General features: G+C 36.0%; 165 protein-coding genes, 4 tRNA genes, 2 pseudogenes and 1 riboswitch (1 of these 172 only partly in view). Of the genes and pseudogenes, 123 read left to right on the top strand and 48 right to left on the bottom strand.

The annotated features are described in order from the left end of the window. The first annotated feature begins 563 nt into the window (after positions 1 to 563). The 10 genes from rpmH (at position 564) to spo0J (ending at position 9,620) form a co-directional block, all read left to right on the top strand. Positions 564 to 698 (top strand): 50S ribosomal protein L34, encoded by a 135-nt coding sequence (gene rpmH, locus MKY90_RS27915; RefSeq protein WP_000831901.1) that lies wholly within the window; start codon positions 564 to 566, stop codon positions 696 to 698. Positions 699 to 774: 76 nt separating this feature from the next. Continuing rightward, positions 775 to 1,122 carry a ribonuclease P protein component gene (rnpA, locus tag MKY90_RS27910; protein WP_002089963.1) on the top strand — a complete coding sequence of 116 codons (348 nt, stop codon included), beginning with the start codon at positions 775 to 777 and terminating at the stop codon, positions 1,120 to 1,122. A 52-nt stretch (positions 1,123 to 1,174) separates the two neighbouring features. Continuing rightward, the gene (spoIIIJ, locus tag MKY90_RS27905) at positions 1,175 to 1,942 is read left to right on the top strand and encodes a YidC family membrane integrase SpoIIIJ (protein WP_002016477.1); all 768 of its coding nucleotides are present in this window, start codon (positions 1,175 to 1,177) and stop codon (positions 1,940 to 1,942) included. Further along, a complete protein-coding gene (jag, locus tag MKY90_RS27900; RefSeq protein ID WP_002166368.1) occupies positions 1,939 to 2,556 on the top strand; it encodes an RNA-binding cell elongation regulator Jag/EloR in 618 nt (205 codons plus the stop codon). The genes spoIIIJ and jag overlap by 4 nt, the downstream gene beginning before the upstream one ends. 227 nt (positions 2,557 to 2,783) lie before the next feature. Next, positions 2,784 to 4,160, top strand: a complete 1,377-nt coding sequence (gene mnmE, locus MKY90_RS27895) for a tRNA uridine-5-carboxymethylaminomethyl(34) synthesis GTPase MnmE (RefSeq protein WP_002034990.1) — start codon at positions 2,784 to 2,786, stop codon at positions 4,158 to 4,160. Positions 4,161 to 4,218: 58 nt separating this feature from the next. Further along, on the top strand, positions 4,219 to 6,108 hold the full coding sequence (mnmG, locus tag MKY90_RS27890) for a tRNA uridine-5-carboxymethylaminomethyl(34) synthesis enzyme MnmG (RefSeq protein WP_002016474.1): 1,890 nt from the start codon (positions 4,219 to 4,221) through the stop codon (positions 6,106 to 6,108). A gap of 22 nt (positions 6,109 to 6,130) precedes the next feature. Beyond that, on the top strand, positions 6,131 to 6,850 hold the full coding sequence (gene rsmG / locus MKY90_RS27885) for a 16S rRNA (guanine(527)-N(7))-methyltransferase RsmG (protein ID WP_063219293.1): 720 nt from the start codon (positions 6,131 to 6,133) through the stop codon (positions 6,848 to 6,850). Positions 6,851 to 6,955: 105 nt separating this feature from the next. Beyond that, positions 6,956 to 7,828, top strand: a complete 873-nt coding sequence (gene noc / locus MKY90_RS27880) for a nucleoid occlusion protein (protein ID WP_098167816.1) — start codon at positions 6,956 to 6,958, stop codon at positions 7,826 to 7,828. 186 nt (positions 7,829 to 8,014) lie between these two features. Further along, positions 8,015 to 8,776: a sporulation initiation inhibitor protein Soj gene (gene soj / locus MKY90_RS27875; protein WP_002016469.1), complete on the top strand. Its 762-nt coding sequence runs from the start codon at positions 8,015 to 8,017 to the stop codon at positions 8,774 to 8,776. Beyond that, positions 8,769 to 9,620 (top strand): stage 0 sporulation protein Spo0J, encoded by an 852-nt coding sequence (gene spo0J, locus MKY90_RS27870; protein WP_341093197.1) that lies wholly within the window; start codon positions 8,769 to 8,771, stop codon positions 9,618 to 9,620. The genes soj and spo0J overlap by 8 nt, the downstream gene beginning before the upstream one ends. A gap of 20 nt (positions 9,621 to 9,640) precedes the next feature. Here the strand turns inward: spo0J and yyaC are convergent, their stop codons facing one another. After that, on the bottom strand, positions 9,641 to 10,237 hold the full coding sequence (yyaC, locus tag MKY90_RS27865; RefSeq protein ID WP_201034579.1) for a spore protease YyaC: 597 nt from the start codon (positions 10,235 to 10,237) through the stop codon (positions 9,641 to 9,643). A gap of 260 nt (positions 10,238 to 10,497) precedes the next feature. Here yyaC and MKY90_RS27860 point away from each other — a divergent pair, with 260 nt between their 5' ends. The 24 genes from MKY90_RS27860 to MKY90_RS27745 all read left to right on the top strand — a co-directional run bounded on the left by MKY90_RS27860 (position 10,498) and on the right by MKY90_RS27745 (position 29,880). Further along, positions 10,498 to 11,355 (top strand): mechanosensitive ion channel family protein, encoded by an 858-nt coding sequence (locus MKY90_RS27860; protein ID WP_002016466.1) that lies wholly within the window; start codon positions 10,498 to 10,500, stop codon positions 11,353 to 11,355. A gap of 20 nt (positions 11,356 to 11,375) precedes the next feature. Next, positions 11,376 to 11,573, top strand: a complete 198-nt coding sequence (locus MKY90_RS27855; protein ID WP_000436054.1) for a DUF951 domain-containing protein — start codon at positions 11,376 to 11,378, stop codon at positions 11,571 to 11,573. Positions 11,574 to 11,688: 115 nt separating this feature from the next. Next, positions 11,689 to 12,789 (top strand): redox-regulated ATPase YchF, encoded by a 1,101-nt coding sequence (gene ychF, locus MKY90_RS27850; RefSeq protein WP_002089951.1) that lies wholly within the window; start codon positions 11,689 to 11,691, stop codon positions 12,787 to 12,789. 191 nt (positions 12,790 to 12,980) lie between these two features. Next, on the top strand, positions 12,981 to 13,271 hold the full coding sequence (rpsF, locus tag MKY90_RS27845) for a 30S ribosomal protein S6 (protein ID WP_001233782.1): 291 nt from the start codon (positions 12,981 to 12,983) through the stop codon (positions 13,269 to 13,271). 26 nt (positions 13,272 to 13,297) lie between these two features. Further along, complete coding sequence (ssb, locus tag MKY90_RS27840; RefSeq protein WP_000981963.1) at positions 13,298 to 13,819, top strand: single-stranded DNA-binding protein; 522 nt, start codon at positions 13,298 to 13,300, stop codon at positions 13,817 to 13,819. A 44-nt stretch (positions 13,820 to 13,863) separates the two neighbouring features. Continuing rightward, positions 13,864 to 14,097 (top strand): 30S ribosomal protein S18, encoded by a 234-nt coding sequence (gene rpsR / locus MKY90_RS27835; RefSeq protein WP_000918874.1) that lies wholly within the window; start codon positions 13,864 to 13,866, stop codon positions 14,095 to 14,097. Positions 14,098 to 14,176: 79 nt separating this feature from the next. Further along, a complete protein-coding gene (locus MKY90_RS27830; protein ID WP_002191369.1) occupies positions 14,177 to 15,112 on the top strand; it encodes a YybS family protein in 936 nt (311 codons plus the stop codon). Positions 15,113 to 15,190: 78 nt separating this feature from the next. Then, on the top strand, positions 15,191 to 17,164 hold the full coding sequence (locus MKY90_RS27825) for a DHH family phosphoesterase (protein WP_002068737.1): 1,974 nt from the start codon (positions 15,191 to 15,193) through the stop codon (positions 17,162 to 17,164). Then, entirely contained in the window at positions 17,161 to 17,607 is a 447-nt protein-coding gene (rplI, locus tag MKY90_RS27820) for a 50S ribosomal protein L9 (protein ID WP_016096416.1), read from the top strand. The genes MKY90_RS27825 and rplI overlap by 4 nt, the downstream gene beginning before the upstream one ends. Before the next feature lie 27 nt (positions 17,608 to 17,634). Beyond that, the gene (gene dnaB, locus MKY90_RS27815) at positions 17,635 to 18,996 is read left to right on the top strand and encodes a replicative DNA helicase (protein ID WP_002089943.1); all 1,362 of its coding nucleotides are present in this window, start codon (positions 17,635 to 17,637) and stop codon (positions 18,994 to 18,996) included. A 216-nt stretch (positions 18,997 to 19,212) separates the two neighbouring features. Next, positions 19,213 to 20,502 (top strand): adenylosuccinate synthase, encoded by a 1,290-nt coding sequence (locus MKY90_RS27810; RefSeq protein ID WP_002138921.1) that lies wholly within the window; start codon positions 19,213 to 19,215, stop codon positions 20,500 to 20,502. 154 nt (positions 20,503 to 20,656) lie between these two features. Next, positions 20,657 to 20,732, top strand: a tRNA-Lys gene (locus MKY90_RS27805). 13 nt (positions 20,733 to 20,745) lie between these two features. Further along, positions 20,746 to 20,817: transfer RNA gene (locus MKY90_RS27800), tRNA-Glu, on the top strand. A gap of 21 nt (positions 20,818 to 20,838) precedes the next feature. Further along, positions 20,839 to 20,914: transfer RNA gene (locus tag MKY90_RS27795), tRNA-Asp, on the top strand. Positions 20,915 to 20,955: 41 nt separating this feature from the next. Next, positions 20,956 to 21,028: transfer RNA gene (locus MKY90_RS27790), tRNA-Phe, on the top strand. Positions 21,029 to 21,310: 282 nt separating this feature from the next. Next, entirely contained in the window at positions 21,311 to 22,018 is a 708-nt protein-coding gene (gene walR / locus MKY90_RS27785) for a cell wall metabolism DNA-binding response regulator WalR (RefSeq protein WP_000971867.1), read from the top strand. 3 nt (positions 22,019 to 22,021) lie between these two features. Continuing rightward, positions 22,022 to 23,857 carry a cell wall metabolism sensor histidine kinase WalK gene (gene walK / locus MKY90_RS27780; protein WP_341093190.1) on the top strand — a complete coding sequence of 612 codons (1,836 nt, stop codon included), beginning with the start codon at positions 22,022 to 22,024 and terminating at the stop codon, positions 23,855 to 23,857. After that, entirely contained in the window at positions 23,854 to 25,197 is a 1,344-nt protein-coding gene (locus tag MKY90_RS27775; RefSeq protein ID WP_002191367.1) for a YycH family regulatory protein, read from the top strand. The genes walK and MKY90_RS27775 overlap by 4 nt, the downstream gene beginning before the upstream one ends. Continuing rightward, positions 25,178 to 26,014 (top strand): two-component system regulatory protein YycI, encoded by an 837-nt coding sequence (locus MKY90_RS27770; RefSeq protein ID WP_000383744.1) that lies wholly within the window; start codon positions 25,178 to 25,180, stop codon positions 26,012 to 26,014. The genes MKY90_RS27775 and MKY90_RS27770 overlap by 20 nt, the downstream gene beginning before the upstream one ends. After that, the gene (locus tag MKY90_RS27765; protein ID WP_341093187.1) at positions 25,998 to 26,792 is read left to right on the top strand and encodes an MBL fold metallo-hydrolase; all 795 of its coding nucleotides are present in this window, start codon (positions 25,998 to 26,000) and stop codon (positions 26,790 to 26,792) included. Before MKY90_RS27770 ends, MKY90_RS27765 begins: the two co-directional genes overlap by 17 nt. 63 nt (positions 26,793 to 26,855) lie before the next feature. Beyond that, entirely contained in the window at positions 26,856 to 28,043 is a 1,188-nt protein-coding gene (locus tag MKY90_RS27760; RefSeq protein ID WP_341093185.1) for a S1C family serine protease, read from the top strand. A 53-nt stretch (positions 28,044 to 28,096) separates the two neighbouring features. Next, positions 28,097 to 28,282: a CxxH/CxxC protein gene (locus tag MKY90_RS27755; protein WP_002035001.1), complete on the top strand. Its 186-nt coding sequence runs from the start codon at positions 28,097 to 28,099 to the stop codon at positions 28,280 to 28,282. Positions 28,283 to 28,341: 59 nt separating this feature from the next. Continuing rightward, on the top strand, positions 28,342 to 28,821 hold the full coding sequence (rlmH, locus tag MKY90_RS27750; RefSeq protein WP_002130178.1) for a 23S rRNA (pseudouridine(1915)-N(3))-methyltransferase RlmH: 480 nt from the start codon (positions 28,342 to 28,344) through the stop codon (positions 28,819 to 28,821). Between the two features lie 180 nt (positions 28,822 to 29,001). Continuing rightward, positions 29,002 to 29,880 carry a radical SAM/SPASM domain-containing protein gene (locus MKY90_RS27745; protein ID WP_002016446.1) on the top strand — a complete coding sequence of 293 codons (879 nt, stop codon included), beginning with the start codon at positions 29,002 to 29,004 and terminating at the stop codon, positions 29,878 to 29,880. Between the two features lie 36 nt (positions 29,881 to 29,916). Here MKY90_RS27745 and pepF read toward each other — a convergent pair whose 3' ends face one another. Both pepF and guaC read right to left on the bottom strand, forming a co-directional pair. Next, complete coding sequence (gene pepF / locus MKY90_RS27740) at positions 29,917 to 31,734, bottom strand: oligoendopeptidase F (protein WP_341093182.1); 1,818 nt, start codon at positions 31,732 to 31,734, stop codon at positions 29,917 to 29,919. 138 nt (positions 31,735 to 31,872) lie between these two features. After that, complete coding sequence (gene guaC, locus MKY90_RS27735) at positions 31,873 to 32,856, bottom strand: GMP reductase (RefSeq protein WP_002068771.1); 984 nt, start codon at positions 32,854 to 32,856, stop codon at positions 31,873 to 31,875. Positions 32,857 to 33,127: 271 nt separating this feature from the next. On the opposite strand from guaC, the gene MKY90_RS27730 reads away from it, so the two are divergent. The 3 genes from MKY90_RS27730 (at position 33,128) to MKY90_RS27720 (ending at position 35,372) form a co-directional block, all read left to right on the top strand. Then, entirely contained in the window at positions 33,128 to 33,454 is a 327-nt protein-coding gene (locus tag MKY90_RS27730; RefSeq protein WP_215599119.1) for a hypothetical protein, read from the top strand. Between the two features lie 35 nt (positions 33,455 to 33,489). Beyond that, positions 33,490 to 33,747, top strand: a complete 258-nt coding sequence (locus MKY90_RS27725) for a hypothetical protein (protein WP_033728263.1) — start codon at positions 33,490 to 33,492, stop codon at positions 33,745 to 33,747. A 179-nt stretch (positions 33,748 to 33,926) separates the two neighbouring features. After that, complete coding sequence (locus tag MKY90_RS27720; RefSeq protein ID WP_215599120.1) at positions 33,927 to 35,372, top strand: DEAD/DEAH box helicase; 1,446 nt, start codon at positions 33,927 to 33,929, stop codon at positions 35,370 to 35,372. Between the two features lie 43 nt (positions 35,373 to 35,415). Here the strand turns inward: MKY90_RS27720 and MKY90_RS27715 are convergent, their stop codons facing one another. Next, entirely contained in the window at positions 35,416 to 35,976 is a 561-nt protein-coding gene (locus MKY90_RS27715; protein ID WP_002130171.1) for a DUF1836 domain-containing protein, read from the bottom strand. 164 nt (positions 35,977 to 36,140) lie between these two features. Between MKY90_RS27715 and trhA the strand changes: the two genes are divergently transcribed. Together trhA and galE are read left to right on the top strand one after the other, a co-directional pair. Beyond that, the gene (gene trhA, locus MKY90_RS27710) at positions 36,141 to 36,788 is read left to right on the top strand and encodes a PAQR family membrane homeostasis protein TrhA (protein WP_002016441.1); all 648 of its coding nucleotides are present in this window, start codon (positions 36,141 to 36,143) and stop codon (positions 36,786 to 36,788) included. A 183-nt stretch (positions 36,789 to 36,971) separates the two neighbouring features. Next, complete coding sequence (gene galE, locus MKY90_RS27705; protein WP_002130169.1) at positions 36,972 to 37,988, top strand: UDP-glucose 4-epimerase GalE; 1,017 nt, start codon at positions 36,972 to 36,974, stop codon at positions 37,986 to 37,988. A gap of 49 nt (positions 37,989 to 38,037) precedes the next feature. Here the strand turns inward: galE and pelG are convergent, their stop codons facing one another. The 5 genes from pelG to MKY90_RS27680 are packed head-to-tail and all read right to left on the bottom strand — an operon-like array spanning position 38,038 to position 44,867. Continuing rightward, complete coding sequence (gene pelG / locus MKY90_RS27700; RefSeq protein ID WP_002167287.1) at positions 38,038 to 39,495, bottom strand: exopolysaccharide Pel transporter PelG; 1,458 nt, start codon at positions 39,493 to 39,495, stop codon at positions 38,038 to 38,040. After that, a complete protein-coding gene (pelF, locus tag MKY90_RS27695; protein WP_002130165.1) occupies positions 39,483 to 40,904 on the bottom strand; it encodes a GT4 family glycosyltransferase PelF in 1,422 nt (473 codons plus the stop codon). The genes pelG and pelF overlap by 13 nt, the downstream gene beginning before the upstream one ends. Before the next feature lie 3 nt (positions 40,905 to 40,907). Further along, positions 40,908 to 42,740, bottom strand: coding sequence for a DUF2194 domain-containing protein (locus tag MKY90_RS27690; RefSeq protein ID WP_002130164.1), 1,833 nt, complete (start codon positions 42,738 to 42,740; stop codon positions 40,908 to 40,910). Continuing rightward, a complete protein-coding gene (locus MKY90_RS27685) occupies positions 42,724 to 43,644 on the bottom strand; it encodes a tetratricopeptide repeat protein (RefSeq protein ID WP_002035014.1) in 921 nt (306 codons plus the stop codon). Before MKY90_RS27685 ends, MKY90_RS27690 begins: the two co-directional genes overlap by 17 nt. Continuing rightward, complete coding sequence (locus MKY90_RS27680) at positions 43,644 to 44,867, bottom strand: GAF domain-containing protein (RefSeq protein WP_050000792.1); 1,224 nt, start codon at positions 44,865 to 44,867, stop codon at positions 43,644 to 43,646. Before MKY90_RS27680 ends, MKY90_RS27685 begins: the two co-directional genes overlap by 1 nt. Before the next feature lie 296 nt (positions 44,868 to 45,163). Between MKY90_RS27680 and MKY90_RS27675 the strand changes: the two genes are divergently transcribed. After that, positions 45,164 to 45,982 (top strand): endo alpha-1,4 polygalactosaminidase, encoded by an 819-nt coding sequence (locus MKY90_RS27675; RefSeq protein WP_016096433.1) that lies wholly within the window; start codon positions 45,164 to 45,166, stop codon positions 45,980 to 45,982. A 117-nt stretch (positions 45,983 to 46,099) separates the two neighbouring features. Here MKY90_RS27675 and MKY90_RS27670 read toward each other — a convergent pair whose 3' ends face one another. Continuing rightward, entirely contained in the window at positions 46,100 to 46,501 is a 402-nt protein-coding gene (locus tag MKY90_RS27670; RefSeq protein WP_201057113.1) for a hypothetical protein, read from the bottom strand. A 523-nt stretch (positions 46,502 to 47,024) separates the two neighbouring features. On the opposite strand from MKY90_RS27670, the gene MKY90_RS27665 reads away from it, so the two are divergent. Both MKY90_RS27665 and MKY90_RS27660 read left to right on the top strand, forming a co-directional pair. Next, positions 47,025 to 47,615, top strand: a complete 591-nt coding sequence (locus MKY90_RS27665) for an AmiS/UreI family transporter (protein ID WP_002068662.1) — start codon at positions 47,025 to 47,027, stop codon at positions 47,613 to 47,615. A gap of 43 nt (positions 47,616 to 47,658) precedes the next feature. Then, complete coding sequence (locus MKY90_RS27660) at positions 47,659 to 48,603, top strand: NAD-dependent epimerase/dehydratase family protein (RefSeq protein ID WP_198946084.1); 945 nt, start codon at positions 47,659 to 47,661, stop codon at positions 48,601 to 48,603. An 88-nt stretch (positions 48,604 to 48,691) separates the two neighbouring features. Here MKY90_RS27660 and sodA read toward each other — a convergent pair whose 3' ends face one another. Next, a complete protein-coding gene (gene sodA / locus MKY90_RS27655; RefSeq protein ID WP_078178104.1) occupies positions 48,692 to 49,318 on the bottom strand; it encodes a superoxide dismutase [Mn] in 627 nt (208 codons plus the stop codon). Positions 49,319 to 49,537: 219 nt separating this feature from the next. Between sodA and MKY90_RS27650 the strand changes: the two genes are divergently transcribed. Beyond that, complete coding sequence (locus tag MKY90_RS27650; RefSeq protein ID WP_002089906.1) at positions 49,538 to 50,608, top strand: nitric oxide synthase oxygenase; 1,071 nt, start codon at positions 49,538 to 49,540, stop codon at positions 50,606 to 50,608. 363 nt (positions 50,609 to 50,971) lie between these two features. Continuing rightward, positions 50,972 to 52,540 carry a BCCT family transporter gene (locus tag MKY90_RS27645; protein WP_341093175.1) on the top strand — a complete coding sequence of 523 codons (1,569 nt, stop codon included), beginning with the start codon at positions 50,972 to 50,974 and terminating at the stop codon, positions 52,538 to 52,540. Positions 52,541 to 52,659: 119 nt separating this feature from the next. Here MKY90_RS27645 and MKY90_RS27640 read toward each other — a convergent pair whose 3' ends face one another. Continuing rightward, complete coding sequence (locus MKY90_RS27640) at positions 52,660 to 53,958, bottom strand: MFS transporter (RefSeq protein ID WP_002167291.1); 1,299 nt, start codon at positions 53,956 to 53,958, stop codon at positions 52,660 to 52,662. Positions 53,959 to 54,286: 328 nt separating this feature from the next. On the opposite strand from MKY90_RS27640, the gene lytS reads away from it, so the two are divergent. The 6 genes from lytS to msrB all read left to right on the top strand — a co-directional run bounded on the left by lytS (position 54,287) and on the right by msrB (position 60,502). After that, on the top strand, positions 54,287 to 56,056 hold the full coding sequence (gene lytS, locus MKY90_RS27635; RefSeq protein ID WP_002130152.1) for a two-component system sensor histidine kinase LytS: 1,770 nt from the start codon (positions 54,287 to 54,289) through the stop codon (positions 56,054 to 56,056). Continuing rightward, positions 56,034 to 56,774, top strand: coding sequence for a LytR/AlgR family response regulator transcription factor (locus MKY90_RS27630; RefSeq protein ID WP_002130151.1), 741 nt, complete (start codon positions 56,034 to 56,036; stop codon positions 56,772 to 56,774). The genes lytS and MKY90_RS27630 overlap by 23 nt, the downstream gene beginning before the upstream one ends. 133 nt (positions 56,775 to 56,907) lie before the next feature. Continuing rightward, the gene (gene lrgA / locus MKY90_RS27625) at positions 56,908 to 57,339 is read left to right on the top strand and encodes an antiholin-like murein hydrolase modulator LrgA (protein ID WP_002138935.1); all 432 of its coding nucleotides are present in this window, start codon (positions 56,908 to 56,910) and stop codon (positions 57,337 to 57,339) included. Positions 57,340 to 57,373: 34 nt separating this feature from the next. Next, positions 57,374 to 58,066 carry an antiholin-like protein LrgB gene (gene lrgB / locus MKY90_RS27620; protein WP_000168872.1) on the top strand — a complete coding sequence of 231 codons (693 nt, stop codon included), beginning with the start codon at positions 57,374 to 57,376 and terminating at the stop codon, positions 58,064 to 58,066. Positions 58,067 to 58,400: 334 nt separating this feature from the next. Continuing rightward, complete coding sequence (locus tag MKY90_RS27615) at positions 58,401 to 59,435, top strand: AI-2E family transporter (protein ID WP_002016425.1); 1,035 nt, start codon at positions 58,401 to 58,403, stop codon at positions 59,433 to 59,435. Between the two features lie 101 nt (positions 59,436 to 59,536). Further along, positions 59,537 to 60,502 carry a peptide-methionine (R)-S-oxide reductase MsrB gene (msrB, locus tag MKY90_RS27610; protein WP_341093173.1) on the top strand — a complete coding sequence of 322 codons (966 nt, stop codon included), beginning with the start codon at positions 59,537 to 59,539 and terminating at the stop codon, positions 60,500 to 60,502. A gap of 25 nt (positions 60,503 to 60,527) precedes the next feature. On the opposite strand, the gene MKY90_RS27605 is transcribed toward msrB, so the two are convergent. After that, complete coding sequence (locus MKY90_RS27605) at positions 60,528 to 63,644, bottom strand: efflux RND transporter permease subunit (protein ID WP_201057111.1); 3,117 nt, start codon at positions 63,642 to 63,644, stop codon at positions 60,528 to 60,530. A 299-nt stretch (positions 63,645 to 63,943) separates the two neighbouring features. Here MKY90_RS27605 and MKY90_RS27600 point away from each other — a divergent pair, with 299 nt between their 5' ends. Next, positions 63,944 to 64,825, top strand: coding sequence for a TetR/AcrR family transcriptional regulator (locus MKY90_RS27600; RefSeq protein WP_050000796.1), 882 nt, complete (start codon positions 63,944 to 63,946; stop codon positions 64,823 to 64,825). A 23-nt stretch (positions 64,826 to 64,848) separates the two neighbouring features. Here the strand turns inward: MKY90_RS27600 and MKY90_RS27595 are convergent, their stop codons facing one another. The 3 genes from MKY90_RS27595 to MKY90_RS27585 all read right to left on the bottom strand — a co-directional run bounded on the left by MKY90_RS27595 (position 64,849) and on the right by MKY90_RS27585 (position 69,180). Continuing rightward, positions 64,849 to 66,402: an ABC-F family ATP-binding cassette domain-containing protein gene (locus MKY90_RS27595; protein ID WP_002130147.1), complete on the bottom strand. Its 1,554-nt coding sequence runs from the start codon at positions 66,400 to 66,402 to the stop codon at positions 64,849 to 64,851. A 282-nt stretch (positions 66,403 to 66,684) separates the two neighbouring features. Next, a complete protein-coding gene (locus tag MKY90_RS27590; protein WP_098635868.1) occupies positions 66,685 to 68,106 on the bottom strand; it encodes an oligosaccharide flippase family protein in 1,422 nt (473 codons plus the stop codon). A gap of 93 nt (positions 68,107 to 68,199) precedes the next feature. Next, the gene (locus tag MKY90_RS27585; protein WP_341093169.1) at positions 68,200 to 69,180 is read right to left on the bottom strand and encodes a glycosyltransferase family 2 protein; all 981 of its coding nucleotides are present in this window, start codon (positions 69,178 to 69,180) and stop codon (positions 68,200 to 68,202) included. A gap of 233 nt (positions 69,181 to 69,413) precedes the next feature. Here MKY90_RS27585 and MKY90_RS27580 point away from each other — a divergent pair, with 233 nt between their 5' ends. Further along, positions 69,414 to 70,685 (top strand): glycosyltransferase family 39 protein, encoded by a 1,272-nt coding sequence (locus MKY90_RS27580; RefSeq protein ID WP_002138946.1) that lies wholly within the window; start codon positions 69,414 to 69,416, stop codon positions 70,683 to 70,685. A 171-nt stretch (positions 70,686 to 70,856) separates the two neighbouring features. Here MKY90_RS27580 and MKY90_RS27575 read toward each other — a convergent pair whose 3' ends face one another. The 3 genes from MKY90_RS27575 to MKY90_RS27565 all read right to left on the bottom strand — a co-directional run bounded on the left by MKY90_RS27575 (position 70,857) and on the right by MKY90_RS27565 (position 72,659). Beyond that, complete coding sequence (locus tag MKY90_RS27575; RefSeq protein WP_341093166.1) at positions 70,857 to 71,219, bottom strand: DUF2304 domain-containing protein; 363 nt, start codon at positions 71,217 to 71,219, stop codon at positions 70,857 to 70,859. A 6-nt stretch (positions 71,220 to 71,225) separates the two neighbouring features. Beyond that, positions 71,226 to 71,954, bottom strand: a complete 729-nt coding sequence (locus MKY90_RS27570) for a glycosyltransferase family 2 protein (protein ID WP_002068620.1) — start codon at positions 71,952 to 71,954, stop codon at positions 71,226 to 71,228. A 192-nt stretch (positions 71,955 to 72,146) separates the two neighbouring features. Beyond that, the gene (locus MKY90_RS27565; RefSeq protein WP_002068622.1) at positions 72,147 to 72,659 is read right to left on the bottom strand and encodes an acyl-CoA thioesterase; all 513 of its coding nucleotides are present in this window, start codon (positions 72,657 to 72,659) and stop codon (positions 72,147 to 72,149) included. Positions 72,660 to 73,025: 366 nt separating this feature from the next. Between MKY90_RS27565 and MKY90_RS27560 the strand changes: the two genes are divergently transcribed. Next, positions 73,026 to 74,339 carry an ArnT family glycosyltransferase gene (locus MKY90_RS27560; protein WP_063219259.1) on the top strand — a complete coding sequence of 438 codons (1,314 nt, stop codon included), beginning with the start codon at positions 73,026 to 73,028 and terminating at the stop codon, positions 74,337 to 74,339. Between the two features lie 91 nt (positions 74,340 to 74,430). Here MKY90_RS27560 and MKY90_RS30500 read toward each other — a convergent pair whose 3' ends face one another. From MKY90_RS30500 to MKY90_RS27550, 3 genes and pseudogenes are all read right to left on the bottom strand, one after another. Then, positions 74,431 to 75,237: a methyl-accepting chemotaxis protein gene (locus tag MKY90_RS30500; protein ID WP_370458378.1), complete on the bottom strand. Its 807-nt coding sequence runs from the start codon at positions 75,235 to 75,237 to the stop codon at positions 74,431 to 74,433. After that, positions 75,235 to 75,612 (bottom strand): annotated as a pseudogene (locus tag MKY90_RS30495) (protoglobin family protein); the annotation flags it as partial. The gene MKY90_RS30500 and the pseudogene MKY90_RS30495, both read right to left, overlap by 3 nt. Positions 75,613 to 75,853: 241 nt before the next feature. Further along, entirely contained in the window at positions 75,854 to 76,486 is a 633-nt protein-coding gene (locus MKY90_RS27550; protein WP_002016412.1) for a trimeric intracellular cation channel family protein, read from the bottom strand. Between the two features lie 495 nt (positions 76,487 to 76,981). Between MKY90_RS27550 and MKY90_RS27545 the strand changes: the two genes are divergently transcribed. The 8 genes from MKY90_RS27545 to MKY90_RS27510 all read left to right on the top strand — a co-directional run bounded on the left by MKY90_RS27545 (position 76,982) and on the right by MKY90_RS27510 (position 86,277). Continuing rightward, positions 76,982 to 78,433 (top strand): O-antigen ligase family protein, encoded by a 1,452-nt coding sequence (locus tag MKY90_RS27545; protein ID WP_012262070.1) that lies wholly within the window; start codon positions 76,982 to 76,984, stop codon positions 78,431 to 78,433. Positions 78,434 to 78,529: 96 nt separating this feature from the next. After that, positions 78,530 to 79,639, top strand: a complete 1,110-nt coding sequence (locus MKY90_RS27540; protein ID WP_002089874.1) for a glycosyltransferase family 4 protein — start codon at positions 78,530 to 78,532, stop codon at positions 79,637 to 79,639. A 21-nt stretch (positions 79,640 to 79,660) separates the two neighbouring features. Beyond that, on the top strand, positions 79,661 to 80,401 hold the full coding sequence (locus MKY90_RS27535; RefSeq protein ID WP_002016406.1) for a WecB/TagA/CpsF family glycosyltransferase: 741 nt from the start codon (positions 79,661 to 79,663) through the stop codon (positions 80,399 to 80,401). A 154-nt stretch (positions 80,402 to 80,555) separates the two neighbouring features. After that, positions 80,556 to 81,755, top strand: coding sequence for an MFS transporter (locus tag MKY90_RS27530; RefSeq protein ID WP_002016404.1), 1,200 nt, complete (start codon positions 80,556 to 80,558; stop codon positions 81,753 to 81,755). 208 nt (positions 81,756 to 81,963) lie between these two features. Continuing rightward, on the top strand, positions 81,964 to 82,680 hold the full coding sequence (locus MKY90_RS27525; RefSeq protein ID WP_002089871.1) for a LytR/AlgR family response regulator transcription factor: 717 nt from the start codon (positions 81,964 to 81,966) through the stop codon (positions 82,678 to 82,680). 122 nt (positions 82,681 to 82,802) lie between these two features. After that, complete coding sequence (gene cstA, locus MKY90_RS27520) at positions 82,803 to 84,878, top strand: carbon starvation protein CstA (RefSeq protein ID WP_002089870.1); 2,076 nt, start codon at positions 82,803 to 82,805, stop codon at positions 84,876 to 84,878. Next, positions 84,871 to 85,074, top strand: a complete 204-nt coding sequence (locus MKY90_RS27515) for a YbdD/YjiX family protein (RefSeq protein ID WP_002130134.1) — start codon at positions 84,871 to 84,873, stop codon at positions 85,072 to 85,074. Before cstA ends, MKY90_RS27515 begins: the two co-directional genes overlap by 8 nt. 147 nt (positions 85,075 to 85,221) lie before the next feature. Continuing rightward, on the top strand, positions 85,222 to 86,277 hold the full coding sequence (locus tag MKY90_RS27510; protein ID WP_060750544.1) for a diguanylate cyclase: 1,056 nt from the start codon (positions 85,222 to 85,224) through the stop codon (positions 86,275 to 86,277). 97 nt (positions 86,278 to 86,374) lie between these two features. On the opposite strand, the gene pdxK is transcribed toward MKY90_RS27510, so the two are convergent. Further along, positions 86,375 to 87,199, bottom strand: a complete 825-nt coding sequence (pdxK, locus tag MKY90_RS27505) for a pyridoxine/pyridoxal/pyridoxamine kinase (RefSeq protein ID WP_002016397.1) — start codon at positions 87,197 to 87,199, stop codon at positions 86,375 to 86,377. Positions 87,200 to 87,333: 134 nt separating this feature from the next. Between pdxK and MKY90_RS27500 the strand changes: the two genes are divergently transcribed. The 3 genes from MKY90_RS27500 to MKY90_RS27490 all read left to right on the top strand — a co-directional run bounded on the left by MKY90_RS27500 (position 87,334) and on the right by MKY90_RS27490 (position 90,390). Next, positions 87,334 to 88,905, top strand: coding sequence for a GAF domain-containing sensor histidine kinase (locus MKY90_RS27500; RefSeq protein WP_341093162.1), 1,572 nt, complete (start codon positions 87,334 to 87,336; stop codon positions 88,903 to 88,905). A gap of 20 nt (positions 88,906 to 88,925) precedes the next feature. Beyond that, complete coding sequence (locus MKY90_RS27495) at positions 88,926 to 89,573, top strand: response regulator (RefSeq protein WP_002016393.1); 648 nt, start codon at positions 88,926 to 88,928, stop codon at positions 89,571 to 89,573. Between the two features lie 190 nt (positions 89,574 to 89,763). Then, positions 89,764 to 90,390, top strand: a complete 627-nt coding sequence (locus MKY90_RS27490) for an FMN-dependent NADH-azoreductase (RefSeq protein WP_002184487.1) — start codon at positions 89,764 to 89,766, stop codon at positions 90,388 to 90,390. A 66-nt stretch (positions 90,391 to 90,456) separates the two neighbouring features. On the opposite strand, the gene MKY90_RS27485 is transcribed toward MKY90_RS27490, so the two are convergent. Beyond that, on the bottom strand, positions 90,457 to 91,686 hold the full coding sequence (locus tag MKY90_RS27485) for a chloride channel protein (protein WP_341093159.1): 1,230 nt from the start codon (positions 91,684 to 91,686) through the stop codon (positions 90,457 to 90,459). A gap of 319 nt (positions 91,687 to 92,005) precedes the next feature. After that, positions 92,006 to 92,110: riboswitch (SAM riboswitch) on the top strand. 234 nt (positions 92,111 to 92,344) lie between these two features. Here MKY90_RS27485 and MKY90_RS27480 point away from each other — a divergent pair. The 3 genes from MKY90_RS27480 to MKY90_RS27470 all read left to right on the top strand — a co-directional run bounded on the left by MKY90_RS27480 (position 92,345) and on the right by MKY90_RS27470 (position 95,963). Beyond that, positions 92,345 to 93,643, top strand: coding sequence for a bifunctional O-acetylhomoserine aminocarboxypropyltransferase/cysteine synthase (locus MKY90_RS27480; protein ID WP_063219251.1), 1,299 nt, complete (start codon positions 92,345 to 92,347; stop codon positions 93,641 to 93,643). Continuing rightward, positions 93,627 to 94,532, top strand: coding sequence for a homoserine O-acetyltransferase MetA (gene metA, locus MKY90_RS27475; protein ID WP_341093157.1), 906 nt, complete (start codon positions 93,627 to 93,629; stop codon positions 94,530 to 94,532). Before MKY90_RS27480 ends, metA begins: the two co-directional genes overlap by 17 nt. Positions 94,533 to 94,667: 135 nt before the next feature. Beyond that, positions 94,668 to 95,963: a homoserine dehydrogenase gene (locus MKY90_RS27470; protein ID WP_098167840.1), complete on the top strand. Its 1,296-nt coding sequence runs from the start codon at positions 94,668 to 94,670 to the stop codon at positions 95,961 to 95,963. Positions 95,964 to 95,992: 29 nt separating this feature from the next. On the opposite strand, the gene MKY90_RS27465 is transcribed toward MKY90_RS27470, so the two are convergent. Next, entirely contained in the window at positions 95,993 to 96,619 is a 627-nt protein-coding gene (locus tag MKY90_RS27465; RefSeq protein WP_341093154.1) for a YczE/YyaS/YitT family protein, read from the bottom strand. 98 nt (positions 96,620 to 96,717) lie between these two features. Here MKY90_RS27465 and MKY90_RS27460 point away from each other — a divergent pair, with 98 nt between their 5' ends. Genes MKY90_RS27460 through MKY90_RS27440 form a run of 5 tightly spaced genes read left to right on the top strand, consistent with a single transcriptional unit; the run spans position 96,718 to position 101,183 of the window. After that, positions 96,718 to 97,695 (top strand): LacI family DNA-binding transcriptional regulator, encoded by a 978-nt coding sequence (locus tag MKY90_RS27460; protein WP_215599129.1) that lies wholly within the window; start codon positions 96,718 to 96,720, stop codon positions 97,693 to 97,695. Positions 97,696 to 97,705: 10 nt separating this feature from the next. Next, positions 97,706 to 98,587, top strand: a complete 882-nt coding sequence (locus MKY90_RS27455) for an SGNH/GDSL hydrolase family protein (RefSeq protein WP_002034946.1) — start codon at positions 97,706 to 97,708, stop codon at positions 98,585 to 98,587. After that, positions 98,584 to 99,501 (top strand): ABC transporter ATP-binding protein, encoded by a 918-nt coding sequence (locus MKY90_RS27450; RefSeq protein ID WP_063219247.1) that lies wholly within the window; start codon positions 98,584 to 98,586, stop codon positions 99,499 to 99,501. Before MKY90_RS27455 ends, MKY90_RS27450 begins: the two co-directional genes overlap by 4 nt. After that, positions 99,494 to 100,486 carry an ABC transporter permease gene (locus tag MKY90_RS27445; RefSeq protein WP_002089839.1) on the top strand — a complete coding sequence of 331 codons (993 nt, stop codon included), beginning with the start codon at positions 99,494 to 99,496 and terminating at the stop codon, positions 100,484 to 100,486. The genes MKY90_RS27450 and MKY90_RS27445 overlap by 8 nt, the downstream gene beginning before the upstream one ends. A 19-nt stretch (positions 100,487 to 100,505) precedes the next feature. Continuing rightward, the gene (locus MKY90_RS27440; protein WP_063219246.1) at positions 100,506 to 101,183 is read left to right on the top strand and encodes a uracil-DNA glycosylase; all 678 of its coding nucleotides are present in this window, start codon (positions 100,506 to 100,508) and stop codon (positions 101,181 to 101,183) included. A gap of 38 nt (positions 101,184 to 101,221) precedes the next feature. Here MKY90_RS27440 and MKY90_RS27435 read toward each other — a convergent pair whose 3' ends face one another. The 3 genes from MKY90_RS27435 to MKY90_RS27425 form a co-directional block, all read right to left on the bottom strand. Continuing rightward, positions 101,222 to 101,515, bottom strand: a complete 294-nt coding sequence (locus MKY90_RS27435) for a DUF3817 domain-containing protein (RefSeq protein ID WP_000953390.1) — start codon at positions 101,513 to 101,515, stop codon at positions 101,222 to 101,224. Positions 101,516 to 101,724: 209 nt separating this feature from the next. Then, positions 101,725 to 102,546, bottom strand: a complete 822-nt coding sequence (locus MKY90_RS27430; RefSeq protein WP_098167844.1) for a Cof-type HAD-IIB family hydrolase — start codon at positions 102,544 to 102,546, stop codon at positions 101,725 to 101,727. A gap of 359 nt (positions 102,547 to 102,905) precedes the next feature. Beyond that, complete coding sequence (locus tag MKY90_RS27425) at positions 102,906 to 104,189, bottom strand: purine/pyrimidine permease (protein WP_063219244.1); 1,284 nt, start codon at positions 104,187 to 104,189, stop codon at positions 102,906 to 102,908. Positions 104,190 to 104,360: 171 nt separating this feature from the next. Here MKY90_RS27425 and MKY90_RS30490 point away from each other — a divergent pair, with 171 nt between their 5' ends. The 4 genes and pseudogenes from MKY90_RS30490 (at position 104,361) to MKY90_RS27410 (ending at position 105,450) form a co-directional block, all read left to right on the top strand. Continuing rightward, a complete protein-coding gene (locus MKY90_RS30490) occupies positions 104,361 to 104,462 on the top strand; it encodes an ion channel (RefSeq protein ID WP_002130114.1) in 102 nt (33 codons plus the stop codon). Continuing rightward, positions 104,431 to 104,724: pseudogene (locus MKY90_RS27420) on the top strand (cation:proton antiporter regulatory subunit); the annotation flags it as partial. The gene MKY90_RS30490 and the pseudogene MKY90_RS27420, both read left to right, overlap by 32 nt. 6 nt (positions 104,725 to 104,730) lie before the next feature. Then, positions 104,731 to 105,018, top strand: a complete 288-nt coding sequence (locus MKY90_RS27415; protein ID WP_001198367.1) for a YwdI family protein — start codon at positions 104,731 to 104,733, stop codon at positions 105,016 to 105,018. A 63-nt stretch (positions 105,019 to 105,081) separates the two neighbouring features. Continuing rightward, positions 105,082 to 105,450, top strand: coding sequence for a DUF423 domain-containing protein (locus tag MKY90_RS27410; RefSeq protein WP_002089827.1), 369 nt, complete (start codon positions 105,082 to 105,084; stop codon positions 105,448 to 105,450). A gap of 31 nt (positions 105,451 to 105,481) precedes the next feature. On the opposite strand, the gene gerQ is transcribed toward MKY90_RS27410, so the two are convergent. The 4 genes from gerQ to hemQ form a co-directional block, all read right to left on the bottom strand. After that, a complete protein-coding gene (gene gerQ, locus MKY90_RS27405; protein ID WP_002068595.1) occupies positions 105,482 to 105,919 on the bottom strand; it encodes a spore coat protein GerQ in 438 nt (145 codons plus the stop codon). A gap of 27 nt (positions 105,920 to 105,946) precedes the next feature. Further along, positions 105,947 to 106,369 carry a cell wall hydrolase CwlJ gene (cwlJ, locus tag MKY90_RS27400; RefSeq protein WP_002068596.1) on the bottom strand — a complete coding sequence of 141 codons (423 nt, stop codon included), beginning with the start codon at positions 106,367 to 106,369 and terminating at the stop codon, positions 105,947 to 105,949. A 174-nt stretch (positions 106,370 to 106,543) separates the two neighbouring features. Beyond that, a complete protein-coding gene (locus MKY90_RS27395; RefSeq protein ID WP_141506928.1) occupies positions 106,544 to 107,821 on the bottom strand; it encodes a serine hydrolase in 1,278 nt (425 codons plus the stop codon). A 195-nt stretch (positions 107,822 to 108,016) separates the two neighbouring features. Next, positions 108,017 to 108,760: a hydrogen peroxide-dependent heme synthase gene (hemQ, locus tag MKY90_RS27390; RefSeq protein ID WP_001287592.1), complete on the bottom strand. Its 744-nt coding sequence runs from the start codon at positions 108,758 to 108,760 to the stop codon at positions 108,017 to 108,019. 278 nt (positions 108,761 to 109,038) lie between these two features. Here hemQ and pta point away from each other — a divergent pair, with 278 nt between their 5' ends. After that, the gene (pta, locus tag MKY90_RS27385) at positions 109,039 to 110,010 is read left to right on the top strand and encodes a phosphate acetyltransferase (protein WP_000067219.1); all 972 of its coding nucleotides are present in this window, start codon (positions 109,039 to 109,041) and stop codon (positions 110,008 to 110,010) included. Between the two features lie 69 nt (positions 110,011 to 110,079). Here the strand turns inward: pta and MKY90_RS27380 are convergent, their stop codons facing one another. Next, positions 110,080 to 110,925 carry a lipoate--protein ligase family protein gene (locus MKY90_RS27380; protein WP_002130109.1) on the bottom strand — a complete coding sequence of 282 codons (846 nt, stop codon included), beginning with the start codon at positions 110,923 to 110,925 and terminating at the stop codon, positions 110,080 to 110,082. Between the two features lie 127 nt (positions 110,926 to 111,052). Continuing rightward, positions 111,053 to 111,748, bottom strand: a complete 696-nt coding sequence (locus MKY90_RS27375) for an RsfA family transcriptional regulator (protein ID WP_002016365.1) — start codon at positions 111,746 to 111,748, stop codon at positions 111,053 to 111,055. A gap of 289 nt (positions 111,749 to 112,037) precedes the next feature. Between MKY90_RS27375 and MKY90_RS27370 the strand changes: the two genes are divergently transcribed. The 6 genes from MKY90_RS27370 to MKY90_RS27345 all read left to right on the top strand — a co-directional run bounded on the left by MKY90_RS27370 (position 112,038) and on the right by MKY90_RS27345 (position 117,986). Beyond that, on the top strand, positions 112,038 to 112,262 hold the full coding sequence (locus MKY90_RS27370) for a DUF1450 domain-containing protein (RefSeq protein WP_000526075.1): 225 nt from the start codon (positions 112,038 to 112,040) through the stop codon (positions 112,260 to 112,262). A gap of 237 nt (positions 112,263 to 112,499) precedes the next feature. Continuing rightward, a complete protein-coding gene (locus MKY90_RS27365) occupies positions 112,500 to 113,555 on the top strand; it encodes a FecCD family ABC transporter permease (protein ID WP_000388282.1) in 1,056 nt (351 codons plus the stop codon). Continuing rightward, entirely contained in the window at positions 113,552 to 114,568 is a 1,017-nt protein-coding gene (locus tag MKY90_RS27360; protein WP_002130107.1) for a FecCD family ABC transporter permease, read from the top strand. Before MKY90_RS27365 ends, MKY90_RS27360 begins: the two co-directional genes overlap by 4 nt. A gap of 15 nt (positions 114,569 to 114,583) precedes the next feature. Continuing rightward, positions 114,584 to 115,396: an ABC transporter ATP-binding protein gene (locus MKY90_RS27355; protein WP_002034935.1), complete on the top strand. Its 813-nt coding sequence runs from the start codon at positions 114,584 to 114,586 to the stop codon at positions 115,394 to 115,396. Between the two features lie 201 nt (positions 115,397 to 115,597). Next, positions 115,598 to 116,536, top strand: a complete 939-nt coding sequence (locus tag MKY90_RS27350) for an ABC transporter substrate-binding protein (RefSeq protein ID WP_002138981.1) — start codon at positions 115,598 to 115,600, stop codon at positions 116,534 to 116,536. Between the two features lie 145 nt (positions 116,537 to 116,681). Continuing rightward, positions 116,682 to 117,986 (top strand): HD domain-containing protein, encoded by a 1,305-nt coding sequence (locus MKY90_RS27345; RefSeq protein ID WP_002130105.1) that lies wholly within the window; start codon positions 116,682 to 116,684, stop codon positions 117,984 to 117,986. Positions 117,987 to 118,025: 39 nt separating this feature from the next. On the opposite strand, the gene MKY90_RS27340 is transcribed toward MKY90_RS27345, so the two are convergent. Further along, positions 118,026 to 118,211, bottom strand: a complete 186-nt coding sequence (locus MKY90_RS27340) for a 2-hydroxymuconate tautomerase (protein WP_001147171.1) — start codon at positions 118,209 to 118,211, stop codon at positions 118,026 to 118,028. A 112-nt stretch (positions 118,212 to 118,323) separates the two neighbouring features. Here MKY90_RS27340 and MKY90_RS27335 point away from each other — a divergent pair, with 112 nt between their 5' ends. After that, positions 118,324 to 118,998 (top strand): site-2 protease family protein, encoded by a 675-nt coding sequence (locus MKY90_RS27335; RefSeq protein WP_098167849.1) that lies wholly within the window; start codon positions 118,324 to 118,326, stop codon positions 118,996 to 118,998. Between the two features lie 25 nt (positions 118,999 to 119,023). Further along, complete coding sequence (locus tag MKY90_RS27330; RefSeq protein ID WP_002016357.1) at positions 119,024 to 119,533, top strand: YwhD family protein; 510 nt, start codon at positions 119,024 to 119,026, stop codon at positions 119,531 to 119,533. Between the two features lie 32 nt (positions 119,534 to 119,565). Here the strand turns inward: MKY90_RS27330 and MKY90_RS27325 are convergent, their stop codons facing one another. Together MKY90_RS27325 and MKY90_RS27320 are read right to left on the bottom strand one after the other, a co-directional pair. Further along, the gene (locus tag MKY90_RS27325) at positions 119,566 to 121,617 is read right to left on the bottom strand and encodes a transglycosylase domain-containing protein (protein WP_341093134.1); all 2,052 of its coding nucleotides are present in this window, start codon (positions 121,615 to 121,617) and stop codon (positions 119,566 to 119,568) included. Between the two features lie 100 nt (positions 121,618 to 121,717). After that, positions 121,718 to 122,443: a glycerophosphodiester phosphodiesterase gene (locus MKY90_RS27320; protein WP_061673825.1), complete on the bottom strand. Its 726-nt coding sequence runs from the start codon at positions 122,441 to 122,443 to the stop codon at positions 121,718 to 121,720. 150 nt (positions 122,444 to 122,593) lie between these two features. Between MKY90_RS27320 and MKY90_RS27315 the strand changes: the two genes are divergently transcribed. The 4 genes from MKY90_RS27315 (at position 122,594) to speB (ending at position 126,275) form a co-directional block, all read left to right on the top strand. Then, positions 122,594 to 123,001 carry a MerR family transcriptional regulator gene (locus MKY90_RS27315; protein ID WP_002016353.1) on the top strand — a complete coding sequence of 136 codons (408 nt, stop codon included), beginning with the start codon at positions 122,594 to 122,596 and terminating at the stop codon, positions 122,999 to 123,001. A gap of 5 nt (positions 123,002 to 123,006) precedes the next feature. Beyond that, positions 123,007 to 124,170 (top strand): MFS transporter, encoded by a 1,164-nt coding sequence (locus MKY90_RS27310; RefSeq protein ID WP_098167851.1) that lies wholly within the window; start codon positions 123,007 to 123,009, stop codon positions 124,168 to 124,170. Positions 124,171 to 124,356: 186 nt separating this feature from the next. Then, a complete protein-coding gene (speE, locus tag MKY90_RS27305) occupies positions 124,357 to 125,184 on the top strand; it encodes a polyamine aminopropyltransferase (protein ID WP_341093131.1) in 828 nt (275 codons plus the stop codon). Positions 125,185 to 125,402: 218 nt separating this feature from the next. After that, a complete protein-coding gene (speB, locus tag MKY90_RS27300) occupies positions 125,403 to 126,275 on the top strand; it encodes an agmatinase (RefSeq protein ID WP_341093129.1) in 873 nt (290 codons plus the stop codon). A gap of 366 nt (positions 126,276 to 126,641) precedes the next feature. Here the strand turns inward: speB and MKY90_RS27295 are convergent, their stop codons facing one another. After that, complete coding sequence (locus MKY90_RS27295; RefSeq protein ID WP_002130098.1) at positions 126,642 to 127,679, bottom strand: PTS sugar transporter subunit IIC; 1,038 nt, start codon at positions 127,677 to 127,679, stop codon at positions 126,642 to 126,644. Between the two features lie 234 nt (positions 127,680 to 127,913). Here MKY90_RS27295 and MKY90_RS27290 point away from each other — a divergent pair, with 234 nt between their 5' ends. Next, a complete protein-coding gene (locus MKY90_RS27290; protein ID WP_002130097.1) occupies positions 127,914 to 128,276 on the top strand; it encodes a YxeA family protein in 363 nt (120 codons plus the stop codon). Positions 128,277 to 128,301: 25 nt separating this feature from the next. Here MKY90_RS27290 and MKY90_RS27285 read toward each other — a convergent pair whose 3' ends face one another. Then, on the bottom strand, positions 128,302 to 129,342 hold the full coding sequence (locus MKY90_RS27285) for a S66 family peptidase (RefSeq protein ID WP_341093127.1): 1,041 nt from the start codon (positions 129,340 to 129,342) through the stop codon (positions 128,302 to 128,304). A 148-nt stretch (positions 129,343 to 129,490) separates the two neighbouring features. Here MKY90_RS27285 and MKY90_RS27280 point away from each other — a divergent pair, with 148 nt between their 5' ends. The 3 genes from MKY90_RS27280 to MKY90_RS27270 all read left to right on the top strand — a co-directional run bounded on the left by MKY90_RS27280 (position 129,491) and on the right by MKY90_RS27270 (position 140,487). Next, on the top strand, positions 129,491 to 129,928 hold the full coding sequence (locus MKY90_RS27280) for a DUF1934 domain-containing protein (protein ID WP_002089794.1): 438 nt from the start codon (positions 129,491 to 129,493) through the stop codon (positions 129,926 to 129,928). Further along, positions 129,928 to 131,598 (top strand): arginine--tRNA ligase, encoded by a 1,671-nt coding sequence (gene argS / locus MKY90_RS27275; protein WP_098167853.1) that lies wholly within the window; start codon positions 129,928 to 129,930, stop codon positions 131,596 to 131,598. The genes MKY90_RS27280 and argS overlap by 1 nt, the downstream gene beginning before the upstream one ends. Positions 131,599 to 133,197: 1,599 nt before the next feature. Next, positions 133,198 to 140,487, top strand: a complete 7,290-nt coding sequence (locus MKY90_RS27270) for a Cna B-type domain-containing protein (protein WP_341093123.1) — start codon at positions 133,198 to 133,200, stop codon at positions 140,485 to 140,487. Positions 140,488 to 141,010: 523 nt separating this feature from the next. Here the strand turns inward: MKY90_RS27270 and MKY90_RS27265 are convergent. Together MKY90_RS27265 and map are read right to left on the bottom strand one after the other, a co-directional pair. Next, complete coding sequence (locus tag MKY90_RS27265; RefSeq protein WP_341093121.1) at positions 141,011 to 142,408, bottom strand: M28 family metallopeptidase; 1,398 nt, start codon at positions 142,406 to 142,408, stop codon at positions 141,011 to 141,013. A gap of 527 nt (positions 142,409 to 142,935) precedes the next feature. After that, positions 142,936 to 143,730, bottom strand: coding sequence for a type I methionyl aminopeptidase (gene map / locus MKY90_RS27260; RefSeq protein WP_063219239.1), 795 nt, complete (start codon positions 143,728 to 143,730; stop codon positions 142,936 to 142,938). Positions 143,731 to 143,887: 157 nt separating this feature from the next. Here map and MKY90_RS27255 point away from each other — a divergent pair, with 157 nt between their 5' ends. Genes MKY90_RS27255 through MKY90_RS27240 form a run of 4 tightly spaced genes read left to right on the top strand, consistent with a single transcriptional unit; the run spans position 143,888 to position 147,251 of the window. Further along, complete coding sequence (locus MKY90_RS27255; RefSeq protein ID WP_002034877.1) at positions 143,888 to 144,790, top strand: ABC transporter ATP-binding protein; 903 nt, start codon at positions 143,888 to 143,890, stop codon at positions 144,788 to 144,790. Further along, positions 144,787 to 145,521, top strand: coding sequence for an ABC transporter permease (locus tag MKY90_RS27250; protein ID WP_078203577.1), 735 nt, complete (start codon positions 144,787 to 144,789; stop codon positions 145,519 to 145,521). The genes MKY90_RS27255 and MKY90_RS27250 overlap by 4 nt, the downstream gene beginning before the upstream one ends. After that, positions 145,522 to 146,652 (top strand): sensor histidine kinase, encoded by a 1,131-nt coding sequence (locus tag MKY90_RS27245; protein ID WP_002130087.1) that lies wholly within the window; start codon positions 145,522 to 145,524, stop codon positions 146,650 to 146,652. After that, on the top strand, positions 146,649 to 147,251 hold the full coding sequence (locus MKY90_RS27240; RefSeq protein ID WP_002130086.1) for a response regulator transcription factor: 603 nt from the start codon (positions 146,649 to 146,651) through the stop codon (positions 147,249 to 147,251). Before MKY90_RS27245 ends, MKY90_RS27240 begins: the two co-directional genes overlap by 4 nt. 13 nt (positions 147,252 to 147,264) lie before the next feature. Here MKY90_RS27240 and MKY90_RS27235 read toward each other — a convergent pair whose 3' ends face one another. Continuing rightward, positions 147,265 to 147,588, bottom strand: coding sequence for a bacillolysin (locus MKY90_RS27235; protein WP_050000808.1), 324 nt, complete (start codon positions 147,586 to 147,588; stop codon positions 147,265 to 147,267). A gap of 410 nt (positions 147,589 to 147,998) precedes the next feature. On the opposite strand from MKY90_RS27235, the gene MKY90_RS27230 reads away from it, so the two are divergent. Both MKY90_RS27230 and MKY90_RS27225 read left to right on the top strand, forming a co-directional pair. Next, positions 147,999 to 148,856, top strand: a complete 858-nt coding sequence (locus tag MKY90_RS27230) for a helix-turn-helix domain-containing protein (protein WP_002016331.1) — start codon at positions 147,999 to 148,001, stop codon at positions 148,854 to 148,856. Between the two features lie 89 nt (positions 148,857 to 148,945). After that, entirely contained in the window at positions 148,946 to 149,092 is a 147-nt protein-coding gene (locus tag MKY90_RS27225) for a quorum-sensing peptide PapR (protein ID WP_002016329.1), read from the top strand. Between the two features lie 16 nt (positions 149,093 to 149,108). Here MKY90_RS27225 and MKY90_RS27220 read toward each other — a convergent pair whose 3' ends face one another. The 3 genes from MKY90_RS27220 to cls form a co-directional block, all read right to left on the bottom strand. Continuing rightward, positions 149,109 to 151,787 (bottom strand): DUF4084 domain-containing protein, encoded by a 2,679-nt coding sequence (locus tag MKY90_RS27220; RefSeq protein ID WP_016121121.1) that lies wholly within the window; start codon positions 151,785 to 151,787, stop codon positions 149,109 to 149,111. A gap of 126 nt (positions 151,788 to 151,913) precedes the next feature. Then, on the bottom strand, positions 151,914 to 152,867 hold the full coding sequence (uvsE, locus tag MKY90_RS27215; RefSeq protein WP_002130079.1) for a UV DNA damage repair endonuclease UvsE: 954 nt from the start codon (positions 152,865 to 152,867) through the stop codon (positions 151,914 to 151,916). Between the two features lie 33 nt (positions 152,868 to 152,900). Then, positions 152,901 to 154,094 (bottom strand): cardiolipin synthase, encoded by a 1,194-nt coding sequence (gene cls / locus MKY90_RS27210; RefSeq protein ID WP_098168803.1) that lies wholly within the window; start codon positions 154,092 to 154,094, stop codon positions 152,901 to 152,903. Positions 154,095 to 154,486: 392 nt separating this feature from the next. Here cls and MKY90_RS27205 point away from each other — a divergent pair, with 392 nt between their 5' ends. The 8 genes from MKY90_RS27205 (at position 154,487) to pyrG (ending at position 164,418) form a co-directional block, all read left to right on the top strand. Next, the gene (locus MKY90_RS27205) at positions 154,487 to 156,598 is read left to right on the top strand and encodes a (Fe-S)-binding protein (RefSeq protein ID WP_328068510.1); all 2,112 of its coding nucleotides are present in this window, start codon (positions 154,487 to 154,489) and stop codon (positions 156,596 to 156,598) included. Between the two features lie 9 nt (positions 156,599 to 156,607). Beyond that, positions 156,608 to 157,891 carry an acetyl-CoA C-acetyltransferase gene (locus tag MKY90_RS27200; protein ID WP_341093099.1) on the top strand — a complete coding sequence of 428 codons (1,284 nt, stop codon included), beginning with the start codon at positions 156,608 to 156,610 and terminating at the stop codon, positions 157,889 to 157,891. A gap of 49 nt (positions 157,892 to 157,940) precedes the next feature. Beyond that, a complete protein-coding gene (locus tag MKY90_RS27195) occupies positions 157,941 to 158,792 on the top strand; it encodes a 3-hydroxybutyryl-CoA dehydrogenase (protein ID WP_002016322.1) in 852 nt (283 codons plus the stop codon). A 72-nt stretch (positions 158,793 to 158,864) separates the two neighbouring features. After that, positions 158,865 to 159,995 (top strand): acyl-CoA dehydrogenase, encoded by a 1,131-nt coding sequence (locus MKY90_RS27190; protein WP_001009064.1) that lies wholly within the window; start codon positions 158,865 to 158,867, stop codon positions 159,993 to 159,995. Between the two features lie 22 nt (positions 159,996 to 160,017). After that, positions 160,018 to 161,157 carry an acyl-CoA dehydrogenase AcdA gene (gene acdA, locus MKY90_RS27185; RefSeq protein WP_002016320.1) on the top strand — a complete coding sequence of 380 codons (1,140 nt, stop codon included), beginning with the start codon at positions 160,018 to 160,020 and terminating at the stop codon, positions 161,155 to 161,157. A 64-nt stretch (positions 161,158 to 161,221) separates the two neighbouring features. Next, positions 161,222 to 161,851: a TetR/AcrR family transcriptional regulator gene (locus tag MKY90_RS27180; RefSeq protein ID WP_002034889.1), complete on the top strand. Its 630-nt coding sequence runs from the start codon at positions 161,222 to 161,224 to the stop codon at positions 161,849 to 161,851. A gap of 165 nt (positions 161,852 to 162,016) precedes the next feature. After that, a complete protein-coding gene (gene rpoE, locus MKY90_RS27175) occupies positions 162,017 to 162,553 on the top strand; it encodes a DNA-directed RNA polymerase subunit delta (protein WP_341093098.1) in 537 nt (178 codons plus the stop codon). 257 nt (positions 162,554 to 162,810) lie between these two features. Further along, entirely contained in the window at positions 162,811 to 164,418 is a 1,608-nt protein-coding gene (pyrG, locus tag MKY90_RS27170) for a CTP synthase (RefSeq protein ID WP_002016314.1), read from the top strand. 32 nt (positions 164,419 to 164,450) lie between these two features. Here pyrG and MKY90_RS27165 read toward each other — a convergent pair whose 3' ends face one another. After that, on the bottom strand, positions 164,451 to 164,975 hold the full coding sequence (locus MKY90_RS27165) for a DUF2529 domain-containing protein (protein ID WP_002143880.1): 525 nt from the start codon (positions 164,973 to 164,975) through the stop codon (positions 164,451 to 164,453). Between the two features lie 202 nt (positions 164,976 to 165,177). Here MKY90_RS27165 and spo0F point away from each other — a divergent pair, with 202 nt between their 5' ends. From spo0F to MKY90_RS27090, 15 genes are all read left to right on the top strand, one after another. Beyond that, on the top strand, positions 165,178 to 165,546 hold the full coding sequence (gene spo0F, locus MKY90_RS27160) for a sporulation initiation phosphotransferase Spo0F (protein WP_000398592.1): 369 nt from the start codon (positions 165,178 to 165,180) through the stop codon (positions 165,544 to 165,546). Positions 165,547 to 165,757: 211 nt separating this feature from the next. Further along, on the top strand, positions 165,758 to 166,615 hold the full coding sequence (locus tag MKY90_RS27155; RefSeq protein WP_002016312.1) for a class II fructose-bisphosphate aldolase: 858 nt from the start codon (positions 165,758 to 165,760) through the stop codon (positions 166,613 to 166,615). Positions 166,616 to 166,962: 347 nt separating this feature from the next. Then, complete coding sequence (murA, locus tag MKY90_RS27150; RefSeq protein ID WP_002034893.1) at positions 166,963 to 168,252, top strand: UDP-N-acetylglucosamine 1-carboxyvinyltransferase; 1,290 nt, start codon at positions 166,963 to 166,965, stop codon at positions 168,250 to 168,252. A 183-nt stretch (positions 168,253 to 168,435) separates the two neighbouring features. Beyond that, a complete protein-coding gene (gene glpX, locus MKY90_RS27145; RefSeq protein WP_002016310.1) occupies positions 168,436 to 169,401 on the top strand; it encodes a class II fructose-bisphosphatase in 966 nt (321 codons plus the stop codon). Between the two features lie 503 nt (positions 169,402 to 169,904). Further along, positions 169,905 to 171,176, top strand: coding sequence for a transcription termination factor Rho (rho, locus tag MKY90_RS27140; protein ID WP_002016308.1), 1,272 nt, complete (start codon positions 169,905 to 169,907; stop codon positions 171,174 to 171,176). A gap of 443 nt (positions 171,177 to 171,619) precedes the next feature. Beyond that, positions 171,620 to 171,865: a type B 50S ribosomal protein L31 gene (locus MKY90_RS27135; protein WP_000643447.1), complete on the top strand. Its 246-nt coding sequence runs from the start codon at positions 171,620 to 171,622 to the stop codon at positions 171,863 to 171,865. A gap of 110 nt (positions 171,866 to 171,975) precedes the next feature. Next, positions 171,976 to 172,560 carry a thymidine kinase gene (locus MKY90_RS27130; RefSeq protein WP_000281086.1) on the top strand — a complete coding sequence of 195 codons (585 nt, stop codon included), beginning with the start codon at positions 171,976 to 171,978 and terminating at the stop codon, positions 172,558 to 172,560. Positions 172,561 to 173,280: 720 nt separating this feature from the next. Beyond that, a complete protein-coding gene (gene prfA / locus MKY90_RS27125) occupies positions 173,281 to 174,348 on the top strand; it encodes a peptide chain release factor 1 (protein WP_002113060.1) in 1,068 nt (355 codons plus the stop codon). Further along, complete coding sequence (gene prmC / locus MKY90_RS27120) at positions 174,348 to 175,199, top strand: peptide chain release factor N(5)-glutamine methyltransferase (protein ID WP_002191297.1); 852 nt, start codon at positions 174,348 to 174,350, stop codon at positions 175,197 to 175,199. The genes prfA and prmC overlap by 1 nt, the downstream gene beginning before the upstream one ends. 243 nt (positions 175,200 to 175,442) lie before the next feature. Continuing rightward, complete coding sequence (gene spoIIR / locus MKY90_RS27115; RefSeq protein WP_341093097.1) at positions 175,443 to 176,303, top strand: stage II sporulation protein R; 861 nt, start codon at positions 175,443 to 175,445, stop codon at positions 176,301 to 176,303. Between the two features lie 49 nt (positions 176,304 to 176,352). Then, complete coding sequence (locus MKY90_RS27110) at positions 176,353 to 176,811, top strand: mechanosensitive ion channel protein (RefSeq protein ID WP_002016300.1); 459 nt, start codon at positions 176,353 to 176,355, stop codon at positions 176,809 to 176,811. Positions 176,812 to 176,919: 108 nt separating this feature from the next. Further along, a complete protein-coding gene (locus MKY90_RS27105; RefSeq protein WP_002016299.1) occupies positions 176,920 to 177,960 on the top strand; it encodes an L-threonylcarbamoyladenylate synthase in 1,041 nt (346 codons plus the stop codon). Positions 177,961 to 178,037: 77 nt separating this feature from the next. Next, a complete protein-coding gene (locus MKY90_RS27100; RefSeq protein WP_002016298.1) occupies positions 178,038 to 178,586 on the top strand; it encodes a manganese efflux pump MntP in 549 nt (182 codons plus the stop codon). A 19-nt stretch (positions 178,587 to 178,605) separates the two neighbouring features. Next, complete coding sequence (locus MKY90_RS27095; protein WP_341093096.1) at positions 178,606 to 178,737, top strand: hypothetical protein; 132 nt, start codon at positions 178,606 to 178,608, stop codon at positions 178,735 to 178,737. 81 nt (positions 178,738 to 178,818) lie between these two features. Continuing rightward, the gene (locus tag MKY90_RS27090) at positions 178,819 to 179,097 is read left to right on the top strand and encodes a DUF3935 domain-containing protein (RefSeq protein WP_002034899.1); all 279 of its coding nucleotides are present in this window, start codon (positions 178,819 to 178,821) and stop codon (positions 179,095 to 179,097) included. 296 nt (positions 179,098 to 179,393) lie between these two features. On the opposite strand, the gene MKY90_RS27085 is transcribed toward MKY90_RS27090, so the two are convergent. Continuing rightward, positions 179,394 to 180,005 carry a flavin reductase family protein gene (locus tag MKY90_RS27085; RefSeq protein ID WP_002034901.1) on the bottom strand — a complete coding sequence of 204 codons (612 nt, stop codon included), beginning with the start codon at positions 180,003 to 180,005 and terminating at the stop codon, positions 179,394 to 179,396. Between the two features lie 161 nt (positions 180,006 to 180,166). Further along, positions 180,167 to 180,553, bottom strand: a complete 387-nt coding sequence (locus MKY90_RS27080) for a DoxX family protein (RefSeq protein ID WP_063219226.1) — start codon at positions 180,551 to 180,553, stop codon at positions 180,167 to 180,169. Positions 180,554 to 180,939: 386 nt separating this feature from the next. Between MKY90_RS27080 and MKY90_RS27075 the strand changes: the two genes are divergently transcribed. Continuing rightward, positions 180,940 to 181,298 carry the 5' portion of a PTS sugar transporter subunit IIA gene (locus tag MKY90_RS27075; protein ID WP_002016294.1) on the top strand. The gene runs 139 nt beyond the window's last position, so 359 of the gene's 498 nt are visible here — the first part of the coding sequence; the start codon lies at positions 180,940 to 180,942; the stop codon falls past the right edge of the window.

Genomic DNA, 181,298 nt, shown 5'->3' with positions numbered 1-181,298 from the left:
AGGTGTCCCTCCTTTACAAAGATGGTAAAAGAATAAGGTTGCGCAACAATTGTACAACCTGTAAATATTTCTAATGCATATTTATACGAAACGTATTTTAAAATATAAAAACGTCGTTAGTATCCGAGATAGAGTTTTCGACAAAATAACACATGTGGACAACTATTTACTCACATGTGATTTAAACTATCCACATGTTATACACAAATTGTGGATAAAATAAAGGTGTGGAAAACTTATTCAAAGTGAAAACACAACTATAATATCAAAAAAAAGCAGCTATAGCAATGAATTTAAGAAAGTTATCCACAAAATCAATACCTTGTGGAATAAACTTGTCCACAACACGATATACTGTGTAAAAGTAAAAAAAGAGTTTGTGGATACAAAAAAGAGAAAATATATTTATCCACAAGGAAATATAGGTACTGTGAAAAAGTTTGTGAATAGGTTAAAAATGAATATTTGATGAAAATTTCGAGAACCATTGACATTTTCCTATTTGATTTACTATAATTTATTAGACTGTCTTTAACAGATATTCCTCAGGGAGGTGTCATATAATGAAAAGAACTTACCAACCAAATAAACGTAAGCGCAGCAAAGTACATGGTTTCCGCAGCCGTATGAGCACAGCAAACGGACGTAAAGTGCTAGCAGCTCGTCGTCGTAAAGGAAGAAAAGTATTATCTGCGTAGACCACTGATCGTTCAGTGGTCTTTTTTTCTAATAATAATGAGTTTCCGCTGATGAAATACAGGAGTGTCAAATGATATGAAGAAAAAAAACCGTATAAAAAAGAATGATGAATTCCAGGCTGTTTTCCAAAAAGGACAATCGAATGCCAATCGCCAGTTTGTTGTATACAAATTAGATAAAGAAAAACAGCCGCATTTTCGCATTGGTCTTTCTGTTAGTAAGAAAATAGGCAATGCAGTAGTGCGTAATCGAATTAAGCGTATGATTCGCCAATCGATTATAGAATTAAAAGATGAGATAGATTCTGGAAAAGATTTTGTTATAATAGCAAGGAAGCCTTGTGCAGAGATGACATATGAAGAGTTAAAGAAAAGCTTAATTCATGTCTTTAAACGCTCTGGTATGAAAAGAATAAAAAAGTAGCGTAAGGAAATGAATTACACTATATACATACCGAAACAAGGAGGAGCAGGCTTTGAAAAAGAAAATAGGTTTATTAGCCATGGTTATTATGCTAATGGCAATTGCTACCGGCTGTAGTGAAACAAATCAACCGATTACACCGAAAAGCACTGGGATTTGGAATGAATATTTCGTATACCCGCTTTCTCAGTTAATCACGTATTTTGCAGAATTATTTGGTAGTAATTACGGTTTAGCAATCGTTGTTACAACTCTTATCATTCGTTTTGCATTATTACCATTAATGATTAAACAAACGAAGAGTACGAAAGCAATGCAGGCGTTACAACCAGAAATGGTGAAATTAAAAGAGAAATATAGTTCTAAAGATCAAGCAACACAGCAAAAACTACAACAAGAAATGATGCAGTTATATCAAAAGAATGGTGTAAACCCATTAGCAGGATGTTTACCAATATTTGTTCAGATGCCTATTTTATTCGCGTTTTATCATGCGATTATGAGAACAACAGCAATTAGTGAACATACATTTTTATGGTTCGATTTAGGACAGGCGGATCCGTTCTATATCCTTCCAATTGTTGCAGCTATTACGACGTTTATTCAGCAAAAGCTTGCAATGGCAGGAACGGCTGGACAAAATCCGCAAATGGCAATGATGATTTGGCTTATGCCAATTATGATTTTAGTCTTTGCAATTAACTTCCCAGCAGCACTATCATTGTACTGGGTAGTTGGTAATATCTTTGGTATCGCTCAAATGTATATGATCAAGGGGCCTGACATTAAGGCTAGTAAGGCAGGAGGATCAAGCAAGTGAGTATGATTACTGCTAAAGGACAAACAGTCGAGCTGGCAGTACAAGATGCTTTAAGACAATTAAATGCTTCGAAAGATCGAGTAGATATAAATATTATCGATGAGGGTAAGAGGGGGTTCCTAGGTTTATTTGGGAATCGCCCCGCTGTTGTAGAAGTTGTATTGAAAAAAGATCCAATCCAAGAATGTGAAGAATATTTAAAAAATGTTATTCAAAATATGGGTGTGGAAGTTGAGATTAGAAAAATTGTAAAAGGACGCGAAGTTGAATTTACAATTTCTGGTGAAAATATTGGTGTTTTAATTGGTAAAAGAGGGAATACGTTGAATTCTTTACAGTATTTAACAAAACTTGTTGCGAACCGTAATACAAAGCAATATATTGGTATTACACTGGATGCTGAAAACTATCGTAGTAAAAGAAAAAATACGTTAGAATCTCTTTCCTATCGATTAGCAAAACAAGTAGTGAGTACGAAAAAAAGAGTTGTTCTAGAACCAATGCCTTCTTTCGAACGAAAAATTATTCACCAAGCATTATCTAATCATCAAAATATCATTACAACTTCTGAAGGAAAAGAACCACATCGGTATGTTGTAATATCTTCCAAGTGACCGGTTACTCAATTGAGTGCCGGTTTTTTTGAGGAGAAAATAAATGTGGATAACTAAAAAACACTAAACTTATCCACTGTGAATAAGTTTAGTGTTTTTTACATAAGGACATAATAAAATGAGTTATTATTCTTTTGTAGATAGGTTCGTTATGGTATCCTAATAATTTAGTGACGGAAAAAATTCATGTTGAAATAGAGATAAATAAGCAAGTGAGGTGAAAGGACATGGAATTTGATACAATTGCCGCAATTTCCACAGCACTTGGGGAAGGTGCAATTGCCATTGTTCGAGTAAGTGGGGATGATGCGATTGAGAAAGTCGATCGTATTTTTAAAGGGAAGGATTTAACACAGGTTTCTTCTCATACAATTCATTATGGTCATATTGTCGATTTAGATACAAATCAAGTTATTGAAGAAGTTATGGTGTCCATTATGCGTGCACCAAGGACTTTTACGCGTGAAAATATAGTAGAAATTAACTGTCATGGTGGACTTGTTTCGGTAAATAAAGTATTACAGCTTATTTTAGCGCAAGGAGTACGACTGGCAGAGCCTGGTGAATTTACAAAACGTGCTTTTTTAAATGGACGTATTGATTTGTCACAAGCAGAAGCTGTTATGGACTTAATCCGTGCGAAAACAGATCGTGCTATGAATGTAGCGATTAACCAAATGGAAGGACGATTATCTAAATTAATCGGCCATCTGCGTCAAGAAATATTAGAAACATTAGCTCATATTGAAGTGAATATAGATTACCCAGAATATGATGATGTAGAAGAGATGACGCATAATATTTTAATTGAGAAAGCTACACATGTCCGTGCTGAAATTGCAAAGATATTAGAAACATCGAAGCAAGGAAAGATTTTACGTGAAGGCATTTCTACCGCGATTATCGGTAGACCTAACGTTGGGAAATCATCGCTATTAAATAGTCTTGTTCAGGAGAAAAAGGCAATTGTAACTGATATTGCAGGAACAACTCGTGATGTTATTGAAGAGTACGTTAATGTGCGTGGTGTACCACTTAAACTTATAGATACAGCCGGAATTCGTGAAACGGAAGATATTGTTGAACGAATTGGTGTAGAGCGTTCGAAGGAAATGATGAGCCAAGCAGACTTAGTGTTAATTGTAGTGAATTATAGCGAGGCTTTAACAAATGAAGATGAGGATCTATTCCGTGCCGTACAAGGAAAAGATTTCATTGTTATTGTAAATAAGACAGATTTACCGCAAGAAATTGATATGGAACGTGTTACAGATTTAGCGGTAGGAAATCGTGTTATTACAACATCTTTAATTGAGGAGCAAGGAATAGATGAGCTTGAAAAGGCGATAGCTGATTTATTCTTTGAAGGAACAATTGATTCTGCGGATATGACATACGTGTCTAATGCGAGACATATCGGATTATTAACACAAGCAGGAAGAACAATTAACGATGCAATTGAAGCGATAGAAAATGGTGTTCCGATTGATATGGTTCAAATTGATTTAACAAGAGCGTGGGAAATACTTGGTGAAATTACTGGTGATACTGTCCATGAAAGTTTAATTGACCAATTGTTCTCTCAATTTTGTTTAGGAAAATAAAGTAAAACTTTAATCAGAGATGATTTAGTAAGATAGAGGTTATTAGGAGGAATAAACAATGGGATACAATGCCGGTTCATATGATGTCATAGTAATCGGTGCAGGTCATGCAGGATGTGAAGCTGGTCTTGCGGCAGCACGAATGGGCTCAAAAACATTAATGTTAACAATTAACTTAGATATGGTAGCGTTCATGCCATGTAACCCTTCTGTTGGTGGACCAGCAAAAGGGATTGTTGTTCGTGAAATTGATGCATTAGGCGGAGAAATGGGACGCAATATTGATAAAACACATATTCAAATGCGTATGTTAAATACGGGTAAAGGACCAGCTGTACGCGCGCTTCGTGCACAAGCTGATAAATTCTCTTACCAGCATGAATTAAAGAAAACAATTGAAGAAACACCAAACTTAACGTTGTTTCAAGGTCTGGTAGAGCGTTTAATTATTGAAGATGGTGTATGTAAAGGGGTAATTACGCAAGCTGGTGCTGAATACACAGCGAAAACAGTTGTAATTACAACGGGAACATTTTTACGTGGTGAGATTATTATGGGCGATTTAAAATATTCAAGTGGTCCAAATAATCAGCAACCATCTATTACATTATCTGAACACTTAGAGGAACTTGGTTTTGATCTTGTTAGATTTAAAACAGGTACACCTCCGCGTGTAAACAGTAATACGATTGATTATAGTAAAACAGAAATTCAACCAGGTGATGATAAGCCACGTGCTTTCTCTTTTGAAACGACAAAATTTATTATGGATCAAATTCCATGTTGGTTAACGTATACAAGTACAGAAACACATCGTTTAATAGATGAAAACTTACATCGCTCAGCTATGTATTCTGGTATGATTAAAGGAACAGGGCCTAGATATTGTCCTTCAATTGAAGACAAGGTAGTAAGATTTAATGATAAACCACGTCATCAAATTTTCTTAGAGCCAGAAGGACGTAATACACAAGAAGTATATGTACAAGGCTTATCGACGAGCTTACCAGAAGATGTACAGCGTGCAATGCTTAGAACAATTCCTGGCCTGGAAAATGTTGAAATGATGCGTACGGGTTATGCAATTGAATATGATGCGATCGTACCAACTCAACTATGGCCAACACTTGAAACGAAAAAAATTAAAAATTTATATACAGCAGGACAAATTAACGGAACTTCTGGTTACGAAGAAGCAGCAGGACAAGGGCTTATGGCTGGGATTAATGCAGCGTGTCGTTCTTTAGGTAAAAAAGAAGTTATTTTAGGTCGTGCTGATGCTTATATTGGTGTCTTAATTGATGACCTTGTAACGAAAGGTACAAATGAACCATATCGTTTATTAACGTCTCGTGCAGAATATCGCCTATTATTACGCCATGATAATGCTGACCTTCGTTTAACTGAAGTTGGTCGTGAAATTGGCTTAATTAAAGAAGATCGCTATGAGCGATTTACAAATAAAAAGTTACAAATTGAACAGGAGAAGGAACGGTTAGAGAGTATTTTTATTAAACCGCGTCCTGAAGTTCAAGAATTAATTCGTAGTATTGGCGGAAGTGAATTGAAAGATGGAATACGTGCAAGTGACTTATTACGTCGTCCAGAGGTGACATATGAGCATATTCATCTTTTAGTACCAAGTGAAGTAGCATTAAGTGATGAAATTACGGAACAAGTTGAAATTCAGACCAAGTACGAAGGATATATCGAGAAATCTTTACAGCAAGTAGAACGTATGAAGAAAATGGAAAACAAAAAAATTCCTGTGGATATTGATTATGATGCGATTTCTAGCCTTGCCTCAGAAGCAAGACAGAAATTGAAAGATGTTCGTCCGCTTTCAATGGGGCAAGCTTCACGTATTTCTGGTGTAAATCCAGCTGATGTTTCAATTTTGCTTATTTACATTGAACAAGGAAAAATTGCACGAGTATCGAACCAATAACATAGTAAGGAGATATTGCTAGATGAACATAGAACAATTTCAATCTATGCTAGAAGAGAAGGGTATTTCCCTCTCTTCTAGACAGTTAGAGCAGTTCAGAATCTATTTTGAAACATTAGTAGAGTGGAATGAAAAAATGAACTTAACGGCTATTACGGAGAAAGAAGAAGTATACTTAAAACACTTTTTTGATTCTGTTACAGCGGCTTTTTATTATGATTTTTCGAAACCATTTTCTATTTGTGATGTTGGAGCTGGAGCTGGATTCCCAAGTATCCCTTTAAAAATCTGTTTCCCGCACTTAAAAGTAACAATTGTAGATTCATTACAAAAACGTATTAATTTCTTAAATCACTTAGCGCAAAAGTTAGAATTAAGTGATGTTGCATTTTGTCATGATCGTGCTGAAACATTTGGAAAAAAAGAAGGTGTACGTGAAGCATACGATATTGTAATGGCACGTGCAGTTGCACGTCTTTCTGTATTAAGTGAGCTATGTTTACCACTTGTAAAAGTAGGGGGAACATTCATTGCAATGAAAGGTGCAGCGGCGAACGAAGAAATCGAAAATGGCAAATATGCTTTAGAGGTACTTGGCGGAGAATTGAAAGAAATGTCTACGTTCCAATTACCGTTTGAAGAAAGCGAGCGTAATATTTTATTAATCGAGAAAAAGCGCAAGACACCAAAGAAATATCCACGCAAACCGGGAACGCCCAATAAATTACCTATTGAAAAATAAATCTTATTAGACGTAAGATTAAATTATATAAATGAAAACGTAAATGTTTCATAGGAAACATTTTATGTAGAGCAGTCAATAGGCCTAAAAGGTGGTGGAATATGTATGAAAAATACGTTTTCTCGTTTATTTGGCTTTGGAGATAAAGAGAGCGAATTCGAATTACAAGACGAAAGCCATGAAGAAATAGCTAAAAAGATATATGAAGAAATACAGGAAATTCCGATAGTAAACATTACCCCTAACCGTTATCAACCACGAACAGTTTTTGACGATGCACGTATTGAGGAGCTAGCATTAACGATTCGTACACATGGGCTTATCCAGCCGATTGTTGTGAGACAGTATGAGGATGATAAGTACGAGATTATTGCCGGGGAAAGGCGTTTCCGCGCAGCAACAAAGTTAGGGTGGGAAAAAGTTCCTGCAATAATAAAGAATTTAAATGATACTGAGACAGCTTCTGTAGCGTTAATTGAAAATTTGCAACGTGAGGAATTAACAGCAATTGAGGAAGCTGTGGCATATCAAAAGCTGATTGAGTTACATAATTTAACACAAGAAGCATTGGCACAACGACTTGGAAAAGGACAATCGACAGTCGCAAATAAATTGCGATTATTAAAATTGCCTGAAGAAATCAAAAGTGCATTATTAGAAAAAAGTATTACAGAACGGCATGCTCGCGCCCTTATTCCTTTAAAGAATGAGGAATTACAACTGAAGGTTTTACAAGAGATTGTGGAGAAGCAATTGAATGTAAAGCAAACAGAAGAACGAATTGCAAAGTTATTAGAAGAAGTAAAACCAAAGCGCAAAGCGAAGCAAAAAGCAGTAAGTCGAGATGCGAGAATTGCTATGAACACGATTAGACAATCATTACAAATGGTTGCTAATAGTGGTTTGAATGTTAATTCTGCGGAAGAAGAGTTTGATGAATACTATCAAATTACGATTAAAATTCCGAAGAAAAAATAATTACGTGCTAGAGACCTTATCCTATTGGAGAGGTCTCTTTTACTATATTTTCTTGTTAAAGCAAGAAGGAGTTTAGAAATAAATTTTGAAGTTTAATAAGGACGTAAAAGAAAAACTTTTATTTCATGTTACAATAAACGTAATTGTTTCTAGAATAAGAAAGAAAGGTTGAAAGTAGGTGACATCATGGGAAAAATCATTGCTATTGCTAATCAAAAAGGCGGTGTTGGAAAAACAACAACATCCGTTAATTTAGGGGCTGGATTGGCACAAGTAGGAAAAAAAGTCCTTCTCGTAGATATTGATGCTCAAGGAAATGCAACGACTGGTGTAGGGATTGAAAAGTCTGAATTAGATCAATGTATTTATAATGTTCTTGTAGAAGATGCAGATGTTCAAGGTGCCATACGGAAAACCGCAACTGAAAACTTAGATGTTCTACCCGCTACAATTCAATTGGCTGGTGCTGAAATTGAATTGGTACCAACCATTTCCCGGGAAGTACGCTTGCAAAGAGCGTTACAGCCAATTCGTGATGAATATGAGTATATTATTATTGACTGCCCCCCATCCTTAGGGTTATTAACGATTAATGCATTAACCGCAGCAGATTCTGTTATTATTCCTGTACAGTGTGAATATTACGCGCTGGAAGGGTTAAGTCAGCTATTAAATACAGTTCGACTTGTGCAAAAGCATTTAAATAAAAATTTAGCAATTCAAGGTGTATTGTTAACGATGTTGGATGCTCGTACAAATTTAGGAATTCAAGTTATAGATGAAGTGAAAAAATACTTTAGAGATAAAGTATATCGTTCGATTATTCCTCGTAATGTTCGCTTAAGTGAGGCACCAAGTCATGGAAAACCAATTATGCAGTATGACGCTAAATCAAGAGGAGCAGAAGTATATTTAGATTTAGCAGAGGAAGTGATTGCAGGTGGCTAAGGGATTAGGAAGAGGAATCAACGTGTTTTTTCCAGATTTAGATGTGAAAGAAGAAGAAACGATTCAGGAGATTATAGTAACTGAATTAAGGCCGAATCCATATCAACCACGTAAACATTTCAATAAAGAAGCGATTCAGGAATTAGCGGCTTCTATTAAAGAGCACGGTATATTGCAACCGTTAATTGCTCGAAAGAGTATTAAAGGATATGAAATAGTTGCAGGTGAAAGAAGATATCGTGCTGCTAAAGAGGCCGGACTTGAGAAAGTGCCTGCTGTCGTAAGGCAATTAAATGAGCAGCAAATGATGGAATTTGCTTTGCTTGAAAACTTACAACGAGAAGATTTAAATCCTATGGAAGAGGCAATGGCATATCAGATGTTAATGAACGAGCTAAATGTAACACAAGAACAATTAGCAAAACGTCTTGGTAAAAGCAGGCCTTATATCGCAAATTATACTCGTTTGTTAAGCCTCCCTTCATTCGTTCAAGATATGATTGCAAACGGTCAACTTTCAATGGCTCATGGGAGAACTTTACTTACAATAAAAGATGAAGAACAGTTGAAATCTTTATTGAAGCGAATTGAAAAAGAAGGACTGAACGTTCGCCAATTGGAACAAATTGTCCAGGAAATTAATCAACGTGTTTCACGTGAAACACAAAAAGTGAAAAAAGAAAGAAATATATTTTTTGTAGAGCGCGAAACGTTTTTAAGAGAAAAGTTTGGTACGGATGTAAAAATTAAAGAAACGAAAAAAGAAAAAGGTAAAATCGAAATCGAATTTTTTAATAAAGAAGATTTAAATCGAATTTTAGAATTATTATCAAAGGGAAATTAAAAAGCAAACCATCTTATTGTTTATAGATGGTTTGCTTTTTTTAATGCAGATAATTTTTGATCGGTTTCTTTTATACTTTGTGCAATTACATCGGCCATCTTCATGACTAAACTTAGTCTTGTATTTTGAAGTACGAAAAACTCCATGAAACCATTTAAATTTACGATGCCATGAATATGCAAATCACCAATTTCAGGTAATTTCTTATTCATCGCAGCTCCAGGTTTACTGGGGCCCTTTCCGGTAGTTATAGAACCGATACTTTGAGATTTTCCTAAACATGCATCAACAGCAATAATAAATGAAGTAGGGTTTTCTTTCTGTATATTCTGAATTTTTCCCTCTAGATTTAGTGCATGTATTGGTTCGTCTAGTGTGCCGAATACTTGAAGGTTTTTGATTTCAATTTGTTCTAGTTTAGTACCAACTAATGGACCAAGTGCATCACCGGTGGAACGGTCTGTTCCGATACAAACGAGAATGAGTGGCATATTAGTCTTAATGGGAATATGGGAAAGTAAGAAATTACTGATTGTCTCAGAGGCTTCTAAGTCATGATGCATAACATTTTGAGTTTCTTTTTCAAAAAAAGGTAAGCGAAAACTTCTAATATTCATGAAGCACCCATCCTTTTAATAAATTTTCACAATATGTTATATGGTGTGTGAAATGGAAAATTATAAGTGCATACTTTCTACAAACTGTGAATGAAAATGGAAATAATAGTACTAGTATATATATATTCGTTTCATTTTATACCTGAATGGAAGTTAACAAATGGAATTAAAATCATAAATTTTTTTCAGAAATCAGAGAGAGTTCTGATACAATAATAAGGATAACTAAAAAGAAATTTTAGCTAGAGAGGTAGAGGGACATGGATTTAGCGTTGAAATGGTTTGAGTCCATTGATTGGACGAATATAGGTGTGAAGTCACTAAAAATAATCGTTATTTTAATACTTGGTGCAATCGTTGTGCGAGTTGCAAGGGCAATTGTACGAAATGCGTTTCGTATGGGAAGCCGTTCGCCGATTCAAATTTCAGAACGTCGTACAGTTACGGTAGCGAAGTTGCTTGAAAATATTGTGGCATACGTTGTTATGTTCATTATGTTAATTGCGATTTTAGGTGTGTTTGATATTAATGCATCAGGTCTATTAGCCGGTGCTGGGGTAATTGGTTTAGCAGTCGGTTTTGGTGCACAAAGTTTAGTTAAAGATGTTATTACAGGATTATTTATTTTGTTAGAGGATCAATTTTCAGTAGGTGATTATGTAAGAATAGGGCAATTTGAAGGAACTGTTTTGGAAATTGGACTACGTACAACGAAGATGAAAAGCTGGACAGGTGAAATTCATATAATACCAAATGGTAGTATTGTACAAGTAACGAACTTTTCCGTTAGTAATAGTGTAGCATTTGTTGATGTATCTATTTCTTATGAAAGTGATATAGTACGAGCGGAGCAAGTTATTGAAGATTTATTAGTAGAATTACCAGGAAAATATGAGAAAATGGTAACAACACCTCAATTGCTAGGTGTTCAAACATTGGCAGCGTCTGAAGTTGTATTACGTGTTATTGCTGAAGTTGAGCCGATGCAGCATGCAGTTATTGCGAGGGCTCTTCGCAAAGAGATTAAAAATCGTCTTGATTTACATGGGATTGAAATTCCATACCCACGTATGGTTTTATATAGTCGCGAAGAATTAGTTAGTGAAAAAGCAATTTAATAGTGGGAGGGATTTAGAGAATGGAGCAAAAGCAATATAACTTGTACGATGTTGTGGAAATGAAGAAAGCCCATCCATGTGGTGAAAATCGCTGGAAGATTATTCGTATGGGAATGGATATCCGCGTTAAGTGCGAGGGGTGTGACCATTCGGTAATGATTCCTCGAAGAGAGTTTGATCGCAAGGTGAAAAAAATACTTGTGAAGCACGAAGAATAGTGAGAAAGCAACAGCTGCAGTAGACAGCTGTTGCTTTTTTTCATTTGGTGGAAACTTGTCATTTTTTTCGTTACTATCTATAATGATGAAAGATTGAGACATAGGAGTGAAAAACATGGGATTAACGGCTGGGATTGTTGGATTACCTAACGTAGGTAAGTCCACTTTATTTAATGCAATTACACAAGCAGGAGCAGAATCTGCGAACTATCCATTCTGTACAATCGATCCAAACGTAGGGATTGTAGAAGTACCAGATGAGCGTTTAAATAAATTAACGGAATTAGTAGAACCGAAAAAAACTGTTCCGACTGTATTTGAATTTACTGATATTGCAGGTATCGTAAAAGGTGCGAGTAAAGGTGAAGGGTTAGGAAATAAATTCTTATCTCACATTCGTCAAGTAGATGCAATTTGCCAAGTTGTTCGTTGTTTTGAAGATGAAAATATTACGCACGTTTCAGGAAAAGTAGATCCAATTGATGACATTGAAACAATTAACTTAGAACTAATCTTAGCGGATTTGGAATCTGTTGATAAGCGTATCGAACGAGTTGCGAAGTTAGCAAGACAAAAAGATAAAGAAGCTGTATATGAGCATGAAATTTTAGTTCGTTTAAAAGAAGCTTTTGAAGAGGGAAAACCAGCTCGTACTGTTGAATTTACAGAAGAGCAAATGAAGATTGTTAAAGGCCTTCATTTACTTACAACGAAAGAAATGCTATACGTAGCAAACGTAAGTGAAGATGATATTATGGATCCTTCTGACAATAAATATGTACAAATGGTAAAAGAATTTGCAGCAAATGAAAATTCTCAAGTAATCGTTGTATGTGCAAAAATCGAAGAAGAAATCGCTGAGCTAGACGAGGAAGAGAAAAAAGTATTCCTTGAAGAACTAGGCATTGAAGAATCTGGTTTAGATCAATTAATTCGTGCTGCATACGATTTATTAGGACTTGCTACTTACTTCACAGCTGGTGTGCAAGAAGTACGTGCATGGACGTTTAAACAAGGTATGAAGGCACCACAATGTGCTGGCGTAATTCATACAGACTTTGAGCGTGGATTTATTCGCGCAGAAACAGTTTCTTATGATGATTTAATGACAAACGGTTCTATGACAGCTGCAAAAGAAGCTGGAAAAGTACGTTTAGAAGGAAAAGAGTATATCGTAAAAGACGGAGATGTTATGCACTTCCGCTTCAACGTTTAATTTAATATTTCCTAGGAAAAATAAAGATATGAGCTTGGCAAATATATTATGTGTTTGCCAAGTTTTTTACGTATTGGTGAGTTGATTCATATAACTTACTATGATATAATCTAAACTCGTGAGTAATTACTATAAATTAATTGCTCCTTGCCCATTATGGGCCGTTTAGACCAAAAGGAGGTGAAAGTGTAATGAGAAAGTACGAAATTATGTACATCATTCGTCCTGGCGTTGAAGAAGAAGCTCAAAAAGCTTTAGTTGAACGTTTTGCAGGTGTTTTAACAAACAATGGTGCAGAAATCATTAACACGAAAGAGTGGGGTAAGCGTCGTTTAGCTTACGAAATCAACGACTTACGTGAAGGTTTCTACATGATCTTAAACGTGAACTCTAACTCAGAGGCGATTAACGAATTCGACCGTTTAGCTAAGATCAACGAAGATATCCTTCGTCATATCGTTGTTAAAGAAGAAGAAAAATAATTGATATATAAGGGAGAGTGGTTCGATTGATGAATCGTGTTATCCTCGTTGGTCGTTTAACTAAGGACCCTGACTTACGTTACACGCCCAATGGTGTTGCAGTAGCTACTTTTACGTTAGCTGTGAATCGCGCATTTGCGAATCAACAAGGTGAGCGTGAAGCTGACTTTATTAATTGTGTAATATGGCGTAAACAAGCAGAAAACGTGGCAAATTATTTGAAAAAAGGTAGCTTAGCAGGCGTAGACGGACGTCTTCAAACTCGTAATTACGATGGACAAGATGGTAAACGTGTATATGTAACAGAAGTTCTTGCGGAGAGCGTACAATTTTTAGAGCCGCGTAATGGCGGTGGGGAGCAACGTGGTTCATTCAATCAGCAACCATCAGGAGCTGGTTTCGGTAACCAAAGCTCTAACCCATTTGGTCAATCTAGTAATTCAGGTAACCAAGGTAATCAAGGTAACTCTGGATTTACGAAGAATGACGATCCATTTTCGAATGTTGGTCAACCGATTGACATTTCGGACGACGATTTACCATTTTAATGGTGTGAATCGGCTATTTTTAACAAAGAATGGAGGGAATAGACATGGCAGGACGCAAAGGTGGACGTGCGAAGCGTCGTAAGGTGTGTTTCTTCACATCTAACGGCATCACTCGCATTGACTATAAAGATGTTGATTTATTAAAACGTTTCGTTTCTGAGCGCGGTAAAATTTTACCTCGTCGTGTAACAGGAACAAGCGCGAAATACCAACGCAAACTTACAGTTGCAATTAAACGTGCTCGTCAAATGGCACTTTTACCATATGTTGGTGAATAATAGCGTATGAAATGCACAGTAGAGTCGGACTCTACTGTGCATTTTGCTATGCTTTTCTTTTTGAAAGAGAGGTTAAAATGTGAAACAAGCAAGGTTTATTACCGAAGGCGCAGCGTTATTGGCTGTATATGCAATGTTATTGCTCATATCTATGTATGTTCCGATTTTGGGTACAGTTGTAACATTTGTATTGCCGTTACCATTTATATTGTTAACGATAAAATATGGCGTACCTAATGCCTTTGTGGTTTTTACAGCAGCATTTTTCATTGCTGTTATTGTGGGTCAACCGATAGGTCTAGTAAAGACAATTATGTTTGGGTGTACGGGTATTGTTTTAGGATACATGTATAAAAAACAAAGAAAGCCGTTGGAAATTTTGATAGCAGGGACACTTGCATACTTAATCGGTATTATGCTCATTTATGTTGTGAGTATAAAATTTTTCAACATAGATTTAATACAGAAAATGCAAAATATGTTTAGTGAAAGTGTAGTACAAAGTGAAAAGATAGCAAATGCTGCTGGTATGCAGGTTAGTAAGAAACAAAAAGATTTATTCGCACAAATGAATGATATATTACAAACGATACTCCCGAGTATACTTGTAATGGTTTCTGTGTGTCTTTCTTGGATTACGGTTATGATATCAGGTAGTGTTTTGAAAAAGTTAAAGCATGAAGTAACACTTTGGCCTAAATTTAAAGACATACAATTGCCAAAGAGTATTATTTGGTATTACGTCATATTTATTTTGTTAGCAACTTTTATAAAGGTAGAACCAACATCATATTTACATATGGTATTTTCTAACCTATATGTAATCTTTGCACTATTGCTCGTACTGCAAGGTTTGACATTTATCGCCTTTTTGGCACATAGAAAAGGATTTACTAAAGGTGTTCCTATTATTAGTTTTATTGTCTGCATGTTTATTCCGATGATGTTTCCTCTTGTAACAATCTTAGGTATAATTGATTTAGGGATTTCATTGCGTTCTAAAATAGGGGAATAAAATAATATTCCTTACACTATTTTAATTTGTTTAACTAACTGGAAAGTGAGTTAGTTTTACTTTATAGGAGTTGTATACATGCCTGAATTTTATAAGAAACAGTGGTTTTTATATCCTGTTTACGTATTGGCATTTTTTGTGTTGGTGCTAATCTCGATTCTCTGTTATTTTCACTTAATTATGGGGATAGCTGCCTTTTTTATTTTTAGCATCGTTTTCTTTTTAGTTATACGATTTGAACTTAACTTTCAAAGGAATTTTGAAAAGTATACGACAGATATGATTACTAGGGTAAAAAAAGTGAGTAACGAAGCATTCAACCAGATGCCAATCGGTATATTGTTATACAATAAGGAGTATGGGATTGATTGGGCAAATCCTTACTTGTCTTCATGTTTGGGGCAACACGCATTAGCTGGGTGGCATCTGTACGATGTATCAGAAACATTACTCCTTTTTATTAAAGGAGAGACTTCTGACGATATAGTATCTTTAAATAGTCGAAAGTTCCGTGTGTTTGTAAGGAAAGAAGAAAAACTAATTTATTTTTTTGATGTAACTGAGCAAACAGAGATTGAAAAAATGTATGAGGATCAGCGCACCGTTTTAGCTGTTATTTATTTAGATAATTATGATGAAGTTACACAAGGGTTAGATGATCAATTACGCACGAATATAACAAGTCTTGTGACGTCACGTCTAAATGAATGGGCTGTTAAGTATGGTGCATATTTGAAACGTGCATCTTCAGAAAGATTCTTCGTTGTACTAAATGAAAGTATTTTAGCACAAATGGAGAAAGGGAAATTTAGTATTTTGGATCAAGTGCGTGAAGAAACATCAAAAAGGAATATACCACTTACGCTAAGTGTTGGTGTTGGCTCGGGTGATTTACCTTTATCGGAGCTTGGAGCGATGGCTCAATCTGGTTTAGACCTTGCATTAGGACGAGGAGGAGACCAAGTAGCTATAAAACAAGCGACGGGTAAAGTTAAGTTTTACGGTGGCAAGACGAATCCGGTCGAAAAGCGTACTCGTGTACGTGCTAGAGTTATTTCACATGCATTAAAGGATTTAGTATTAGAAAGCAGTAATGTCATTATAATGGGGCATAGAGCTCCTGATATGGATGCGATTGGTGCAGCGATTGGTATTTTAAAGGTAGCTCAATTAAATGAGCGCAAAGGATATATTGTATTAGATGAAAATGATTCTGATAAAGGAATCAAACGTTTGATGGACAAAGTGAAACAAAATGAAGAGTTATGGTCACATTTTATTTCACCAGGGCAAGCGATGGAATTTGCAAACGATGATTCATTACTTGTTGTTGTTGACACGCATAAACCTTCAATGGTGATGGAGGAAAAACTGTTACACAAGATTGAAAATGTAGTAGTTATTGACCATCATCGCCGCGGGGAAGATTTCATTGAAGATCCATTACTTGTTTATATGGAGCCATACGCTTCTTCAACGGCAGAGCTTGTTACAGAATTACTTGAGTATCAACCGAAAAATTTAAAGATGACAATGTTAGAAGCAACGGCATTGTTAGCTGGTATTATTGTTGATACGAAAAGTTTTACATTCCGTACAGGCGCTCGTACATTTGATGCCGCTTCTTATTTACGCTCGCATGGCGCAGACACTGTACTTGTACAAGAACTTTTAAAAGAAGATATGGGTCAGTATTTACGAGTTGCAAAAGCCATTAAAAATGCGTACATTTATAAAAATGGAATTGCGATTGCTAAAGTTGATGGTGATGAATATTATGACCAAGTACTTATTGCACAATCAGCAGACACATTATTGACAATGACAGGTATCATTGCATCGTTTGTTATTGCAAAACGTGGAGAAAATTTCATTGGAATTAGTGGTAGATCTTTAGGTGAATTGAATGTACAGCTAATTATGGAGAATTTAGGAGGTGGCGGGCACTTAACAAATGCAGCCACACAAATGAAAAATGTTACAGTAGATGAAGCGGAGGAGAAGCTTCGATTTGTTATTGATGACTATTTACAGGGAGGCACACAATCATGAAAGTAATTTTTCTAAAAGACGTAAAAGGTAAAGGTAAAAAAGGAGAAATAAAAAACGTACCAGACGGTTATGCAAATAATTTCTTACTAAAACAGGGGTTAGCTGCCGAAGCGACAAACAGCAGTATGAAAACTTTAGATGCTCAAAAGCGCAAAGAGGAAAAAGATGCAGCAGCAGAAGTTGAGAATGCAAAAGAGCTGAAAGAAACATTAGAGAAATTAACTGTAGAAGTAAAGGCGAAATCTGGAGAAGGTGGCCGCTTATTTGGTTCTATCACGAGTAAACAAATTGTAGATGTAATGCAAAAGTCACACAAGATTAAACTTGATAAACGTAAATTTGAAATGGATGATGCAATCCGTGCATTAGGTTATACAAACGTCACTGTGAAATTGCATCCGCAAGTAACAGCAACAGTAAAAGTTCATGTTAGTGAACAATAAAAATAAATTAAGCAAGGAGGATTGCGCATGAGTGATGTAATGGCTGATCGTACCCCTCCGCATAATATAGAAGCAGAGCAGGCGGTTTTAGGGGCTATATTGATTGATCAAGATGCATTAACGTCAGCATCAGAGCTGTTGCTACCTGACTCGTTCTATCGAACGAAACATCAAAAGATTTTTGAAGTCATGCTTGGGTTGTCTGATAAGGGAGAACCAATCGACTTAGTAATAATGACATCAGCGATGGCTGATCAAGGATTACTAGAAGAAGTTGGTGGGGTTTCTTATCTAGCAGAGTTAGCAGAAGTTGTTCCAACAGCTGCTAACGTAGAATATTATGCACGCATCATCGCTGAAAAGGCACTTTTACGTCGTTTAATTCGAACGGCGACTCATATTGTATCGGATGGATACGAGCGAGAAGATGATGTGGATGGCCTTTTAAATGAGGCTGAGAAAAAAATATTAGAAGTATCTCACCAAACAAATGCAAAAGCATTCCAAAACATTAAAGATGTTCTTGTAGATGCTTATGATAAAATTGAACTTTTGCATAATCAAAAGGGTGAAGTTACCGGGATACCAACTGGATTTACTGAATTAGATAAGATGACCGCAGGTTTTCAGCGAAATGATTTAATCATCGTGGCGGCGCGTCCATCGGTAGGGAAAACTGCATTTTCATTAAATATCGCACAAAACGTAGCGACGAAAACTGATGAAAATGTAGCGATTTTTAGTTTGGAGATGGGCTCTGATCAGCTTGTTATGCGTATGCTTTGTGCGGAAGGAAATATTGATGCGCAAAGACTTCGTACCGGTTCATTAACTTCTGATGATTGGGCGAAATTAACAATGGCGATGGGTAGCCTTTCTAATGCTGGTATATATATTGATGATACACCAGGGATTAAAGTAAATGAGATTCGAGCAAAATGTCGTAGATTAAAGCAAGAACAAGGTCTTGGGATGGTTTTGATTGACTATTTACAGCTTATTCAAGGAAGTGGGAAATCAGGAGAAAACCGTCAGCAGGAAGTATCTGAGATTTCTCGTACATTAAAAGGGATTGCTCGTGAATTGCAAGTACCTGTTATCGCCTTGTCGCAGTTATCTCGTGGTGTAGAATCTCGTCAAGATAAACGTCCGATGATGTCTGACATTCGTGAATCAGGAAGTATCGAGCAGGATGCTGACATTGTAGCCTTCCTATATCGTGAAGATTACTATGATCGTGAAACAGAAAATAAAAATACAATTGAAATTATCATTGCAAAACAACGTAATGGTCCGGTAGGTTCAGTAGAGCTTGCGTTTGTTAAGGAATTTAATAAATTCGTCAACTTAGAACGCCGCTTTGAGGATGGACATGCACCGCACGCATAAAGGCAGTATAAAAAAGAAACGCATTTCTTATAATAAGATGTGTTTCTTTTTTTTTTATATGAAAGATAGGGCTTTCATAAGGTGAATATGTAATTCTTACGAACGAAAACGTTTTTCTATAAAAAAATGTTCGCTTTTTGGTTGACTTCTCTTTCTGTTTTGGTACAATTATATTGTTTGAATAGATCGTTTGAAAATTGCGGAGGTGCTTTAATAATGTCTTCAGTAGTAGTTGTAGGAACACAATGGGGCGACGAAGGAAAAGGTAAAATCACTGATTTTCTTTCTGAGCATGCGGAAGTAGTTGCAAGATATCAAGGTGGAAATAACGCGGGACATACAATTGTTTTCGGCGGAGTTAAATATAAATTACACTTAATTCCATCTGGTATTTTCTATAAAGAGAAAATTTGTGTAATCGGAAACGGCTTAGTAGTAGATCCGAAAGCATTACTTGAAGAGTTAAAATACTTACACGATCGTGGTGTAAGTACTGATAATTTACGTGTAAGTAACCGTGCGCACGTTATTTTACCTTATCACTTAAAACAAGATGAGTTAGAAGAAGCGAGTAAAGGTGATAACAAGATCGGTACAACCAAAAAAGGTATCGGTCCTGCATATATGGATAAAGCTGCTCGTATTGGTATCCGTATGGCTGATCTTTTAGACCGTGAAGCATTTAAAGAGAAGCTTGAGCGCAATTTAGTGGAAAAAAATCGTTTATTTGAAAAAATGTACGATACAGAAGGTTTCAGCGTAGAAGAAATCTTTGAAGAGTACTTCGAATACGGACAACAAATCGCACAGTATGTATGCGATACATCTGTCGTATTAAATGATGCACTAGATAACAATCATCGTGTATTATTTGAAGGTGCACAAGGTGTTATGCTTGATATCGACCACGGTACGTATCCATTCGTTACATCTTCTAACCCAATTGCTGGTGGTGTAACAGTTGGAACTGGAGTTGGTCCTGCGAAAGTTACTCGCGTTGTAGGTGTATGTAAAGCATATACAAGCCGTGTAGGTGATGGTCCATTCCCTACGGAACTTAATGATGAAATCGGTCATCAAATTCGTGAAGTTGGTCGTGAATACGGAACAACAACTGGTCGTCCACGCCGTGTAGGTTGGTTCGATAGCGTTGTTGTAAGACATGCACGTCGCGTTAGTGGTTTAACAGACTTATCATTAAACTCTATCGATGTATTAACAGGTATCCCAACTCTTAAAATTTGTGTTGCTTACAAATACAATGGCGAAGTTATCGATGAAGTTCCAGCTAACTTAAACATTTTAGCGAAATGTGAGCCTGTATATGAAGAGCTTCCAGGTTGGACAGAAGATGTTACTGCTATGAAATCATTGGATGAACTTCCTGAAAATGCAAGAAAATACGTAGAGCGTGTTTCTGAATTAACAGGAATCCAATTATCTATGTTCTCGGTTGGACCAGATCGTAATCAAACAAATATCGTTCGTAATGTATACGAAGCTTAATTGATATAAAAAATTGATTTTTTTAAGAAAAAACTCATATTTTTATGAGTTTTTTCTTATTTTTTATAAAAAAATAAAAAAAGGTATTGCAAAAATGAAAGATAGCATGTTATGATATGTCTTGTCGTCACGAAAATATGACGTTGGTGAGTATGAGCCATTAGCTCAGTTGGTAGAGCATCTGACTTTTAATCAGAGGGTCGAAGGTTCGAATCCTTCATGGCTCACCATTTTATTTTTCGTGGCCCGTTGGTCAAGTGGTTAAGACACCGCCCTTTCACGGCGGTAACACGGGTTCGAATCCCGTACGGGTCATGTTTTTTTATGTTCATTTTTGGTCCCGTGGTGTAGTGGTTAACATGCCTGCCTGTCACGCAGGAGATCGCCGGTTCGACCCCGGTCGGGACCGCCACTTTTGTTTATACCACCATTAGTGGTTTTATATATAGTTTTGGCTCGGTAGCTCAGTCGGTAGAGCAGAGGACTGAAAATCCTCGTGTCGGCGGTTCGATTCCGTCCCGAGCCACTCTCAGGATATTAAGTGGGCCCACTTAATATCCTTTTTATTTTGTCCAGTTTTACAAATGTGGGTAGTTATTTTACAATAGAATGAGGAGCCTCTAGCAGTTGAAGCTAGAGGTTTTTCTATAGATCGTATAGGATTCCGTGTAAAAGTGGATGATACATGAGTCTATGAGAATAGAGGAGAAATACTTAGACTAAGATTGTTGTCATATAGGAACATACTATAGAAACACCAATATGTTTGAGGATTATTGATCATATTTTTATAAGGAGGAAATAGACGATGATGGGAAAGAAAATTTTAGTAGTTGATGATGAAAAGCCAATTGCGGATATTTTGAAGTTCAACCTAGAAAAAGAAGGTTTTGAAATTGTAATGGCGCATGATGGTGATGAAGCGATTGAAAAAGCAAATGAAGAACAGCCAGATATGGTTTTATTAGATATTATGTTACCGGGAAAAGACGGTTTAGAGGTATGTCGTGAAATACGTAAAAGCTCAGAAATGCCAATTATTATGCTTACAGCAAAAGACTCTGAAATTGATAAAGTATTAGGGCTTGAGCTTGGGGCAGATGATTATGTAACGAAGCCATTTAGTACGAGGGAGTTACTTGCTCGTGTGAAAGCAAATTTACGTCGCCATCAGCAGGGTGGTGCTGCAGAGAAAGAAGAAAATACCGAAATGGTTATTGGACCAATCGTTATCAATTCGAACGCTTATAGTGTAACGAAGCGTGAAGAAAGCATTGAGCTTACACATCGTGAATTTGAATTACTACATTATTTAGCAAAGCATTTAGGTCAAGTTATGACTCGTGAACATTTATTACAAACAGTTTGGGGTTATGATTATTTTGGAGATGTACGTACAGTAGACGTAACAGTACGTCGTTTACGCGAAAAAATTGAAGATAATCCAAGTCATCCTACTTTAATTGTAACTAGACGTGGGGTAGGGTATTACTTGCGTGACCCAGAACAGGAATAGTATATGAAGAAAGTTGGTTTTTTTCAATCTATTCATTTAAAATTTGTGCTCATATATATGCTGTTAATATTAATAGCAATGCAAGTAATTGGTGTATATTTCGTTAGGGAATTAGAAAAAAGCCTTGTAAAAGGTTTTCAAGATTCCTTAACGCAGCAAACAAATTTACTTTCTTATAACCTGAAGCAAGAGTTTGTAAAAGAGCGTCCTAGAGCAGAATCAGTAGATAAAGCTATTAATGATTCGATTCAAAAACTTGCATCGGATCGTAAGAAAGATATTCAAGAAATAAGTGTAATTGATTCTACTAAAAAATTAATGGCAATTTCAGACGCGTCTAAGCAAAATAAAGTAGGACGAACGTCAGCAGACACAGCTGTACAACGGGTAATGGTACAAAAAAAACCAGAGTCAAAGGTTGAGAAAGACGTGAAAACAGGTCATCGGGTTCAAGTGATGATTACTCCTATTCTAAAAGAGCAAGAAGGAGAGGTACTTGGCGTCATTCGTATTGTTGCATCTATGGAAGATGTGTATAAACAAATGAAAGATATAAACCAAATTTTCGCGACGGGGACAGTAATTGCTTTACTAGTAACAGCTGTACTTGGGATTTTGTTGGCTCAAACAATTACAAGACCAATTTCAGATATGCGGAGACAAGCAATTGAAATGGCAAAAGGAAATTATTCGAGAAAAGTAAAAGTGCATAGCCATGATGAAATTGGACAACTAGCATTATCTTTCAATAATTTATCAAAAAAATTACAACAAGCCCGCTCTTCAACAGAGAGTGAAAGGCGCAAACTATCATCTGTTTTATCACATATGACAGATGGAGTAATTGCTACTGATCGAAAAGGTGACATCATTTTATTAAATGATCCTGCGGAAAAAATGTTAAATGTTTCGCGTGAAACGGCATTAGATCAATCTGTCTTAGAAGTGTTAGGGATACAAGAAGAATTTACGCTGGATCATTTATATGAAGAACCTGATTCAGTTTTATTAGATTTTAGTACGAGGAATGAACCATATATTTTACGTGCTAGTTTCTCTGTCATTCAAAAAGAAACAGGGAAGGCAAATGGTTTAATTGCTGTATTATATGATGTAACGGAGCAGGAGCGTATAGAGCGAGAGCGTCGTGAGTTTGTTGCGAACGTATCTCATGAGCTAAGAACACCGTTAACAACGATGCGCAGTTACTTAGAAGCACTTACGGATGGGGCATGGCAAGATCCGAATATCGCACCGCAATTTTTAACGGTTACACAAGAAGAAACAGAAAGAATGATTAGACTTGTAAATGCGTTGTTACAACTATCTAAACTAGATAGTACAGAACATCGCTTAATGAAGGAATGGGTCGACTTTACTGATTTCTTTAATAACGTTATCGATCGCTTTGAAATGTCTAAAGAGCAAAATGTAAGCTTCAAACGATCTTTCTCTAAAAAATCTCGATTTATTGATATGGATACAGACAAAATTACACAAGTTTTATATAACATTATTTCCAATGCATTAAAATATTCGCCAGAAGGTGGCACAGTAACATATCGCCTGCGTGACCGTGGTGAGTTATTAGAAATTAGTGTGAGTGATCAAGGAATGGGTATCCCGAAGGAAAATGTAGATAAAATATTTGAACGTTTTTACCGTGTAGATAAAGCGCGTTCGAGACAAATGGGTGGTACAGGTCTTGGATTAGCCATTGCGAAAGAAATGATTGAGGCACACGGCGGCTCAATTTGGGCGAAAAGTGAGGAAGGAAAAGGAACAACTATTTATTTCACACTGCCAATGGCAACTGATGAAGAGGACGATTGGGAATGAGTATGGAAAACTTTAAAACAATAGTTTTAATTAATTTAGTTGTTATTAGCCTATTTCTTACTTTTAACTTATGGACATATGTTCCTGATTCTACCTCGATACAAAATGCAAAATTTGTTCAAGGTAATGAAGAGATAAATCCAATAAAACTTTCGGAGGTTGTTCGCCCATCCTCTGTAATCGTTCATAAAGAGAAAAATCATTATGTGAGTGAAAACAAGAGTAATGTGGATTTAATTTATAGAATTCTTGAAAATGGAGAGTTACATGATTTAAAGGAAATAACAGGGACAGTTCCTAAAGGTGATTTTCTTTCGTATGTACATGGAGAAGAAAAAATTGAATTTGTTTTTCCTACAAACATTCCACTGGGTACGATTAAAAGTATGTTTAATTTTAAAGATAAAAACATAGAAGGTAATAGGAGTTTCAATCGTATTATAATTGACCCTTCTCGAAGTAAGGACCAAGAAATTAAAATTAGTTTTGTTTCCTATGATACTTATCCTTATCGTAAAATATATGAAGCAAAATTGAGTGGTGTTTACGTAAAGGATGTTATAAATGCTCAAAATCAACTTATAACAGTAGCGAGACCGTATTTTGAATATCAAATAAGTGATAGAAAAAAACTTTACTTACCAGATGGAATTACGGAATTAAGTGAGGTAGAGTATTTTGGAGCTAGGTTAGATGAGGATACATTTAAAAATGCATTATTTAGTGATCCACGTTATTTAAGCCCTATTTCTGAGAAATCAAAGAAAACATTTACAGATGGTATACGTTCTATGGAAATTGATCAGTCAAATGCAATGTTGAAATATAAAAACTCCGCTGTACATAGTGATGAATCTATGGATAATGCAGCACTTTTACAAAAAAGTTTTGACTTTGTAAGTGGGCATAGTGGTGCGTTAAAGCTCTATCGTTTTGATTATATTAATAAGGGGAAAACGTCCTTCCGTTTTTATGAGGATGGGTTGCCTGTATTTAATAGCGATGGAATGGCGGAATTAAAGCAAGCATGGGGTTCAGGTGAAATCATGCAGTATGAAAGATCCTTTTTTGATCCAAGTTTCAAATTACCTAGAAAACAACTAACAACTTCTCTCGCATCGGGTCGTACAGTGATGACATCATTAGAGAATAATCCGCAAATTGATAAAAATTCAATTCAGGATGTTGGAATTGGTTATAAGTTATCATTGGAAGATTCCATTAACGAAGGAAAAAACATTATTTTAAAGCCAATATGGTATGTAAAATGTGAAGAAAATGGTAAGCAAAAAATATTTGAATGGAGTGAGGGGGGACTAAATGGATTGGGATCGAATTAAAACCATATTTATTGTGACCTTTTTTGTTTTAGATCTCTTTCTTATCTTTCAGTTCATTCAAAAGCAAGATAGTAATCAATTGGAACTTGTGACAGAAACAAAAATTGATCAACAATTAAAAGAGTCTAAAATTACTATGGGAAGTTTTCCTAAAGAGCCGAAAAAAGAGTCGTTTATTATGGCGAAAAATAAAAGCTTTAAGGAAGAAGATGTGCAGTCTTTAAAAAATCAAACAGTGCATCTGCAAGAAGAATATAAGATAGAAAGTAAGTTGAAAGAACCATTTTTAAATGCAAAATCGTTATCAAAGGACAAGTATAATGATTTCTTAAAAAACTACGTGCTTGATGGGCAGAAATACGAGTTTGGGGCAATGAAAGATTCAAAAATTTATTTCTTTCAAAAGTATAAGGATAAGCCGATTTTCTACAACAATCATGCAATGATTGTTGTAGATTTGAATGAAAAAAATGAGCTTGTTTCGTATACACAAACAATGTTAACGGATTTGAAGGAAATGGGCGAAAGTGAAAAAACGAAAGAACAAGAAATTATCACTGCTCAAACAGCTTTAGAAAATATATATGTAAAAAATAAAATTGCAGAAAATACGCACGTGAAAGAGGCGCAGATTGGATATGCGACTCTAGCTGAATCTTCTTCTAATATACAAGTGCTTGCTCCAACGTGGAACTTAAAGACAGAGCAGAAAAAGGACTATTTTGTGAATGCAATTGAAGGACAAGTTATGGAATTAGGGGAAACTCAAGTGCCGGAAGAACATAATGGAGTGAGAAAGAATGAGTATGCACTTTAGTGTACTTGCAAGTGGAAGTACAGGGAATATGCTATATGTAGGAACAGATGAAAAAAAATTGCTCGTCGATGCAGGTTTAAGTGGTAAAGCTACAGAGGCCTTATTTAAGCAAGCTGAACTGAATATAAATGACATATCAGGTATTCTTGTAACGCATGAGCATAGTGACCACATTAAAGGATTAGGTGTATTGGCGCGTAAATATGATTTACCTGTTTATGCGAACGAGAAAACATGGAATGCAATGGAACATTTAATAGGTAATATCCCAACTGATCAAAAATTCATTTTCTCAGTAGGAGACGTGAAAACATTTGGAGATATTGAAGTTGAATCATTTGGTGTTTCTCACGATGCGGCAGAACCGATGTTTTATGCTTTTCATAACAATAATAGAAAGTTAGCTCTTATTACAGATACGGGCTACGTAAGTGACCGTATGAAAGGTGTTATTAAGGGAGCGAATGCTTTCGTGTTTGAAAGCAATCATGATGTGGAAATGCTTCGTATGGGACGTTATCCATGGAGCATTAAACGACGCATATTAAGTGATGTAGGTCACGTTTGTAATGAGGATGCTGCATTAGCGATGGCGGATGTTATTACAGACGATACAAAACACATTTATTTAGCGCATTTAAGCTTAGATAATAACATGAAAGAATTAGCGCGTATGTCTGTATCACAAGTATTAGAAGAAAAAGGTTTTGGGATTGGAGAATCCTTTGAAATACATGATACAGATCCAAAAATGCCTACGAAAATTCAATACGTATAATTCTTCATTTTAGTAAACAATAAAGGTGAATATAGTTGTTTTCAGGAAGATAGGTGAACAAATATGTCCTTTATTGATGAAGAAAAATATCGTATTAAACGTGCAGGGAAAAAGAAACATAAAGGTATTGTTATTTCTAGTATAGCGGGAACAATTGTAGGGGCTTCATTATTTGCATTTGGAGCGCCTTTATTTTCAAATGATGAAGGTAAGCTTCCGCAAGTTGAAGCGAGTGAAAAAAATATGGCTGAAGCTCAAAGTGGAAATGTTCCTGTTAAACAGATTAGCTTTGTAGACGCTGTTGATCGTGCTTCAGAGGCTGTTGTTGGTGTTATTAATATTCAACGAGACGATTTTTCAGAGGCTGATTCGGAAGCTGGTACAGGATCTGGTGTGATTTATAAGAAAACAGATGGACATGCGTATATTGTAACGAATAACCACGTTGTTGCTGGGGCGAATCGTATTGAAGTGAGCTTAAGTGACGGTAAGAAAATTCCAGGTAAAGTATTAGGAACCGATGTAGTCACTGATTTAGCGGTACTAGAAATAGATGCGAAGTATGTGAAGAAAGTGATTGAAATTGGCGATTCTAATACCGTTCGTAGAGGAGAACCAGTTATTGCGATTGGAAATCCACTTGGGCTACAATTTTCCGGAACTGTCACACAAGGTATTATTTCGGCTAATGAGCGTATTGTTCCTGTAGATTTAAATCAAGATGGACATTACGATTGGCAAGTAGAAGTATTGCAAACAGATGCGGCAATTAATCCAGGTAATAGTGGTGGAGCGCTTGTAAATGTAGCGGGACAATTAATAGGTATTAACTCAATGAAAATTGCAGCAAAAGAAGTAGAAGGAATTGGACTAGCTATTCCAGTTACGAGAGCTGTTCCTATTATGAATGAACTAGAAAAGTACGGTAAAGTAAAAAGACCTTACGTTGGGATTGAACTAAGGTCTTTAAACGAGATTCCGAGTTACTATTGGTCAAAAACGTTACGATTACCAGATAACGTAAAAGAAGGAGTCTGCATTTTAGATGTGAAAAGTCCTTCGCCAGGTACGGATTCGGGTCTTAGAGAACATGATGTTATTGTGGCGGTAGATGGAAAAGCGGTGCACGATATTATTGGGTTCCGCACGGCCTTATATAATAAAAAAATTAATGATAAAATGACTCTTACGTTTTATCGTGGTACAAAACGAGCGACAACAACGGTGAAATTAGGCATTCAAAAGTATTAAAAACAGGAGGGCCTACCTCCTGTTTTCTATTGTAGAAAAGTGAGGTGAAGAATATGAATTTACCTTGTTGTTTAGAACATGTTGAATTAGCATTAGATATCATTGTGGATGAGTGTGAAGTCGCACCGGTTATTAACAATGTGGATAACTCTAAAGAAGAGAAAAAAACATGTGAATTTTGTCAAAATGAGGCGACATATGTTGTATCGAACACAGATTCTCACACAATATGTGGGTAACATTTGTGGATATGTGGATAAGTCCTGTGGATAACGTGTTTGTAAGGTGGGGAATAAATGTGAATATCTCGATTATTTCAATTGGGAAATTAAAAGAAAAGTACTTAAAACAAGGTATAGCAGAATACTTAAAACGATTATCTTCTTACGCAAAAGTAGAAGTAATTGAATTGCCAGATGAAAAGGCACCAGAAAATTTAAGTGCAGCAGAAATGTTAATTGTAAAAGAAAAAGAAGGTATTCGTATACTGGATAAAATTTCTGATGATACGCATGTCATTGCGTTAGCTATAGAAGGAAAACAAAAATCATCAGAAGAATTTGCGGTAAGTATAGATCGCCTTGCTACATATGGAAAGAGCAAGATCACATTTGTAATTGGTGGATCACTGGGGCTTAGTTCAGAAGTAATGAAGCGTTCAAACGAATCTCTTTCTTTTTCGAAGATGACATTACCACATCAATTAATGCGATTAGTATTGCTTGAGCAGGTGTATAGAGCGTTTCGGATTAATCGTGGTGAACCGTATCATAAATAAATTTTTCATTTGTATATAAAGAGTAAAAAAGACCATTGGACAAAAATCACCGATGGTCTTTTAAACATTAATAGATGGTATGTAGATTTCCTAAAATAAGTATGTTTCTATTTCTAAAAAAATATGCTGTAATATGAAGAGGGAAAAAGTATAAGTAGTCATAGAAGTGAGGAATTAAAGGTGAAGAAGTTTAAGAAGTTTTACTTGGAGATTACGAGTGTATGTAATCTTGCGTGCAGCTTTTGTCCGCCGACGGAAAGGCAGAAGCAATTCATTTCTGTAGAGGATTTTGCTAAAAGATTAGACCAAATTAAACCTCACACAGACTACATTTATTTGCACGTGAAGGGTGAGCCGTTGCTCCATCCGAAAATAGATCAACTATTAGATTTAAGCCATGAAAAAGGGTTTAAAGTTAATATTACAACGAACGGAACGTTAATTAATAAGAGAAGGCATAGACTGTTAAATAAGCCTGCGTTAAGACAAATGAATTTTTCACTGCACAGTTTTGATGGACACCCAGGTTCGCAAGATAAAGAGGGCTATGTAAGGAGTATACTTTCTTTCATTAGAGAGGCAACAAGTCAATCGGACTTAATCGTTTCACTAAGATTATGGAATTTAACTCAGGATAATAAAACAAATGCTGAAATCCAAAAAAATAGGGATTTATTATCTATAATTGAAAATGAGTTTGATCTATCTTATCAAATTGAAGAGAAGCTTACACCGGGAAAAGGTATAAAAATTGCGGAACGTGTCTTTATTAATCAAGACTATGAATTCCAGTGGCCGGCATTGCATGAAGAAGAGGATGATGGAAAAGGATTCTGTCATGGTCTTCGAAATCAGGCTGGAATCTTAGCGAACGGAACTGTTATTCCTTGTTGTCTAGATGGTGAGGGAATTATTAATCTTGGAAATATTAATAATGATTCATTCTCTAATATTATTGAAGGCGAAAGAGCGAACAATATTGTAGATGGATTTTCGAAAAGGGTTGCAGTAGAAGAACTATGTAGAAAGTGCGGATACCGCAAAAGATTTGGAAAGTAAATATAGAATAAGCCCTCATAAAGCGAGGGCTTATTTTTATTCTTGATAAGAACGTTCTAATTCATCAATTAAGGAACCTACGTAAGAAACAGCTTTACGGATTGTATCTGGTTTTGACATGTCTACTCCAGCGTGTTTCATTAATTCAAGTGGTTTCATTGTACCGCCTGCACGGAGTACATCAAGCCAGCGATCAACAGCAGGTTGTCCCTCTTCTTTAATCATTTGAGCTACAGCGGTAGAAGCAGTTAGTCCCGCAGAATATGTGTAAGAATATAAGCCCATATAATAGTGAGGTTGACGCATCCATGTTAAACCGGCGCCTTCATCAATTTCTACGGAATCTCCCCAGAATGTCGAAAGGACCTTCGTTTTTATTTCAGTTAAAGTTGTAGCTGTGAGTGCTTGCCCTTCTTCTGCTAGAGCGTATACTCTTCTTTGATATTCTCCCTCAAGTAGATGGGTAACGAAGTTGTGGTAATATGTGCCGAGTAGTTGCAGAATAACCCATCTGCGCATTCTCTTATCTTCAGTAGTCGCAAGTAAATGCTGGGCTAATAGTAATTCATTCATCGTTGATGGAGCTTCAACGAAGTACATAGATGGACGCACATTCATAATACGCTGATTTTTATTTGCTAAATAAAAATGACCAGCATGTCCAAATTCATGAGCTAATGTGAAACACCCGCGCATCGTACCCTGCCATGTAATTAAAATATAAGGGTGAGAACCGTATGGGCTAGAGCAGAAGGCACCTGTTGATTTTCCTACGTTATCTGCAAGGTCTACCCATCTTTCTTTGAAGCCCTTTTCGATAATGGAACTATATTCATTTCCTAATACTTTTAAAGAATCTTGAATGAGTTTGCCAGCTTCTTCGTAAGTGATTGTTGGATTAAATTCAGGATCTAACGGTGCATGTAAGTCACTGAAAAGCATTTGATCAAGCCCTAATACATTCTTTTTTAAATCTGCAAAACGGCGCATATGAGGCGCTAATTCGTTATAAATAATATCTAGTTGGTTGTTATACATTTCAAGTGGAACTTTTTGAGGCTCTAAAAGCATATGGGTAACGGACTCGTACTTGCGCAAACGAGAAAGCGCCACTTGTTTTTTTACTTCAGTAGCATATGTTGTTGCAACTGTATTTTTATATCGTTTCAATGTGGAAACAAATGATGAATATGCTTTTTTACGTATATATGCGCTTGGAGAAAATTCATATTTGCTTTCGAATAATGCAAACGATACAGGCAAATCATTTCCCTGTTCATCTTGTATAGAAGGGAAATCCATATCGGCTAATTTAGTCATGCCGTAAATTTTGTAGGGTGAACTATGAACTTCGCCGAGTGCAGCAAGAGCTTCTTCTGTTTCAGGAGAGAGTGTGTGCTGCCTCTTTTTGAGTATCTCTAGTAATGATTTACGGAAAGGTTCAAGTTTTATTTCCTCAGTTAAATATTTTTCAATTATTCCCTCCTCAAATGAGAGAATTTCGTTATGAATAAAGGATAGTGCGGTATGTACATTCGTTCCTAGAGCGGAAATTTTGGAAGAGTTCGCTTGAATAACTGAATCTGTACGATCAGCGGATTCTTTTAAATTTGCATATGCGCCGAGTTTTGTTAACTTCATTAAAAGCTCTTCTTCTAAAAGTAGGCAATTTAATAAGGTAGCGGGGCTAGTGTGTAATTGTCCTTTAAATGCATCAAGTTTTTTTATATCGTCTGTTAATACACGTAATGCAGTTTCCCACTCTTTATCAGATTCGTATAAATCAGAAAGGTCCCATGTCAATTCAGTAGAGACTTCCGCGCGAATAAGGCGTTTCTCAATTACATTTTTCATTTGTTATATCCCCCTTATTATAAGTATCTAAAAACATGATACTAGAAAATTCAGTGAAATGAAAATATTTTACATTTTTATAAATGAAAAAGAAGGACAAGCATAAAAAATGCTTGTCCTTCTAGTTGAATTTATAAATTAATATACTTTGTCCCCGTTGAAAATAGAGTTTTTCACGACTACATAATCTACAGTACGAATTGCGTCTAATTTTGTTCCACCAGCGTAAGAGATAGAAGATTGAAGATCTTGTTCCATTTCGATTAAAGTGTCTTCTAAAGAACCTTTATGCTCAACGAACATTTTCTTGCCTTCAACGTTTTTCTTCTCACCTTTTTGGAATTCAGAAGCTGAACCGAAGTACTCTTTATAAAGTTTGCCATCTTTTTCGATTGTTTCCCCTGGAGACTCTTCATGACCTGCGAATAGAGAACCGACCATAACCATAGTTGCTCCAAATCGAATTGATTTAGCTACGTCGCCATGTGTACGAATACCACCGTCAGCGATAATTGGCTTACTTGCAGCTTTTGCACACCAGCGAAGTGCAGCTAGCTGCCAACCGCCAGTTCCAAAGCCTGTTTTAATTTTAGTAATACAAACTTTACCAGGTCCAATGCCAACTTTTGTTGCATCAGCACCAGCGTTTTCTAATTCTCTTACCGCTTCTGGAGTTCCAACGTTTCCAGCGATAACGAAGCTTTCTGGTAAATGTTTTTTAATATGTTGAATCATGTTGATCACAGCGTTAGAGTGACCATGTGCGATATCGATTGTAATGTATTCAGGTGAAAGTTGCTCAGCAGCTAATTGTTGTACGAATTCGTACTCGTCTTCTTTAACACCAACGCTGATTGAAGCAATTAATCCACGTGATTGCATATCTCTAATGAATGAAATTCGTTTCTCTGGTTGGAAACGATGCATGATATAGAAGTAATTATTTTCAGCTAAATAAGTTGCGATTCTTTCATCAATAATCGTTTGCATATTTGCAGGTACAACAGGTAATTTAAATTTATGTTTTCCTAAAGTGACAGTTGTATCACATTCAGATCGGCTATTTACAATGCATTTTGCAGGAATTAATTGAATATCTTCATAGTCAAATACGTTTTCCATCATTTACACCCCTAAAATACGAATATTTTATTTTTATTGATTAAAAATGTTCGTCCATAGGATAATTTACATCATTTTCAGTAAGAAGTCAAAGATTTTCTTAACGTTTTTTAAAAAAGAAGCCAATATATTTTAAAAATAACGTTAAAAACGAATTTAAATAGATTTCTTATGCATAATGTTCGTTTATAAAAAAGAAAGGAAAGTTGCGATAATTGCATAAGATTGTATGTATGCTTCTTATTTTGAGCGAGGGGGCTGAGGAAATACTATGAAAAAGTTAATACTAATAATAGGAATAAATTTTTTGGTTACTGCCGGATGTAGCAATAATGATGCATTTGATAAGGCAGAGAAACAAGGAGATTTAGCATTGGAAAATAAAGAATACGATAGAGCAGTCGCATCTTTTGAATTAGCATTAAAAGAAAAGAAGGATGATCGGGAAATAAGGCTGAAGGTGAATCAAACAAATAAAATGATGGAAGCATTACAGGAAAGTAATATAGACCGAGCAATTTCGTTATTGAGGGAAATTGAAAATGATTCTGCTAGTTCAGTTATATTAGCCAAACAAAAGAAAAACGAGAAGTTTTAGCTAATCAAAAAGATGAGGAAGAAAAATATAAGCAAATGCTAGTTAAAGTAGAGGAGTTGAAAAACGAGCAGAAGTTTGCGGATGTAAAAGAGCAACTTAACGTAATTATTAGGGAAACGAAAGGGAAAGAACAGTTTAAAATATATTATCAAAATGCGAATGAACAAATTATACAGAGTGTGCCGAGGGCAGTAGATGTAGATAAAACAAAAGATGAGAACCGTAAGGAAGAAAAAGTAATAGAAGAGAAGCCGAAGAAAGAAAGTGTTATTACCGGTCAGAAGGCAGAATAATATTTTTAAAAAGTTTTTAAAATAGAAGATCCTTTTGTTTAGTCAGGCGAATCACGAATGATTCGCCTTTTTATGTGAGCTTTCAAGTATAATGAATAAGGTGATAATAAGGTATATGATGATTCATTGATAGAAAAAGCGAAAAAAGAAAATAATACAGAATAAAAAGAGGTTAATATATGAGTAAAAAAAGTTTTACCGATTATGCATTAAGTAAAGAAATTGTAAGAGCACTTACTGGTTTAGGATATGAACATCCAACGGAAGTGCAAGGAGAGGTTATTCCAGTTGCCTTGCAAAAGAAAGACCTTGTCGTGAAATCACAGACTGGAAGTGGAAAAACCGCTTCATTTGGCATACCACTTTGTGAAGTGGTGGAGTGGGAAGAGAATAAGCCACAAGCTTTAGTTTTAACACCGACGAGAGAGCTTGCGGTGCAAGTAAAAGAAGACATTACGAATATAGGTCGTTTCAAAAGAATTAAGGCCGCTGCAGTTTATGGTAAATCTCCATTTGCACGTCAAAAATTAGAGTTAAAGCAAAAAACACATATTGTAGTTGGGACTCCTGGCCGTGTGTTAGATCATATTGAAAAAGGTACCCTTTCTTTAGAGTGTTTGAAGTATTTAGTTATTGATGAAGCGGATGAAATGCTGAATATGGGTTTTATCGATCAAGTAGAGGCAATTATTGACGAATTACCTAAAAAACGAATGACAATGCTATTTTCAGCAACACTTCCAAAAGATGTTGAAAAGTTATCTCGTACGTATATGGATTCGCCAACGCATATTGAAATTAAGGCTACCGGGATTACAACAGATAAAATTGAACATACACTTTTTGAGATGAGAGAAGAGGAGAAGCTTTCACTTCTTAAAGATGTAACAACGATTGAGAATCCAGATAGTTGTATTATTTTTTGCCGTACGCAAGAAAATGTAGATCACGTATTTCAGCAGTTAAAGCGGGTTAACTATCCTTGTGACAAAATACATGGTGGTATGGTACAAGAAGATCGTTTTGAAGTTATGGACGATTTTAGAAAAGGAAAGTTCCGTTATTTAGTAGCGACAGACGTAGCTGCTAGAGGAATTGATATTGATAATATTACACATGTTATTAACTATGATATTCCATTAGAAAAAGAAAGTTATGTACATCGTACGGGAAGAACGGGACGAGCTGGTAATAACGGGAAAGCTATTACATTCATGACGCCGTATGAAAATAGATTTTTAGAAGAGATTGAGGAGTACATTGGCTTTGAAATTCCAAAGGCACTTGCACCTTCAAAAGAAGAAGTTATGAAAGGGAAAGCAGTATTTGAGGAAAAGATACATGCTAAACCAATTATAAAGAAAGATAAAAATGCAGACATAAACAAAGGAATTATGAAATTGTACTTTAATGGCGGGAAGAAAAAGAAAATTAGGGCGGTAGATTTCGTCGGTACAATTGCTAAAATTAAAGGTGTTACAGCAGAAGATATAGGAATTATTACAATACAAGACAATGTTTCTTACGTTGAAATATTAAATGGAAAAGGACCACTTGTTTTAAAAAATATGAAAAACACAACGATTAAAGGGAAACAATTAAAGGTTCATGAAGCAATTAAGTAAACAAAAAAACTATCCACCTCTAACAGGTGGATAGTTTTTTTGTTTAAGTTTCTTTGAGGTCATCAACTAGTTTCTCTGCTAAACGTCTATACATATTACTCATAGTCACGAAGGATGTTAGTAATAAAAACTTTTCTAGCTTTGGATCTTCTAAGGAAGAAACCTCGTTTACTTCCTTAACACGGTTATTCACGTCTTGCTTAAAGCTTTCCACATTGGTGTCAGTAAGAGAAAGGTAATCTTTATATAGAGTGTTTAATTCGAATGTAGCATCGTTTATTAACGGTGCATTTATATTTTCTAAGGAGCTTTTTATATCATTAATGGAAAGAGCTCCTTTTAATTGATAAATTAAGCTGATTAAAATCATATGTTCTTTTGAATACTTTTTATTTTTGATAGGGATGAATAATTTCCCTTTTGCGTAATTGTTAATCATTGTTTTTGTTAATACTTTTTCATCATCAGTTCTCGTTGTATCCGCATAAGTATTCTCAAATAGTTGGACAACTTGGTCTACATATAAGTCGACATTTGGGATATCCTCAAGTTTAATACTTTTTTCTAAATGTAATGATTCAAGTAATTTATTTATATTTTCCACGTAGAACCCCTCACTTTTATAACTTAGTGGAACTTAATGTTTAGTATATCTTTAAATATGGTATTACGAAACAAATGAATTGTAAATGTTGACCCACACGGATAATATGTATATAATTACATGTAGTTATGAAAACTACATGTAATTATATGAGGGGTGTTTATATGAATGTTTATGTAAGAGAACCGGTTAATGCATTTACTCACTTAGGAGGAGCTGTATTATCATTTATTGCATTATTAGCTATGCTTGTGAAAGTTTCTGTTAAGATGCCATCTGTTGCTGCAATTACAGCTGTTATTTTATTCGGTATCGGGATGATGGTCCTTTATATGGCATCAGCTGTGTATCATAGTGTCGTAGCCAGTGAACGTGTTATTTATTTCTTTAGGAAGCTAGATCATTCTATGATTTTCATATTAATTGCAGGTACATATGCACCCTTTTGCTTAATTACATTAAATTCGGCAAATGGTTTACTATTATTTTGTTTAGTTTATGCAACGGCAATTTGTGGTATTGCTTTTAAAATGTTTTGGTTTAATTGTCCAAGATGGTTATCGACAGCAATTTATCTTCTGATGGGTTGGTTAATTGTTCTATTCTTTGCACCGCTAGCTGAGAATCTAAGTACAGGAGGTATTATTTTCTTAGTACTTGGAGGCATTTTTTATACAATTGGTGGGTTTATTTACGGTGCGAAGCCAAAATGGTTGGAGTTTAAATATATGGGACACCATGAAATTTTTCATGTTTTTGTATTGTTAGGTAGTCTTGCACATTTTCTAAGTGTATATTGTTACGTAATTTGATCAAAAAACGCCACGCGATGTCTGTTATGTGGCGTTTTTTTATTACCTGATTTGAATCGTGTATTGTACTAAAAATCATGGGATAAAATGTAAGTTTCTGTGTTCGCATAATAAACATATGATAAGAAATATGTGATATACTTTGAGAAGTTTATAATGAATGAAATATGGAGGACTATAATTATGGCAATACTTGTAACAGGTGGAGCAGGATATATTGGTAGTCATACATGCGTAGAATTACTAAAAAACGGTTACGAAATTATAGTAGTAGATAATCTTTCGAATAGCTCAGTAGAGTCTATAAATCGAGTGACAGAGATAACAGGAAAACAGTTTAAATTTTATAAAGAAGATATTTTAAATCGAGAAGCACTTGATACGATTTTTGAAGAAAATACAATTGAAGCTGTTATTCACTTTGCAGGCTTTAAGGCTGTAGGGGAATCAGTAGAAATTCCGTTAACGTATTATCATAACAACATTACAAGCACACTAGTGCTATGTGAAGTGATGCAGAAGCATAATGTGAAGAAGATGATCTTCAGTTCATCTGCAACAGTGTATGGTATTCCAGAAATATCACCAATTACGGAGGAGTTTCCATTAAGTGCAACAAATCCATATGGTCAAACGAAATTAATGATTGAGCAAATTATGCGTGATGTAGCATTTGCGGATGCAGAATGGAGTATCACATTACTTCGTTATTTCAACCCATTTGGTGCACATGAAAGTGGACGTATTGGAGAAGATCCAAACGGAATTCCAAATAACTTAATGCCATATGTAACACAAGTAGCAGTAGGGAAGTTAAAGGAATTAAGTGTATTTGGAAATGACTATCCAACAAAAGATGGCACGGGTGTCCGTGATTATATTCATGTTGTAGACTTAGCAAATGGCCATGTAAAGGCGCTTGAAAAGGTACTTGGCACTACTGGGATAGATGCATACAATCTCGGTACAGGTACTGGTTATAGTGTGTTGGAAATGGTTGAAGCATTTGAAAAGGTTTCGGGCAAAGAAGTTCCTTATAAAATTACGGAGCGTCGACCTGGTGATGTGGCAGTATGTTTTGCAGATGCATCGAAAGCGAAGCGTGAATTAGGATGGGAAGCAAAACGCGGATTAGAAGAGATGTGTGCAGACTCTTGGAGATGGCAATCAAATAACAAAAATGGCTATCTAGAAGTTTAATAAACAGATAAAAAAATGACCTTTTGCGGGAGCAAAAGGTCATTTTTATTTATTTATTTCCATTAAGTTTATTAGCAAATTTAGTAAAGAAAGTTCGCCGTTTTATAGGAGTATTTGACTGACAAAACGTATAGTAATCAATATCTTTAATGTAAGTAAAGAGTCTAGAAATAGCATATAAGAATGTAATAGAAGATCCAAGTGCAAAACTAATACCGTAACCATTGAACCCAAATGGAAGTAGAAGAAGACTTAATAACAAATTTGCAGAAAAGAACAGGGCTGATGTTCGAAATGCCCCTTTACGATCTTCAAAATATAAGAGTAGTAACGTGATAACAAGGACCATCCCGTTTGCATAAGCACCAATTATAGTCAGCTGCAAAATAGAGTATTCAAGTGTTACGTTCCCAGATTGTGAACTAAACATCCATATTATAAAAATAATAAGTAAAGAAAAAATACCTTGATTACGAAGTATTCGTTCCATTTCTTGCTTTAGGACAAAGTTCATTGATTCTTTTAATTGTAAAATTGTATTTAATGTCGCCCCATTGTTAACTGAACCGAAGAACTTCTTATACCGTTCATAAAACCTTGTTTCAATGGATACTACGAAGAAAATATAGGTTGGGATAATGCTTAAATAAGCCCAGAAAACAGATGTATCATAAATTTGATGATAAATAAACGTGTTTTCAATATTTCCTCGCCCTTCTCCGAACCAAATAACAAAGTTACATACCCAAATGCCAATATTGTAAAGTAAGCTTGACCAAAATAGTTCTGGATATTTATCTAAATAAGAAAGAAAGGTAAATTGTTCAGTAGCATCACTATTTGGAAACATTCGTACAATAACTATACTTAACCACACTAATGTAATGAAAGTCCCGATTGTAAAAGAAATTAAAAGTAATAGGGCCAATCCGTGTTCTATTCCAAGTGTTGGATGCCAGTAAGCGATAAGCGCAATTCCAGATAAGGAGAAAATGGAACCAATTAAAAATGCAAGAGCGATGGACTGATAATCTTTAGCTGCTGTTAAATAAATGGATTGAATCCAAATGATGTTTAAAGCTAAAAATAAAAATAGCATCACGATTTTATAATACAAGGCTAATGGCGTAAAAATTGCAAACAAAAGCCATAAGATAATAGCTAAAAAAAGTGTGATTTTCGTCATTCCTAAAAAGGAAGAAAATACTTTATCAGCTTTTTGCTCATATAAAAGGTCGGCCACATATCTAGTTACGATGAGCTGCAAGGCACCATATATGATTTGAGAAAAAATGAAGCAGTATGAAATTGAAATTGTAAAAAGGCGCTGTTCCTCAATTGAAATAGAATGGAACAAACTTAAAATGTATCGAATAGCTGTTACTGCTAAAATAACGACTAACCAAGGACCAGCTGTAACAAATAATGAAAATCCGTACGCTTTTATTCTGGAAGAATAGTAGTCTTCTTGGAATAATTTTTGTAAACGAAATCCTATCCCTGCCATGTTTTTTTACCTCTTTCTAAGTAAAGCTTACGATAACTATCAACGACACCTGATAATTGATAGTGCGCTTCAATACGATTGCGCCCGTTATCCCCAAATTGTTGAATGGATTCAGGGTGACGATAATACCACTCTAAATGAATGGCAACTTGTTCAGGAGATACAGGTGGTACAACAAATCCACATTGTCCGTAAGGATCTTCATCTTGTCCGTAAATTAATTCCTTACAAGAGCCGACATCTGTAACAACCCATGGTAATCCTGCTGCCATTCCTTCTAACATAGCTAATGGTTGTCCTTCAGATATACTTGTTAATACGAGAATATCTGTTTGTTTTAAGTAATCTTTAATATTTACTTTGCCGGTCATTATTACATGCTCTTCTAATCCTAATTGTTGAATTAAATCACGACATTCCTGAGCATATTCTGCTTCTTCCGTATCAGGACCTAGTAAGTAAAATATAAATGGAATATCTTTTTCTAATAATAATTTAGCTGCATAAATCATTGTTTTTACATCTTTAATTGGCACAACTCGTATAATAGCGGAAATGATGAGTTTATCCGAATTGTATTTTGGTTTACGTAACCCTTTATAGTCAGATAAAGTAACGCCATTTGGAACGATTTTTAGTTTATGGGCCGGAGCACCTAATTCTTTTTGATATGCACTATTTCGGCCGAACAACGTAATTACATCAGCGGCTTGTTCATATGCTTGATGAGACAAGTGATGAAAGAAAGAAACCCATCTTTTTTTATATTCAATTGGTATCCAAGTAGATTGTAGTATTTCTTCTTCACGCTCCCGAGAATAAATACCGTGTTCAGTTAGAATAAATGGTATATCGGACTTGGCACTAATTGCAGCACCGAGCAATCCACCATACCCTGTCGATACAGAATGAATAAGATCTAATTCAGGAAAATCAATTTGTAAAATTTGAATGATTGGTGTGAACATAGATCTCCACATCCAAAAGTAATTTAAGAAGGATCCACTACTTTCTTCATATAAATAGCTTTCTTTAACGATTGCATAAAACTCACGGCTTTCGAAGAAGGAATGGAGTGTTCCTAGCTTTTGTTTATTTCCTAATATTTGTAATGCTGTTGTATCGTTAGCTTGAAATGTAAACCATTTTTGAAGTGTCTGTACTTCTTGTTTAGTTAAATTGGTTTTTATATATTTTGCTTCATTTTCTGATTGCAAAGGAATCAGAATGATGTCTTTTACATTGCTTGGAATTTCATATTGATATTCATCTTCTGTTTTTACTTGAGGGACTATCGCGAAAATCGTAAATTCATGTTCTTTAAACTGCTGGATAATCATTTGAACCCAGCTTGCTACCCCTCCACTTACAAAGGGATAGCTGCCTTCAACGACCAAACCTATTCTCATCTGTTATGCTCCTTTAATTGGAATCGTAGCGCTGGCTTTCGTTAACGTAACGCTATAAATTTGGGAATCAAGCTTTTTAACTGTACCGTAAGAGAATGAGCCAGGTTGTATTTTCTTACCTTCTTCTACACGTATAATTGTTGAAGTATGGTTTGGTAACCCTTTATATGCAATGTGAACAGCATCATCTTCATAAGAAACATCTAGGTCACCAGTTTGATAAATTTTCATAGAAGCAGTTGCTTCACTTTGGGTCATACTTTTTATATAAGGATATCTTTCTCGTATTTCTTTAATTGTCTTTTTATAAGCTTTAAATAATTCTTCCCATGTTAAATTACCTGAGCGTTTTTCATCAAGGATATCATCTGGATGGACGAAATGTGAGATAACCCCTAAATTTGCGGTAACATCAGTTAAGATAAATTGCTCTTCATCTGTGATAGCATAGCCGCTCGTAATGCGCGGGAAGTGATAAATGTTTTTATTATGTTCATCTGGTCCAAATTCTTGAATTAAACTACCGTTACTTTTACTTCCCACATATAGAGAAGCAACTGTTTCCATAGTTGGAACCGCGTCGTTTAATGCACTTAATCCAGTTGTATTTATAATATTGGATGGTGGTACATAGGTTTTTAATTTTTCGTTTGGAAAGAAGTTATACACGAGTTTTTGCAGAGCATCTAAGGAGCTCTCCATATCCTCTTTTGAATTCCATGGAACATATTCAAGTGCTTTATCTACTGGATCTGGTGGTAATAATAAAGGTTGATGGTTATAGCCATGAATGCCTATTTCCCCGCCGTGACTTAGTAATTCTCTCCCAAATAATAAATAGGTATTTCTATTTTTACCTGTGAAATCTTCAAAGGGTGGCGTTACTTTATTTTGGTACGTCCCAATGGCAACACCCGTATATTTAATATCAAGATCTTCAGAGATATCCTTCATATTTTTCCACCAATGTTTTTTATAAAATTCTTCAACAGAAATTTTTTCTTTCGTTAAGTTTTTTAGTTCTCCACTTGGAATCGGAGATGGGAAGTCATCGATATACATAATCTCCGCTCCAAGTTGTGCTGTAGCGAAATTTGGGAAAATAGTACCCAGTGATTGAACGAACATACCTCTACCTAATTTATCGTTCAATGCTGTTGTATTCCAATATAAGACTTTTCCTTCACCGTAGTCATTGGTCCAAAGGATGGGAGTATCTTCTGCTGTAATCCAAGTATTAGTTGTATTCTCATCTAGCGTAATATTCAGTGAGCTATGAGTAAACAGTGGAGAAGAACTTGAGAGATCTGGATAACCAGGGAATAAAACTTCTTCAAAGGTTAATCCTTTCGCATCTTTGAAACCTTCTTTTTTGGTAATACCAAATAATGTGTTCCAGGAAGGATCTGAATCAAATCGGTTTGCGATAATAATTCTTCCGCCCATTTGTACAAAATTTTGAATATCAGCTTGTGGAAGTTGCTCCATTATTTCACCTGTAATAATAATCCCTGTATAGGGAGAGGGAGTAAGTCCCTTAATTTCATTAGCTGTAATATCTTTATAGTGTAGGTGTGCGTAATCCATTGCTTTCTTCGTATTAAATTCGACTTGTTGCCCTAAGGTATTATCCGTTTTTAAAACGTATAATTGCATTTTTTGTCCATTTTGAGCTACATCTTTTGCTTTGAGTGTTTTAACAGTATCTGTTTCTTTAGTTTTAGGAACAGAAAACTTTTGATAAAAATTTTCTGTTCGATATATAAGGATGGATAAAATTAAGAGAAATAAAATGATACTAATAATCCCGATATATATATTAATCCCCTTTTTCAATGTGTGCGCCTCCAAACTGCCTTACAAATAATTGATATTTACGCGGTAGTATATGAACTCTTTTTGCATCTGTTAGATTATTGATTAAGTTATAGAGCTCGTCCCATAACTGTTGCTCATAATATATTTCAAGTAAACCAACGTAACCGTAATATGATTCAGGATAGAAATGAATAAGATTTAAAAATTGTTCTTCAGACTTTGCATATTGTTTTGTGTGTAGAAACAGATTTCCAAGATGGAAAGGGTAAAGAGGTTCGTTAGGGAATAGTTCTACACCTTGTGTAATAAAATTCATAAATTCAGCGATTATTTTTTCTTTTTGCTGATTAGAAAGAAGACCACTGTTTATATATCTTAAATAGTTAGAAACCAATTCTTTTGCAATTTCATTTTGTGGATTTTGTAGAAATTGCTTATTTAAGTATTCGATTTGTTTTTCGTACCGTTCATTTAGTAAATTAATAGTAGTCGCTGCGTAATGCACAGTTTCAGGATCTTTATGGTGAATGGCTTCTTTCAATAAGCCTCCTTCATTAGCAATAGAGGAGGAGCTTAACTGTACAATGAGTTGTTTATGTAATTCAGGCTTATCTAGTTCTAATCCAGAAGAAAATGAAATTAAGTCCATATCTTGTTTTGCTGATTCCAAAATATCTTCGTAATTATCAACGTGAAAGGCAACATAATCAGAGTATTGCTGTAACCACTCGGTTTTGGAACGTCTTATATTAAGTAATAACATGATTGCTGATACAATAAGTCCGATAAGCGGGAAAAGAAGAGATAGAATCAAGCAAAATTCAATAATTCCTTTTTTATCTTTAGTAATCAAACTTTTCGTAAATCGAAATAAAAGAAAAACCAAAATAACATAAATAAAATAAAGAAGGAGTAAAATCATTAGACTATCACTCCTTTAGAAGAAAGAGCGTTTTGTATACGAGTTTGAACTTGTATACAAAACTGTTCTTCAGTGCCAGGTAATAAAATCATGATTTTCTGCTCGGTCGTACTATAACCGAATATATCGATATCTCGCAAATGGTCTTTTAAAATAGAATTTATCATTCCTAAATAATCTTGTGGAGCATTGAACTCAAAATAGGAATATGGATAAGATAGTGTTTCGTAACGTTTCTTTTCTATTTTTAGTAAATGTTCAAATTCATCTTCATAATAAATGCTTGTTTTAGGGAATGTGCGATCCTCTTGACTGGATAGCCAAAGATTAGAAGCGTTTTGTAAACGATCACCCATCCAGCGTAAATACCATGTGAAAAGTTCGAATTGCTCAGAAGTTACTTTTGAAAATTCGATTTCGTCTAATATAATGACGTATTGTACATCATCTTGGAATAGGACGGGACCAACTAAAAGTGGAGCGTCTTGAAAATCCTCATCTGTACGGAAAAAAGGTCGATTATGCGCTAGCGCATTTTTGATGACTAAGGAAGCGTTTTTAACGAAAATAGATTGAGATAATGTATTTTTACCAGTTTCAGCTCTTAATTTAATACGAAGCGATTGTTTATTGTTATCAACGTGATAGATACCAATTTTTTTTGCTCCAAAATACATTTTTAATACATTCATTCCTTCATCGAGTACAATTTCAGGATGTGTATGATTTAAAGCTTTAAACATATGATACATTTTAGATAAGTGGTTATTTGACTCAAGTACACGAGAACGTAGTGTAATACGTGTTTCATCCAATTGTTTCACGACATATTTTAATTCTTTATTTTCAGCTTTCAACTCATTATTTATCATATGTACATCTTCATAACGTTCTTTTTGTGCAGTGCTCATCAGTCCACAGCATAAACTAATAACAAGTAAGAAAATCCAACTTATCCAGTAATCTAATGAATAAAAGTACAGTAATACATCATTTTCTTTATATATACCGCTTATAAAAATATAAATCATTGCTTCCAGAAAGGCGAAAAGGGCAATAGATATGCCATACCGGCTAGAAATAATTAATGTAATAAATAAGAGTAGGAAGTATTCATACGTTGGTGTAAGAAAATCAGTTAGTATTGATAGAAAAAATAGTGCAATAAAGAGAATCGTAGGTTCAATCATCTTTTGGAATATATTAGATTGTCTATAGTGCATAAAAAACCCCTTCTTTCGTTTGCAAATTTAATTTTGAGGAATAGTACACTGAAATAAAATACATAATTTAAAAGAATTATTTTAAGATATATAATATATAAAGCCCAAATCATTTTATCAACAGAGATGTAGTAAATTCAAGTGAAATAAATTCTAATTTCTGTTAATGTATTGAATTTATTGGGATTTTTATAAAAAATCGAGTTTGAAAAAATGTAGAATGTTATGGTATTACTATATTTGTATTAACATTTAAAACAATAGAAAATTACAGTTGTATAGGGGGTAATATTATTATGGAGTGGAAACGTTCCGTATGCTTTTTAGCTATATTTTCTTTTATTTTTTCCTCAAGTACATCCGCACAAGCAAATGTTGTGGAACCAGTTTTAAAAAATGTACGAAGTTATAAAATTTATTATGGTGAAGCAAATGAGCAAGTAATTGAGAGACTTTCAAAGTATGACATGGTTATTATAGAGCCATATGCATTTACGAAAGAACAGGTTCAGCAATTAAAAAAATCAGGAACGGTAGTTCTTGGCTATGTTAGTGTTTTAGAATTAGAATCGTGGCATAAATCGCAAGTAGTTGAATCAGACTATTATTATAGAGATGGTAAGAAAATGAAGATTGAGCAGTGGGATACATATATTATGAATTTAGCTGATGAACACTACCGTGGGATTGTTGTGAATAAGGTGAAACAGCAAGTTATTGGAAAAGGAATAGATGGGGTGTTTTTAGATACAGCTGGTGATATTGATGACTATTTTTATGATCAGCCGTCTACACAAGGGAAATTTCGAGAAGCATATGTAAATTTATTAAAAGAAATTAAAAGTGTTGATTCCAACCTGCTTCTTATACAGAATTGGGGATTTGACACAATCAAAAATACATCCTTGAATTTTATACATGGTGTATTGTGGGAAGACTTCAATAAACAAGTTATTGCGAAAGATGAATGGAGTCAAAATTGGATGCGTTATTTTAAACAACAAAGCAATAAAATTGTAACGTTTACCGTGACCCCAGATAATGTATCTAAAAAATATAGTTCTACAAATGGATTTGTTCCTACAATAAATCCGAATGATATTTATGATAAATAGCAAGTGTTCAAAATGAGATACTATCAAGATTGATTATCACGCTTTAGGTCAGTAATACGATTATCTTATAAAGATAAATGTATTACTGACCAGCCCCTTTCACATAATAGGGGAGATTTAATGAATTCGAACGAGTTGTTTATGGTATACTGTATTACCTTCTTGGCTTGTATATGGCGGGATACTTCGCCCAAAACAATTTGCAACAATATTGGAGTGGCCAGGATAAGAAATACGAATTTCATACAAATCAATAGAGTCATCTAAATCAGCATAAAAAACTGCTAAGTGGTTGCCTTGTAAAATATATGGGAATGCTACTTCCGAATTTTCACCAATTAGTACAGGTAATTTTACAGGATTAGAATAGTTAGACCAATCCCAAACCTCTATAGTTACATGGTGTGTGTAATATGCATCTAAATTTACAATGTTTACTACTGCTGAAACAGTTGTAGGCTCTCTTGTTAATACACCTGTGGAGTGAAAAACAAAATGATTTGGATAATGAAGAGGCATAAATATCAAACCTTTCTAAATTAATATGAGTGTACGATATTCTATGCAAATAATTAATAGAATGAGATAGGGAAAATGTATCATTCTACTAATTTTTTATAGAAATTCAAAACGTAGTATTGAAAAGTATTCCAACACTTGTATCATTGTTAGAGTACGTTTATAATCAAGGAATCCTATTTCATGTTTTGATAGGGTTATTTATTATTGAAAGCGTTTTAAATTTGTTATTTTTTAAGGTAGGAAGTCTAACTTATTCAGGTTAAAAATTATGTATGTAGTTTTAAATAGGAAGAAAAATAATAAAGTGAAACTTTAATCAGTGGGTGGGGGTTGTTCATCCCCACTGATTATTAGCCTTCACCAATCGGGCTTTACGGGCAGTTGATCTCCCACTTAACTTCTTTGCTCTAGCTGAATTTTGAGGTGGGAGTTTTACTGCTCGTTAATGCGGGATAAAGCATCACTTTATATTGTGGGGAGGTTAAAAGTGTGAAAGGGAAAGATTTTCACACGAATATATATGGGTTACGTAGGATTATTACTTTCAGGTGCAGCTTTATTTTTAAATAGTCTTGTCATATTAGGCAAAGTAGAGATGAAAAGTGCAGGTGTCTTTAATTTATTTGTGGGGGCATTACAAATTATCATTCCGTTCTATTTGATTATGATTTCTGATCAAAGTAATTGGACGGTATATTCATATGCGGCTACTTTTTTATTTGGTTTAACTTATTTATATGTAGGCGTTACTTTTATTAAAGGAATGGATAGTAGTGGACTAGGCTGGTTCTGTATTTGGGTAGCAATTATTGCTTTATTTTATATGATTGTTTCATTTGTTCAATTCCACGATGTTGTTAATGCGTTAACATGGTTTATGTGGGCATTACTTTGGTATTTATTCTTTGTATTAAATGCACAAAAAAAGAATATCAATCAATATCTTGGCAGAATTGCCTTTGTACAATCATGGGTAACATTGACGTTGCCTTCACTCTTTTATTTTATGGGAGTATGGGGCGAGGGATTCATATATGAACTATGGGTTTATGTATCAGTAATTTCTATTTTATATTGCTGCTATTGTATTTTTAAATATCGAGTACGTTAATGTATCGTGTGTAGAAAAAACATGGAATCGTTAAACTGATTCCATGTTTTTTTATTTTAGCGTTTATAATAATAGAGGTAGTATTTTACAATTTGTAAAAACGGGGATGATGAAGGTGAAAAAAGTATTGGTGCTAGGGGGAACAAGATTTTTTGGTAAACATTTAGTAGAAGTACTGTTGCAAGCTGGACATGATGTAACGATTGCGACGAGGGGAGTTACTGAAGATTCCTTTGGAAGTGCAGTAAAAAGACTGATTGTAGATAGAGAAGATGAGAGGCTACTAGAAGAGCATTTTGAAGGTAAAAGTTATGATATCGTATACGATAATTTATGCTATAGCTCGAATGCAGCGAAGATAATATGTGAAGTGCTAAAAGGAAAAACGAAGAAATACATTATGACATCTTCAATGGCTGTCTATGAGCCTGCGTTAGGCCTATTAGAAGAAAACTTCAATCCGTACGAGTATACAATTACGTATGGAGGTAGGAATGATTTCAATTATAGTGAAGGCAAGCGATTAGCTGAAGCAGTTTTATTTCAACATGCAACATTCCCAGTCGTTGCGGTAAGATTTCCCGTCGTTATTGGAGAAAACGATTATACGAAAAGATTACAATTTTACGTTGAACATGTTGTGAAACAAGAGTCTATCGTTGTGGATCATGTAGATGGAGAGTTGTCATTTATACATGAAAAGGAAGCAGGACAGTTTTTAGCTTGGTGCGGGATGGAAAACATAGAAGGGCCAATTAATGCTTGTAGTAACGGGGTGGTTTCTACCAGAGAAGTTATTCGTTTCATAGAAGAGAATACCGGGATAAAAGCGCTCATTCAAGAAGTAGGAGATAATATTGCTCCTTATAATGGAGTGATTAATTGTACGTTACATAATGGAAAGGCTCGTGAATTAGGGTTCTCGTTCCGAGAGTTGAAATTAGAGACGGAAAAAGTTTTACGTTATTACATAAATACAATGAAATAATCATAAATCCCCCGGTGGCAATCCGGGGGATTCTGGAGGATTTCGACAATACTAATTTTACATTACCAAATTTACCTTATACGCATGACTAATGTGTTTGTGATTGAATTGCTTGTAAATACTTTTCATTTACCCGGTCCCAGTTCACCGTATGCCACCAGTTGGTAACAAATTCTGGACGCCGATTTTGATACTTTAAATAATAGGCGTGTTCCCATACATCGATGACGAGTAATGGAATTTTACCTTCTTGCAAAGGTGTATCTTGATTGGGTGTACTCATAACGGAAAGTTCCTCACCGTCCAGAACAAGCCATCCATAGCCACTTCCAAAACGACTAATAGCTGCTTTGGAAAGTTGATCTTTTAAGTTGTCAAAGGTATTGAAATAATAATCAATTACTTTTGCAACGTCTCCATTAGGCTCACCGCCACCTCGCGGGCTCATTAATTCCCAAAAAAGACTATGACAATAATGTCCACCACCGTTATTTCTGACAGCTGTAACAATTTCTTTTGGTAAAGTTTCTAAATTACATAGTAACTCTTCTAAAGATTTATTATGTAATTCCGTATAGTTTTCTAAAGCGGCATTCAAGTTATTTACGTATGTCGCATGGTGCTTTCCATGATGAATAGAAAGCGTGTTGCTATCGATATATGGCTCTAGTTCATCATAGTCATATGAAAGCTTTTGCAATTGAAATGAAGACATAACATTCCCTCCTTTCTTATTAAAAAAAGTTGGTCTGGGTAAAAATAATTTACCTGAGTCAAAAATACACCTATTTTTTATACAAGTCAATAGTAATCTCTTTAATTTTCTGAAAAATATTACAATAAAAGTAACACTTCGACTTTCATTTGTGACTCTTATTCTTTTTGCTTATACTGTAAAGTAGTAACGTTTTGTTAAAATAGAAGGAGATCGTTTATGAGTAAAACGAAACAATTAATAGAGGAAGCGAGTCATTTTATTACGGTTTGCTATAAAGAGCTTAATAAAGAACAATTCATAGAAGAGAGAATAAAAGAAATTCAAGTTGAGATAGAGAAGACGGGGACGTATGAGCATACATTTGAAGAACTTGTTCATGGATCACGAATGGCATGGCGCAATAGTAATCGATGTATCGGAAGACTATTTTGGAGTAAGATGCACATATTAGATGCACGTGAAGTAAATGATGAGGAAGGTGTATACAATGCATTAATTCATCATATTAAATATGCAACGAACGATGGGAAAGTTAAACCGACAATTACAATTTTTAAGCAATATCAAGGTGAAGAAAATAATATACGAATTTATAATCACCAATTGATTCGATATGCAGGATATAAAACAGAAATGGGAGTGATTGGTGACTCTCATTCCACTGCGTTTACAGATTTTTGTCAGGAACTTGGCTGGCAAGGAGAAGGTACGAATTTCGATGTATTGCCACTTGTGTTTTCTATAAACGGGAAGGCACCTATATATAAAGAAATTCCGAGAGAAGAAGTAAAAGAAGTGCCAATTGAACACCCAGAATACCCGATTTCGTCACTTGGAGCAAAATGGTATGGGGTTCCAATGATTTCAGATATGTGCTTAGAAATTGGCGGTATTTCTTATACGGCAGCCCCGTTCAATGGATGGTATATGGGAACGGAGATTGGGGCTCGTAACTTAGCGGATCATGATCGCTATAATTTACTTCCGGCTGTTGCGGAGATGATGAAGCTCGATACATCGAGAAACGGTACGTTATGGAAAGACAAGGCGCTAATTGAATTAAACGTGGCTGTTTTACATTCTTTTAAAAAACAAGGAGTTAGTATTGTGGATCACCATACAGCTGCACAACAATTTCAACAATTTGAGAAGCAGGAAGCGGCATGTGGACGGGTTGTAACAGGTAATTGGGTGTGGCTCATTCCACCGTTGTCGCCAGCTACCACTCATATTTATCATAAACCGTATCCAAATGAAATTTTGAAGCCGAATTTCTTTCATAAATAATAGCTAGTATAGTTTTTTTTTCTGCAAAATATAATTTTTTTTAATTACTGTTACGTAGCAAATGGAAGCCTTTACTATCGGTTATTTTTGGAAAGGACTTTTTGAACCAAGGAGTTCCTTATGTTATAATCAAATTTCTGTTTCGAAGACCTTATAGAAATATAAGGTCTTTTGTTTTGCTTTTTTATGTAATAGGAATAGAAATTTTCTTTTAAATAAGGGATTTAGCATATTTTTAGGGACAACATAAGTGTGTAGGAAATTGATGGATTATTATACTTATATAATCATTGTGTTTTGGGTGTAAACAAGAAAACATAATAAAGTTGTTTTTTTAGATTGCTGAGGAAGGAGGAAGTGTAAATGAGGATGAAGAGTCGAAAAACGGATTGGCCTGTATTTCTTATTAGTGGTGGCTCACTTTTATTATTTGTAATTGCAGTTATTTTAAATAAAAGTTACGTAGAGGGAGCCATTAATAGCAGTTTTGCAGCTTCAATTAAATATTTTGGTGCCTTTTGGCAGGTTTTATTAATTGGTACATTTGTTGTTGCAATGTGTATGGCGTTTTCAAAATATGGGAGAGTTAAACTTGGGGGGCTAGAAAAACCTGAGATTAGTACGACAAAATGGCTCGCTATTATTATGTCTACATTACTTGCTGGAGGTGGCGTTTTTTGGGCAGCCGCAGAGCCGATGTACCATTTGATGACGGTGCCACCAATACATGAAGGTATAACTGCTGGAACGAAAGAAGCGGTAATGCCGGCTTTAGCACAAAGTTATATGCACTGGGGTTTCCTGGCTTGGACGATTTTAGGTACAATTAGTGCGGTAGTTATGATGTACGGGCATTATCATAAAGATATGCCTTTAAAACCTCGAACGCTTTTATATCCTATTTTTGGAGAGAAATTGCGAAAGAGTTGGCTTGGAACAATGATCGATGTATTTGCCATTATTGCGGTAGCTGCAGGGACGATTGGTCCAATCGGATTTTTAGGCTTGCAAGCAAGTTATGGGTTACAAGCATTGTTTAACATTCCTGATGTGTTTACTACTCAATTAGCCATTATTGTTTGTGTAGTAGCTGTTTCTACTATATCTGCGGTAACAGGAATTGATAAAGGGATTCAAATTATAAGTAATTTAAATGTTAGGTTAGCAGTTCTATTAATGGTATTTGTATTACTATTTGGACCAGGTGGATTTATTATCGATTCATTTGTTTCTTCGTTTGGATTTTATATAAATAAATTTATTCCAATGAGCACATATCGTGGTGATACAGCTTGGTTAGGATCGTGGACAATCTTTTTCTGGGGATGGTTTATTGGATATGGACCGATGATGGCAATTTTAGTGAGCCGAATTTCAAGAGGAAGAACAATCCGAGAAATCATCGTTGCAATTGGAATTATTGCACCCATTATTACAACGTTTTGGTTTACTATACTAGGGGGATCAGGTGTGTTTTATGAGTTAATGAATCCTGGTTCTATCTCGACCGCATTAAGTGAATCTGGTATGCCAGCGGCTATGATTGCAATTACAGAGCAACTGCCACTATCTAATATTATTGGACCTGCATTTCTTTTATTAACAATTTTATTTGTAGTGACAACAGGAGATTCAATGGCTTATTCGATTTCAATGGCAGTGACTGGAGATGGAGATCCTAGAATTAGTTTGCGAGTTTTTTGGTCGCTTATTATGGGCGCAGTTGCGGCGATTCTTTTATATATGGGTGAGGGAAGTATTAACGCCTTACAATCCTTCATTGTAGTGACGGCTGTTCCGGTATCTATTCTGTTATTCCCAATGCTATGGCTAGCGCCTAAAGTTGCAGGGGAATTAGCGTTAAAACAAGGTATTGTAAAAGAAGAAGATAAAACTAGCTTCTTGTTCCAAAAAGCTAGTAAATCAAAATAAATAATTGTATTTATATAAGAAGAGGAAGCATTTCATTTGAGATGCTTCCTCTTTGCTATTTATCCAAATACTTTTCCTGAGGGGACAGTATTTGGATAAACATTTCGTACAGTTTCAATCTATTCTAATACTTTATCTTTCGTCTCTGGGACACATAATAGCATTGTAACTAAACCGATTGGATAGATAATGAAGATGAGAGATAATGCTCCCATTAAATTACCACCTGCAGCAAGTAAGCCGATAATAACAGGTCCAAATCCAGCTAACCCACGTCCTGTACCGAAAATAAAGTTCTCTGCTGTCGAGCGAGCTTCAGCAGGATAGTTTTCAGCTAAAACTGCTCCGAATCCCCCCATCATGCCATTGGCAAAGAATCCAAGCAGTGCACTTCCCCATAACAATGATGTTGAGTCTGTGAATAAGAAGAAGTAAATGAGACAGTATATAGTACCACCGACGTAATAGATTGTAAAAGTTTTACGGCGGCCAATTTTATCGGCTAGAATACCAAAAGTTGCAATTCCAATTAGCATGCCGATTGTAGAGATGAACATCCAACCGCTCGCTTTTGCTAACGTGTAATTATATTTATTTGCTAAAATAGTTGGCATCCAAGTGAAAATTCCATAATATCCGAAGTTCTGGATAAATGACATAATAATAAGACCAATGGTTGTTATCGTTACTTTTTTATTGGCAAATAACTTTCGAAGTGGGAACTTTTTTATTTGCTTTAGTTGTTCTGCTTCAGTGGTTGTTAAATTACCTTCAGCTTCTTTTTGTAACAATTCTTTTTTGTATCGTTGTTTTTGTTCCCATATTTTCGGTTCACTTAAACTTTTGCGGACGTAAACAGCTAATAGAGCGGGAATGAGTCCAAATAAGAAAACAGCTCTCCATCCAAAATGCGGGACGATAAATGCCGGAAGGAGTGAAGCGACTAGTACGCCAAATTGCCATCCAAGTGCAACAACGGATGTCGCCTTAGCGCGCATTTCTTTAGACCATGTTTCAGTTACGATGGCCATTCCAATTCCGAATTCACCACCAACCCCCATTCCAACTAAAAAGCGAAGAATTAATAATTGCCAATAATCTGTTGCAAAATAAATAAGTGCTGTTGCTAGTGAGAATAGTAAGATTGTGAAGGCCATCGTACGGATACGCCCAAATAAATCAGCAATAAATCCAAATAAATAAGACCCGGTTAGCATTCCTATTGTGGTAGCTAATGTTAAGTTTCCACCTTCAACAGGGCTTAAATGAAATTCTTTTAAAATGTAGACGAGTACGAAAGATAAGAGCAACATATCTAAACCTTCTGCTGCATATCCTAGCGCAGAACCAAACAATGTTTTATATCTTTTCTCCTTCGTTTCCTCTGTTGTTGATTGTACATCAGTAGTGACGTTCATCATTACTCCTCCTTATTTTCTTCTACAGTCGCTATGGAAGAATAACAAAAGGCCTTCTCACCTGATATGATGAGAAGGCCAAAAAAGCATACGTATCCCTAAAAAAGACCATACGTATAGTATATTCCGACTTCCTTCTCAACCTCACGGGGTTGGGTTAAAGGACTGTATTATATTACTTTATTTTTAGCACTCTACTGTTAGATTGTCAAATAAAGAGGGGATAGTTATGTGTAAAATATTTCAAAAGATATTGCATTCTTCTTGACGCCCACTTCATTATTTTCCCATAATAAAACTAACTAATATAAAAAGGAATGAATCACAGATGCTAAATTTAGTACTTATGATGATTGAACGTGTCGGACTTATTGTTATTTTAGGATTTTTACTTTCTCATATTAAAACGTTCAGGCGCCTTCTTCATAGACAAGATGGGTATGTAGATAAGCTTAAGCTTATTTGTATTTTTTCAGTGTTTACAATTGTCAGCAATTACACAGGAATTGAAATTGCCGGGAATACAATTATGAAAGAAAATTGGCTACAAGGTGTTTCGTCATCTAGTACAATTGCGAATACACGTATTATGGGTGTTGGAATTAGTGGATTGCTTGGTGGTCCTATCGTCGGTATTGGAGTGGGATCGATTGCGGGTATTCACCGTTATATGCTTGGCGGGACGACAGCGCTCAGTTGTGCAATCTCATCAATTTTAGCAGGTGTTATAACGGGGTATATTGGATACATTTTCAAAAAATATAATCGTGTAATTACGCCTAAATTTTCTGCGATTTTAAGTGTTTTTATCGTTACTTTAGAAATGCTTATGATTCTATTAATTATAGAAGATGGACTTAGTGTTGTAAAAACAATTGCGCTACCGATGATTCTTGTAAATAGTTTTGGCAGTTTCATTTTACTTTCGATGATACTAGCTATTTTACGACAAGAAGAAAACGCAAAAGCTTTGCAAACGCATAAAGTATTACGAATTGCTGATAAGACGTTACCATATTTCCGCCAAGGGTTAACAGAAGAGTCTTGTAAACATGTGGCACAAATTATTCACCGCTTTACGGGAACAGATGCGGTATCCTTAACAGATACAGAGGAAATCTTAGCTCACGTTGGATTAGCATCAGATCATCATATTCCTTCACACAGTTTAATAACAGGTTTATCAAAAGAAGTATTAAAAACAGGGAAAATAATGAAGGCAAAATCACGTGAGATTATTAATTGTCAACATGAAGGGTGTCCATTACAAGCGGCAGTTGTTATTCCATTAACTTCACATGGAAATACGATAGGAACATTAAAACTTTATTTTAAAAACCCTAATCAATTAAGTCGTGTTGAAGAAGAGTTAGCGGAAGGGCTAGCGAAAATATTCTCCACACAGCTTGAGTTAGGTGAAGCTGAGTTACAAAGTAAGTTATTGCAAGATGCCGAAATAAAAGCGTTGCAAGCACAAATCAATCCGCATTTTTTATTTAATGCAATTAATACAGTATCAGCTTTATGCCGAACAGATGTAGAGAAAGCGAGAAAATTATTATTGCAGCTTAGCGTTTATTTTCGTTGTAATTTGCAAGGGGCACGACAATTACTTATTCCATTAGAACAAGAGTTGAATCATGTACATGCATATTTATCGTTAGAGCAAGCGAGGTTTCCGAATAAGTATGAAGTGAAGATGTACATTGAAGAGGCACTAAAGGTGACTTTAGTTCCACCATTTGTGCTTCAGCTATTAGTTGAAAATGCATTGCGCCATGCTTTTCCGAAAAAGCAGCCAGTGTGCCAAGTCGAGGTACATGTGTTTGAAAAAGAAGGGATGGTTCACTTTGAAGTAAAGGATAATGGACAAGGGATTGAGAGTGAACGTCTAGAGCAATTAGGAAAAATGGTAGTTCCATCAAAGAAAGGGACGGGAACAGCCTTATATAATATTAATGAACGACTTATCGGGTTATTTGGGAAAGAGACAATGCTTCAAATTGAAAGTGAATTAGAGCAAGGGACAAAGATCCTCTTTGTGATTCCGAAAAAAGTAGAGGAGGAAAAACGGAGTGTTAAAAGTATTAGTAGTTGATGATGAAATGTTAGCACGGGATGAATTGAAATATTTATTAGAGAAAACAAAAGAAGTAGAGATAATTGGTGAGGCGGATTGTGTAGAGGATGCATTAGAAGAATTAATGAAAAACAAACCAGATATTGTTTTTCTAGATATTCAGTTATCTGATGATAATGGATTTGAAATCGCAAATATATTAAAGAAAATGAAAAATCCGCCTTCAATTGTGTTTGCTACTGCCTATGATCAATATGCATTGCAAGCATTTGAAGTAGATGCGTTAGACTACATTTTAAAGCCATTTGATGAAGAACGTATCGTACAGACATTAAAGAAATATAAAAAACAAAAGCAAATAAAGTTAGAAACAAAGCAAGATGTAAAGAGTGTAGATGTAACGGCCGAGATGCATAAATTAGCATTACCAATTGAGGAATCAATTGTACTTGTTAACATTGAAGATATTATTTATGTAGGGCTTGTAGATGGGAAAGTAACTGTAAAAACAATGAAAGAAACATATGTAACACATGATACGCTTGTCATTTTGGAAAAGAAATTACCACAAACAATTTTTATGCGTGTTCATCGTAGTTTCGTTGCTAATATTAATCATATTTCTGAGATACAGCCGTGGTTTAATTCGACTTATAACTTAATTATGAAAGAGGGATCCAAAGTCCCGGTTAGCCGTACATATGCAAAAGAACTTAAAAAGCTGCTTCGTATTTAAGAAGCAGCTTTTTGTATTTCGTCTGCCTATTTTTGTAACTAATTTTGTATATTTGACGTTCTGTTATGTAAACGCTTACAGTTTTATTTTTATCTTATACAATAAAGGTACCAAATCGAAAGAGGTGGCCAAAATGAGTACGAAAAAAGTATATAGTTTCTTATCACAAGCATTCATATTTTCAGCTATTATGTTAGTTTCTAATATTATTGCAACGCATTTACCAATTCCGATGCCTTCATCGGTGATCGGATTAGTTATTTTATTTAGCCTATTATGTTTAAAAGTTATTAAATTGGAACAAGTTGAATCATTCGGAACGGCTTTAACAGGTATTATCGGATTCCTTTTCGTTCCATCAGGTATTTCGGTTATTAATTCTCTCGGTGTAATGGGACAATATTTTATACAAATTTTAACTGTAATTGTTGTCGCAACAATTATTTTACTCGCTGTAACAGGATTATTTGCACAATTTATTTTAGGAAAAGACGATAAAGAAATAGAAGATACGAAAGAATTGAAAGTAGTAAATAAAGGACGCAAGCACGGAAAAGTTGCGTAACCAATTTAGTATATATTGTTAGGAGGGAATGAACATGGCAAGCACAATGACTCCATATTTCGGAATCGTCGTTTCATTAATCGCATACGGAATCGGAACATTATTATTTAAGCATTCAAAAGGATTCTTCTTATTCACACCATTATTCGTAGCGATGGTATTAGGGATTGTCTTTCTAAAAGTAGGTAACTTTACTTTTGAAGAATATAATACTGGCGGAAAAATGATTAGCTTCTTCTTAGAACCAGCAACAATCGCGTTTGCAATTCCATTATATAAACAAGTTGATAAGTTAAAAAAATATTGGTGGCAAATTTTATCGGCTATTGTGGTTGGATCTATTTGTTCAGTGGTTGTTGTGTTCATTGTCGCAAAAGCAATTGGTCTAGATACAGCTGTAATGAACTCAATGTTACCGCAGGCAGCAACAACAGCAATTGCATTACCAATCTCTGAAAGTATCGGTGGTATTCCAGCAATTACATCATTTGCAGTTATTTTTAATGCTGTTATCGTATACGCATTAGGTGCGTTATTCTTAAAAACATTTAGAGTGAAACACCCGATTGCTAAAGGTTTAGCGCTTGGAACAGCAGGACATGCGTTAGGGGTTGCAGTAGGTATCGAAATGGGTGAAGTAGAAGCAGCTATGGCCAGTATCGCTGTGACAGTGGTTGGTGTCGTAACGGTGGTGGTTATTCCAATGTTCATGCCGTTTATTGGATGATAAAACTTACTAAAAAAAATATAAAAGCAAGTTATTTGTAGGACGGATTTCTACTGATAGCTTGCTTTTTATGTTACAGTAGTGGTAAGACCTATTGAAGGATAAAAGTTTCCTTAAATCTTCATTAATACTACGTATAATGCGTTCTGAAATAGGTCATTGTATTGTAAAATAAGAAGTAACATAATATATAGCACAATTAACGGGTGGTTAGGGTTGAATATAAATTGCTCGCAATGGCTTTAATATTAAAGGATAATTATAAGTAGAGAATAGAGAGAGATCTACTTGTTAACGTTTTACTTTATAGGACAGGAGAGAGTACTCGTCGATTATGCAAATAAAAAACCTGTTTCAAAGCAAAGGATTTCAGAGGTTAATCGTATTAGTATTACTTGCTCTCATATTGTATGGGATGCAAAGTATGTTAAATTTAATTTTAATTACGTTTATGTTGACGTATTTAATGGATCGATTCCAAAAGTTTATTTCTCGTAAATTAGATCATTTCATGCCAATTAATCGAAAAATTATTATAGCGCTTTTATATGTAATGTTAGTGGCAGGAATTGCCATTACGCTATTTAAATATTTACCGGTATTAACAATACAAATTTCACAATTGATTTATCAATTTAATGTATTTTTAAGAAATCCACCTGATAGTGAATTAATTAAGTATGCAGTTAATGCTGTTAATCATATGGAGCTTTCTAAATATGTGGGGCAAGGCGTAGACATTTTGTATAAATCTATTACGAATGTTGGGAAATTTGGCCTTCAAGTTTTACTTTCTGTAATTTTAAGCTTATTTTTCTTACTTGAAAAAGCACGTATCGTTGCTTTTACTTCAAAATTTAAAGAAAGCCGACTTGCAATTTTCTATAACGAAATAGAGTATTTCGGAAAGAAATTTGCACGTTCATTTGGAAAAGTAATCGAAGCACAATTTTTAATTGCAATTGTTAACTGTGTTTTATCTGTTATTGCATTATGGATATTAGGATTCCCGCAATTACTAGGTTTAGCGTTAATGATTTTCTTGCTTGGTTTAATTCCAGTGGCGGGTGTTATTATCTCGTTATTCCCACTCTGTATGATTGCTTACAATATTGGCGGTATTATGTATGTCGTTTATATTGTAGTTATCGTAACAGTAATTCATGCACTTGAGAGTTATGTATTAAATCCGAAGTTTATGTCTCAAAAAACAAACTTACCAATCTTCTACACATTTATGATATTAATTTTCTCTGAGCATTTCTTAGGTGTGTGGGGACTTATTATCGGTATTCCAATCTTCATTTTCTTATTAGATGTCTTAGATGTGACAAGTGATGAAATGGAGAAGGACGTTGGAAAAAAATAAAGTGAAGTAAAGAAAAAGCATCGATGTTCGATGCTTTTTCTTTTATAACATGACGTTCCTTATGCCATACTGTAAGGAGAAGATAGAATAGGGGTGAAATAATGGCTGTAAATGAAAAGATAGAGTTAGCTACGTTTGCCGGAGGGTGTTTCTGGTGTATGGTTTCGCCATTTGAAGAGATGGAAGGGATTATACAGGTTGTTTCAGGCTATACAGGTGGCCATAAAGAGGATCCAACGTATAAAGAAGTGTGCTCGGAAACAACTGGGCATTATGAAGCAGTACAAATTACATTTGATGCAAATAAAATGCCGTATGAAGAGTTGTTAAATATATATTGGAGACAAATTGACCCGACTGATATAGGGGGACAATTCCACGACCGTGGACAGTCTTATGAAACGGTGATTTTTTATCATAATGAAGAACAACATAAAAAGGCAGAGGCTTCAAAAGAAGAGCTCGAGAAAAGTGGGAATTTTTCGAAGCCAATTGTGACAAAAATATTGCCAGCTGCTACGTTTTATCCAGCTGAAGAATATCACCAAGGATATTATAAGAAGAATACATTTCGCTATGAGTTATATCGTAAAGGCTCAGGTCGAGATGCTTTTATTAAACAACATTGGCCAAAGAATAATGCTCATTTAAAAGAAAGATTAAACGAGATGCAGTTTTATGTAACACAGGAAAATGGGACAGAACCGCCTTTTCAAAATGAGTATTGGAATCATAAAGAAGAAGGGCTTTATGTAGATATTGTTTCGGGGGAACCATTATTTACTTCTTTCGATAAGTTCGATAGCGGCTGTGGATGGCCGAGTTTTACGAAACCAGTTATGTCAGCTAGTGTGAAAGAAAGAATGGATGTTAGCCATAATATGACGCGTACGGAAGTGAGAAGTAAAGAAGGAGATTCACATCTTGGGCATGTATTTCCAGACGGCCCAGGACAAAACGGCCTTCGTTATTGTATTAATTCGGCAGCGCTACGCTTTATTCAAAAAGAAGATTTAGAAAAAGAAGGATATGGTGATTTCCTAATCTTGTTTGGGAATAAAAAATAACCTCGCAGTCAGCGAGGTTATTTTTTTATTTTACTTTTTTCTTTTTAAATTTGCTTAATGCTTCATAAACGATTGGAACAATAAGAAGTGTTAATAACGTTGAACTTGTTAATCCACCAATTACTGTTACGCCAAGTCCTTTAGAAATTAAGCCGCTACCTTCAAATCCTAATGCAAGCGGGATAAGAGCCCCGATTGTTGCAATTGCAGTCATTAAGATAGGACGCAGGCGTGTTGTACCAGCTTCTAATAATGCTTCACGTGTTGATAGGCCGTCATTTTCTTTATGAATAACACGGTCAATGAGCACGATTGCGTTCGTTACAACGATACCAATTAGCATAAGAGCCCCAATCATCGCAGATACGCTTAACGTTTCGCCAGAGATTAATAAGGCAACGAGTGCACCAATGATTGTGAATGGTAGCGAGAATAAAATTGCGAATGGTGCAAGGGCACCGCCAAATGTAACAACAAGAACGAAGTATACAATGGCAATCGCAGCTAACATCGCTAAGCCAAGTTGTTTGAATGATTCTTGAATATCTTGTGTAACACCACCCATAGAAACATCTATACCAGAAGGAAGATCCATTTTATCTACTTCTTTTTGAACAGCGGCAGATGCTTTTGAAACGTCATCAGATGTTAGTTTTGCACTAACTTCCGCATAAACACGGCCATCACGATGTGTTACTGTGTTAGAAGTTTCACCTTCTTTTACAGTCATAACATCTTTAACAGCAACTTCATTACCAAGTGGTGTTGTAATTTTACGATTTGTTAAGTCATCGATCGTTTCATAGTTTTGTTTTTCAGTTTCTACATATACATTTATATCTTTATCATCTTTTTTAATTGTTGTAAGAACAGGGCGGTCATGTTGATTAGAAAGTCCCATTCCAATTTGAGCAGCAGTTAGCCCCATTTTACTTAACTTTTCTTGATCAGCGACTAAAGTATATTCTGCATATGTTTTTGCAACACTAGAGTCTATGTCTTTTAAATCTTTATTTTTCTTCATGATATTTTGAATGTCTTTCACGACAGGCTTAATTTCTTCAGAGCTATCTCCATAAACGTATAGCTTAATTTCGTTACTACCGCCACCTGCTCCAAAATCTTGGTTTTTCCATTCACCTTTTCCAGACATCTTTTGTAAATCTTTAACGACTTGTTCTTTCTCTTTTTCAAAGTTTTTCGTATCGTTATCATATTGAACGAAGAACATCGCTTGATTTGTTTGACCAGGGCTCATTGGGTTTTCGCCGCCTAATGAGAATTGAATCGTTTTGACGTCTTTTTTATCTTGGAAATGCTTTTCAGCTTTCGTTGCAATTTTTTCAACGTCGTCTAACGTTTGACCTGGCTCAGGTTTGTACGTTGCGATAATCATTTTTTCTTCTTCAGATGGTAAGAAGCTGACACCGATGATTGGTACAAGTGCAAGGCTGCCTACTAATAGGAGGACTGTGATACTTGATGTAATAATTTTATGGTTTAACGCCCATTCAAGTATACGTTTATAGCCGTTTGCTAATTTGCTTGGTTTTTCCTCATGATGTACTTCTTTTTCTCTCATGCTTTCCTTCTTAAATAAGGAATGTGCTAGCATCGGCACAATTGTAACTGCCACAAGTAAGGAAGCAAGTAGGGCAAAAACAATTGTTAAAGCAAATGGTAAGAACATTTCACCAATCATACCCTTTACAAGCCCAAGAGGTAAGAATACAGCGATTGTTACAATTGTAGAAGACATAATCGGGATAAACATTTCTTTCGTAGCTTCACGAATTAAATCTTTCCCACGTAATTTCTCTTCTGATAAAGACATACGTCGGTAAATATTTTCAATAACAACAATTGAGTCATCAACAACGCGTCCAATAGCAACTGTCATTGCTCCAAGTGTCATAATGTTAAGGGTAATATCCATTTGTTTTATTACTAAAACTGCAATTAATAAAGAAAGTGGTATAGAAACGACAGAGATTAGTGTTGTTCGAATGTTTCGCAGGAACAACATAATAATAACAATCGCAAAGATAGCACCGAAAATAGCTTTGCTAAGCATTGTTTCGACTGATTTTTCAATAGGCGCACCTTGATCGAATGTTGAAATAATCTCTAAGTCTTTATATTTTTTCTCAAGGTCTTTTACTTTATCTTTAACTGCATTTACAACATCAACTGTATTCGCATCAGCAGCCTTCACAATTTGAATACCGATTGCTTCTTTTCCATTCGTTCGAGAAATGGATTCCGCTTTTCCAACTTCTTTAATATCAGCAATCTCTTCTAATGTAACCGTTGGTATGCCATTCATAGCGGCCGGATTCATCTGTGGTGCTTGTGTTCCAGCACCAGCGTTTTGGCTACCTTGACCATTCGGTGATGAAGGGATAGCTGGAATTTTTAATTCTTTTAATGCTTTAATTGTTGTAATGTTACCATCGACAACAACTGATTTTTCCGTATCTTTAAATGTATATAAGCCAAGTGGTAACGATACGTCCGAACCTTTAACCATATTTTTTACAGTATCTTCACTTAAACCTAATTCTTTCATCTTATCTTTTTTGAAGACAAGCTGTACTTCGTCTACTTGTTGACCTGCGATTTGAACAGATGCGACACCATCAAGTCCTTTTAATCCAGGAACAACATTTTTTTCTACATTTTCTGTTAAGGCAGCTAAAGATTCATTTTTACTCGCTACGCTTAATGAAATAACAGGAAAGGCATTAAAGTTTACTCGTGAGACTTTCGGGTCTTTCACACCTTCTGGCAGTTTCACGTTTGCGAGCGATTCTTTAATTTCCGTTTCGGCTTTTTCCATATTTTTATCAAAATCATATTCTACCTGAATAGAAGATGCGTTTTGATAAGATGATGAACTAACAACGTTTACACCGCTTAAATTTTGGAGTTGCTCTTCCATTGGTTTTGAAATTTTATCAGCTACTTCTTCTGGTGTAGCACCAGGATAAACCGTGGTTACTGTTACAATCGGTGTTGTAATATCAGGAATTGTCTCCAGCTTCATATTGAGTCCAGAATAAATACCCGCAATAGTAACAATAATGGTTAGTAGCCAAACTGCGAACTTATTTTTTAACGTGAAATTGATGATTTTGTTCATGTTTGCGCTCCCTTTTTATTATATTGACCAATTGGTCAGTCTAATACATAATATAACTGACCGATTGGTCAGTCGTCAATGAAAAGAGATGGTATAATAAAATCAAACTGTAAGTAGTCGGTTTCCTATTCTTTTTCTGATCATTGGCTTTTACTAACCGAATTTTATAGATGGAGAGGCTTCTATATAAACCATTTACTCCATTAAATTTTAGATGGGGAGTTTTATTTTCAGTTAATGTGGAATAAAATCAAGTTTGAATTTACATAAGATGCGAGATTAAATTTAGGAGAGAGAATATGAAAGAAAAAGAGCGCTTAATTATAGAGATGGCTATGAGGTTATTTGCAACTAAGGGTGTAAATGCAACGTCAGTACAAGAAATCGTAACCGCATGTGGTATATCAAAAGGAGCTTTTTATTTATATTTCAAATCAAAAGACGAGTTATTATTGGCCACACTTCGATATTATTATGACAAGATTCAGAAGAAAATGCTGGATATTGAAAAAGAATCTTTATTACCACGTGAAAAATTTGAAAAACAATTATATTGTCAGTTTACTGATGTGCAAAAACATAAAGAATTTATTATTATGCATGCAAGAGAAAATGCAATTCCGTTTAATAAAGAAGTAGAAGAGTTTATGATGAGGATGAAATTAGAGTCTCATGCATTTTATCGGAATAGCTTACTGTCCATTTATGGTGAAAAGGTTATTCCATACTTGTTAGATCTAGTAATTATGGTGGAAGGGATATGCCGTGGGTATTTAGAATTAATTATTTTAAATGCACCAGAAATTGATTTGTCCTATGTCTCAGCTTTTATTTTAAAAAGGATAGACAATTTAGTAGAGGGGCTTCTAGAATCTTCGGAGGAACCTGTCCTACATGAAGAGAGACTAGGAGAATTTCTTTGTAGTTCCGAGCTTATTAAGGAACAGGTGAAGGAACATTTTCTAAGTGAAATTATTGTATTTAAACGAACATTAACTGATCAATTAGAAAATGATGAGTTACTTGTAACTTTAGATGTTTTAGAAGCAGAAATGAGATTGCAAAATCCAAGAATTCCAGTCATTAGAGGTATGCTTGCTAATTTAGCGGTATATCCTAGTTTAAATGAGTTTCGATTGAGGCTTACGGCATACTATAATATAAAAAATCCTTGCATATAGAACGCAAGGATTTTCTATTATAATTAAGAATTATTTTGTGACCATTCTTCAACATTCCAAGTTTTTGTAATCCAGCCTTCATAAAATTCTGGTTCGTGACATACAAGAAGGATTGTCCCTTTATATGCCTTCAGAGCTTTTTGAAGTTCTTCCTTTGCTGTAACATCAAGATGGTTTGTTGGCTCATCAAATAGGATCCAGTTACTTTCTTCACCCATTAACTTACATAAACGAACTTTTGCTTGTTCGCCACCACTTAATTGATTTAGCGGGCGAGAGATATGCTCATTTTTTAATCCGCATTTCGCTAACATTGCACGAACTTGATGTTGGTCCATGCTAGGGAATGTGTTCCAAACGTCATCAATTGGTGTTATATTATCAGCTTTTACTTCTTGCTCGAAGTATGCAGGCTCTAAGAAGTCACCAAGACTTGTTTTACCGCTTAAAGGTTTAATTTTTCCTAAAATCGTTTTTAGTAATGTTGATTTACCAACACCATTACAACCAACGATGGCAATTTTTTCACCGCGTTCAATTGTCATTGTTAGTTTTGGTAATAACGGATGTGTATATCCGATTTCTACATCTTCACCTTCAAAGACGAAACGGCTACTTGCACGACACTCTTTAAATGAGAACTCTGGCTTAATTGCTGTTTCAGGACGATCAATACGCTCCATGCGATCAAGTTGTTTTTGACGACTTTTTGCACGACCTGTCGTTGAATAACGAGCTTTGTTCTTTGCAATAAAGTCTTCCTGCTTTTTAATAAACTCTTTCTGTTTTTCATAAGCATTTATATGTTGATTTTTATTAATTTCGGCTAACTCTAGGAATTTTTCGTATGTCGCTGTATAGCGCGTCATTTTTGTAAATTCTAGATGGAAAATAACATCAACGCATTTGTTCATAAATTCCGTATCATGAGAAATTAATAAGAATGCATGTGGATATTCTTTTAAATAATTAGTTAACCAATGAATATGTTCAACGTCTAAATAGTTAGTAGGCTCATCGAGTAATAACACTTCTGGTTGCTCAAGTAATAGCTTTGCAAGTAATACTTTTGTACGTTGTCCACCACTTAGTGCTGAAACATCACGATCTAAACCGATTGCATCAATTCCAAGACCTCTTGCTGCCTCTTCGATTTTCATATCTAGTAAATAGAAACCACCTGCTTCGAGAGCATCTTGGATTTCTGCCATCTGCTCAAGAAGGTCCTCTAATTCTTCCGGTGTTGCCGTTCCCATTTTTTCTGCAACTTCATTTAAAGCTTTTTCTTTTTCAAATAAAGGCAAAAACGCGTCAGCTAATACATCACGAATTGTGCGACCAGGTGTTAAAATTGTATGCTGGTCTAAGTAACTGTAATTTGTACCAGGTGTCCATTCTACACGGCCTTCATCATGGATAAGTTGACCAGTAATAATATTCATAAATGTTGATTTACCAACACCGTTTGCACCGACTAATCCGACATGTTCTCCTGCTAGTAAACGCATGGATACATCTTTAAATAATGTGCGATCGCCAAATGTATGGCCTAGTTTTTCTACTGTTAATAAGCTCATAGTATCCTCCGTCCAACTTGAAATAGTACCTTGAATCATGATACTAAATTCTTGAGTATAATGCTATCCTTTCAAAATGTATATTTTTGCAAGATTAACATTGCATTGTTTCTGGGAAAATATAGAGTGTAATTGAAAGATGTTTAATTACATTGAGGGATATGAAAAATGTCGTCGAGAAGAGCTGGTGTTATGAAGGAACAAAAGAAACGATTTTATATGTAGAGGGTAATAAATAAAAAGCCAAGTTCTTTTTCATAAAGATGAAAAAGAACTTGGCTTTTATGCTATTTTCTTACCTAGCTTTTTATTTACAAATCCTAAAATCAACCCGCGTATTTGTGGATCAATTGCAAGGCCAATAATACCGTACAATATACCAGTAAGTGTTAGAGCTACCAGTGGTGGTAAGTTAATTAATACTGTGCGGTATAGGGCGTAACTGATTATAAATGCTAGTGTATTAAATACAATCCCTTTGAATAGTAATGTAAATCCTTTACGAACGAATAAAGTAAATCCGATTAATAAAGTAACCTCAGTAATGATAGCAGCTCCCGCAGCTCCCATCATTCCAAATTGGCTACCTAATACGATGTAACTTACGATAGCGACAGCTAATCCAATTCCCATCGTTGTCGCACGCTTCCACTGTTGACCAATAGTTGTTAAATTATCAGCAAGTGGATAGTTGATAGATTGTAAAATAACCATAAAGGCTAAAATTGCAAGAGCATCACCGGCTGGTGCATATTTTTCACCTAATAAAGTAACAATCCAAAAACTTGGGTCGGCGATAAATGGAATCGAAATTCCCATTCCTAAGAAAGACATAAGTTTTAATTCGAACTGAGATAGTTTTCTATGTTCATCAATATTCTTTTCATTTCCAAAAGCAAATAACTTTGGATAAAAGGCCGCTGCAATTACGCCCGGTATTTGATAAAGTACAGCAGGTATTTTTGATGCAGCACCAAAGAATCCAACTTGCTCATTCGCTGAAACTTTTTCTAATATAATGGGACCTAACTGCGGCAAAAGCATAATGATAACGCCATTGATTGTGAAAATGAGTAATTGATCTAAGATGCCTTTATCCCAGCCCTTATGAATTGTTGTATAGCGGATTGTCATTATAAAGGCAATGGCTCCTGTTACAAGGCTAGATATTCCGTACATGGCAGCGACCATCATAAGTGACCATTGAAATGACATCCCTAGCAGAAGAGCGGCTGCGGCTGTCACACCTTGTAGTACAGAAATAATCGCTGTAAATTGCATACGCTCTGTTACTTGGAAATAAGCCATCCCAACCCCTTGTAAAGTGGCTCCAAACATGGTTGGTAGTACGACCCAATATACCATGGCACGTAAGTAAGCATCAGTGTAGAAGAACTGAGCGAAAATAGCGAAGAGCACAGAAATTACGATAGCTAATACTAAACGAATACGTAAATAACTACTTATTAATACGCTAATGTTAGCGTCACTTCTCGTTCCTTCACGCATAAACGTATGTGTCAAACCTGCATCTGTAAAATAACAAATGACAGCAGAAACTGCTAATGCAACTGTAAACATCCCATACTCATCTGGTGAAACATATCTTGCAAAGAAAATCGTCGCAATAGCAAGTACAAATCGAACAGTAATATTTCCTACAAATAGGTAGGAGGCGTTTTTAAGGATTTTATTTGTTTTCATGGAACAAGACCTTTCTATTTTTCAGGACGCACTTCGTCCTATTTGTAAATTTGATTTGTTTACGGAAAGTATGTTTAAAAGCGTATTCTTTATTTAAGAAAACATAAACTTTATTCGTACAAACCAAAGCATTGCGTATAGCTTTTTGCTTCGTTTTCCATTTTTCGAATAAATTTTGCGACAATATTTATTTATATCGCCCTTGATTAATTGAACTTGTGATTTATCTAACTTAGAGCTTCCTTTAATGTATATACAAGCATTGTTAATGACTGTATATGGGAATAGATAAGTTTCAAGGATTTCAATAAGTTCTGTAGAATCATTCACGATCAAGTCTTTTGATTTATTATGAACCCAATCTTTCATTCGATTAAATACTTCTAATTCTTTTGCTGTTTTTAATTCATAATCTTTATACTTTGAAGAAAGATTTCCTTCGGATAAGATTCGATAATATGTTAAATATTCATCTACATAGCATACATTTGTAACGCTCATTAATTTAAATAGAAATTCTAAATCTTCTCCCCAGCTACACCCTGGTGTGAAACGAATGTTATGATCCATCACGATAGATCTTTTGAAAATCCAAGTACTTGTTTGCGCAACAACTTGATGCGTTAAGAAAGCCTTTGTCATATCACCTTTAATAAAGTTTGTCGTGTGCTCAACTTTTTCACCAGTCTCTTCGTAAAAGTTCATATAGCCACAATAACAAGCGTTCATGTTGTTTGTATGCATGCTTTCAACTTGTTTTTCGATTTTTGTTGGATGCCATAAATCATCACTATCAAGAAAAGCAACATATTCTCCGCTAGCGTTTTCAATTCCTGTATTACGAGCAACTGAAACGCCTTGATTTTCTTGTGGGACGTATTTTATTTGTCCGGGGTACTTTTGTACAAGTTTTTTTACGATGGAAGGTGATTGATCTTTGCTTCCATCATCTACAATTACAATTTCAATAGTTTTATATGTTTGATCTAATATCGATTGGATTGTCTCTTCAATATATTTCTCTGCATTGTATAGAGGTATAACAACTGAGACGAGTTGGTTTTGTTCCATCATAGAATTTAAACTCCTCAAATTTTATTATGTAAATCTTTTTGTAAGGAAGAAGATCATAAGAACATCTGTATAAGTTTACCGCATATAAAGTTTGTAAATCAACTTTATATATATAATAATTATTATTAAAAATATAGAAGTCACATACTAAAATTAGTTATAATGAAAAGATGTATGCGTCTATTTTCTTTTGGAAAATAAATGTTTTGTAATAAAAGGGAGGAAACTTTAGAATGTTACAAAAGTATATTCGAAGACCTGAGTTAATAATATTGGGTATTATTTTAGTTATTGGCCTAATATTTCGGTTAATGACTTTAACAACATATGGAAGTGATTTAACACTTGGTAGTGATGATTTAATGTATCAAAAAAATGCTGTCAATTTTTTAGAAACTGGTATGTTAACGTATCATGATCCGACAAAACCAACTATCCATATTATGCCTGGGCAAGTATTTTTATTAGCGGGCATATTCTTCATATTTGGGCACGGAAGTTTAGGTGTTTTATGTGTCAAATTAGTTATGATAACTTTTGGTATTTTAAGTATTTATATGACCTATAAGATTGGTACATATATTTTAAATCCAGCAGTAGGATTAATTGCTGCATTGTTATTAGCGTTATATCCTCCTGAAGTCGTAGTAGAGAACTTGACGTTGACAGAAAGTCCGTTTTTATTTCTCTCATTGGGGCTGTTATATTGGAGCTTAAAATTAGCAGATACGCATTCAATGAAAGATTTTTATATTATTTTATTATTCTACTTTGTAACATTATATTTCAGGGTACAAATCGCTTTATATCCAATTCTTTTATTTGTATACCTTCTAACAAAGCGTTATCCATTCCGTCTAATGATAAAACAAGCTCTTATTAGTGTGTTGCTGCTATTTGTTGTACTGGGTCCTTGGTGGGCGCGTAATTATATTCAATTCCATAAATTTATACCACTTACATCGGGTGCAGGGAATCCGTTACTACTTGGCACATATCAAGGTGAGGGTTATCCAGGTGGAAAAAGTATGGAAGAGATTGATGCGGAAATCCTTGCTAAGTATCCAAATATAGAAGCGCATGAATTAATGGAGAAGCAACAAGAAGTAGCGATGGACCGTATTAAGGAATGGTGGCATACAGATAAATGGTCAATGCTAAAAAGTTATTTAATTTTGAAACCACAAATTTTCTGGGAGAAGGCATATTATTATCCAGGAACTACAATTAGTATTTTTGATATATCTGGAGAAGATATGAAGAAAATTTATGAACCAATTAAAACAAGCTTCATAATTTGCTCAATCCTAGCATTTGCATTCTGTTGGAGAAGATGGAGAGAGTATTCATTCCTATGGATAAACATTCTATTCCAAACGTATTTTAATAGCTTGTACTTTGCGTATGATCGTTATGCACTTCCATTGATGCCAATGCTATTTATAATGATAGGTGTAGGTGTTGTCGCAACTGTTATGAGGGTTAGCAGACCATTCCTAAAATAGATACACGAAAATAAATATTTATATATTTTGATGCACGAAATAAGGAATTATAATAAGAAAAAATTGTATGAAAGTTATATAATTCGATTGGATTTATAAAAATATTTTATCTAAGAGATATATTTAAAAAAATGACCTGCTTTCTATTTTTAGAAAGCAGGTCATTTTTAATTATGCATCGTGTAAAGGATCATTTTGTTCTTTATTATTTAATTTTTGTTTTAGCAGTGCATAATCTTGTGTCAATGTTACAAGTTGGTGATGCTGCTTAGAAACCTTGCGGGTTAAATCAAAAATTAAAATAAAGCAGAATAAAAGTCCGAATAGGAATAAAACAGATGGTGGGTATTCTACGTGTAATAGCTTCCCAATCCAATTTATGATTTTATCTGTAGAACTTAGAACCGCCATCGCGATACAAACAAAAATCCACAAGATCGAATATTTTGTGTCTAAAGCACCACGACGTATGGAGTTAATAATCAAGAAAAATAACAATAGGATAAAGATAAATGAAAAGGTAATTATAGGCATATATTATCAACCTTTCACAATTTTTTGCATTAATATAGCTAAACTTACTTTAATCATGTAATATGCAGATTTTAAAGGTGTAATAGAAGATTGTCCACCCTGTCTTTCTTGCATATTAACTGATATTTCCTTAATGCGAAGGTTTTTCTTTTTTAAGTGAATGAGAACTTCGGGCTCTGGATAATCTTTCGGATAGTTGTGCGCGAAAATTTTAATGACTTCCCGATTGATAGCACGGTATCCAGATGTTGGATCCATAAAAGTTTGTTTCGTTAGTAATTTTAATAAAGCGGTAAAGTAAAATATTCCAATTCGTCTTGAAAGACTGCCTTTATATGCAGTTTTTTCTGTAAATCGAGATCCTAGCACCATATCACATTGATTTTCAGCGATAGGTTGGATAATTTTGTATAAATCTTCAGGATTGTGTTGTCCATCAGCATCAAATTGAATAGCGATATCATAATCATTCTCATAAGCATATTTATAGCCGGTTTGTACAGCTGATCCTATACCTAAATTATAGGGTAGGTTTACAAGATGGACTGGGAATTTTGTTACAATCTTGGCAGTTTTATCGTGTGAACCATCATTAATTACACAAATATCTAACGTTGAAAAGTGTTCTTTTAGTTCTAAAAGTCTTGTTAATGTATCTGCAATCGCTTCTTCTTCGTTATAAGCGGGAATAATAATTAAAGTTTTAGGTATTACAATGGGTACCTCAACAGACATATTGCACCATCCTTTATACATTAATAGGCAGTATCATTTTTAGTAAGCCTTATATACTATAACACTAATAGTATAGCAAAATAAAGGACAATTTAGTGGCTCATTGTCAATAAGGATTATGTGTATCTTAATTCAAGGTAAATTAAAAAACACAGGCAAACATATGGGTATGTTTACCTGTGCTAAGTACAATTAAATATTCCAAGGCTTACTTAAAGTTAACACTTCAGCCATTTCTTTACTTTTTAAACGTCCTTTTTTTCTATTTTCTGCACGCTCTGAACCAGTTGTATGTAGCCAATGTTCTTCCTCTGTTTCAGGGATTACTTGTGGTACAGATGAAGGTTTTCCGTCTTTTAATGCGACAAATGTAATGAAACACGTTGCGGCCATTCTACGCTCGCCTGCTAGTAGATCCTCTGCAATTACTTTTACGAAAACTTCCATTGAAGATTTTCCTGTATAACATACGAATGCTTCATAACAAACAGAATCTGCTTGGTGAATTGGAGTTAAAAAATCAACGGAATCGATAGATGCTGTTACGCAATGTTTGCGGCTGTGTCTCGCAGCTGCAATTGAAGCTATACTATCAATTTCTGCTAATAATTTCCCACCGAAAAGTGTTTGGTGATTATTTAAATCGTTAGGAAAAACACGTGTTGTTTTAATTGCTTTTGATTCTCGCATGAATTTCTTTTCCATATATTCATCCCCTATTTTCTGTTTTCAATCAGAGTGACATGTGTAAGTGGAGTACCCATATTAGATATTTAATGAAGTAAAGTGTTCCAAAAGAGGATTATCCCACTATTTGCGGGCTAATAGTCAGTGGGGGATGAACAAAACCCCCGTGGATTAAAGTTTCACTTTATTGAAATTTCTGTATTTGTATTCATGTAACTGAAAGAAAATTTATCATATATAAAATGTAGTGTAAAAGAGGATTCGCTTACATTGCAAGTGAAAAAGTAATGACTATGTATTTGTCATAGAAATTCCCTATTAACCTTGTGCTTATTCATGATAGAATCGTTTTGTTATGAATGGAAATAGAGGTGCAATGGACATATGAATCATATAAGAACAAATTTTTCGTCTTTCTTCAGTAAAATAATGATTGGTGCGATGCTCGCATTTTTTGCCTATAGTTGTTGGTCGGCTTTTGAAACAAGTAAGCAATTTTTTGGAGGAAGTACAACAAGTATAACAATTGTATTAGTGATTTTTGTTATTCTTATTTTGTTAGTAGCATCAATTTTGCAATATCGTTTTACAGATAAACAATTTCTTGTTTTTCTTATAAGCATATCTACAGTTGTAAGACTTATCACAGTTCTATTTGTAGATGTTCCAATGATAGGTGATATGAAAGCTATGTATGAGTCTGCAAAGCAGATTGCAATTGGCAATAATATAGAAAATATAGCACAGTTACCTTTTATTATTTATGAATCGATCATCATTCGTATATTTGGTGATACGGTATTCGCTTTACAATTATTTAATATTTTATTTTGTACAGGAACTGCATTTTTCATTTATCGCATTGCGTCAATGGTCTTTGGAGAAGAGTGTGGTCGTATTGCATCAATGTTTTACGCTTTATATATTCCAAATATATTTATGAGTTCTGTATTAACGGCGGAATCACTCGCAATATTTTTATTTTATTGTGCTTGTTACATATTTTTATATAAGGGATTAGACCATCCTTATATGTGGGTAATTTCAGCCATTTTATTTGCGCTTAGCAATATGATTTTCCCAATGGGGTTATTTTTACCTATTTTTATAGTTGTATATGTGCTGTTAATTGAATTATTTCAATCAGCAACGAAACAAAAATTACTATTAAAAGTGATGGGAATACTTATTCTGTTTTATAGTACTCATTTTGGTGTGAGCTATGGTATCAAGATGATGGGAATGTCACAGTATACGATTTCTAATCAGACTTATGTTCAATCTGTTTTAATTGGAAAAAGTCAAAATGAAGAAAAAATATCCAAAAATAAAAGTGTAAAAGAGCACATTGATCAAGAGTTAACAGAAATGGAAGTAGAAAGATTTAAACTGTTAAAACCAGTTATTAACCAGCTTTCAGACGAGGGAATAAATTCTATTATTTTTAAATGTGAAAAGCTTATATATATAGTGGTGACATTATTTATGGCCATAGCTTTATTACATTTTCTAATTAAGAAACAGCAAAATGAAGGATATATGTTGTTTGTATTATTAATTACCGGATACGTGTCGTTAAGGCTCTTCCGAGTAGATATGGCATATTATAATATTATTATGCCAGCTTTGTTTATTTTACAAAGCTTTGGTGTTTATATGAGTTATTTTTACTGCCAAAAAATATTTTTCAGAAAATAAAAGAATCCATTTTGGATTCTTTTTTTGTAGATGGATGATAAGGATGAATGTAAAGCGGAGATGACGAATCTCCACTTTATATCGATTCGTCTTATCGGTTTAGTTCTAGTTGTAAATTATCCGCTGTTAAGGCCATTGTTGAGGAATCGTCTTGAATACTCTTCATTACTTGTGAGATAGTCTCTAATTCATTTTCAATTTTTTTATTTTGTTCTTTAGAGTTAGACATATCTTTTACGATTTCTTGGAAATATTGATCTGTCGCATGCATACTATCTGTCCCTTCAGATACGAGAGAGCTTATTTGTTCCACGGAAGAAGAGACGTGTATAATTTGTTCATTAGTTTTTTCAACGAGTTTTGTAACGTTGGAAATTGATTCTTTCGTTTGCTCTGATAACTTTCGGATTTCTCCCGCTACGACTGAAAAACCTTTACCAAATTCGCCAGCACGTGCAGATTCAATAGCAGCATTTAATGCTAGTAAATTTGTTTGCTCGGCGATTGATTTTACAATATCAATGATTTCGTTAATTTTGTTAGAAATATCAAGAAGTTCATGAGTATCAGTAATGATAGTTTCCATATTCGTTTGGATGCTTTCCATTCGTTTGTTTTGCAGATTTAATTGTTCTTTTCCTTTATTGGCCTTTTCTTCTGATGTCGTAGCTAATGATGTACCTGTTTTTGCAATTCCTACGATACTTTCTGATTTAGATGTTAACTGTTGAATAGAAGAGCTTGTTTTTTCAGATACTGCCGCTAGTTCTGTTGCAATATGTGTAATCGTCATAGTTGTCAGTTCTTTTTCTTTTTCATGTTCTTTTTGGATTCTTTCATATTCGGATTCATAAGCTGCAATAACAAGTTCTTGTTCTAATGTGAATAATTTATTTATTACGTTTATAGAATAAGAAAAATCTTCTATCGTTGAAATTTTCGTTTGCAAAATCTTTATGACGGAGCGGAATAATTCTTGATAAGCAGCGGTATACCATTTTCTATGTAAACCAATTTGTACGTGCCTTTTTGCAATTTTAACACGTTGTTCAATAAAATCTTCATTCATATTCCCGCTGAACAATTCTTTAATATGTGTCTTTAAAGTTTGTTTTAATTTGGGAATAGAGCTGTAGCGTTCAATAACAGCAATTAAATTAGGTTGTTTTGTGATGTTGGTGTAGAATTTTTCTGTTATCCAATCTATTTCCTCAAAAATAAATGACTGTAATATTTTAACAATTTGTAAATCTTCCTTTGAAATATGTAGCATATCCATTTGAGTTTTTAGTTCAGAATTAGCAGGCACGTTAAATATGATTTGTTGGCCTTTGCTTAATTCAATTATACTGGTGTTTGTTTTATTTTTTTTAAAAACCCCAAGCATCATTCTTCCCCCTGTTTATAAAACGTTTTCATTTTTTTGTTCTAATGTAATTATATATTTTTATATACAATTACTCTATAGTATATGGAATTGTATATAAATTAAGAGAATTCTATGTAGAATTCTCTTAATGGCCTTTATTAATTTTTGCATGTGTTTTAAAGAAAACTGGGAAATGTACATTATATATTACGGTGACTACACGAATAACGAATGTTATTAATAAACAGACATAGAAAGCTAATATGTGTGCCCCCATTGCATGTGTAATTAAGAAACTAACTGCTCCTAGAATAGAAGCAATTGCATATATCTCTTTTCGGAATACATACGGGATATCTTGAGCGCAAATGTCACGTAAAATACCGCCCCCAATACCTGTAATAACTCCCATTGAAACGACTAAAAACGAGGCGTCAACGTGATGTGACATTGCTGCATTTGCACCAATAGCTGTAAATACCCCTAAACCAACAGCATCAGAAAGCATAATAACGACTTGAAGTTTATTAATGCGCTCAAAAAACATACATGTGAATAATGCTGATAGTACACTTACGAAAAAGTAAATGGGTTTTACAAATGCGACAGGAGGCAGGTTACCAATCATAATATCACGAATAATACCGCCGCCGAGCGCAGTAGCTACAGCTAAACAAAGGACACCAAATAAATCTAGATCTTTTTTTAAACCAACTAATGTACCAGAAATGGCAGCGGCGATAATGCCAAGAAACGTAAATATATCGATTAATAACATGGCTTTAATTCCTTCCTCTTAAAGATGTTCCAGAGAAAAAATATACACTAAAGTTTTGGAAATAACAATTACTTTTCGCTACATGTAGAAAAATGGATGAAATAGCTAAAGAAAGCGTTTGAAAATGCTTGATAAGTAGCAATAAAGTAAAGCGAAAAAGTGTGGAAAGATTAATAGTATAGTTTTTTGATGTAGCTTAGTTGGAGGGATGGTACAATAAGATAAGTCCGATTTGTACATTTGTATAAAGTGATAAATGAATATTTATGTACGGTCGAAAATAAGTGCATATGTGTTAGATAGTTTTTATAGGGAGAGGGAAGGATAGCTAAAGGACAATGTTTTCGGTTACTAATAATGCTGGACTTGACTAGTTTCGGCATGAAAAATAGTTCTCAATTTAAATATGAGTTATGTTATAATTGCTAGGTGTGTTTAAACAGTAGAAAACTATGATTAAAAGATAATGTGAAGATTTTGTATGGAGGTCTTGGAATGTTAGCAAATCAAGCTAGGGTTAGATTTGAGCATTTTTTGCTCTTTTTTATTATTTTACAGCCTGTTTTAGATTTATTAACGTCTCTTAGCATTGAGTTATTAAAAGTAAATGCGACAGTTGGAATTATGGTGAGATTCCTCATTATGGCAATGGGCGGTATCTATATTTTAATTCAGGCAAAAGAAAGAGAAAATAGGAAGTTTTTGATTTATCTTGTATTACTAGGAGCTGCATTAGGAATAGGGTTTATTAATAACAAGTTAATCAAGAGTCCTATTGTACTCGCAGAAGAAGTTAAATTCATTGGAAAAGCATTGTATATATATATTATGCTTGGTTCATACATTTTAGCTTTAAAATCACTAAAGAAAACAGTAAATATTAGCGATAAAGTTAGAAATAACATTATGTATTCAACATTAATTATTAGTGCTGTTATGGTTATTTCTATTACGACAGGTACAGATTTCGGTAGTTATGAATGGATGAAAGTTGGTTCCCGAGGATGGTTCTATGCAGGTAATGAACTAGGGTCAATCTTAGCTATTATTTTCCCTATCGTGGTACTATATTCTATTCAAAAAACAAAGAGCGTGAAAAACGTTTTATATTGGATTCCATCGCTTTTAATGATTTACTCGTTAATTCAAGTTGGTACGAAAGTAGGGATGGGCTCAATTGGTGCTACGTTAGCGGCAGCAATCGGGATTATCGTACTACAATTATTATTTGATAGAAGAAATCCAAACAAAAGGTCTCTTGTACTTAATGGATTAATCGCTATTGTCCTATTAGCTGGTGTTGTCGGAACGTTTAAAATGACGCCATTAGCACAAAATATGGGTATTCATAACAACTATTTATCAGAACAAAATGTAGCGCAGCAAGGTCAAAAAGAAAAAGAAATTAAAGAGAAAATTAAAAAAGAAGAAAAACAACATAAAGTTGAGAAACCAGAAGAAAAGGCGAAGGTAGAAGCGGAAGTTAAGAAAGAGCTTGAGAAAGAGCAAAAGAAAGAAAATCAAGAAAATCTTATTTTCAGCGGACGTCAAGTATATGAAGAGAGACATAAGCAATTCTTTAAAGAAGCGCCAACGTCACAAAAATTATTAGGAATGGGTTATGCAGGTAACTTTAAGTATAATGAACAAAAGCAACCAGATCCGAAGTTAATTGAAATGGACTTCCATGATTGGTTTTATGATTTCGGAATTATTGGTTTTGCGTTAATGATGATTCCATTTATTTATTACGGCGTAAGAATCCTACTAGCATTTGTTACAAGATTTAAAGAGATATTTAATATAAAATATGGAATGATTACAGCAAGCTTAGTATTAGCATTAGGTATTGCATATATTGCAGGACATATTTTGACAGCACCAGGAGTCGGGATTTACTTTGTAGTGTTGTTAGCTTATCTAATCGTAGATCTAGAAATTGAATGATAAAAATAAAAGCTAACTTTTGTTAGCTTTTATTTTTTAGTACAGTAAAATAAAGATAGATGGAAATGTAGCGAGGATTTAAAGGAGGAAAAAAATATGAGGATATTGCATATGAATGCAGGAGCAGAAGATGGTGGAGGAAAAACACATATTATTTCACTGCTCGATCAGTTTCCGGATGGTGAAGTAGAATTAGCAGTATTTGAAGATGGAATTGTTGCGAAAGAAGCAAGAGAGCTAGGAATAAAAGTTCATGTGTTTTCACAAAAATCTCGCTATGATTTATCCATTTTAAAGAACATAAGTGAATTCATTAATAAAGAAAAATTTGATGTAGTTCATACACACGGTCCTAGGGCGAATTTCTTTGTTTCTCTAATGAAGAAGAAATTCGCAGCAAAATGGGTTACGACAATTCATAGTGATCCATTTCAAGACTTTACTAAACAAGGCTTAAAAGGCTGGATTTTTACTAAATTAAATTTGAAAGCTTTAAAAAATATAGATTTATTTTTTGTTGTAACGAATAGGTTGAAAAAAAGCTTAGCCGCATTAGGTATTTCAAATGAAAAGATGCATGTTATCTATAACGGGATTGAATATGATCAGGAAAAAGCAGATGGCTATAATAAAAAGGAAATGTTTAATATTGATGAAGATGTGTTTACGGCAATCCAAGTAGCGCGTTTGCATCCTGTTAAAGGACATGAAGTTTTATTCGATGCGTTACAACAAACAAAATTGGAGAAAATTAAAGTGTTATTAGTTGGTGACGGGCCGTTAGAAAGAGAACTAAAGGCGTTAGCTACTGAAAAAGGGATTAATGATAAAGTTGAATTTTTAGGGCATCGTCAAGATGTGAAACAATTATTTGCTTCATCACATGTCAATTTGTTAACTTCCCATAGCGAAGGATTTCCATTAGTTTTATTAGAAGCGGCAAATCAACGTGTACCATCAATTGTGACTAGAGCTGGAGAAATCGAACCGTTAATTGCAGATGAAACTTATGGGTGGATTGTACCAACTGGTGATGGAAAAGCATTGGCATCGGCATTAGAAGAGGCGTATGATAAGTGGAAAACTGGAGAGTTATCAGTAATGGGCAAGCATATTTATGAGCATGCTACTATGAACTTCTCACTTCAAAAATTATATGAAGATACGAAAGAAACATATAAGCAATTAATAGCAAAAAACCTTTAATGATAGAGAGGATAGTTAATTATGGCAGTACAAACGGTTGATATTCTAGGTGTTCCTTTCTCTACAATGACAATGGATGAAACGGTCCAATATTTAAAGGAACAACTAGAATTGGAGCAAACTCATACTTTTCAGGTAGTAACAGCAAATCCTGAAATTGTTATGTGTGCAAAAAAGGATGAAGAGTTCCATAAAACATTACTAAATACCGATTTAATTACACCTGATGGTATTGGGGTTGTAAAAGCAAGTGGTATGCTTGGTACACCTGTAAAAGAACGTGTAGCAGGTTTTGATTTAATGTGTAATTTATTTGCGAAGTTATCAGAAGAGAATAAACCAGTATCTGTTTTCTTATTAGGTGCAAAACCACATGTTGTACAAGCCGCGGCTGATCATTTAACGAAGACATATTCGGCTGCATCTATCGTGGGGATACAAGATGGATATTTTAAACAAGAAGAAGAAGAGAATATTGTTTCACGTATTCAAGAGGCAAAACCAGATCTATTACTTGTTGCACTTGGCTTTCCAAGACAAGAAAACTTTATCCAAAACAATAAGCATCGTTTAGAAACGAAAATGGCTGTTGGAGTAGGCGGTAGTTTAGATGTGTGGGCTGGAGAGGTAAAGCGTGCGCCAAAATGGATTCAATCTATTCATTTAGAGTGGTTTTACAGATTATGTAGTAATCCAACACGTTGGCGTCGTCAGTTAGTATTAGCTGAATTTTTAAAAGAAGTAATGCGTTCAAAAAAGTAGCGGAACATCGCTACTTTTTTTATTTGTTTATTTTTGATAAACATTTTACTTTTTGGGAATGATGAAGGGGAATTTTTTATAAGAAAGTATTTTACTTATGCAATACACACATGTAAAATGATGTGTAAAGACAGCTGTGTAAGGAGGACTTCTTGTGAGCAAGGTAAAAGAAATTTCGAAGCGAAAGCTACTTGGTATAGCAGGGCTTGGCTGGCTATTTGATGCAATGGATGTTGGAATGCTTTCATTTGTAATCGTAGCACTCCAAAAAGATTGGGGATTAAGTACTCAAGAAATGGGTTGGATAGGTAGCGTTAATTCAATTGGTATGGCAGTAGGAGCGCTCCTTTTTGGGATACTATCAGATAAAATAGGACGGAAATCAGTCTTTATTATTACATTATTACTATTTTCTATCGGTAGTGGTTTAACTGCTTTAACGACGACATTCGCGATGTTCCTCGTTTTACGCTTTTTAATTGGTATGGGACTTGGCGGGGAACTTCCAGTTGCATCTACTCTTGTATCAGAAAGTGTTGAAGCGCACGAACGTGGAAAAATAGTTGTACTATTAGAAAGCTTTTGGGCTGGTGGTTGGTTAATCGCAGCTCTTATCTCATATTTTGTTATTCCTAAATACGGTTGGGAAGTTGCTATGGTATTAAGTGCAGTTCCAGCGTTATATGCTTTATATTTAAGATGGAATTTACCCGATTCTCCAAGGTTCCAAAAGGTTGCAAAAAGGCCATCTGTTATTGAAAATATAAAATCGGTTTGGTCTGGAGAATATCGTAAAGCAACAATTATGTTATGGATTCTATGGTTTTGTGTGGTCTTTTCCTATTATGGAATGTTCCTTTGGTTACCTAGTGTAATGGTACTGAAAGGCTTTAGTTTAATAAAAAGTTTTCAGTACGTACTGATTATGACTTTAGCTCAACTCCCAGGATATTTCACAGCTGCATGGTTTATTGAACGTCTTGGTCGTAAATTTGTATTGGTTACGTATTTAATTGGTACAGCATGTAGTGCTTATGTGTTCGGAATTGCGGATTCATTAACAGCATTAATAGTGGCGGGTATGTTACTATCCTTCTTTAATTTAGGTGCTTGGGGTGCATTATACGCTTATACACCGGAACAGTATCCAACAACTATTCGCGGTACAGGTGCAGGAATGGCAGCTGCATTTGGGCGTATTGGTGGTATTCTTGGACCACTATTAGTAGGGTATTTAGTTGCTTCACAAGCTTCATTATCGCTAATATTTACGATTTTCTGTGGATCAATTTTAATAGGGGCACTTGCTGTAGTTATACTTGGTCAAGAAACAAAACAGAGGGAATTAGTATAAAGAGAAACCTTAATCAGTGGTGTTTTGTCCATCAACCACTGATTATTAGCCCGCACCAATCGGGATAAAAGAAAAGGGGAACCAAAGTGGTTTCCTTTTTTCTGTTTTTTTAGATAAATAATGGTATAGTAAGAAAAAGGGAATGTTTCTTACTAAAGCGAATGTATACAACAAGACATATGGACAAAGGAATTAGGTGGCTGGATAAATGAAAATCTTACTTATCATGGAAGAAACAGAAGAGCGAAGAAAATTAGTTGAGAACTTTACTGAAAACATTCGAAATGTAGAATGTTTTGAAGCGAAAACTGGAACAGAATCTTTGCTAATAATGAAAAAACATACACCTGATTTTGTTTTTTTAAATTCGCAATTAATGGATGGTACTGGTTTTGAATATTCGAGTTTGTTACGAGAAGTGAATTGTTATACGAAATTTATTTTTATTGGTGAGGATATAGAAGAGGCAATTACAGCTTTTCGTTTCCAAGCGTTTTATTATTTATTACGACCATTTCGTGAAGAAGATTTACAATTTATTTTATATAAAATGGGAAAAGAACAAGGTGAGAAAGCAAAGAGTCATCTGCGTAAACTGCCGATAGAAGGCCATGAGGGGATTAGATATATTCTCCCGGAGGATATTGTATATATTAGTAAAAATAAGGAAAACAAAACCGTTTCAATTTATACAACGAATAATCAGTATATTTCAACATACACACTTCAGGAATTAGAAAATAAACTAAATGCATATGATTTTTTACGTGTACATAAAAGCTATTTAATTAATATGTCATATGTACAAGAACTTAAACCTTATTATAATGGCACGTATAATTTGCATTTAGACAGGTACGATGAGCAACCGATTCCAGTAAGCCGTAATTATGTAAAACGGCTTCGAAATAAAATTGAGCTATGACAAGTAATGAGAGAATTTTAACATAATAGCCTAGAAATCCTTCATGATAAGGAGGATTTAAATTAAATATTCAGAAAATTTAGTACAATCTCCTCTAAGAAGTAGTAATGGGGGGATTGTACGTGAAAACATTGAAATCAATTTTACTTTGGGGAGTTATTGCAGCGGTAGGAGCATCTGCTTTTGGTGTAATAGCTTTATCACAAGGTGAGACAATTAATGCTGTATGGCTATTAGTTGCTGCTGTATCAGTGTATGCGATTGCTTATCGCTTTTATAGTAGATTTATAGCAAGGAAAGTTTTTGGCCTAGATAATAATAGGCAAACGCCTGCTCATACGTTAAATGATGGGAAGGATTATGTTCCAACAAATAAATGGGTTTTATTTGGACATCACTTCGCTGCGATTGCAGGGGCAGGTCCTTTAGTAGGACCAATTTTGGCGGCGCAGATGGGGTATTTACCTGGGACTATTTGGATTATTGTTGGGGTAGTTATTGCCGGAGCTGTACAAGATTTTGTAATTTTATTTGCTTCAATGAGACGTAATGGTAAATCATTAGGAGAAATGATTAAAGATGAAATTGGTCCTGTTACAGGATTAATTGCGATGATTGGTATTTTAGGTATTATGATCATTTTATTAGCAGTATTAGCTTTAGTAGTTGTGAAGGCACTTGTTGGAAGCCCATGGGGAATGTTTACAATCGCAGCAACAATTCCAATTGCTATTTTAATGGGAGTTTACATGCGTTACATTAGACCAGGGCGAGTAGGGGAAGGATCAGTAATCGGTATTGTTCTACTAGTCCTATCGCTTATTGGTGGACAGTATGTAGCAGAAAATCCAACACTTGCAAGTATGTTTACTTTTAGTGGTGAAACAATTGCTATTATGCTTATCGTATATGGATTCATTGCATCGGCATTACCAGTTTGGATGCTCCTTGCACCACGTGATTATTTAAGTACATTTTTAAAAATAGGAACGATACTTGGATTAGCAATTGGTATTTTAATTGTAGCTCCAGATTTGAAGATGCCGGCAGTATCTAAGTTTATTGATGGAACAGGCCCTGTCTTCTCCGGGAATTTATTTCCGTTCTTATTTATTACAATAGCTTGCGGTGCTGTCTCTGGATTCCACGCTCTCGTTTCATCAGGTACGACGCCGAAAATGATTGAGCAAGAAGGTCATGCACAGCCAATTGGTTATGGGGCAATGTTAATGGAATCATTTGTAGCAGCGATGGCTATGATTGCAGCTTGTGTATTAACACCAGGAACTTATTTTGCAATTAATAGTCCAGCAGCACTGATCGGAACAGATGTATCACAAGCGGCTCAAGTTATTTCTTCGTGGGGATTTGCTATTACACCGAATGAATTAAAAGAACTTGCTGTTAACGTCGGGGAACAGACCATTTTATCACGTACAGGTGGCGCACCAACATTAGCAATTGGTATGGCACATATATTTTCACAAGTAATAGGTGGAACGGCGATGATGGCATTTTGGTACCATTTTGCCATTCTTTTTGAAGCACTATTTATTTTAACAACGATTGATGCTGGAACACGTGTAGGACGATTTATGATTCAAGATATTTTAGGGCATGTGTACAAGCCGTTTGCGAAAACAGATTCCACAATAGCGAATGTGGTCGCTACAACGTTATGCGTATTAGGCTGGGGGTACTTCTTATATCAAGGGGTGGTTGACCCTCTTGGTGGAATTAATACGCTATGGCCACTTTTCGGTATTGCAAATCAAATGTTAGCGGGGATTGCATTATTACTTGGAACGACAATTTTATTCAAAATGGGGAAAAAGGCATACGTTTGGGTAACGCTTATTCCGACTATAGGATTACTTATTGTAACGATGACAGCTGGTTATCAAAAGTTATTTCATGAAAATCCTAAAATAGGATTTCTATCACATGCGAAAGTATTTCAGGGAGCATTAGATGATGGTAAGGTATTAGCTCCAGCTAAAAATGTTGCGCAAATGAAACAAATTATTTTTAATGACTATATTGATGCGGCACTTTGTGGAATTTTTATGATAGTTGTAATTGCTGTATTAATTTCTGCACTTCGAATTTGGATTCAAGTATTAAGAAATAAGCCAATGCCGTTAAAAGAGGCACCATATATTCCAAAAGATGAAAGTGAGTCGAGGAACTATGCTTAAAAATTTACGGAACGTATGGGGAAAGAGAAAGCAATTTATTAGTTTACTTGTCGGAGTTCCAAGTTATGAAACGTATGTAAATCACATGAAAATAAATCATCCAGAAGAGAAAATTCTATGTCAAAAGCAATTTTTTGCTGAGGCACAAGAAGCTAGATTTAATGCAAAAGGCGGAAAGATATCGCGATGTTGTTAATGGAGGAGACGAAATTTCGTCTCCTTTTTTGTTTTACTGTTCCACGTGGAACAGTAAAACAAAAAAGATTGGGAATTATAGGGATTACGTAATACAATAGCATATAGAAAGGGATAGATGAAAAAGAAAAAGTAGGGAGATTATTTTATGTTCAGAGATCTATTTGTAAATATGACAATTATTCTGTCCTTTATCTTTGTTGGTGCTCAGCTTTTAAGAGATAAGCCATTAAAAGAAGGATTCTCTTTTTGGCAGAAATGTTTGGTCGGTATTTTAACTGGAATATTGAGTATATTGTTGATGCATTTTGGTGTGCATATTGAAGATATTATGTTGGATTTACGTTATTTAGCTGTTGTTTTGGCAATTATAATTGGTGGCCCGATAGCTAGTAGTATAACTGTTATGATTATTTTAATAACGCGGGTATTTTTTACCGAGTATTCTTTAGCCTCTGAATTAGCTTGCTATACTATCGTGGCAATAGGGATTGGCATTACTCTCATTTGGCGGATGAAGATTTCTATATTTACAAAATGGATATGGTTTAATGTGTACAGTTTGTCTATTTTAATACTACCACTTTATATTTTATTTAAGGATATATATGTAGTGGTATTATATTTAATTTGTTGTATTGTAGCGGCATACATCACATTTGTAAGTGCAAGTTACATATTGCAATCCAATGAATTATTTCAAACGATGAAGCATTATGCAACGATAGATGCATTAACGAATCTAGGAAATGTAAGACAGTTTGATTTTGAGATGAATCGTCATATTGATAGTAAGCATATGAAAAATGATTCACTTTGTTTATTACTTATCGATATTGATCACTTTAAGTATGTAAATGATACGTACGGTCATCCTGCTGGAGATGAAGTGTTAAAACAACTAGGGCGTATTTTGTTAGAGAATGCGCCATTCCCAAATTTAGTCTTTCGAAAAGGTGGCGAAGAGTTTGCTCTGTTGTTACCAAAAAAGAGAGTAGCATTTGGAACTCGTATAGGGGAACAAATTCGACTAGCAGTTGAAAAGCATTCATTTCAACTGCAAAATGGGGAAAAAATTAAAATTACAGTTTCTGTTGGGCTTTCAGAATATAAAAAATCACCTGAGCAATTTATTCAATCAGCGGATGATGCGTTATATTATTCAAAAAGAAATGGTAGAAACAAGGTTAGTTCAGCATCATAGGAATTCGGGGAGTACTTTAAAACATTTTTGCAAAACATACTAAAACCGACAGAACAATGAATGCTCTGTCGGTTTTAGTATGTTTTTTAATTTATTATTAGACAAGTTCTTTCGGTGCAACGAATTTGCGGTATGCACCGTGATGTGTTGGTCCTACATATTCGTTAATCTTAAATGAATGACGAATTGCAGCTGTGATGAATTCTTTCGCAGTTTTTACCGCTTCTTTCACAGTTTTTCCTTTTGCAAGTTCTGCTGTAATTGCAGCGGAATATGTACAACCTGCACCGTGTGTATTTGTCGTATCAATCTTTTCTGATTCTAGAAGATCGAATGTTTCTCCGTCATATAATACATCAATAGCAGTTTCTGTGCCTAGTTTGCTACCACCTTTAATCAGTACGTATTTAGCACCTAAAGCATGGATTTTTTTTGCAGCTTCTTTCATGTCCTCAAGAGAATTAATTTTCACACCACTTAATTGATATGCTTCAAATAAGTTTGGCGTTACGACTAATGCCTTTGGAACAAGAACGTCACGTAAGCAGTCATTTGTTTCAGGATGTAACGCTTCATCCGCTCCTTTACATACCATAACAGGATCAACTACTACATTTTCGAAATTGTGCTTTTCAATTGTTTCCGCAACCATTTCGATAATTTCTACTGATCCAAGCATACCCGTTTTTAAAGCATCTACGCCAACGCCTTCAATTGTCGTTTCTAATTGTGGTTTTAATGTAGAAGCTGGGATTGGGAATACGTTATGTGCCCAACCATTATGTGGATCCATCGTTACGATTGTCGTAAGAGATGTCATTCCGTATACACCAAGTTCTTGGAATGTTTTTAAATCTGCTTGTATACCAGCGCCGCCACTTGTGTCAGAACCAGCGATAGTAAGTGCCTTATTCAATGTCATTATGAAAGCCCCCTCAAGTGATATAATGAAAACTATGTTTTCACCATTATATCAATGTTACGAATAAGTACAAAGTGAAAAGTAGATGATTTATGTTAAGTACTATTTAAAATCTTGTATGTAGGAGACGAATTATGTTTCAAGAGAATCGTACAAATGAATTAGTTATATTAAAAGAGATTGCAGAAACGTTGAATACCTCAAATGATACATATCACGTACTTCAAGCTGTGCTGGAAAAGCTGTTGAATGTAACTGGTTTAACGACAGGATGGATTTTCCTTGCGGATGAAAATGGTAGATATACAAAATTAATTGATTACCAATTACCAGAGGGATTGAAATTCGAAAATAAACGACCGATGTGTGAGGGGAATTGCTGGTGCTTACATCGCTTTGTGGAAGGAAAGCTAGAGCGAGCAGTTAATATTATTGAATGTAAGAGAATTAATAATGCGATTGAATACAACTGGGGAGATACAGAAGGGATTGTACATCATGCGACAGTACCGCTAAAAGCGGGAGAAGATGAATTTGGCGTGTTAAATGTAGCTAGCCCAGGTAAAACGCATTTTTCGGAAGAAGAATTAGTACTATTACAATCAATTGCCTTTCAAATTGGAACGGCATTAAAGCGTACAAAACTGTATGAAAATGAAAAGAGAAGAGCTCATTATTATGTAAAGTTAGAACGCTTTATTCAAGCTTTAAGGACAATTCATAAATTTAATGCATTACCAGAAGAGATTGTAATGCAAATAGGGAGCTTATTTCTATGGGAGCAAGTTGTATTCTTTATTAGAGAAGAAAATGAACTAGCTGTGAGAGCTTCTTATAAGAAAGGTGAACTACAAGATGATTTGAGGGCAGTAGCACAGGAAGCGTTGGAAAAAGAAGAGTCTGTCTTGTTGAAGCGTCAGGTTGGTAATATAGAGCATCCCAATAGGACAGTTATCGCTATTCCGATACATATTCAAGATCATATATTTGGAGTATTAAGTGTAAGTTCTAATAATGGAGAATTTGATATAAATACGATAGATGTAGTACAAGCGTTAGCAAATCATATTTCATTAATGATAGAGAACTTAAGATTAAATGAAAAACGCCGCGAACTTGTACGAATGGAAGAGCGTAATCGTTTAGCTAGAGATTTACATGATTCTGTTTCACAAAAGTTGTTTTCATTAACGTTTATGACGAAAGGCGCTGAAGCTGTCTTAAAGGGTCAAAATGAAAAGGTAGATCAGTCTTTGTATGAGATGCGTGAATTAGCACAAGGTGCCTTAAAAGAAATGAGGACATTAATTTGGCAGCTCCGTCCGGCTGGATTAGAGAAAGGGTTATTACCAGCTTTAAAGCAATATGGTGAAAGTTTAGGATTGAAAATTCGGGAACAAGTTACAGGTGTACGTGATTTGCCGCGTGTAGTAGAAGAAGCGCTATGGCGAATTGGACAAGAAGCTTTAAATAACGTAAGTAAGCATGCGAATGTAAGAGAAGCGACGATTTATTTCAAAGTGACGGAGAAAAATGTATCATTAGAAATAGTCGATCAAGGAAATGGGTTTGTAGAAAAGGATATAAAAGAGAAGAAATCACTCGGTATGACTACGATGCGTGAAAGAGTAGAATTAGTTGGTGGAACAATTAAAATTGTAAGTAGTAAGAAACGAACGAGTATAAAAGTAAATGTACCATTATGATGTGAAAATGAGGGAAGTTTGTGAAAATAAAAGTATTGTTAGTTGATGATCATACAGTTGTTTTAAAAGGATTAGCATTTTTTCTAAGCACACAGGAAGATTTTGAATTAGTTGGTGAAGCAAATAATGGGAAAGAGGCGCTAGTGAAAGTAGGCGAAACGAGTCCAGATGTCGTATTAATGGATTTATATATGCCTGAGATGGATGGAATTGAGGCAACAGCTTGTATTAAAAAAGAATATCCAAACGTGAAAGTAATTGTATTGACTAGTTTTTCTGATCAAGCTCATGTATTGCCGGCACTAAAAGCTGGGGCGAGCGGTTATATTTTAAAAGATATCGAACCAGATCAGCTTGTTGAAGCTATTCGAAGCGCGTATAAAGGTAATATTCAATTACATCCAGATATAGCAAATGCCCTTCTTTCTCAAACATTACCACAGGAAGAGAAAGAAGAAGAACCTTCCGTTCAAGTGGATGTATTAACAGCGAGAGAAAATGAAGTATTGCAGTTATTGGCGAAAGGGATGAGTAATAAAGAAATTGCTTCTGTTTTAGTTATTACAGAAAAAACGGTAAAAGCTCATATGAGTAGTATTTTGAGTAAGTTACATTTATCCGATCGCACGCAAGCAGCATTATATGCAGTGAAAAATGGAATCGTATAAGACAAAAGTCGTAAGACCTATTTCGCCTTTAGAAGGTGGACTTTTTTTATGGAAAAATACGTCTATGTGAGGACGTAATTGTCTTGATATAAAGATAAAATGTATTTGTAAGCAACAATAATTATAAGGGAGTACCCTTTTTCGTAAGTGATATATAACAACATAAGAGTGAGTAGTAGGAGGAAAAACAATGGCAACAGTTTTATTTGTAAAAGCAAACAACCGCCCAGCGGAACAAGCAGTTAGTGTGAAATTATACGAGGCATTTTTAGCAAACTATAAAGAAGCGCATCCAAATGATACAGTGGTAGAACTTGATTTATATAAAGAAGAATTACCATATGTAGGCGTAGATATGATTAATGGTACATTCAAAGCAGGTAGAGGATTTGATTTAACAGAAGAAGAAGCAAAAGTGGTAGCAGTTGCTGATAAGTATTTAAATCAATTTCTAGAAGCTGATAAAGTAGTTTTCGGTTTCCCATTATGGAACTTAACGATTCCAGCCGTATTACACACGTATATTGATTATTTAAACCGTGCTGGTAAAACGTTTAAATATACACCAGAAGGTCCAGTTGGGCTTATTGGAGATAAGAAGATTGCGTTATTAAATGCACGCGGCGGCGTATATTCTGAAGGACCAGCAGCTGAAATGGAAATGGCTGTTAAATACGTAGCAAGCATGATGGGCTTCTTCGGTGCAACAAACATGGAAACGGTAATTATCGAGGGACATAACCAATTCCCAGATAAAGCAGAAGAAATCATTACTGCAGGTCTTGAAGAAGCAGCTAAAGTAGCAAGCAAATTTTAATTAAAATTATAATCGCCACTCGAAAAAACAGCATTAACATTTAAATGTTAATGCTGTTTTTTTATATTAATTTGTAGTTTCGTTATGTTTAGGAAGCGGAAATGCATTCCCAATCGCTGCTGCCCCGAGCATGGGTAATAATAAATTGAGCGGGAAAAACATGAGTAATAGTAATGTTATAGCTATTGGTTTTCTTAATGCATAGCTTGAAATAGCTGTCGTGACGATGGCTACAGAAGCTATTGGATCTATAGGGATAATAGAAGCTATAGCATATCCGATACTTGATCCAGCAAATATAATTGGGAAAATATGTCCGCCGCGCCAACCCGTATTTAAACAAACGGCAGTAATACATAATTTTAAAATTCCTGAAAGAAGTAGTACCCAGAAGGATAAATGGCTCCATTCAACGACTAAATCTTTTAATTGATGTTCTCCTGAAAATAACGTGTACGGGAGAAAAGTTCCTGTAACCCCTAATAAAATACCGCCTATAATTCCAAGTGATACCTTGTATTCCCTGAAGGGGTGGATTAATTTCTCTAATGTGAATTCTAATTTGAAATAAAAGAAACCAACTATAGCACCAATGCTAGCAAGTGGTAGAAAGGCGATCCATTCATTAAGAGCAAGAGACCCTTCCCCAAAATCAACAATAAAGGATCCACGATTATCGAGTTTACTAAGCAATAAATAAACGGAAAAACCAGCAAAAGTGGTAGCTAAATATACGATTGCTTTTTTTCCTTTCAAAAATTCATTAATTTGCTTATCCTCATTTTCATTCGGAGCTAAATAACCGAATAATGGTGCATTAAAAATAACACTTAAAGTGGCACCAATTCCAACCTCTGTTAGTTCATTCATTCCCTTTAAAGCAAATTTAAAGCGATCTCCTACCCATGTACAAAGTCCACCGATAATTCCAACAAGTGCAGCTTCTGGTCCTAAACTAGCTCCAAATATTAAAACGATAATCGCAGTTAAAGTAGCTTTATGTACAAAACGGTATTCAATTCTACCTGTTTTTTTATATTCAGCCATCACTTCCGGCATAAGACGTGGATATGTACCGAAGTATTTTTGTGTTAAACCAACGAGGATACCACCGATGATTGTTACACAAATGGTGTAATAAGGGGGAGAAGAGAAAAGAGTAGGTAAGTATCCCCAAATAAAGTGAATTCCGATACTTATTGTGACTAAAAATGACCAGACCGTGACTCCTACTATAGAGCCTAAAAGAATGCCATATAGGACGAGTATATGGTGCATGTCTTTTTTATTTGTCATGTTCTACCTCCGTTATGTAAGTTTTCATGTAGAAAGGATTAAATATGCTAGTGTGAAATGAATTGAATATATATAGTATCTTTTTGAGGGGGTGGCTTATTCAATATATTGGGATCTCATGAAAATTTGAAACCAACGCGGTTAAACCACCTATTTAATTCTATATATGGATTGGAGTTTTTAAAAGGTCTTTTTCAAATGAATATGGAATATATTTCTTTTATTGTTTGTATTAAATTCCTTGCGTTTAATTTAGAACATTCAGAAAAACTATTTGACATCAGGAAATTATTGCTATAAAATCAACGGTAATTGCATAGTCTTATCAAGAAAAGGTGGAGGGACAGGCCCGATGAAACCTTGGCAACAGCCGTATAACGGAATTGTGCCAAATCCTGCAGGTAATAATCCTGAGAGATAAGAAAGAGCCTTAGAGCGTGTTTTCAAACTGCTCCTTTCTTGTTTTCAGGGAAGGGGCAGTTTTTTATTTTGGATAAAGTGAAACTTTAATCAGTGGGGGTTTTGCCCCTCCCCCGCTAATTATTAGCCTTCATCAATCGGGCAGTTATCTCCCACCTAACTTCCTCGCATTTGCCGAATTTGGAGGTGGGAGTCTTACTACCCGCAAATAGCGGGATAAAAGAAAGGAGAATGAGAGATGGGAGAATCATGGGGGAAAGGAACGATTTGTGTGCAAGGTGGCTATACGCCAAAAAATGGTGAGCCGCGTGTTTTGCCACTTTATCAAAGTACAACGTATAAATACGATACGTCAGATGATTTAGCAGCACTATTTAATTTAGAGGCAGAAGGATATATATATACGCGTATTGGAAATCCTACTCTAGCTGCATTTGAGCAGAAGTTATCAGATTTAGAAGGCGGTGTAGGGGCTGTTGCAACAGCTTCTGGGCAGGCAGCCATTATGCTTGCGGTTTTAAATATTTGCAGTAGTGGAGACCATTTACTTTGTTCTTCAACTGTTTACGGAGGAACGTTTAATTTATTTGGAGTGAGTTTGCGTAAGCTTGGCATTGATGTTACGTTCTTTAATCCTAATTTAACGGCAGATGAGATTGTGGCACTTGCTAATGATAAGACAAAACTCGTTTATGCAGAGTCGTTAGGAAATCCAGCAATGAACGTTTTGAATTTCAAGGAACTTTCAGCAGCAGCAAAAGAATTAGAAGTACCTTTTATCGTTGATAATACATTAGCGACGCCTTATTTATGCCAGGCGTTTGAACATGGGGCAAATATCATTGTCCATTCTACAACGAAATATATTGATGGCCATGCAAGTTCTTTAGGCGGCATTGTAATAGATGGAGGGAACTTCGATTGGACAAATGGAAAATATCCTGAGCTTGTCGAACCTGATCCGAGTTATCACGGCGTAAGCTATGTTCAAAATTTTGGAGCAGCAGCGTATATTGTGAAAGCACGCGTTCAGTTATTAAGAGACTACGGAAATTGTATGAGCCCATTCAATGCATATATTAGCAACATTGGCCTGGAAACATTGCATTTACGAATGGAGCGTCATAGTGAAAATGCTCTCGAAGTTGCTAAGTGGCTTGCTAATCATGATCGCATTGAATGGGTGAATTATCCAGGATTAGATAGTAATGAAAATTACTCGTTAGCACAAAAGTATTTGAAAAAAGGTGCTAGTGGAGTTTTAACATTTGGTATTAAGGGTGGATTAGAAGCAGCAAAAGAATTTATCGCGAATGTAAAGCTTGCAACTCTTGTAACGCATGTAGCTGATGCAAGAACTTGTGTAATACATCCTGCTAGTACGACGCACAGACAATTAAGCGCAGAAAATCAGCGTTTAGCTGGCGTTACATCTGATTTAATCCGTTTATCGGTCGGTATAGAAGATGTTTCTGATATTATTGCAGATTTAGAAGCGGCGCTAGTCGGAGGCAAACAACATGCCGATCATAATTGATAAAGATTTACCAGCTCGCAAAGTATTGCAGAAGGAAAATATTTTTGTAATGATGAAGGAGCGAGCAGTAACACAAGATATACGTGCTTTGAAAATTGCTATATTAAATTTAATGCCCACAAAGCAAGAAACAGAGGCGCAATTACTTCGTTTAATTGGAAATACACCGTTGCAATTAGATGTTCATTTACTTCATATGGAATCGCATCTATCTCGCAATGTAGCGCAGGACCATTTAACGAGCTTCTATAAAACATTCCGTGATATTGAGAATGAAAAATTTGATGGACTCATTATTACAGGAGCACCAGTTGAAACTCTTTCTTTTGAAGAAGTAGATTATTGGGAAGAGCTTGGACGTATTATGGAGTATTCAAAAACGAATGTAACATCTACGCTTCATATTTGCTGGGGGGCACAAGCAGGTTTGTATTACCACTATGGTGTGCCGAAGTATCCTCTTGCGGAAAAAATGTTTGGTGTATTTGAACATGAGGTTCGCGAGCAACATGTGAAATTGTTACAAGGGTTTGATGAAGTGTTTTTTGCTCCGCATTCTCGTCATACAGAAGTACGAGAGAGCGATATTGAAAAAGTGAAAGAATTAACGTTATTAGCCAATTCTGAAGAAGCAGGCGTTCATCTTGCTATTGGGCAAGAGGGAAGGCAAGTTTTCGCACTCGGGCATAGTGAATACAGTTGTGATACGTTAAAGCAAGAATACGAACGGGACTGCCAAAAAGGGTTAAATATTGATGTGCCAAAAAATTATTTTAAACATAATAATCCAAATGAGAAGCCAATTGTTAGGTGGAGGAGTCATGGGAATTTATTATTCTCTAATTGGCTGAATTATTACGTGTATCAAGAAACCCCTTATATATTGTAAATGATTGTATAACACGTGGTAGCGTTTTATTTGTAAAGATTAACCTTTATTTTTCTCAATATTCAAAATACATTTTTCGGATTTTTTGTCTATATAATGGCATCTAAACACAATTTTTGAGGGGTGGACAGTATTATGAAAGAAATTCAAGTGGGGTTATTAGGTCTTGGGACAGTTGGTAGTGGTGTAGTTCGTATTATTACAGATCATCAAGAACGACTGATACACCAAGTAGGTTGTCCAGTGAAAGTAACGAAAGTATTGGTGCAAAACATTGAGAAAGAGAGAGAAGTAGACGTGCCTTCTACTCTATTAACACAAGATGTGAATGAAATTTTAGATAATCCTAATATTGATGTTGTCATTGAAGTAATGGGCGGCATTGATGATGCAAAAGCATATATTTTACAAGCTTTAAAAAGCGGGAAGCACGTTGTGACTGCAAATAAAGATTTAATGGCGTTACACGGAGCGGAACTCTTAGCGGTAGCAAAAGATAATAAGGCTGATTTATTTTACGAAGCAAGTGTAGCGGGAGGGATTCCAATTTTACGAAGCATCGTAGAAGGTCTTTCCTCAGATCTTATTACGAAAGTAATGGGAATTGTAAATGGAACGACAAATTTTATTTTGACGAAAATGTCAGACGAAGGGAGAGCATATAACGACGTGTTAAAAGAAGCTCAGCAGCTTGGATTTGCAGAAGCAGATCCAACATCAGACGTAGAAGGTTTGGATGCAGCAAGAAAAATGACGATTTTGGCTACTCTCGGTTTCTCTACAAATGTAGAGCTTGGAGATGTGAAGGTAAAAGGGATTACTTCTATTACAGCAGAAGATATTGAATATAGTAAGAGCTTAGGCTATACGATTAAATTAATTGGTCTTGCAAAGCGAGATGGCGAGAAATTAGAGGTTACAGTTGAGCCAACTCTACTTCCAAATGCACACCCTCTTGCGGCAGTGCAAAATGAATATAATGCTGTGTATGTGTATGGTGAAGCGGTAGGAGAAACGATGTTTTATGGTCCGGGAGCAGGAAGCTTACCGACAGCGACAGCTGTTGTTTCTGATCTAGTTGCTGTAATGCAAAATATTAGGTTAGGTGTAAACGGAAATAGTGCTGTAGTTCCGCAATATCAAAAGGTACTAAAAGAGCCAGATGAAATTATTGTGAAAAAGTTTTTAAGACTTCATGTGAAAGACGAAATTGGTGTGTTTGCAAAAATTACATCATTGTTCTCTGAACGCGGTGTTAGTTTTGAAAAGATTATTCAAATGCCACTTGAAGAGAAAGGGAAAGCAGAAATAGTAATTGTAACGCATCGTGCTTCTCTTGCGGATTATGAGTACATTCTACATACATTGCAATCGTATGTAGAAATAGATTGTGTGAAAGCAAATTATCGAATTGAAGGAGATGCTAAGTAGTATCTCTTCTAATAAAACGAAAAAACCTATTAAGCGGCTTGCTTAATAGGTTTTTTTCTATTTAAAATTTGCGTACCAACTTGAATAAAAGCTTGAATAATCCAACCTGTTGTAAAGGATAAGATAATTGTTCCAAAATAGATTGGCCCATCTAATAAGAAGCTTAATGTTAAAAATAAAAAAGCTAATGAAATTTCTGTTCTTCTAAATGTCCATTTCTTTTTCTCAGCAACAGTTAAAACGAGAGCCTCTTGAGGTGCTGCGCAAAGTTTAGTAGAGACGTAAAGACCAATTCCGGCTCCGACGAATAGGTTTCCGCAAATAAGTGTTATATATTTTGGAAGAGAGCGGATAATGTCCATAATGGTCGTAATAGAACCAACCCAATCAACAAAAAGAGAAATAAGAATCATCGTTACAATTGTGCCGATTGTAATTTGTTTTTTGTCCCAAAAGAGTACGATCAGGGTAAAAACAAAGTTAATCATGAAAATCCAAAAACCAATACTTATCCCAAAATTTTGATATAGTGCAATAAAGAAGGAATCATAAGGGCTAAGTCCAAAGGAAGTAATTGTCGTCATCATATTAATACCGATGGCGAGAATGAGTAAACCGCCAATGAAAAATATATATTCTAGTTTGAATCGAAGCATAGTTGTATATCCTTTCAAAATGTATTTGCTAAGAAAGGATATACTGTGGAAAGCTTACCAGGTCAAGCGAGAATTTTTGAGGGGAAGGGGAGAATGAGATGACTAATATAAGAAAGATTGCTGAACTTGCTGGTGTATCTGTTTCAACTGTTTCACGTGTACTCAATAATCATCCGTATGTGAATGAACAGAAACGAAAAGAGATTTTAGCGATTATTGAAGAATTAAATTACACGCAAAATGTGAATGCGATTCATTTAGTGAAAGGAAAAACGAATGTAATTGGCGTTTTATTGCCGCACGTAAATGATCAATATTACAGTGCCATTATTGGGGGGATATCAAGGGAAACTGCAAAGAACAATTATAATATGATGCTTTGCCAGACAAATTATAGCGAGGAAAAAGAGCTTGAAATTTTACATATGTTAAAAATGAAAAAGCTTGATGGAGTAATTATATGTTCACGGACAAATAGTAAGGAAAAACTTGAAGAGTATACGAAGTTTGGTCCAATTGTGATGTGTGAAGAAATAGATTCGAAATTCATTTCGAGTGTACATATTGATTACTACAAAGTATTTTTGCGCGGGATGAAAAGCTTAATAGATGCTGGTCATACACGTATCGGATATTGCATTGGAAGAAGTAATAGTATTAATAGCCAGAGGCGAAAAAAGGCGTATGAGGATTCACTTCAACAGATTGTTGTAACACCGTTAGATGCCTGGAAGTTTAAGGGCTGTTTTACGGTGGAAGATGGGCGCAATGTAGTCAGGGAATGGGCTCGTATGTCTGTAAAACCGACGGCTTTTCTTGTATCTTGCAATCATATTGCTGCAGGAATGGTAACGGAGGCGAAAAAACAAGGAATTCGTATCCCAGAGGATATTACGATTATCGGATGTGATGATCAAGAGGTGGCAAATATATTAGGTATTACGACGATTTCGCATTCTAGTAAAAATGTTGGTGTAAAGGCATTTGAATTATTATATGAAAAGATTAATGATGAGGAAATAGATGTGAAACATGTAGAGTTATTACCAGATTTGGTAGATAGGGAAACGACATAATAGAGAAGGTGTGAAAATCGCTTTTCGAAAATTCGTTTGGTATAATTATGGACAATCTATAGGGGCTAAAAGGGGTTTTGATATGAGATCAAAATTAGTAAAAGTAATTCTACTCATTACAATTGCGTCTTTCTGTTTATTTGCATACGGTTTTGTTTCGGGTGTAAATGATGTATTAAATCCGAAAGCTTCAAAATTAATTACGAAGACTGACGTAGTGGCAAAAGAGAAAAAGAAAACGGGAACGTTACAAGTAGTTAGTTTAGGTGATTCGTTAACGCGCGGCGTTGGTGATAAAGAAGGAATTGGCTATATTGGACGAATGAAAGAGAATTTACAAAAAGATTATAAACAAAAAGTTGCACTAAGCAATTTGGCAGTTAGTGGTGCGAAAATGCCTGATTTATTAAAACAAATCGAAAGCAGCGGAGCTCAATATTCAATTAAGCAAGCAGATGTAATTGTTTTAACAATTGGAGGAAATGATTTGTTCCCAGGATGGGAATCGCTCGGAAAGATAGATCTAGAGACGTATCGTCCTGATACGGAAACGTTTCAAAATGAAGCGAAGAAAATTATAGAAGAAATTCGTAAATTAAACACAGATAGTCCTATTTTTTGGCTAGGTTTATACAATCCTTTTGAGGATGTAGAAGATTTAAGAGGTTCATCAAATATTGTTGTTGATTGGAATGCTTCTTTAGAGAAATTAGCATTAAATGATAAAAATGTATATATTACACCGACATTTGATTTATTCCAAAATCGTGGAAAAGATTTATTATACTCCGATCATTTTCATCCGAATGAAGTAGGCTACACATATATGGCAGAGCGATTAGTCCAAAACGTCGTAAGTAAATTAAAACTAGAGCAAGGAGGGATAAAATGACGACGATACTTTCTGTACGAGACTTGAAGAAGGTAATTGGAAAGAAGACGCTTGTAGAGGACATTTCATTTGATGTAAAACAAGGAGAAGTGTTTGGCTTTTTAGGACCGAACGGAGCCGGGAAAACGACAACAATTCGAATGTTAGTTGGACTGATTAAAGCGACAGAAGGTACTATTTCTATCGGTGGTTATTCTATTAAGGAAAATTTCAGAGAAGCGATGCGTCAAATTGGAAGTATAGTTGAAAACCCAGAGCTTTATACATATTTAACGGGATGGGAAAACTTAAAGCAATTTGCGCGCATGCTTGGTGATATATCAGATGAACGTATTATTGAAATTGCAAAAATGGTTCATTTAGATGAGCGTATTCACGATAAGGTAAAAACATATTCCCTTGGTATGAAGCAGCGCCTTGGAATTGCACAGGCGCTACTTGGAAACCCGAAATTGCTCATATTAGATGAACCGACGAATGGTTTAGATCCAGCTGGGATTAGAGAACTTAGGGAATTTATACATAAGCTTGTAAAAGAAGAAAATATGAGTGTATTTATTTCGAGTCACTTGCTAAGTGAAGTGCAACTGATATGCGACCGTGTTGCTATTATTCATAAAGGAAAAATGATAACAGTTGCACCTATTGAAGAGTTGATCAAAACAGCGAGTGATCGTGTGGAATGGGTCGTTACACCGATTTTCAAAGCGAAAGACATGTTAGACGCTGCTGAAGAGATAGAGGAAGTTAGTGTAGAAGATGAGCGTTTATTATGTCGTATGGATGTTGCGTCTATTAATGTTTGGAATAAGCATTTTGTAGAAAACGGGATAGATGTACATAGCGTCAAAGAGCTTGTATTTACGCTAGAAGATTTATTTATTGAACTCACAAGGGGTGAGCAACATGCGTGAATTTGCGAATCTAGTTTTAAATGAATCAGAAAAGATTTATCGTAAGAAACGAATTGTTGTTGTCATGCTTATTTTAGCAATCTTGATTCCACTTTTTGTGTATGCTCAGTATCGTGAAATAGAAACGACGCAAAAAAGGCTTGGTACGACCGATTGGAAAGTATCATTACAGCAACAAATTGTTGATTCACAAAACCGCTTGAACAATTCTAGATTGCCAGAAGAATGGCGGGATTGGCTAAAAGTAAGAGTGGAACAACAACAATATTATTTAGATCATAATATTAATCCGACTGCGCCAGGAGCACCGACATTTGTGAGGGCGTTTATTGAACAAGGAATAACATTATTTATTCCATTGCTCGTTATGATTGTCGCCATTGATATTGTTTCAGGAGAACGAAGCGATGGTACGATGAAAATGCTTCTGACGAGGCCAATTCGGCGCTGGAAAATACTCCTTAGTAAATATGTGACGATGTTATTTTTCATTTCGCTCATATTGCTTCTTGTCGGTTTGTTTGCTTACGCATTATCAGGGCTTGTATTTGGATACTCTGGATGGAATTTACCTGTGTTAACAGGATTCGTCATTGATAAGGAAACGTTAAATACGAACTTTGTCCACCTTATTCCGCAGTGGCAATACATTTTAATGGCGTACGGACTAGCTTGGTTTGTTGCTATCGTTGTTGGAACTATATCATTTATGGTCTCTGTTTTAATTCGTAATACACCAGCTGGTATGGGCGTTATGTTAGCTGCGTTAATTGCAGGCGGCATTTTAAGTTCATTCGCAACGTCTTGGGAAGGTGCGAAATACATTTTTAGTGTCAACTTATCGCTAACGGATTATTTATCAGGAAAACTTCCTGCATTACAAGGGTTATCAATGGGATTTTCTTTAATAAATTTAACGGTTTGGGCAGTAGTATCTCTTATCATTTCGTTTGTAGTATTTACAAGGCAGGATATGGTGAATTAATTGGATAGGAAGTGAAGGCATGGAAAACATTTTGCAGAATGATTGGGGACCATTACTGGGGCCAGAATTTGAGAAAGAATACTATCAAAATTTAGCTAATTTTTTAAAAGAAGAGTATGAGGAGCATGTGATTTATCCAAAGGTAGAAGATATTTTTAACGCTCTAGAGTATACAAGTTATGAAAATACAAAGGTCGTTATTTTAGGACAAGACCCATATCATGGACCGAATCAAGCGCATGGTTTAAGCTTTTCGGTACAACCTGGTATTAAAACGCCGCCATCATTGCTAAATATGTACAAAGAACTTCGAGATGAATACGGTTATGAAATTCCGAATAATGGTTATTTAGTAAAATGGGCGGAGCAAGGGGTTTTACTATTAAATACTGTGTTAACGGTTCGTCAAGGTGAGGCGAATTCTCATAAAGGAAAAGGATGGGAGCATTTCACAGATCGCGTAATTGAGCTATTAAATGAACGTGAAAAGCCAGTTATTTTCATATTATGGGGACGCCATGCTCAGGCGAAGAAAAAGTTAATTACGAATACGAGTCATCGTATTATCGAGTCCGTACATCCAAGTCCATTATCAGCAAGACGAGGTTTCTTTGGAAGTAAGCCGTACTCTAAAGTAAATACGATTTTAGTTAATATGGGTGAAAGAGAAATTGATTGGGAAATTCCAAATTTATAAATAGAAAAGGTAGTTAACAGTTGTTAACTACCTTTTTATTATTGTTGTTCGTTCTTTAGTTTTGCATCTAGTACAAAAGTACCGAATGGGATAACTGATGAAACGAATGCCCCAAGTGCCCATAAAATTGATTTACGGTGTACGATTGTTACTTGAATTACCGCAAAGATGAATAGAATAAATAAAACGCCATGAGCCATGCCTGTAATTTTAACAGCTGTTGCAAACCCTGCAAAATATTTTAATGGCATTGCTACAAATAATAGTAATAGGAAAGAAATCCCCTCAATTAAGCCGATTGCTCTTAATCTTCCGATTGGTGTAGATAACATGAAGTAGCCTCCTTTAATGTATGCTTGTATATAGTAAATTTGTATTCTTTTTCAAAATGAAATAGTCTATTTTGTTTAATTATATACAAAAAGAAAGTTTACACTACGAGAATAGTGCAAAGTTCAAAATATAGTCACAAAAGCATTGCAATTTAAATAAAAACCTATTTGAAGTGTTTGACTTCAAATAGGTTTTATGAATGAAAATATTAAACAAGTACTTCCGTTTTTAAAACGAATTTCTCTACAACTTTTGCAACGCCATCGTTCATATTTGTATCTGTTACATAGTTTGCAATTTCTTTAATATCATCTGGTGCATTGCCCATCGCAACGCCAAGACCAGCGAATTCAATCATTGCTTGGTCGTTATAGCTATCGCCCATTGCGATAACTTCTTCGCGTTTAATACCAAGTTTTTGGATTAATTGGTTTAAGCTCGTTCCTTTCGTAACACCATGTTCAGTAAATTCTAAGAAGAATGGTTTAGAGCGCATCACGCTTAATTGACCTTCTAGTCGTTTTTGTAGTTTTGTTTCTACCACTTGTAAGTATTCTGGATTTTCTACCATTAGAACTTTTACAACTGGTTGTTGTACAGCATCTTTAAGGTTACTTACCTCTACGATTGGCATACCAGTAATTTGACCTTCAATTTCGGTATAAGAGTTATTTTCTTCAGTTATAATATCGTCACCAATGTATGTATGAATCCATACATTTTCTTCTTTACTGATATCATATAAACTGTGAACGATTTCAGGAGATAATGTACTGCTGAATAATTCTTCATCGGTTTTGCAGTTAATGATTTTTGCACCGTTAAATGAAAGAATAAAGCTTCCATATTCCGCTAAATGTAATTCCTTTGCAATCGCACGCATTGCGAACGTTGGGCGCCCAGAAGCAAGTACAACTTTAACTCCTTGCTCTTGTGCTGTCATTAAAGCCTCTTTCGTACGAGGTGAAATTGTATGGTCGTCGCGTAATAAAGTATCATCTAAATCTAAAACAATCATTTTATAAGTCATATAGAAAATTCCTTTCTTTGTTGAAATAGAAATAAATTTTTATGAAGATAGTGGGGAATATATAGTAAGACATCGAACTTCTTTGCATGAAACTAGGAGAAGTTCTGCATTGTTAGTATAAATTATCATGAGCGTGTTGCCCATGATAATTTATCCCGCTATTTGCAGGGCAGTAAGAATCCCACCTCAAAATTTAGCTGGGGCAAAGAAGTTAGGTGGGAGATTAACTGCCCGTAAACGCCCGATTGGTGCGGGCTAATAATCAGTGGGGATGAACAAAAACCCCACTGATTAAAGTTTCACTTTATCATTATCGTAACAACTCTAAAGATAGAGTGCAATAATGGAAGTTTTCCAATTTACGATGGTTGTTTTTCGTGCGAACGAGAAAATAATATTTCCAGCAAGATAGCCATTACAGATCCAAGAACAAGACCGTTACTTAAAAATGAAGCTAAAAATGGTGGTAGCGTAGAAAACGCTCCTGCTGGAACGAACATAACGCCGACTCCTGTAAAGATTGAAAGGCCTGCTACTTTAAATAATTGTTCTTTATTTTGTACAGTGTCATATTCGCGGAAAGCGAGACCAATCATGCTTGCAAATACAGGATAAATTGCAGCATAACCAACTGCAACGGGGATGGCTGCAAAGAATGAAGTAATCTTTGGGAATATACTAACAAGAATGATAAAGCTTGACCCTAACATAAATGGAAGGCGCTTATAAATATTTGTCGTTGCAATAAATCCTGCGGATCCAGAAATGGCAACAGGACCAATGGCTGAAAATAGACCGCCTAGCAATTGATTTATTCCTGTTATAATGCCAGCTTGTTTGAAGCGATCTGGAGCAGCATCTTCTTCATATTTAGAAACAACCTTTTGTACAACGCGAATACTTGCTAACATATTTGTTAGAAGTAGTAGTGTGACGAAAACTACCGTAATTGCCATGTTCCATTCAATGCGAGGCATTCCGAAAACAAACAGAGATGGAAGACGAATTATATCTGTCACAGGTGTTACTGGATTAGATAATCCGAAGCACGCAAATAATATCCAGCCGCAGACGATACTGAAAAGAACGGAATATTGTCCAATAATAGGTAGCTTCATAATGAAAAAAGATAGTAAAATAACAATGAGTGAAAGAATAAATACCTTTGGCTGTACTTCTGTATGTTGTCCATCAAGGCCAAACATGCCTTTTAAGAAGGAGCCACTAAGTTGTGCGACCAAAAGGAATAAATACGTTCCAATTACTGTCGGTGTAAAGTAACGAACTAGTTTATCAATAAGTCCAAAAACACTAAGAATAATACAAATGATGCCACTTAATAGGAAAGCGTACTGAAGGACCTTAAGTGTTTCATTGCTTGATCCAAATAATACGACGCCTAAACTTGCATACAAGGAGAAAATTCCCCACCAAAGGCCTGCAGGACCTTCTTGGATAGGAAGTTTATGACCAAATATAGCTTGCAAGAGACCGGCAAAACCGAGAACAAATAATGTTCTTTGTACAAACGCGATAGCTTCAGCGCCATCAAGGCCGTAACTAGTTGCGACACTAATTGGTACAATAAGACTTCCAGCTAAAATAAATAGTGCCCATTGTAAGGCAGAAAGAAATAGCTTCATTATATCAACCTCTTTCATAGATTCCGTTTTCTAGTATATACGTATTTCATTTCCTCTGGCAAAGATTGTAGATAGAGAAAAGAGTTGAAACATAATATGAATGTACGGAAGCAATTATGGATAGCGGTTATATGTATGACTTTTGTTGTAATTCTAGGAATGCTATGATTTATGACAATTGAAGAGATTAGCTTGTTTCAAGCATTTTGGATGACGATGATTACTGTATTAACGGTTGGATATTGCGAATCCGTTAACAGTGCATTATATTGATACAGTATTGTATGGAATAGAGCAATCATTTGTAATTGAAGAAATTCAAGTTGGTAAAGATTCTAACTTAGCTAGTAAATCGTTATTAGAGAGTAATGTGAGAAATCAATTTGGTGTAACAATTTTAGCGATTTTAAGAGATGGGGATATTATCCATAATCCAACGGGGCAGGAAAAACTGCAAGAACATGATATGATAATAGTATTTGGTTCAGTGGAGAAACTGAGGCAATTTGAGAAAGAACTACAAAGTAAGAGGTGACAAGGAATGCAAGTATCTAGCGATAAGGTTTTAAATAAAATGGCGAGTGAAATTGCAAAGGCAAAAAGTAGTGAAGGACAAAAATCAAAAGAGCATTTATTAGTTGTGCGTGCATTATGTGATTTATTATTAGATGAACAAGTTGAGCCTTCTACGTATAGAGAACCACAAGTTCAATCACAAATAATCGGATCTCAGCCTATAACAACAGTTCAACCGGTTATGCCAGTTTCTGGAGAACCTGTGTATATAAAAGAAGAAGGTGCAAATGGTAATTCTTTATTTGATTTTTAGGGATTAAATCGTTTGGATTATATGTGAAAATTGCTTATGATAAAAATAAAAAGGGGAATTAAGATGAAAATTTTCTTTTTACTAGGTTGTATTGCAGCGGGGCTATCTGTTGCATTAGGGGCTTTTGGAGCACATGGTTTAGAAAATAAAATTTCTGCAAAAATGTTAGAAGTGTGGAAGACGGGCGTTACATATCAAATGTTTCATGCAGGTGGCTTATTCGTAGTTGCTCTATTAATGGACAAAATGCAATCATCACTTTTAAACACTGCAGGTTGGCTTATGGTAGCTGGGATTATTATGTTCTCAGGCAGTCTTTATGCATTAAGTACAACAGGTATTAAATTCTTTGGCCCAATTACACCCCTTGGTGGTGTAGCGTTTATTGTGGCTTGGATTTTAGTCGGAACTGCAGTTGTAAAAGGGTTATAAAAAACAAAAGCTGGCATTCGCCAGCTTTTTTTTATGGTCTTGGAGCATAAGTTGCTTGTTGACCAGGTAAATACGTAATTTCTCCTGGGAATTCTACATAATCTAAATAAATCATTAGTAGTAAAAAGCGTTTTCCAGATTTTGGCTCACTAATTACGATATGATCACGGCCAGCTGCCTCGATGATCCCTGTATAAGATTGTGTACCAAGCGAACTACCGCGTTCATAAGTCATTACAACTGTAGCTGGCTTACCCTTATTTAAACGAAGGATGTTTTCAATATACGATTGCTCTAGTGGTAACATACCTTGAGAAACTGCAAGTTGAGCCTGAGCAGCTTGTTGTTGCATCGCTTGCTGTTGTTGCTGTTGCTGCTGTTGCTGTGGGGTCATTTGTTGTGGTTGCACATAAGTTCCGGATGGTTGATAAAAACCTGTTCCATAGTATGGGTTTTGTTGCTGTGCCATTCAAAAATCCCTCCTCATTTTCATTCCTTAATATACGCCAGGACAATCTTCACCAGATGGTTGGAAGAAGCAGTGCTTTTTAAAACGTCCTGAATTTTGTTGGTTATACCAAGTTGGCGGGCAAGGGCCTTCAGGCCTAAAGAACCATAAGGAAAAGTTGGCGGGCCAAAAACGTTGTCCCTGAATTGTCCGGCGGGCTAAGGCGATATCTTGTTCTCTCGCTCGTTGATAAAAATACCCTTTTTGAGTTGCTTCAAAACCACCAGGATTTTGATAAACCATCTGACGTAAATTTCGGACTTTTTTAAAGTCTAAGCAATCTCCGCGGACACGATTTACGCCGACATTTCCAACCATTAACATGCCTTGTTGTCCTTCTCCTTCAGCTTCGGCACGCATGAGTCTAGCTAATAACTTTACATCTTCTTCTGTATGCGCGATAACACCCATTATGTGTCACCTCTCTTTTTGGAATACCCTTCGGAAAGAGGTTTTTTCTAGATGAAGTGTGGAACAATTACTAGTTCATACGTATGAGAAAAAGGACGCAGATATGACAACCAAACGAAGTTTTACATCTAGAGGGGAAAATAAAAAAAGCTAGCGTGAGCTAGCTTTTCATCATTAAAATACTTTAGACCATAAATTTGAGAAGAAATCGCCAATTGAACGCATTGTTAATACGAACCAATTTGCTTTTTCTACTTCTTCAGTCGTTTTTGCAGTAACTTTTATACTTTTATTTCCGTCTAAGAAACCATATTTATCAGATGGTTCTAAGACGATTGAACCTACCTTTGCATCTTTCTTAATAGGAGCAACTAAATGCCCATCTTCAGCAAGTGATTTATCTGCTTCAGTAGAAATTTTGTAAGGTGATTTGCTACCTTTTGCAGTAACTACTGTCACTTCTTTTTCTGGTGCAACTGTTACGTAGTCTTCTTTTCCTTTTACTACAGAAATTTTGTTATTTTTATCTATTTTTAATTTCTGTTTTTCGAAGTTATTAAATCCATATTCAATTAATGCACGAGATTCTGTGAAACGCTCATCCATTGATTTTGTTTTAATAATAACTGAAATGAGGCGTAAATCACCACGTGTTGCTGTAATAGTGAAGCCATATCCAGCAGTATCAGAACTTCCTGTTTTTAAACCATCTGCTCCTTCATAAGCGAAAGCAGCACCTGGTAACATCCAGTTCCAGTTTTCCATACGAATTGGTTTCGGATGATTATCTGGGAAGTTTCTAAATCTTTGTTTTGTATCCTCTAGCATTTCTGGATACTTTGTAATAATTGTTTTTGAAAGAATACCCATATCGCGAGCTGACATGGAGTTTTCTCCATTCGGATCAGTTCCTTCAGGATGTTTTCCTTTTAAATCAGCGTTATTTAACCCAGTAGCGTTTACAAATTTATATTTCTTTAACCCTAGTTTTTTCGCATGTTCATTTGCGAGATTTAAGAAGTTCTTTTCACTTCCTGCAAGTAATTCTGCTAAAGCAATACTAGATCCATTTGCAGAGAAGATAACGATAGAATGGTATAATTCTCTTACAGTATATTGACGTCCTTTTTCGAACGGCACGTTAGAGAATTCATTATTACGTGAAACTTCATAAGCGTAATCAGAAATAGTTACTTTCGTATCCCAAGTGATTTTTCCTTCTTTAATTGCTTCTAATACGGCATAAATAACAATTAATTTTGACATACTAGCGATAGCTAGTAATTCATCTGGATTTTGTTCATGCAGTATTTTTCCTGTATCCGCATCAAATAGCAGTGCAGCAGCTGCCTCTATATGTATTTTTTCTTCTGCATGGGATGTTGTTACTCCTAAGGAAGAAATTGACAATAGAGACACTAGTAAAATAGACAAGATTTTCTTCATATACATTATCACCTTCGCATCGTTATTAGCATATAGCTCGTACCATTTTAGCATAAATTTGGATATAGAAAGGTTACAATTTTGTAAGGAAATTGAAAAGAATTTGTCGATTTTTGTTCAAATTTGCAGAGAAAAGAAGTTTTTTGTGGGTAAATATAGAGGATAATAAAAAAAGGAACGAAATTCGTTCCTTTTTCATTATTATATGTGTAAAAATTTCTCTACTTTTTCGTCTGGTAAAATGTTCCCAACGAAGAATGTACCGAATTCACCGTAACGGGCACTTACTTCATCGAAGCGCATTTCATATATAAGCTTCTTAAATTGAAGAACATCGTCAGCGAATAATGTTACGCCCCACTCGAAATCGTCGAATCCGACTGATCCTGAAATTACTTGGCGTACTTTCCCTGCGTATTGGCGACCGATTTTACTGTGACTGTACATCATTTTTTTACGTTCTTCCATAGGAAGCATGTACCAGTTGTCATCACCTTGGCGACGCTTGTCCATTGGATAGAAGCAAATATGATTTGCTTTTGGTAACTCAGGATATAAGCGAGCTAAGATTTGTGGGTTTTGGTATGGATCTTCATCAGCTGGAAGGTAGTTGCTTAGTTCAACAACAGATACGTAAGAATATGCAGGAACTAAATATTCAGCTAATGTTGTTTTATTTAATTCTGTTTCGATTTCATTTAACTCTTCCATTGTTGGACGTAAGATCATAAGCATTATATCTGCTTTTTGACCAACAACTGTATACATTGCATGACTGCCTTTTTTTGCAGTAGCTACTTCGTTCCATTTTTCAACGACATTTAAAAATTCAGACACTGCTTGTCCGCGTTCGTCACTAGATAATGTTTTCCATGCTGCCCAATCAATAGAACGTAAATCATGTAAACAATACCAGCCATCTAACGTTGTTGTTGCTTCACTCATTCTATTCACCTCAGTTAATGATATTTTACACGTTAACTATAGCATATATAGGATTAAAAACATCTACATAAAGTTTCAGCGCATAAAATTGTCACATTTAAATTTACTTGAAAATAGGAGGAGATAAGGCTTAAAGGGGCTTTATTTCTATGCTGAATTTTATGAAAATATAATCATTTTCATTTTATCTATTTTTTGGGAGCTATAAGTTTAAAATATAGAGGAAAAGCAGTATTCTTAAAGATAGAGTTTTTTAACATATGTAGGAGGGTTTATTCGTGAGCAACTTATTTACAACAGTAAAAGAAAAAGTTCAAGGAAAAGGCATTTCTATCGTACTTCCTGAAGGAACTGATGAAAGAATTTTAGGCGCTGCAGAGCGTTTAGCAAAAGAAGAGTTAGTAAAACCAATCTTAGTTGGTAATAAAGAAGAAATTAGCGCAAAAGCAGCTAGCATGAACTTAACATTAGCAGGCGTTGATATTTATGACCCAGCTACATACGAAGAAATGGATGCAATGGTAGCATCTTTCGTTGAACGCCGTAAAGGTAAAGCAACAGAAGAAGATGCTCGCAAAATCCTTAAAGACGAAAACTACTTCGGTACGATGCTTGTATACATGGGCAAAGCACAAGGTTTAGTAAGTGGTGCAGCTCATTCTACAGCTGATACAGTTCGTCCAGCACTTCAAATTATTAAAACAAAACCAGGCGTTACAAAAACTTCAGGCGTATTCATCATGGTACGTGAAGAAGAGAAGTATGTATTCGCTGATTGCGCAATTAACATTGCACCAAACAGCCAAGATTTAGCTGAAATTGGTATCGAAAGTGCGAAAACTGCTGAACTATTCGGTATTGACCCACGCGTTGCTATGTTAAGCTTCTCTACAAAAGGTTCTGCGAAATCTCCAGAAACAGAAAAAGTTGTAGAAGCAACTCGCATTGCAAAAGAAATGGCTCCTGAATTAACTTTAGATGGAGAATTCCAATTCGATGCTGCATTCGTACCATCTGTAGCTGAGAAGAAAGCTCCAGGTTCTACAATTAAAGGTGATGCTAACGTATTCGTATTCCCAAGCTTAGAAGCTGGTAATATCGGCTACAAAATCGCTCAACGCTTAGGTAACTTCGAAGCAGTAGGACCAATCTTACAAGGTTTAAATATGCCTGTAAATGATCTGTCTCGTGGATGTAACGAAGAAGAAGTGTACAAGTTAGCTTTAATTACAGCAGCTCAAGCACTTTAATTCTATAACGAATTAATATGAAAAAAGACCATCCTATTTCTTTTGAAATGAGGGTGGTCTTTTTGGTTTCTATTTTTCTAAACCAAGTGCCTTATTATTACGGTCAATAATACGTTGTAAATTCGTCTCATATAAAGGAACTTCATCTACTGTTAGCTGAGATGGTGTTAACTTTGGCGCGAATTGTTGCAACGTTTTTAAAAGGCGCATCATTAAATCTTGCACTGTAATTGTTTCGCCAAGTAATTCAGATAGTGAAGCCATCGTACTCGGTACAATTTCAGGATACGTAAATCTTGTTTCTTCGCCTTGAATTGCTACGTTGTAAAAATCACGAACGAGTGCGGCACGCTCAGATCCGCTTCCTGTCGCACATAAGTAAATTTGTACAGCAACGCCTCCGCGAATACGACGCTGAGAAATACCAGCAAATTTTTGATCGCGAATGCTCAAATCGTAGCTACCAGGACAATAAGAACCAACAATTTCTTTTGCTTCGATAGTAACATCGTAATCTTTTAACATTTCCTTAATTAAATGCCACATCGTATCGTATCCAAGGTCGATATCGATACCCTTTTCTGTTTCTTGGAATAAAAGTGATACGTTTAAAACACCTTCATCAAGTACGACAGCAAGTCCACCAGAATTACGAACGATAACATTGAAGTCGTTTTCTTTTAAAAAGGAAATACCTTCTTCTAAATGTGGTAGGCGTGAATCTTGAATGCCAAGAACAATTGTATTGTGATGAACCCAAGAGCGCATTGTTGCAGCGGATAGACCATTTCCAATACTTGTGCATAACGTGTCATCCATTGCGAATGACTGAAGTGCATGGAAAGTTGGTCCTAAACTAGACTGATCTACAATACGCCACTCTGGCTGAGATAAAATCGAACGGGAATTGCTCATATAACTAACCCCTTATTTTTAAAATGACAATCTCTATTATAGCAAAAAATGTAGAAAGGGGTTTTCTCATATATAAAGGGAAGTTTAGAGGTGAAAGAATAAAAAGGATGCATTGCATGCATCCTTTTTATTCTGCAATTTTTTCTAAGTTACCGTTTCGATCCATGCGGAAAGATGTTTGTGAGCGTTCCTCATCATCCATTACTGCTAATTTACGAGCACGGTTCATAATATTCATAAGTGTTTCGTAATCCTCTTGTACAGTATGAGATTGTTGTTCTAATTTTTCTAGTTTCTTTTCTAGTTCTTCATTTCGCAGGATTTGCGTTTTAATTTCTTGTTTCAATCTCGTATTCTCGTTTTCAAGAGCTGTTACTTTTATATTTGAAGATCCAACTGTTTGTAAAAAGTAAATAACATCTTGCATTGTTATTGAGCTTTTTGGAGCAGGGACAGTCGGCTTTTGATATGGAGTAGCTTCTGTATATTGAACAGCTGTTTCATACGGTACGTGTTCTTCATAATCAGTTATCGCCGCCGCTGAAGCTGGTGGTGTGTAAAGCAAACGTTTTTTTGTCTGTTCACCGCCCGCAGCACGCATTTTATCTTTACGATGTTTTTTTGCTAGTTGAAGAGCTTGTTCATAGCTATAGCGAACAACAGCATTCCAGCGGAAACCACAAGCAGCAGATGTGCGATTTAACTGATCTCCTACTTCTTCAAAAGCATTTAATTGAGTACTTCCTTCTCGAACATGGCGAAGCACCGTTTCAGCAAGTAATAAATCGTCCTCGTCTGTCCAAGCATCTTGTCTTACTTTCATAGATTCAACTCCCTTTCTTTTTATGAACTTCCTATTTTTATAATGGGCAAAAAAATGAGCTTTTATACAAAGCTTTTAAAAATATGGTAGATTTCAATGAAGAGAAGAAATTTGGCTATGAATGATGAAAGCTTTTGAAGGAGAAAATATAAAAAATAGGTGGCTTTATATAGGAATAGAGCTACGCCCGGAGACTTGCAACAAGCTTCAAAGAGCGGTAAAATACCATTTAGTGTTTATTTTTAAATGTACTTGTGAAAAGTTTAAAATAGAGGAAGTGTTATATATAATGGGAAACGAATTTCGTGTGTGTGATGATTGTCAGGCAACGAACGTTAAAACGTTGATTCCGAAGTTAAAAAAAGTAGATTCATGTGCAACGATTGAGGTTGCATGTCAGTCTTACTGTGGCCCTGGTCGTAAAAAATCATTCGCGTTTGTAAATAATCGTCCAGTTGCGGCTCCAACAGAAGACGAATTAATTGTAAAAATTGAAGCAAAATTAAATAAGTAAGAAAAAGAAGAGTGAACAGATTACTCTTCTTTTTTTATGTCCATAAGATAGCGTTTTGTATGAATTCGTATTTCAAAATAATGGTTGACAGTCTTTTGACGTGGTAGGTAGAATAGAAAGTGTCTGATTCTGATAATCATTATCACGAAAAAGGTCAATTCACCTAATTTTTTTATTATTATTTGAGAATAAATTTCATTTTATTAAATATATGTTGTTGGTTAGGATGGTTGAGGGATGGAAGCGAGCGCAAGGAGTATAGAACAGCAAGATGTGAATGTTAAAGAGATTAAGAGCAGACCGCTCGTTGCTTCTATTATTTTAATAGCAGGCACAATTTTGTTAGCTTTAAGTATGGCAGTTTCTATTTCGTTTGGTGCAGCAGATATTAGTTTAAAGACCGTTTGGCAAGCTGTATTTCAGTTTGATGGTTCCATAACGCACCATAACGTAATTCAAGAACTTCGCATGCCTAGAGCAATAGGGGGCGTAGTTGCAGGTGCTTTTTTAGCGGTATCAGGTGCAATTATGCAAGGTATGACACGAAATCCACTTGCATCTCCATCGTTAATGGGGATTACAGATGGTGCTGTATTCGGAATTGCAATTATGTATGCATTCTTCCCTAATTCACCTTATTTAATGTTTGTTATCGCATCTTTTATTGGAGCTGCGTTTGGAGCGAGCATTGTATATGGTATTGGGTCTTCTTCACCAGGTGGATTAACGCCTGTAAAATTAGCTTTAGCAGGTGCAGCAATTAGTGCTTTATTAGGGGCAATTTCATCTGGAATTGCATTGTATTTCAACCTTGCCCAAGAGGTAAGTATGTGGAATGCAGGCGGTGTTGCCGGAGTGAAATGGCAAAGTATTAATATGTTAGTACCGATTGGTCTTGTTTGTCTCATTATAGCAATTATGATGTCGAGATATATCACAATTTTAAGCTTTGGTGAAGAAATTGCGATTGGACTTGGTCAAAATACGACATTAATTAAATTTATCGGAACAGTACTTGTTCTTGTATTAACAGGTTCTGCGGTTTCTATGGCAGGATCAGTTGGATTTGTTGGACTTGTAATTCCGCATATGACTCGTTTCCTTGTAGGCTCAGATTATAGATGGGTTATTCCATGTTCTGCGGTCTTAGGTGGATTGCTAATTGAATGTGCAGATATGTTATCTCGCGTTATTAATCCACCATTTGAAACGCCAATTGGAGCAATTACAGCGCTAATTGGGGTGCCATTCTTCCTCTACTTAGCACGTAATGAAGGGAGAGGAAAGATGTGAGGACGAGCGTCTTAACAAAAAAGAACGTTTCTATTTTAACGATTTTAGTAGGATTAATTGTTGCTGTATTTTTAATAAGTTTAAATACAGGAACATTTAAAATTCCTCCAATAGATGTATTAAAGTCACTAGTTGGATTAGGTGCAGAAGATCAATCTGTTATTTTATTTGAATTTCGTATGCCGCGTATGGTTATTGCTATATTAGTTGGTTCTGCATTAGCTATGTCAGGTGCAATTTTGCAAGGGCTATCACGAAACCCACTTGCTGATCCAGGTATTATAGGTATTAACGCCGGAGCGGGATTAACAGTTGTTGTATTCGTCTATTTTTTCTTTGGAAAAGTTGGAACTGGTACATTTTTATCTGTATTTATCCTTCCATTCTTCGCGCTAGTTGGTGCGATATTAGCAGCGGTTATTATTTATTTACTAGCATGGAAAGACGGTGTTTCATCAACTCGATTAATTCTTGTTGGTATCGCTGTTGCAGCCGGATTTGGTGCGGTTAGTTTAATTTTCTCTATGAAGATGACATCTAACGACTTCCGTTTTGCAACGATTTGGTTGGCAGGAAGTTTATGGGGAACAGATTGGAAGTTCGTACTAAGTGTACTCCCATGGATGATTATTTTCTTACCACTTGCCATTAGTAAAGCGCACATATTAAATGTAATGAATTTAGGCGACTCTACAGCAGTTGGCCTTGGTGTAAACGTAGAAAAGGAAAGACGTAAATTATTATTTATTGCAGTTTGTTTAGCTGGTGCATCTGTTGCGGTGGCGGGAGGCATTGGTTTTATCGGTTTAATGGCTCCGCATTTAGCGAGACGCCTCGTTGGTGGTAAACATCAAATTATGTTACCAACGGCTGCATTAATAGGAACGTTCTTGCTTTTATTTGCAGATGTAATTTCAAGAAGTGTGTTACCAACTTCAGAAATACCGGTCGGTCTTGTTATTTCTGTAATTGGTGCACCATATTTCATATATTTACTTATGAGGACAAAATAAAGGGAGGCTTTTTGTATGGCAACTTTAGCAGTTGATGCGGTATCTGTTGGGTATAATGAAGGGTTAATTATAGATGGATTAACAGTTGAAATTCCGGAAGGACAAATTACAACGATTATTGGACCAAATGGTTGTGGGAAATCCACATTATTAAAAACGGCTTCTCGTATTTTGAAAGCAAAACGAGGTACTGTTTATCTTGATGGAAAAGCAATTGAGAAACAGCCAACGAAAGAAATCGCAAAGAAAATGGCGATTTTACCACAAACTGCAGAAGTGCCAACAGGCCTTACTGTGTTTGAACTTGTTTCATATGGACGTTTTCCTCATCAAAAAGGATTTGGAACATTGAAAGAAGAGGATTATCGCTACATTCATTGGGCACTTGAAGTGACGGGGATGACAGAATTCGCAAATCGTCCAGCAGAAGCTTTATCAGGTGGTCAACGTCAACGTGTATGGATTGCGATGGCTCTTGCACAAGGAACAGATTTACTTGTGTTAGATGAACCAACAACATACTTAGATATGGCTCATCAACTTGAGATATTAAACTTACTGAAGAAGTTAAACAAAGAAGAAGGCAGAACGATTGTTATGGTTATTCACGATTTAAATCATGCTTCTCGTTTCTCTGATCATATGATTGCATTAAAAGCAGGTAAGTTAATGAAACAAGGAACGCCAGATGAAGTTATGACGAGTGAAACACTTCGTAACGTATTTGAGATTGAAGCGCAAATCGTTCCATGTCCAGTAAACTGTAAACCAATTTGTTTAACATACGATTTAGCGATGATTAATAATCAATTGCGTAAAAAAGCATAATTAATAGAATTTCCCCCTCTTAAAGAGGTGAGAGGGGGAGTTCTAATGGACGTTGAGCTTCTTACCCACGGATGGGAAGTTGAACGCCCGTTAGAACGGGTTATAAACAACAATTAATAAATATATATTAATTAAATGTTGTTTTGTTTCTTATAGTTACATGCAAATTATAAGAGAAATACAGCTAGAAGGAGTCGGAATATGAAGAATTTTAAAATGGCACTATTAGCAATGGTACTAGTTGTTACTTCTGTACTATTTGCAGCTTGTTCTAACAAAGAAGAAGAAAAGAAAGCAGATGCGAAAACTGAAGAGCGCACTGTACAACACGCAAAAGGGGAAATTAAAATCCCTGCAAATCCAAAGAAAATTGCTGACCTTAGTGGTTCAACAGAAGAATTATTAATTTTCGGTATGAAACCGATTATTACTGCAAATACAACACAAGAAAAAATTGATTCACATATTGAGAAGAAATTGAAAGATGTAAAACCGGTTGGTTCTGCGTGGGGCGATAAAATTAACATCGAAGCAGTGGCTGCTGCAAAACCAGATTTAATTATTGTAAACAATCGTCAAGAAAAGATTTATGATCAATTATCTAAAATTGCACCAACAGTTATGTTAAAAACTCCATTAGACCAATGGCGTCCAAAATTCGAAGAAGTAGGTCAAATCTTCGGTAAAGAGAAAGAAACAAAAGAATGGTTCAAAAAGTATGATGAAAAAGCAAGCAAATTACATGACAAAATCGTTGCTAAAACTGGCGATGCAACATTCATGAAAATGGCTGCATATCCAAATGCATTCCGTGTATACGGTGACTACGGTTACGGTAGCGTAATCTTTGGTGATTTAAAATTACCAGCAGTTAAAGGTACACCAACTGATAAACCGTTAGTACAAATACAAAAAGAAGCTTTAATTGATTACAACCCAGATTACTTATTCGTATTTACAACTGGTGACGGTTCTCAGCGTCTAAAAGAATTCCAAGAAGAATCAATTTGGAAAAATATGAACGCTGTTAAAAACAACCATGTATTTACAATCAGTAATGAAGATGTAAACAAAGGATACTTCCCACTAGGTAAAGAAATGATCCTAGACGAAGTTACTGAGTTCATTTTAGGAAAATAATATATAAAGAAAAATCACCTTTGTTTTGGTAAAGGTGATTTTTCTTTATATAACAGGAATTAATATAGTCTTTCATTTCTTTCTGTTTCCTATATCGTTTATAATATATAGTAAGAATGCAGTAAAGAAAGGGGGATGTCGGAAAGTGGTATATTTAAACGACAAACTCAGCGAAACAAAAGTGTTTAAAGACCCAGTACATAAATATGTACACGTGCGTGATCGCGTTATTTGGGATTTAATCGGAACGAAAGAATTTCAACGCTTGCGCCGTATTAAGCAGCTTGGTACGACATTTTTTACATTTCACGGTGCAGAGCATAGTCGCTTTACTCATTCGTTAGGTGTATATGAAATTATTCGTCGTATGATTGATGATGTGTTTGATGGCAGACCGAACTGGAATGCTGAAGATAGATTGTTATGTTTATGTGCGTCATTACTTCATGATGTCGGTCACGGCCCATTTTCTCACTCGTTTGAAAAAGTATTTTCGTTAGATCATGAGAAATTTACGCAAAAGATTATCGTTGGTGATACGGAAATTAATCGTGTGTTAAGCCGTGTGGATAAGGATTTCCCGCAAAAGGTAGCAGATGTAATTGCGAAAACATCTACTAATAAATTAGCGATTAGTATGATTTCGAGCCAAATTGATGCCGATCGTATGGATTATTTATTAAGAGATGCATATTTTACTGGTGTAAAGTATGGGAACTTTGATATGGAACGTATACTGCGTGTCATGCGCCCGTACGGTAATCAAGTTGTCATTAAAAATAGTGGTATGCATGCTGTAGAGCATTATATTATGAGCCGTTATCAAATGTATTGGCAAGTATATTTTCATCCGGTAACACGTAGTGCAGAAGTAATTTTAACGAAGATTTTACACCGAGCTAAATCACTGCATGAGAAGTATTATGCGTTTAAAAATCATCCTGTTCATTTCTATTCTTTATTTGAAGAAGAAGTGACAGTAGAGGATTATTTAAAGTTAGACGAGAACGTAATGTATTATTACTTCCAAGTATGGCAAGAGGAAGAAGATCCGATTTTAAGTGACTTATGCCGTCGTTTTATGAATCGAAATCTATTTAAATATGTGGAGTTTACAGATAAGCACGGTTTAGATAATTGGATGGAGCTAAGTAGCTTATTTAAAAAGATTGGACTCGATCCAGAGTATTACTTAGTTGTGGATTCAACATCGGATTTACCGTATGACTTTTACCGCGCAGGAGAAGAAGAAGAGCGTCTGCCAATCTTACTTCTTATGCCGAACGGGGAACTTAGAGAGCTTTCGCGTGAATCGGATATTGTTGAGGCGATTACAGGTAAGAAGCGAACGGATCAAAAGCTATTCTATCCGCATGATTTAATCTATGAAGATGGAAGAAAAGGAAAATATAAAGAGAGAATTATCGAGTTGTTAGAAGGAAAGAAATAAGAAGCAGCAAAGAGCTGCTTCTTATGAAAAAACTTGAAATTATTTGTCGCTTAAGCGTTTTCCGCCAACTGCATAATGGTTTTTAGACATTTCTTCGATGAAAACAACGATGTTTTCTTCAGGAGCACCAGTTGTTTCGCTTACTGCTGCTGTTACTTTCTCAGCAAGAGCTTTCTTTTGTTCTTCTGTGCGTCCTTCTAGCATTTTCACTGTTACGTATGGCATGTATAATCGCTCCTTTTATGTAAGTTACACTCTTATTATAGCGGATTATGAGGAAGAACAATCGGAAAAACAAATAATTTCTTTTTTTGACATATGGAAGAGGAGATGAGTTATGGATCAGTTATTTAGATACCCATTGCAACAAATTCCATTGGTAGCAATGGCGATTATTATTGCGCTATCTGTGCATGAATTTGCACATGCGTATGTTGCATATAAATTTGGAGACGATACAGCGAAAAAGCAAGGACGTTTAACATTATCACCGATGGCTCATTTAGATCCTATCGGTATGATTGCTGTACTAATTCTTGGATTCGGTTGGGCAAGACCAGTACCTGTTAATCCGTATAACTTTAAAAGACCGCGTCTTGCGGGAATATTAGTTTCTATTGCGGGACCGATAAGTAATCTTATCTTAAGTGCAATAGGTTTAATTATTTGGTATAGCTTAATAACGTTTGGTGTGTTAGATGCGATGCCACTTGCAGTAGCAGATACGCTGGATCAATTTTTCCAAATTTTTATTATGCTTAATATTGTTTTACTTGTATTTAATTTATTACCAATCCCGCCACTTGATGGGTATCGCGTTGTGGAAGATTTAGCACCAGCGAATATTCGTGCGAAAATGACACAGTATGAAAAGTATGGATCAATTGCGTTATTAATTCTTGTTATTACACCGCTTAGCAATTACACAATTCAACCTATTTTCAATGTTGTTATTCCATATGTATTAATATTTTTACAAAATATCATTGCGCCTATTTTCAGGCTTTTTTAATCATTAAGCGAGGAGGAGTTTACATATGACAGAGAAAAAGAAAAAAATCGGTTTTAATATCGTGAAAAATGATTCAACAGATGGACATGGTGGTTTTGGCGTTGGGGCATTAAGTTTAGAAAATATTTCTCCTGTATTTGTTGATGTATTAGAGAAAACTGCGTTCGTTGATATCGGTGCGATGCATGCGCGTAGTACAGTAGAAAAAGGAATTAAGTTTTTAACAAATAAAGATGAAGTTCCAAACGGAAAACCGTTTTGGCTTGTTTGGGTAACAATTGAAAGAACACCAAACGGTGCTTATTACGCAGGTGCAACAGCCTGTGAAATGACAGTTGATCGTGAAATTCGCCGCGGATATAAATCACTTCCAGAGCATGTAAATAAAATGGATAAATCCCTAAAGCGTCACATCATGATTGATCATATGGATGAATCATCTAAAAAAGTACTTGGTACATTCTTAAAAGAGCATAATGAAGCAATTTGGAACGAATCTAGTGAAGAATTGCGCCACGCATTATTAGGCGAATAAAAATAGCTGACGGATTTCCGTCAGCTATTTTTTTACCACGGGAGATATTTTTTCCACCAACCCGTCTTTTTCTTCTCTTCACTAACCTTTTCGAACTCTTCCTTATCATCAACGTGATCCATACAATACTCTGTTGGCTCTGTACCTTTTGCGAAATACATTTTCACAGAAATGGGACAATTTTTTGTAGCAATCTTACCGTTTTCAGGATTAACATCGACTGCAACAACATCTGCTGGTTGTTTAAACTCTTGTTTAGGCTGTCCATCTAATCCTTTTTCCATTGTATCGGTCCATATTTTTTTTGCGTATCCTTGTTCTGCTACGTTTGAAATGGATTTAGGTTGATCGTATCCAATCCAAACCCCTGTTACGAGCTGCGGGGTAAATCCAATCATCCAACTATCAGTTTCTGTAGAACCAGACTTTCCAGCATATGTTCTTGATAGTTTTGATAACATCGATTGACCGGTCACAGCGGCATAACTGCTTAGTTTTTTATTAAACATACCTGCCATCATTTCTTCCATCACAAAGGCTTTGCTTTTATCTAGAACTTGTTTACTTTCTAAATGAGCATCGTATAGCATATTTCCTTCATGATCAACGATGCGCCTTATAAAGATTGGTTTTACTTCTTTCCCGCCGTTTGCAAACATGCTATAAGCATTGACCATTTCAATTGGTTTTACAGGAGATGTGCCGAGAGCAAGAGACGGAACATCTTTTAATGCGCTAGTAATACCGAATTGCTTCGCTGTTTTTGTAAGAATGTCTTCGCCTAAAAATAGATTTGTCTTCACAGCATATACGTTATCAGAAACAGCGAGTGCCTGTGCCATTGTCACAAAGTCGTCTGCATAATAGTTTTTATAATTTTTCGGTTTATATTTGGAAACACCATCACCTAAAGTGAATACAGTGTATTCGCTTTTTAAGCGCGTAGCAGGGGTGAATCCTCGTTCTAAGGCTGCGTAATATAGGAATGGCTTGAATGTAGAGCCGGGCTGACGAGCGGCTTGTGTAGCTCTGTTAAATTGACTCGTATTATAATCAGTTCCACCAACAAGGGCAGCCACTTCACCCGTTTTTGGATTCATAGAGACGAGGGCAGTTTGGATGTTTGTTGTTTCAGGTATATGATTTTTTACAGCTTGCTCTGCTACAGATTGTAATTTAGGGTCTAGCGTTGTATAAATACGTAAGCCACCTCGCTGTAAGGCTTGCTCATCTAATCCGATATCCCGAAGAAGAGAAGCTTGTACAGCATCTTGGAAATAAGGTGCGACCTCTGCAACTTTTTTCGTATCCAATGAAGCAAAAGTAAGTGTTTCCTTTTTTGCTGAGGTAGCTTGCTGTTTTGTAATATAACCTTGTTCTACCATTTCATCTAGTATGAGAGATTGACGCCCTTTAGCACGCTCCTTTTTTAAAAAGGGAGAGTAGAAGCTAGGTCCTTTCGGAATGCCTGCGAGCATACTCGCTTCTGCTAATGTTAATTCTTTTGCAGTTTTATCGAAATACAGGCGAGAAGCAGCTTCGATTCCGTAAGCACCATGCCCGTAATAAATTGTATTTAAATATCCTTCTAAAATATGATTTTTATTATAGTTCACTTCAAGGCGAACGGTATACATTGCCTCTAATAGTTTACGCTTCCACGTTTTATCATGATCTAAGTATAGGTTACGAGCATACTGTTGTGTAATAGTACTAGCACCTTGTACTTTTGCCATTGCTTTTAAATCGGCAACAATGGCACCAACAATGCGCTTTATATCAAATCCATGATGTTTGTAGAATCGTTGATCTTCAATAGATAGTGTTGCCTCTTTTACATAAGGAGAAATTTCATCAAGAGATACATTATAGCGCTTTTGTGTTTCATTACTTTGTCCTATAACAGTGTCATCATTAGCGTAAAAGACACTCGTTTGCGGCACTGCAACAGGGGGAGGCCCCATGATTTTTGCAGCTATAATGATAATAAAAAAGGAAAAAACGAAAAAAAGAACACAAGAAAACATTACGGTGAAGAAAAGACGTTTATATTTTTTAAGTTTTGGATTCATAGTTTGATCCATCTTTTTCAGCCCCTCATTAATACAAGCATTATTGTATTAGTATTGAGGGTTTTCGTTTATTTTAAACAATGAAATTTTGAAAACAAAAAAGCCCCTTCAATTAAGAAAGGAGCTCAAAGGCACGTGCTGGCCAATCGGTAATGATGACATCTACACCATAGTCAATCATAGTTTGTAAATCTTTATATTCATTAATAGTGTAAGGACGAAAAACGTATCCTTGCCCCTGTGCTAATTGGACAAACTCTTTCGTTAATAATTGAAAGTTTGGATGTAATCCAGTTGCCCCATGTTTTTTTGCTTCAGCAATAGGATCTGCAAGTGGTGTATCGTACAAAATCGCTCTTGGAATTTCTGGAGCAATTTCTGCTAATAATGAAACGGAATCGTGGTTAAATGATGAAAATACAATTTGATTGGATAGATGATATTCACGAACAAGAGCAACAACTTTTTCTTCAATATTTGGATAATGAAGAACATCTGTTTTTAATTCAATGTTAAGTTGTAAATTTGTTGTAGAGAGCCAAATAAATACTTCTCGTAATGTTGGGATTTTCGCCTCATGGAAAGAAGGATCTTTATGGCTACCAGCATCTAAAGCTTGTAATTCCTCTACAGTTTTCTCAGAAACAAGTCCCACGCCATTTGTTGTGCGGTCCACCGTTTCATCATGAATAACAACTAGTTCACCATCTTTTGATAGATGAACATCAAGTTCAATTCCGTGAGCACTAATGCGTTCAGCCTCTTGGAAGGCAATCATCGTATTTTCTGGGTGTGTTCCTTTTACCCCGCGGTGAGCGAAAATAAGTGGTTTATTCATGTGAAAATCTCCTTATCATCTCTTTTCTTTCATTATGAAACTGCTTTGAGAAAAATACAATTCATATGACAAACATTTACAAAAGTATAACAGTTGCACAAAAGTTAACGTTAACGTAAAATGTAATAATTGGTGAAGGGAGGAATACACATGTATAAAATTGATGAAGTAACAAAGCAAGTTGGTTTAACAAAGCGTACACTTCGTTATTATGAGGAAATTGGTTTAATTCATCCCCCAGAACGCAGTGAAGGGAACATTCGCCTGTATACAGACGAGGACATTGCGAGAATTAAAAGGATTGTGGAAGCGAAAGAAGTACTAGGAATTACGCTTCAAGAAATGCAACATTTCTTATCGTTAAAAGAAAGAATGGAACAAAGAAGAAATAGTGAGAATCCGCGTGACCGTGAAGTGATTCAAGAAATTAAAGAGATGCTTGAAAAACAAGTGCAAACGTTAGACGAAAAAATGGAGCAAATGCAGCGTGTTAAGGCAGAGCTAGAGGATAGTTTAAGCCGTGCAGTTACATTTTTAGAGAATACAAAAGGAGAGTAATCAAAATGGAGAGCAAACAAAAATTAGGGAGATTGATTACAGTGGTGGCTACCTTTCTTGCCTTTTCAGGTATAGGAGTAGTCGACCCAATTTTACCAAGTATTGCTGAACAAATTGGTGCTTCGCATTGGCAAGTCGAGATGTTATTTACAGCTTATATTTTAACGATGGCAATTATGATGTTACCAGCTGGAATATTTGCATCAAGATTTGGTGATAAACGAATGATGACGATCGGTCTTGCGATTGTAACTGTATTTGCATTTATATGTGGTATATCGCAAACGATTGCTCAATTATCTCTTTTCCGTGCGGGGTGGGGATTAGGAAATGCGATGTTCTTCGCAACGGCGATGACATTATTAATTGCATTAAGTAAAGAAGTTCATGAAGCAGTAGGATTATATGAAGCAGCTATCGGTTTAGGGATGGCAGGTGGACCTTTATTAGGCGGTATATTAGGTGGATATTCTTGGCGTTACCCATTTTTTGCGACGAGTATTTTAATTTCTTTAGCATTTATTTTAGTTTTCTTTTTTGTAAAAGAGCCGGAGCGAAAAGTGAAGCGTAAAGCAGCAGGCGTAGGAGAATTACTTAACTTGGTGAAGTATAAACCGTTTATGCAAGGTGCTATTTCGGGAATGTTATACTACTACGGATTTTTCGTCGTGTTAGCATATTCACCACTGATTATGCATTTATCTGCTATTCAATTAGGATTTGTATTTTGCGGATGGGGATTAGCATTAGCTTACGGATCAGCAATTTTAGCGCATAAGCTAGAAGGTAAATATGAACCAAAAACATTGTTAAAAGGTAGTTTACTTGTATTTGCGATTTTCTTAATTGCACTATTCTTCGTTAAAATCATGTGGTTACAAATCGTGTTAATCGTTCTATCAGGATTAGCATCAGGCTTAAATAACGCGTTATTTACAAGTTATGTAATGGATATTTCACCTTATGAAAGATCTGTTACATCAGGTGTTTATAACTTCGTTCGTTGGTTAGGAGGCGCGATTGCTCCAATTTTATCAGGGGTCATCGGTCATACAGTTTCACCACAAAGTCCGTTTTTAGTCGGTGGAATTGTTGTGTTAGTTGGTTGCGTAATGATCTTAATTCCGATTCGTAAACCGGTAGAAATAGAGACAAAAACCCTTTCTTAAGAAAGGGTTTTCTTTCCTATTACAGAGCAATCCCTTTTCACATATATGTTAGAACCCTCTGACTAAAATATATTTTCGGTATTTTTGTACTTTTAACTATACTTTTTGGATGTTTTGTTTTATTTTTGTTAGGGGACATTAATGATGTCCCTATTATAAATTTGCATTGAAAGGCGTGATTGTACGATGGAACTATGGTTCACTGAAAAACAAACAAAGCATTTTGGAATTACGGCGCGTATTAACCGCACATTACATACGGAGCAAACAGAATTCCAAAAACTTGATATGGTTGAAACGGAAGAGTTCGGAAACATGCTTATTTTAGATGGCATGGTTATGACAACAGAAAAGGACGAGTTCGTTTATCATGAAATGGTAGCGCACGTACCTTTATTTACACATCCAAACCCTGAAAACGTATTAGTAGTAGGTGGTGGCGATGGTGGTGTTATTCGTGAAGTATTAAAACACCCAGGCGTAAAGAAAGCAACTCTTGTTGAAATTGATGGAAAAGTAATTGAGTACTCTAAACAATACTTACCATCAATTGCAGGCGCATTAGATGATGAGCGTGTAGAAGTAAAAGTAGGAGACGGTTTCCTACACATCGCAGAAAGCGAAAATGAATATGACGTAATTATGGTAGATTCTACTGAGCCAGTAGGCCCAGCAGTAAACCTATTTACAAAAGGCTTCTACGCTGGAATTTCTAAAGCGTTAAAAGAAGATGGTATTTTCGTTGCTCAAACGGACAACCCTTGGTTTACACCAGAACTAATTACAACTGTGTTTAAAGACGTAAAAGAGATTTTCCCAATTACTCGTCTATACACAGCAAACATTCCGACGTATCCAAGTGGACTTTGGACGTTCACAATCGGATCTAAAAAACATGATCCATTAGAAGTAAGTGAAGAGCGTTTCCATGAAATCGAAACGAAATATTACACAAAAGAATTACACAATGCAGCATTCGCATTACCGAAATTTGTTGGCGATTTAATTAAGTAAGAGCGTTAAATTGAAATAAATAAAGTGTAAGTAACTCATTTAAGGTGTTTGTCTAGAAGGCTTGAACATGCTAGTTACTTACACTGCTACAAATGAAGTAGTCTTCTTGTGATAACAAGAAGGCCCAGGTAAATCGAGAAAGAGGAGCAATGCGCTCCAAATTTGAGAAATAGTGAAAGGTTGGGATACCTTAAGTTCCACATAAGGAGGAAAAGAATATGCGTTTTGATGAAGCTTATTCAGGTAAAGTATTTATTAAAAGTCATCCAAGTTTTGAAGAGTCAGAGACAGTTATTTACGGGATGCCTATGGATTGGACAGTAAGTTTCCGTCCAGGATCTCGCTTTGGCCCTGCACGTATTCGTGAAGTATCAATCGGTCTTGAAGAATATAGTCCGTATTTAGATCGTGAACTAGAAGAGGTAAAATATTTTGATGCGGGTGATATCCCATTACCATTTGGGAATCCACAGCGCAGCATAGACATGATTGAAGAATATGTAACAAAACTATTAGATGCCGGTAAGTTTCCACTAGGTCTCGGCGGAGAGCACTTAGTGTCTTGGCCAATTTTTAAGGCAATGGCAAAAAAATATCCGGATTTAGCAATCATCCATATGGATGCTCATACTGACTTACGTGAGTCATATGAGGGAGAGCCTTTATCCCACTCTACACCAATTCGTAAAGTGTGCGATTTAATTGGTCCGGAAAACGTATATTCTTTCGGTATTCGTTCTGGAATGAAGGAAGAATTCGAATGGGCAAAAGAAGTAGGTATGAACTTATATAAATTTGACGTATTAGAACCGTTAAAGGAAGTATTACCGAAACTTGCAGGACGCCCAGTCTATGTCACAATTGACATAGACGTATTAGACCCAGCTCACGCTCCTGGAACAGGAACATTAGAAGCTGGAGGTATCACATCTAAAGAACTATTAGAGTCCATCGTAGCAATTGCAAATTCAAATATAAAAGTAGTCGGAGCAGACTTAGTAGAAGTAGCTCCAGTCTACGATCATAGTGATCAAACACCAATCGCAGCAAGCAAATTCGTGCGGGAAATGCTGCTCGGTTGGGTTAAATAAAAGCGTAGGCAGCTCGCTCAGAATCGCAGGTCATTGGAACGCTCGACCGAGAAGCGCTTTTGGCTTCGAACGAGAGTGTGAAATGGCCGGAGATTCTAGCTGCTGTAGCTGGATAAAATAAAAGCGCAAGCCACCAATCATTCTAGCCGCTGTAGCTGGATAAAGTAAAAGTGAAGCCGACTCAAAAAGTATTTTGAGCCGGCTTCTTTTATTAATAGGTAGGTTATTATTGTCTTATTTAGTAGTTAAGTCGATATCCTTTGTCGAAACGTCGATATATGCGGAGTTGTGTTCAGTATAATTTCACTTACCGTCACGCGACATAAAAAAGAGCTATTCTCAAACGATGAGAATAGCTCCCTTTCTTTACGCAACTTTCTCTTCCGAAGTAATTCCGCGAATTTCATCAGCAGAACGGATTGGATATTTGCGGAACACAATAGAACCGACGTATCCAACAATAGTGGTAACGATTCCGCATAATACGGCAGCAATCGTTACTTTTATTACATCATTAAATCCGAACAGTACGAGAAGTCCTGGAATTGGTGATGCTGTCCCTGGTGCATTATTAACGAGCTGGAATAGCGACGTAATAATACCGGCAAGCGCACCGCCAACAAAGTTTGTCATATAGATAGGAATTGGATTTGCTGAGACAACATCGGCCTGTGTTAACGGCTCGATTGCCACGGCGATTGTATCTTTCTTTGAACAGATTTTTAGTCGTTTAAAGAAAATGAAGTTCATTGGGGCAGAAGCTGCTACGGCAAGACTACCAATTGCCATTGGTAAACCAGTTAATCCAAGCATTGCAGTTAGTGCCATAGAACTTAATGGAGATGTAGAAATAACTGTTATTAATCCACCAAGCATAATACCCATAATGATAGGACTTTCTGTAGTTGCAACTGAAATCATAGAACCGATTTTACCAAGTGTTGCGTTAACGAGTGGATCCATAAGCATGGCCATTCCGCGTGAAATTGGTGCAGCGATAAATAGGATTGCTAAAAACTCTACACCAGCTGGTAATTTCTTTTCGAGAAACTTCACGACGAAGGCACAAACGTATCCAGCGAAAAATCCTGGTAAAATACCGAATCCGCTAGTAGCGATACCGATTAAAACAGCGTATACGGGTGAGACACCGATTGCTAATGCGACTAAAATTGCCGCTGCGACACCGCTCATGCTACCAGAAGCTACTCCTACTGATTGTAAAAAGTCATTATGAAACATTTCTCCACCAATATAACGGTGAAATGCTTCAATAAGAAAACTTGCGATTGCTGCATTAGCTAAAGCGCCCATTGCTTTCATTCCGTAAGGCGCACGGTAACTGAAAAGTGTAAATAGACAAAGTACAACAAGTAATAGTGCTAAACCTTGCAAGATAGCCATTTGAAAATTGTCTCCTTTGATTTTTGTAATAAAAATTTGTATCATTCAATAATAATATAAAAGTTTGTTAAACGGAAAAATTTTTTATTGGGAAATCGCTGTAAGGTGAAAAACTCTTACAATAATGTAAGGAAAGTGTAAGGCATTTCGATAGAGTATAGTATGCCTTTTTTCGTATAATACAGGTATAGACATACGGCTAGTGAGAAAGCAGTGCAAACAGGAGGCGCATTTATGAAATTGGTAATTAAAGTTTTAGCTGTGTTCGCCATTATTTTAGGTGGAACAGCATATTATTTAAACACGAAAACAGAAGGTGTGCATGCTTTTGTAGACAACTTCTTTTCAAATAAAGAAATACAAGATTATTATGCTGTTATAGATAAAAGTGAGAAAAAAGACGATGAATATTTGTATACATTTAAAGGGTATACAGAAGATGGAAAGCTACAAGTTATTAAAAGAATGGTGAACCGTGAATTGCATACGGGTGCTTTTATAAAAATTTATGCAAAAGGTATGCAGGGAAAAGGATGGGCTGAAATCTCGAAAGAATCAATCCCGCAAAAAGCGTTGCAAAAAATAGAAAAACCATAAAAGGAGCGAATCGTTCGCTCCTTTTTTAGTGCGTTAAAATGGTGATAGCTGAACTTTCTTTATTAGAAATGATTTTTGCCCTTCCGCCAATTGGGAAAGTAAAGATTGGAGTTGTATGTCCGAAACTGGCATTCGCAATAATAGGGATATGAGCAAGTGCAGGCTTTGAAGCAATCATTTCTTGAATGTCCTCTATCATACATTCTGTTCCTTTTTGCATTCTTCCTATAACGATGCCTTTTACGTATTCAAAATCAGTTTGCTGCATAAGAGAATGTAAATATCGATCAAAAGTTTTTAGGGTAGATTTTCCTGTTAAACTATCCTCTTCAAGAAATAAAATTTTGCCCTGTAAGCTTGGCATATATGGTGTACCTTGCAGTAAATTAAATGTGCTCATATTGCCACCAATAATATCTCCGATCGCTTCCCCTTCTTGAATTGAAACATATCCTTCATTTGTAATAAATTCTCGATTTTCTTGATCCATATACCAAGAGTCATCGCTCCAAGTTTCAGCTGGTAGTATTTCAATAGGTTCATGAGAAGTTAAGCACTTTAAAAAGTAATCGGTCGTATAATTGAGCCCTTTCTCCATTCCAAATGAAGAGAAGTGAGGACCTGAATATGTAACTAAGCCTGTTTTAGCATAAATCGCGTTACTTAAAGCGGTAATATCAGAATAACCGCAGAAAATTTTCGGATTTTCTCGAATTAAATCATAATCGAGATGTTTCAATAAACCATTAGAGTTGTATCCGCCAAGTGTCGTCAAAATGGCTTTTACATTAGGATCTCTAAATGCTTCGTGGAGGTCTTGAACTCGTGAAGAAATAGAAGAGGAAGCGAATCGATCTATCTCATCAGCATATTTTGAGAATGTAACTTGAAAGCCTATGTCGGTTAATCTTTTTATAGCAAGGTCTCTGTTTTCATTTGAGACAATACTTAAACTACAAGATGGTGAAATAACCCTTATTTCATCACCTTTTTTTAACTTTGTTGGTAGCACCAAATTCACCCCTTGAAATGAAAGAATATTTAGATTTAAAAAATATTTTAACATATGAAATAAAGTGAAGGTGAATTATTTTTTGAAAAGGAGTTTTCCTGATTTTTCAGCAGACAGACAGAGTCTTTTTTTGATATGATAGGAAAAGTGATTTATTATAAGTAGTATTTAATATCTATAACATTTGAAGGGTGTGCAAGACGTGAAGAAACAACTTGCAGGCTTGCCGGTACACGTTCATTTCGTAACAGAAATCCGTGAAGGGGCGAGGAAGGAAACCGTTGCTTTTGAAGCAAATGGTCAATACTATGTAAAAGGTCAAGGTACATATATAACATTCCAAGAGCCGAACGAACAAGGCGAAGTGAAAACAATTATTAAAATTCAAGATGAACAAGTTCTCATTATGCGCTCAGGTGCTATTTCTATGCGTCAGACGCATGTGAAAGGTGAATGGACAACTGGTACGTATACGAGTGAACTTGGTACGTTTGCATTGCAAACGAAAACTGATAACGTTCTTTTTAAATGGTCGGATGAAAAGAAAAAAGGACAACTCTTCTTAACGTACGCATTGCTTCTAAGTGAACAAGAAGCTGGCAGATATACAATTACACTTAATTTGAAGGAGGCAAAATAATGAATTCTTTAGAACAAGTAAAAGGATTGATTAAAGAAGAAATTCAAGCTGCTGTATTAAAGGCAGAACTAGCGACAGAAGAACAAATTCCAAACGTTGTATTAGAATCTCCAAAAGATAAAACAAATGGTGACTTCTCTACAAATATGGCAATGCAACTTGCACGCGTTGCGAAAAAAGCACCTCGTATGATTGCAGAAGAATTAGTTGCAAACTTCGATAAAGCAAAAGCTTCTATTGAAAAAATTGAAATCGCTGGTCCTGGTTTCATTAACTTCTACATGGATAATAGCTACTTAACAGACTTAATCCCAACAATCGTCAACGCTGGTGAAGCATACGGTGAAACGAATACTGGTAAAGGTGAAAAAGTACAAATTGAGTTCGTATCTGCGAATCCAACAGGCGATCTGCACTTAGGACATGCACGTGGTGCGGCAGTAGGTGACACTTTATGTAACGTATTAGCAAAAGCAGGATATGATGTATCTCGTGAGTACTACATTAATGATGCTGGTAACCAAATTCATAACTTAGCTCTTTCTGTTGAAGCTCGTTACATGCAAGCTTTAGGTTTAGAGAAAGAAATGCCAGAAGACGGTTACCATGGTGCGGATATCATTGGAATCGGTAAACGTTTAGCTGAAGAGTTTGGCGATCGTTATGCAAAAGCTGATGCAGAAGAAAGCTATGAATTCTATCGTTCATACGGTTTAAAATATGAGTTAGCAAAACTTCAAAAAGATTTAGCAAGCTTCCGTGTTAACTTCGATGTGTGGTTCTCAGAAACATCATTATACAAAAACGGAAAAATTGATCAGGCTCTTGCTGTATTAAAAGAGCGTGACGAAATCTTTGAAGAAGGCGGAGCAACTTGGTTCCGTTCAATGACTTACGGTGACGACAAAAACCGTGTATTAATTAAAAATGACGGTTCTTACACATACTTAACGCCAGATATCGCTTATCACCGTGATAAATTAGAGCGTGGTTTCGATAAGCTAATCAACATTTGGGGTGCTGACCACCACGGTTACATTCCTCGTATGAAAGCTGCTATTCAAGCACTAGGTTACGATAAAGAAACACTTGAAGTAGAAATCATCCAAATGGTACAACTGTACCAAAATGGTGAAAAAATGAAAATGAGTAAGCGTACAGGTAAAGCAGTTACACTTCGTGAGCTTATGGAAGAAGTAGGCGTGGACGCAATGCGATACTTCTTCGCAATGCGTAGCGGTGATTCTCATTTAGACTTCGATATGGACTTAGCTGTATCAAAATCTAATGAAAACCCAGTATACTATGCACAATATGCACATGCTCGTGTATGCAGTATCCTTCGTCAAGGTGAAGAGTTAGGATTAGCTACAGGTGGAGGCGTAAATTACAAACTTGTTACTTCTGAGAAAGAAGTAGAGTTACTGAAAAAACTTGGTGAATTCCCAGCTGTAGTTGCGGATGCAGCGCAAAAACGTCTGCCACACCGCATTACAAGCTATGCATTTGAATTAGCAGCAGCATTACACAGCTTCTACAATGCAGAAAAAGTATTAAACCAAGATAATTTAGAATTAAGTAAAGCTCGTTACGAATTAATGAAAGCAGTACGCACGACACTTCAAAATGCATTAGCAATCGTAGGAGTATCTGCACCAGAAAAAATGTAATAAAGAAAAGATGTCTATTTTTGTTTAGAATTGATATACAAGTTGATATATAAACTTCTGATCAGTCTATAGACTGATCAGAAGTCAAAGAAAGAAGATCAACGAAAAGACGTATGGGGGAGAACCTCACGTACGTCTTGATGAGGGTAAACTGAAATAAAAAAGAGATGGCAGAGCTGTCTCTTTTTTTTATTTCAGTTTTCTAATATAAATACATGTGACAAATACATGTGACAAATATATGTTATGGTGATGAAGTGAAAATAGTAAAATACCAATTAACTATTGATTTTTAGGAACGATTCTAGAATAATAGACTGTTGGGGGTAAAATTATCAAAAATCCATATATGTATTATTAGTTGGTGGAATGTTACTAGGAAATGGTGTGATTGTTGTAAAAAACATTGTTACAGCTATGCCAAATACTAAAATAACAATTCATCTAACCAATTAGTAATTAATCTTGAAAACTTCCATCCTAGTCAAGAAACTAGGGGGATATGTTTAAAATAGTACATATAGTACAATTGAAGTTTTCATGATTTGATAAAAAATAATGAAAGGATATAAATTTCTCGGTTTTGATATTATCATCATATATAAGCTCATTTTAATTCTTCGACATAGCCATGGAACCCATTAGGCAAAGTGTTTTTTCTCGACACTCATTTATATACTCCAAAAATGAAAAGGCTGAATTTCGTATTTCTATACGATTTACATGAAATCAGTTGACAATCATACTCTTTTTTAGTTACCCCCAAATTCGGTCCACTGTATTCAAATTTGGAGAATATGACTATCATCTTGCATAGGCAAACAAACAATACTTCATCCAGAGCGTTTTTAATTATATAATGCTGGCGGTGGAACGCTTCTTGTTCTACTTGTTTCGGTGTGTAGGTCGGCTGTGTAACTAAACACAAAACGTTTTAACATATGGCCAATTTCACCTCAACTCATAATGGCAGAAAACGCATCTTCAATAACATCTTTTAGAATACGAGTATCCAAGTATGTTTCACAGTTCGAACTTTCCTCGGTTGATATGCTAATTTCGATTATAGATGGTACTTCTTGTTATTCTTTTGGAGGATAAGTATGGAAGTTGGCCAAATGCATATTCGCTGTGAAATAGCTGGTCTATATTTGCCCACACTACAATTTTTGGTGTTGTTGCGCAATCGTTTGCGGTAGATGTGAAGAAGTTTTGGAAACTTTACGGCATAATAAGACGAAAGACTTTCATGCGTTTTATCGTGAGTGCTTTTTGAATTGTCTTCTTCTGACTTTGAAGTTATTCTATGGTCCGTCCATGTGTATTTGCAATTTGAATTTCTTAATCTGTTTTTGTTAAACAATATAGACCAGAAATAACATAGTTTAGACATGTCGGAGAAATGAGATGAATCTATATAAAAGTCAAACTTCAAGTTTGTAAGTAATAGAAGGGTTGAAAAAAGAGAAAAAGATGATAATAGCTATCAAAAATATTTAAGTGAAATAGCTTAATGACATTGAATAATAGAATCTTTGTCATAGTATGTTTGTACCAGGATCTATCTATTTTTAATTTTATAGGAGGACAACATAAAATATGTATTTAAAAAAAATTACTTCGATTTTTTCGATTATAATGATTTTCATGTTTACTATAGGTCAGAGTCTTTTACCTATAGTAGCTAATGCGCAAGAGCTAAACACAGCAGGACTTGTGGATAGTTTTCAGATTGGTAAAACAAATCTAAGTACCACAGAAAGGACTAAAGTAACTGTAAACTTCAGTGAAAAAGATGGACTTAGGCTGAAGCCTGGAGACACACTAACATTAACACTGCCTCCAGAGTTAAAAGGATTAAATAGCGAGTTTCTATTAAATGACTATGGTACTTGTAAAGTTACAGCAGGTACTGTGGTATGTACATTTAATGATAAAGTGGATACATATGAAAATATTCAAGGGTATTTAAACTTTTTCGTGGAAGCTACTAATGTAGGAACGGATCAAAAGAAAGAGATTGAAACCAATTTTGGTACAACTGTAGATAAGCAGTCTGTAAGAATTACCGGTCCAAGTAGTGGTGGTGGCACAGATCCTGGAAAGCCACCGTTTTTTTATAAAACTGGTGATATGAACTCAGGTAAGGACAATGAAGTACGTTGGTTCTTGAATATAAATTTAAATAAAGAAGAGTTAAGTCGTGATATTGTTGTGACTGATAATTTACAGGAAGGTCAAACACTTAATAAGGATAGTTTCTATATAAGTGTAGATGATTATCTAGGTCGTCGATCTTTAACGCTACAAGAGTTTGAAAAGCAAGGTTACGGAACGATTACCTTTACTGGAGACAGATCATTTAAAGTTATGCTTAATAAGGATAAAGCACGTCTTGCTGCCTTTACGATTGGTTATACATCTACTATAACGGAAGCTGGGAAGAAGCAAGAGTTTTTTAAGAATGATTATACGATTGATTACCAAGTCCTAAACAAAGAACCAGTTACTGAATCGGGTACTCATCCAGTCGAAAATATGACAGCTGGTGGTGGTGCTACTGGTAACAAGGTTCCAAAAGGAAAGCTGAAAATTGTTAAACATATTGAAGGAAATAAAGAAAAAGTAATTCCGAATGTCTCGTTTAAGTTGTATAAAGAGTCTGGTGAACAAGTTGGGGGCGAATATAAAACAAATGAAAAAGGGATAGTTGAAACTCCTCAATTATCACCAGGTAAATATTATGTACAAGAGGTTTCAGCTCCAGACTATATTGATTTCGATCCTCAGAAAAAAGTAGAGTTTGAAATAAAATCAGATGATGAAAATGGAGTCGAACTGGATATTCCAAATAAAGTGAAAACTACATCTGTTTCAGGAACGAAGATGTGGAAAGGCGATAACGAGAAAGATCGTCCAAGTTCAATCAAAGTAGAATTACTACAAAATGAGAAAATAGTAGACACAAAAGAAGTAACAGCGGCAGATGGTTGGAAATACAAATTTGACAACCTAGCAGTCTATGATGCAAATGGAGTGGCGTACAAGTATGAAGTAAAAGAACAACCGATAGATGGATACACAACAGAAGTAAATGGTTATGACATTACAAATACAAAAGTGGTACAAACAACCAAAGTAGAAGGAACGAAAACATGGAAGGACGGAAATGCGGAAAATCGTCCGAATATGATTAAAGTAGACTTACTACAAAATGGCCAAGTAATCGCAACGCAAGAAGTAACAGAAGCAAGCGGTTGGAAGTATGAGTTCAAAGATTTAGCGGCATATGATGCCGAAGGTAAGGCATATAAGTATGAAGTGAAAGAACAAGCAGTAGATGGATATCAAACAGAAGTAAAAGGTTATGACATCACGAATACAAAAGTAGGCAAGACGAAAGTAGAAGGAACGAAAACGTGGAAGGATGATAATGCGAAAGATCGTCCGACGATGATTAAAGTAGACTTACTACAAAATGGCCAAGTAATCGCAACACAAGAAGTAACAGAAGCAACAGGTTGGAAATATGAATTCAAAGATTTAGCGGCATACGATGCCGAAGGTAAGGCATACAAGTATGAAGTGAAAGAACAAGCAGTAGACGGATATCAATACGAAGTAAAAGGTTATGACATTACAAATACAAAAGTAGGTCAAACAAAAGTAGAAGGAACGAAAACGTGGAAGGATAACAATTCACCGGATCGTCCGAAAACAATCAAAGTAGACTTACTACAAAACGATAAAGTAATCGCAACGCAAGAAGTAACAGAAGCAAGCGGTTGGAAGTATGAATTCAAAGATTTAGCGGCATATGATGCCGAAGGAAAAGCGTACAAGTATGAAGTGAAAGAACAAGCAGTAGATGGATATCAATCCGAAGTAAAAGGATATGACATTACGAATACAAAAGATGCAAAAACAACAGTAGCAGGAACGAAAACTTGGAATGACAACAATGCATCAGATCGACCAACAACAATCAAAGTAGACTTATTGAAAAATGGCAATGTAATTCAAACACAAGATGTAACAGAAGCAACCAGTTGGAATTATACATTTGCAGACTTAGCACGATATGATGCAAATGGTGTTCCTTATACGTACACAGTAAAAGAGCATCCAGTAGCGGGATACAAATCGGAAGTAAATGGCTACAACATTACAAACACAAAAGTAGCAAAATTGACAGTAGAAGGAACAAAGACGTGGAAAGACGGAAATGCAATAGACCGTCCGGCAATGATCAAAGTAGACTTACTACAAAACGGTAACGTAATCAAAACACAAGATGTACTAGCAGTAATGGGTTGGAAATATATATTTGCAGATTTAGAAGCATACGATGCGAATGGAGTAGCTTATCAGTATGAAGTGAAAGAACAACCGATTGCGGGATATAAATCTAGCGTAAGCAGTTATGACATCACGAATACAAAAGTAGGCGAAACGAAAGTAGAAGGAACAAAGACTTGGAACGATAACAACGCAACAGATCGTCCGACGATGATTAAAGTAGATTTACTACAAAACGGTAAAGTAGTAGACACAAAAGAAGTAACAGAAGCAACAAATTGGAAGTACACATTTGAAAACCTACAAGCATACGATGCAAACGGAGTAGCTTACGAGTATAAAGTGAAAGAACAAACAGTAGATGGATATAAATCGGAAGTCAAAGGTAATGACATCACAAATACAAAAGTAGGCGAAACGAAAGTAGAAGGAACAAAGACTTGGAACGATAACAATGCAACAGATCGTCCGACGATGATTAAAGTAGACTTACTACAAAATGGTAAAGTAGTAGACACAAAAGAAGTAACAGAAGTAACAAATTGGAAGTACACATTTGAAAACCTACAAGCATACGATGCAAACGGAGTAGCTTACGAGTATAAAGTGAAAGAACAAGCAATAGACGGATATCAATCGGAAGTAAACGGTAATGACATCACGAATACAAAAGTAGGCAAAACAAAAGTAGAAGGAACGAAAACGTGGAAGGATGATAATGCGAAAAATCGTCCGACGATGATTAAAGTAGACTTACTACAAAATGGCCAAGTAATCGCAACGCAAGAAGTAACAGCGGAAAAAGGTTGGAAATATGAATTCAAAGATTTAGCGGCATATGATGCCGAAGGTAAGGCATACAAGTATGAAGTGAAAGAACAAGCAGTAGACGGATATCAAACAGAAGTAAAAGGTTATGACATCACGAATACAAAGGTTGGTCAAACAAAAGTAGAAGGAACGAAGGTATGGAAGGACGGAAACGGTGAAGAGCGTCCGGAAACAATCAAAGTAGACCTACTACAAAATGGCAAGTTAATCGATACAAAAGAAGTGAGCGCAGCAAGCGAATGGAAATATGCGTTTACAGATTTAGCGGCATATGATGCCGAAGGTAAGGCATATAAGTATGAAGTAAAAGAGCAACCAGTAGACGGATATCAATCCGAAGTAAAAGGTTATGACATTACAAATACAAAAGTGGCGCAAACAAAAGTAGAAGGAACGAAAACATGGAAAGACGATAATGCGAAAAATCGTCCGAATATGATTAAAGTAGACTTACTACAAAATGGCCAAGTAATCGCAACGCAAGAAGTAACAGCGGAAAAAGGTTGGAAGTATGAATTCAAAGATTTAGCGGCATACGATGCCGAAGGAAAGGCATATAAGTATGAAGTGAAAGAACAAGCAGTAGACGGATATCAAACAGAAGTAAAAGGTTATGACATCACGAATACTAAAGTTGGTCAAACAAAAGTAGAAGGAACGAAAACGTGGAAAGACGATAATGCGAAAGATCGTCCAAATATGATTAAAGTAGACTTACTACAAAATGGCCAAGTAATCGCAACACAAGAAGTAACAGAAGCAAGCGAATGGAAATATGCGTTTACAGATCTAGCGGCATACGATACCGAAGGTAAGGCATATAAGTATGAAGTAAAAGAACAAGCAGTAGACGGATATCAAACAGAAGTAAAAGGTTATGACATTACAAATACAAAAGTAGGTCAAACAAAAGTAGAAGGGACGAAAACATGGAAAGACGATAATGCGAAAGATCGTCCGAATATGATTAAAGTAGACTTACTACAAAATGGCAAGGTAATCGATACAAAAGAAGTAAGCGCAGCAAGCGAATGGAAATATGTGTTTACAGATTTAGCGGCATATGATGCCGAAGGTAAGGCATATAAGTATGAAGTAAAAGAACAAGCAGTAGACGGATATCAAACAGAAGTAAAAGGTTATGACATCACGAATACAAAGGTTGGCAAAACAAAAGTAGAAGGGACGAAAACATGGAAAGACGATAACGCGAAAGATCGTCCGGAAATGATTAAAGTAGACCTACTACAAAATGGTACAGTGATTGCGACGCAAGAAGTAAGTAAAGCAACAGGCTGGAAATACGAATACAAAGATTTAGCGGCATATGATGCCGAAGGTAAGGCATACAAGTATGAAGTGAAAGAACAACCAATCGACGGATACAAATCCGAAGTGAAAGGTTATGACATCACGAATACAAAGATTGGTCAAACAAAAGTAGAAGGAACGAAGGTATGGAAGGACGGAAACGGTGAAGGGCGTCCAGAAACAATCAAAGTCGACCTACTACAAAATGGCAAGGTAATCGATACAAAAGAAGTAAGCGCAGCAAGCGAATGGAAATATGCGTTTACAGATCTAGCGGCATACGATACCGAAGGTAAGGCATATAAGTATGAAGTAAAAGAACAAGCAGTAGACGGATATCAATCCGAAGTAAAAGGTTATAACATTACGAATACAAAAGTAAGCAAAACAAAAGTAGAAGGAACGAAAACATGGAAAGACGATAATGCGAAAGATCGTCCGACGATGATTAAAATAGATTTACTACAAAATGGTAAAGTAGTAGACACAAAAGAAGTAAGCAAAGCAACAAATTGGAAGTACACATTTGAAAACCTCCAAGCATACGATGCAAACGGAGTAGCATACAAGTATGAAGTGAAAGAACAAGCAGTAGACGGATATCAAACAGGAGTACATGGTTATGACATCACGAATACTAAAGTTGGTCAAACAAAAGTAGAAGGAACGAAAACGTGGAAAGACGATAATGCGAAAGATCGTCCGACGATGATTAAAGTAGACTTACTACAAAATGGCCAAGTAATCGCAACACAAGAAGTAACAGAAGTGACAGGCTGGAAATATGAATTCAAAGATTTAGCGGCATACGATGCTGAAGGTAAGGCATATAAGTATGAAGTGAAAGAACAAGCAGTAGATGGATATCAATCCGAAGTCAAAGGATATGACATCACAAATACAAAAGTAGGCGAAACGAAAGTAGAAGGAACAAAGACTTGGAACGATAACAACGCAACAGATCGTCCGAAAGCAATTAAAGTAGACTTACTACAAAGTGGTAAAGTAGTAAACACAAAAGAAGTAACAGCAGCAACAAATTGGAAGTACACATTTGAAAACCTACAAGCATACGATACAAACGGTGTAGCTTACGAGTATAAAGTGAAAGAACAACCGGTAGACGGATACAAATCTAAGGTAAACGGTAATGACATCACAAATACAAAAGTAGGCCAAACAGAAGTAGAAGGAACGAAGACATGGAAAGACGATAATGCGAAAGATCGTCCTTCAATGATCAAAGTAGACTTACTACAAAATGGCCAAGTAATCGCAACACAAGAAGTGAGCGCAGCAAGCGAATGGAAATATGCGTTTAAAGATTTAGCAGCATATGATGAGAATGGTGTAGCTTACAAGTATGAAGTGAAAGAACAAGCAGTAGACGGATATCAATCAAAAGTCAAAGGTAATGACATCACAAATACAAAAGTAGGCCAAACAGAAGTAGAAGGAACGAAGACATGGAAAGACGATAATGCGAAAGATCGTCCTTCAATGATCAAAGTAGACTTACTACAAAATGGCCAAGTAATCGCAACACAAGAAGTGAGCGCAGCAAGCGAATGGAAATATGCGTTTAAAGATTTAGCAGCATATGATGAGAATGGTGTAGCTTACAAGTATGAAGTGAAAGAACAAGCAGTAGACGGATATCAATCAAAAGTCAAAGGTAATGACATCACAAATACAAAAGTAGGCCAAACAAAAGTAGAAGGAACGAAGACATGGAAAGACGATAATGCGAAAGATCGTCCTTCAATGATTAAAGTAGACTTACTACAAAATGGCCAAGTAATCGCAACACAAGAAGTGAGCGCAGCAGGCGAATGGAAATATGTGTTTACAGATTTAGCGGCATATGATGCTGAAGGAAAAGCATATAAGTATGAAGTGAAAGAGCAACCAGTAGATGGATATCAATCCGAAGTCAAAGGATATGACATCACGAATACAAAAGTAAGCCAAACAAAAGTAGAAGGAACAAAAATGTGGAAAGACGATAATGCGAAAGAACGTCCTTCAATGATTAAAGTAGACTTACTACAAAGTGGCCAAGTAATCGCAACACAAGAAGTGAGTACAGAAAGTGATTGGAAATATGAATTTAAAGATTTAGCAGCATATGATGCTGAAGGTAAGGCGTACAAGTATGAAGTGAAAGAACAACCAGTAGTGGGATACAAATCCGAAGTAAATGGTTATGACATCACGAATACAAAAATCAAGGACGAACCAGGTGTAGATCCAAAAGATCCAAGCACAGATCCAAACACAAATACAGACAAAAATAGCGATTCAAAAGTTCCACCTAATAAAGAAAATGATAAGCCAACATTACTTCCTAACACAGGAGGAACATCAGCAGAAATGATTTCAATTCTTGGAGGTATGGTATTGTTCCTTTTAGGTGGAATTCTATTCGCTCGTCAGCGAATAGAATAATAAAAAAGCTTTAGATTATTGATTACATCGTAATCTGAGTAGCAGATAAATTAAAAAATTACTATTGATATTGCTCCCTTTAGGTAAGTATTCAAAAACACTTCACGATAAAGTGAAGGGAAGAATGCAACCTGAAGGGTTTTTTTTATAGAAAAAAGAGAACAGTTTCAAGTTGGACTCAATCAGCGGCCCAATAATATGGTCAGCTTTCATAGAGATAAGCGGCTCTAAAGCGATAATAAAACTGCAAGAATAATTTTTTCATAATGGAAGAGCCTCTTTATTAGATGTACTCACTATTATTACAATTTTTATTCTACATGGTAGTACCATGTAATGGATATTTTATTATGAGTATATTGCAATTTTTATTATACATGATAAGTTGTGTAATAAATATGTTATTATGCATATATTTGAATTTTTTATTCTATATGGTAATGCCATGTAATAAATATGCCTTTTTACATATTTATTTTTCCTTAATAAAAAGCTACCGATTAATCGGTAGTTTGAAATAGTGTTAAGCGGCTTTTTGTCCTGTTTTCACGGTAGGTTGAAGGCTATTATAGACACCTGTACCAATGACCTCTAATGCCATTTTCATACGTTCTGGCGAAATGTTTTCTAATACATTATCTTGAGGTGTGTGATATACCTTTTCAATATGATAGATTAATGGATTCCAACTATCGACGCCCATCCAAATAAATAGTGCAGAAGGAATACCCACTTCAGCAAATGGTACGTGATCACTAGAGCCGAATTTTCCTTGAAGAACAAGATTATTATTTAATTGTTTACCTGCTTGCAAGGCAGCATCTGTTACAAGGTTTGTAGAACCATCAGGAGTCATAGCATATAAATTTTTTGCTTTATCATAATTTGTTGCAACCATGTCTGCGTTAAAGACACCTAAAATTCGATCACGTTCCTTTTGGGACAGACTATTAACATAATAATCAGAGCCAAGTAAGCCAGTTTCCTCAGAACCAAAAGCAATAAAACGAATTTCTTTATCAGTTTCTACATTTTGAAAAGTACGAGCCAGTTCTAATACTAATCCTGTACCAGAAGCATTATCATTTGCCCCAGGTGCTCCAACGACACTATCGTAGTGTGAACTTACAACGACGGCCTTTTCATTACCTGTACTATTTTTTGGTTTCTTTTTAGCGATGACATTTAAGGATGTTAAATTAGATTCATGTCTCGCTTTTAGGGAAAGAATTGTTGTCTCTTTTTTAGCGATTTCTTCTTTAAATGCATTTCCTTGAGCATAAGCAAGACCGAAGACAGGGATAGCCTGTTTTTTAGTTAAGCGAGGATTGAAAGTTTGTCCATAGTTTCCGCGTCCGCCAATTAAGCTGTATAAAAGAACACCTTTTGCCCCTTTACTAACAGCATTTTCAACCTGTTTATTATAATCTGCTACTGTTGCACCTCTTTCGAATAAAACAATTTTTCCGTTTACCTCATTTGGAATATCGTCTAATTTTGTACCACCTTGAACAAAGATAAGCGGAGCTGTAACAGCTTCTGTAGAAATTAGTGCATTTGGAGCAACACCAGCTTGCCAATTACGCTTTGTCCCTAATGGTGATTCGATAAATCCAACGTATTGATCCGGCACTTGAAAGGGCTGATACTCTACTTCATATCCCATTGATTTAAGCTTCATACCAACATAGCGAGAAGCCCATTCTTCTGATTTTGTACCACCTGGACGGGGACCGATTGTTTCGGATAAGAAACGGATATGCTCGATGGCGCGGTTTGCATCAACTTGTTTTGTAATAGGTGGGGTCTGTGTAATTTCTGACGTGGAATCAGCTTTTGCTTGCCCGATTGGAGCTAAGCTAACGGCGAGTGATACAGCAAGCAAGGAGCTTATTATTTTTTGTTTCAGTAATTTTCTCATTTTTTCCTCTCCCATTCTTCTATTCTCTCTGACTGACAAAAGAAGACGGATAACGACTATATTTTACCTTTATATATTTGAATTTTCAATAAATGTATGTTGAGAAATAAAAAACGCTATATGTACATTTGCATATTTTTAGCGGATGTATGTATGCTATCATTTTAAATGAAGGATCGCTTTCTGTTTGGAAGGCTCCTACATTGCATGAATCTAGTGTACCCAAACTTTAGATTATGTAGGGAAAAGAGATCCGTTATAGGATTTCTTTTCTTTTGTTTGAATCATGTGATGATAACTATGTTTCCGCATTTCATAATTATCAACAGTGATATATGTAAGGCATCCATATGAAAATACGAGGCTGTTCAAGAGTTTTCCGTACTTTTGGACAGCCTCACCCCGTTAAAAAGGTGATACTTTGATGTATCACCTTTTTATTTTTATAAGCTTTCTGTTTATGGGGATGTTACATAATCAAAAACAGCCGCTTTAGTAGAAGGAATCTACAAAACGGCTATTTTTGATTATAGTTGAGTTAAAATAATTGGCTCGCCACGAGTGACGACAACTGTATGTTCACATTGTGCAACAAGGCTTTTATCTGGTGTAACGAATGTCCAACCATCATCACCGCGCTCAATGATATGATCAGCTTTCATAGAGATGAATGGTTCTACAGCGATAACAAGGCCGTCTTTTAGAAGCGCATTATCCATTGGATCATAGTAGCTTAAAATGTGGTTTGGAGCTTCGTGTAAGCTAAGACCAATACCGTGACCAGTTAAGTTTTGGATTACATTATATCCATTTTTATGTGCAAAGTTAGAAACAGCACGACCAATTTGATTTTGTTTTGAGCCAGCTTTTACTTTTTTCATTGCTTCCCAAAATGAGTCTACTGCTGCTTGGCAAAGTTTTTCTTTTTCTTCATCGTCACCAAGAACAAATGAGATACCTGTATCTGCATAATATCCGTCAAGTGCTGCCGATACGTCTACGTTTACTAAATCGCCTTCTTTTAATACGCGATCGCTTGGAATACCGTGAGCAACTTCTTCGTTTACACTAATGCAAGTTACACCTGGGAATTTATATTCTTTTTCAGGCGCTGAAATAGCACCGTTCTCGTCTAATACTTTTTTACCAATTAAATCAAGCTCTTTCGTTGTCATACCTGGCTTCGCTTGTTTTTTCATTTCTTCGCGTGCAAGTGCAACGATGCGGCCGATTTTTCGTAAACCTTCTAAATCTTGTTCATTACGAATAATCATGAAAACCACTGTCCTTCCTCGAATATATGTCTTATCCGATTGTATCATGTTTGTTTTTGTACTGCTACTCGCATGCGGTATGCAGGCTGATTCCTCTCATAAAGAATACATGACAATTGTCATACGGATGTCATGACGCATCATACTGTTTCCTAACTTTTCCAACGCGTACAATGTAAATATAAGAAACGGCGGGGGTGGAGAGATGGAAAAGATTATTGAAGTAAATGGTGTTTCTAAAACATTTAAACATAAAAAAGCAGTAAATAACGTTTCATTTCATGTAAATAAAGGGCAAATAGTAGCATTACTCGGCCCAAATGGTGCGGGGAAAACAACGACAATTTCAATGATGCTCGGATTAAAAGATCCGACAGAAGGGAATGTTTCGATATTTGGAAAGAGCCCGAAGCATAGAGATGTTCGTAATAGCCTCGGTGCGATGTTGCAAGAAGTAAGCGTTATTGACAGCATCACAGTAGAAGAGGCAATTGAGTTATTCCGTAGTTATTATACGAATCCAGTAGCGAAAGAAACATTACTTCAGCTATCGAATTTAGAATCAGAGCGAAAGCAAAGATGTGAAAAGTTATCAGGTGGTCAAAAGAGAAGGTTGAATTTTGCACTCGCACTTGCGGGAAATCCAGATTTATTATTTTTAGATGAACCAACTGTAGGGATGGACATTACGTCTCGAAAAGTGTTTTGGGAAACGATTCGAAAGTTAGCAAGTGAAGGGAAAACGATTATTTTAACGACGCACTATTTAGAAGAAGCAGATGCGTTAGCGGACCGTATTTTATTATTCGCAAACGGAAAAATTATCGCAGATGGTACGCCGGATGAAATGAAAGCGACGATTTCTCGAAAAACGATCTCGTTTTATTCAAAAGAAAGTATCCCTACGGGCCTGCTAAAGGAATTGCCGAATGTAACAGGAGTACAGTCAAATGAGGGGCGGATTATTTTAACAACGGAGGATACCGATGCCACGTTACAAGCAATTTATCAAAAGAACTTACCTGTAACAGATATTTCAGTTGAACGTGGAAGTCTCGATGAAGCATTTGAACAGTTTGTCGCAAATCAGAAGGGGGAAATCGCATGAGAGCACTATGGATGCAATGTAAAATAGAGGTTTTACGTACGTTCCGCAATAAATTATTCATCTTTTTCTCATTATTAATGCCAGTTATGTTTTACTACATCTTTACAAATGTTGTTCAAGTCCCGCAAAACGGAGATGCATGGAAAGCACATTATTTAATTTCAATGGCGACTTTCAGTATTGTAGGGACTGCCCTTTTTAGTTTCGGTGTGAGACTTTCTCAGGAAAAAGGGCAAGGATGGACACATTTGTTAAAAATTACACCGCTTCCAGAGGGAGCATATTTAGCAGCTAAAATTATTGCTCAAACAGTAGTGAATGCTTTTTCAATCTTAGTTATTTTTATGGCAGGAATATTAATTAATAATGTTGAGTTGACGATAGGCCAATGGATTGGTGCAGGATTATGGCTATTACTAGGCGTGACACCATTTTTAGCCCTCGGAACAGTAATAGGTTCAATTAAGAAGGCGGATGCAGCAGCTGGTTTAGCCAATATTTTAAATATGAGTCTAGCTGTAATTGGCGGGTTATGGATGCCAATTGAAGTGTTCCCGAAAATATTAAGATCTATCGGTGAATGGACACCAACATACCACTTTGGAAGCGGTGCATGGGACATTGTAGCTGGAAAATCGATTGGGTGGGAAAATATCGCGGTACTAGGAGGTTATTTCCTTATATTTGTTGTAATATCAATATATATAAGAAAAAGACAGGAAGCGGTATAAATGATAGAGAAGAAGAGGTTTGAAGTTTTTCCGAAACAGATGGGTTTCTTCCCATATATGTGGCTCGTGTATTTATTATTTCCAATCTATAATTTAACGCAAGTATCAGGATGGAAGCTTGTAATAGGGATCGGTATGTTGATAGTCTTCACCGTCACATACCGTCAACTTTATTTTGTTAACAAAACGTTCATTTTGTGGGCGTGTATTCAAATGGTGCTCACATTCTCATTTGCTTTATTTTATAATCCCTTCATGATATTGTTCGGATATTTTACGGCGAGTGCGATGGGATTTGCGCCAAGTAAGAAGGCATTTCGTGTGTTGTTATGTTTATTAGTTGTAATGCTTGGAGCTTTTATATTTGTAAATGTTAATCAACTAACAATCCCGAGTTTAGTGAATATCGTTCCGATGTTTATTTTAATGCTTCTTACGCCATTTGGAATGCGTAATTTTAATCAAAAAAAGATGTTAAAGAATCAATTAAATGAAGCGAACGAGCAAATTAAAGACTTAGTAAAACGTGAAGAGCGCCAGCGAATTGCAAGAGATCTTCATGACACGTTAGGACACACATTATCTCTTATTACTTTGAAAAGTCAGCTCGTGGAGAAGTTAATTGTGAAAAATCCAGATCGTGCAAGTATGGAAGCGAAGGAAATTACACAAACATCTCGTACCGCTTTAAAACAGTTGCGAGAGTTAATTTCTGATATGCGTATGATTACAGTGGAAGAAGAACTTGAGCAAATAAAAGCGATTTTGCAAGCTGCCAATATTGAATTAGAAGTAAAACAGGAGGCTAATTCTAGCTCGTTATCACCAATTGAACAAAATATTTTAGGTATGTGTTTACGTGAAGCTGTTACGAATGTCGTGAAACATAGTAAGGCAAAGGCATGTACAGTTTCTATATTAGAATCACAAGGTGAATTGATTTTAAAAGTAGAAGATAATGGCGTCGGTTTAGAGGAGCGAAATCATGATGGAAACGGCATTCGTGGTATGAAGGAACGAATTGCCTTAATTGACGGTCTAGTGGAACTAGATACGGTTAATCCAGGGACACTGTTAACAGTGAAAGTTCCAATTGTAATTAGAACAGGAAAAGATGAGGTGAGGGCATGATTCGAATTATTATTGCAGAAGATCAACGAATGCTTCGTGGTGCATTAGGAGCCCTGCTTGATCTAGAAGATGATATTGAAGTGGTTGGGCAAGCGGCGAATGGTGAAGAGGCGTTAAAATTAATTGAATCGCTAAAGCCCGATATAAGTATTATGGATATTGAAATGCCAATCCAAAGTGGTTTAGATGTTGCTGAAATTTTAAAGAAAGAAAAATCATCTTGTAAAGTAATGATTTTAACAACATTTGCGCGTCCTGGTTATTTTGAAAGGGCAATGAAAGCTGGTGTGCACGGATATTTATTAAAAGATAGTCCAAGTGAGGATTTAGCTTCGGCAATTCGTAACGTAATGAAAGGGAAACGAGAGATTTCTCAAGAGTTAATGTTTGGCTTATGGCAAGAGCAAAATCCATTATCGGATCGCGAAAAAGAAGTGCTGTTACTTGCGAAAGAAGGAAAGACTGCAAATGAAATTGCGAAGGCACTTTATCTTTCACCTGGCACAGTTCGTAATTACATTTCTGAAGTATTAACGAAGCTCGATGCAAAAAATAGAATTGAGGCAATTACAATTGCGGAAGAAAAGGGATGGATGTGAAAAAGAAGTTTACCTATGAGTGGTAAACTTCTTTTTTCTTATAAACAACGGTTTCACTAGAGAATTCCGTCTCAGCTGAGTCGCTTGGAATTTGAAGTGTAGTACGTAATGTAGATTTTGCTTCATTTTTCGACAAAAAATTTGTTATAGTAAGATTAGGTTGTTGGTCTAAATTTTGGACAACTTTGCCACTAACAGTTGTAATTACTCCATTTTTATCTACTTTTACAATGAGATCTTGACCATATACTTTATAGTTTTTGTGAATTTGTGCAAGGCGAACTTCGGTTTTATTTGCTTTTGTATCTTTATTTGTAGGTTGGGAATCTACATTCATTTCAGTTGTCACTCACTCTTGTTGGGCTTTAGCCTCGTTTATCTCATCTTTTAAATACTTTTTCGCCATATTTTTTTCGTATTATTTTGAGATTGTGTTAATTTTTTTATCGTTAAACTAGGCTGAGCAATTTCAACTTTTACTTCATTTTTATCTAATTCTTGGGTGTGAATAGCTTCTGCTGATAAAGGATAAAGAAGACCGAATGTAACGAAAGCACGGGCAAATTTTCTGTAATTTATCTATAAAATTACTAGTCTATTATATTATGTGAGATGGATTGTATGAAAAATTTGCCGAATTTTATATATATTATGCATTATTTCATATCAAAAATTGTCGAATTCACATTATTGTAGTGGTATGACAACTTAAAAAATTAGATTGTTATAATGGGATGGTGAGTAAGTATGCACGCAGAAAAATTAGGAAGCGAAATAAAGAAAATTAGGGTGATGAGAGGATTAACACAAAAACGGTTATCCGATAATATATGTCACCAATCGGAAGTGAGCCGAATTGAATCGGGCGCGGTATACCCAAGTATGGATATATTGCAAGGTATTGCGGCGAAATTACAAGTTCCCATTATTCATTTTTATGAGGTACTCATTTATTCTGATATTGAGAGGAATAAGCAGTTAAAAGATCAAATTATTATGCTTTGTAAGCAAAAGAAATATAAAGAAATTTATAATAGGGTATGGAATGAGTTGAAGAAGGAAGAATATCATCCCGAGCTTGAGCAATTTCTTCAATGGCAATATCATGTAGCTGCTTACATATTGAAAAAAATCGATTACGATTATTGTATTTTAGAATTAAAGAAATTGCTCAATCAACAATTGGTAGGAATAGATGTATATCAGAATCTTTATATTGAAAACGCAATTGCAAACATTTATGCTGAAAATGGCTATTTTAAGAAGAGTATTGAGTTATTTGAAAATATATTAAAACAATTAGAGGCATTGCATGATAATAAAGAGTTTGATGTGAAGGTGAGGCATAATCATGCCAAAGCATTATACTTAGATAATCAATATGAAGAAGCGCTTTGTCACGTAAATAAAGCCATTGAACTATCGTGTCAAATTAATAGTATGACATTGATTGGACAGTTATACTATCAAAAAGGTGAATGCCTAGAAAAGCTAGAGTGTGATAGAGCAGAAATTGAAGATGCTTATGAAAAAGCGTGCTTCTTTTTCGATATATTAGGAATCCATGCATTAAAAGAATCACTTATAAAAAAAATGAAGAAATAAAAAAGACCTAAAAAACAAATATGCATAATTGCATACGATATGGATAAATTTTCATGATATATTTAAAGAAAAAATGTGGGTGATGGAATATGAAAAAACTACTTATTGGTAGTCTATTAACGTTAGCGATGGCATGGGGTATTTCACTAGGAGATACAGCTTTAGAGAAAAGTCAAGTGATTTCCTATAATGATCAAGAGATACAATTAGCTTCAGATGTACCTTTTGAGTACTAAAAAACAACCGTCTTACTTAGACGGTTGTTTTTTTGTGGAGTAACCTCCAAACGTCTTTACTAGAAACAGGTTTGCTAAAGAGGAATCCTTGAATGTGGTCACAGTTTTGCTCGTGTAAAAACTTCCATTGTTCTTCTGTTTCTACACCTTCCGCAATAACCTCTAAATTTAATTCTTTTGATAGCGTAATAATGGAAGCGATAATGGCTTCTTCTAAAGGGCTATTTGTAATTCCACAAATAAATTCTCGAGCAATTTTTAATGTATTGATTGGATATTTCGTTAAATAAGCTAAAGAACTATAACCAGTTCCAAAATCATCAATTGAAATTTGAATACCGAGATTTTGAAGTTCTTCTAGTTTAGCAATTACAGAATGATTTTGATTAATCGCGATACTTTCCGTAATCTCAATATCTAGTGCTTCCGGTTTTAGTTCGGTTTCTTCCAAGACTTTTGAAATAGTTGGGATTAAATCTGAACGGTTAAATTGAACAACAGATAAATTCACACCAACCTTTAAGTGAGAAAACCCTTGGTTATGCCACTTCTTTGCTTCTAAGCAGGCGGTACGTAAAATCCAATTACCAAGTTCAATAATAAATCCTGTCTCCTCTGCTAGAGGGATGAATTGGGCAGGTGATACAATTCCGAGTTTTGGGTGTTTCCAACGAATTAACGCCTCGAAACCGATAATTTGTTTTGTTTTTGTGTTTACTTGTGGCTGGTATTCAAGGAAAAATTCATTTTGTTGTAGTGCTTTTGAAAGCTCACCTTCTAGGAAGTGTATTTCATTTTGCGCAATACTCATTTCTTTTGAGAAGAAAACGAATCTGTTTTTTCCATTTGCTTTTGCTCGATACATAGCCATATCTGCATTTTTCATTAATTCGGTTACATCGGTTCCATAGTCAGGGTACATTGCAATTCCGATACTCGGTGTAACAGAAAGTTCTTCATCTTTAATAAAGTAAGGCTTATTTAAGATAGTTAAAATTTGTTCAGCTATAAAAGAAGCACTTTTTTCAGAGTACATATCTGGTAATAGAATCGTAAATTCATCTCCGCCTTGGCGGGCAACGATATCTTTTGAACGTAAACATCCACGTAATCTTTTTGCTACTTCAATTAATAATAAATCCCCGACATCATGGCCGAGTCGATCGTTAATTTTTTTAAATCGATCTAGGTCGAGGAACATAACCGCAACGTCATTAGTGTTGTTTTGAGCTAGATTTAAAATCGTTTTTAAATCTTTTTCGAATTTCCGTCGATTCGGTAGTCCTGTAAGTGCATCATGGAAAGCCATATGCTCTACTTGCTTTTGTTTTTCATATAAAGTTGTAATATCACGTGCTATACCAAACATCCCAACAACTTCTTTATTTATAAAAATAGGGATGAATGTAATGTGAAGGTGATAATAATAGCCTTCTTTTTCTTTTGTACGAATTTCTAGAGTTTGTGGTCTACCTTCTTTTGTAATTTGTAAAGATTTCTTCAATAATTCATGATCTTGTGGATCAATGAAGTGTTGAAGAGAATAGCTTGTTACTTCACAATAATAGGCTGTAAATAAACTTTCACAAGCCTTATTAGATTGTTGAAAAATCCCGTTCATATTTAAAGAAAAAACAGCATCAGGATGATCTTCGAATAAAGATTTATAACGTTGTTCACTTTTTGATAGTGCAGATGCGCCTTCTTCAACTTTACCTTCTAGTTGTGTAGTCAACTGTTCGTACGTATCGATTAATACTTGATTATCTTTCCACATGTAAAGTTGTCGTAGGAATAATAAGATAAGTGATAATACGAGACCGATTAACATGAACTTATCATCCCAAGGTTGAATGACAATAAAGGAAAAAGTAATGATTATACTAAAATAAGGTAATATAAAGCGTACATAATCGAATCGATAATATTTAGTCTTAGTTTCATGTTGCATTGGTTTATCTAAAATGTATAGTATGGACGATAAACCGATTAATAAAATTGAAGCAGTATGTATTAAATAAGAGACTTCAGAAGAAGTTTCCATTCCTGATCTTAACTGGAACAGGTGTATATATCCGTAAACAAGTATGATAGTGAAGCCGACAATTAATGAGATTCTACTAGAAGAATATTGTTCTCTTCTATATAAGCTAATAACGGCGTAAATTACTAATGATTGTGCAATGAAATATCCAATTAAAACCCATGTATCTGTTGTTAACATACGAAAGCTTGAAATGTCTAAAATAAAGGTTAAGGTAAAGTAAATATTCATAATGACAATAAAGATGCTATCGAATGAAAATTGAGCAAGGCCTCTAATAGAATAATGTTTTATAAACTTTATAGCAAAGCCAGAAAAGAGCAAAATATATTGTATGATGAAGAAAGGCAATGCCTTATATGAGAATATGACTTGATCATATATAGAAAGTGAATGAAGAAATAAAGTTATCTCCATAGCTAATCCACATATACAAGTGCATAGTACTAGAACCCAAAATAGTTTGTCACCGTGCTTCATTTTCTTAATTGCTTTATATAAGCAATAGCAAGAAAAGAGTGCAGCAAAACAAAATAAGAAGAGAATTCCAATTTCTTTTATATTCAAGTCCTTAGGGATAAGGAATATCCAAAGAGAAAATATAATAATATACATCATGACAAATTGTACATATTTTTTTTGATTGATCATATAATGGCTCCGTTTCAATAAAGTTGAATCACAGGGGGAAAATGCTAATTTAAATAATAGCATATAAAACAGGAGCTTTTTTACTATAAGAAATACTTTTTGAAAAAAATAGCGCAACGTTACAATTTACCATTGTATTGTTGCGCCTTTTATTCTTTTCACTCCCCTTATAGAAGAGATTTCATCTATTAACTGAAGAAGTGCTAAATCCTTTTGTTTACTTTCAATCATAATATCGAAATCATGGTCAATTTTTTTTGTAATGTGTAAAAAGGGTTTAATAAACTCTAAATCAATATAATTTGCGTGAGCCCTAAATTCTTTTACGGATTTAGGAGAAGAAATATGAACTTTAGGAAGGACATTTGTATGTGACCAAGTTTTAAATATCATAGGAAGTAATTCTTCTAGCGGTTCATTACAAAGGTTCGCTATGTGGTGATGATAATCGAACACGAAAGGGATTTGCTCTTTTTGACAAATAGCCAAAGTTTCAGAAGTTGTATATGTTTTATCGTCATTTTCAAGAGTCATTTGTCTTTTTACATGGTATGGAAGTTTTTGTATGTTTTCATGAAAACGTTCGATTGCCTTTTCCTTATTTCCATACGCGCCACCTACATGGATATTAATGTAGGAAGAATCTGCAATTCCCATAGCATTTAACACGTTATAATGATAGGTCATATCTGTAATTGCATTAGTTGTAATATGTGGTTTGTCGCTTGTAAATAGTGTGAATTGGTTTGGGTGAAAACTTACGCGTAAATTGTGTTCTTGAATTAATGCTCCTATTTTACGCCATAGTGGAGCAAATATTTGAATGTAATCAAATTCAACTTCAGGATGTGTTGCAAGCGGGACGATAGAAGATGATAAACGATATAATGGAATTTCGTGTGCAATATTGTAATGAAGGATGCGTATTGTGTGTTCTAGATTTTGCAGTGTAACATTATATAATTTATCTTCACGCTCTTGTTTTTTTAGCTTTTTCCAGCTTGTAAATGTCATTGTTTTGGCAGGCGAACAGTCCCATAATGCCGTAGCATGTGAGACATATCCAAATCGAATTATCATATGTGATGCACCTCCTTGGCCCTTGAAATTTCTCTATAAAAAGAACGCGAGTATCGTTCCTATCCATTCCTTTCCTCTATCGATAATGGAGAGGGGATTGACATCTTCGAAGGAAAGTAATAAGGAGCGTTCCAAATCTTCCTCGAATTTACTTTTTACTTCTTGTATGAAATGTTTATCGTATAAAAGGCAATTGATTTCATGGTTAATATATATACTTCTCATATCGAAATTAGCAGTTCCGATATCACAAGTATGATCGTCTACTATAATAATTTTTGCGTGGAAAAATCCTTGCTGAAAAGCGTAAATATCACAACCAGCTTGTATTAACTTTCGGCAATATGGGAATTTTGCTTCTCGAACGAGGGCGTGATCAGCTTTTTGTGGAACGAGAATAGTTATTTGAACCCCACGTTTTCGCGCTTTTAATAATGCATTCATAATTTTTTTTCCAGGAATAAAATATGGTGTACCGATAAAGAGTTCTTTTTTCGCGCTTTCGATTAAATGTAAAAATGTATTTTGCAAATAGGCACCATCAGTAGGGATGAAACGATGTAGAATGGTCCCTGGTTGTTGCATAGGAAAATAAAGAGATGAATCTAATAAATTTTGGTCTGTATCGTCGAGCCAATCATGTAAAAATTGTTTTTGTAAATCTTGTATCCCTTCTCCTGTAAGACGTAAATGATAATCTCGCCATAACCCTAACCTTTGATTATGCCCTAAATATTCTTCGCCAATGTTAAATCCACCAATATAACCAATTTTCCCGTCAATAACTGTAATTTTTCTATGGTTTCTTTGATTTGCAGAAAAGAAAAGAAAAGGAAATTTCACTTTATGACAAAATGAAAAAGAGACACCATGCTTTTGTAGCGAGTAAATCGCTTCTTTTGATAAATAATGACTTCCAAACCGGTCGAGTAAAAGTCTTACTTCAATTCCTTCTTGTGCTTTATCGATAAGTAACTTTAAAAACGTACGACTTATATCATCGTTTTTTACAATGAAAAATAAAACGTGCACATGGTGTTTAGCTTGTTTTATATCAGTAAAGAGAGCATCGTATAGATCATTTCCGTATGTATAAAGGCGAAAATCACTTTGACGTAAAGGGAAAGAACGAGAACGTACACGCTTTAAATGAACAATTCTCCCATATGAAAGGTCGATTGTAATCCAGAGAGCGCTGCCTAATAACAAGAGAGATAAGAAAAACATAAGTAAATTCCCTCCTTCACGGTCTTTTCACCATCAATTTTTTACAAATCAAAATTTCACTGTATCCCGCTATTTGCGGACAGTAAGACGCCCACCTCGAAATTGGGTTAAAGCAAAGAAGTTGGTTTGGATTCGGACCGCCCGTAAAATCCCGATTGGTGAGGACTAATAATCAGTAGGGAATAAACAGCTCCCTACTGATTAAAGTTTCACTTTATAGTTTCACCGAAATAAACAGCTTTATTAAAAAATGTGTTGTTGTATAACAAAAAACTGTTGACTGAATGCTCACTCATTATATAATGGGAATAGGGGATATAATTCAGAAAATTATATATTTTCGAAGATTCTAAAAAAAGAAAGAGAGCTTACAAAGAGAGGGGTAGCATAAAATGAATAGCTTACTAATCATTAATTGGCTGGCTGCCATTGCTGTTATTGCTTATGCGGGGTATTTGTTTGTATATCTTATACGAACAAGGATGGCCTACATACAATTAGGAAAAAAGATTGAATTTGACCGTCGTTTTAAAGAGCGTTGGGATCTTCTTAAGGTCAATGTTTTCGGTCAGAAAAAGCTGCTGAAAGATAAAAAGAGCGGCATCATTCACGTTATGTTCTTTTACGGATTTATTCTTGTCCAATTTGGAGCAATTGACTTCGTTTGGAAAGGACTTGCACCAGGATCGCATCTTCCACTTGGACCACTATACCCTGCATTTACATTCTTCCAGGAAATTGTCACACTCGTTATTTTAATTGCAGTCTTTTGGGCTTTTCATAGACGCTATATTGAAAAGCTTGTTCGTTTGAAACGTAATTTTAAATCAGGCCTTGTTCTTATCTTTATTGGTGGCTTAATGATTTCTGTGCTACTTGGTAATGGGATGGGAATTATATGGCACGGCGAGGAGCTTTCATGGAGTGAACCTATCGCTTCTGCAATCGCTTACGTTTTCTCGGGATTAAATGAAACCGTAGCCATTTCAGTGTTCTATTTCTCTTGGTGGGTGCATTTACTAATTTTGTTAACGTTTTTAGTTTATGTTCCACAATCAAAACATGCGCATTTAATTGCTGGACCAGTTAACGTGTTTTTTGGTCGTCTTTCAAATCCGGGAAAACTTGAAAAAATTGATTTTGAAGATGAAACACAAGAAACATTCGGTGTTGGTAAAATTGAAGACTTTAGACAAAATCAACTTATCGACTTATATTCCTGCGTCGAATGTGGTCGTTGTACAAATATGTGTCCGGCAACAGGAACAGGGAAAATGTTATCACCGATGGATTTAATTTTAAAACTTCGTAATCATTTAACTGATAAAGGAGCAGCGGTAACATCAAAAGCACCGTGGGTTCCAGTTGTTGCTTTTAATAATACACAAGGAAATCAGTTAGCGATGATGGCAGCTGGAAAAGGACAACAAGAATCAGCGGCTACAGCGCTAGCGTACGACCCAAGTTTAATCGGAGACGTTATTACAGAAGAAGAGATTTGGGCATGTACAACGTGCCGTAACTGTGAGGACCAGTGCCCAGTTATGAATGAGCATGTTGACAAAATTATTGATTTACGCCGCTATCTCGTTTTAACAGAAGGAAAAATGGACGCGGAAGCGCAGCGTGCAATGACAAACATTGAGCGTCAAGGTAATCCGTGGGGACTGAACCGTAAAGAGCGTGAAACATGGCGCCAAGGTGACGATGAAGTAACAGTTCCAACTGTAAAGGAGAAATCAAAAGCTGGCGAAGAGTTTGAATACTTATTCTGGGTTGGATCAATGGGTTCGTATGACAATCGCAGTCAGAAGATTGCGATATCATTTGCGAAGCTAATGAACGAAGCAGGCATTTCATTCGCAATTCTTGGTAATAAGGAAAAGAACTCTGGTGATACACCGCGCCGCCTTGGAAATGAATTTGTATTCCAGGAAATGGCGACTAAAAATATTGAAGAATTTGAAAAAGCAGGAGTGAAGAAAATCGTTACGATTGACCCTCATGCTTATAACACTTTTAAAAATGAGTACCCGGACTTTGGCTTACAAGCAGAAGTCTATCATCATACAGAATTACTAGCCCAGTGGGTGAAGGAAGGTCGTTTAAAACCTGTCCATTCTATTGAAGAGACAGTTACGTACCATGATTCCTGTTACTTAGGAAGATACAACGAAGTATACGAAGCGCCGCGCGATATTCTAAAAGCAATTCCAGGTGTAAACCTTGTAGAAATGGCGCGTAACCGTGAAACGGGAATGTGCTGTGGTGCGGGTGGCGGCCTAATGTGGATGGAAGAAACGACAGGTTCTCGTATTAACGTTGCTCGTACAGAACAAGCGCTAGCTGTACAGCCGTCAATTATCGGTACAGGATGTCCGTATTGCTTAACGATGATTAGTGACGGCACGAAAGCGAAAGAAGTTGAAGAAACAGTTCAAACTTTGGACGTAACAGAGATTTTAGAACGCTCAGTTATCGGACAGAAGAAAGAAGCAATGTAGTTTGTAGGAATGCATTTAAATTTAGAAAGAGGTGCAATAATTGCACCTCTTCTAGGCGCAAGGATACCGAGCGAGCGCTCGGTGCTAAAAAAAGAAATGGGGGAAAGAAACATGAGTAAAACAGTTATTTTAAGTGCTGCAAGAACACCGGTTGGAAAATTTGGAGGAACTTTAAAAGACGTGAAAGCAACAGAACTTGGAGGAATCGCAATTAAGGCAGCGCTTGAAAGGGCGAATGTTTCCGCTAGTGATGTTGAAGAAGTTATATTTGGAACGGTTATCCAAGGAGGGCAAGGACAAATTCCATCACGCCAAGCAGCAAGAGCGGCCGGCATTCCTTGGGAAGTGCAGACAGAAACAATAAATAAAGTTTGTGCATCAGGGCTTCGCGCAGTTACGTTAGCAGATCAAATTATTCGTACTGGTGATCAATCACTGATTGTAGCTGGTGGAATGGAATCGATGAGTAACAGCCCTTACATTTTACGAGGGGCAAGATGGGGATACAGAATGGGTAACAACGAAGTTATCGATTTAAACGTTGCAGACGGTTTAACATGCGCATTTTCAGGTGTACACATGGGTGTTTATGGCGGAGAAGTTGCGAAGGAAGATGGAATCTCTCGCGAAGCACAAGATGAATGGGCATATCGTAGCCATCAACGTGCGGTTTCGGCACATAAAGAAGGGCGTTTTGAAGAGGAGATTGTACCAGTAACAATTCAGCAAAGAAAAGGCGATCCTATCGTCGTGGCTAAGGATGAGGCACCACGCGCGGATACAACGATTGAAAAATTAGCGAAATTAAAGCCTGTATTTGATAAGACGTCAGCGGTGACAGCAGGTAATGCTCCGGGACTAAATGATGGCGGTGCTGCACTTGTATTAATGAGCGAGGACAGAGCGAAGCAAGAAGGAAGAAAACCATTAGCGACAATTTTGGCGCATACGGCGATTGCGGTAGAATCGAAGGATTTCCCAAGAACGCCAGGTTATGCAATTAATGAATTGCTGAAAAAGACAGGTAAGACAATTGAAGACATAGATCTATTTGAAATCAATGAGGCATTTGCGGCTGTAGCAATTGCAAGTACAGAAATCGCAGGGATCGATCCGGAAAAATTGAATGTAAATGGCGGTGCTGTAGCAATGGGGCATCCAATTGGAGCGAGCGGAGCACGTATTATCGTTACACTTATCCATGCACTGAAGCAGCGCGGCGGCGGAATTGGAATTGCTTCTATTTGTAGCGGTGGCGGTCAAGGTGATGCAGTGATGATTGAAGTTCACTAATTAAGATTAGAAGATATATAGTTTATTAACAATTAAGGGGGAAGAAAAAATGAGTGTACAAAAGATTGTTGTAATTGGTGCAGGGCAAATGGGTTCAGGTATCGCACAAGTGTGTGCAATGGCAGGCTATGATGTGAAAGTGCAAGATTTAAAGCAAGAGCAATTAGATAGAGGGCTAGCTGTTATTTCAAAAAATTTAGCCCGCCAAGTAGAAAAAGGCCGTATGAAGGAAGAAGAGAAAGATGCGACTTTAAATCGTCTTACATGGACGCTCGATTTAAATAGTGTCAAAGAAGCTGATCTTATTATTGAAGCAGCTGTTGAAAAAATGGATATTAAAAAGAAAATTTTTGCGAATTTAGATGAAATCGCTCCAGAACACGCAATTTTAGCGACGAATACGTCATCGTTACCAATTACGGAAATTGCAGCGGTAACGAAACGTCCTGAGAAAGTAATCGGCATGCACTTTATGAATCCAGTTCCAGTTATGAAACTCGTTGAAATTATTCGTGGTTTAGCTACAGATGATGCAGTGTACGAAACGATTGAGGATATTACGAAAAAAATCGGGAAAGTGCCAGTTGAAGTAAATGATTTCCCAGGGTTTGTATCGAACCGTATTTTATTACCGATGATTAACGAAGCGATTTATACGTTATACGAAGGAGTAGCGACGAAAGAAGCGATTGATGAAGTAATGAAACTCGGTATGAATCATCCGATGGGACCTCTTACGTTAGCTGACTTTATCGGTTTAGATACATGTTTATACATTATGGAAGTGTTGCATGAAGGATTAGGAGATAGTAAATATCGCCCATGTCCATTATTACGTAAGTATGTGAATGCAGGATGGTTAGGACGTAAAACGGGTCGTGGTTTCTACGTTTACGAATAAAGGCCTCCCTTTATTGAAGTAGTGGTCTTACCAGATTGTTAAAAAGATATATAGCAAACGGAGGCGAAGTACATGAATTTTCACTTTACTGAAGAGCAACAAATGATGAGGAAAATGGTTCGAGATTTTGCACAGAAGGAAATAGCTCCCTTTGTTCCTAGTATGGAACAAGGGGTGTTCCCGAAAGAGATTTTGCAAAAGATGGGTGAGCTTGGACTAATGGGTATTCCAGCGCCTGCAAAATATGGCGGGGCAGAAATGGATTTTATTTCTTACATTCTAGCAATTGAGGAAATTTCAAAGGTAAGTGCAACGGTTGGTGTAATTTTAGCTGTACATACGTCAGTTGGAATGAATCCGATTTTATACTTCGGAACAGAAGAACAGAAGCAGAAATATGTTTCTAAATTGGCGACTGGTGAATATTTAGGCGCATTTGCTCTAACAGAACCGAATGCAGGATCAGATGCAGGTAGTTTGAAATCAAGAGCTGTAAAGAAAGACGATCACTACATCATTAATGGATCGAAAGTCTTTATTACAAATGGTGGTGAAGCAAGTACATACATTGTATTCGCTTCTACAAATCCAGAGGCGGGGAAAAGTGGTATTTCTGCATTTATTGTAGAGAAAGATACACCAGGCTTAATCATCGGAAAAGATGAGCATAAGATGGGGCTTCTTGGTTCTCGTACAGTACAACTTACGTTTGAAGATATGAAAGTACCGGCCGAGAATTTACTTGGTGAAGAAGGACAAGGATTTAAGGTGGCAATGGCGAATTTAGATGTTGGGCGAATTGGGATCGGAGCACAGGCATTAGGAATCGCGGAAGCGGCGCTTGCATGTGCGATTGATTATGCGAAAGAGCGCGAGCAATTCGGCAAGCCAATTGCGGCGCAGCAAGGAATCGGATTCAAACTTGCAGATATGGCGACTAGCGTAGAAGCAGCGCGATTACTTGTATACAGAGCGGCATCGCTAAGAGCACAAGGGTTACCATGCGGTAAAGAAGCTTCTATTGCGAAATTATTTGCTTCTAAGACGGCCGTTGAAGTTGCGATTGAAGCGGTGCAAGTATTTGGCGGTTACGGTTATACGAAAGATTATCCAGTAGAAAGATTTTTCCGTGATGCGAAGATCACGCAAATATATGAAGGAACGAGCGAAATACAAAAGCTTGTAATTAGTCGAGCTTTATAAAAAGGCAGAGGGGGAGACGGGAATGCATTTTAAATTATCAGAAGAACATGAAATGATAAGAAAAATGGTTCGGGATTTTGCAAGGAATGAAGTAGCACCGACAGCAGCAGAGCGTGATGAGGAAGAGCGATTTGATCGCGCTTTATTCGATCAAATGGCAGAGCTTGGTTTAACCGGTATTCCGTGGCCTGAAGAATACGGCGGAATTGGAAGCGATTACTTGGCGTATGTAATTGCCGTTGAAGAATTATCCCGCGTTTGTGCTTCTACAGGTGTAACGTTGTCTGCACATACTTCACTTGCTGGATGGCCAATTTTTAAATTTGGAACGGAAGAGCAAAAACAAAAGTTTTTGCGCCCAATGGCTGAAGGGAAGAAAATTGGTGCATATGGCTTAACAGAACCAAGCTCTGGATCAGATGCTGGTGGAATGAGGACGACTGCAAAACGAGATGGAGACCATTACATTTTAAATGGTTCGAAAATTTTTATTACAAATGGCGGTATTGCTGATATTTATGTTGTTTTTGCATTAACAGATCCTGATTCGAAGCAGCGCGGCACGAGTGCATTTATTGTGGAGAGTGATACGCTAGGATTTTCGGTTGGGAAGAAGGAAAGTAAGCTAGGGATTCGTTCTTCGCCAACAACTGAAATTATATTTGAAGACTGCCGTATTCCTGTAGAGAATTTACTAGGGGAAGAGGGCCAAGGATTTAAAGTTGCGATGCAGACATTAGATGGCGGCCGTAATGGTATTGCGGCACAAGCAGTCGGTATTGCACAATCCGCTTTAGATGCTTCTGTAGAATATGCAAGAGAACGTCATCAGTTTGGAAAGCCAATTGCGGCGCAACAAGGAATTGGCTTTAAACTTGCAGATATGGCAACGGATGTAGAGGCAGCGCGTCTTTTAACATATCAAGCGGCTTGGCTTGAATCTGAAGGGCTTCCGTATGGGAAAGAGTCAGCGATGTCAAAAGTATTTGCAGGTGATACAGCGATGAAGGTAACGACTGAAGCGGTACAAGTATTTGGTGGTTATGGTTATACGAAAGATTATCCAGTAGAGCGTTATATGCGCGATGCAAAGATTACACAAATATATGAGGGAACACAAGAGATTCAAAGGCTTGTAATTTCTCGTATGTTAACGAAGTAGGAACAAAAGCGTAGGTATTTTCCTACGCTTTTTACTTCCAAAAATAATAGAGAGAGGTGAAGGGATGGTTAAACATAATGTACATGCGTCAGTGAAAGATGAAAAATTAGTTGCGTTAAGACGTGAACAAATGATTAAAGGTGCGGTTCAGCTGTTTAAGCAAAAAGGATTCCCGCGTACAACAACGAGAGAAATTGCGAAAGCGGCTGGATTTAGTATCGGAACACTTTATGAGTATATTCGCACAAAAGATGATGTATTATATTTAGTTTGTGATAGTATTTATGAGCATGTAAAAGAGCGGTTAGAGGAAGTAGTGTGTACAGAGAAGGGAAGTATAGAAAGCTTAAAGATAGCGATAATGAATTATTTTAAAGTGATGGATGAATTGCAAGAAGAAGTATTAATTATGTATCAAGAGGTACGTTTTTTACCGAAAGAATCACTCCCATATGTATTAGAAAAAGAGTTTCAAATGGTCGGGATGTTTGAGGATATTTTAGAGCAGTGTACGGAAAATGGGACATTTACACTAAATAAAAAGGAAATACAGCTTCTTGCACATAATATTTTCATACAAGGACAAATGTGGGGATTTAGACGTTGGGCCCTGCAAAAACTGTATACTCTCGAAGAATATACAGAAATGCAAATTAGGTATGTACTGCAAGGAGCACATATGTCTCCGAAATAAAGAATGGACAAATTATAATTTTATTGCCCGTAAATAGCGGGATAAAAGTTTCCCGTTTTTTTTGTAGCATATTTGTGCGACTTTTGTTTATAATGAATAGTATGGATTTTTTTAAGCAGACCGTTATATATAAGCTTATATTTGAAGAAAGGAAGTGCCGCATAAGTGGGTTTTAAGCAATATTCACCAGAAGAGCTAAAAGAATGTTCAATGATTGAAGTTGTACATAGTGTTTTAGGGAATAAAAGACAAGCAACGACATTCAACGAGTTGGTTCAAGAAATCGCTCAAGTGCTGGGACTATCTCAAGGGCAAGTTAATACGAAACTCGCACAATTTTATACAGATTTAAACATCGATGGACGTTTCATTAATTTAGGAGAAAATCGTTGGGGGCTACGTAGCTGGTACCCATATGAGCAAATTGATGAAGAAATTCTGCCTCAGCCAAAACCGAAGAAGAAACGCAAAGTTGAAGAAGACGGTTTTGACGACTACATTGAAGAAGATGATGTAGAAGAAGAAGAAGAAGAAGAAGCAGAAGTAGAAGAAGATGTAGTAGATTTGGACAAAGTTCTTGAAGACGAAGACGCAGACGATGAAGATGATGATCTTGATGATTTAGAAGAAGATAATGAAGACTTCGCAGAAGAAGAACTTGAGTATGATGAAACTGAAGAAGAAGAAGAGGAAGAGCGGTAGTTCTTGACTTTTCATTATCGTCCATGTAGAATCATTTTTGGGCTCTTTAAAAAAAGACGATAATACTTTTAAAGTGTAAATATAAAAGAAAATTGCTCCCTACTTATTACTTTATGTGATGAGGGGAGCAATTTTCTTTTTTGTTTTTTGTTTAGAAAATAAAAAGAGCCTAACAATAAGATAGATACAGTGTTATCTACATACGTTGCGCTTTGCAACGGTGATTATATAACAACGAAGTAGAAGGGAGTATTTTCATGACTAAGTATATTTTTGTAACAGGCGGTGTAGTATCGTCTTTAGGTAAAGGTATTACAGCAGCATCTCTTGGAAGACTTTTAAAGAATCGTGGTTTAAACGTAACTATTCAAAAGTTTGATCCATACATTAACGTAGACCCAGGGACTATGAGCCCCTACCAACACGGTGAGGTATTCGTAACAGATGATGGTGCAGAAACGGACTTAGACCTAGGTCACTATGAGCGTTTTATCGACATCAACTTAAACAAATACAGCAACGTAACAACAGGTAAAATTTACTCTTCAGTTCTTCAAAAAGAGCGTCGTGGTGAATATTTAGGAGGAACAGTTCAAGTTATTCCTCACATTACTAACGAAATTAAAGAACGTGTATATCGTTCTGGTCGCGAAACAAATGCCGACGTTGTTATTACAGAAATCGGTGGAACTGTTGGTGATATCGAGTCTTTACCATTCTTAGAAGCAATTCGTCAAATTAAGAGCGACATCGGTCGTGACAATGTAATGTACATTCACTGTACGTTAATCCCGTACTTAAAAGCAGCGGGTGAAATGAAAACAAAACCAACGCAACATAGCGTTAAAGAGCTTCGCAGCTTAGGTATTCAACCAAATATTATCGTTGTTCGTACAGAACTACCTGTTTCTCAGGACATGAAAGACAAGCTTGCATTATTCTGTGACATCGATACAAAAGCAGTTATCGAAGCACGCGATGCAGATACTTTATATGCGGTTCCATTATCTCTTCAAGAACAAAACATGGACCAAATCGTTTGTGATCACTTGAAGTTAGACAATCCAGCTGCAGATATGACAGATTGGACTGCGCTAGTTAATAAAGTACGTAACCTTTCTAAGAAAACAAAAATCGCTCTTGTTGGTAAATACGTAGAGCTTCAAGATGCATACATTTCTGTTGTAGAAGCGCTTCGTCATGCAGGTTATTCATTCGACACAGATGTAGAAGTGAAATGGGTAAATGCTGAGCACGTAACAGCAGAGAACGTAAAAGAATTAGTTGGCGACACAGATGGTATCCTTGTACCAGGTGGCTTCGGCGATCGTGGTGTAGAAGGTAAAATCGTTGCAATTCAATATGCTCGTGAAAACAAAGTTCCATTCTTAGGAATTTGCCTAGGTATGCAACTTGCATCAATCGAATTTGCACGTAACGTATTAGGATTAGAAGGAGCTAACTCTTCTGAAATTAATCCTGACACACCTTATGCAATTATCGATTTATTACCAGAACAAAAAGATGTAGAAGATTTAGGTGGTACACTTCGTCTTGGTCTATATCCATGTAAGCTTGCTGAAGAAACAAATGCTTACAATGCTTACAATGAGCCGGTTGTATATGAGCGTCATCGTCATCGTTATGAGTTCAACAATCAATTCCGTCCAGATATGGAAAAAGCAGGATTTGTATTCTCTGGTACAAGCCCAGACGGTCGTCTAGTGGAAATTATTGAATTACAAGATCACCCTTGGTTCGTGGCAGCACAGTTCCATCCAGAACTTGTATCTCGTCCAAACCGTCCACAACCATTGTTCCATGACTTCGTAAGTGCTTCTATTACGAATAAAGAGAGCAAGTAATAAAAAAAAGCGCCTGAAATAGGGCGCTTTTTTTAATATTCGTTTAACATTTCATCAATTGTAAATTTCAATCCGTGATAAGCAAATAAAGCTATAATTAAACTTGGGAACCCATAGCGGTTACCTTCATCATCTGGAATAAGACCTTTTAACAGCTTTGTATCAATATGTACATCTGTATATTGTTCCAGTGATTCAACACCTTCTTGAATAGCCGAGATTCCAACGATAGATTGGCCTTCTTCATGAAGTTTTTTCGCGGTTTTTATAATTTCTTCATCTGTCGAAAAACGACTAATAAGAAGTACGCGGTCCGCAGAAGTCACTGCCGCCGGTTCACCGTTTTCTATTAAACGTTTTGCTTGTTTCATTGGTTCGGCGCCAAATAATGCTTCTGAAACAATACCTTCCATTTCGTTTGTACCATGCAAGTAAATGAAGCCATCGCCAACTAACGCCTGGGCAAGTAGACGAGCGCTATCTTCTATATTCATTTCCTCTTTTTGAGAAATTCGGGAGAAATATCCACTTAATTGAGTCGAGAAAATTTTTAACATGTTGTTGCTCCTTTCTTTCGTGTTAGCTGGTTCTCATTATAGCTTATTTTTTTTGGAAAGGGGAAATAGTAGGGTGGCATAACAAAATAGGAAACGGTAAAATAAGAAAGAATAGGAAGGGATTTGGCAAAGAGTAGCGAAAATAAACCGATAAGATATAAGAAGCTTTAAATCTTGTACTTACACAGAAAGGTTGGGAGTTATGGAAGGGAAAATTTTAATCGTTGATGATCAATATGGCATTCGTGTTTTATTGCATGAAGTGTTCCAAAAAGAAGGTTATCAGACGTTCCAAGCAGCGAATGGATTTCAAGCTTTAGATATCGTGAAAAAAGATAATCCGGATTTAGTAGTGTTAGATATGAAAATCCCAGGTATGGATGGTATAGAGATTTTAAAACATGTAAAAGAAATTGATGAGAGTATTAAAGTGATTTTAATGACTGCTTATGGAGAATTGGATATGATTCAAGAAGCGAAAGATTTAGGAGCTTTAATGCACTTTGCTAAACCGTTTGATATTGATGAGATTCGTCAAGCAGTGAGAGATCAGCTTGCTGTAGAGGCGTAAAAAATGAATTTTTTATAAAAAATATGGAAAAAAGCGTTTACATGGACTATTGAGCAGGTGAATACAGTTGAGTTTTTGAGTACAAGTTGTTATCCTATTGAGTGTAGAAAGAAGTCCGGTATGTAAATATACATATTTTACCTTATTCTGGTCATACTACCAGCGATAAGAATTTATCGGATACAAAAAACGTTTTTTAGGAGGATTCACCATGCCTTTAGTTTCTATGAAAGAAATGCTAAACACAGCACTAGAAGGAAAATACGCAGTTGGTCAATTCAACATGAACAACTTAGAGTGGACTCAAGCTATCTTAGCTGCTGCGGAAGAAGAAAAATCTCCTGTAATCTTAGGTGTATCTGAGGGTGCAGCTCGTCATATGACTGGTTTCAAAACAGTTGTAGCTATGGTTAAAGCTTTAATCGAAGAAATGAACATTTCTGTTCCTGTAGCGATTCACCTTGACCATGGTTCAAGCTTCGAAAAATGTAAAGAAGCAATTGATGCAGGTTTCACATCTGTAATGATCGACGCTTCTCACCACCCATTCGATGAAAACGTTGAAACTACTAAAAAAGTGGTAGAATACGCACACGCTCGTAACGTATCTGTTGAAGCTGAGCTTGGAACAGTTGGCGGACAAGAAGACGATATCATCGCTGAAGGCGTAATTTACGCTGATCCAGCAGAGTGTAAGCACCTTGTTGAAGCAACAGGTATCGATTGCCTAGCTCCAGCTCTAGGTTCTGTACACGGTCCTTACAAAGGTGAGCCTAACTTAGGATTCGCTGAAATGGAACAAGTTCGTGACTTCACTGGCGTACCTTTAGTATTACACGGTGGTACTGGTATCCCAACTGCTGATATCGTAAAAGCTATTTCTCTAGGTACTTCAAAAATTAACGTAAACACTGAGAACCAAATTGAGTTTACAAAAGCTGTTCGTGAAGCATTAAACAAAGACCAAGAAGTTTACGATCCTCGTAAATATATTGGACCTGGCCGCGACGCTATCAAAGCAACTGTTGCTGGTAAAATGCGTGAGTTCGGTTCTAACGGTAAAGCGTAAGAATAAAATTCCGTTTTGGAAACCGTCTAGTCTTTTAGACGGTTTCCTTTCGTTGTATAATGAAAGCGCGAACAAGTCTAAAGATTTTATAAAGTGAATTTTTGGTTTGCGAATATAGAAAATAATGTGCATAGTCCTATTAATAAATGTGGTAAGTATCTGAATTGAGTAATTTGATTCGATGAATAGTTAATCTTCATCTATTTGTACAGCAGGGGAGCTACAGGTGATGGTTTTCTACTTATTGAGTTTCAGGATGGAAAGAGTGATTGAGATTCTTAAGGGGGAATCTTCTACTTCTTATAAAGAAGTAGAAGATAAATACATTCACAAGAAGGGAGCTCAATATGGAAAAGTTGCTAATTGAAGGCGGAAGAGCTTTAAATGGAACGATTCGTGTGAGTGGTGCAAAGAACAGTGCTGTTGCACTAATTCCAGCGACAATTTTAGCAGATACTCCAGTAACTATTGGCGGTGTTCCTAATATTTCGGACGTGAAAATGTTAGGAGACTTACTAGAGGAAATTGGAGGGAAAGTAACTTATGGGCAGGAAGAAGAGATGGTAGTCGATCCTTCTAACATGGTTGCGATGCCTTTACCAAATGGAAAAGTGAAAAAATTGCGCGCCTCTTATTATTTAATGGGTGCAATGCTTGGCCGTTTTAAAAAAGCTGTTATTGGGCTTCCAGGTGGATGTCATTTAGGGCCACGACCGATTGATCAGCATATTAAAGGGTTTGAAGCGTTAGGGGCATATGTTACAAATGAACAAGGTGCCATTTATTTAAGAGCAGACGAACTACGTGGGGCACGTATTTATTTAGATGTTGTTAGTGTAGGAGCTACGATTAATATTATGCTAGCGGCTGTACGAGCGAAAGGTAGAACTGTTATTGAAAATGCAGCGAAAGAACCAGAGATTATTGATGTAGCTACATTGTTAACGAGTATGGGAGCACGTATTAAAGGTGCTGGTACAGACGTAATCCGAATTGATGGTGTGGATTCACTGCACGGTTGTCACCACACTATTATTCCAGACCGTATTGAAGCTGGTACGTATATGATTTTAGGGGCTGCGTCAGGAGGAGAAGTAACAGTTGATAATGTTATTCCTCAGCATTTAGAATCCGTTACGGCGAAGCTAAGAGAAGCTGGTGTTCAAATTGAAACGAACGATGACCAAATTACAGTGAACGGCAATAGAAGGTTAAAAGTAGTTGATGTAAAAACGCTTGTATATCCAGGGTTTCCAACGGATTTACAACAGCCGTTTACAACGCTTTTAACAAAAGCGCATGGAACAGGAGTTGTAACTGATACAATTTACAGCGCACGTTTCAAGCATATTGATGAATTGCGCCGTATGAACGCGCAAATTAAAGTAGAAGGCCGTTCAGCAATTGTGACTGGACCGGTTTTATTGCAAGGTGCAAAGGTGAAAGCGAGTGACCTACGAGCTGGTGCGTCCCTTGTTATTGCGGGTTTAATGGCAGATGGCATTACAGAAGTAACGGGACTTGATCATATTGATCGAGGTTACGAAAATATAGTAGACAAGCTTAAAGGGCTTGGTGCAAACATTTGGCGAGAACAAATGACAAAGCAAGAAATTGAAGAAATGAAGAATGCATAAAGTGAAACTTTAATCAGTATGGGGTATCCCACGCCGATTATTAACCCTCACCAATCGGGATAAGGTGGTGATACTTCCGTTAATGGGGAGCGAAGAATCACTACTAACGGAAGTACACTTTATAGAAAAACAAGGTTCACAAAATACGGCAGAAATATAAAGACTTAAAGGAGAGGGATTATTGTGGAAAGAAGTTTATCTATGGAGTTAGTACGTGTAACAGAGGCTGCAGCATTATCATCAGCGCGTTGGATGGGGCGCGGAAAAAAAGATGAGGCAGATGGTGCAGCAACATCAGCTATGCGTGATGTATTTGATACAATTCCGATGAAAGGTACAGTTGTAATTGGCGAAGGTGAAATGGATGAAGCGCCAATGCTATATATCGGAGAAAAATTGGGTACAGGATATGGACCACGCGTAGACGTTGCAGTTGATCCTTTAGAAGGGACAAATATCGTAGCGGCTGGCGGCTGGAATGCGCTTGCTGTTATTGCAATTGCAGATCACGGCAATTTGTTACATGCTCCTGACATGTACATGGATAAAATAGCGGTTGGTCCAGAAGCAGTTGGTGCAGTTGATATTGACGCACCTATTATCGACAACTTACGTGCAGTTGCGAAAGCGAAAAATAAAGATATCGAAGATGTTGTAGCGACAGTTTTAAACCGTCCACGTCATCAAGCAATTATCGAAGAAATTCGTAAAGCTGGTGCTCGTATTAAATTAATTAACGATGGAGATGTAGCTGGAGCAATCAATACAGCATTTGACCGTACTGGTGTAGATATTCTATTCGGTTCTGGTGGAGCACCTGAAGGTGTATTAGCTGCGGTCGCATTAAAATGCTTAGGTGGAGAAATTCACGGGAAGCTCTTACCTCAAAACGAAGCTGAACTAGCTCGTTGTAAAAGAATGGGTATTGAAGATATCAATCGTATCCTTCGTATGGAAGACTTAGTAAAAGGTGACGATGCAATCTTTGCAGCAACAGGTGTAACAGACGGAGAACTATTACGAGGCGTTCAATTTAAAGGTAGCGTCGGAACAACACAATCCCTTGTTATGCGTGCAAAATCAGGCACAGTACGTTTCGTAGACGGCCGCCATAGCTTAAATAAAAAACCGAATTTGGTTATTAAATAAAAAGCGTAAGCGGCTCGTTTAGAATCGCAGGGCATTGGAACTCTCGACCTTGAAGCGTTTTTTGCTTCGAGTGAGAGAGTGAAATGACCGGAGATTCTAGCCGCTGGAACTGGATTAAGTAAAAAGCGTAAGCGGCTCGTTCAGAATGGGAGGGGGATGGAGCTCCTGACGAAGAGGCGCTTTTTGCCTCGCAGGAAGAAGCGAAACCACCGACCATTCTAGCTGCTGAAGCTGGATTAAATAAAAGCAGAAATGCCTTATCTATTCTGCCTTAAAATCAGGTGAGTAGAAAAAAGAAAGAAATATGAAAAGGCGAAGACAAATTTTCTTGTCTTCGCTTCTTGTATTTGTGTTTCAACGTATTGATTAAAACTAGATAAAAGGGTTACAATAGTGAATATTATCCTACTTGAACTTATTGCCTTTCATTATTATTTATTTGCCTTCCGTATTTTTCCCTTTACCCATGTGAAAAGAGAATAAAGTTAAAGTGTGGTGTCTGAATGAATTTGTCAATTGCAGCATTAGAAAACATGAAATTAAAAGAGTTATACGAGCTTGCGAAGGAATTTAAGATTTCGTATTACAGCAAGTTAACGAAAAAAGAGCTAATCTTCTCTATCTTAAAAGCTCGAGCAGAAAAAGAAGGTTTCTTTTTCATGGAAGGCGTATTAGAAATTATTCAATCAGAAGGATTTGGATTCTTACGTCCTATCAATTATTCTCCAAGCTCAGAAGATATTTATATCTCGGCTTCGCAAATTCGTCGTTTCGATTTACGTAATGGAGATAAGGTTTCTGGTAAAGTACGACCTCCGAAAGAAAATGAGCGCTATTTTGGATTGCTACAAGTTGAAGCTGTAAATGGAGATGATCCAGACTCAGCAAAAGAGCGTGTACATTTCCCTGCATTAACACCGTTATACCCAGATCGCCAAATGAAATTGGAGACGGAAACGAAAAAGTTACCGACACGCATCATGGATTTAATCGCACCAGTTGGATTTGGACAACGTGGTTTAATTGTTGCGCCTCCAAAGGCTGGTAAAACAAGTCTGTTAAAAGAAATTGCACACAGTGTCACAACAAATCATCCGGAAGCAGAATTAATTGTACTTTTAATTGATGAGCGTCCAGAGGAAGTAACAGATATTGAACGTTCTGTTAAAGGTGATGTTGTAAGTTCTACTTTTGATGAAGTGCCAGAGAATCATATTAAAGTAGCGGAGCTTGTATTAGAGCGTGCAATGCGTCTTGTAGAACATAAAAGGGACGTTGTCATTTTAATGGATAGTATTACCCGTTTAGCGCGTGCTTACAACCTTGTTATTCCGCCAAGTGGTAGAACCTTATCGGGTGGTATTGATCCTGCTGCTTTTCATAGACCGAAGCGTTTCTTTGGGGCTGCGCGTAATATCGAAGAGGGCGGTAGTCTAACGATTTTAGCAACAGCGCTTGTTGATACAGGGTCTCGTATGGATGATGTAATTTACGAGGAGTTTAAAGGAACTGGAAATATGGAACTTCACTTAGATCGCTCATTAGCTGAGCGCCGTATCTTCCCAGCGATTGATATTCGTCGCTCTGGTACGCGTAAAGAAGACCTATTAATTCCGAAAGAACATTTAGACAAGCTGTGGGGTATTCGTAAAACAATGCGTGATACACCAGACTTTGTTGAAGGCTTCTTACGTAAACTTCGTCAAACAAAGACAAATGAAGAATTTTTACAAAACATTGTTGCAGACTCAAAAAGGTATGTAACCACTAAGTAAAGGGAAAAGATGGGGACTCGCTTATTTCGTAGTAAGCGAGTTTTTTATGTTTTTAAGGGAATATTAGAGAGAGTAATATATGGAAAAAATTTGTTTTTTGAGATGGAAATCATATTTGGATTGAGAGCTTGAAGTGTCCTGCGATTCTAAACGAGCCGCTTGCGCTTTTAATTGATATCCAGTTCCGGCGGCTAGCTCTTCGTGTCTAAGAACCTCCGCTACTCAAGGTAAAAAGCACCTTTTGTGCGAGAGAACCTTAGCCAGTCAGAGCTGAGCGAGCCGCCTCCACTTTTAATTTTAAAAAGACAAAAACAGGTAGTTGCAAAATGGAGTTAGCCTTGTTATAATTTCATCATATGTGTTTCATCAATATAGTTGTGTAAGCAGCTGAAGATGAAAAACTCTGTTTCGAAAATGATTCAGGGCGGAAGGAGATGAAAAGAATGAAAGCAGGAATCCATCCAAATTACAATAAAGTTGTATTTATGGACACGAACACTGGCTTCAAATTCTTAAGCGGGTCTACAAAAGGCTCTAGCGAAACTGTTGAGTGGGAAGATGGTAACACTTATCCATTACTAAAAATTGAGATCAGTTCTGATTCTCACCCATTCTACACTGGACGTCAGAAGTTTGCTACTGCAGACGGACGTGTTGACCGCTTCAATAAGAAATACGGCATCAAGTAATAAAGAACATAAAACAGGCAAGTGTATGTATTCGCTTGTCTGTTTTTTTTGCGAAAATATTAAACCTTTACCCTACTTTGGATTAGGAAAGTAGATGAAAGGAGAGCTCAATGTACTTAATGAATCAAAATGGTTGGATTGAAGTGATTTGCGGGAGTATGTTTTCTGGGAAATCAGAAGAGCTCATCCGCCGTATACGCCGTACACAATTTGCGAAACAACATGCGATTGTATTTAAACCATGTATTGATAATCGTTATAGTGAAGAAGATGTTGTATCACATAATGGATTAAAGGTTAAAGCAGTTCCTGTTTCAGCTTCAAAAGATATATTTAACCATGTAACAGAAGAAATGGATGTTATTGCAATCGATGAGGTACAATTTTTTGATGGGGACATTGTGGAAGTGGTGCAAGTATTGGCAAATCGTGGCTATCGTGTCATTGTAGCTGGATTAGACCAAGATTTCCGTGGTCTACCATTTGGACAAGTTCCTCAGCTGATGGCGATTGCTGAACATGTAACTAAATTGCAGGCAGTTTGTTCTGCATGTGGATCTCCTGCAAGTCGTACGCAACGTTTAATCGATGGAGAACCAGCGGCATTTGATGATCCAATTATTTTAGTTGGGGCTTCAGAATCGTATGAACCACGTTGTCGTCATTGTCATGCAGTACCTACAAAACAAAGATAAGTGAAACTCGCTATGTAGAGCGGGTTTTTTTCGAAAATAGATGAAGATTGGTGGCAAGCTCTTCGTGTCTAAGAACCGCCGCTACTCAAGGTGAAAAGCACCTTTTGTGCGAGAGAACCTTAGCCAGTCAGAGCTGAGCGAGCCGCTTGCGCTTTTAAATATTATCTAGCTCCAGCGGCTAGAATGGTCGGTGGTTTCGCTTCTTCCTGCGAGGCAAAGAGCGCCTCTCTGTCAGAAGCTCCAACCTCCTCCCATTCTGAGCGAGCCGCTTGCGCTTTAAATATTATCTAGCTCCAGCGGCTAGAATGGTCGGTGGTTTCGCTTCTTCCTGCGAGGCAAAGAGCGCCTCTCTGTCAGAAGCTCCAACCTCCTCCCATTCTGAGCGAGCCGCTTGCGCTTTAAATATTATCTAGCTCCAGCGGCTAGAATGGTCGGTGGTTTCGCTTCTTCCTGCGAGGCAAAGAGCGCCTCTCTGTCAGAAGCTCCAACCTCCTCCCATTCTGAGCGAGCCGCTTGCGCTTTAAATATTATCTAGCTCCAGCGGCTAGAATCTCCGGCCATTTCACTCTCTCGCTCGAAGCAAAAAGCGCTTCAAGGTCGAGAGTTCCAATGTCCTGCGATTCTGAGCAAGCCGCTTACGCTTTTAAATATAATTTGCGTTTTTTTGATTAAGTACCATATACTATTTGTATTAGATACTAGGATGTAGAGGTGAATGGTGTGTTAGATCGTTTGCAAGCTGTAGAAGATCGTTATGAGAAGTTGAATGAGTTGTTAAGTGACCCAGAGGTTATTAGCGATACAAATAAGCTTCGTGAGTATTCAAAAGAGCAATCTGATATTCAGGACACGGTAGAGGTGTACCGTGAGTATAAAGATGTTCGTGAGCAATTACGAGATGCAAAAGCAATGCTAGAAGATAAGTTAGACGCTGATATGCGTGATATGGTAAAAGAAGAGGTTTCTGAATTAGAAGGACAAGAGAAAACATTGTCAGAACGTCTGAAAATTTTACTTGTTCCAAAAGACCCTAATGATGATAAAAACGTTATCGTTGAGGTTCGTGGCGCTGCTGGTGGTGACGAGGCAGCTTTATTTGCTGGTGATTTATATCGTATGTATAGCCGTTATGCTGAGGTGCAAGGTTGGAAAACTGAAATTATCGAAGCGAGCTATACAGAGTTAGGCGGATATAAAGAGATTATCTTTATGATTAACGGTAAAGGTGCTTTCGCGAAGCTGAAATTCGAGAATGGTGCTCACCGTGTACAACGTGTTCCTGAAACGGAATCTGGCGGACGTATTCATACATCTACAGCAACTGTAGCTGTACTACCAGAGGCAGAAGAAGTAGAAATTAATATTCATGAAAAAGATGTTCGTGTTGATACGTTTGCTTCTAGTGGTCCTGGTGGACAAAGCGTTAATACAACGATGTCAGCGGTACGTTTAACGCATTTACCGACTGGTGTAGTTGTATCTTGTCAGGATGAGAAATCACAAATTAAGAATAAAGAAAAAGCGATGAAAGTATTACGCGCACGTGTTTATGATAAATTTAGACAAGAAGCGCAAGCTGAGTATGATCAAAACCGTAAACAAGCTGTTGGTACGGGAGATCGTTCAGAGCGTATTCGTACGTATAACTTCCCGCAAAACCGTGTTACAGACCATCGAATCGGTTTAACGATTCAAAAGCTAGATCAAATCCTACAAGGTAAGTTAGATGATTTCATCAATGCCTTAGTGATGGAAGATCAGGCGCAAAAGATGGAGGCAGCTGAGTAATGCGTGTCTATGAAGCCCTGAAATGGGCTTCTTCTTTTTTACAGGAAAATGGACGAGATGAAAATGCGGGAGAAATTGTCCTTTGTCATGTATTAAAGACGAACAGAACCGGGATGCTCATGAATATGCGTGAAGAAATAACTGCGGAACAAGAGAAAAGTTTTGCACAATTTATCCACAAGCATGTAGAAGGTATTCCGATCCAATATATGCTCGGTTATGAAATGTTTTATGGCCGATCATTCTTTGTAAATGAAGAGGTATTGATACCAAGACCGGAAACAGAGGAACTTATAGTTGGAGTACTAGAGAGAATTGAGCGCCATTTCGGTAATGAGGAGCTTCACATAGCGGATATTGGAACAGGTAGTGGAGCGATTTCTATTACGCTCGCTTTAGAAAATAAAAATCTTCATGTGTATACAGTAGATATCGCACAGGAGTCGATTGAAGTTGCAAAAGAAAATGCAAAAACTTTAGGGGCGGATGTAACATTCTATCACGGCGATTTACTGTCTCCGTTTTATGAAACAGGTCAGAAGTTAGATGTTGTTGTTTCCAATCCTCCGTACATACCAGAGGAAGATTGGCGTGGTCTTTCTACTGTTGTGAAGGAGCATGAGCCGAAGCGTGCGCTTGTTGGTGGGGAAGATGGACTAGATTTCTATCGTCGTTTTATGGAGGAATTGCCGAATGTATTACAGAACAAGGCGATTGTGGCGTTTGAAATTGGTGTAGGGCAAGGTGAAGATGTGAAAGCATTATTACAGCAAACTTTCCCGCGCGCTCAAGTTGAAGTTGTATTTGATATTAATGGAAAAGATCGCATGGTATTTGCAGAGATGGAGTAAGGCATAAGCCTTACTCCATTTTTGTATGAAAAATTTGCAACTACTCAGCCATACATTTTATTTAGAATTTTGGTAAGGGGAATTATTTCAGCGAAAATACGCACCTTATTACCTATACATAGCCAGTTCCTCTCGCCAATTAAAAAAATGCTTTTCTATCGGTTTTTTATATAGATTTTGAATTTAATAGTTTAGAAAGATGAAAGTCTGTCCACACTGTTTCTAGAGGGGACGGTGGAGGAAATGAAAAAACAAGTTATTGCTTACTTTCTTTTATTATTAATTGGTGCACAGTTACTTGTGCAGTTTGGATATATGAAAGCTGATGCAAAAGGGCCTACTGTTATTCCGAAAGAGGCCGTTCGATTACGTATTTTAGCTAATAGTGATTCCGATAAAGATCAGGCGTTAAAGCGTAAAGTACGCGATGAAGTAAAAGCGCAAATTGATGGATGGGTAGCGGATTTAACGTCATTTGAAGAAGCTCGAAAAGTAATTCAAAATCATATTCCTGAAATTGAAAAGACAGTGGCAAATACACTGAAAAGAGAAGGAAGTAAAGAGGCGTTTCAAGTGAAATTCGGTAAGAATGTGAAGTTTCCTACAAAGGTATATGGGAATTTTATTTATCCGGCAGGAGAATATGAAGCGGTACTTATTACAATTGGAAGAGGTGAAGGTGCAAACTGGTGGTGTGTATTATTTCCACCGATGTGTTTCTTAGATTTTTCAAGTGGTACAGCTGTAAGGAAAGAAGAACATGTTGTGAAAGCTGAATCTCCTGAAGAGGAGCAGGTGAGACAATCAGATGAGGAAGTGGTGGATGTACCGGAGAAGAAAGAGGATAAGGTGAAAGAAAAGAAAGTAGTAAAGCCGGAAAAAGCTGAAAAAGTAACAGCACAGGAAAAGAAAGTAGTAAAACACGAAACACAAGTAGAAGAACAGCCTGTAAAAAAAGTAGAAACAAAAACTGTGGAAAAAGTGGAGAAACCTGTGGAGCAAAAACAAGAAAAGCAAAATGAATACGTAACAGTAGAAGAGGAAGAGAAACCAGAGGTTAAATTATTTATCGTCGAAGCTTTTACATCTTTATTCTCTAAATAGTGCTATTAATAAATCCTTCCTCATATATATCAATGAGGAGGGATTTATTATGAAGAACGTGTATTTTGCTACGAAAGCAGATGTAGAAAGATTACATTCTTTTTTCGGACAAGCTAATAAAAAAGATGATAAAATAAATGAGTTGTACGCACAATTTATGATCTTGGAAGAGGCGGGAGAAATACGAGCGGTAATTGGATATGAACAAAGTGGAGAAAATGCACTTATCCGTTCTTGTTTATTCACACCTAATGTGGATAAACAGACTTTCTTATATTTTTTCGAGATGTTTTTGCAGTATATGAAAGAAAAAGATATTCGACAATTGTACTTACTCACAAATCATCCACAATCTGTGACCATCTTTCAGTTTTTTAACTTTGTCATTATAGAGAAAGAGGAAGTGCCAGAGGAAATTCGACAGTTAGAACACTTTTGTAAAAATATAAAAGAGCTAAATGCAATAATACTAAATTGTCAGCTATTCACAAAGTTATCCACGGATTAACAAGGTTTATCCACATTTTGTGGATAAACCTTGTTTGTCTTTTGGATAAATCTCATAGTAAACTAAAAATAGACAAGTATTTCATGGTAGAAAAGGACGTGGGAAAAAATGCATACAAATATGTGGGTTGTGGATAATGTTGTGGAAAGAAAAAAATATTATCCACAATTAAAAGAAGCAGCAAGATTATTAAGAGAAAATGAAGCGGTAGCCTTCCCAACGGAAACGGTATATGGGTTAGGAGCAAACGCAATGGATGATGAAGCGATAGCGAAAATTTTTGAAGCGAAAGGGAGACCGAGCGATAATCCACTGATTGTCCACATAGGAACAAAATCTCAGTTAGATGGTATCGTAAGAGAAATTCCGCCGGTTGCAGAAAAGTTAATGGAGCATTTTTGGCCAGGACCATTAACAATCATTTTACCGAGAAAAAAAGGGATTTCAGAGAGGGTTACGGCAGGACTTAATACAGTCGGAGTGAGGATGCCGGATCATCCAGTAGCGCTCGCCCTTATTGAAGAGGCAAACGTGCCTGTTGCGGCACCGAGTGCGAATCGTTCAGGACGCCCAAGTCCAACGTTAGCTTCTCATGTGTATGAAGATTTAAATGGGAAAATTGCTGGTATTGTTGATGGCGGGGCAACAGGAGTAGGCGTTGAATCAACTGTAATTGATTGTACGAGCGAGGTTCCGACGATTTTACGTCCAGGTGGGATTACGAAGGAGCAATTAGAGGCCGTGATAGGAAATGTTTCTTTAGATCCAGCTTTAAAGGATGAGAAAGAAAAACCAAAATCACCTGGAATGAAATATACACATTATGCACCGAAAGCGCCACTTAGTATTGTTGAAGGGTCCCGTGAGTTTATTCAACGTATTGTGGATGAGAAAAAGAAAGAAGGATTTAAAGTAGGTGTATTAACGACAGAAGAGTATCAGCATGTGTATAGTGCAGATGTTGTATTGTCTTGTGGTGTGCGAAGCGATTTAGCCAGCGTTGCGACTAAGTTATATGATGTGCTTAGAACGTTTGATGCAAGTGAAGTAGATGTTATTTTTAGTGAATCATTCCCGAATGAAGGCATAGGAAATGCAATTATGAATCGTTTAACAAAAGCTGCGGGACATCAGATTATTATTGAATGATAATGTACCTTTAGCAAACAGAATATTTCTCCTCGGATAAGCATATTGTGAAGTAGCACGTCCGAGGGGGGATATGAATGACACTTGAACAATTAATACCTTTAATAATTATGGCATTTGCCCTGGGGATGGATGCATTTTCAGTGAGCCTCGGTATGGGGATGGTAACATTAAAGTTAAGACAAATCCTTTATATAGGTATGACGATTGGGATATTTCATATTATTATGCCATTTATCGGAATGGTACTAGGACGTTTTCTATCAGAGAGGTATGGGGATGTCGCAAATTTTGCAGGAGCTATTTTATTAATTGGGCTAGGGTTCTATATCGTATATTCGTCTATTTTAGAAGGGGAAGAGACTAGAACTGCTCCAATTGGAATTAGTTTATTTGTATTTGCATTTGGTGTCAGTATAGATAGTTTTTCAGTAGGTCTTAGTCTTGGAATTTACGGAGCAGAGACAATTATTACGATATTATTGTTCGGACTAATAAGTATGTTACTGGCTTGGATGGGTTTATTGCTTGGTAGCCATGCCAAAAATATACTTGGCACATACGGTGAAATAGTAGGTGGTATTATTCTTGTTGGGTTTGGATTGTATCTCCTTTTTCCTATATAATTTTATGTAGGAGGGAATTATGAACAAGCTATTGGAATGGTATGTTAAGCTTTTAACCTTCTTTCCTCGATGGCTAAGAAGACTTATAATATTGGATGTTATTTTGCAAATTTCGATGTTAGGTTGGATTAAGTTAATTCGTGAATGGTGAGATAGTTCCTTTCTGTGCATAGTTTCGTTTGTACTATATTGATCACACTAAAAAATTACAAATATAGAAAGGATGAGATGAATGACGAGATTGAAGCAAGTTTTTGGTATTATTATTAGTTTTTTTGTTTTTTGGTTCAGTATGCTCGGTGTACAAATGTTTGCTGAGTTTTTAGATATTGAGTCATTGAAGTTTGTTGCAGGAAAATCGGAGGCGGCGCGTACTTTTTATTCTCCGTACCCGTTTTTAATTGTTTTCCTTATTACGTTACTTTCCTTATATTTCTTTGTAATAAAGCTTGGTAGATCTAAAAAAGAGAAATTCCCGGCATTAGAGGAGAAGAACGAAGAATTACGATAAAAAATCCCCCGCTTTCAGCGGGGGGTTATGTTTAGGTGATGGAAGTGAACGGGCCCCTTGCGCTTTTAGGGGATATATCCAGTGGCCAGCTAAGAACCTTCCCCACGAGAAGATAAAAAGCATCTTCTGTGAGGAAGAACCTTAGCCACCGGGCCTGGGCAGTCGGTTCCGCTTTTAAATGTATCCAGCTCCAGCGGTTAGAATGGTCGGTGGCTTCGCGTCTTCCTGCGAGGCAAAAAGCGCCTCTACGTCAGGAGCTCCATCCCCCTCTCATTCTGAGCGAGCCGCTTCCGCCTTTAAATGGGCCTCACTAATTCAAATTGTTCTCCTAGTTTTGCGTAGTTGTGTCCTGCTAGGCGGCTTATTGGTTTTAGTTCTTCGGCGTGAATTCGGCCGTTTTCGTATAAGTGTTCAGCGACGTGAAAGCGGACGACGCGGCCGATTAGTAGGTCACAAGCTGGCGAGTCTTCGGTTCCGCCGAGTGGGATAGCGCGTTCTAATATGCACTCCATTCGAATGTTTGCTTCTTTAACCCCTGGTACTGAAATGACATCACTGTCAATCGGTGTTAGTTTTGCTAATTCGATTTCACTTTCATTAGGAGGTAGGTTCGCTGCTGTTTCGTTGATCGCCTCTACGTAAGATTCATCAGAAATATGTACGACAAATTCCCCTTTTTCTATTGCGTTTCTGGAAGTGTCTTTCGGTTTTCCTTCTTTGCGTTGCACTGAAACTGAGATAAGTGGTGGATTGGCAGCGACGATATTGAAATAACTATATGGCGCACCGTTCAATACGCCATCTTTAGTTACAGAAGTAACGAATGCAACAGGACGTGGAATGATACTTCCTGTTAGTAATTTGTAATTATCTTTTTCGGTTTGTTCGTTTGGATTAATGGATAACATGTTGTAATCCCCTTTCTAAATATGAATACTTATTGTTTGTTTACAAGATATCAATGGGAATCTCCTGCTGAAAATAATATTTTTTTGATGATGTAAAAAAGAGATTACCTCAATTGAAGTAATCTCTTTTTTGGTGAATATCTCGAAATAGAGATAAGTGATTAAAGTAAAACGTAAGCGCCAGGGCCGATTAAAGCTACACCAACTGCAACAGCGATTAACATTAAATTATATTCGAATCCGTTTTGTGTTACCCAGTAACCATTTTTTCCGTGAACTGTGAAGATTGCTACTAACATTGTTCCTACGATAAATAGTGAACCAACTACAGTGAAAATACCTGCTGCGAATAAGAAACCACCTAATAGTTCAGTTGCACCAGCCATAAATGCCATAAATATACCAGGGCGTAAACCGATTGATTCCATCCAGCCACCTGTTCCTTTTAAGCCATAACCGCCGAACCAACCGAATAATTTTTGAGCACCATGACCCATGAATGTAATACCTATAATAAGGCGAATAATAAGAAGACCAATATCCATCATTAAAAAAACCTCCTAAAAGTTATTAACTTATCTTATGTAAGTAATAATAAAATAGTTACTTACTTTAGTCAAGTGGATTTCGGCAAAAATTTGAAATAAATTTTACAAATTAACAACAAAAAATAAAACGTAGTAAAGACCTCTAGACAAGTAAGTGAAAAAAAGAGAAAATATAAGTAGAAGTTAACTTCTTATTGTTATTCAGACAATCAGAATTGACTGGAATTTTGTGAAGCGCTACAATAAGAGTCTAGTAGTAATGGCATAATTTATTTCGAAAGCGTTTTTACAGTATAACATTCGAAGTATGAAGTCTTACATGTATTTCGATCTTGAATAGAGATTGCCCTATAAACTTTTAGGTAAATTATAAGGAGGACTATCCTATGTTTAAAAAATTATTCGGTTTTGGTTCAAAAACAAATGAAGAAACAATCGTAGCTCCATTAACTGGAGCAGTGAAAAATATTGAAGAAGTACCAGATCCAGTATTCGCTGGTCGTATGATGGGTGACGGTGTTGCAATCGATCCTACTGAAGGTGTAGTTGTATCTCCAGTTGATGGTGAAATCGTACAATTATTCCACACGAAACATGCTATTGGAATTAAAGCGAAAAACGGTACAGAAATTTTAATCCACGTTGGATTAGAAACTGTAAAAATGGAAGGTGAAGGTTTCGAAGCTCACGTTTCTGAAGGACAAGCTGTAAAAGCTGGAGATAAATTAATCTCATTCGACTTAGA

Origin of the sequence: Bacillus sp. FSL P2-0099 (assembly GCF_038007445.1) — a bacterium.
Lineage (GTDB): Bacteria > Bacillota > Bacilli > Bacillales > Bacillaceae_G > Bacillus_A > Bacillus_A mycoides.
The sequence above is the reverse complement of the archived record's forward strand: the minus strand, read 5'-3'. Positions and strand labels throughout refer to the sequence as shown.

Coding starts and splice junctions, on each gene's coding strand:
- rpmH (WP_000831901.1), top strand. CDS start 564: ATGAAAAGAACTTACCAACCAAATAAACGTAAGCGCAGCAAAGTACAT.
- rnpA (WP_002089963.1), top strand. CDS start 775: ATGAAGAAAAAAAACCGTATAAAAAAGAATGATGAATTCCAGGCTGTT.
- mnmE (WP_002034990.1), top strand. CDS start 2,784: ATGGAATTTGATACAATTGCCGCAATTTCCACAGCACTTGGGGAAGGT.
- mnmG (WP_002016474.1), top strand. CDS start 4,219: ATGGGATACAATGCCGGTTCATATGATGTCATAGTAATCGGTGCAGGT.
- rsmG (WP_063219293.1), top strand. CDS start 6,131: ATGAACATAGAACAATTTCAATCTATGCTAGAAGAGAAGGGTATTTCC.
- noc (WP_098167816.1), top strand. CDS start 6,956: ATGAAAAATACGTTTTCTCGTTTATTTGGCTTTGGAGATAAAGAGAGC.
- soj (WP_002016469.1), top strand. CDS start 8,015: ATGGGAAAAATCATTGCTATTGCTAATCAAAAAGGCGGTGTTGGAAAA.
- yyaC (WP_201034579.1), bottom strand. CDS start 10,237: ATGAATATTAGAAGTTTTCGCTTACCTTTTTTTGAAAAAGAAACTCAA.
- MKY90_RS27860 (WP_002016466.1), top strand. CDS start 10,498: ATGGATTTAGCGTTGAAATGGTTTGAGTCCATTGATTGGACGAATATA.
- MKY90_RS27855 (WP_000436054.1), top strand. CDS start 11,376: ATGGAGCAAAAGCAATATAACTTGTACGATGTTGTGGAAATGAAGAAA.
- ychF (WP_002089951.1), top strand. CDS start 11,689: ATGGGATTAACGGCTGGGATTGTTGGATTACCTAACGTAGGTAAGTCC.
- rpsF (WP_001233782.1), top strand. CDS start 12,981: ATGAGAAAGTACGAAATTATGTACATCATTCGTCCTGGCGTTGAAGAA.
- rpsR (WP_000918874.1), top strand. CDS start 13,864: ATGGCAGGACGCAAAGGTGGACGTGCGAAGCGTCGTAAGGTGTGTTTC.
- MKY90_RS27825 (WP_002068737.1), top strand. CDS start 15,191: ATGCCTGAATTTTATAAGAAACAGTGGTTTTTATATCCTGTTTACGTA.
- rplI (WP_016096416.1), top strand. CDS start 17,161: ATGAAAGTAATTTTTCTAAAAGACGTAAAAGGTAAAGGTAAAAAAGGA.
- dnaB (WP_002089943.1), top strand. CDS start 17,635: ATGAGTGATGTAATGGCTGATCGTACCCCTCCGCATAATATAGAAGCA.
- MKY90_RS27810 (WP_002138921.1), top strand. CDS start 19,213: ATGTCTTCAGTAGTAGTTGTAGGAACACAATGGGGCGACGAAGGAAAA.
- walR (WP_000971867.1), top strand. CDS start 21,311: ATGATGGGAAAGAAAATTTTAGTAGTTGATGATGAAAAGCCAATTGCG.
- walK (WP_341093190.1), top strand. CDS start 22,022: ATGAAGAAAGTTGGTTTTTTTCAATCTATTCATTTAAAATTTGTGCTC.
- MKY90_RS27775 (WP_002191367.1), top strand. CDS start 23,854: ATGAGTATGGAAAACTTTAAAACAATAGTTTTAATTAATTTAGTTGTT.
- MKY90_RS27770 (WP_000383744.1), top strand. CDS start 25,178: ATGGATTGGGATCGAATTAAAACCATATTTATTGTGACCTTTTTTGTT.
- MKY90_RS27765 (WP_341093187.1), top strand. CDS start 25,998: ATGAGTATGCACTTTAGTGTACTTGCAAGTGGAAGTACAGGGAATATG.
- MKY90_RS27760 (WP_341093185.1), top strand. CDS start 26,856: ATGTCCTTTATTGATGAAGAAAAATATCGTATTAAACGTGCAGGGAAA.
- MKY90_RS27755 (WP_002035001.1), top strand. CDS start 28,097: ATGAATTTACCTTGTTGTTTAGAACATGTTGAATTAGCATTAGATATC.
- pepF (WP_341093182.1), bottom strand. CDS start 31,734: ATGAAAAATGTAATTGAGAAACGCCTTATTCGCGCGGAAGTCTCTACT.
- guaC (WP_002068771.1), bottom strand. CDS start 32,856: ATGGAAAACGTATTTGACTATGAAGATATTCAATTAATTCCTGCAAAA.
- MKY90_RS27730 (WP_215599119.1), top strand. CDS start 33,128: ATGAAAAAGTTAATACTAATAATAGGAATAAATTTTTTGGTTACTGCC.
- MKY90_RS27725 (WP_033728263.1), top strand. CDS start 33,490: ATGCTAGTTAAAGTAGAGGAGTTGAAAAACGAGCAGAAGTTTGCGGAT.
- MKY90_RS27720 (WP_215599120.1), top strand. CDS start 33,927: ATGAGTAAAAAAAGTTTTACCGATTATGCATTAAGTAAAGAAATTGTA.
- trhA (WP_002016441.1), top strand. CDS start 36,141: ATGAATGTTTATGTAAGAGAACCGGTTAATGCATTTACTCACTTAGGA.
- galE (WP_002130169.1), top strand. CDS start 36,972: ATGGCAATACTTGTAACAGGTGGAGCAGGATATATTGGTAGTCATACA.
- pelG (WP_002167287.1), bottom strand. CDS start 39,495: ATGGCAGGGATAGGATTTCGTTTACAAAAATTATTCCAAGAAGACTAC.
- pelF (WP_002130165.1), bottom strand. CDS start 40,904: ATGAGAATAGGTTTGGTCGTTGAAGGCAGCTATCCCTTTGTAAGTGGA.
- MKY90_RS27685 (WP_002035014.1), bottom strand. CDS start 43,644: ATGATTTTACTCCTTCTTTATTTTATTTATGTTATTTTGGTTTTTCTT.
- MKY90_RS27680 (WP_050000792.1), bottom strand. CDS start 44,867: ATGCACTATAGACAATCTAATATATTCCAAAAGATGATTGAACCTACG.
- MKY90_RS27675 (WP_016096433.1), top strand. CDS start 45,164: ATGGAGTGGAAACGTTCCGTATGCTTTTTAGCTATATTTTCTTTTATT.
- MKY90_RS27670 (WP_201057113.1), bottom strand. CDS start 46,501: ATGCCTCTTCATTATCCAAATCATTTTGTTTTTCACTCCACAGGTGTA.
- MKY90_RS27665 (WP_002068662.1), top strand. CDS start 47,025: ATGGGTTACGTAGGATTATTACTTTCAGGTGCAGCTTTATTTTTAAAT.
- MKY90_RS27660 (WP_198946084.1), top strand. CDS start 47,659: ATGTTTTTTTATTTTAGCGTTTATAATAATAGAGGTAGTATTTTACAA.
- sodA (WP_078178104.1), bottom strand. CDS start 49,318: ATGTCTTCATTTCAATTGCAAAAGCTTTCATATGACTATGATGAACTA.
- MKY90_RS27650 (WP_002089906.1), top strand. CDS start 49,538: ATGAGTAAAACGAAACAATTAATAGAGGAAGCGAGTCATTTTATTACG.
- MKY90_RS27645 (WP_341093175.1), top strand. CDS start 50,972: ATGAGGATGAAGAGTCGAAAAACGGATTGGCCTGTATTTCTTATTAGT.
- MKY90_RS27640 (WP_002167291.1), bottom strand. CDS start 53,958: ATGAACGTCACTACTGATGTACAATCAACAACAGAGGAAACGAAGGAG.
- lytS (WP_002130152.1), top strand. CDS start 54,287: ATGCTAAATTTAGTACTTATGATGATTGAACGTGTCGGACTTATTGTT.
- lrgA (WP_002138935.1), top strand. CDS start 56,908: ATGAGTACGAAAAAAGTATATAGTTTCTTATCACAAGCATTCATATTT.
- lrgB (WP_000168872.1), top strand. CDS start 57,374: ATGGCAAGCACAATGACTCCATATTTCGGAATCGTCGTTTCATTAATC.
- MKY90_RS27615 (WP_002016425.1), top strand. CDS start 58,401: ATGCAAATAAAAAACCTGTTTCAAAGCAAAGGATTTCAGAGGTTAATC.
- msrB (WP_341093173.1), top strand. CDS start 59,537: ATGGCTGTAAATGAAAAGATAGAGTTAGCTACGTTTGCCGGAGGGTGT.
- MKY90_RS27605 (WP_201057111.1), bottom strand. CDS start 63,644: ATGAACAAAATCATCAATTTCACGTTAAAAAATAAGTTCGCAGTTTGG.
- MKY90_RS27600 (WP_050000796.1), top strand. CDS start 63,944: ATGAAAGAAAAAGAGCGCTTAATTATAGAGATGGCTATGAGGTTATTT.
- MKY90_RS27595 (WP_002130147.1), bottom strand. CDS start 66,402: ATGAGCTTATTAACAGTAGAAAAACTAGGCCATACATTTGGCGATCGC.
- MKY90_RS27590 (WP_098635868.1), bottom strand. CDS start 68,106: ATGAAAACAAATAAAATCCTTAAAAACGCCTCCTACCTATTTGTAGGA.
- MKY90_RS27585 (WP_341093169.1), bottom strand. CDS start 69,180: ATGATGGAACAAAACCAACTCGTCTCAGTTGTTATACCTCTATACAAT.
- MKY90_RS27580 (WP_002138946.1), top strand. CDS start 69,414: ATGTTACAAAAGTATATTCGAAGACCTGAGTTAATAATATTGGGTATT.
- MKY90_RS27575 (WP_341093166.1), bottom strand. CDS start 71,219: ATGCCTATAATTACCTTTTCATTTATCTTTATCCTATTGTTATTTTTC.
- MKY90_RS27570 (WP_002068620.1), bottom strand. CDS start 71,954: ATGTCTGTTGAGGTACCCATTGTAATACCTAAAACTTTAATTATTATT.
- MKY90_RS27565 (WP_002068622.1), bottom strand. CDS start 72,659: ATGGAAAAGAAATTCATGCGAGAATCAAAAGCAATTAAAACAACACGT.
- MKY90_RS27560 (WP_063219259.1), top strand. CDS start 73,026: ATGAATCATATAAGAACAAATTTTTCGTCTTTCTTCAGTAAAATAATG.
- MKY90_RS27550 (WP_002016412.1), bottom strand. CDS start 76,486: ATGTTATTAATCGATATATTTACGTTTCTTGGCATTATCGCCGCTGCC.
- MKY90_RS27545 (WP_012262070.1), top strand. CDS start 76,982: ATGTTAGCAAATCAAGCTAGGGTTAGATTTGAGCATTTTTTGCTCTTT.
- MKY90_RS27540 (WP_002089874.1), top strand. CDS start 78,530: ATGAGGATATTGCATATGAATGCAGGAGCAGAAGATGGTGGAGGAAAA.
- MKY90_RS27535 (WP_002016406.1), top strand. CDS start 79,661: ATGGCAGTACAAACGGTTGATATTCTAGGTGTTCCTTTCTCTACAATG.
- MKY90_RS27525 (WP_002089871.1), top strand. CDS start 81,964: ATGAAAATCTTACTTATCATGGAAGAAACAGAAGAGCGAAGAAAATTA.
- MKY90_RS27515 (WP_002130134.1), top strand. CDS start 84,871: ATGCTTAAAAATTTACGGAACGTATGGGGAAAGAGAAAGCAATTTATT.
- MKY90_RS27510 (WP_060750544.1), top strand. CDS start 85,222: ATGTTCAGAGATCTATTTGTAAATATGACAATTATTCTGTCCTTTATC.
- pdxK (WP_002016397.1), bottom strand. CDS start 87,199: ATGACATTGAATAAGGCACTTACTATCGCTGGTTCTGACACAAGTGGC.
- MKY90_RS27500 (WP_341093162.1), top strand. CDS start 87,334: ATGTTTCAAGAGAATCGTACAAATGAATTAGTTATATTAAAAGAGATT.
- MKY90_RS27490 (WP_002184487.1), top strand. CDS start 89,764: ATGGCAACAGTTTTATTTGTAAAAGCAAACAACCGCCCAGCGGAACAA.
- MKY90_RS27485 (WP_341093159.1), bottom strand. CDS start 91,686: ATGACAAATAAAAAAGACATGCACCATATACTCGTCCTATATGGCATT.
- MKY90_RS27480 (WP_063219251.1), top strand. CDS start 92,345: ATGGGAGAATCATGGGGGAAAGGAACGATTTGTGTGCAAGGTGGCTAT.
- metA (WP_341093157.1), top strand. CDS start 93,627: ATGCCGATCATAATTGATAAAGATTTACCAGCTCGCAAAGTATTGCAG.
- MKY90_RS27470 (WP_098167840.1), top strand. CDS start 94,668: ATGAAAGAAATTCAAGTGGGGTTATTAGGTCTTGGGACAGTTGGTAGT.
- MKY90_RS27465 (WP_341093154.1), bottom strand. CDS start 96,619: ATGCTTCGATTCAAACTAGAATATATATTTTTCATTGGCGGTTTACTC.
- MKY90_RS27460 (WP_215599129.1), top strand. CDS start 96,718: ATGACTAATATAAGAAAGATTGCTGAACTTGCTGGTGTATCTGTTTCA.
- MKY90_RS27450 (WP_063219247.1), top strand. CDS start 98,584: ATGACGACGATACTTTCTGTACGAGACTTGAAGAAGGTAATTGGAAAG.
- MKY90_RS27445 (WP_002089839.1), top strand. CDS start 99,494: ATGCGTGAATTTGCGAATCTAGTTTTAAATGAATCAGAAAAGATTTAT.
- MKY90_RS27440 (WP_063219246.1), top strand. CDS start 100,506: ATGGAAAACATTTTGCAGAATGATTGGGGACCATTACTGGGGCCAGAA.
- MKY90_RS27435 (WP_000953390.1), bottom strand. CDS start 101,515: ATGTTATCTACACCAATCGGAAGATTAAGAGCAATCGGCTTAATTGAG.
- MKY90_RS27430 (WP_098167844.1), bottom strand. CDS start 102,546: ATGACTTATAAAATGATTGTTTTAGATTTAGATGATACTTTATTACGC.
- MKY90_RS27425 (WP_063219244.1), bottom strand. CDS start 104,189: ATGAAGCTATTTCTTTCTGCCTTACAATGGGCACTATTTATTTTAGCT.
- MKY90_RS30490 (WP_002130114.1), top strand. CDS start 104,361: ATGACAATTGAAGAGATTAGCTTGTTTCAAGCATTTTGGATGACGATG.
- MKY90_RS27415 (WP_001198367.1), top strand. CDS start 104,731: ATGCAAGTATCTAGCGATAAGGTTTTAAATAAAATGGCGAGTGAAATT.
- MKY90_RS27410 (WP_002089827.1), top strand. CDS start 105,082: ATGAAAATTTTCTTTTTACTAGGTTGTATTGCAGCGGGGCTATCTGTT.
- gerQ (WP_002068595.1), bottom strand. CDS start 105,919: ATGGCACAGCAACAAAACCCATACTATGGAACAGGTTTTTATCAACCA.
- cwlJ (WP_002068596.1), bottom strand. CDS start 106,369: ATGGGTGTTATCGCGCATACAGAAGAAGATGTAAAGTTATTAGCTAGA.
- MKY90_RS27395 (WP_141506928.1), bottom strand. CDS start 107,821: ATGTATATGAAGAAAATCTTGTCTATTTTACTAGTGTCTCTATTGTCA.
- hemQ (WP_001287592.1), bottom strand. CDS start 108,760: ATGAGTGAAGCAACAACAACGTTAGATGGCTGGTATTGTTTACATGAT.
- MKY90_RS27380 (WP_002130109.1), bottom strand. CDS start 110,925: ATGAGCAATTCCCGTTCGATTTTATCTCAGCCAGAGTGGCGTATTGTA.
- MKY90_RS27375 (WP_002016365.1), bottom strand. CDS start 111,748: ATGAAAGTAAGACAAGATGCTTGGACAGACGAGGACGATTTATTACTT.
- MKY90_RS27370 (WP_000526075.1), top strand. CDS start 112,038: ATGGGAAACGAATTTCGTGTGTGTGATGATTGTCAGGCAACGAACGTT.
- MKY90_RS27365 (WP_000388282.1), top strand. CDS start 112,500: ATGGAAGCGAGCGCAAGGAGTATAGAACAGCAAGATGTGAATGTTAAA.
- MKY90_RS27355 (WP_002034935.1), top strand. CDS start 114,584: ATGGCAACTTTAGCAGTTGATGCGGTATCTGTTGGGTATAATGAAGGG.
- MKY90_RS27350 (WP_002138981.1), top strand. CDS start 115,598: ATGAAGAATTTTAAAATGGCACTATTAGCAATGGTACTAGTTGTTACT.
- MKY90_RS27340 (WP_001147171.1), bottom strand. CDS start 118,211: ATGCCATACGTAACAGTGAAAATGCTAGAAGGACGCACAGAAGAACAA.
- MKY90_RS27335 (WP_098167849.1), top strand. CDS start 118,324: ATGGATCAGTTATTTAGATACCCATTGCAACAAATTCCATTGGTAGCA.
- MKY90_RS27330 (WP_002016357.1), top strand. CDS start 119,024: ATGACAGAGAAAAAGAAAAAAATCGGTTTTAATATCGTGAAAAATGAT.
- MKY90_RS27325 (WP_341093134.1), bottom strand. CDS start 121,617: ATGGATCAAACTATGAATCCAAAACTTAAAAAATATAAACGTCTTTTC.
- MKY90_RS27320 (WP_061673825.1), bottom strand. CDS start 122,443: ATGAATAAACCACTTATTTTCGCTCACCGCGGGGTAAAAGGAACACAC.
- MKY90_RS27315 (WP_002016353.1), top strand. CDS start 122,594: ATGTATAAAATTGATGAAGTAACAAAGCAAGTTGGTTTAACAAAGCGT.
- MKY90_RS27310 (WP_098167851.1), top strand. CDS start 123,007: ATGGAGAGCAAACAAAAATTAGGGAGATTGATTACAGTGGTGGCTACC.
- speE (WP_341093131.1), top strand. CDS start 124,357: ATGGAACTATGGTTCACTGAAAAACAAACAAAGCATTTTGGAATTACG.
- speB (WP_341093129.1), top strand. CDS start 125,403: ATGCGTTTTGATGAAGCTTATTCAGGTAAAGTATTTATTAAAAGTCAT.
- MKY90_RS27295 (WP_002130098.1), bottom strand. CDS start 127,679: ATGGCTATCTTGCAAGGTTTAGCACTATTACTTGTTGTACTTTGTCTA.
- MKY90_RS27290 (WP_002130097.1), top strand. CDS start 127,914: ATGAAATTGGTAATTAAAGTTTTAGCTGTGTTCGCCATTATTTTAGGT.
- MKY90_RS27285 (WP_341093127.1), bottom strand. CDS start 129,342: ATGTTAAAATATTTTTTAAATCTAAATATTCTTTCATTTCAAGGGGTG.
- argS (WP_098167853.1), top strand. CDS start 129,928: ATGAATTCTTTAGAACAAGTAAAAGGATTGATTAAAGAAGAAATTCAA.
- MKY90_RS27270 (WP_341093123.1), top strand. CDS start 133,198: ATGTATTTAAAAAAAATTACTTCGATTTTTTCGATTATAATGATTTTC.
- MKY90_RS27265 (WP_341093121.1), bottom strand. CDS start 142,408: ATGAGAAAATTACTGAAACAAAAAATAATAAGCTCCTTGCTTGCTGTA.
- map (WP_063219239.1), bottom strand. CDS start 143,730: ATGATACAATCGGATAAGACATATATTCGAGGAAGGACAGTGGTTTTC.
- MKY90_RS27255 (WP_002034877.1), top strand. CDS start 143,888: ATGGAAAAGATTATTGAAGTAAATGGTGTTTCTAAAACATTTAAACAT.
- MKY90_RS27250 (WP_078203577.1), top strand. CDS start 144,787: ATGAGAGCACTATGGATGCAATGTAAAATAGAGGTTTTACGTACGTTC.
- MKY90_RS27245 (WP_002130087.1), top strand. CDS start 145,522: ATGATAGAGAAGAAGAGGTTTGAAGTTTTTCCGAAACAGATGGGTTTC.
- MKY90_RS27240 (WP_002130086.1), top strand. CDS start 146,649: ATGATTCGAATTATTATTGCAGAAGATCAACGAATGCTTCGTGGTGCA.
- MKY90_RS27235 (WP_050000808.1), bottom strand. CDS start 147,588: ATGAATGTAGATTCCCAACCTACAAATAAAGATACAAAAGCAAATAAA.
- MKY90_RS27230 (WP_002016331.1), top strand. CDS start 147,999: ATGCACGCAGAAAAATTAGGAAGCGAAATAAAGAAAATTAGGGTGATG.
- MKY90_RS27225 (WP_002016329.1), top strand. CDS start 148,946: ATGAAAAAACTACTTATTGGTAGTCTATTAACGTTAGCGATGGCATGG.
- MKY90_RS27220 (WP_016121121.1), bottom strand. CDS start 151,787: ATGATCAATCAAAAAAAATATGTACAATTTGTCATGATGTATATTATT.
- uvsE (WP_002130079.1), bottom strand. CDS start 152,867: ATGATAATTCGATTTGGATATGTCTCACATGCTACGGCATTATGGGAC.
- cls (WP_098168803.1), bottom strand. CDS start 154,094: ATGTTTTTCTTATCTCTCTTGTTATTAGGCAGCGCTCTCTGGATTACA.
- MKY90_RS27205 (WP_328068510.1), top strand. CDS start 154,487: ATGAATAGCTTACTAATCATTAATTGGCTGGCTGCCATTGCTGTTATT.
- MKY90_RS27200 (WP_341093099.1), top strand. CDS start 156,608: ATGCATTTAAATTTAGAAAGAGGTGCAATAATTGCACCTCTTCTAGGC.
- MKY90_RS27195 (WP_002016322.1), top strand. CDS start 157,941: ATGAGTGTACAAAAGATTGTTGTAATTGGTGCAGGGCAAATGGGTTCA.
- MKY90_RS27190 (WP_001009064.1), top strand. CDS start 158,865: ATGAATTTTCACTTTACTGAAGAGCAACAAATGATGAGGAAAATGGTT.
- acdA (WP_002016320.1), top strand. CDS start 160,018: ATGCATTTTAAATTATCAGAAGAACATGAAATGATAAGAAAAATGGTT.
- MKY90_RS27180 (WP_002034889.1), top strand. CDS start 161,222: ATGGTTAAACATAATGTACATGCGTCAGTGAAAGATGAAAAATTAGTT.
- pyrG (WP_002016314.1), top strand. CDS start 162,811: ATGACTAAGTATATTTTTGTAACAGGCGGTGTAGTATCGTCTTTAGGT.
- MKY90_RS27165 (WP_002143880.1), bottom strand. CDS start 164,975: ATGTTAAAAATTTTCTCGACTCAATTAAGTGGATATTTCTCCCGAATT.
- spo0F (WP_000398592.1), top strand. CDS start 165,178: ATGGAAGGGAAAATTTTAATCGTTGATGATCAATATGGCATTCGTGTT.
- MKY90_RS27155 (WP_002016312.1), top strand. CDS start 165,758: ATGCCTTTAGTTTCTATGAAAGAAATGCTAAACACAGCACTAGAAGGA.
- murA (WP_002034893.1), top strand. CDS start 166,963: ATGGAAAAGTTGCTAATTGAAGGCGGAAGAGCTTTAAATGGAACGATT.
- rho (WP_002016308.1), top strand. CDS start 169,905: ATGAATTTGTCAATTGCAGCATTAGAAAACATGAAATTAAAAGAGTTA.
- MKY90_RS27135 (WP_000643447.1), top strand. CDS start 171,620: ATGAAAGCAGGAATCCATCCAAATTACAATAAAGTTGTATTTATGGAC.
- MKY90_RS27130 (WP_000281086.1), top strand. CDS start 171,976: ATGTACTTAATGAATCAAAATGGTTGGATTGAAGTGATTTGCGGGAGT.
- prmC (WP_002191297.1), top strand. CDS start 174,348: ATGCGTGTCTATGAAGCCCTGAAATGGGCTTCTTCTTTTTTACAGGAA.
- spoIIR (WP_341093097.1), top strand. CDS start 175,443: ATGAAAAAACAAGTTATTGCTTACTTTCTTTTATTATTAATTGGTGCA.
- MKY90_RS27110 (WP_002016300.1), top strand. CDS start 176,353: ATGAAGAACGTGTATTTTGCTACGAAAGCAGATGTAGAAAGATTACAT.
- MKY90_RS27105 (WP_002016299.1), top strand. CDS start 176,920: ATGCATACAAATATGTGGGTTGTGGATAATGTTGTGGAAAGAAAAAAA.
- MKY90_RS27100 (WP_002016298.1), top strand. CDS start 178,038: ATGACACTTGAACAATTAATACCTTTAATAATTATGGCATTTGCCCTG.
- MKY90_RS27095 (WP_341093096.1), top strand. CDS start 178,606: ATGAACAAGCTATTGGAATGGTATGTTAAGCTTTTAACCTTCTTTCCT.
- MKY90_RS27090 (WP_002034899.1), top strand. CDS start 178,819: ATGACGAGATTGAAGCAAGTTTTTGGTATTATTATTAGTTTTTTTGTT.
- MKY90_RS27085 (WP_002034901.1), bottom strand. CDS start 180,005: ATGTTATCCATTAATCCAAACGAACAAACCGAAAAAGATAATTACAAA.
- MKY90_RS27080 (WP_063219226.1), bottom strand. CDS start 180,553: ATGATGGATATTGGTCTTCTTATTATTCGCCTTATTATAGGTATTACA.